Annotated in this window: 203 protein-coding genes and 8 pseudogenes (1 of these 211 cut by a window edge); 103 read left to right on the forward strand and 108 right to left on the reverse strand. The window is 57.9% G+C overall.

Annotated features, from left to right (window positions below):
* A pseudogene (locus GJR96_RS15420) lies at window positions 1-2,285 on the forward strand (nitric-oxide reductase large subunit).
* Between the two features lie 240 nt (window positions 2,286-2,525).
* Window positions 2,526-2,789 (forward strand): hypothetical protein, encoded by a 264-nt coding sequence (locus GJR96_RS15425; RefSeq protein ID WP_151164092.1) that lies wholly within the window; start codon window positions 2,526-2,528, stop codon window positions 2,787-2,789.
* Window positions 2,790-2,872: 83 nt separating this feature from the next.
* On the opposite strand, the gene GJR96_RS15430 is transcribed toward GJR96_RS15425, so the two are convergent.
* Together GJR96_RS15430 and GJR96_RS15435 are read right to left on the reverse strand one after the other, a co-directional pair.
* Window positions 2,873-3,421, reverse strand: a complete 549-nt coding sequence (locus tag GJR96_RS15430; protein WP_151164094.1) for a halocyanin domain-containing protein — start codon at window positions 3,419-3,421, stop codon at window positions 2,873-2,875.
* A gap of 63 nt (window positions 3,422-3,484) precedes the next feature.
* A complete protein-coding gene (locus GJR96_RS15435) occupies window positions 3,485-4,618 on the reverse strand; it encodes a TIGR04053 family radical SAM/SPASM domain-containing protein (protein WP_151164096.1) in 1,134 nt (377 codons plus the stop codon).
* 103 nt (window positions 4,619-4,721) lie between these two features.
* Here GJR96_RS15435 and GJR96_RS15440 point away from each other — a divergent pair, with 103 nt between their 5' ends.
* Window positions 4,722-5,018: a DUF2249 domain-containing protein gene (locus tag GJR96_RS15440; protein WP_225317781.1), complete on the forward strand. Its 297-nt coding sequence runs from the start codon at window positions 4,722-4,724 to the stop codon at window positions 5,016-5,018.
* Window positions 5,019-5,030: 12 nt separating this feature from the next.
* Here GJR96_RS15440 and GJR96_RS15445 read toward each other — a convergent pair whose 3' ends face one another.
* Window positions 5,031-5,630 (reverse strand): TetR/AcrR family transcriptional regulator, encoded by a 600-nt coding sequence (locus GJR96_RS15445; RefSeq protein ID WP_151164098.1) that lies wholly within the window; start codon window positions 5,628-5,630, stop codon window positions 5,031-5,033.
* 249 nt (window positions 5,631-5,879) lie between these two features.
* Here GJR96_RS15445 and GJR96_RS15450 point away from each other — a divergent pair, with 249 nt between their 5' ends.
* Complete coding sequence (locus tag GJR96_RS15450) at window positions 5,880-7,295, forward strand: alpha/beta hydrolase (protein ID WP_151164100.1); 1,416 nt, start codon at window positions 5,880-5,882, stop codon at window positions 7,293-7,295.
* 113 nt (window positions 7,296-7,408) lie between these two features.
* Window positions 7,409-7,561: an HVO_2142 family zinc finger protein gene (locus GJR96_RS15455; RefSeq protein WP_154326373.1), complete on the forward strand. Its 153-nt coding sequence runs from the start codon at window positions 7,409-7,411 to the stop codon at window positions 7,559-7,561.
* Window positions 7,562-7,618: 57 nt separating this feature from the next.
* Here GJR96_RS15455 and GJR96_RS15460 read toward each other — a convergent pair whose 3' ends face one another.
* A complete protein-coding gene (locus GJR96_RS15460; protein ID WP_151164101.1) occupies window positions 7,619-7,909 on the reverse strand; it encodes a CGCGG family putative rSAM-modified RiPP protein in 291 nt (96 codons plus the stop codon).
* 135 nt (window positions 7,910-8,044) lie between these two features.
* Between GJR96_RS15460 and nirK the strand changes: the two genes are divergently transcribed.
* The 4 genes from nirK to GJR96_RS15480 all read left to right on the forward strand — a co-directional run bounded on the left by nirK (window position 8,045) and on the right by GJR96_RS15480 (window position 11,023).
* A complete protein-coding gene (nirK, locus tag GJR96_RS15465; RefSeq protein WP_151164103.1) occupies window positions 8,045-9,118 on the forward strand; it encodes a copper-containing nitrite reductase in 1,074 nt (357 codons plus the stop codon).
* 136 nt (window positions 9,119-9,254) lie between these two features.
* Window positions 9,255-9,797: a hypothetical protein gene (locus tag GJR96_RS15470; protein ID WP_151164105.1), complete on the forward strand. Its 543-nt coding sequence runs from the start codon at window positions 9,255-9,257 to the stop codon at window positions 9,795-9,797.
* A gap of 58 nt (window positions 9,798-9,855) precedes the next feature.
* Window positions 9,856-10,548: a nucleotidyltransferase domain-containing protein gene (locus GJR96_RS15475; RefSeq protein WP_151164107.1), complete on the forward strand. Its 693-nt coding sequence runs from the start codon at window positions 9,856-9,858 to the stop codon at window positions 10,546-10,548.
* Entirely contained in the window at window positions 10,538-11,023 is a 486-nt protein-coding gene (locus GJR96_RS15480; protein WP_151164109.1) for a hypothetical protein, read from the forward strand. Before GJR96_RS15475 ends, GJR96_RS15480 begins: the two co-directional genes overlap by 11 nt.
* Before the next feature lie 51 nt (window positions 11,024-11,074).
* Here the strand turns inward: GJR96_RS15480 and GJR96_RS15485 are convergent, their stop codons facing one another.
* The 7 genes from GJR96_RS15485 to GJR96_RS15515 form a co-directional block, all read right to left on the reverse strand.
* Window positions 11,075-12,010: a DMT family transporter gene (locus GJR96_RS15485; protein ID WP_151164110.1), complete on the reverse strand. Its 936-nt coding sequence runs from the start codon at window positions 12,008-12,010 to the stop codon at window positions 11,075-11,077.
* Between the two features lie 99 nt (window positions 12,011-12,109).
* On the reverse strand, window positions 12,110-12,421 hold the full coding sequence (locus GJR96_RS15490) for a cupin domain-containing protein (RefSeq protein ID WP_151164112.1): 312 nt from the start codon (window positions 12,419-12,421) through the stop codon (window positions 12,110-12,112).
* Window positions 12,422-12,614: 193 nt separating this feature from the next.
* Window positions 12,615-14,126 (reverse strand): SLC13 family permease, encoded by a 1,512-nt coding sequence (locus GJR96_RS15495; RefSeq protein ID WP_323849395.1) that lies wholly within the window; start codon window positions 14,124-14,126, stop codon window positions 12,615-12,617.
* Between the two features lie 183 nt (window positions 14,127-14,309).
* The gene (locus tag GJR96_RS15500; protein WP_151164114.1) at window positions 14,310-15,284 is read right to left on the reverse strand and encodes an NAD(P)-dependent alcohol dehydrogenase; all 975 of its coding nucleotides are present in this window, start codon (window positions 15,282-15,284) and stop codon (window positions 14,310-14,312) included.
* 151 nt (window positions 15,285-15,435) lie between these two features.
* On the reverse strand, window positions 15,436-16,812 hold the full coding sequence (locus tag GJR96_RS15505) for a hypothetical protein (RefSeq protein ID WP_225317759.1): 1,377 nt from the start codon (window positions 16,810-16,812) through the stop codon (window positions 15,436-15,438).
* Window positions 16,813-16,875: 63 nt separating this feature from the next.
* Window positions 16,876-17,157, reverse strand: coding sequence for a hypothetical protein (locus tag GJR96_RS15510; RefSeq protein WP_151164116.1), 282 nt, complete (start codon window positions 17,155-17,157; stop codon window positions 16,876-16,878).
* A gap of 104 nt (window positions 17,158-17,261) precedes the next feature.
* A complete protein-coding gene (locus GJR96_RS15515) occupies window positions 17,262-17,495 on the reverse strand; it encodes a DUF2249 domain-containing protein (protein WP_151164117.1) in 234 nt (77 codons plus the stop codon).
* Between the two features lie 236 nt (window positions 17,496-17,731).
* Here GJR96_RS15515 and GJR96_RS15520 point away from each other — a divergent pair, with 236 nt between their 5' ends.
* The 8 genes from GJR96_RS15520 (at window position 17,732) to GJR96_RS15555 (ending at window position 27,896) form a co-directional block, all read left to right on the forward strand.
* Window positions 17,732-18,826 (forward strand): saccharopine dehydrogenase family protein, encoded by a 1,095-nt coding sequence (locus GJR96_RS15520; RefSeq protein WP_151164119.1) that lies wholly within the window; start codon window positions 17,732-17,734, stop codon window positions 18,824-18,826.
* 113 nt (window positions 18,827-18,939) lie between these two features.
* Entirely contained in the window at window positions 18,940-19,344 is a 405-nt protein-coding gene (locus GJR96_RS15525; protein ID WP_151164121.1) for a DUF2178 domain-containing protein, read from the forward strand.
* Window positions 19,341-19,541, forward strand: coding sequence for a helix-turn-helix transcriptional regulator (locus tag GJR96_RS15530; RefSeq protein WP_151164123.1), 201 nt, complete (start codon window positions 19,341-19,343; stop codon window positions 19,539-19,541). Before GJR96_RS15525 ends, GJR96_RS15530 begins: the two co-directional genes overlap by 4 nt.
* Window positions 19,542-19,810: 269 nt before the next feature.
* Entirely contained in the window at window positions 19,811-20,722 is a 912-nt protein-coding gene (locus GJR96_RS15535) for an ABC transporter ATP-binding protein (protein ID WP_151164125.1), read from the forward strand.
* The gene (locus GJR96_RS15540) at window positions 20,723-22,186 is read left to right on the forward strand and encodes a fluoroquinolone export ABC transporter permease subunit (RefSeq protein WP_151164127.1); all 1,464 of its coding nucleotides are present in this window, start codon (window positions 20,723-20,725) and stop codon (window positions 22,184-22,186) included.
* 86 nt (window positions 22,187-22,272) lie between these two features.
* Entirely contained in the window at window positions 22,273-22,875 is a 603-nt protein-coding gene (locus GJR96_RS15545; RefSeq protein WP_151164129.1) for a TetR/AcrR family transcriptional regulator, read from the forward strand.
* Window positions 22,876-23,048: 173 nt separating this feature from the next.
* The gene (locus GJR96_RS15550; RefSeq protein WP_151164131.1) at window positions 23,049-26,075 is read left to right on the forward strand and encodes a glycosyltransferase; all 3,027 of its coding nucleotides are present in this window, start codon (window positions 23,049-23,051) and stop codon (window positions 26,073-26,075) included.
* Window positions 26,076-26,381: 306 nt separating this feature from the next.
* Window positions 26,382-27,896, forward strand: coding sequence for a phosphoenolpyruvate carboxykinase (ATP) (locus GJR96_RS15555; protein WP_151164133.1), 1,515 nt, complete (start codon window positions 26,382-26,384; stop codon window positions 27,894-27,896).
* 179 nt (window positions 27,897-28,075) lie between these two features.
* Here the strand turns inward: GJR96_RS15555 and GJR96_RS15560 are convergent, their stop codons facing one another.
* Window positions 28,076-29,125 (reverse strand): pyridoxal-phosphate-dependent aminotransferase family protein, encoded by a 1,050-nt coding sequence (locus GJR96_RS15560; RefSeq protein ID WP_151164136.1) that lies wholly within the window; start codon window positions 29,123-29,125, stop codon window positions 28,076-28,078.
* A gap of 115 nt (window positions 29,126-29,240) precedes the next feature.
* Here GJR96_RS15560 and GJR96_RS15565 point away from each other — a divergent pair, with 115 nt between their 5' ends.
* Both GJR96_RS15565 and katG read left to right on the forward strand, forming a co-directional pair.
* The gene (locus GJR96_RS15565) at window positions 29,241-30,218 is read left to right on the forward strand and encodes an AIR synthase family protein (protein WP_151164138.1); all 978 of its coding nucleotides are present in this window, start codon (window positions 29,241-29,243) and stop codon (window positions 30,216-30,218) included.
* 255 nt (window positions 30,219-30,473) lie between these two features.
* Complete coding sequence (gene katG, locus GJR96_RS15570; RefSeq protein ID WP_305037525.1) at window positions 30,474-32,642, forward strand: catalase/peroxidase HPI; 2,169 nt, start codon at window positions 30,474-30,476, stop codon at window positions 32,640-32,642.
* A 156-nt stretch (window positions 32,643-32,798) separates the two neighbouring features.
* Here katG and GJR96_RS15575 read toward each other — a convergent pair whose 3' ends face one another.
* The 3 genes from GJR96_RS15575 to GJR96_RS15585 all read right to left on the reverse strand — a co-directional run bounded on the left by GJR96_RS15575 (window position 32,799) and on the right by GJR96_RS15585 (window position 36,504).
* The gene (locus GJR96_RS15575) at window positions 32,799-33,962 is read right to left on the reverse strand and encodes a pyridoxal phosphate-dependent aminotransferase (RefSeq protein ID WP_151164142.1); all 1,164 of its coding nucleotides are present in this window, start codon (window positions 33,960-33,962) and stop codon (window positions 32,799-32,801) included.
* A gap of 116 nt (window positions 33,963-34,078) precedes the next feature.
* A complete protein-coding gene (locus tag GJR96_RS15580; protein ID WP_151164144.1) occupies window positions 34,079-35,164 on the reverse strand; it encodes a TrmB family transcriptional regulator in 1,086 nt (361 codons plus the stop codon).
* A 275-nt stretch (window positions 35,165-35,439) separates the two neighbouring features.
* Complete coding sequence (locus GJR96_RS15585) at window positions 35,440-36,504, reverse strand: hemolysin family protein (protein WP_151164146.1); 1,065 nt, start codon at window positions 36,502-36,504, stop codon at window positions 35,440-35,442.
* 165 nt (window positions 36,505-36,669) lie between these two features.
* Between GJR96_RS15585 and GJR96_RS15590 the strand changes: the two genes are divergently transcribed.
* Together GJR96_RS15590 and GJR96_RS15595 are read left to right on the forward strand one after the other, a co-directional pair.
* A complete protein-coding gene (locus tag GJR96_RS15590) occupies window positions 36,670-37,134 on the forward strand; it encodes an Lrp/AsnC family transcriptional regulator (RefSeq protein ID WP_151164148.1) in 465 nt (154 codons plus the stop codon).
* A 273-nt stretch (window positions 37,135-37,407) separates the two neighbouring features.
* Entirely contained in the window at window positions 37,408-38,556 is a 1,149-nt protein-coding gene (locus tag GJR96_RS15595; RefSeq protein WP_151164150.1) for a DUF7118 family protein, read from the forward strand.
* A gap of 1,101 nt (window positions 38,557-39,657) precedes the next feature.
* On the opposite strand, the gene GJR96_RS15600 is transcribed toward GJR96_RS15595, so the two are convergent.
* Genes GJR96_RS15600 through GJR96_RS15610 form a run of 3 tightly spaced genes read right to left on the reverse strand, consistent with a single transcriptional unit; the run spans window position 39,658 to window position 44,925 of the window.
* Window positions 39,658-41,889 carry a glycoside hydrolase family 3 N-terminal domain-containing protein gene (locus tag GJR96_RS15600; RefSeq protein ID WP_225317760.1) on the reverse strand — a complete coding sequence of 744 codons (2,232 nt, stop codon included), beginning with the start codon at window positions 41,887-41,889 and terminating at the stop codon, window positions 39,658-39,660.
* A gap of 57 nt (window positions 41,890-41,946) precedes the next feature.
* Window positions 41,947-43,605: a CRTAC1 family protein gene (locus tag GJR96_RS15605; protein WP_151164152.1), complete on the reverse strand. Its 1,659-nt coding sequence runs from the start codon at window positions 43,603-43,605 to the stop codon at window positions 41,947-41,949.
* Window positions 43,606-44,925 (reverse strand): DUF7405 family protein, encoded by a 1,320-nt coding sequence (locus GJR96_RS15610; RefSeq protein WP_151164154.1) that lies wholly within the window; start codon window positions 44,923-44,925, stop codon window positions 43,606-43,608.
* Between the two features lie 380 nt (window positions 44,926-45,305).
* On the opposite strand from GJR96_RS15610, the gene GJR96_RS15615 reads away from it, so the two are divergent.
* The 6 genes from GJR96_RS15615 to GJR96_RS15635 all read left to right on the forward strand — a co-directional run bounded on the left by GJR96_RS15615 (window position 45,306) and on the right by GJR96_RS15635 (window position 51,521).
* Window positions 45,306-46,904, forward strand: a complete 1,599-nt coding sequence (locus GJR96_RS15615) for an ABC transporter substrate-binding protein (RefSeq protein ID WP_151164651.1) — start codon at window positions 45,306-45,308, stop codon at window positions 46,902-46,904.
* A 21-nt stretch (window positions 46,905-46,925) separates the two neighbouring features.
* Window positions 46,926-47,930 carry an ABC transporter permease gene (locus GJR96_RS15620; protein ID WP_151164156.1) on the forward strand — a complete coding sequence of 335 codons (1,005 nt, stop codon included), beginning with the start codon at window positions 46,926-46,928 and terminating at the stop codon, window positions 47,928-47,930.
* Window positions 47,917-48,963 carry an ABC transporter permease gene (locus GJR96_RS15625; RefSeq protein WP_394349501.1) on the forward strand — a complete coding sequence of 349 codons (1,047 nt, stop codon included), beginning with the start codon at window positions 47,917-47,919 and terminating at the stop codon, window positions 48,961-48,963. The genes GJR96_RS15620 and GJR96_RS15625 overlap by 14 nt, the downstream gene beginning before the upstream one ends.
* The gene (locus GJR96_RS18205) at window positions 48,964-50,052 is read left to right on the forward strand and encodes an ABC transporter ATP-binding protein (protein ID WP_394349502.1); all 1,089 of its coding nucleotides are present in this window, start codon (window positions 48,964-48,966) and stop codon (window positions 50,050-50,052) included.
* Window positions 50,049-51,146 carry an oligopeptide/dipeptide ABC transporter ATP-binding protein gene (locus GJR96_RS18210; RefSeq protein ID WP_151164158.1) on the forward strand — a complete coding sequence of 366 codons (1,098 nt, stop codon included), beginning with the start codon at window positions 50,049-50,051 and terminating at the stop codon, window positions 51,144-51,146. The genes GJR96_RS18205 and GJR96_RS18210 overlap by 4 nt, the downstream gene beginning before the upstream one ends.
* Before the next feature lie 141 nt (window positions 51,147-51,287).
* Entirely contained in the window at window positions 51,288-51,521 is a 234-nt protein-coding gene (locus tag GJR96_RS15635; RefSeq protein WP_151164160.1) for a hypothetical protein, read from the forward strand.
* Between the two features lie 556 nt (window positions 51,522-52,077).
* On the opposite strand, the gene GJR96_RS15640 is transcribed toward GJR96_RS15635, so the two are convergent.
* From GJR96_RS15640 to GJR96_RS15650, 3 genes are all read right to left on the reverse strand, one after another.
* On the reverse strand, window positions 52,078-54,261 hold the full coding sequence (locus tag GJR96_RS15640) for an amino acid permease (RefSeq protein ID WP_225317761.1): 2,184 nt from the start codon (window positions 54,259-54,261) through the stop codon (window positions 52,078-52,080).
* A gap of 31 nt (window positions 54,262-54,292) precedes the next feature.
* Window positions 54,293-55,000, reverse strand: a complete 708-nt coding sequence (locus tag GJR96_RS15645) for a universal stress protein (protein WP_151164163.1) — start codon at window positions 54,998-55,000, stop codon at window positions 54,293-54,295.
* Window positions 55,001-55,417: 417 nt separating this feature from the next.
* Window positions 55,418-56,317: a hypothetical protein gene (locus GJR96_RS15650; RefSeq protein ID WP_151164165.1), complete on the reverse strand. Its 900-nt coding sequence runs from the start codon at window positions 56,315-56,317 to the stop codon at window positions 55,418-55,420.
* Window positions 56,318-56,903: 586 nt separating this feature from the next.
* Between GJR96_RS15650 and GJR96_RS15655 the strand changes: the two genes are divergently transcribed.
* A complete protein-coding gene (locus tag GJR96_RS15655; RefSeq protein ID WP_151164167.1) occupies window positions 56,904-57,758 on the forward strand; it encodes a DUF7847 domain-containing protein in 855 nt (284 codons plus the stop codon).
* A gap of 1,071 nt (window positions 57,759-58,829) precedes the next feature.
* Here GJR96_RS15655 and GJR96_RS15660 read toward each other — a convergent pair.
* The 5 genes from GJR96_RS15660 to GJR96_RS15680 all read right to left on the reverse strand — a co-directional run bounded on the left by GJR96_RS15660 (window position 58,830) and on the right by GJR96_RS15680 (window position 65,078).
* Window positions 58,830-59,546, reverse strand: coding sequence for a hypothetical protein (locus GJR96_RS15660; RefSeq protein WP_151164171.1), 717 nt, complete (start codon window positions 59,544-59,546; stop codon window positions 58,830-58,832).
* A 97-nt stretch (window positions 59,547-59,643) separates the two neighbouring features.
* Window positions 59,644-60,507: a DUF5518 domain-containing protein gene (locus GJR96_RS15665; protein ID WP_151164173.1), complete on the reverse strand. Its 864-nt coding sequence runs from the start codon at window positions 60,505-60,507 to the stop codon at window positions 59,644-59,646.
* 994 nt (window positions 60,508-61,501) lie between these two features.
* Window positions 61,502-63,457, reverse strand: a complete 1,956-nt coding sequence (locus tag GJR96_RS15670; RefSeq protein WP_151164175.1) for an archaea-specific SMC-related protein — start codon at window positions 63,455-63,457, stop codon at window positions 61,502-61,504.
* Window positions 63,458-63,532: 75 nt separating this feature from the next.
* On the reverse strand, window positions 63,533-64,165 hold the full coding sequence (rdfA, locus tag GJR96_RS15675) for a rod-determining factor RdfA (protein ID WP_151164177.1): 633 nt from the start codon (window positions 64,163-64,165) through the stop codon (window positions 63,533-63,535).
* Between the two features lie 61 nt (window positions 64,166-64,226).
* Window positions 64,227-65,078, reverse strand: a complete 852-nt coding sequence (locus GJR96_RS15680; RefSeq protein WP_151164179.1) for an IclR family transcriptional regulator — start codon at window positions 65,076-65,078, stop codon at window positions 64,227-64,229.
* 339 nt (window positions 65,079-65,417) lie between these two features.
* On the opposite strand from GJR96_RS15680, the gene GJR96_RS15685 reads away from it, so the two are divergent.
* Window positions 65,418-65,789 (forward strand): cupin domain-containing protein, encoded by a 372-nt coding sequence (locus GJR96_RS15685; RefSeq protein ID WP_151164181.1) that lies wholly within the window; start codon window positions 65,418-65,420, stop codon window positions 65,787-65,789.
* Here the strand turns inward: GJR96_RS15685 and GJR96_RS15690 are convergent.
* A complete protein-coding gene (locus GJR96_RS15690) occupies window positions 65,780-66,370 on the reverse strand; it encodes a flavin reductase family protein (protein WP_151164183.1) in 591 nt (196 codons plus the stop codon). The two genes, GJR96_RS15685 and GJR96_RS15690, sit on opposite strands and share 10 nt — an antisense overlap.
* Before the next feature lie 92 nt (window positions 66,371-66,462).
* On the opposite strand from GJR96_RS15690, the gene GJR96_RS15695 reads away from it, so the two are divergent.
* Complete coding sequence (locus tag GJR96_RS15695; RefSeq protein WP_151164184.1) at window positions 66,463-66,861, forward strand: nuclear transport factor 2 family protein; 399 nt, start codon at window positions 66,463-66,465, stop codon at window positions 66,859-66,861.
* On the opposite strand, the gene GJR96_RS15700 is transcribed toward GJR96_RS15695, so the two are convergent.
* The 3 genes from GJR96_RS15700 to GJR96_RS15710 are packed head-to-tail and all read right to left on the reverse strand — an operon-like array spanning window position 66,829 to window position 69,469.
* The gene (locus GJR96_RS15700; RefSeq protein ID WP_151164187.1) at window positions 66,829-67,599 is read right to left on the reverse strand and encodes an MBL fold metallo-hydrolase; all 771 of its coding nucleotides are present in this window, start codon (window positions 67,597-67,599) and stop codon (window positions 66,829-66,831) included. The two genes, GJR96_RS15695 and GJR96_RS15700, sit on opposite strands and share 33 nt — an antisense overlap.
* Entirely contained in the window at window positions 67,599-68,471 is an 873-nt protein-coding gene (locus tag GJR96_RS15705) for an LLM class flavin-dependent oxidoreductase (RefSeq protein WP_151164189.1), read from the reverse strand. Before GJR96_RS15705 ends, GJR96_RS15700 begins: the two co-directional genes overlap by 1 nt.
* A complete protein-coding gene (locus GJR96_RS15710; RefSeq protein WP_151164191.1) occupies window positions 68,468-69,469 on the reverse strand; it encodes an aminopeptidase in 1,002 nt (333 codons plus the stop codon). Before GJR96_RS15710 ends, GJR96_RS15705 begins: the two co-directional genes overlap by 4 nt.
* A 47-nt stretch (window positions 69,470-69,516) precedes the next feature.
* On the opposite strand from GJR96_RS15710, the gene GJR96_RS15715 reads away from it, so the two are divergent.
* The 5 genes from GJR96_RS15715 to GJR96_RS15735 all read left to right on the forward strand — a co-directional run bounded on the left by GJR96_RS15715 (window position 69,517) and on the right by GJR96_RS15735 (window position 73,757).
* Complete coding sequence (locus GJR96_RS15715; RefSeq protein WP_151164193.1) at window positions 69,517-70,077, forward strand: FAS1-like dehydratase domain-containing protein; 561 nt, start codon at window positions 69,517-69,519, stop codon at window positions 70,075-70,077.
* Window positions 70,070-70,513 (forward strand): MaoC family dehydratase, encoded by a 444-nt coding sequence (locus GJR96_RS15720; protein ID WP_151164195.1) that lies wholly within the window; start codon window positions 70,070-70,072, stop codon window positions 70,511-70,513. Before GJR96_RS15715 ends, GJR96_RS15720 begins: the two co-directional genes overlap by 8 nt.
* The gene (locus GJR96_RS15725; RefSeq protein ID WP_151164197.1) at window positions 70,506-71,681 is read left to right on the forward strand and encodes a thiolase domain-containing protein; all 1,176 of its coding nucleotides are present in this window, start codon (window positions 70,506-70,508) and stop codon (window positions 71,679-71,681) included. Before GJR96_RS15720 ends, GJR96_RS15725 begins: the two co-directional genes overlap by 8 nt.
* A complete protein-coding gene (locus GJR96_RS15730; protein ID WP_151164199.1) occupies window positions 71,678-72,100 on the forward strand; it encodes a Zn-ribbon domain-containing OB-fold protein in 423 nt (140 codons plus the stop codon). The genes GJR96_RS15725 and GJR96_RS15730 overlap by 4 nt, the downstream gene beginning before the upstream one ends.
* Window positions 72,101-72,185: 85 nt before the next feature.
* On the forward strand, window positions 72,186-73,757 hold the full coding sequence (locus GJR96_RS15735; RefSeq protein ID WP_151164201.1) for an amidase: 1,572 nt from the start codon (window positions 72,186-72,188) through the stop codon (window positions 73,755-73,757).
* 63 nt (window positions 73,758-73,820) lie between these two features.
* On the opposite strand, the gene GJR96_RS18500 is transcribed toward GJR96_RS15735, so the two are convergent.
* The gene (locus GJR96_RS18500) at window positions 73,821-75,407 is read right to left on the reverse strand and encodes an ABC transporter substrate-binding protein (protein ID WP_151164203.1); all 1,587 of its coding nucleotides are present in this window, start codon (window positions 75,405-75,407) and stop codon (window positions 73,821-73,823) included.
* A 354-nt stretch (window positions 75,408-75,761) separates the two neighbouring features.
* On the opposite strand from GJR96_RS18500, the gene GJR96_RS15745 reads away from it, so the two are divergent.
* From GJR96_RS15745 to GJR96_RS15780, 8 genes are all read left to right on the forward strand, one after another.
* A complete protein-coding gene (locus GJR96_RS15745; RefSeq protein ID WP_225317762.1) occupies window positions 75,762-76,889 on the forward strand; it encodes an amidohydrolase family protein in 1,128 nt (375 codons plus the stop codon).
* On the forward strand, window positions 76,886-77,260 hold the full coding sequence (locus tag GJR96_RS15750) for a Rieske (2Fe-2S) protein (protein WP_151164205.1): 375 nt from the start codon (window positions 76,886-76,888) through the stop codon (window positions 77,258-77,260). The genes GJR96_RS15745 and GJR96_RS15750 overlap by 4 nt, the downstream gene beginning before the upstream one ends.
* 45 nt (window positions 77,261-77,305) lie before the next feature.
* Window positions 77,306-77,692 carry a nuclear transport factor 2 family protein gene (locus GJR96_RS15755; RefSeq protein WP_151164207.1) on the forward strand — a complete coding sequence of 129 codons (387 nt, stop codon included), beginning with the start codon at window positions 77,306-77,308 and terminating at the stop codon, window positions 77,690-77,692.
* 43 nt (window positions 77,693-77,735) lie between these two features.
* The gene (locus GJR96_RS15760) at window positions 77,736-78,905 is read left to right on the forward strand and encodes an acyl-CoA dehydrogenase family protein (protein ID WP_151164209.1); all 1,170 of its coding nucleotides are present in this window, start codon (window positions 77,736-77,738) and stop codon (window positions 78,903-78,905) included.
* 66 nt (window positions 78,906-78,971) lie between these two features.
* Window positions 78,972-79,904: an ABC transporter permease gene (locus GJR96_RS15765; RefSeq protein WP_151164211.1), complete on the forward strand. Its 933-nt coding sequence runs from the start codon at window positions 78,972-78,974 to the stop codon at window positions 79,902-79,904.
* Window positions 79,905-79,906: 2 nt separating this feature from the next.
* Window positions 79,907-80,956, forward strand: coding sequence for an ABC transporter ATP-binding protein (locus GJR96_RS15770; RefSeq protein WP_151164213.1), 1,050 nt, complete (start codon window positions 79,907-79,909; stop codon window positions 80,954-80,956).
* A 2-nt stretch (window positions 80,957-80,958) separates the two neighbouring features.
* A complete protein-coding gene (locus tag GJR96_RS15775; protein WP_151164215.1) occupies window positions 80,959-82,011 on the forward strand; it encodes an oligopeptide/dipeptide ABC transporter ATP-binding protein in 1,053 nt (350 codons plus the stop codon).
* Window positions 82,012-82,078: 67 nt separating this feature from the next.
* On the forward strand, window positions 82,079-83,065 hold the full coding sequence (locus tag GJR96_RS15780; RefSeq protein WP_151164217.1) for an ABC transporter permease: 987 nt from the start codon (window positions 82,079-82,081) through the stop codon (window positions 83,063-83,065).
* 11 nt (window positions 83,066-83,076) lie between these two features.
* Here GJR96_RS15780 and GJR96_RS15785 read toward each other — a convergent pair whose 3' ends face one another.
* The 3 genes from GJR96_RS15785 to GJR96_RS15795 are packed head-to-tail and all read right to left on the reverse strand — an operon-like array spanning window position 83,077 to window position 85,935.
* On the reverse strand, window positions 83,077-84,453 hold the full coding sequence (locus GJR96_RS15785) for an MmgE/PrpD family protein (protein ID WP_151164219.1): 1,377 nt from the start codon (window positions 84,451-84,453) through the stop codon (window positions 83,077-83,079).
* A 37-nt stretch (window positions 84,454-84,490) separates the two neighbouring features.
* Window positions 84,491-84,934 carry a universal stress protein gene (locus tag GJR96_RS15790; protein ID WP_151164221.1) on the reverse strand — a complete coding sequence of 148 codons (444 nt, stop codon included), beginning with the start codon at window positions 84,932-84,934 and terminating at the stop codon, window positions 84,491-84,493.
* On the reverse strand, window positions 84,931-85,935 hold the full coding sequence (locus GJR96_RS15795; RefSeq protein ID WP_151164223.1) for an aminopeptidase: 1,005 nt from the start codon (window positions 85,933-85,935) through the stop codon (window positions 84,931-84,933). Before GJR96_RS15795 ends, GJR96_RS15790 begins: the two co-directional genes overlap by 4 nt.
* Window positions 85,936-86,054: 119 nt before the next feature.
* Between GJR96_RS15795 and GJR96_RS15800 the strand changes: the two genes are divergently transcribed.
* Window positions 86,055-86,423, forward strand: a complete 369-nt coding sequence (locus tag GJR96_RS15800; RefSeq protein ID WP_151164225.1) for a nuclear transport factor 2 family protein — start codon at window positions 86,055-86,057, stop codon at window positions 86,421-86,423.
* Here the strand turns inward: GJR96_RS15800 and GJR96_RS15805 are convergent.
* Entirely contained in the window at window positions 86,413-87,591 is a 1,179-nt protein-coding gene (locus GJR96_RS15805) for an MFS transporter (protein WP_151164227.1), read from the reverse strand. The two genes, GJR96_RS15800 and GJR96_RS15805, sit on opposite strands and share 11 nt — an antisense overlap.
* Window positions 87,592-87,686: 95 nt before the next feature.
* Between GJR96_RS15805 and nthB the strand changes: the two genes are divergently transcribed.
* From nthB to GJR96_RS15830, 5 genes are read left to right on the forward strand one after another with little or no spacing between them, the layout of a single operon-like run.
* The gene (gene nthB, locus GJR96_RS15810; RefSeq protein WP_151164229.1) at window positions 87,687-88,361 is read left to right on the forward strand and encodes a nitrile hydratase subunit beta; all 675 of its coding nucleotides are present in this window, start codon (window positions 87,687-87,689) and stop codon (window positions 88,359-88,361) included.
* A 30-nt stretch (window positions 88,362-88,391) separates the two neighbouring features.
* The gene (gene nthA / locus GJR96_RS15815) at window positions 88,392-89,129 is read left to right on the forward strand and encodes a nitrile hydratase subunit alpha (protein WP_151164231.1); all 738 of its coding nucleotides are present in this window, start codon (window positions 88,392-88,394) and stop codon (window positions 89,127-89,129) included.
* Complete coding sequence (locus tag GJR96_RS15820) at window positions 89,126-89,503, forward strand: nitrile hydratase accessory protein (RefSeq protein ID WP_151164233.1); 378 nt, start codon at window positions 89,126-89,128, stop codon at window positions 89,501-89,503. The genes nthA and GJR96_RS15820 overlap by 4 nt, the downstream gene beginning before the upstream one ends.
* Before the next feature lie 25 nt (window positions 89,504-89,528).
* Entirely contained in the window at window positions 89,529-90,323 is a 795-nt protein-coding gene (locus GJR96_RS15825; RefSeq protein ID WP_151164236.1) for an SDR family oxidoreductase, read from the forward strand.
* Window positions 90,324-90,362: 39 nt separating this feature from the next.
* The gene (locus tag GJR96_RS15830; RefSeq protein WP_151164239.1) at window positions 90,363-91,034 is read left to right on the forward strand and encodes a thioredoxin family protein; all 672 of its coding nucleotides are present in this window, start codon (window positions 90,363-90,365) and stop codon (window positions 91,032-91,034) included.
* On the opposite strand, the gene GJR96_RS15835 is transcribed toward GJR96_RS15830, so the two are convergent.
* The 3 genes from GJR96_RS15835 to GJR96_RS15845 form a co-directional block, all read right to left on the reverse strand.
* Window positions 91,031-92,548, reverse strand: a complete 1,518-nt coding sequence (locus GJR96_RS15835; RefSeq protein ID WP_151164242.1) for an amidase — start codon at window positions 92,546-92,548, stop codon at window positions 91,031-91,033. The two genes, GJR96_RS15830 and GJR96_RS15835, sit on opposite strands and share 4 nt — an antisense overlap.
* 50 nt (window positions 92,549-92,598) lie before the next feature.
* Entirely contained in the window at window positions 92,599-94,149 is a 1,551-nt protein-coding gene (locus GJR96_RS15840; protein WP_151164245.1) for a class I adenylate-forming enzyme family protein, read from the reverse strand.
* An 80-nt stretch (window positions 94,150-94,229) separates the two neighbouring features.
* Entirely contained in the window at window positions 94,230-95,951 is a 1,722-nt protein-coding gene (locus GJR96_RS15845; protein WP_151164248.1) for a thiamine pyrophosphate-binding protein, read from the reverse strand.
* A gap of 219 nt (window positions 95,952-96,170) precedes the next feature.
* Between GJR96_RS15845 and GJR96_RS18505 the strand changes: the two genes are divergently transcribed.
* The 3 genes from GJR96_RS18505 (at window position 96,171) to GJR96_RS15860 (ending at window position 98,960) form a co-directional block, all read left to right on the forward strand.
* Window positions 96,171-97,346, forward strand: a complete 1,176-nt coding sequence (locus tag GJR96_RS18505; protein WP_225317763.1) for an MFS transporter — start codon at window positions 96,171-96,173, stop codon at window positions 97,344-97,346.
* Window positions 97,347-97,397: 51 nt separating this feature from the next.
* Complete coding sequence (locus GJR96_RS15855; protein WP_191965909.1) at window positions 97,398-98,045, forward strand: cysteine hydrolase family protein; 648 nt, start codon at window positions 97,398-97,400, stop codon at window positions 98,043-98,045.
* A 99-nt stretch (window positions 98,046-98,144) separates the two neighbouring features.
* Window positions 98,145-98,960 carry an enoyl-CoA hydratase-related protein gene (locus GJR96_RS15860; RefSeq protein ID WP_151164257.1) on the forward strand — a complete coding sequence of 272 codons (816 nt, stop codon included), beginning with the start codon at window positions 98,145-98,147 and terminating at the stop codon, window positions 98,958-98,960.
* A 956-nt stretch (window positions 98,961-99,916) separates the two neighbouring features.
* Here GJR96_RS15860 and GJR96_RS15865 read toward each other — a convergent pair.
* The 3 genes from GJR96_RS15865 to GJR96_RS15875 all read right to left on the reverse strand — a co-directional run bounded on the left by GJR96_RS15865 (window position 99,917) and on the right by GJR96_RS15875 (window position 105,953).
* Entirely contained in the window at window positions 99,917-100,390 is a 474-nt protein-coding gene (locus tag GJR96_RS15865; protein ID WP_151164260.1) for a hypothetical protein, read from the reverse strand.
* A 75-nt stretch (window positions 100,391-100,465) separates the two neighbouring features.
* Window positions 100,466-101,533 carry an outer membrane protein assembly factor BamB family protein gene (locus GJR96_RS15870; protein ID WP_151164263.1) on the reverse strand — a complete coding sequence of 356 codons (1,068 nt, stop codon included), beginning with the start codon at window positions 101,531-101,533 and terminating at the stop codon, window positions 100,466-100,468.
* Entirely contained in the window at window positions 101,526-105,953 is a 4,428-nt protein-coding gene (locus GJR96_RS15875) for a hypothetical protein (protein WP_151164266.1), read from the reverse strand. The genes GJR96_RS15870 and GJR96_RS15875 overlap by 8 nt, the downstream gene beginning before the upstream one ends.
* 1,245 nt (window positions 105,954-107,198) lie before the next feature.
* Between GJR96_RS15875 and GJR96_RS15880 the strand changes: the two genes are divergently transcribed.
* A complete protein-coding gene (locus GJR96_RS15880) occupies window positions 107,199-108,074 on the forward strand; it encodes a CPBP family intramembrane glutamic endopeptidase (RefSeq protein ID WP_151164269.1) in 876 nt (291 codons plus the stop codon).
* 130 nt (window positions 108,075-108,204) lie between these two features.
* On the opposite strand, the gene GJR96_RS15885 is transcribed toward GJR96_RS15880, so the two are convergent.
* A complete protein-coding gene (locus tag GJR96_RS15885; RefSeq protein ID WP_151164272.1) occupies window positions 108,205-109,041 on the reverse strand; it encodes a CPBP family intramembrane glutamic endopeptidase in 837 nt (278 codons plus the stop codon).
* A gap of 178 nt (window positions 109,042-109,219) precedes the next feature.
* Here GJR96_RS15885 and GJR96_RS15890 point away from each other — a divergent pair, with 178 nt between their 5' ends.
* A complete protein-coding gene (locus GJR96_RS15890) occupies window positions 109,220-109,630 on the forward strand; it encodes a DUF5518 domain-containing protein (RefSeq protein ID WP_151164275.1) in 411 nt (136 codons plus the stop codon).
* A gap of 176 nt (window positions 109,631-109,806) precedes the next feature.
* Here the strand turns inward: GJR96_RS15890 and GJR96_RS15895 are convergent, their stop codons facing one another.
* The 5 genes from GJR96_RS15895 to GJR96_RS15915 form a co-directional block, all read right to left on the reverse strand.
* A complete protein-coding gene (locus GJR96_RS15895; RefSeq protein ID WP_151164277.1) occupies window positions 109,807-110,592 on the reverse strand; it encodes an alpha/beta fold hydrolase in 786 nt (261 codons plus the stop codon).
* On the reverse strand, window positions 110,593-111,495 hold the full coding sequence (locus tag GJR96_RS15900) for a hypothetical protein (protein WP_151164280.1): 903 nt from the start codon (window positions 111,493-111,495) through the stop codon (window positions 110,593-110,595). It lies immediately after the preceding gene.
* 294 nt (window positions 111,496-111,789) lie between these two features.
* Window positions 111,790-112,593 carry a hypothetical protein gene (locus tag GJR96_RS15905; protein WP_151164283.1) on the reverse strand — a complete coding sequence of 268 codons (804 nt, stop codon included), beginning with the start codon at window positions 112,591-112,593 and terminating at the stop codon, window positions 111,790-111,792.
* Window positions 112,590-113,513 carry an ABC transporter ATP-binding protein gene (locus tag GJR96_RS15910; RefSeq protein ID WP_151164286.1) on the reverse strand — a complete coding sequence of 308 codons (924 nt, stop codon included), beginning with the start codon at window positions 113,511-113,513 and terminating at the stop codon, window positions 112,590-112,592. Before GJR96_RS15910 ends, GJR96_RS15905 begins: the two co-directional genes overlap by 4 nt.
* A gap of 123 nt (window positions 113,514-113,636) precedes the next feature.
* Window positions 113,637-114,512 carry a CPBP family intramembrane glutamic endopeptidase gene (locus GJR96_RS15915; protein WP_225317764.1) on the reverse strand — a complete coding sequence of 292 codons (876 nt, stop codon included), beginning with the start codon at window positions 114,510-114,512 and terminating at the stop codon, window positions 113,637-113,639.
* Between the two features lie 201 nt (window positions 114,513-114,713).
* On the opposite strand from GJR96_RS15915, the gene GJR96_RS15920 reads away from it, so the two are divergent.
* From GJR96_RS15920 to GJR96_RS15930, 3 genes and pseudogenes are all read left to right on the forward strand, one after another.
* A complete protein-coding gene (locus GJR96_RS15920) occupies window positions 114,714-115,547 on the forward strand; it encodes a winged helix-turn-helix domain-containing protein (RefSeq protein WP_151164289.1) in 834 nt (277 codons plus the stop codon).
* A 58-nt stretch (window positions 115,548-115,605) separates the two neighbouring features.
* Window positions 115,606-116,064, forward strand: a pseudogene (locus GJR96_RS15925) (site-specific integrase); the annotation flags it as partial.
* Window positions 116,065-116,247: 183 nt separating this feature from the next.
* Window positions 116,248-116,730: a DUF6326 family protein gene (locus GJR96_RS15930; protein ID WP_151164291.1), complete on the forward strand. Its 483-nt coding sequence runs from the start codon at window positions 116,248-116,250 to the stop codon at window positions 116,728-116,730.
* 225 nt (window positions 116,731-116,955) lie between these two features.
* Here the strand turns inward: GJR96_RS15930 and GJR96_RS15935 are convergent, their stop codons facing one another.
* The 3 genes and pseudogenes from GJR96_RS15935 to GJR96_RS15945 all read right to left on the reverse strand — a co-directional run.
* Complete coding sequence (locus tag GJR96_RS15935; protein WP_255471334.1) at window positions 116,956-117,192, reverse strand: DUF4242 domain-containing protein; 237 nt, start codon at window positions 117,190-117,192, stop codon at window positions 116,956-116,958.
* Between the two features lie 193 nt (window positions 117,193-117,385).
* Window positions 117,386-118,237 (reverse strand): annotated as a pseudogene (locus GJR96_RS15940) (IS5 family transposase).
* An 11-nt stretch (window positions 118,238-118,248) separates the two neighbouring features.
* Window positions 118,249-119,351: pseudogene (locus GJR96_RS15945) on the reverse strand (transposase); the annotation flags it as partial.
* A gap of 144 nt (window positions 119,352-119,495) precedes the next feature.
* Between GJR96_RS15945 and GJR96_RS18215 the strand changes: the two are divergent.
* Window positions 119,496-119,798 carry a HalOD1 output domain-containing protein gene (locus tag GJR96_RS18215; protein WP_151164295.1) on the forward strand — a complete coding sequence of 101 codons (303 nt, stop codon included), beginning with the start codon at window positions 119,496-119,498 and terminating at the stop codon, window positions 119,796-119,798.
* Window positions 119,799-119,831: 33 nt separating this feature from the next.
* Here the strand turns inward: GJR96_RS18215 and GJR96_RS15950 are convergent, their stop codons facing one another.
* Entirely contained in the window at window positions 119,832-120,632 is an 801-nt protein-coding gene (locus tag GJR96_RS15950) for a TrmB family transcriptional regulator (protein WP_151164298.1), read from the reverse strand.
* 389 nt (window positions 120,633-121,021) lie between these two features.
* Between GJR96_RS15950 and GJR96_RS15955 the strand changes: the two genes are divergently transcribed.
* Both GJR96_RS15955 and GJR96_RS18560 read left to right on the forward strand, forming a co-directional pair.
* Window positions 121,022-121,819: a TrmB family transcriptional regulator gene (locus tag GJR96_RS15955; protein WP_151164301.1), complete on the forward strand. Its 798-nt coding sequence runs from the start codon at window positions 121,022-121,024 to the stop codon at window positions 121,817-121,819.
* A 99-nt stretch (window positions 121,820-121,918) separates the two neighbouring features.
* On the forward strand, window positions 121,919-122,272 hold the full coding sequence (locus GJR96_RS18560) for a HalOD1 output domain-containing protein (RefSeq protein ID WP_191965910.1): 354 nt from the start codon (window positions 121,919-121,921) through the stop codon (window positions 122,270-122,272).
* 48 nt (window positions 122,273-122,320) lie between these two features.
* Here GJR96_RS18560 and GJR96_RS15960 read toward each other — a convergent pair whose 3' ends face one another.
* A complete protein-coding gene (locus tag GJR96_RS15960) occupies window positions 122,321-122,656 on the reverse strand; it encodes a DUF7344 domain-containing protein (RefSeq protein WP_151164304.1) in 336 nt (111 codons plus the stop codon).
* A 440-nt stretch (window positions 122,657-123,096) separates the two neighbouring features.
* Here GJR96_RS15960 and GJR96_RS15965 point away from each other — a divergent pair, with 440 nt between their 5' ends.
* Window positions 123,097-123,354 carry a DUF5789 family protein gene (locus tag GJR96_RS15965; protein WP_151164306.1) on the forward strand — a complete coding sequence of 86 codons (258 nt, stop codon included), beginning with the start codon at window positions 123,097-123,099 and terminating at the stop codon, window positions 123,352-123,354.
* Between the two features lie 137 nt (window positions 123,355-123,491).
* Here the strand turns inward: GJR96_RS15965 and GJR96_RS15970 are convergent.
* Window positions 123,492-123,737: pseudogene (locus GJR96_RS15970) on the reverse strand (cation diffusion facilitator family transporter); the annotation flags it as partial.
* A gap of 459 nt (window positions 123,738-124,196) precedes the next feature.
* Entirely contained in the window at window positions 124,197-125,168 is a 972-nt protein-coding gene (locus GJR96_RS15975; protein ID WP_394349504.1) for an AI-2E family transporter, read from the reverse strand.
* Window positions 125,169-125,349: 181 nt separating this feature from the next.
* Here GJR96_RS15975 and GJR96_RS15980 point away from each other — a divergent pair.
* A pseudogene (locus tag GJR96_RS15980) lies at window positions 125,350-125,622 on the forward strand (DUF7539 family protein); the annotation flags it as partial.
* Window positions 125,623-125,706: 84 nt separating this feature from the next.
* Here GJR96_RS15980 and GJR96_RS15985 read toward each other — a convergent pair.
* From GJR96_RS15985 to GJR96_RS16020, 7 genes are all read right to left on the reverse strand, one after another.
* On the reverse strand, window positions 125,707-125,982 hold the full coding sequence (locus tag GJR96_RS15985; RefSeq protein WP_151164310.1) for a hypothetical protein: 276 nt from the start codon (window positions 125,980-125,982) through the stop codon (window positions 125,707-125,709).
* A complete protein-coding gene (locus GJR96_RS15990) occupies window positions 125,979-127,073 on the reverse strand; it encodes an SPFH domain-containing protein (RefSeq protein ID WP_151164313.1) in 1,095 nt (364 codons plus the stop codon). The genes GJR96_RS15985 and GJR96_RS15990 overlap by 4 nt, the downstream gene beginning before the upstream one ends.
* A gap of 286 nt (window positions 127,074-127,359) precedes the next feature.
* Window positions 127,360-128,940, reverse strand: coding sequence for an acetolactate synthase large subunit (locus GJR96_RS15995; protein WP_151164316.1), 1,581 nt, complete (start codon window positions 128,938-128,940; stop codon window positions 127,360-127,362).
* Window positions 128,940-130,301 carry an NAD-dependent succinate-semialdehyde dehydrogenase gene (locus GJR96_RS16000; RefSeq protein ID WP_151164319.1) on the reverse strand — a complete coding sequence of 454 codons (1,362 nt, stop codon included), beginning with the start codon at window positions 130,299-130,301 and terminating at the stop codon, window positions 128,940-128,942. Before GJR96_RS16000 ends, GJR96_RS15995 begins: the two co-directional genes overlap by 1 nt.
* A gap of 173 nt (window positions 130,302-130,474) precedes the next feature.
* Complete coding sequence (locus GJR96_RS16005) at window positions 130,475-130,693, reverse strand: DUF1328 domain-containing protein (protein ID WP_151164322.1); 219 nt, start codon at window positions 130,691-130,693, stop codon at window positions 130,475-130,477.
* A gap of 354 nt (window positions 130,694-131,047) precedes the next feature.
* Window positions 131,048-131,713 carry a DUF7344 domain-containing protein gene (locus GJR96_RS16015; protein WP_151164326.1) on the reverse strand — a complete coding sequence of 222 codons (666 nt, stop codon included), beginning with the start codon at window positions 131,711-131,713 and terminating at the stop codon, window positions 131,048-131,050.
* Window positions 131,714-132,083: 370 nt separating this feature from the next.
* Window positions 132,084-133,292 (reverse strand): CBS domain-containing protein, encoded by a 1,209-nt coding sequence (locus GJR96_RS16020; protein WP_151164329.1) that lies wholly within the window; start codon window positions 133,290-133,292, stop codon window positions 132,084-132,086.
* 137 nt (window positions 133,293-133,429) lie between these two features.
* Between GJR96_RS16020 and GJR96_RS16025 the strand changes: the two genes are divergently transcribed.
* From GJR96_RS16025 to GJR96_RS16035, 3 genes and pseudogenes are all read left to right on the forward strand, one after another.
* Complete coding sequence (locus GJR96_RS16025; RefSeq protein ID WP_225317767.1) at window positions 133,430-135,403, forward strand: SLC13 family permease; 1,974 nt, start codon at window positions 133,430-133,432, stop codon at window positions 135,401-135,403.
* A gap of 148 nt (window positions 135,404-135,551) precedes the next feature.
* A pseudogene (locus GJR96_RS16030) lies at window positions 135,552-135,869 on the forward strand (IS5/IS1182 family transposase); the annotation flags it as partial.
* 1,856 nt (window positions 135,870-137,725) lie between these two features.
* Window positions 137,726-138,202: a hypothetical protein gene (locus GJR96_RS16035; protein WP_225317768.1), complete on the forward strand. Its 477-nt coding sequence runs from the start codon at window positions 137,726-137,728 to the stop codon at window positions 138,200-138,202.
* 427 nt (window positions 138,203-138,629) lie between these two features.
* Here GJR96_RS16035 and GJR96_RS16040 read toward each other — a convergent pair whose 3' ends face one another.
* The gene (locus GJR96_RS16040) at window positions 138,630-139,271 is read right to left on the reverse strand and encodes a hypothetical protein (RefSeq protein ID WP_151164332.1); all 642 of its coding nucleotides are present in this window, start codon (window positions 139,269-139,271) and stop codon (window positions 138,630-138,632) included.
* A gap of 649 nt (window positions 139,272-139,920) precedes the next feature.
* Here GJR96_RS16040 and GJR96_RS16045 point away from each other — a divergent pair.
* From GJR96_RS16045 to GJR96_RS16055, 3 genes are all read left to right on the forward strand, one after another.
* Window positions 139,921-141,111, forward strand: a complete 1,191-nt coding sequence (locus GJR96_RS16045) for an MBL fold metallo-hydrolase (RefSeq protein WP_151164334.1) — start codon at window positions 139,921-139,923, stop codon at window positions 141,109-141,111.
* Between the two features lie 145 nt (window positions 141,112-141,256).
* Window positions 141,257-141,880, forward strand: coding sequence for an HAD family hydrolase (locus tag GJR96_RS16050; protein ID WP_151164336.1), 624 nt, complete (start codon window positions 141,257-141,259; stop codon window positions 141,878-141,880).
* A 94-nt stretch (window positions 141,881-141,974) separates the two neighbouring features.
* Window positions 141,975-142,625: a ribonuclease HI family protein gene (locus GJR96_RS16055; protein ID WP_151164339.1), complete on the forward strand. Its 651-nt coding sequence runs from the start codon at window positions 141,975-141,977 to the stop codon at window positions 142,623-142,625.
* Window positions 142,626-142,693: 68 nt separating this feature from the next.
* Here GJR96_RS16055 and GJR96_RS16060 read toward each other — a convergent pair whose 3' ends face one another.
* From GJR96_RS16060 to GJR96_RS16100, 10 genes are all read right to left on the reverse strand, one after another.
* On the reverse strand, window positions 142,694-143,890 hold the full coding sequence (locus tag GJR96_RS16060) for an MFS transporter (RefSeq protein WP_151164342.1): 1,197 nt from the start codon (window positions 143,888-143,890) through the stop codon (window positions 142,694-142,696).
* 345 nt (window positions 143,891-144,235) lie between these two features.
* A complete protein-coding gene (locus tag GJR96_RS16065; protein WP_151164346.1) occupies window positions 144,236-145,324 on the reverse strand; it encodes a LeuA family protein in 1,089 nt (362 codons plus the stop codon).
* Complete coding sequence (locus GJR96_RS16070; protein WP_151164349.1) at window positions 145,325-146,563, reverse strand: CaiB/BaiF CoA transferase family protein; 1,239 nt, start codon at window positions 146,561-146,563, stop codon at window positions 145,325-145,327.
* Window positions 146,563-147,708 (reverse strand): ABC transporter ATP-binding protein, encoded by a 1,146-nt coding sequence (locus tag GJR96_RS16075; RefSeq protein WP_151164352.1) that lies wholly within the window; start codon window positions 147,706-147,708, stop codon window positions 146,563-146,565. The genes GJR96_RS16070 and GJR96_RS16075 overlap by 1 nt, the downstream gene beginning before the upstream one ends.
* A complete protein-coding gene (locus GJR96_RS16080) occupies window positions 147,708-148,580 on the reverse strand; it encodes a carbohydrate ABC transporter permease (protein ID WP_151164355.1) in 873 nt (290 codons plus the stop codon). The genes GJR96_RS16075 and GJR96_RS16080 overlap by 1 nt, the downstream gene beginning before the upstream one ends.
* A 1-nt stretch (window position 148,581) precedes the next feature.
* Window positions 148,582-149,511: a carbohydrate ABC transporter permease gene (locus GJR96_RS16085; protein WP_151164357.1), complete on the reverse strand. Its 930-nt coding sequence runs from the start codon at window positions 149,509-149,511 to the stop codon at window positions 148,582-148,584.
* Window positions 149,508-150,743 carry an ABC transporter substrate-binding protein gene (locus GJR96_RS16090; protein ID WP_151164360.1) on the reverse strand — a complete coding sequence of 412 codons (1,236 nt, stop codon included), beginning with the start codon at window positions 150,741-150,743 and terminating at the stop codon, window positions 149,508-149,510. The genes GJR96_RS16085 and GJR96_RS16090 overlap by 4 nt, the downstream gene beginning before the upstream one ends.
* Window positions 150,744-151,034: 291 nt before the next feature.
* Window positions 151,035-151,667, reverse strand: coding sequence for a helix-turn-helix domain-containing protein (locus tag GJR96_RS18325; protein WP_151164363.1), 633 nt, complete (start codon window positions 151,665-151,667; stop codon window positions 151,035-151,037).
* 240 nt (window positions 151,668-151,907) lie between these two features.
* Window positions 151,908-152,060 carry a DUF7837 family putative zinc-binding protein gene (locus tag GJR96_RS18615; RefSeq protein WP_449271783.1) on the reverse strand — a complete coding sequence of 51 codons (153 nt, stop codon included), beginning with the start codon at window positions 152,058-152,060 and terminating at the stop codon, window positions 151,908-151,910.
* Between the two features lie 158 nt (window positions 152,061-152,218).
* Window positions 152,219-153,439, reverse strand: a complete 1,221-nt coding sequence (locus GJR96_RS16100) for an MFS transporter (protein ID WP_151164366.1) — start codon at window positions 153,437-153,439, stop codon at window positions 152,219-152,221.
* Window positions 153,440-153,672: 233 nt separating this feature from the next.
* Between GJR96_RS16100 and GJR96_RS16105 the strand changes: the two genes are divergently transcribed.
* Window positions 153,673-154,683, forward strand: a complete 1,011-nt coding sequence (locus GJR96_RS16105; protein ID WP_151164369.1) for an NADP-dependent oxidoreductase — start codon at window positions 153,673-153,675, stop codon at window positions 154,681-154,683.
* 179 nt (window positions 154,684-154,862) lie between these two features.
* On the opposite strand, the gene GJR96_RS16110 is transcribed toward GJR96_RS16105, so the two are convergent.
* Both GJR96_RS16110 and GJR96_RS16115 read right to left on the reverse strand, forming a co-directional pair.
* On the reverse strand, window positions 154,863-157,040 hold the full coding sequence (locus GJR96_RS16110; protein WP_151164371.1) for an amino acid permease: 2,178 nt from the start codon (window positions 157,038-157,040) through the stop codon (window positions 154,863-154,865).
* 311 nt (window positions 157,041-157,351) lie between these two features.
* A complete protein-coding gene (locus GJR96_RS16115; RefSeq protein WP_151164373.1) occupies window positions 157,352-158,524 on the reverse strand; it encodes a cellulase family glycosylhydrolase in 1,173 nt (390 codons plus the stop codon).
* Window positions 158,525-158,824: 300 nt separating this feature from the next.
* On the opposite strand from GJR96_RS16115, the gene GJR96_RS16120 reads away from it, so the two are divergent.
* Together GJR96_RS16120 and GJR96_RS16125 are read left to right on the forward strand one after the other, a co-directional pair.
* On the forward strand, window positions 158,825-160,108 hold the full coding sequence (locus GJR96_RS16120) for a PQQ-binding-like beta-propeller repeat protein (RefSeq protein ID WP_151164375.1): 1,284 nt from the start codon (window positions 158,825-158,827) through the stop codon (window positions 160,106-160,108).
* Window positions 160,105-161,331 (forward strand): outer membrane protein assembly factor BamB family protein, encoded by a 1,227-nt coding sequence (locus GJR96_RS16125; protein ID WP_151164378.1) that lies wholly within the window; start codon window positions 160,105-160,107, stop codon window positions 161,329-161,331. The genes GJR96_RS16120 and GJR96_RS16125 overlap by 4 nt, the downstream gene beginning before the upstream one ends.
* Window positions 161,332-161,667: 336 nt before the next feature.
* On the opposite strand, the gene GJR96_RS16130 is transcribed toward GJR96_RS16125, so the two are convergent.
* Window positions 161,668-162,102, reverse strand: coding sequence for a cytidine deaminase (locus tag GJR96_RS16130; protein ID WP_151164381.1), 435 nt, complete (start codon window positions 162,100-162,102; stop codon window positions 161,668-161,670).
* A 306-nt stretch (window positions 162,103-162,408) separates the two neighbouring features.
* Here GJR96_RS16130 and GJR96_RS16135 point away from each other — a divergent pair, with 306 nt between their 5' ends.
* The 3 genes from GJR96_RS16135 to GJR96_RS16145 all read left to right on the forward strand — a co-directional run bounded on the left by GJR96_RS16135 (window position 162,409) and on the right by GJR96_RS16145 (window position 164,181).
* Window positions 162,409-162,993 (forward strand): YdeI/OmpD-associated family protein, encoded by a 585-nt coding sequence (locus tag GJR96_RS16135; RefSeq protein ID WP_191965912.1) that lies wholly within the window; start codon window positions 162,409-162,411, stop codon window positions 162,991-162,993.
* A 603-nt stretch (window positions 162,994-163,596) separates the two neighbouring features.
* A complete protein-coding gene (locus GJR96_RS16140) occupies window positions 163,597-163,908 on the forward strand; it encodes a type II toxin-antitoxin system HicB family antitoxin (protein ID WP_151164384.1) in 312 nt (103 codons plus the stop codon).
* A 3-nt stretch (window positions 163,909-163,911) separates the two neighbouring features.
* On the forward strand, window positions 163,912-164,181 hold the full coding sequence (locus GJR96_RS16145; protein WP_151164386.1) for a type II toxin-antitoxin system HicA family toxin: 270 nt from the start codon (window positions 163,912-163,914) through the stop codon (window positions 164,179-164,181).
* A gap of 77 nt (window positions 164,182-164,258) precedes the next feature.
* Here the strand turns inward: GJR96_RS16145 and GJR96_RS16150 are convergent, their stop codons facing one another.
* Window positions 164,259-164,813, reverse strand: a complete 555-nt coding sequence (locus GJR96_RS16150) for a hypothetical protein (RefSeq protein WP_151164389.1) — start codon at window positions 164,811-164,813, stop codon at window positions 164,259-164,261.
* A 225-nt stretch (window positions 164,814-165,038) separates the two neighbouring features.
* Here GJR96_RS16150 and GJR96_RS16155 point away from each other — a divergent pair, with 225 nt between their 5' ends.
* A complete protein-coding gene (locus GJR96_RS16155) occupies window positions 165,039-166,337 on the forward strand; it encodes a S8 family serine peptidase (RefSeq protein ID WP_225317769.1) in 1,299 nt (432 codons plus the stop codon).
* A gap of 37 nt (window positions 166,338-166,374) precedes the next feature.
* Entirely contained in the window at window positions 166,375-166,980 is a 606-nt protein-coding gene (locus GJR96_RS16160) for an ArsR/SmtB family transcription factor (RefSeq protein ID WP_151164395.1), read from the forward strand.
* 52 nt (window positions 166,981-167,032) lie between these two features.
* Here GJR96_RS16160 and GJR96_RS16165 read toward each other — a convergent pair whose 3' ends face one another.
* On the reverse strand, window positions 167,033-168,823 hold the full coding sequence (locus GJR96_RS16165) for a BGTF surface domain-containing protein (RefSeq protein WP_151164397.1): 1,791 nt from the start codon (window positions 168,821-168,823) through the stop codon (window positions 167,033-167,035).
* 395 nt (window positions 168,824-169,218) lie between these two features.
* Window positions 169,219-169,416, reverse strand: coding sequence for a XapX domain-containing protein (locus GJR96_RS16170; protein WP_151164400.1), 198 nt, complete (start codon window positions 169,414-169,416; stop codon window positions 169,219-169,221).
* 140 nt (window positions 169,417-169,556) lie between these two features.
* On the opposite strand from GJR96_RS16170, the gene GJR96_RS16175 reads away from it, so the two are divergent.
* Window positions 169,557-170,222: a peptidylprolyl isomerase gene (locus GJR96_RS16175; RefSeq protein ID WP_151164403.1), complete on the forward strand. Its 666-nt coding sequence runs from the start codon at window positions 169,557-169,559 to the stop codon at window positions 170,220-170,222.
* Window positions 170,223-170,422: 200 nt separating this feature from the next.
* Window positions 170,423-172,288 (forward strand): PAS domain S-box protein, encoded by a 1,866-nt coding sequence (locus GJR96_RS16180; RefSeq protein WP_151164406.1) that lies wholly within the window; start codon window positions 170,423-170,425, stop codon window positions 172,286-172,288.
* Between the two features lie 329 nt (window positions 172,289-172,617).
* Here the strand turns inward: GJR96_RS16180 and GJR96_RS16185 are convergent, their stop codons facing one another.
* Window positions 172,618-173,655 (reverse strand): right-handed parallel beta-helix repeat-containing protein, encoded by a 1,038-nt coding sequence (locus GJR96_RS16185; protein ID WP_151164410.1) that lies wholly within the window; start codon window positions 173,653-173,655, stop codon window positions 172,618-172,620.
* A 117-nt stretch (window positions 173,656-173,772) separates the two neighbouring features.
* Between GJR96_RS16185 and GJR96_RS16190 the strand changes: the two genes are divergently transcribed.
* Window positions 173,773-175,209, forward strand: a complete 1,437-nt coding sequence (locus GJR96_RS16190) for an amidase (RefSeq protein WP_191965914.1) — start codon at window positions 173,773-173,775, stop codon at window positions 175,207-175,209.
* Between the two features lie 48 nt (window positions 175,210-175,257).
* Window positions 175,258-175,581 (forward strand): ASCH domain-containing protein, encoded by a 324-nt coding sequence (locus GJR96_RS16195; RefSeq protein WP_151164415.1) that lies wholly within the window; start codon window positions 175,258-175,260, stop codon window positions 175,579-175,581.
* A gap of 119 nt (window positions 175,582-175,700) precedes the next feature.
* Here GJR96_RS16195 and GJR96_RS16200 read toward each other — a convergent pair whose 3' ends face one another.
* Together GJR96_RS16200 and GJR96_RS16205 are read right to left on the reverse strand one after the other, a co-directional pair.
* Window positions 175,701-177,944 carry an amino acid permease gene (locus GJR96_RS16200; protein ID WP_151164418.1) on the reverse strand — a complete coding sequence of 748 codons (2,244 nt, stop codon included), beginning with the start codon at window positions 177,942-177,944 and terminating at the stop codon, window positions 175,701-175,703.
* On the reverse strand, window positions 177,941-178,417 hold the full coding sequence (locus tag GJR96_RS16205) for a universal stress protein (RefSeq protein WP_151164421.1): 477 nt from the start codon (window positions 178,415-178,417) through the stop codon (window positions 177,941-177,943). Before GJR96_RS16205 ends, GJR96_RS16200 begins: the two co-directional genes overlap by 4 nt.
* 469 nt (window positions 178,418-178,886) lie before the next feature.
* Here GJR96_RS16205 and GJR96_RS16210 point away from each other — a divergent pair, with 469 nt between their 5' ends.
* The 5 genes from GJR96_RS16210 (at window position 178,887) to GJR96_RS16230 (ending at window position 183,091) form a co-directional block, all read left to right on the forward strand.
* Window positions 178,887-179,669 (forward strand): Lrp/AsnC family transcriptional regulator, encoded by a 783-nt coding sequence (locus GJR96_RS16210; RefSeq protein WP_151164424.1) that lies wholly within the window; start codon window positions 178,887-178,889, stop codon window positions 179,667-179,669.
* A 66-nt stretch (window positions 179,670-179,735) separates the two neighbouring features.
* The gene (locus GJR96_RS16215; RefSeq protein WP_151164427.1) at window positions 179,736-180,611 is read left to right on the forward strand and encodes an NAD-dependent epimerase/dehydratase family protein; all 876 of its coding nucleotides are present in this window, start codon (window positions 179,736-179,738) and stop codon (window positions 180,609-180,611) included.
* A gap of 111 nt (window positions 180,612-180,722) precedes the next feature.
* The gene (locus GJR96_RS16220) at window positions 180,723-181,133 is read left to right on the forward strand and encodes a CBS domain-containing protein (protein WP_151164429.1); all 411 of its coding nucleotides are present in this window, start codon (window positions 180,723-180,725) and stop codon (window positions 181,131-181,133) included.
* A 220-nt stretch (window positions 181,134-181,353) separates the two neighbouring features.
* Entirely contained in the window at window positions 181,354-181,569 is a 216-nt protein-coding gene (locus GJR96_RS16225; protein WP_151164432.1) for a HalOD1 output domain-containing protein, read from the forward strand.
* A 436-nt stretch (window positions 181,570-182,005) separates the two neighbouring features.
* On the forward strand, window positions 182,006-183,091 hold the full coding sequence (locus GJR96_RS16230; protein WP_151164435.1) for a sodium:phosphate symporter: 1,086 nt from the start codon (window positions 182,006-182,008) through the stop codon (window positions 183,089-183,091).
* Between the two features lie 116 nt (window positions 183,092-183,207).
* Here GJR96_RS16230 and GJR96_RS16235 read toward each other — a convergent pair whose 3' ends face one another.
* Together GJR96_RS16235 and GJR96_RS16240 are read right to left on the reverse strand one after the other, a co-directional pair.
* Entirely contained in the window at window positions 183,208-185,157 is a 1,950-nt protein-coding gene (locus tag GJR96_RS16235) for a copper-translocating P-type ATPase (protein ID WP_151164672.1), read from the reverse strand.
* A 305-nt stretch (window positions 185,158-185,462) separates the two neighbouring features.
* On the reverse strand, window positions 185,463-185,660 hold the full coding sequence (locus tag GJR96_RS16240; RefSeq protein ID WP_151164438.1) for a heavy-metal-associated domain-containing protein: 198 nt from the start codon (window positions 185,658-185,660) through the stop codon (window positions 185,463-185,465).
* Window positions 185,661-186,165: 505 nt separating this feature from the next.
* On the opposite strand from GJR96_RS16240, the gene GJR96_RS16245 reads away from it, so the two are divergent.
* Complete coding sequence (locus GJR96_RS16245; RefSeq protein ID WP_151164440.1) at window positions 186,166-186,486, forward strand: hypothetical protein; 321 nt, start codon at window positions 186,166-186,168, stop codon at window positions 186,484-186,486.
* Between the two features lie 133 nt (window positions 186,487-186,619).
* On the opposite strand, the gene GJR96_RS16250 is transcribed toward GJR96_RS16245, so the two are convergent.
* Window positions 186,620-187,030, reverse strand: a complete 411-nt coding sequence (locus tag GJR96_RS16250) for a GlcG/HbpS family heme-binding protein (protein ID WP_151164443.1) — start codon at window positions 187,028-187,030, stop codon at window positions 186,620-186,622.
* Window positions 187,031-187,432: 402 nt separating this feature from the next.
* Here GJR96_RS16250 and GJR96_RS16255 point away from each other — a divergent pair, with 402 nt between their 5' ends.
* Complete coding sequence (locus GJR96_RS16255) at window positions 187,433-188,671, forward strand: glycoside hydrolase (RefSeq protein ID WP_225317770.1); 1,239 nt, start codon at window positions 187,433-187,435, stop codon at window positions 188,669-188,671.
* Between the two features lie 15 nt (window positions 188,672-188,686).
* Here GJR96_RS16255 and GJR96_RS16260 read toward each other — a convergent pair whose 3' ends face one another.
* Both GJR96_RS16260 and GJR96_RS16265 read right to left on the reverse strand, forming a co-directional pair.
* On the reverse strand, window positions 188,687-189,340 hold the full coding sequence (locus GJR96_RS16260) for a right-handed parallel beta-helix repeat-containing protein (RefSeq protein WP_151164445.1): 654 nt from the start codon (window positions 189,338-189,340) through the stop codon (window positions 188,687-188,689).
* Window positions 189,341-189,590: 250 nt separating this feature from the next.
* On the reverse strand, window positions 189,591-190,157 hold the full coding sequence (locus GJR96_RS16265; RefSeq protein WP_151164448.1) for a TATA-box-binding protein: 567 nt from the start codon (window positions 190,155-190,157) through the stop codon (window positions 189,591-189,593).
* A 254-nt stretch (window positions 190,158-190,411) separates the two neighbouring features.
* Between GJR96_RS16265 and GJR96_RS16270 the strand changes: the two genes are divergently transcribed.
* Window positions 190,412-191,509: an outer membrane protein assembly factor BamB family protein gene (locus tag GJR96_RS16270; protein ID WP_225317771.1), complete on the forward strand. Its 1,098-nt coding sequence runs from the start codon at window positions 190,412-190,414 to the stop codon at window positions 191,507-191,509.
* On the forward strand, window positions 191,509-192,297 hold the full coding sequence (locus GJR96_RS16275; protein ID WP_154326376.1) for a hypothetical protein: 789 nt from the start codon (window positions 191,509-191,511) through the stop codon (window positions 192,295-192,297). The genes GJR96_RS16270 and GJR96_RS16275 overlap by 1 nt, the downstream gene beginning before the upstream one ends.
* 59 nt (window positions 192,298-192,356) lie before the next feature.
* On the opposite strand, the gene GJR96_RS16280 is transcribed toward GJR96_RS16275, so the two are convergent.
* Window positions 192,357-193,586 (reverse strand): MFS transporter, encoded by a 1,230-nt coding sequence (locus tag GJR96_RS16280; RefSeq protein WP_394349506.1) that lies wholly within the window; start codon window positions 193,584-193,586, stop codon window positions 192,357-192,359.
* Between the two features lie 159 nt (window positions 193,587-193,745).
* On the reverse strand, window positions 193,746-194,264 hold the full coding sequence (locus GJR96_RS16285) for a hypothetical protein (protein WP_151164456.1): 519 nt from the start codon (window positions 194,262-194,264) through the stop codon (window positions 193,746-193,748).
* A 539-nt stretch (window positions 194,265-194,803) separates the two neighbouring features.
* Here GJR96_RS16285 and GJR96_RS16290 point away from each other — a divergent pair.
* Together GJR96_RS16290 and GJR96_RS16295 are read left to right on the forward strand one after the other, a co-directional pair.
* Window positions 194,804-195,259 (forward strand): universal stress protein, encoded by a 456-nt coding sequence (locus tag GJR96_RS16290; protein WP_151164460.1) that lies wholly within the window; start codon window positions 194,804-194,806, stop codon window positions 195,257-195,259.
* A complete protein-coding gene (locus GJR96_RS16295) occupies window positions 195,260-197,521 on the forward strand; it encodes an amino acid permease (RefSeq protein ID WP_151164463.1) in 2,262 nt (753 codons plus the stop codon). It abuts the gene before it with no gap.
* Between the two features lie 35 nt (window positions 197,522-197,556).
* Here GJR96_RS16295 and GJR96_RS16300 read toward each other — a convergent pair whose 3' ends face one another.
* Window positions 197,557-199,332, reverse strand: a complete 1,776-nt coding sequence (locus GJR96_RS16300; RefSeq protein ID WP_151164466.1) for an acyl-CoA dehydrogenase family protein — start codon at window positions 199,330-199,332, stop codon at window positions 197,557-197,559.
* A gap of 224 nt (window positions 199,333-199,556) precedes the next feature.
* On the opposite strand from GJR96_RS16300, the gene GJR96_RS16305 reads away from it, so the two are divergent.
* From GJR96_RS16305 to GJR96_RS16330, 6 genes are all read left to right on the forward strand, one after another.
* Complete coding sequence (locus GJR96_RS16305) at window positions 199,557-201,620, forward strand: hydantoinase/oxoprolinase family protein (RefSeq protein ID WP_151164468.1); 2,064 nt, start codon at window positions 199,557-199,559, stop codon at window positions 201,618-201,620.
* Entirely contained in the window at window positions 201,617-203,473 is a 1,857-nt protein-coding gene (locus GJR96_RS16310; protein ID WP_151164470.1) for a hydantoinase B/oxoprolinase family protein, read from the forward strand. The genes GJR96_RS16305 and GJR96_RS16310 overlap by 4 nt, the downstream gene beginning before the upstream one ends.
* A 48-nt stretch (window positions 203,474-203,521) precedes the next feature.
* A complete protein-coding gene (locus tag GJR96_RS16315) occupies window positions 203,522-204,184 on the forward strand; it encodes an isochorismatase family protein (protein WP_151164473.1) in 663 nt (220 codons plus the stop codon).
* A gap of 83 nt (window positions 204,185-204,267) precedes the next feature.
* Window positions 204,268-205,485, forward strand: coding sequence for a CaiB/BaiF CoA transferase family protein (locus GJR96_RS16320; protein WP_151164477.1), 1,218 nt, complete (start codon window positions 204,268-204,270; stop codon window positions 205,483-205,485).
* Window positions 205,486-206,583: a LeuA family protein gene (locus GJR96_RS16325; RefSeq protein ID WP_151164480.1), complete on the forward strand. Its 1,098-nt coding sequence runs from the start codon at window positions 205,486-205,488 to the stop codon at window positions 206,581-206,583.
* 133 nt (window positions 206,584-206,716) lie between these two features.
* A complete protein-coding gene (locus GJR96_RS16330; protein WP_151164482.1) occupies window positions 206,717-207,361 on the forward strand; it encodes a helix-turn-helix domain-containing protein in 645 nt (214 codons plus the stop codon).
* A gap of 16 nt (window positions 207,362-207,377) precedes the next feature.
* Here GJR96_RS16330 and GJR96_RS16335 read toward each other — a convergent pair whose 3' ends face one another.
* The 11 genes from GJR96_RS16335 to GJR96_RS16385 form a co-directional block, all read right to left on the reverse strand.
* On the reverse strand, window positions 207,378-207,842 hold the full coding sequence (locus GJR96_RS16335; protein ID WP_151164485.1) for an Lrp/AsnC family transcriptional regulator: 465 nt from the start codon (window positions 207,840-207,842) through the stop codon (window positions 207,378-207,380).
* A gap of 106 nt (window positions 207,843-207,948) precedes the next feature.
* Window positions 207,949-208,365, reverse strand: a complete 417-nt coding sequence (locus GJR96_RS16340; RefSeq protein WP_151164488.1) for a hypothetical protein — start codon at window positions 208,363-208,365, stop codon at window positions 207,949-207,951.
* An 11-nt stretch (window positions 208,366-208,376) separates the two neighbouring features.
* The gene (locus GJR96_RS16345) at window positions 208,377-210,056 is read right to left on the reverse strand and encodes a proton-conducting transporter transmembrane domain-containing protein (protein WP_151164490.1); all 1,680 of its coding nucleotides are present in this window, start codon (window positions 210,054-210,056) and stop codon (window positions 208,377-208,379) included.
* On the reverse strand, window positions 210,053-211,672 hold the full coding sequence (locus GJR96_RS16350) for a proton-conducting transporter transmembrane domain-containing protein (protein ID WP_151164493.1): 1,620 nt from the start codon (window positions 211,670-211,672) through the stop codon (window positions 210,053-210,055). The genes GJR96_RS16345 and GJR96_RS16350 overlap by 4 nt, the downstream gene beginning before the upstream one ends.
* Window positions 211,663-212,325: a proton-conducting transporter transmembrane domain-containing protein gene (locus GJR96_RS18430; RefSeq protein ID WP_323849398.1), complete on the reverse strand. Its 663-nt coding sequence runs from the start codon at window positions 212,323-212,325 to the stop codon at window positions 211,663-211,665. Before GJR96_RS18430 ends, GJR96_RS16350 begins: the two co-directional genes overlap by 10 nt.
* Window positions 212,322-213,164, reverse strand: coding sequence for a complex I subunit 5 family protein (locus GJR96_RS18435; RefSeq protein ID WP_255471340.1), 843 nt, complete (start codon window positions 213,162-213,164; stop codon window positions 212,322-212,324). Before GJR96_RS18435 ends, GJR96_RS18430 begins: the two co-directional genes overlap by 4 nt.
* The gene (locus GJR96_RS16360; protein WP_151164495.1) at window positions 213,161-213,523 is read right to left on the reverse strand and encodes a cation:proton antiporter subunit C; all 363 of its coding nucleotides are present in this window, start codon (window positions 213,521-213,523) and stop codon (window positions 213,161-213,163) included. Before GJR96_RS16360 ends, GJR96_RS18435 begins: the two co-directional genes overlap by 4 nt.
* Window positions 213,516-213,947, reverse strand: coding sequence for an MnhB domain-containing protein (locus tag GJR96_RS16365; RefSeq protein ID WP_151164498.1), 432 nt, complete (start codon window positions 213,945-213,947; stop codon window positions 213,516-213,518). The genes GJR96_RS16360 and GJR96_RS16365 overlap by 8 nt, the downstream gene beginning before the upstream one ends.
* Window positions 213,944-215,020, reverse strand: a complete 1,077-nt coding sequence (mnhG, locus tag GJR96_RS18335) for a monovalent cation/H(+) antiporter subunit G (protein WP_225317772.1) — start codon at window positions 215,018-215,020, stop codon at window positions 213,944-213,946. Before mnhG ends, GJR96_RS16365 begins: the two co-directional genes overlap by 4 nt.
* On the reverse strand, window positions 215,017-215,298 hold the full coding sequence (locus GJR96_RS16380; RefSeq protein ID WP_151164501.1) for a monovalent cation/H+ antiporter complex subunit F: 282 nt from the start codon (window positions 215,296-215,298) through the stop codon (window positions 215,017-215,019). Before GJR96_RS16380 ends, mnhG begins: the two co-directional genes overlap by 4 nt.
* Entirely contained in the window at window positions 215,295-215,885 is a 591-nt protein-coding gene (locus GJR96_RS16385; RefSeq protein WP_225317773.1) for a Na+/H+ antiporter subunit E, read from the reverse strand. The genes GJR96_RS16380 and GJR96_RS16385 overlap by 4 nt, the downstream gene beginning before the upstream one ends.
* Window positions 215,886-216,097: 212 nt before the next feature.
* On the opposite strand from GJR96_RS16385, the gene GJR96_RS16390 reads away from it, so the two are divergent.
* The 4 genes from GJR96_RS16390 to GJR96_RS16405 all read left to right on the forward strand — a co-directional run bounded on the left by GJR96_RS16390 (window position 216,098) and on the right by GJR96_RS16405 (window position 219,427).
* Complete coding sequence (locus GJR96_RS16390; RefSeq protein ID WP_151164504.1) at window positions 216,098-216,421, forward strand: hypothetical protein; 324 nt, start codon at window positions 216,098-216,100, stop codon at window positions 216,419-216,421.
* The gene (locus GJR96_RS16395) at window positions 216,418-217,350 is read left to right on the forward strand and encodes a formate/nitrite transporter family protein (RefSeq protein ID WP_151164507.1); all 933 of its coding nucleotides are present in this window, start codon (window positions 216,418-216,420) and stop codon (window positions 217,348-217,350) included. The genes GJR96_RS16390 and GJR96_RS16395 overlap by 4 nt, the downstream gene beginning before the upstream one ends.
* Before the next feature lie 130 nt (window positions 217,351-217,480).
* Window positions 217,481-218,593: a pyridoxal-phosphate-dependent aminotransferase family protein gene (locus tag GJR96_RS16400; protein WP_151164510.1), complete on the forward strand. Its 1,113-nt coding sequence runs from the start codon at window positions 217,481-217,483 to the stop codon at window positions 218,591-218,593.
* An 84-nt stretch (window positions 218,594-218,677) separates the two neighbouring features.
* A complete protein-coding gene (locus GJR96_RS16405; protein WP_151164512.1) occupies window positions 218,678-219,427 on the forward strand; it encodes a hypothetical protein in 750 nt (249 codons plus the stop codon).
* A 196-nt stretch (window positions 219,428-219,623) separates the two neighbouring features.
* Here GJR96_RS16405 and GJR96_RS18440 read toward each other — a convergent pair.
* From GJR96_RS18440 to GJR96_RS16415, 3 genes and pseudogenes are all read right to left on the reverse strand, one after another.
* A pseudogene (locus GJR96_RS18440) lies at window positions 219,624-219,743 on the reverse strand (redoxin domain-containing protein); the annotation flags it as partial.
* A 60-nt stretch (window positions 219,744-219,803) separates the two neighbouring features.
* Window positions 219,804-220,421: a class I SAM-dependent methyltransferase gene (locus GJR96_RS16410; protein WP_151164515.1), complete on the reverse strand. Its 618-nt coding sequence runs from the start codon at window positions 220,419-220,421 to the stop codon at window positions 219,804-219,806.
* 71 nt (window positions 220,422-220,492) lie between these two features.
* On the reverse strand, window positions 220,493-221,218 hold the full coding sequence (locus tag GJR96_RS16415) for a hypothetical protein (protein ID WP_151164680.1): 726 nt from the start codon (window positions 221,216-221,218) through the stop codon (window positions 220,493-220,495).
* A gap of 290 nt (window positions 221,219-221,508) precedes the next feature.
* On the opposite strand from GJR96_RS16415, the gene GJR96_RS16420 reads away from it, so the two are divergent.
* Both GJR96_RS16420 and GJR96_RS16425 read left to right on the forward strand, forming a co-directional pair.
* Window positions 221,509-223,179 carry an acyl-CoA synthetase gene (locus tag GJR96_RS16420; protein ID WP_151164518.1) on the forward strand — a complete coding sequence of 557 codons (1,671 nt, stop codon included), beginning with the start codon at window positions 221,509-221,511 and terminating at the stop codon, window positions 223,177-223,179.
* A gap of 543 nt (window positions 223,180-223,722) precedes the next feature.
* Window positions 223,723-224,706, forward strand: a complete 984-nt coding sequence (locus tag GJR96_RS16425) for a transcription initiation factor IIB (protein ID WP_151164521.1) — start codon at window positions 223,723-223,725, stop codon at window positions 224,704-224,706.
* Here the strand turns inward: GJR96_RS16425 and GJR96_RS16430 are convergent.
* The 5 genes from GJR96_RS16430 to GJR96_RS16450 all read right to left on the reverse strand — a co-directional run.
* A complete protein-coding gene (locus tag GJR96_RS16430) occupies window positions 224,692-225,150 on the reverse strand; it encodes a hypothetical protein (protein ID WP_151164524.1) in 459 nt (152 codons plus the stop codon). The genes GJR96_RS16425 and GJR96_RS16430 overlap by 15 nt on opposite strands.
* A 102-nt stretch (window positions 225,151-225,252) precedes the next feature.
* Window positions 225,253-226,704 (reverse strand): CoA-acylating methylmalonate-semialdehyde dehydrogenase, encoded by a 1,452-nt coding sequence (locus GJR96_RS16435; protein ID WP_151164526.1) that lies wholly within the window; start codon window positions 226,702-226,704, stop codon window positions 225,253-225,255.
* Between the two features lie 181 nt (window positions 226,705-226,885).
* A complete protein-coding gene (gene gdhB / locus GJR96_RS16440; protein ID WP_151164528.1) occupies window positions 226,886-228,175 on the reverse strand; it encodes a glutamate dehydrogenase GdhB in 1,290 nt (429 codons plus the stop codon).
* Window positions 228,175-229,530, reverse strand: a complete 1,356-nt coding sequence (locus GJR96_RS16445; RefSeq protein WP_151164529.1) for an aminotransferase family protein — start codon at window positions 229,528-229,530, stop codon at window positions 228,175-228,177. Before GJR96_RS16445 ends, gdhB begins: the two co-directional genes overlap by 1 nt.
* Before the next feature lie 169 nt (window positions 229,531-229,699).
* Window positions 229,700-230,686: the 3' portion of an aldehyde dehydrogenase family protein gene (locus GJR96_RS16450; protein WP_151164531.1), read on the reverse strand. It continues 540 nt past the right edge of the window; only the last 987 of its 1,527 coding nucleotides appear in the window; its start codon lies off the right edge, out of view; it ends in the stop codon at window positions 229,700-229,702.

Genomic DNA, 230,686 nt, shown 5'->3' on the forward strand with positions numbered 1-230,686 from the left:
ATGGAACTCACGCGTAAGACCATCGCGAAGGCGATAGCCGTCGTGTTCATCTTCAACCTCGTCGTGATGGGTGCCGGTGCCTGGTTCGCGTATCAGGAAGCTCCACCCATCCCCGAAGAGGTCGTCGGCCCCGACGGTGACGTCGTCGTCAGTGGAGAAGAGATTCGAGACGGCAAGACGGTGTTCCAGCAGAACGGCCTGATGAACCACGGGTCCATACTCGGCAATGGTGCGTACTACGGCGTCGACTACACTGCCGACGCACTCGAGTTGAAAGTCCAGTACATGCGGGACTACTACGCCCAAGAGCGCTATGGTGAGGCGTACGACGCGCTCGCATCGGAAGAACAGGCTGCCGTCGCAGATGTCGTCGCAAACGACCTCGACGAGACGTACGACGGTGGCGCAATTCAGTACTCTGCGGCGGAGCAGTACGCCCACGAACGAGTTCGTGAGGAGTACGTCAAACGGTATCACGAGGGAGACCACGAACGGGGCGTTCCCTCGGGAATGATAGACTCTGCGGCCGATGCAGAACAGTTCGCCGACTTCGCCATGTGGACGGCGTGGTTCTCGCACACCGACCGGCCGGGGAGTACGCACTCGTACACGAACGACTGGCCGTACAACCCCGGGGCAGGGAACGATGCCACTGCCGCTTCGATGACGTGGAGTGTCATCGCAATGGTCCTCCTCGTCGCCGGCGCGGGTCTCGGTATCTGGCTGTACAAGTCCATCGAACTCCCCGAACCGTCGGCAGAGGGAATCTCGGTCCCTGAACCCGGCGACGTGAGTGTCTTCCCGAGTCAGCGAGCCGCACTTCGGTTCATTCCTGTCGCGGCGGGATTGTTCCTCGCACAGGTGTTACTCGGCGGGTTGCTCGCGCACTTCTACATCGAACGGGCCGGGTTCTTCGGCGTCGAAGAGATACTCGGCGTCCACATCCTCCAACTCCTCCCGTTCTCGCTGGCGAAGACGTGGCACATCGACCTCGGGATTCTGTGGATTGCGGCGACGTGGCTCGGTGCTGGATTGTTCCTCCCACCGTTGTTGACCGGGTACGAACCGCCGAAGCAATCGAGATACATCGACGTCCTGCTCGGGGCTATCGTCGTCGTCACCGTCGGTGGCCTCAGTGGGATTTGGCTCGGTGCGAACGGGTACATCGACGGACCACTATGGTGGATTCTCGGAAACGAAGGCCTCGAGTACCTCGAAGTCGGGAAGTTCTGGCAGTTCGGTATCCTCGCTGGATTCGGCATCTGGGCGGTACTCGCAATCCGCGGGTTGAAACCGCTCTTGGACAGGGAACCACTCTACGGACTGGCGCACATGATACTGTACGCCGGTGGGTCGATTGCGCTCTTGTTCACCGCGGGGTTCCTCTTCACTCCGGAGACGAACATCGCCGTCACGGAGTTCTGGCGGTGGTGGGTCGTCCACATGTGGGTCGAAGGTGCCTTCGAGTTCTTCATCGTCGCTATCGTCGGCCTGACGTTGGTGTCGATGAACCTGCTCTCGCGCCGCAGTGCCGAGAAGGCGGTCATGCTCCAAGCACTCCTCGTGATGGGGACGGGCATCATCGGCGTCTCGCACCACTACTGGTGGGTCGGAATGCCGACATGTGGGTCCCTATCGGGAGCGTCTTCTCGACGCTCGAACTCATCCCGTTGGTGTTCATCCTCTACGAGGCACTCGGTCAGTACCGAGCGATGAATGCCGACAGTGGATTCCCGTATCGCCTCACGTTCATGTTCATCATCGCCAGTGGCGTCTGGAACTTCGTCGGCGCGGGCGTCCTCGGATTCTTCATCAACCTTCCGCTCATCAACTACTACGAACACGGCACGTACCTCACCGTCGGCCACGCGCACGCCGCGATGTTCGGCGCGTTCGGCTTCCTCGCACTGGGCATGGTCACCTACATGCTCCAGCTTGCAATCGACCCCGCACGCTGGGACGGGTCGTGGCTTCGTGCCGCGTTCTGGTGTTGGAACGTGGGCCTCGTGTTGATGGTGTTCGTGTCTGTCCTTCCGGTTGGGTTCCTCCAGTTGGAGACGGCGTTCACCGCCGGATACGACGCTGCCCGGAGCGTGGCGTTCTACGACCAACCGTTGGTCCAGTCACTCTTCTGGGCGCGCCTCCCCGGAGACTCACTCATCATCCTCGGCACGGTCATCTACGCTGCGGACCTCGTCAGAAAACGGTTCGTCCTGCGCGAATCGGCTGACGACCCGAGTGTCGAAGATATGGCCGTCGCCGAAGGTGTGCTGAGCGACGACTAAGCGACCCTCGTCCGGTTTTCCGCTCGGTGGGTGCTCACCCACGACCTGACACAGTTGGGGTGCGCTGACTGCGCTACTATTTCTCATCTGGGCCCGTACCGGTCGTTTGTGCCCGAGTACGACCCTGTGGAATCGGACCTCATCAGACAGTTTACCGGACTCGTCGTCGAGAGTCTTTACGTCACGCAAGATTTCAGAACGGCCACTGTTGGGTGCCGATACTGTCGGGACACGAGACTCGTGTCGGGCGACTCAGTCAGCGTGGCGCTCTCCTGTTACGAAGATTTCAGTTGGGAAATCGAAGGCGTCTACTGTGCATCTCACGGAGTCGACGCCGTCGAGTCGGTGATGGACGTTCGTGCAGAACAACAGGCGGTCGTCAGTGCCGTTTTGGAGGCGTCGGGTTACTACCCGCCGAGAGGAACCTTTCAGCCTGACGCACTCACCCTCGGTGATGTCTCGCTTCTCGATTTCAGCCCGACCGAGGCAGGGTATCGAACGTAGCGACCGACTCACGACGCTCCAACTCCGGGAGACCAGTCCCTCGTGTGTACACCCGCCGCTCGACAAAAACGAGTGGCCAGAACCTACTCGACCACGACGACGCCTTTCATGCCCACCGTCTCGTGGGGCACACAGGAGTACGTGTACGTACCCGTCTCCTCGAACGTGTGTTCGAAGGTGTGGCTGCTACTCCCGGCGAGTTCGGACTCGAAGGACCCGTCCGTATCCACGACGTTGTGTGACCCTCCTTCTCCGGTCCACTCCCACGTGACCGTCGTCCCTGTGGAGATTCGAATCGCCGCGGGACCGAATCCGAACGCTCCGCCGTTCGCTTCGGTACCGACGTCGACAGTGACCGCGTCCGTTCCCGTTTTGTCTCTCACACCGTCGTAGTTCTCGACGTCTTCGAGCCATCCATCGAACGTCTGTCTCCCTGACGACTCGGCTGAGTCACTGTCTCCATTTGGGGACTCTGCCGTTTCTCCGTTGGTCGTCGTCGCAGTCGCCTCTGCCGTCTCGTCAGGCGAGGAGTCGGCGCTCGAACCAGTACACCCGGCGAGGGCGGTGGTAAGTACGCTGCTCGCCGCAAGTGCTGTAAACTGCCGTCGAGAGAGTTCGGTAGTTCGCGTCATCGTCTTCACGTCGTCACTCGTCCAGCCAATCGATTGTCCCGAACGTGTTCGGGTGAGTTCTCGTCAATCGCCACTCGCTTGGTCTGACGGCATCTTGCCGTCGTACCCCTCTGGAACGTACGCGCACAAGGGGTCGCTCGCAAGCGGGTCATCCGTGTGTGCATACGCGCGTGACCTGCTTCCGCCACAGACGTGCCGGTACTCGCAGACTCCACACTTCCCGCGAAGTGCATCGCGGTCACGAAGTGACTGGAATAACTCGCTTTCTCGGTACCGTTCGACGAGACCACCGTCCCGGACGGACCCTGCTGACTTCGGGAGGAACCCGGACGGATACAATTCGCCGGTGTGGCTCACGAACGCGAACCCGTCGCCAGCGGTGATTCCGAGACGGCGGCCGATACCGTCGCTCGATGGTGACCCACTCGCGTCTCGCCTGTGCTGAATCGCCACTCGTCGGTAGAACGGTGCTTCGGTCGTCTTCACGCCGAACGGTGCGTCTTTACTCACGTCGGAGAGCCACTCCATGACAGATTCGGCACGGTCGGGCGAAATTGATTCGAGGATACGGCCACGGCCGACGGGGACCAAGAAGAACACCGACCAGAGAACGGCGTCGAGTTCGTCGACGAGGTCGCGGAGTGCTGGCAGTTCGTCGACGGTTTGCGCGCACACTGTCGTGTTAATCTGGATAGGGAGGCCTGCATCACGCGCCGCACGGGCTGCTCGAACTGTCTCCTCGAAGCTCCCGTTTTCTCCTCGGAACGTGTCGTGCGTACTGGGCGTCGCGCCGTCGAGACTCACTGCGAGTCGCGTTACTCCAGCGTCGCTGAGGCGATGTACTGTCTCCGGCGTCAGCGACGACGTTCCACTCGGTGTCAGCGTCATTCGGAGTCCACGGGACGTGCCGTACTCGATTAGTTCGACGAGGTCAGGTCTCGCGAGTGGGTCTCCGCCCGAGAGAACGACGAGTTGACCCGGTCCGAACTCTCGCGTTTGGTCGAGGAGGCGCTTTCCCTCCGAGGTGGTCAGTTCGTCGGGGTGGCGCGCTGGCTGTGCGTCCGCGCGACAGTGGTCGCACGCGAGTTCACACGCTTGCGTTACTTCCCAGATGAGGACGAATGGACGTCGACTCGTGTCGATTGCCGCCGGGTCCGGTCCCGTCGATGGACGGGACTGCGGTGGGTGCGGTGCCATGGTCGTTTGGACGGTCTTTCTCGGACCGACGTGAACCACGTGGCGAACATGTTCGCGTGGATTGGACGTGAGCTGCGCGCTCCCTTCATCGAACATCTTCGGGATGAACTACCTACGACCTCGGTTCGACGTCACGAACATGGACGTCGAACCGTACTTGGTCGAAGCGGACGCACCGACTGCCAGAGCCATCGACTTCCTCGATGCGCGTGACCTTCCGCCACCGGAACCGCTCACGAAGACGCTCACACGTCTCGCCGAACTCGACGCCGAGACGGTGTTCGTCCAACTCAACGACCGGGAACCGAAATTTCTCTTCCCGAAGCTCGACGACCGAGGATTCGTCTATCGTTCGGTCGAGACGGACGAGGGGATGCTGACGGCGATTTGGGTACCGTGAGAGTGACGCTGTTCACTCGCACGTGACCATCTCGACCGCCCAGTCGAACAGTGTGCGCCGAACCGCGGCGTAGTACTCGTCTCCCACGTCGTCTCGGTGGAGTGGCAGATACGAGATATACAACAACGCCGACGCGAGTACGTTCGGGTCACCGGCGACGACATGTCCCTGTTCTTGCCACGCTTCGAGCGACGGGACGAGTAACTCTCGCTTGTCTGCTCGCGTCGTGGCCAACTCTTCTTCGGAGAGTCGCGACTGGAGGTGTTCACGTTCGTCACGTGTGATAGTTCGCGTGAAGATGGGGTTCTCGACCAGGGCGTCGGTCGAAATTTCGAGGAACCGCCGAATCGCTGTCTCAGGGTCGCTACGGTGTACGTCCAGTACCTCCCGGAGGTCGTCGTACACCTTCTGGGATTCGTTTCGAAGGACCGCAACGTAGAGCGCTTCTTTGGAGTCGAAGAACGAGTAGAACGTTCCTGCCGCGATACCCGCGGCATCCGTGAGGTCGGTAATCGTCGTTCCATCGAGGCCGTCAGCCACGAAGTGTGTGTATCCCGCGTCGAGTAACGCCGCTCGAACCTCACGCCGTCTTTCGTCTGTAAACTGTGGCATCGAACAGTGTCACCTCGCCCCCGCGTTCACTGCGTCTTCCTCGGACCGGCTTTCGTGGTCGTTCATCGTCTACTGTATCGTGTTTCCTCATATGAATACTATTCGAACTCAGTTCATTTTTTGGTGGCCAACTGTGCCCAAGAACCCCAGTAACCGGGTTATTTGTCGATTTTTGGCCTTCAGGTGGCACTTTCTCAAATGAATGAATACGCAGTAATATTCATATGGTGGGGGAACCGAGGTATAACCATGCCCGAACAACTCGAAACCCCACTCACACATCGAGTGATTGAGTCCCCGCTGGGCCGCTTGCTCCACTCACGCGTCTTCGAACGACTGAAAATCTCGTCTGTCGACCGCGAGTTCGGTGTGCTGCGAGCACGCGCCGCCGCCGACGTCGCAGGTGAAGATGTCGATGCCTTCCTCGACGAACTGGGTGTCACCGACCCGATAGACGATTCGCTCCGACGAAAGATAGAGACCACGTTACAGCACCACAGTACGGTCAAATCTGAATACGAGTCTGTCGCCGACAGGTGGGACGAGGTGTTCTGGGGAGATACGGAGTCGACACTCGACGAACGGACCCGACTCGAAAAGCGGCGCCGTGAATACGGGTCGCGATGGGTGTCTCCCCAAAAGGAGTTCAAGTTCATCACGAAAGCAGACATCGTCGATATCGTCGACTTCGATATCCCTTCCCCGCAATCGGCTATCGAACGGTGGCGCGGATACGATGGGTCCGACGTGTACGGTCCACCGGAGTCGATGCCAGACGTCGCAGTCTCTCGGACGATGCGGGGACCAGAGACGCGTGAGTATCTCGTTCGGTTCGAGTCGCCGTCGGCGTTCTTCGACGACACTGCCTACGCCCGCGTTTACGAACCGGCGGACTCCTCTCAGGACGACGAACTCCCGACGATTATCTTCGCAACGGGGTTGGCGATGGCGTGCGACCTCATGGAGTACTGGACCGAAGAGGAGTACGTCGGCCGTGATTTGGCACCACAAGGCTACCGGGTCGTCCTCCCGATTCCGCCGTGGCACGGTCGTCGAGAAATCCCCGGTTACTACACGGGCGAACCGTACCTTGCTCGGATGCCCAGTAGTGGGGTCGAACTCTACGAAGGGCAGGCGAAAGAGATTGCAGTCCTCGTCCAGTGGCTTCGCTCACAAGGTGCACCCACAGTTGGTGTCGGTGGGTTGAGCCTCGGTGGTATCGTCACGTCGTTCGTCGCTGCGTACGCAGATACGTGGCCGTCCGAGATGCAACCGGATTTCGCTATTCCCGTGGCGGCATCAGCGAAGATTGCAGACCTCCTGTTCGAGAGTTCGCTCACGAAATCCCTCGGGGTAACGGGGGCGCTCGAAGCGGCGGGATGGACGCGAGACGAGATGTCCCATCTCGACAGCGTCCTCACTGCCCCGACGACACCCGGTCTCGACCCCGACCGAATCTATCCGGTCGGTGGTCTCGTCGACGAGATGACGCAGTATCCGACGATGCGGCAGACGCTCGACGAGTGGGGTGTTCCCGCCGAGAACCGTCTCGAATGGGATTGTGGTCACTTCGGTGTCACACTCCGAGCGATGCGTACCGACACGTTCCAAGAGTTCCTCATCGACGCACTCGAAACCCATTCAGAGGACGGTCCAGTCCAGTAGTTCGACCACGTTCTCCACCTTCGAACTACCCGTCACCGTCACCGTCACCTATCACAATTCCCGAATTTGTCACAATCGATAATGTAATAATACATCACTCGTATGAACGTGGTATGAGCACAGACCACAAACAAAACGGTCACTCCGAGTGGTGCCCGGATTGTGGTACTGAGATGTTGTTTACTGGGACGATACCAACTGGCTACGCACAGTTCTTCTGTGAACAGTGTCGGTACCGCCGTGACCGATTCGTCGGTGACGACTGACTGTTCTCGTAGGCCGCGAACACACACGTCGGGAGGTCTGCGGTACTCCTTTCGGCATCAGACGTAGACGCGAGTGACGAACCCGCCGCACCCACACCGGTCGACGAACTCCCAGTCGAGGGAGTGAAACTCGTCTTCGAGGACTGGATAGAGATACGACGAGGGATGGCCGTGTGCCTCGTGTGTGACGAGGTTGACGTGTCTTCCCGGCGCAGTACGTTCGATGGCGGAGCGTGCATCTTGGACGACACGTTCTCTGCTCTCAGCGTGTTCTGGATGTTCGAGGTTCGCCGACCACGAGGTGTCGTGTCGTTCGGTGTCTGGTGTGGATGGTTCTTCTGTGGTCATGGTCGTTCGACTGTTTTGGCTTGTAGGATGGTGTGCTAGACTCCGAATATGTTCGTACAGGGTCTCTCAGTGATGAAATTGGCACTTCACTATACCCGTCAGTGGTGCCACGACTCAACTGGAGGGTGACGATAGATGCTATCGACGACTCGGCGACGGACGTTACAGGCACTTGGACTCGGTGGTGTGGCATCGCTTGCAGGGTGTGCCAATCAAGCACCGACTGCGGCGCAGTCGTTGGAGACGACGACCGAACCGGCCCAACAACAGAGTCCGAACGTAGTCGATATGGTCGCGGCTGACCCGACGGACATCCCCGACCCAATCGACCGCAACGAACCAGCAGAAGTGGACGTGACACTTCGCCCCGAGGAGGTGACCGCCGAGGTCGAAGACGGCGTGACGTTCACGTACATGACGTACAACGGGCAGGTACCCGGGCCGTTCATTCGCGTCAGACAGGGTGATACGGTCAATCTGACCTTCGAGAACCCAGAAGAGAACTCGATGCCGCACAACGTCGACTTCCACGCCGTCGCCGGTCCGGGTGGTGGCGCAGAAGCGACGATGACGAATCCCGGTGAGACGGCGAACCTCAGGTTCAAAGCGACGTACCCTGGCGCGTACATCTACCACTGTGCCGTTCCGAATCTCGACATGCACATCAGCGCGGGGATGTTCGGTCTCATCCTCGTCGAACCACCGGAGGGACTCCCGGACGTCGACCACGAAGTGTACATCGGACAGCACGAACTCTACACCGACAAGAAAGCGGGTACAGAGGGACACCACGGGTTCGACTTCGACGCCATGCGGAACGAAGAACCAACGTACGTCCTGATGAACGGTGAGAAGTTCGCGTGGACTGACGCTGGTCGTGGCCCTGCCGTGACTGCGAAGACGGGAGAGACAGTCCGCATCTTCTTCGTAGATGGCGGGCCGAACCTCTCCAGTAGTTTCCACCCAATCGGGAGCGTCTGGGAGACACTGTATCCCGATGGGTCGCTCACTACGGAACCACAGACCCACATCCAGACACGACTCGTTCCGCCGGGGAGTACCGCGATAGCGACGATGAGTTCACCAGTTCCCGGTGATTTCAAACTCGTCGACCACTCGCTGTCGCGAGTCGCCCGGAAAGGTTGCATGGCCGTCGTCCGCGCGGAAGGCTCAGAGGACCCGGAGATATTCGACTCAGACCCGAAGTGAGTGCCCGAAGCGACACTTCCTCGGGGTCTTTTTTGCCGTCGTGGTCGACCCAGTAGTCGTCTCCGCCGAGACCTCGTCGGCTCTCTCGAACATGTCCGGGGGAATCGACAGGGGCAGTCGTTCCGTACTCGACTGTATGGCTGGACGTTTCTCACCCTTCGGTGGCACCGACGAGAGCGACCTGTACGACGACTACGGGGAGTTCGTCCCAGAACACGTCCCGGAACCGGGTCCGTTCCTGGACGGACACCGCATCCTCACCGGCGACGAACACGTCACCTTCCACGAACGGACTCGGGACGTGTTCGAGGAACGGACCGTGTACGACACGACGTTCAACTACAACCTCGCCCGGTTGAACCTCGACACTCGTCACGAGGACGCCGGATTTCGGTATGCCGTCGAGACAGGTGACTCGTCGGTCCTTCGTGCCGAGTTCACTCCGACGACGCCGTTTTGCCCCCAATCGCACACACTCGCACTCGGTGCGTTCCGTGCGTGGAACGGGCTGTCAGACAGACACGATTTCGACCTCGTTCGTGTTCGCGTCTCGGCCATGCACCAGCAAAGCGACGCCATCAACGAACAACTCGCGGCGCTCGAAACGAGGTATCTCGACACAGGCACCGTCCCCGATGCGTCGACTGACCTCTCGACGGTCGATTCAGCGATGCGGTGATACCCGACAACGGAATTGATACGAACCCTTATCATATGTTGTTGCATATAATGAAACAGTGTCCGACGATACGAAACAACAACCGCGCGTCTGCCTTCGCGTCAACCCCGGGGACGACACGAAGATATTCAGGCTTCGTGCTGCAGACGACCTCCTCCGACTGCTCGTCGATGCACACGTATCGGAGTTCACGATGTCTGAACTGGCCGCCGAGACTAACCACAGTCGGTCGACCGTCTGGCGTGCAGTCGGACTCCTCGACGAACTCGGTGCCATCGAGGTCCGAGAGACGCCCCAACGGAAGTACGTCTCCATCGACTCGGCACACCTCCAGAAGGACGACCCGATACTTGCAATCGAACAGGTCGAGTATCACGACCCCATCCGGGAGTTCGTCCACCGAGTCGAAGACGCGGTGACAGAGACGAGCGGTATCGAAGAACTCCTCGGCGTCCTCGTGTTTGGGAGTGTCGCCCGTGGCGAAGCAGACCGGAAGAGCGACATCGACCTCTTCGTGCTCGTCGATGGCGACAGAACCGTCGCTCGACGCGTCGCCTCTGAAATTGGGGCCGAGCTCGGTGAAGTGCGATTCGACGGTGACCGGTACACGTTCGAATCGTTCGTCGAATCACCAGAGAGCGCGAAACGCGCAGGAGACAAGTTGCGAGAGATATTCGGCGAAGGGGTCACAGTCTACGGCAGTGAGGCGTTCCAACGAGCCCGAAAAGCGGTGATGGAACGTGAGCGGTAACCGAATCGAGTCACTCGTCGACGAGGTGCAAGCGGCGTTCGACCAGCGACCCGACGAGATAGAGTCCGGGCTGGACACCAACGAAGCGGACGTGCTGCAACTTCGGAAGTCGTGTCGGCTGTTGGCGGGTGCGGCATCGTTGCTCGACGAGGGGTTCTACACTATCGTCATCGAGACGTCGTTCGTCGCCATCGAGCGCGTCGTCGAGTTCAAACTACTCGAACGTGGTGTCGAACCGCGTGACCTCCCTGGAACTCATCCCGGCGTCTATACGGAAGCGGCGAGGCGTGGCATCCTCTCCGAGTACGTCGCGGACAACCTCCAAGACCTGTGGCGGAACCACCGCGCGAAGACGTACTATCAAGACGGTCTCGCGGCACGAGTCCGTGCAGAGAAACTGTTCGAGTTGGCCACCGAGACGCACGAGTACGTCGTGAACCAATCCGTGAAGAGACACGAGTGCCTCTGCGAGTGACCAGCAGACGTCGAGTGATTTCCGCGGACACGAGCTGAGTCACAGAGCGACTCAGAACCCGAGCGAACTGATGCCACGAACGAGTGCTGGGCCGCCGGTCACGAGGGCCGCACCGAGAACCACGAGGACGACACCGGCGACGACGCCCCGAGTGACGCGTTCGAGGTCACCGAGCCAAATCCACGAGAAGACGACGGTGAACAGTGGCGCCGTGGCGACGAGTGGGTCGACGACTGCGATTCGTCCCTCCGGTGCTGCGAGCGCAGTGAACATCGAGAGGAGCGCTACCGACGTGATGACTCCGCTCGCGGCGAACACGAAGTACGACCGGCGAGGGCGATTTAGAACCCGCTCTCGGCCGACGACGGCGACGTAGGCACCGAGTGTGAGGAGTGCGGCGAACTCGTTGATGGCGACTGCTTCGAGTGGCGTCGCTTCACCGGCGGCGAGGCCCCACCGCCGGGCGACGTTGCCGAGGGCGAAGAATGCAGCAGCGGCGAGTGGAACGAGCAAGTCTTTGTTCGACCACCCTTCGAGGTCACCTCCTTTTGCGACAGAGAGGACGCCGAGGCCGACGACGAGGACGACGATGCCGACAGCAGTTGGGGCCGAGAGTGGCTCTCCGAGGAACCCTACTGCGAGCGCCGTCGCGAACAGTGGTCTCGCACTGACTACGGCGCTGGAGATACTCGCACCGACGCGTGCGTTCCCCGCGAAGATTGCGAGCCGACCTAATGCAGTTCCGATAGCACCAGCGGCGACGAAGATACCGATGGTTTCGAGCGAGAGGCCACTGAATGGATTGTCTTGGAACACGGCGAGTGCACCGAGGTAAATCGTCGAGTCGACGACGACGACGACGAGCGACGCTTGGAGCGGATTCCCTCCTCCCGAGAGTGCTCGCTTCTCGATGACTGGCGTGAACCCCCACATGACTGCCGGCGCGAACGCGAGAAGCAGGACAGAAAGTGGGGCCGAGAGGTCCATATTCTGTCTCGGTGGCACGTCTGTAAATATTCCGTGGAACCGGAGTCGTGTTCGACGACCCGTGGCCATGAACTGGGGACGGTCGTTCCGCAGTATGGACTACTGTTCGTGTTCGTTTGCGGGTGCGAACACGAGGACCGCCGTGCTTGGTTCGACTGCGTGCGGTGATATCTCCCGTTCGCCGCTGAACCGTGCGAGTTCGTTCGGGCGGATGTCGTATACCTCGTCGTCGAGTGTGAGTTCGAGGTGGCCCGACACGAGGTGGAGGACGATGTCCGTCCCCGGATGCGTGTGTGCTGGAACCGCTTGCCCAGCATCGAGTTTCAGTCTGACCGTCCGTGGTCGGTTGTCGTCGAATACCTCTGCGTGGGTCGTCTCGGGAAGTGAGTCGAGAGCGATGAGTTCGGGCATCTGTACTCTGTGAACGATTCTGCCGAGACGCGGTGAGTGTTGACCCGAACACGTTCGGGAGTAGCCGCCGGTCTTCCGGGTTTTCTCGGAGTCCCCAGACGGTGATGGTTTGCCAAGGGCACGATGAGTGTGGAGCGAACGGCCTCACGAACTCTCACCGACTGTGGGTTTCCGCGCGCATCTCGTCTCTCCCTCACCCGAGGACGAGTGGCCAGAGAAAGCGAATGAGGAGGTATGCGACGCCCGTCGTCAAGAGAATGACGACGCCGTCGAGCAACGCACCCGCCCGGAGCATATGGTCGCGCTCTATGTACCCCGTTCCGAAGACAATCGCGTTTGGTGGCGTCGCAACCGGCAGCGCGAACCCGTAACTGGCAGCGATGGCACCGGTCACCGCTAGCAACACCGACGCGAGTTCCGCCGACGTACCGAGTGCTTCGGCATACATCGGACCGATGTTGATCAGTAGTGGAGCGAGAATGGCTGCCATCGCGGTATTCGACGCCAACTCACCGACGACGACGACCATCGTAATCATCACGAGAAGCACGACGACGACCGACGTCCCTTCCAGTGACCCGAGGGTCACCTCGGCGAGCCACGTGGTCGCATTCGTGTCGGCCAACGCGTTTGCTAACGAGATTCCACCACCCAGAAGCAACAGCGTTCCCCAGTCGATATCGAGCAAGTCGTCCCACGTTGTCGCTCCGCTCACGACCAGTGTCGGTATCGCGAGTACCCCCACGAGGACGTAAAACAGGATTCCCTCGTGGCCGGCAGTCCCGAAGACGTTGGTGCCTGTCCCACCGAAGAGCGTGACATACCACGGGCGTGGAAGAACGTCAGCGAACAGAAATTCGAACCCACCGAGAAGCCACAGGAACGCGGTGCCAGCGAATATCAGGACAGTTCGGCGGGCTTGGGGTGAGAGAGACCCCATCGACCGAAGCTCGCTTCGGGCGCGCTTGCGTGCGTGACTCACGTCGAACTCCTCTGGTGGGTACACGACGTACGTCAGAAGAACCCACGCGACAGGGAGTGTGACAACCACCATCGGGAGCCCGATTGCGAGCCACTCGACGAAGGTGATGTCGTAGCCGATGAGTTCGGACACTTGGCCGACGACGATTGCGTTCGGTGGTGTTCCGATAAGCGTTCCCACGCCACCCAAACTCGCCGCGTATGCGATGCCGAGCAACATCCCTATCTGGAGGTTCGAGGCCGTCGGCGAGGCGCTCTCTTCGTCCAACTTCGTCAACTCGGTAACGCTCTCGACGATGCCGAGTACGATTGGCACCATCATCGCGACTGTCGCCGTGTTCGAGATGAGCATCGAAAGAAGCGCCGTCGCGACCATAACGCCCAAGACGAGACCTCGTGCCGTTGTTCCAAACCGGATGAGTATCGAAAACGCGATTCGTCGGTCGATACCGTGCGCCTGAAACGCCTCTGCGAGCATGAAACCCGCGAGGAGCAGGAAGATAACTGGGTCAGCGAAGCCCGCGACTGCGTCACCAAAGTCTGGATAGACACCGAATACCGTCAACAGAATCGGAATAATCAGGGCAGTGAGTGGGAGTGGAACCACCCCGGTAATCCAGAGCAGTGCCGCGAACACCATCGTCGCGACCGCGTACTGTCCGGCAACGGTCAGCGAATCGGACGTTGGGACAGTCGCGACGGCCACCATGGCCACTGTGGCCACAACAATCGTCGCGAACCCGGCGAGTTGTTTCGATGACAACGGTGTGTACCTGTCTGCTTCTCGGACAGTATTCAATGTTAGTAGTAATCGGTCCTGCGGAAACCCGCAGGCGCTGAGCGGGTGCCCGGGCCGTGCCGAAGAGAGAACAGTGAGCGTTCCACGGGTCACCCGACCCGTGGTCGTTTATGCTTCCACAGTGACGACGACGCTTCCCGCCTTGTGACCAGTGTCGACGTATCGGTGTGCGTCGGCGATGTCGTCGAGTGGATATTCTCGGTCGATAACTGGGCGGAGACTTCCTTCTTCGGCGAGGTTCCGCAGAGTGCGGAGGTTTGCCCGCTTCGTTCTCGTCGACGCTAGCCCAGTGGCCGCGAAGAGTGCCCGTTTGTCACCGACGAGTCGGGTCCACACCATCTGAAGGAGGATTCCTACAGAGGGGACAGTCGTCAGATATCGCCCGCCGGCGTCGAGCGAGTCTTTGCAAGCCGAATAGGACCGCTTCCCGACGGCATCGAAGATGACGTCGTACGTTTCACCAGTGGTCGTGAAGTCGGTGCGTGTGTAGTCGAGTACCGTGTCGGCACCGAGCGACTGTACCAACTCGACGTTATTGGTGCTACAGACGCCGGTGACCGTCGCGCCGAACTCTCGCGCGAGTTGCACGGCCGCCGTTCCAACTGACCCGGAGGCACCGTTGACGAGGATGGAGTCACCTGGCTGAACGTGTGCGTGGGCGTTCAGAAACTCTATCGCCGTCAGCCCACCGTCACAGATTGCCGCGGCTTCGCTGTAGTCGAGGTTCGACGGCATAGTCGCGATGGCCCCGTCTTCGGGGAGGCATAGATACTCGGCGTGTGCACCGCTTCCCGGGGCCGCGGTTCCGAACACGGCGTCGCCCGGGGCGAATCGCACGACGTTCCGGCCGATTGCCTCGATTTCGCCGGCGAACACGTCGCCCGGGACCGCGTTGGGCCTTCTGAGACCGCTGAAGAACCGAATGATGAACGGAGTCCCTTCACGGGCGGCCGAATCCGGTGGTCCGACTATCGTCGCCCGAACCCGAATGAGAACTTCGTCGTCGTCGGGGGTTGGCTTCGCCACCTCGTCGATGTGAAGGACGTCTGGTGAGCCATACGTCGTGGCCACGACGGCTTGCATACGTGTCTGCCCCTGGGCTGGCTGTTCTTCGACACTCGTTGTCATCGCAGAACAGCATAGGCGTGGAGGGAGCGTAAATTGAGACTACTTCTTCGCCTCTTCGAATCTCGCATGCGATGCTCGTCACGGCCGAGCGTTTCCACAGAGTCGTTCACCGAAGGCGTTCGACCGAACGACTCCCTGTGGACTCTGCCCCGTCGTTCTCGTCTCTTCGCTGGGCGGTGAACAGCACTCCAACCAACGAATGCGGACTGTGGACGTGGACGACTCGGAGGATGTTGACGACGAAGAACACGACACCGGTCAGTAGGAGAACTCTCCCGAGGAATCCACCGAGCGACGGAAGAGAGAACATCTTCGTGGCGACGAGAGTGAACGTGCCGGTGACGACGAGGCCGAAGTCGAAGGTGGCGATTCGGTCACTGTAGAGGTCGTCTATCATCGGGACTGGTTCGTACCCGAGCAGGTCGCTGTAGCGGTGGACCCAGACGACGAACGGAACGACGTGATAGAGTGTCCCGAAGACCACGAACCCGACGACACCGAGGACGAGAAGATAAAACGACGACGGCGCACCGAACCGAGTCGCGTACGCGAGTGGGTCGCCCAGCCACGCGAAGAACGTGAGGCCACTCCAGAGAGCCAGTGCAGGGACGACGACTGCGTACCGTGTGAGCATCGGGTTCCACTCGACAGACGTCTCAGTGAGACGGCGAGCGAGGACGATACTGAATCCAAAGAGCGTCACTGTGACCAGCACACCACCGACCCGTGCGACGAGTAGTGCATCGAACAGTCGACCAACTGCGAGAAGAACGACACCCACTGGGTACCCGACTTCTTCTGCACGTCGAAGCCAGATGTCGACGCCGTGGAGTTTCGTTTGCGTGAACATCGTTCCGAGTTGGTAGAGGGCCCCGAGTATCGTGGTCATCACGGCCCCGAAGAGTGCGAGGGTCACGTGAGTAGTGATAACTGCGCTCCGGGTCAGTGAGAGCGACGCGAAGACGGGATGGACACCGTCGACGGCGAGAAGCACCCCCACGGACGAGACGAGTACGAAGAACCCCAGCGCGAGGAGGAAGTGTCGTTCGGTGACGTCGTACTCAGACGTCGCCCCGAGGGTTCGTCCGACGTTGTACACGAAGAGCCAGAACCCGAGTAGCATCGCCCCACCGAACACCGGGAGCCATCCGAGTCTACTCGTGAGGAGACTGCCAGCAAATCCGAGTAATCCGCCGGCGACCAACCACAACTGCACAGTCGAGAGCCGTCGTGAGTGGAGTTCGACGCCCGACCAGACAGGCACGAATTGCGTCATCGCACCCATGATGGTGAGGCACACCCAACCGACGAGCACGAGGTGTACGTGTGCGAGATACCCTGTTCCCAGGACGACGCCGACAGCGACGCCCAGTTCGATTCCTATCCCGACGAGTAACAGGCCAAGGGCGACGACGAAGTGTCGAAGTGGCACGGTCATCGGAGGCTGTCGAGCAGTGTCGATGGTCCCTGGAACGACGCTCATAGCCGACCCTAGCGCACAGAGACTCGTACCGCTACCTCCGAACATCTTCGCCGGTCTCCAAACCTACCGTCCCTCGGAGTCGACTTCCAGACCGTACAGTCGGGTCACTGTTCGTACTGTTTCGTCGTCTCTTTCAGGGTCGTCGAGGGCCGCAATCGAAGGCGTGAGGATTTCCTCTACGATGGTTGCAGCCATCTGTTCGAGGGTCGATTGTTGTGCAGGGCTTACTGTCCCACCGGCTTCGAGTCGGGAGAGCGCGTGTTCGAGTTCACGCTCTTTGACTTCCTGTCCGTAGACTCGAAGTGCTCGTCTGAGTTGCTCTGGGTCGCGTTCGGGTTCTCTCATCTGTACTCCAACCACGCTTCGAGTGTCCTCAGACGGACGTCACTCTCTGAATCGGTACTGGAGACTGACTCGGTGAGAGGCGAGTCAGTGTGGTTCGGAATCGACTATCGCTTCGGGAACGTCGCGACGAATTCTGTCGGACTGCGTCGCTCGACGGCGTAGTTCTCGGCGTCGAACGCCGCAACCTCGGCTTGCATCTCGTAGAACAACGGTTTCGGGTCGTGGTCGTTGAGAATCGTCAGCGTCTCGCCACTCTCCAGTTCTTCGAACGCGGCGTGAATCTTCGGATGGCGTTCTGCCGGTGGAATCTCGCGAACGTCGAGTTTCGTGTCTGCCATACACGTCTCGGTTTCGAGTGTCCTACTGTGGGTGTTATCCCGAATATGTTCAGACTTCAGCCGTTTGTATCGCTCTATCGCATCGGTCTCTGAAGCGAATCGCTCGATGAGTCTGGCCGCGAGAGTGGGTCATCAAAAACAAAAGAATAATATATTTTTGAATTCATAGTCGGGTATGATGCGGAGATGCTGGGTGAAGCAGTGTCACCCGTGACACTCGAGGAGGTGGTTCCGCGATGACCACGTCTGTCCTCGTCGTTGGCGGGTACGGCATCGTCGGGCGGCACGTATGTCGACTCCTCGCGGAAAACCACGATACCCGTATCGTCGTCGCAGGTCGTACGCGGGAGAAGGCGTCTGCATTCGCTTCGACGCTGGACCGGGCTGTCTCCAGTGTGGTTGATTTACGCGACTCGAAGACGTTCTCTGAGGCGCTCGATGACGTCGACTGTGCCGTCGTCTGTGTCTCCCCTCCAGACGAATCGTTCGCACAGCGGTGTCTGGAGAGCGGGGTCGATTACGTCGATATCTCCCCGTCTGACTCCCACCTTCGGTCGATAGAGACGCTCGACGACACGGCAACGGCGAACGAGACAACTGCTGTCTTGAGTGTGGGTCTCGCTCCTGGCGTGACGAATCTCCTCGCTGAGAGTGCAATGGCGGAACTGGACACTGTCGATTCGATAGCACTCACTCTCGTGCTCGGTATCGGCGAACACGTCGGCCGAGACACGTTCGACTGGGTCGCCGATAGACTTCGAGACGAGTTCACGGTCCAAATCGGTGGGCACGAGCGACCAGTTCGGCCATTTTCCGACCCACGGATGGTCTCGATACCGGGCATCGGCCGCAGGCGAGTCTATCGTTACGACGTCGCCGACCAGCACGTCCTAGCTCGGACGACGGACGCCCCAACCGTCGGCACGTGGTTGTGTTACGACTCCACGTTGGCGACTAGATTGTCCGCATTCGCGGTAAGAACCGGTCTCGTAGAGACTGCAATCGACGCGGTAGGCCGAGAGGCAGTCGTCGATACTCTCGATGCAGGGACCAGCGCAGTCCCGTTTGGCTCCGACGAGTTCGTCGTCATCTCGAGTGTGAGTGGTCGCGTGAACGACGGTCCTGCGACAGTTCGCCGCTGGTTGCGTGGGCGAGACCAAGGTCGGGCGACGGCTATCGTCGCCGCTGCTATCACGAGTCTCGTTCTCGAATTGAACGTTCCACCCGGTGTGTATCACTCTCACGAGGCATTCGAGGGAGAACAATTCGAGCGCATTCTCAGAGAACACGGCTACGCCGTGGGCAGAGAGACGGTTTCATCGTCGACATAACCCACCGCCGACTCGAAGTCCGTCGGCGAGGGACGGTGGACCCATAGATTTATTGGATGTAAAGGAAACTTTACTGTAAAGGTCGCTTTACACCACGGCCTCGTACCACTCCCATGTCGAACCCACAAACACTCTCCAGCGAAGAATCGACTCGACGACTCTATCTCGGCCTATGGCTCTTTTCCGGTGTCTCACTCGCCGGATGTATCGTTCTGGGGTATCCGCTCGTTGGCACCGCCACGTTCGTTGGGTGTATCACGGCTGCCATCGTAGTCTTCAGTCGGTGCGATGGGCCCATCTTCGACGAGCGGGACCAGCGCCGGCAGGGTGAAGCGAGTCGCAGGACGCTTCGTGTCTTGGGAATCTCCTCGGCAGTCGTCTTCCCGGTGACGACTGCACTCTGGGCCCTCGGTGTAGTCGAGTGGCCTCTCTGGTTGACCCCCATCGCGTTCTTCGTCGCGGGCCTCGCGTTCGTGCACGTGGGTAGCACGATGTACGAAACGACGCAGGTTGCATGAACAACGCTCTCCGAACTCACCGCGAACAGCGGAACTTGACACAGGGGGAACTGGCGTCACTTGTCGACGTCACGCGGCAGACCATCAACTCCATCGAACGAGGCCGATATAACCCCAGTCTCGAACTTGCGTTGAAACTCGCACGCGAGTTCGAGTGCTCCGTCGGGGACCTTTTTTGGCTCGAGTCGGGCGAGTAAAGACGCACTCTTCATCCGCTCACGCCAGTGACACCGTTCGTGATACCGGGCCGACCGGGTTGTTTCTTCCACCGCCTGGACCACTCGGTGACAGACTGCTCATTCAGGTCGACGAAGTACAGTAGAGCACGACCCGTCTAGACACCGCGTGTTTCCGGCGTATCGCACGCCTGGAAGGCGGATATTCAGTCAGGGAGTGTTGGCTGCCACGTGGTTCAAAAATACACAAGCAGAATATTTTTGTATTCACGATTGGATACTGAAATACGATGATGGATGCGACGACAGACGTCCGCCCCGATGACGAGTCCCTCCACGACGAGTCTGCGGTCGTCGTCGAAGACCTCCGGTTCACGTATCCGGGGAACGACGAACCCACGTTGCGAGGACTAAACTTCAGTATCGGGTCCGGTGAGGTGTTCGGTTTCCTCGGACCGAGTGGTGCTGGGAAGAGCACCGCGCAGAAGGTCCTCGTCGGTCTCTTGGAGAAGTACGAGGGCCACGCCACTGTCCTTGGGCGAGAGGTGAGCGAGTGGGGCAGTGAGTATTACCAGCGAATCGGCGTCTCGTCGGAGTCACCGAATCAGTATCTCAAACTGACCGGGCGAGAGAACCTCGAACTCTTCGCGTCACTGTACGACGGCGAGACGCGGGACCTCGGCGAGTTACTCGCGATGGTCGGCTTGGAAGACGCTGCCGACCAACGAGTCGACGCGTACTCGAAGGGGATGCGGATGCGACTCAACTTCGTTCGGTCGCTGATTCACGACCCGGACCTCGTCTTTCTCGACGAACCCACGTCGGGACTTGACCCGACGAACGCACGGAACGTGAAGGACATCGTCCGGGGGTTGCAGAACGACGGTGTGTCGGTGTTTCTGACGACGCACGACATGACCGTCGCCGACGAACTGTGTGACCGGGTCGCGTTCATCGTCGACGGGACGATTCCCGTCCTCGATGCGCCAACCAGTCTGAAGAAAGAACACGGTGCCCCGTTGGTCAGTGTCGAGTACCGACAGAACGGTGCGCTCGAAACTGCGCAGTTCGACCTCGAATCACTCGGGGCCAACGCCCAATTCGAGCGACTGCTAGACGAGGTGCGCGTCGAACGCATCCACTCCAGCGAGGCGACACTGGAAGACGTCTTCATCGAGGTAACGGGTCGGGAGTTGGTCTAGATGTCCGTCCGGTCTATGGTGCCGTGGGACGCCCGACTGCAGTTTCGCTACGGGTTCTACGCAGTGTATGCAATCGTCACGGTCCTGTTTGGACTCGGACTCGCCCAGATACCCGAATCTGTTCGGACTGCTACACTCGTGATGGTCCTGTTCGCCGACCCCGGGTTCCTCGGATTCTACTTCGTCGGCGCACTCGTCCTCTTCGAGAAGAACGAGGGAGTCCTCCACGCACTCGTCACCTCACCACTCTCGGCGCGTGACTACCTCGTCTCGAAAGCGGTTTCACTGGCGTTCATCGCGGTTCTCGGTGCGACGACCATCGCAGTGTTCGTTCACGGTCTGGACTTCTCTCCCGTCTGGTTCCTGCTCGGTCTCAGTCTCACCGCCGTCTTATTTGCCCTCGTCGGGTTCGTGGCCGTCGCCAAATTCGACTCCTTGAACGCCTACTTCCTCACGGCGATTCTCTACACGATTCCGCTCTCGCTCCCGCTTCTCGACCACTTCGGTATCGTCGAACACCCCGCCTTCTACGTGTTCCCGACACAAGCATCGCTCGTGCTCATTAGCGCGGCATTCGAGGCAACCGCGACTTGGAAACTCGCGTATGGCGTCGGGTACCTCCTCGTGAGTGTCGCCGTTGCGTACGTCGCCGCTCGCCGCGCGTTCCTCACGCATATCGTCCGTGGGACACGACGCCCGACCACGAAGACGAGGCAGAAATCCGGGATTCTCTCGGGCCGCGACTTCGGTCCCATCGCGTCGCTCGCAGTGGCTGACCTCCGCAAGTGGGTCCGCGACCCGTTACTCATCTACATCGGTGTCTCCCCGTTCTTGATAGGGTTACTCGTACGAGTCGGCATCGACCCACTGGACGCTGCCGTCGGATTCGTCGATTTCGCGGCCTACTCGGACGAACTGCTCGCCGCCCTCATGTTCACCCCTGCCGGTACCCTGGGGTTCGCTGCTGGGTTCTTCATGCTCGAAGACCGTGAGCAGGGCATTTTACAGGCGCTCCGCGCGACGCCACTGACTGGGCGTGGCTATCTCCTCTACCGAGGTGTCGTCTTCCTCGGACTCGCGTTCCTCTCGACGCTCGTGATGGTGCCACTCGTCGACATCGGGACGCTCCCACTCGTCTCCTTCCTCGCTATCTCGTTCGTCGCATCTCTCCACACTGCTGTCGCCGGTCTACTGATGGCGAGTCTCGCGGCGAACACCGTCGAGGGCGTCGCTGTGAGCAAACTCCTCGGCTTCCTCATCATCGGCCCAGTCGCCGCAATCGCACTCGTCGGAGAACCGTTCCAGTTCGTTGCGGGCGTGCTCCCGCCATTTTGGGCGGCGAAAGCGGCTATCGCAGTCCTCGATGGAACTGGTGGCGAGTGGTTCTACCTCGCTGTTGGACTGGCGTATCAGGCAGTCGTCGTGGGTGCGTTACTCAGGGTGTTCCTTCGGCGGGCGGACTAACTGCGCTCTGGTTGCGCACGTCGTGGTCGCGGTCTGACGAACCGTGAACTCACGATTTATATATTCGTGATTCGTAGCAATCGTCGATGCGAGGATTCTCGGACGAGGAACGGGAGCGAATCCGGACTGACCTCGAAGAAGCAGGGCGAAAACTGTTCGCACAGTTCGGTCTCCAGAAGACGACCATCGCCGACCTCACCGACGAAGTCAACATCGGGACCAGCACGTTCTACCGATTTTTCGACTCCAAAGAGGACCTGTACCTCGCCGTCTTGGAGTCCGAGAGTGAGGAAGTTGCACAGCGTCTCGCACAGCAAGAAGCTCTGTCGAGTGACGACCCTCATGAGGTCGTCTCTGCACTTCTCCACTTCATTTTCGACGAAATCGAGACGAACCCACTCATCCGTCAACTCATCGTCTCAGACGAACTCGACCGATTGCGTGCCTACCAGTCGGAAGAAGCGCGCGAAGAAGAACGGCAATCGGACATCGACTCGATTCGGGCGTTCACAGACCGTCTCGTTGAGGCAGGCCGAATCTACAGCGACGACCCAGAACTGGTGGCCAGTTCGGTCGCGGCCATTCCATACTTCACACTCCACGAGGACGATATCGGCACTGAACGCTATCCCGAGGTTCGTGATTTCGTCATCGAGACGTTCGCACGTGGCCTCGTCGCAGACGACTGAGTCTCCACCCCACGTCGTTGTCTCGACGTGTATGATGGAGAATCGTGTTGGTCAGTCGTTTTGTCTCGCGAACTAAAATATGACGGTCCAACACCACATTTCGTTGTAGGTGACAATATTCGAAGAAATACAGTTATATTAAAAGAAACTGAGTTCCCTGTGAAGGTCGTGGGATGATGGATATCGGGGCTAACTTCTACCAAGTTGTCAAGGGAGTAATCGTCTTCGGGACCATCTTCTTTGGAATTATCTGGACGCTAACCAACTTCTACAACTATTTCCCACTCGTTCAACGCTTCGCTGACCGGGTGTTCGAACGGGCCAGTCGCCGAGTCTTCGGGCAGAGTGCTGACTCGGAAGCACAGCGAATAGACTCCAGAGACGGGGTGGGTCGACACGAGGACACGTCCGAGCTCCCCTCCATGGCGATTCTCGTTCCTGCGTACGAAGAAGCCGAAGTCGTTGGGAACTCGATTCGGTCTATCTTCGAAGCGGTGTATCCCAGTGAATTACTTTCCGTGATGGTCCTCGTCGAACCGGACGACGTCGCGACTCGTGACGTGCTCGACAGACTCTCGAGAACCTATCCCTTCGAGACAGTCGTCGTTCCAACCGATTACCCGGGTGAGCCGAACAAGCCCCGAGCGTTGAACTACGGCTTCGAATTCGTCGAAAGCGATGTCGTCGGCGTCGTCGACGCCGAGGTGATAATTGGCGCGAGCCTCCTCGAAGAGGCTGGACACACACTTGTCTCCGATGCCGATTTCGCCTTGAGCCACCTCGATATGGTCAACGAAGACGATGGGTGGTTGAATCTGCTCTTTCGTGCAGAGTACAGTTACTGGTACAACCTCGTCATCCCCTCGTTCGAACACGTCGGCTATCCCATCCCTCTGGGTGGGACGTCGTGTTTCTTCGGCCGGGGGGTCTTAGAAGACGTCTCCGACGCACGTTTCGACGCTGACGACTCGCCGTGGTCGACGACAGACCGCCAATGGCTCTCTGACCACGGCCTCGCGGGGTACATCCCGTGGGACCCGACGAACGTCACAGAAGACTTCGAACTCGGATTGAACCTGTGGACCAAGGACTACGAGTTTGCGTTTCTCGACGCCGTGACGAACGAGGAGTCACCAATCGAACTCAAGAGCTGGATAGAACAGCGAACTCGATGGAAGAAGGGGAAGATATACACGTTCGTCCAGTACCTCGACAGACCACCGGAGACGCTTCGCCAGCGATTCCACATCTACTGGCAGTCGTTACTGCCCCACCTCGGGCCGATAAACATCGCTGGGTTGCTGTTCGTCTTTTGGCTCACGACGATGACTGGGGCCGTCCCCTCGGTGCTCGTCAAGGGAATCTTGTCCCTCGGACTCTCCTTCCTCGTGTTGGTCGCCGCTCTCTACGCCCGTGGGTACTGGATTGTCTCGGACAAACCGCTCCCACAGCGACTCCAACGAACGTGTGTCGTCGCACTCTCGCTCTTTTTTTACTGGATATTCCAGTGGCTCGCGGACGTGCGTGCGATTTTACAGACGTATCAGGGCCAGTTCCACTGGACGAAGACCGCTCATCTCGGACGTAACCTGTCTGAAGTTGATTCGGGCCGTGGCATCCGCGTCTCCGACATCTCAGTGTCGCTTCTCGGAGGCGATGCGAACGATTCGTTGGATATCCCAACTTCGTCTACCAGTGTCGACCGGACGATACCGCGACGAAAACGTCTTGGCGCACTCGCCGTCGTTCTCGTCGTCGCGATGGTCCTCCGAATCGGTGCGCTCACACGCTGGAGCCTCTGGCTCGACGAAATTTACACGGTTACGTTCCGGGCGGCGGTGCCAATCGGCGAGTTGTTGGTGATTCCGTGGGACCCACACCCTCCACTGTACTTTATCCTCTTGCACCTGTGGATGTCGGTGGCCGGACAGACACAGTTCGGTGCAGGACTGTTTTCGGTGGTCTTCTCGGTTGCGACTGTCGGCATGGTCTACCTGCTCGCTAGGAGATTGTACGACGATGCGACGGGTCTCGTCGCGGCCAGTCTCGTCACGATATCGACGATGCACATCCACTTCGGGAGGACGATACGCATGTACAGTCTCCTCACGTTTCTCATCCTCGCGTCTTGGTATACCTACCTCCACCTCCCCGAACGGAACCGTTGGTCCGCGCTGACGTATCTCGTCGTCACTATCGCGATGCTGTACACACACGTGTACGCGGTGTTCGTCCTCTTGGCCCAGCACGGGTACACGGTGTTGACCGAGAGTAGTCGAGGGTTCAAACGACGGTGGATTGCCCTTCAAGTCGCCGTTTCGCTCCTGTACCTCCCGTGGGTGTACGTCCTCAGCCAGCAGGTTCTCGGGCAGGTCACCGATGCAAATCGTGCCGGGACTGCCATCAGTTGGATACCAGCGCCGTCGACTGAACTCCTCCGGGACACGTTTCTCATGTTCGCCGGCTTTCCGTCGTACTATCCGATTTTCAACGACTCGTGGGTTGCCTGGGGGGCCGCGCTCGTCGTCTTGTTGACCATCAACGTCACGATTATGTTTGCAATCGTCAGCTACGAACCCGCAGACGACGGGAGCATCGAATACCATCTCGTGGACCTCGGACGGGGGAGTCTCCTTGCGGTGTTCTTCATCGTCCCTATCGCTGTTCCGTTCGTTCTGTCGTACGTCCTCTTCCCAATCTACTTCCCGCGCTACGCACTTGCGGCGAGTCTTCCGCTCCTCGTCCTCGTCGCGAGAGGATTGGTCAACCTGGAGTACCAACCGGTGTGGCGGGCGGTCTTTTCGGTTGTCCTCGTCGCCGGCGCTATCACCACTGGAGTCGGGTACTACGCTGGAGACACCGTCGAAGACTGGGATGGGTCTGTCAGTGACGTCTCTGCGAACATCTCGCCCGACGACTTGCTCGTGATTCAACCGTTCTGGGTCGAAAACGACGTCTCCTACTACTACGGTGGTCCCGCAGTCGAGCGGATGATGCTTCCTGCGAGTCCCGACGTAACTGCCTCCGAGAGGTCTCTGTTGGCGACGAAGGTGAGCGAGCACGAGACGGTGTGGGTGGTCCGCTACCAGACTGACGACTCTGATGGCGTCCTCGGCACACTGAATCAGACGCACGACCTTCGATACGCCCGCGAGGACGAACTCATCAGCGTGTACCGGTTCGAACGGGCGACTCAGTAGTCCGTTTCGTGGCTACGACAGTCCATCTGCTTCGATGGCTCTCTCCCCACGAAGACCTCACTTTCCGATTGGAGCGTGTTCTCACTAGCCACTGTTTCAGCCCCGAAACCCCCCGGTAAATGCGTGTTGTCGGTTTTTACTATCAATCTCCAAAATAATTAACCGAGCGACGACTCGCCGATGACCGCGTTTCCTTGGCCAAGCCTCGACGACTATTTCGTATTTACCCGATTTCAAATAATTATTTTCACGACCGATTACGGATTGAATAACCTTATCAAACCAAATCGTAGATGATGATATAGAATGGAAGAAGCAACCCACTGGCCAACACTGGCTGATTTCCCCGACCCCACCACGGCGGAGCACGTAACGTACAATCCTCCAGTTGCAGAACTCCGTGAATATTCCGAACACCTCGAGACGACCACTGAGTTCGGTGCTCCGTCGTACGTGAGCGACTATCGCTCCCGAAGCGCGGCACAAACCGCGAACTCCATCGACGACTCGTTCGACGACGAGGACATCGCTGTGTTCGAACGTGCCATCGAGTGGACGAACGATTCCTCGAACGACGTGCTGTGTGTCGACCGGGTCGTCGGTCGGAACGAGGACGTTTCGGCCGTCTGCCGACTGTTTCTTCCCAAGGAGTACGGCCGCATCGCACTCGCGTGGGCGAAACTTCTCGAACCAGCCAACGGCGCAGAGCCTGATTTCGTGACCGTCCAACTCCCGGACGCAACCGACGAACCGTGCATCCGCGTCCTCCCCGAGGTAGGACTCACGACGGTCCTCGGAAGCGACTACACCGGTGAGGCGAAGAAGTCGTTCCTTCGACTGTTCATGCACCGGGCGAAACAGGCAGGCGGTCTCGGCCTCCACGCCGGCAGTAAACGAGTGTGCCTCGAAGACGGTGACGACCGGCGCGAAGTCGGCCAACTCTACCTCGGGCTTTCCGGGACGGGGAAGTCGACGCTGACCAGCCACGGACTTTGGCTCGACGACCCCGAGGGTGCAGAGATGCTCCAAGACGACGTGTGTGCGTTGCTCCCGTCGGGTACTGTCGCCGGGAGTGAAGGTGGTGGCCTCTACATCAAAACACTCGGCCTCGACGAGACCGAACAACCCGAACTTTACGGGGCCGCAACGGACGCGAGCGCCGTCCTCGAGAACGTCGCTGTCGACGACGATGGGAGTGTCGAATTCGACGAACCACGGTACGGACGCAATGCGCGAGCCGTGATTCAGCGAGACTGCCTCCAAAGTTCGGCAACGGATATCGACCTCGACAGCGTCGACCAGGTGTTCTTCATCACGCGAAACCCACTGATGCCGCCGATTGCCAAACTCGACGAGACGCAGGCCGCTGTCGCGTTCATGCTGGGCGAGTCCGTCGAGACGAGCGCTGGCGACCCATCACGAATCGGCGAACCGATTCGTGTCGTCGGAACGAACCCATTCATCGTCGGTTCGGAGGGTGAAGAGGGGAACCGATTCCGTGACCTCATCGACAACCTCGACGTCGATTGCTTCGTCATCAATACTGGTGCTGTCGGCACCGACGACCCAGTCGACGTCGGCGTCGAAGAGACGGTCGCCATCCTCGAAGGCGTCGCCCGTGAGAGCATCGAATGGGCCTACGACGAGACGCTTGGCCTGACCGTTCCGACGAACGTCCCCGGCATCGACGTCGCTCAGTACGTCGTCGCAGACCACGTCGAAGACTTCGCCGACGCACACGGGAAACTCCGCGACGAGCGTCGGTCGTACCTTGCGCAGTTCGACGAACTCGACGACGATATCGTCGACGCGGCGTACTGAACCCACGCAGCGGTATTCTTCCATAATCCCTTTTGAACGCCGCACAGTGGGCGACACATCGACAGTGAGAGTAGTGGTCGACGACGTCACCCCACAAGAGAACTGAGAGGACGGTGAGACGATGGTGTTAGGACGAGGTAAAATCCACTACTTGGTGGGGTTCCCGGTTCGACCGGTGATTATTCGATCACTGTTTCTAACGCATCCATAACACGGTCGACTTTGTCGACTTCGGCGTTGTAGCCCATGTGACCGACGCGGAGGATATCGTCTTCGAGGTCGGCGAGTCCTGTCGAGAGGACGATGTCGTGTCGTTCGTTGAGTTCGCGTTGCAGTGCTTTCGCCTCGCCGGGCACGTGGAGGGCCGTGACCGTCGGTGCACTCCGCTCTGGGTCGGGGTAGAGGTCGAGTTCGAGTGCCGCGCCTCGCTCCCGGCAGTGTGCGGCGGCAGTCTCGTGGCGTTCGTAGACTGACTCGATTCCTTCTTCGAGCAGCATCTCCAACGATTCGTCTAAAGCGGCGACGTTGGCCACGAGGTGCGTATACGGGAACCTGTCGCTGGTGTCACGCCACGGGAGCAGGTTCGTATAGAGGGACGTTGGGTCGCGTTCTTCTGCGACTTCCCACGCTCGGTCGCTGACGGCGACAGTCGTCAGTCCCGGTGGCGAACTGAACGCCTTTTGGGACGCACCGAGGTTGATATCGATGTACTCGCTTGGGACGGGCGTCCCACCGAGCGAGGAGACGGCGTCGACGATGGTCAATACGTCGTGGTCGTGGAGTAGTTCGAGGACTGGTTCGATGTCGTTGAGGGTTCCCGTCGGCGTCTCACAGTGGACCATCGTCGCGACTTTGAAATCTCCCTCGTCGAGTGCCTCCTCGACACCGGCGTAATCGAGTGGGTCGGTGTAGTCGGCACCGACGAGCGTCGGATTGCCGCCGTAGTTCTCCACGAAGTCGGCGAACCCATCTCCGTAGAGCCCGTTCGAGACGCAGAGAACGTCGTCACCGGGGGCGACCGTCGAGGCGATGGCCGCTTCGAGGCCGAGAATCCCCTCACCTCCCATGACAAGTACGTCGTCGTCGGTGTCGTAGATGGTCTGCAATTTTGCACAGACCTCGTCGTACGTGTCGAAGAACGACTGCTCGACGTCGGGATTCGGCATCGGGTCACTCATCCGGTCACGAACCCGTGGCGGGACCGCCGTCGGGCCGGGTGTCATCAGCATAGTCGGCCGTTTCGCGGGAGGTGGTATAAGCCGTGATGATGTCTGTCGGCCGTGGCGTGCAATCGCGTCACCGCCGAACGGGAAGACACAAAAGCCGACCTGCAACACTATCACCATGAGCAAACTCTCGCCCGCGGACCTCGACCGCTACATCTTCTCGCGGACGGGTGCGGCCAACGACGACCTGCTCGTCGGCGCTGGCTACGGCGAAGATGCCGCTGCCGTCGCAACCGACGAGGGGACGATGGTCGTCACTACCGACCCAATCTCGCTCGCCGCGAAGCGTATCGGAACGCTCGGTGTCGCGATTGCGAGCAACGATGTCGCTGCCTGTGGTGGCATCCCGACGTGGCTCGTAAGCACAATCCTCCTTCCCGAACCCGACGTCGACGTACTCGACGACATCACCGCTCAACTCGACGCCGAAGCCACCCGGTTAGGAATCACTATCGTTGGTGGGCACACCGAAACCGTCGCTGGTCTCTCACGCCCACTTCTCTCGCTGACGTGTCTGGGGCCAACTGACCGCTACGTGCCCACGTCGGGTGCGTCGCCCGGTGACGCGGTGATACTCACGAAAGGGGCGGGTATCGAAGGGACCGCCGTCCTCGCGACTGACTTCCGCGACGACCTCGAATCGGCTGGCGTCGGCGTCGATACCGTCGACCGGGCAGCAGGGTTCTTCGGCGACATCAGCGTCCTCCCCGAATCCGCCGTCCTCGCTCCCGTCGCGACAGCGATGCACGACCCGACTGAGGGTGGGGTCCTCAACGGCCTGGTCGAACTCGCCTGCGCTTCGGACGTCCGTATCGACGTAGAGAGAGACGCTGTCCCCGTTCGCCCCGAGACACGGACGGTGTGTGCGGCGATGGGTGTCGACCCACTTCGCATCCTTGGGTCGGGTGCACTCCTTGCGACAGTTCCTGCCGACGAGACTGACTCAGTGCTCGCAGCACTCGCCGACGAAGGTATCGAAGCGACGGTGGTCGCAACGGTCGAACAACCGACTGACGAGGACGAGTGTGGTGTCGTCTTGGACGGCGAGCACTACACTGGCGGTGTTCAGGACGACATGTACGACCTTTGGGACTGAGTGTACGCTGCAACAGCCCGGGCCGTATCTGTGGCAGACACGGACGGATTCCGTGCTCTCTCGATGCAAATGTTCTGGATAGTATGATTGAAACGCACCACTTCCGTTACAATCGCAAGCAGGTGGCAGATTCCGAAACCGTATTGAATCCAGCGTTCGCGCATATCGCTGAGATTAGTTCACAAATTCGATTGCTCACTTTGGCTCCACCGGAGTCTTCATTTCGAAAATACAATTTCATTTCCGAATTAGACAATCTTTACATGCAGTAGTAACAACCACCCGACGATGCAACCCGACCAAGACTGGTGGCCAAATCAGTTGAGACTGGACATCCTCGACCAGAACGCTCACGAAGTCGACCCGATGGGCGAAGCGTTCGACTACGCCGAAGCGTTCGAGTCACTCGACTTCGACGCCGTGAAGGAGGATATCGAAGCTGTGATGACCACCTCGCAGGAGTGGTGGCCTGCTGACTACGGTCACTACGGTCCCCTCTTCATTCGGATGGCGTGGCACAGCGCCGGCACGTATCGCACCACTGATGGTCGCGGTGGCGCGGCCGGTGGCATGCAGCGCTTCGCACCTCTCAACAGTTGGCCCGACAACGCGAACCTCGACAAGGCACGCCGACTGCTCTGGCCCGTCAAGCAGAAATACGGTCGTAAACTCTCGTGGGGCGACCTGCTGGTTCTGGCAGGGAACGTCGCTCTGGAGTCCATGGGCTTCGAGACGTTCGGATTCGCGGGAGGGCGTGAAGATGCCTTCGAGCCCGACAAGTCTGTCTACTGGGGCCCCGAGAACGAGATGGAGGCATCCGACCGGTTCACCGACGACGGACAACTCGAAGAGCCACTCGGAGCCACCGTGATGGGTCTCATCTACGTGAACCCAGAAGGTCCGGATGGACAACCCGACCCAGAAGCGTCGGCGAAGAACATCCGAGAGTCGTTCGGTCGCATGGCGATGAACGACGAGGAGACGGCGGCGCTCATCGCCGGCGGGCACACGTTCGGGAAAGTCCACGGTGCCGACTCTGGTGACAACCTCGGGCCAGAGCCCGAAGCGGCCCCAATCGAAGAACAGGGCCTCGGGTGGAAGAGCGAGTTCGGCTCCGGCAAAGGCGCCGACACGATTACCAGTGGTATCGAGGGCCCGTGGACGTCCGCACCGATTCAGTGGGACATGGGCTACATCGACAACCTGCTCGACTACGAGTGGGAGCCAGAGAAAGGCCCCGGCGGCGCGTGGCAGTGGACCACGAAGAACGACGAGTTAGACGCCGCTGCACCGGGCGTCGAGGACTCGTCGGAGAAGGAAGACGTGATGATGCTGACGACGGACATCGCGCTCAAGCGGGACCCAGACTACCGCGAGATTATCGAGCGCTTCAACGAGAACCCTCACGAGTTCCAAGAGACCTTCGCGAAGGCGTGGTACAAACTCATCCACCGCGACATGGGCCCACCGTCTCGGTTCCTCGGTCCGGAAGTTCCGGACGAAGAGATGCTGTGGCAGGACCCCATCCCAGACGCTGACTACGACCTCATCGGCGAGGAGGAGATTGCCGACCTCAAAGCAGAGATTCTCGACTCCGAACTCTCCATCTCCCAACTCGTCAAGACTGCGTGGGCGTCGGCGTCGACGTACCGCGACAGCGACAAGCGCGGTGGTGCAAACGGAGGCCGCATCCGCCTCGAACCACAGCGGAACTGGGACGTTAACGAACCGGACCAACTGGAGGCAGTGCTCGGGGTCCTCGAAACTATTCAGGAGGACTTCAACAGTTCCCGGTCCGACGAGACGAGAGTCTCGCTCGCCGACCTCATCGTGCTCGGTGGGTGTGCCGCCGTCGAACAGGCGGCCGCAGATGCCGGGTACGACGTGGAGGTTCCGTTCGAACCTGGCCGCACCGACGCTTCCCAAGAACAGACCGACGTCGAATCCTTCGAGGTGCTCGAACCGAGCGCCGACGGGTTCCGAAACTACGTCGAAGACGGAAACGACCGACCGGCCGAAGAGTCCCTCGTCGACAAGGCGGACCTCCTCGACCTGACGGCACCCGAGATGACGGTACTGGTCGGCGGCATGCGCGCACTGAACGCCAACTACCAGCAGTCTGACCTCGGCGTCTTCACCGACGAACCGGAGACGCTGACCAACGACTTCTTCGCGAACCTGCTCTCTATGGACACGGAGTGGGAACCGTCCTCGGACGCCGAGGGCGTGTTCGAAGGCCGTGACCGAGAGTCGGGCGAACTCAAGTGGAAGGGGACGCGCGTGGACCTCATCTTCGGGTCGCACTCCCGCCTTCGTGCCATTGCGGAAGCCTACGGGTCTAACGATGCTGAAGAGAAGTTCGTTCACGACTTCGTCGATGCGTGGGATAAGGTCATGAGCCTCGACCGCTTCGACCTCGAGTAAATCGAGAACCACTGGAACGGTGACAGTGTCTGACCACCCATTGGGGTGGTGACACGCTCCCCTGACCGGTCTCACGACCGAATCGTGAAGCAGTGCGGAACGTAGTGGGTTGTGACCGTTTCTGTTAGACCACTCCCACCCGACCTGCAGTCGACGTTACCAGAACCGATTCTCGTCGAGGCGAGCGAGCGCTTCTTCGATTGTCGCTTCGTTGCGAGAGAAGGTGAAGCGAACCCAATCTGCAGACCCCTCCGTGTAGAAACTGCTTCCGGGGACTGCCGCGACACCCGCCTCGCGGATGAGGCGAAGTGTGAACGCTGTGTCGTCTTCGTCGCCCGGATACCGGGTGAGCATGTAGTAGGCACCGTCGGGCTTGACGGGGTCTAAACCGACCGCTCGGAGCCCGTCGTAGAGCGTGTTGCGGCGTCGCTCGTACGACGCAGAGAGGTTCTCGTAGTAATCATCTGGGAGGGAAAGCGCCTCGACGCCCGCTTTCTGGAACGGGGTCGGTGCACAGATGCTCGTGTAGTCGTGGACCTTTCTGAGTTCGGCGGAGAGTGGTTCGGGTGCGAGTGCGAACCCGACACGCCACCCCGTCACAGAGTAGGTCTTCGACATGCCCGTGCAGACGACGGTCCGTCCGGCGAGGCCGTCGATTTCGACGGGACTGCGGTACTCGTCGGTGTAGACGATGTGCTCGTAGATTTCGTCGGTGACGACGATGAGGTCTTCTGCGGCAGCGACGTCGGCGATGAGTTCGAGTTCACGAGGGGCGAAGACCTTCCCCGTCGGGTTGTGTGGGTGGTTGAGGATGAGGATAGACGCGTCTTTGGCGGCCTCTCTGAGCGTGTCTGGGTCGACTTCGAGGCCGTCAGTGATGTCGAGTGGAATCGGTCGCCCCCCTGCGAATTGGACCGCGGGGATGTAACTCTCGTAGGTCGGTTCGAAGTAGATGACGCCGTCGCCGGGGTCACAGAGTGCGAGGAGACTGGAGACGACTGCTTCGCTCGTTCCGGTCGTGACCGTGACTTCCGTCTCTGGGTCGTACGAGACGCCTTTCCACTCCTCGTACCGTTCTGCAATCGTCTCGCGGAGTTCCGGAAGCCCCCACGTAATCGTGTACTGACTCGAAGTATCGATTGCCGCCTTGGCGGCCTCTTTGACGCTCGGTGGCGTCTCGTCTTCGTCGGGAATCCCCTGTGAGAGGTTGATGGCGTCGTGTCTGTGTGCCTCACGTGTCATCTCCCGAATGACCGATTCGCGCATCCCCTCGACGCGGTCGCTCCCAATCTGCCGAGAAAACGAAGATGGATTTGGCATAGTTGGTATGTGCCTGTGTGGCATATGAATCCTGACGGTTCCGTGATTCGAAGACTCCGTCTCTCAGCCGTCGTGCGTCACCCAATGGGGCGAGAACTGAACAGTCAGTCGCGTCTCTAGTGGGTGAACGGTGTCTCTCCGATGTCGATACTCTCCAACGAAATCGTCCGCATCTCCACGTCTTCGAAGACAGCACCCCACCCTCCAACGACGACCGTCTCATCGCCCGTACCGAGTGTGAGGTTCTTGTGCGACCCCAGGTCTGAGAGTGCTAATCGTGACGGATTTCGCTCGTCACCGTGGAACGAGATGTCGGCGACGGTTCCTTCGACAGTGGTCTCACTTCCTTCTGCGAGGTCGATTCCTTCGGCGGTAATTCCGAGTTCGAACCCTCTTTCCCAAAGGGGTAAGAGATCCCGAATGAACTCTTCGATGGTGACGTAGGTGAACTGTTCGTCGTCGTCGAGGTAGACCGTCGGGTAGAGATTCCACAGGCAGGTGAGGAAGTACCAGTGAAAGACGAACGGCAGGATACGGTCGTAGACGAGGACGCCGTAGTCTTCGTCGGAGCGCGTGTTCGGTGCGAAACACGTCCGGTCTCGGTCGATGACGACGAGAAACGGTCCCGGGATGGTACACACACGAAGTTCTGAGAGAAGTCCATTCGGGTCGAACTCTGCAGGTGGTTCTTCACCCTGGTCGATGTAGACGGATGCACGAACGACGACACCTCGGTTGCGGGCCTCTCGAAGCGCGGGGGAGAGCGACTGGAGTTGTTCGAACGACCCAGCGACTTCCACGACGGTTCCTGCGTCGTCGATGAGGTCCTGTGCGTTCTCGACTGCTGTCTCGACACGCTTGGTGACACCGACTCGCGCGTCCATCCGTTCAGGAGTTCGGTATCGCTCGCGGACCGCTTCGGCAGCATCGTGGAGGAGTTCTCCCCTCGTCTCTAGGTCGGCCATCGCTGCCTCCGGGTCACACGGTCGAACGTAGAGTTTCTCTCGTTCGATGGTCTCGACGTACCCCTTCGATTCGAGACTTCGAAGAACGTCGTACACTTGCGAGACGGGTACGGCGCTCTCTCTGCCCACTTCGATAGCAGGCGAGACACCCATCTCAAGGAGTGTGAGGTAGGCGTCGGCTTGGTACGACGTGAGGTCCGCGTACTCGAGTGCCTGCGAAAGCGTCTCGCGGTCCATATCTACACCCACTCTATCGCTTACCATGAACACTTCGTCGGTTCCCTGTCCTGATTCGGGGAACTGTTCGTGTTCGCCTAGGCCAGTGGATTCTGACCGCCTGGCCTCTTTTCGGTGGGTGGCCGCTGTGGCTCACCCTCTGTTTTTCGTGGAACATCGTACGTGTACCGAGGTGCGTCGCCCCGGCCCACAGCACCATCAGAACAGAACCAAATGGAGACTTCGTCTTCTCGCTCTCGATGCCGCGAGTCACCTACCGGTTGGCCTGTCGATGTTCAAACTGACACTCGTTGGTCGAGTGGGTCTTCGAGTTCTCCCATCACTGCTTCGAGAGCGTCTGTCGCCGTGAGCAGTCCAACGACTTCACCATCTTGTAAGACCAGTGCGAGTTCCTGGTCTTCTGCTTGGAACTGGTCGAACGCGTCACTCACGTTCGTCTCTGCGGCCACCGTCGTCGGTGGTGCCGCAATCTCGGAGAACGAGAGGGAACCATCCTTCAGTTCTTCGAAGTGTTCGATTATCGATGGCGCGTACACGACTCCCTGGAAGTCGGTCAACTCCTCACCGACGAGTGGGAAGCGAGTATGCGGTGTCTTTCGAATCCGCTCGAAATTCTCTCCGGTGGAGGCTGTCGTCGAGAGTGCGATGATTTCGCTTGCCGGGACCATGATCTCACTGGTGGAGAGTTCCCCGACGTCCAGTGCGTTGAGCACTTCGTCGCGACGTTCTTCGGGGAGGTCCCCTTCTTCGAGCAGTGAGTGAAGCCGATTTCGAAGTTGGGCACGCGACTCGAGCACGTCTTCTTCGGTTTCGAGCCACGCCCCGGTCATCTCGATTCCGAACAGTTTGAGTGTCCCTTTTGCGATCCAGTCGCCGAACGTGATGAGCGGCGATATCAGCCAGTTGAACCAGTACAGGGGTGTCGCTCCGTACCGACACACCAGTCGTGAACGTTCGACACCGAGATAGGTCGGCGTCTGTTCACCGTGTGTGAGGTGAAGGAGGTTGATGATACCAAATGCGATGAGAGCGCCCACGCCGATCGAAGCAAGCGGCGTACTGGCGAAGTAGGGTTCGAACAGGGCTGCGAGTGCCGGTTCGGCCACGATACCGACGGCGATACTGGAGGCCGTAATACCCACTTGACAGGTCGTGAGATAGATTTCGAGGTTGTTCGTCATCTCCCACGCTCGTTCGAGAGCGGGATTTCCATCGATGAACTCTCCTTTACTAAACTGCCGAGCCCGGGTCAACGCGAACTCGATGGCGACGAAAAACCCGTTCGCGAGGATGAGTAGGATACCTGCAACGAGGCGTACGCCTATCTCTGTTGGGTTCATTGGAGCTCGTACCCGTATCGTTTCTGCTCTATCCTTTAGAAAGCGTTGATTGTCTTGTCTTATTTATATCTGATTGCCGATTCGCAAATATTCGAGCCAAATATGATGGTACCTGACAAGATTGTGGGCAAGGTTAACCCTTTTGCGCACCTGCTCTCGAAGTGAATCACGATGAGTGGACTCGACGATTTGGACCGAGAGATATTGTACATGCTCCAAGGCGAAGCGAGGCATACCTCTTCGACGGATATCGCGGATTCTCTCGACGTGTCAGCGAGTACGGTTCGGAACCGCATCCAACGACTCGAAGGAGACGGCGTTCTCCGGGGATACCACGCCGACGTGGACTACGAGTCGGCGGGATACCAACTGTTCACGCTTATCGTCTGCACGGCGCCAATTCCAGAACGTGAGGAACTAGCCGTTGCCGCCGCGGAAGTATCGGGTGTTGTCGAGGTACAAGAAGTGATGACGGGTGAATCGAACGTGTTGGTTCGTGCTATCGGCGAGGATGGTGACGACCTCAGCAGAATCGGTGAGGAACTGGACGAACTCGGACTTCAGGTACTGGACGAAGATTTGATTCGGAACACTCACCGCACACCATATGCCGGATTCGAGCAACAGTGAGGTAGGTGGCGATACAGTGTCAGAATCGACCACACGCTCGTGTGTGATGCTCGCAAAAAGCCGTCGCATGGTCCAAGCGAGGACCGTTCCCAAACCGGTGGGTGGTGTCTCACTGATAGAGTACGAAAAGACAGACGTTGAGTTCGATACTTTCGGCAACTCGAGGCCATCCTCTGAGTAGAACTCTCGAGCCGCATTTTTGTGCTTCAAGTCCTCATACTACGGCAATGATACTCGTCTCAACCGATTCATTCACTTGTGTAGGTGGGTACGATGACTGAGACGCCCGACGAGGTGAAGGAGTTGCGAGATGCGGCACGAGAGCTCGATGAAACACGCACTGCGGTGGAAGAACGTGGCGAATCTGAACTCCAAACCGCCGCCGAAGCGCTCGACAACGTCGAGCGGATTCTCGACCAGTACGAGTCTCGTGCGACGGACCGAGATGACCTCAAAGGGTACGTCCAATTCAGGGAGGCACTCTCTGATACGCTCGACGAAATTCCTCCCGACGTCTCCCACAGCGAATCGTTCATCGATGCCAACGATATCCTCACTACCGGCATCACGTCCACACTGTCGACGAGTGATTTCGGACGGGCTCGCGAGGCACTCGAACCGGTACGCAAAGATGCCCAACTCCTCCAGTCTTGGAAGACTGCACGTGAGGAGTACAAAACGGCACGCTACGCTGTCGAGCAGCGACACCGCGAAGTCGGCGAACGAATCGACGAACTCGAAGAACTACTCGCACTTGGCGAGGCAGACCTGGACCGCTCGACCGATGAGCTCTCAGAACCTATCGAGGCCTACAACGAGGCTGTAACGATGGCGTTCGACCAGTTCGTGGGTGAGACGCCTGCTCGTGAGGTGTTGGACCTGTTAGCAACCGCAGAGTCCTACCCGCTCGTCGAGTTGCCAACACCGCCTCAACGATTACGGACCTACCTCGATACAGCGGATATCGGGTCTGAACCGGTCTCCAGACTCACCGAGTTGGCGAAATTCTCACGGTCGAAACTCGACCACTACGTCGCCGACCCCGAGACGTTTTCGGCGGCGGTAGGGACGACCCAGACGTTTCTCTCGCAGCTATCAGATGCGGCAGATTCGCTCACCATTTCGTGGCCGCCCGCGCCAGCCCAGGAACTCAGGTGGCGAACGAGAGAACTAGTTGCAGTCGTCGGTCGCTTCGCAGACGAAGCGACGGTGGCACGTGCCCGTTCTGTGTACAGGCTCGCTTCGAATAGCGAGGGGGAGTTCGCTCGCCTCAGAGCGACTGCCGTCGCTCGTGAACAACTCACTGACGAGCAACGAGCGAAACTCGAACGGGGTGCAGTCGAAGCCGAGCTCGAAACGTTGCGAGCAGAGTCTCGACAACTCGAAGCCTGTCTGGAGCAGCACGGCCCACGTAGAGTATAGATTATAAGATGTCTGTGTAAATGATATGTATGACGATTGGCTACTAAATCTAATACTTGCTATGTGGAAATACCTGCTCAATTCTGCATGTATGTGGAGAATATTTTGTATATGGCTGTGAGTGATGAGACATATCTAATATTTATGTAGATAATCAAAATCTAGTATGGGTTCAGAATCCTCTGAAAAAAGTTTTTATAACTGGTACTAACTGAAACCTATTTGAATTTAAATGTATTAACTCGAAGCCGTGAGAGACACCCTTCCACTGAATCACGACTCGATCAGGGCTGGAATGAGTGACGATAGTACGACTGTAATGGATAGCGATTCTATTCTACGTCTCGAATCGCTTCCCAGTTTTGTCTCGAGGGAACGGTGCGAACGAAGGTACCGATGTGTATTACTACTGTACGTCTGTAATGGGGATGTCGGCCATCATCCTGAATTCTGTCGACATTGTGGGACTTAGGTCGACGACACGTCTTCGTCTGCCCTCCAGATAGCGAATGAACTCGGCCTACAGGAACAAATACGCCGTCAGAAGCCCCCTCGCAGGTGATTACAATGTCGGAGTACTTATTTTTTATCTCCCTATACAGAAAATTGGTCTATGTAGTATATCTGGAAGATACATCACCACTTTTACCAGTTAACGGGGTAAACGCGCTGAAAAAGACGAATTAAGGAAATAAGGCCACTTGCTAACGTGACTCGAATTTGACTGTTTGCCTAATACTATATGAAATTAGATATGATGTGAATTTTATCTATGTTGTGTGTGAACTGGTGTCTATGTGTGTTCCCATCGAATACTGAATTGCGGCCTGAGGGACGCTCCAACGGGTGTTCAAGAAAAACGGAGTCACCTGAACGAACTGTACGCGAGGGTGATGCACGCTGACGATGGACGACCTAGAACACGTCGTCTGCCAACGAGTTCGACGGCCCCTGCGGTGCGGTCTTCGTACATTTTCTTATTCCACTGTACGGTGGGAGACAACGTACTGGTGCCTCTCTCTCTCGCCGAGGGGCCGTCGGTGAGAATGTAGCCGCCAAAAAACTGCTCGAAACAGTTTCCTCTGCCCGCGGTGAGACCGGTCAGTTGGATTCCGGTTCGACGGTAACCGTGACGCTTTGGTCACCGACACGGAGGGTGTATTCACCCGGGATAGCCAGCACCCTCCCAGTTTCGTCGAGACGCCCAATCGATGCCGCATCGATGGGGACCGACACCGTCTCTGTGTCGCCAGGGTCGAGTGAGACACGCTCGAATCCGCAGAGTTCCCGGACCGGTGTTATGCGCGTTCCAGCCTGGTCGGTGACGTACACCTGTACGACGGTCGACCCGTGTCGGTCTCCGACGTTCTCCACAGGAACTTCGACTGTCGTGGTGCCGTGGGGTGAAATCCGCTCGTCCGTCACGGTCATCGAACCGAACTCGAAATCAGTGTAACTCAGCCCGTGACCAAATTCGAAGAGTGGGTCGTACGAAGGGAGGTGTTCGTCCGGACCGATTGGTGTCGGGTGAGGGAAGTGGTTGAACCGGGTTGGAAGGTGACCCGCGGAGAGAGGGAACGAAATCGGTAATCGTCCGCCGGGGTCGCACGCGCCGAAGAGTGTCTCCGCGACGGCCTGACCACCCATCGTCCCTGGGTAGTACGCAAGTAACAGCGACGGGAGATTCTCTGCCATCCACTCCACGGCCAGGGGTCGGCCAGTGACGAGGACACCAACGACAGGAGTCTCCGTCTCGTGCAACGCTTTCACGAGGTCACGCTGTGCATCGGGGAGTTCGAGCGTGGTTCGGTTCGGGAACTCGTCGGGGGCGGTGCCGCTCAGTTCCGTCGGCCCGAATTCGTGGATGTACCAGTTTTCTCCGACTGCGACCACCGCGACGTCCGCATCTTTCGCTGCCTCTACTGCGGCGTCGATGTCGACTGGGTCGTTTATCATCGTTCCCTGTTCGTAGGTTACTGTCCCGTCACACACGGATTCGATTCCATCTTTGATTGAGATGATGTCGGTACCCGCTTCGTCGGGGACACTCCACCCACCGAGTTGGTGAATGGGGTTGTCTGCGTTCGGCCCTGCGACGAGGATGTCGGCCTCCGGGTCCAGTGGGAGCGTGTCGTCGTTCTGAAGGAGTGTCATCGACTTCCGTGCTGTCTCTAACGCCTCGTCACGATGAGCATCGGCACCGACAACGTCTCGCGCTTCGTTCGCATCGACGAACGCATCTTCGAAGAGTCCGAGTCGGAATTTGAGGTCGAGCACGCGACTGACACTCTCGTCGAGAACGTCTTCTGCAATCTCACCCGCTTCGACGAGCGACACGAGGTGGTCCGCGTGAGCGATAGCGTCGACCGATGCGACGTCGAGTCCTGCGTCACGTGTCATTCGAACTGAGTCACGGTGGTCGCTCGCGACTAAGTGGTCCTCGTGAAGCATCCGAACCCCGTTCCAATCGGAGACGACGGTTCCATCGAATCCGAGTTTCCCTCGGAGAAGGTCTGTGAGGTATTCGCGCGACCCGTGTGCGGGTCGCCCGTCGATTGCGTTGTAGCAGGGCATGACAGACGCGACACCTTCGTCGATAGCGTCGAGGAACGATGGTAAGAAGATGTTTCGAAGGAGGTACGAGGAGACTTCGACAGGGGCGGTGTCTTCTCCGCGCGCGGGTTCACCATAGGCCGGGAAGTGCTTCGCCGTTGCCGCCACGGAGGTAGGGTCGTCGAGGCCGTCGCCTTGGTATCCGCGTACCATCGCACCTGCCAGCCGTCCGCACAAAAATGGGCTCTCGCCGAACGTCTCGAACGTGCGACCCCATCGTGGCTCTCGGGCAACGTCACAGGTGGGTGAATAGTTCTGCTGTGCCCCCGACTTTCTGACTTCGGTTGCAGTAACCGCTGCTGCTTTTTCGATGCCGTCTTCGTCCCACGTCGCTGCCATCCCGAGTCCGTTCGGGAATGCCGTCCCTTCGGCGACGTATGCATGCCCGTGGACTGCATCCACGTTGAACAACAGCGGAATTCCGAGTCGCGTCTTCGACAACGCGACTTCTTGAAGGCGATTGACCGTCTCGACCACGTCGTCTATCCGAGAGTCGACCGCTCCGGCCCACCCGAACGACGCAACAGCACCGACCCCATATTCCACGACTTCGTCTTCGACGTCTTCGACCGATTTGTACTCACTAAGCTGTCCCGCCCACGTGCCGACGAGTTGCCCGACTTTCTCTTCGACCGTCATTCGGTCGACGAGGTCCTCGACGCGCTTCTCCGTCGGGAGCGTCTCGTCTCTGTAGGGGGGCTGATTGCTTTCTGACTGCATACAGCGAAGAGAAATCCACTGCTACTTATATATTTGCCAACGCCTGGATACTGTCTCTCAGACAGTCGCGTTTTGCGACGAGGTGACGACGAGGCCCGACTTCTGGATGCGAAGTCGCTGGGTACTCTCGACGTCTTCGAAGGTTCGAGTCGTCCCGTCGGGCCACTCGACATCGAGCGTGACCGTCTCGTGTTCTCCAACCCCGACGTGCTCGGTACGGCTATCTTGCGAGAGATAGTCGACGTTCGCCGTTTGCTGGACTACGTGCTCGCGTTCTTCTGTACGGACGGTCACGACCGCACCGAGCGCCGTTGCGCCGTTCTCGTCGGTGACTCGGAACTGTATCGCCCCGGCGTCTGTCGTTGCCTGATTGTCGTAGACCACGAACCGGTCGTCGTACGTCGCGACGACGACTTCTTGCTGACCGTCGTGGTCGAAGTCGAGCGTCGCCATACCGCGACCATCGGTCTCTGCCATCCCGTGTGTGCTCGCGTTCACGTGTGCGAACCCATCGTCGTGCCGCTGAAAGACCATCGGATACGTGTAGACGGGGTTGGTTCGGTTGACTCTGACCACGATTTGCGTCGTGTGTACGATGTCCCGGTCGCCGTCGTTGTCGAAGTCTGTCGCGCTCGCTGCCCAGCCCCATCCACCGTGTCGGACGCCGAGTTCGTCTGCATCGTCGACGAACGTACCCTCGCCCTGATTGACCAGCAGTGTGTTGCCTTTGGTTCGTCCGGAGTGGACGACGAAGTCGAGGAGGCGCTTGAGCCGTTCGTACCGTTCTTTGGACATGTTCCCCTCGAGGTTGGGGAACCAGATGTTCGAGACGAAGACGTCGGGTCGTCCGTCCTCGGTGATGTCTGCCACTTCGGAAGACATCCCGTTCCGTGCCGTCGACCCGCCGAGGGTGTGGCGCTCGAACTGCCCGTCACCGGTGTTGACGTAGAGTGTGTCGTTGTTGTAGTCGTTCGCGACGTGAATGTCTGGGTAGCCATCACCAGTCACGTCGGCGAAACTGGCGGCGAGGCTCCAATGACGGCCGGTGATTCCCGCGGATTCGACTCGTTGGAACGTTCCGTCGACGTTCTCGTACAGATAGTTCTCGTTCCCGTTGTCGTCGCCGATGCCTTCGTCGAGACTGAAGTACCCTGCCGGTTTCCGGTCGTGCCACGACCCAGACTGGTAGACGAACAGGTCGGTGTCGCCGTCTTGGTCGTAATCTGCTGCAGTCGCGCCGAGGGGATACGTGAGGTTGCCGAGGCCGTATTCGGTTTTGACGAACGTTCCAGCGTCGTTTCGGAACGATATCACGGTCCCCTTGGTGGTGAACAAGAGCAAATCCGTCCATCCGTCGCGTTCGACGTCGACGAACACGGCGCTCTTGATGTGGTGGTCGACCGACGTCAGGGCGCCAGTCCGCGAGAAGTGGCCTCCGTCGTTCACGAACAGTGCTGGAGTTTCGCCACCGGTAGTCAGGAGGTCCGGCCACGAATCTCTGTTCACGTCCGCCACGTAGACGCCGGAGTTTCCGCTTCCGACGCCGCTCCCATCTGCTTCGTAGTCGAGGCCCGATTGCTCGGTGACGTCCGAGAACGCGAGTCGGGCAGGTTCGGGGGTGTCGGCGTCTTGGTCGAGGAACGTCGGTCCAAGTGAGAGTCCCGCGAGGACCACTGCGAGGGCCAGTGCAAACGTGAGAACACGGCGTGCGACCATCTAGACCACCGGAAGCGCCCGCAGTTCCCGCGGCGGTGCCAGGTAACTTCCTCGACGGAGCGTCTCGAGGTAGTCGACGATGCCGTGGTTTTCTGCTGGGACGTCGAAGTCGTACTCCTCGGGATTCATCGCCCGTCGCGTCTCGACGAAGTCGTCCATGGTTCGTTGGACGGAGTTAAACTCGAATCCTGCTCTGTCGTGTTGGTTCGTTGCGACACCCTCCGCTCTGCGGAGGATGCGGGGTTCGAACTGGTCGTCTCTGGCCCGAGCGACCTTTTGGGTGTGCCCGACGCGCCCACGGGAGTTGGCGTCTTCTTCGATGCGACCGACATCCTCCTCCGTGATGCCGCTGTCGCTGCCGAGTTTATCGCCCGTCGGTCCCACGTCGTCGGTCGTATGAGCGGGGCAGAACATCTCTGCGACACGCTCGTCTGATTGCTGGTCGTACCATCGGTCGAGGTCGATGAGGAGTGTCGAGGACGCAATCGTCGTCCCACCGGCGAACGGTCCCGACGAGAGTGTGACTGCATCCTCTGCGGGGAGGTTGCCGCGGAACCCGGACTTGAATCCCATCGAGAGTGGGGCGTCCTCTGGAATGCGCTCTTCGTCTAGCTTGTCGGCGGGAAGGCCCTTTCCAACGTACCCCGTGTGTCGGCCTTCTTTCGAGAACACTCCCTCGAACGTTGCGTCGACAGAGACTCCGTTCACCTCGTCGAGTTCACCGAAGAGCGCTTCTTCGGCGGCGAGGACGATGGACCCGATGTCGCTCGTCATGAGCAGTACAGCATCGTACGGGTCTGCTTTTGCAGGGTCTTCTCCGACAGCGTCGAGGACGTCTTCGGGTGTCGAAAGTTGGTCTGGGGTCTGCCCAACCGCATCGAAGTACCGTGGGGCGTATCCGAGCATGAAGAGGAGGCCACGGTTGAACGCCGCCCCCGCGTTGCCACCGGTCCCCCACTGAAAGGCTTCTTCGAGCGTTCGGAGGGCGGATTCTACCTGTTCTCGTTCTTCATCCGTGGGGGGAACCGACCCTTCGTACCCGAGTCCAATCGTGACGAGTTGTTGGGGCGGAACCGTGTTCCCGTGTGCGTCACGAACGAGGTACTCACCCCAGCGATGTTGCCCTGAGGGGATTGCGTCGGGGTCCCCCCGAGGAAATTCGGCCGTCGATGTCGATTCGGATTCGACGGACGTTGCCGGGTCGCCGCTCGTCGATTGCTCTCGCTCCATACACGCTGTGAGGGCACTCGTCCCGCCAATCGCCACGGCTGCTGTGACGAAATCGCGGCGGGAGAGCCCCCGTGCTCTGTTTGGGGCCACTGACCGTGGTAACGAGTGACACTACATAATTCTTGCGAGGCTCGGACGGGTCTCCCCCGCTCTGTCGACGAATCAGCGAGAGGTGTTACTGAAACTAAATGTGACTTCTAACCAAATGTTTATTAACAATGGGTAAGGTTTGCTAGCAGTACGCCATGTCAGACAGCACTGACCGCTTTAGCGACTTGATTAGCCGACGGAATTTCGTCGAACTAACCGGAGCAACTGGAATCGCAGCCCTCGCGGGTTGTAGTGGTGCTTCCAACGAAGGGGGAACGACCGACGACGATGGGTCGGGCGGGGACACGACCGAGTCCAACGGGGGCGGCTCAGGCGGTGACGACTCCGAATCGAGTGGGACGACTGTCCTCGACAAGAAGATGGTCGGTGCCACGAACAACGGCGTCCCGACGAACCTGCACCTGAACCCGGAAGCGACACAGAACTACGACCCACGAGCAGGGAACTTCGTCTTCGAACGCTTCGCAGCCTACAACTTTGCGACCGGTGAGTTCGAGATGGCCGCCCTCGAAGCGTGGTCTATCGAGGGACAGACGGTGACGCTCACGCTCCGCGACGACCTGACGTGGGACACTGGCGAGGACGTGACCGCACGTGACGTCCTGACCCAGTTCCGCCTGATGAAGAAGATGAAAGCGTCGCTCTGGGACTTCACCGAGAGCGTCGAACAGGGCGAAGACGACAAGACTGTCGTTCTCAACCTGAAGCGACCATCCAACCCGGAAGTCATCAAACACACTCTCGCCAACGGTTCACTCCGACTGTTCGCCTACCACCCGACCTTCGAACAGTTCCTCGACAAGGGAGCCGAAGAACTCCAGCAGTTCAAATACGAAGGAGACGTGGTGGCGAGTGGCCCCTTCTCGGTCGAGTCGAAGTCGAAGCAGTCGTGGGAACTCACGAGGAACCCCGAGTACTACGGCGCTGATAACATCAACTTCGCGGGTATCTCGCTTCTCTCGCGGGGAGACAATACGGCACTCCAACAGGGCCTGATGGGCCGCGAACTCGACTTCGTCACGAGCCTCTTCGCGCCGCCGAAGATTGTCGCCAACTTCCCCGACTCCGTCGAAGAAGTCGCTATATCCGCGAAGTGGGGGTACGGCGTCCTGTTCAACCACGACGACCCCGACTTCGGGAAGCGAAACGTCCGACAGGCCGTCGCCCACGTCATTAACCGCCAGCAGGTCGCCGAGAACGCAGGGCCGCGAACGAAAGCTCCCGCTCCGAAGGTCACTGGCGTCGCTCCGAACGACCAGGAAACGTGGCTCGGTGACGCGTACGACTCCTTCGAGAGTTACGGCATGGCAGAGTCCCAGACGGACAAAGCCGCTGCGCTCCTTCGTGAGGCTGGCTACTCGAAAGAAGGCGGTACGTGGAAACACAGCAGTGGCCGAACGCTCGGTGGAACGTACTACACACCCGCTGGCTGGACGGACTGGACCACGGCGACGAACACTGTCGTCGACCAGCTGAACTCGTTCGGCTTCGACTTCGAAATCAGCCAGAAACCGACGGGCGATTACTTCGGCGGCTACGTCGAATCCAACTTCAAGATAGGTGCGTTCTACTGGATGCCCGGAGGGGCGCGGTCGGCGTTCCCGTACTTCCCGCTCCGTTGGCAGCTCAACATCCCGGACATCGACGGCGGGCACAACTTCCCGGAGGGTGAACAGACGGTCCCCGGAATGGACGGCGGCGAGATGTCTATCGACCCACTGTCGGAGATTCAGGAAGTTTCGACCACGCAGGACCGAGCTACGACGGAGGAAATCATCAAGCGTGTCGCGTGGCACCACAATCAGAACCTTCCAGTGTTGGGACTGGTTTCGAAACTCGACCAGTCGTGGCTCACTGACGACGAGTGGGACATCCCGGAGGAAGGAAGCGACGAACGAGCAGTCAAGTGGCCAAGCGAGTGGCTCCCACGCCAGGGCCAGCTCATGGCCGAGAAATGACCGGATGGGAGTCACGTCACGATGAGTAACTACTACGTCCGTCGGACGGGCAGGGTGTTCGCTACTATCTTCGCGGTGGCGACGCTCACGTTCGGACTGATTCGCCTCCTTCCAGGCGGACCCTTCACGCAATTGCGCGCGCAACTGCTCCGACAGGGTGTTCCGGCATCGGAAGTCGACGCTCGGATTGCGAATCTCCAGAACATCAACCCCAACGAACCGCTCTGGCAGCAATATCTGGATTACATGGGTTCGGTGGCTCAGGGGAATTTCGGTGAGTCCATCTCGCTGGGCGAACCGGTGGCACGAGTCATCGCCGAAGCGGTGCCGTGGACGGTGTTCGTCGTCCTCGTGTCGACGATTCTCATGTTCGCCGTCGGTATCTTCCTCGGGTCGTTACAGGCCTACTGGGAAGGCTCTCGGTTCGACAAGGCGTTCAGTGGTCTCTCGATTGCCCTGATGTCGGTCCCCTTCTACGTCGTCGCCGTCATCTCACTGTACATCTTCTCGTACCAGTGGGGATGGTTGCCGACGGCGGGAACAGTCGGGGCCAGCGTCGAGAAGGAACTGAGCGTCCCGTTCTTGCTCAGTGCACTCGAACACAGCATCTTGCCCATCTTCTCGTACACGCTTGGCGGGATTGGTGGGCAGGCGTTAGCCATGCGTGGGAACAGTATCCAGGTACTCGGTAACGACTACGTCCGTGTCGCAAGACTCCGAGGACTCGCCGACCGCCGAATCGCAACCCGGTACGTCGCGAGGAACGCCATCCTTCCGATGTACACAGGATTCTTACTGCTCCTCGGATTCCGCCTGTCGGGGACCGTCATTCTGGAGCAGATATTCTCGTACACCGGACTCGGATACTACATGTTCGCCGCACTGAAGGCGAACGACTACCCGCTCATGATGGCGACGTTCCTCGTCATCACCGTCGCACTCATCGTCGGTGTCTACATCGCCGACCTGACTTACAGCAAGATAGACCCACGAATCAGTGCCGGAGGTTCTGATGAAGCGTACTGAGGGACACGAGTCCAGCACGCTGGCTACGGACGGTGCTGGCGTCGACTGGCGCGGTTCGGCTTCGTCGTCGGTGACGGTGACTCGTGAGGAGCGACTTCGGGAGTTCTACGAAGAAAACGTCTTGAAACCGATGATAGTCGCGTGGTCGGACAGCAGAACCCGACTCGGACTGCTCATCATCGGCTTCTACCTACTGTTGTCTCTCGTGGCCATCTTCGGTCTCTGGCGAGAACCCTCGACGAGTCAGGCTCCCCGGTACCTGATGCTGTTCGAGAACATGAAGTACCCACTCGGGACGACCGCATCGGGGACAGACCTCGCCGCACTCATCATCCACTCGACCCCTGACATCCTGTTGATGGTCACCTCGGGTGGACTCTGGGCGACCGGTATCGCTGTCCTCGTCGGAACCGTCGCTGGCTACAAGGGCGGTTCTGTCGGACGCGTGTTGATGTCGATATCGGACTTCGTCATGGCCATCCCCGGTCTGCCACTGGTGATGATTCTCGCGATTACGTTCAACCCCAAGAACCCTATCCTGCTCGGCATCATCATCAACATCAATTACTGGGCTGGCCTCGGCCGGTCCATCCATTCACAGGTACTGACGATTCGAGAGAATAACTACGTCGAAGCCTCACGGACGATGGGCGTGAGCACGCCGCGAATCATCCTGAAGGACGTGATTCCGAACATCATGCCGTACGTGACGGTCAACTTCGTGTTCGCCGCACGGTACGTCGTGTTCGCATCTATCGGCCTGTTCTTCCTCGGTGTGCTGCCGTACTCCGACCAGAACTGGGGTGTCACCCTGAACTTCGCGTACAGTGGTGGTGCCCTGTTCTCTTGGAGTGCTGCACACTGGCTTCTCGTCCCGATGGCCGCGATTATCGGTCTCTCGATTGGGCTCATCCTCCTCGGACAGGGTATGGACCGGGTGTTCAACCCGCGCGTTCGCACTCGTCTGACGGGAGAGTCTGAATCGACGGCTTCGGGCGACGAGAAAGACACCGGCATGACGGAGGTACTGTAGATGACAGCCAAACAGCACGGCACTGCCAACACCACGACATCCATGACGACAGACGACCCAATCATCGAAATCACCAACGCGGCCGTCACGTACGACGGCGGCGAGACGTTCGTGTTGGACCACGTGAGCACGTCTATCGAACGTGGGGAGATTCTCGGTATCGTGGGAGAGAGTGGGAGCGGCAAGTCGATGTTCGCCGACTCGATGCTCGACGCTATCCCCGACCCCGGACGACTGTCCGGTGAGATACTCTACCATCGCGACGATGGGACCACAGTCGACGTACTAGAACTCTCCGACGACGAACTCCGGGAGTTTCGGTGGGAAGAGGTTGCGATGGTCTTCCAGGGCGCGATGAGTTCGTTCAACCCGACGATGAAGATTGGTGGGCACTTCAAAGAGACGCTGAAGGCCCACGACGCTGACGTTACGTCGGGGATGGAGTTCGCCCGGGAACTCCTCTCTGACCTGTACCTCGACCCAGAGCGTGTGTTGGACTCGTACCCACACGAACTCTCCGGGGGGATGCAACAGCGAGCACTCATCGCGCTGTCGCTCATCCTCGAACCCGAGGTACTGGTGATGGACGAACCGACTGCCGCCCTCGACCTCCTGATGCAGCGTTCCATTCTGACGCTCCTCGAGGACTTACAGGAGAAGTACGATCTGACGATGGTGTTCATCACCCACGACCTGCCACTGGTCGCCGAACTCGCCGACCGGATGGCCGTCATGTACGCCTTCCAACTCATCGAGGTCGGCAATCGTGAGCAACTCATCGGGAATAGTGGTCACCCCTATACGCGCGCGTTACTCAACGCGACGCCCGACATCGAAGCACCACTCGACGAGATGCGACCAATCGAAGGACAGAGTCCAGCACCGATCAACGTTCCACAGGGGTGCTCGTTCGCACCACGTTGTCCACTTGCCACTGAAGAGTGCCGGGTCGAAGACCCAGCGTTCACGCAACTCGACTCCGGCCACGCCGTGGCCTGTCACCACCCCGAAGACGCACGAGACGAGATTACGCTGCACTTCGAGCGTTCCGAGGAGTCCGCAACGGTCTCAGGAGGTGATGATTCGTGAGCCGTGTCGACGAATCGTCGACTGGTTCCGACCAGCACGACGAACCACTCATCTCACTCGAGAACGTCGAAGTCCACTTCGAAAAAGAGCAGGGATTGTTCGAACTCTTCGAGGACCCGGACGTGGTCAAAGCAGTCGATGGCGTCTCACTCGACATCGAGGAGAACGATGTCCTCGCACTCGTTGGAGAGAGTGGGTGTGGGAAGACCACACTCGGGAAGACGACCATCGGACTCCAGCGGCCGACGGGTGGGACGGTGACGTACAAAGGCCAGGACATCTGGGCCGCCAAAGACGGCAACGGAGAGATGTCGTTCGACGAGATTCGGTCGTCACTCCAGATTATCCACCAAGACCCCGGAAGCTCGCTCAATCCAAACCGCCGGATTCTGAACATCCTCGCAGAACCGATCAAGCTCACTCACCCAGAGGTCGGTGCCAGCGAGCGGCGCGAGCGGATTCACGCGCTTCTCGAACGAGTCGGGATGAACCCTGCAGCGGACTTCGCCGACCGATACCCACACCAACTCAGTGGAGGAGAGAAACAGCGCGTGGCGCTTTCTCGTGCCCTCTTGATGAATCCCGACGTCATCCTCGCAGACGAGGCGATAAGCGCACTCGACGTCTCGTTACGGGTCGAAATGATGGACCTGATGCTCGATTTGCAGGCGGATTTCGACACCTCGTTCGTCTTCGTCTCTCACGACCTCTCGAACGCACGGTACTTCGCAGAACACGGAGATGGTCGCATCGGTGTGATGTATCTCGGGAATCTGGTCGAAGTCGGTCCAGCAGACCAACTCATCGACGACCCCAGTCACCCCTACACCAACGTCCTCCGCTGGGCGACACCTAACCTGTCCCGTCATTCGGGTGAGGCTGGTGAGCCACCGATGCGGAAGATAGACATCCCAGACCCAGTGAACCCACCGAGTGGATGTCGTTTCCACACTCGCTGTCCCGAAGCACGTGAAGCGTGCCGTGAGGTGACTCCACAACTACGGCAGTCCGGCGAGAGTGCCGGGCATCGCGTCGCCTGCTTCAGGGACGACCCGGACCATGCCTACTGGGATAGTGACCCTCTGACGGATTAAGATCGCTGACGTGAACCGTCGGTTGCGGTTTCCACTCTCTCCTCTGGTCACCGGTGCGAAACTAGACTTCCATCTCTGCCGGAATCTGACCGAAACCGGTCGAATCGGGACCTTGATAATCAGTGCTGGATACGACACTGTATGGCACGCTTAGAGACCATTGCCGACGTTATCTGCGAACAGCGTGACCGGTTCCCGCTGTTCGTCGCCATCGGTATCGTGATGGGACTCCTCCTCGGGTTCTCGCTGTTGTACCTCGAACCGGGAACTGCCGCGTACGCGATTGCACTCGTCGACGTTGGCCTCGTGGCGGTCACAGTGGTCGGATTTGGCGGTGGCTTTTGGCTCTGTACGAAGCGGTCGATGGAGGAGTGAGACGACCCTCAACGACTGGCGACGACGGTGAGCACTCGGAGACTTGTCGAGTTGTAGCGTCCTCCACGGAACCATCGCATTGCCACAGTTTCGTTCGTACTTCATATTCGGGTATCGCCGGGAACATTGTTGATGCATTCCTTGTAGTGGGAAAATAACGCAAGATAAAATGGCTATCAGTGAAAACTTATCAATATAATAATATAATTTTGACGCTCAACTGTAGACTCGGAATTAGTCATTGGACCGTGGCGCTTGCGGAAGTTGAGTTATCTGCACGAGACAAACTGTGGTCTGAACGGTACTTCAATTTCAATTATCGAAGACAGTACCTCCTCGCTCGTGTCTCTCGCGATATTCCGGGAGATAATCCGTTGCAGATTCAGTCCGACACTGCCCCCTTTAACTCCATCTTATTAAATAACTCTGTGTTACCTCTTATTGCATAAAATAACCAATACTAACGGTGGTCGATGTCGACCTCAGTCCGTCCGACTGCAACCTGTGTCGACGTTGTATCGACCGGTGAGAGCGGGGAGAGGAGCGTCGTGGGGGATCACGAGCCGCGTATCAGGGCAACGTTACTCGGGACGTCATGCACGACACGTTCGGTGACTGTTCCGAAGGGTATTCGGGACCCCTCGGTCCGCCCCGAGAGACCGACGCAGACAGTGTCGTACTGACTGGTCGCTTCGACGATCGCCCGACCGATATCGTCGTTGACGACGACCTGGACCTCGTACTCGCCGGGGTCGAGTCCCGCCGCCTCGGCGGCGTCGACGACGACCGATCGCCCCCGTTCCTCGGCGTCCGAGCCGCTCTTCCCTCGGGGCGGCTGAACGTTCAGCAGGGTCGGGACGGTCCCGTCGACGGTTGCGAATTCGACTGCCTGATGTGCAATGACGGGCGCATTGTGGCCAGGAGCGATGAGTGCAACCGGCGTCCCAATGGTCTCGTTTTTGAGGTTGACGAGTGAGACATCACAGCTAGCGTTCCGAACCACCGGGTCGACCGTCGCACCGAAGACATGGCCGTCCCGTCCGAGCGTCCCGTCCCAGCCGAGGATGGCCTCGTCGGCTACCTCCTCCTCGAGCACGTCGAGTATCGCCTCTCCGACGTCGGGAGCGACAACCGTTCTGGTTCGGAGAGTGACGTTCATCTCGGCTGCGATGTCGTGGGCGCTCTTCAGAAGTTCGCGCTGATGCTCGAAGCGGTCGGCCTCGACGTTCTGAAACGGTGAAGGATGTGCGACCGGTGTAACATTGACCGCGACAAGTTCGGGTGTCCCCCGGTCCTCGTTGGCGTGCGCGCTGGCCGCCGCCAGACGGAGGAGGCCTCGCTGTGTCGCCGGGTTCGCCACCGGAACGACCACGCGAAACGGCTCGGCTGGTTTCCCCCGAATCGCTTCGCTGAGGAGTCCTTCGCTCACAACACGCCCCCGTGTGTAGGTCGCATACCAGACGACCCCGAAGGCGACGATTCCCGACCCGATGACGACGACGACAGTCGCCATCTGCGAGACGACGACGAGCGACAGCACCACCCCTAGTATCGGGACGGCCGGGTAGAGAGGCCGTGGAAGCGTGAACGAGGGGTCGTAGCCGTCCGGATCGGCCCGTCGGAAGACGACGAGTGAGATGTGGACGAGCGAGTAGGCGACGAGGAAACTGAAGCTCGCTGCCTCTGCAAGCAGCGCGATGATAGTCTCCACTTCGAGGCCGACGAGAATCAACAGCGCCGTCACGCCGCCAGTGGCCGCGATGGCTCGATGAGGCGTGTAGAACTGAGGGTGGCTCACGTTGAACCAGTCGGTCACGACTCCGTCTCTGCCCATCGCGTAGATGACCCGCGAGGCTGCAAGTATCGAGGAGTTCGAACTCGATATCGCCGCGATGATGGCGGCGAAGACGATTGCGACTACCCCCGCCGGACCCAGGTAGGTGACGGCCACGTCCGAAACCGGGATGGGTGAGTCACCGAGCGACTCGAAGGGGATTACTCCAGTGCTGACGAGCATGACGAGGACGTAAAGGATGGTCACCAGCACCACCGAGAGAATCATCGACAGCGGGATGATTCGACCGGGATTCTTAATTTCACCCGCGACGGTGGCGATGATCTCGAAGCCGAGAAAAGAGATGAAGACGATGCCAGTCGTGGCGACGACACCACCGGGTCCGAAGGGGGCGAACGGTTCGAGGTTCCCAGGGTCGATGAAGAACACGCCGACTGCGACGAACACGAGGATGATGGCAGTCTCGACCCCAATGGTGACGTTCTGGAAGGCGCTAGACTCCTCGGTGCCGTAATAATTGACCCCAAGGAGGAGGACAAGACCGACGAGCCCGAGGCCGACGATGAAGACCCGTCCGTCGAGGAACGGAATCGGTTCGACGAGATACTGCCCGAAGCCAATCATGTAGAACGCGCTCGCGAACATCAGCCCTGTCCACATACCCCAGCCGACGATGGCCCCGAAGAGTCCGCCGAGTGCGCGATTGACGTAGTGATAGCTCCCGCCAGCGATGGGCATCCCGGTCGCCAGCTCGGAAAGCGAGAGTGCCGCGAGTAGCGCGACGAAGCCAGCGATAGCGTAAGATATCGAACTTGCGGGGCCAGCGGTTTCAGCGGCGATGCCTGGGAGGATGAATATTCCCGCACCGATCATCGTTCCCCCACCGAGCGTCATCGCTTCGACGAATCCGAGCGTACGTTCGAGTTCGTTCCCCTCGACGCTCATCTCTCCCACCCCCATCCCGTGGCGTCTACGTTCACTCGACATCCCTCACGATGAGCGCTGGGACGTCGAGCGCGTCGACGATTGCCGAGAGAACGTTCCCGATGATGCGCTCGCGGAGCGAGGGGTCGGTCTCGCCGAGGACGACGAGGTCGTACTCTGCTCCGAGTTCGACAATGTCGGTCTGTGGGTCACCACCCTTCGAGAGCTGCCAGTCGACCCTGTCGCGTCCGACTCCGTACTCGACGAGGCGGTCGACGGCACCCATGAGGAGTAATTCTCCCTGAGTTGGATCGGTGTCTTCTGGGACCGAGTGGAACAGGGTGGCGGTCTCGTTGCCCGCGAGCAACAGGTCGGCGACGACAGCAAGGATTCGGTTGAGGTTCACGTCCCCGCGAAGAGGAACGAGGACACGCTCGACGACCGTCGAACGACCAGCCGTCAGCACTGCGTCGCAGTCGTACTCGTCCGCGATGCGGTCGATGGTGGCCTCACGGTCGTGCGTGAAGACGAGCACCTCGGCGGGATCACCGTGCTCGTCGGCGACTGCGTCTAGCCGGTCGGTGGCCTTGGAACCGTACTGGTCCCTGAGCAGTGCCGGTTCGGCCTGGTCCGGTACCGGAAAGTACCCGAGTAAAACCACCTCGACGGCGCCGAGATGGTCGAGGACGTCGAGGGGTGGCGGCTCTGTCCCCGAGACATCGACCGGGACGAGAATCCTCAGCTCGTCGATACGCGTCATGATGTCTCGACAATTCTCTCCCGGGCCGTTTCAATCCTTCGCGGGGGTGGAGGCGTCTCCGTACACCGGAGGGACCCACGTTCCAGTGAGCAGCGGTCCGAATTGTCGAACGGTAAATCTAGGGCTTCGTCGAGGGGTTGTCCCCCGTTCTTCCTGCTCTCGTCCCTGAAACGAACCCAGCCGGTTTGTTGCACTCACCCACTGTATGTTGTACGCACCCCCAGCGAGCAACAGTTCGCCGAGCCAAGTGATACGCCTGCTCAACGAACCGGAGCAACCGCGACTTCGGAGGGGCTTCCATCCGGCCAAACTACTGGGCGAACCTGTGACTCTTCGAGAATCTCAACAGAGCCATCTTTCCCTGATAAACATGAATAGGTGGTGGTGACGGGCGTCTCGGGGTCACCTAACGAGAGGCTACGGTCCTCGTCGGTCGAGGTTGTCTTCGAGTGCCGCGACAACTGCCTCGTCGTCGTTGAAGAGGTCGTATCGCCGACATCGAACGTCGACGTAGGGCAACGCTCGGTGGAGGACGATTGCGTTGTCGGTCACGCTGAAGCCATCGAACCTGGACCACGGGATGAGCCGACGTTGGACGAACCATCGACTCTCTCTGCGCTGTTCTAGCCCCGCCGACGTCGCGCGATACGTGCGCTTGGAAGCCAATGATCTGAGCCCGATGACGAGTACCATTCCGAAAGGCAGGACTGGAGTTACCGCCCTCCACCCCAGTTGCCAGAAAGCCAAGCCAGCAAGTAGGCCAACGACGGCAAGCACGCCTGCCATCAACTTGATTCGAGTTCGGTGTGGCCACGCTGCCGACCATTCGATGGCGACGTGGGCATCGTCGACCGTCGCGGTAGCCAGTCGGGAACGGGCCATGAGAACGAGGTGGCTGCCCAGTGACGTGGCAACTATCCCGAGGAAGAAGCCGATGAAGCTAACGAGAGTGGTAGTGCTGGCCGCTTGGAGGTCCGTGACGGCAAACGAGACGAACAGAAAAGAGTCAAAGAGGTATACTCCCATCGGGATGATGCCGACAACGGGGACGAGAACTGCAACCCAGGTCGAGTCGAACCATCCAACGAGATCTCCCTGTCGGATAACTCGCCGCGCGACTACGGCGGTGAGGGCTGCCCCCACGACCCCAAGCGAACCGACAGCGACTGGCCAACTCGTCAGGTCCATCGTTTGTACTACATTGAGTACCAGCGCTGGTGAGAGTAGCGAGGCGACGTAGAGTCCGGCCACGAGACTGAACCGCCTGTCCAGTCGCTCTGGCGTCTGGAACGGTCCACGGCTGGAGCGAACCTGCATGCGCTGAGTTCTTTTTCGACTGTCAATATAGGCTTCGATGGCTCTTGAAACGTTGAGCCACGGGGGTGTCTACCAGACTTTCAGTTCGTAGACAAGCACGTATCCAACGATGATGGAGAAGGCGATACTCGACAGGATAACCCACTGACCACTCCGGTACGAAACGGAATTTGCGACAATCCCGACCGGCACGATAACAATCGAAAGTGCAATGAAAGAGATGAAACCCCACTTCAACTCATTCAGATACACGAATGGTTCACCTGAGTACGGACTTTGAGCGAGAGACAAAGTAGTCTTTGCTGCAGATGCGTGCTGGATTCAGTACAACTTCAGCGAGCTAGCAACGTCTGGGGATTTCAACGATATCGAAGAGACAAATTGGGAATATAGCCGGTTGAACAACGACGTGATGTTGGTAATCACATGTTGCCACCTCTAATACACGTGACGGCGAAGATTACAGTTGTATCGGTGTAAATGATGCCAGACAAACCAAAAGAGCAGCTCTCGATGTGACCAATTCTGGATACGGCCGAATATTGCCAACCAGTATTTCTTTACCGATTGGATGTGCATCACGAATATGGCAGCCCTCCAATCATTCGGGACAGCTATTGGTGCAGTCAAACGGAACCCGATTCTGTTTGTCATCGCCGCAGCGTTCAGCCTCCTTCAACTTCCTGGGCTTGTAGCCCAATCTGTGAGTCCATTCCTCGGAAGCATAGTGTCGCTCGGTTTTAGTGGAATTATGATATTCATCATGCCTTTCTTCTTCGGTGGAGTCATCGGCATGGCCAACGAGGCAATTGGTGGCCATACCTCGTTCGAGACGCTCATTCGCGAAGGGAAATCCCACTACGTGTCCTTACTCGTCATCTACCTCGGTCTGTTCGCACTGAACCTCGTATTCGGGCTCCTCGGCGTCTTCACGGCGGCATTCGGTGGTGCATATATTCTGAGTAGTGGTGCACAACCGAGTCTCGTCACGATTGCAGTCATCGGCGTAATCGTCTTGGCCATTGTGGTAGTCTACTTAGCGGCCGTGTTTTTCACACAGTTCTTTGGCCACGCCATCGTTATCGACGACTTGGGTGCTGTCGATGGGCTCAAGCGAAGTGTGTCGTGTGTTTGGAACAACCTCCTGTCCGTCTTCGGCTACACGATTCTCGTCACTATTGGTGGTGGTGTTTTTGGTATCATCGGAGGTCTGTTTTCTCTCCTCACTTCGCCAACGTTCCAGAATCAAGGTGCCAGCATGACCAGCGCAGGTGCGGGTTCAGCTGCGACGCCCTTCCCTGTGAATATCCCATCGATTGGTATCGTTGGAGTTGTTGGACTCGCCGTTGTTTTGCTGGTCTTCAGCGGATTCTTTGGTGGGTTCTTCGCGGCGTATTCGACAGCATTCTATCGTTCGATACGGCCGGCACGGATGAACTGACTCACCTCGACATGAGGTGTTGTGGACCTTGTCACGAGACTCAGACAGAGGTGATTTGAACAGAGCACGCTGAGTTGAGGACCAATTGCCCCAATCCACTCTCTCGTACGTTCAAGGTTTCCAGTTAGAATCGGCTACCTCTGGATTGGGTACCTTCTCACCTACGCAATCCACGACGCTCGAAACCTTGTGGTTCGACGTTCGGCTGTCATCGCCGGAATTGTCGTTGTCATCCCAGTTCTCAACGCCGCCGTGAATCTCTTGTGAGAGTTTCACTGGTTTGCAGTCTACTCTCAATATGTGCTCAATGATGTTTCTGTAGGTGTCGAAAATCGAAACGTGCAATCAACGCAGAGTACACGCTGTAGTCCGCTTATCCATGGTCTGATGAGCAACAACCCGTCATGAGATATTTATCTGGAGACTGTGTGTACCAAACATGAACCCACGGTGGATTGCAGTCGCTAGCCTCTCACAAGCTCTTCTACTTGTGACATTTATCTTCGATTACTTGGAAGGGGACTCTACATTATTGATCACGGCTATCGGTAGCACCACTAGTATTGCTGGTGCTGCGTCATTCGCAATCGCGTATCGACGACAGAAGTCGGGAGACTCACCGTGGACGACTTCCCATTAACCAATCCTATCGAATGTACTCCAAAATCTCATGGCTTGTTGAAGTAATCCCTTCACATCGAATTCAGCCAGCCCACTCAGTCCTTTAGATTCAAGTAACGCAGCTGAGAACTATTCTGTGTGAGTATACGCTTTCAGTTCGCTGGGGTTGTAATTTCGATACTCGGAGTTGCATATCTCACCAAGCCAAGGCAGATATACCACTTTGGTCTTGATTTCTTACGCGACCCCCAATCGGAGCCGTCTGAGCCCTCTGATATAATCATCTGGCTATACCGATTCATTGGGTTTTGTCTCGTCATCGTCGGCGTGTCATACATCTCTTGAGCGGATACTGAACAATTCCCTGCATAGCTGGTCTCACTGATGAGGGCGGCACAGAACGAATCTGTTCCAACCGAGACTAGGTACTGGTGGGCAATTAGAGAGTGTTCAGAACCCTTGTCTCACTAAGAAGAATGAGGTCACAGTGAGAACGAGCAGAACGGCCCATGAGTACTGGATGGGCCAGACGAACATCGCACAGAGTGGAATCACCCCGATGAAGAGTGCAGTAACGACGAACCGACCCCACACCCAGTGAGTAGAATTCGTTTCTGATTCACCGTGGACCGAAACGTTGTGACGCTGGAGGAACTCTCGAAATTGCGATTCTTTGTCTTGAGGGATGAGAAACGAACTCGGCTTGACGCTGAACGTTTTCTTGTAGTGTAACCGGACCATGGGCTGGCGAGCAAGTGAGAGAAACTGAGCGGCCTCCACGTCCTCAAGCGGAACAGTTGCTTCCTGGTCACTGCGGAAGAGTGTCGGGTCACCCATGTGGAACGTGGTCTCGATGCTTCCGTCATCTTGCTCAAATTCGATTGTGGTGTTGATGTACCGCTCAGACATCTGGACGAGGAACATCATCATCCCAGCACAGAAGAGGTTGTACGACTCGATGAGGCCGTCATCGAAGAATACGACTCCAGCGAAAAGAACCGCAGGGACGACGGCAAACATAGACCACCACAACAAACGACCGAAATCAGCGACGTTGAACCAGAGTCGATGAGGGAACCTTTCAAGCCCACTCTGATTCGTCGTCCACGTCGTCACTGTCGTCGTCTGATTAGTGACGTCTTGTTCATCACTTTGGAGGGCAGACATCTCTGAGATACTCTCTCAACTCTACTGAAATATTCTCGGATATCCCGAAATGCGTAGTTTTCCACTCAGTCAAACTTCTCGATAGTGACTGTGCACCTCAGACAGCCCCAACAGACCGTTTCCGGTCAAGGAGATAGAACGTAGCGGCGAGCCAGCACACACCGAGGAAACTGAGGGTCTCGACGGGTGCGTCCCATGCGTTAAGCACCGCTGCATAATACCCGAGCATAAACGCGGCGACGGGAGCGCCGACGTACGCGACAACGTTCGGAACCCACGGTGAATTATTCTCATAGAGTTGTTTTGCATCCTTGTACACTGCAACGAGTAGAAGTATTGCTGCGATGTACGTGACCAACAGCAATAAGACACCGAATAGTATCCCAACGCCACTTTGCGGCCTAAGTCCAAAGAAATAGCCAGCCGTCACAGGCACGACAAAGACGTACAGGACTACGTATTTCGGCCATTTCGAGCCGCTCGTTCCTCGCCAGTCTTCGTTCGTCGTGTCCTTGACTTCGGTCCGCCACGACCGCACAGCAGCAAGTCGGTCACCGATGAAGGCAGCCACACGGACAAACAGTACAACGATGGCAACTCCGAGAACGATCGCGATGGGTGTTCCAACCACGGTGAAGAGCGCTGTTCTGAGGGAAGACACAGTCAGGGTTGAGAACATCGTGGCGAGATACACGACGACGACCCCAATGGAAGCAGCCAGCCCGGTTCGTGTACTCGCCCGACGTCGACTCGTTGGTCGACCGTAGTAGAGGTACCCGACGAGAAAGCCAGCGACGATGAACACACCACCAGAGACGGTTCCACCAGCAACTAACGACTCGTCGGTTACTGTTCGCCACGATAACGGCACGGTGAGGAGTGCCGACACGAGCCCAATCGCCGTGGCGAGCCGAAGCTCCGGCTCAGTCAACTCTCGGTAGATGCGTGTGTGGAGGGGCATTTTTCGAATATACTACTCATTGCGATCATAATGAGTGTTGTCAACTATTGTTGATATATCCCGGCTCTCGATTCACGCGGCCTGTTGCGCAATAGTGTTGTCGTTCAGCCCAAGATGGCAACGGTTGTGACCCGTAGAACCCGAACGTGTGATGGGGTGGGCGACAAGTATCGATACAACTCACACCCCTGTGGAGAGTGCGTTGTCTGTTCGCCTCCCATCCGACAAGAACGCCCCTGTTGGTTCTCTCGAACCACGAGGAACATCCGTTTCGCAGTGAACAGTACGCTGACAGTCACGACGAAGTCGAGGATGGATAGATAGATGGGTTGATCGACATTCTTGAGGAGAGTTGGATACATGATGGACTTCCCGAAATAACCGGATCGTTCCATACGGCGTCCAGTCGATTGGCCACGAAGGCACCGACTTCTAGTAAGGTCTCCTCCAAGCCAATCTCGTCGACGGGGCTGAGACCGCCCTCGCCGACGAACTCCGATAGGTTTTGTTCTGTTCAATCTCGAATGAAACAGCCAGTGGGGTTGGACGTGAGACCAAGGACTGGGTCTCAGAGATAGGGCGATTCTATCACGCTTATTTCACAACGCATAATTATATGACTAAAGACCATTTATAAAAATTATCACACAAATTACTTGAACGAGATTCTTACAATCAGGTCGGTCATGTCGTATTCGACTGCGATGGACAACCGGTTATTCGGGTGGTGTATACTTTTGTACGAATAGTACCCTCCTATGGCCGTTGATAATAACTCAAAGGTCACTATTCTTTGACAAACAGATTTAATCAGTAGATGTTGTGGGGATTTTTGATATTAGGTCAGTGATTTTGGATTAATTTCTTTGATTTGGATAAATAAATCAGCATTTACACTTTATTATGGTCGTAGAGCGGAACCCGAACTCTTTGTAAATTTACTACTCTATAATTCTGTCATATGAGCGTCCAAAATACGAGTGGTAACGTGAATCTATGCTGGCGAGTACCGCGGATACGAACTGTCGACTGTTTGCGCGTCCTCTTCGAGCAGTGCGACCACGAGATAGTCGGCGTAGTCCGCAAAGTAGTCCACAAGCCGGGAAATACGGTCAGCGTCTATCGCTTCGAGTGAGTCGAGCACCATGAACGGAACCGTCTCGTAGACGTCGTGGATAAGGTACCCAGCGAGCGCAAACACGAGACCCGTCACCTCACGTTCTGACTCCGAAAGGTGGGAAACAGCGTCTTCGTAGCTCACTCCCTCTTCGTTTTTCCGAATGACGTGTAGTTCGAAGAGCGACTTGGTGACTTTCTTGCGACCCTCACGAACGCGTTGCTCTGTGCGCTCGATCCAGATCCGTTCGAGGTTATCGTATTCGAGGGCGTCGAGGACTTCTCCCATGCGGGTGTTGAACTCTTCGACGGCCTGGGATTCGAGTCGCTCGATTCGCGTTCGGAGTTCTTTGAGTTCCTCGTCGATTTCCTCACGGGTAGCTTCTAACGCATCGCGCTCATCAAGCTTTGCTTCGATAGACGCAATCTCGTCTTCGACGTCTTCGAGGTCGGAACGAAGTCGCTCGAGGTCGTACTCGATTTGGTTGGCTTCGCGGTGGAGGTCGAGCAATTCGCCGTGTTCTTCGCTCTCCAACTCGTCGACAGTCTGTTCGAGCGAGTCGATTTCACTTTCGAGGTCGCTCCGGCGTGCTCTCAGTTCCTCGATGCGTTCTTTACGGGTCTCTCGTTCACTTTCGATATCGGAGAGTCGGCGCTCGATACGATCGCGTTCACGCTGTTGCTGTGCGTACGTCGATTTCTCGTCTTGAAGCGCCGAAAGCTCCTCCTTGAACGACCGGCTCTCGTCGAGTTTCTCCTCTCGGAGGCTTCGAAGTCGGTCAATCGTCGATTCGATGTCGTCTTGGTCGACTTCTGACCCGCAGGTCCAACAGACGACCTGCTCGTCGGCAAGGAGTTGGTCGGTGACGCTTCCTCCACTCTCGCTCGGTTCTGACCCACGGAGTGCCTCGACAACGTCAGAAGACGTCCCTGAGAGCATCTCTTCATTGAATTGAATGACACTCTGCAGTTCGTTGATGGTCGACTGAACCTCTTGTTGCCGCGTGCGGAGTCGGTTAATCTCAGATTCGATTTCACTCACCTGTCCACCAGCGACGTCCGGAAGCTCTTCAGCGTCCCCCTGCAACTCCTCCTCTTCGGACTTCAGTGCGGCGAGACTCTGCTTTTCAGTCTGGAGACGACGGTCAACGTCGTCAGTCTCACGACGCTTGTCACGAAGGTCACCGAGTTTCGACTCGAGTTCGCTTTCGGCTTCTTGCTGCTCACTGATTGTTGCATCGTACTCCTCTACCTCACGTTCTTTCTCGGCGAGTTCTGTCTCTTTGTCTCTGATTTGGTCTTGGAGCTTCGTCCGACGCCGTTCGAGAGTCGGAAGTTTCTCCGAGAGGTTGCTAAGGGTAGAAAGTTCGTTTGATATCTCTCTCTTCCGCTGTTGGAGCGAGTTGATTTCTTCGTTGATCGACTCGACGTCGACAGGTCGCATAATGAGGTCTCGGAGATCATCCTCGTTTGCGACGGCTCGGCGAGCATCATTCGATTCGAGCAAGAACGCAAAGAGATCAGCGAGTTCTGTGTCGTTGAGAACCGGTTCTCCATCAGTAACTACCGAGTTCCCCTGGCGTTCGAACGTTCGCGTATACGATTCGTCACCGAAAGTGAGTTCGACATATCCCTCCTCTGCGTCGCCTTTCAACGCGACGTCGTCGCTTCCGTGAGCAGCCATGATCGATCGAAGCAGCGAGGTTCTGTTCGTTGCATTGCGCCCGGCGAGGAGCGTTACACCCGGCTCAAACGATGTCGAGAGTTCGTCGATGCCACCGATATTCTCGACTGAAAGGTGGACTTTCGATTCCGTCGTCTGTTCTGCGTTCATGTAGTGTTGCTCCCGTCACATGCGTATAAAACCAATTGATGAGTGAGTGACTATATTACAAGTCTAGTATTGTAATTATTGACGGCCGGATTCGGAATTGGTACCACACTCACAACCCCCTCTCGTGAGTAGTTGGATGACCTCGTATTGGGTACCGCAATCTCGGCAGTATACTTGGGTGTCGATGAGCACGTCGAAGTCGCCGAGTCGAAGTTGGTTCGTGTCTCGGAGCGATTCGAGACTTCGTTCGGTAACAGCAAGTAATCTCCCCCGAAGCTTCTGGACCGAATCGACGACGCTCTGTATGCGATTTTTCGATTCAGAGTCTTTCGAGACACCACGGATTTCAGTGAGATATGTGTACACTGCTTGGTGCGATACAAAGTCTGAGGAGAGTTGGTCGACATCGACTCCCCTGGACTCGAGTGAATTTTTCGCTTGGACACGCATCCCCTCAGTAGTGTCGTCGTCCGAGAGAAGTGAATACAGGTTCTCTGCTTCCCCTTTGAGGACTTCACTATCGGTCTCACGTAGTGCCGATTGGATCATTTTTTCGTTCAGCAACGTTGCGAGGTCTCTGAGACTATCGCTGTCTTCCGGTGCGGTCCACCGTTCGGCTAATGTTTCGCCAAACCCTGTTAACCCATACGAGTCGATCACCCGCTCGACCTTGCTTTTTCGTCGACCTTCGTCCGAGTTAGCTCCCATTAGTCTATCTAAATTCACCGACCTGAAATATGTTCGTGCTCGTGTGCTTATCGTCCAGAGTTCACCCTCGGTGTTCTGGCAACTCGTCTTCTTCTGAAGTGGTGGTCGGCACGTCGAGCTCTGTGGTCGTGATAGAGGGCACATTAGAGAATTGTATCTTGAGTTGGAGCTCTTTTACTGTCCCGATGAGACGGTCCGGTATGTCGTGTTCGAGGTTCTCTTGGGTAAACCGACTTTGCGGGCCGGACACGGTGAGTGCACCGAGAACCTCATCACGCTTTCCGAAGACCGGTGCTGCAACAGCGTGCAGTCCGCTGATACTTTCTCCACGATTGAACGCAACTCCTTGCTCTTTGATCTCTTCTAGTTGTTCGTACAACGTCTCTCGGTCTGTAATCGAGTCCTCTGTCTGTTGGGGCAAACCCCACCTGTCGATGATCTCGTCGACTCGTTCACGGGGGTAGTGAGCGAGTATTGCTTTCCCGCCAGCGATTAAGTGCATGTGTCGGCGACTCCCGACGACGGTGTGCGTCTCCACTGCGTGTGACCCCGCCCCACGGAAGAGGTAGACGGCCAGACCGTGTTCTTCGACCATGAACACGGAACGGCAATCTATCTCTTCAGCAATCTCTTTGACGAACGGTTTGACGATTGTGTACTCTGGCCTTTGATTACGTGCGTACCCACCGACTGTGAGAAACCGTAGACCGATTTTATACGTATCTCCCTCTTTGGCCACGAAGTCGTGCTCTTCGAGTGATGTGAGATGTCTGTGAACTGTACTTGGTGCCATCTCTAGGTGGTCTGCAACTTCCGTTACTCGGCCGCCGTTTAGTGTCATCAACGCTTCTATCACTCGGACGACGGTATCCGTCGTCTTCACACCGTTTCTCTCGCCCCGGTCTTTCACCATGTGTATCGTTACCCACCAACACTATATAAAATTCTGTATTACGGATTATTGCGTGGTTGTCAGTTGGGCTCTACCTTCGTCCGATCAGCATTACAACTATAGTATTGTAATAATAGGCGGTCGACTCTCCCTCGGGCTCAGACTGAAGTCTATCGGCGTTCGGTGTGACATCACATACCGCTCTTCGGTGGATTCACCACTCATCTTTGTCGATGTTGCACTCTTCATTCCGTAATATCGAATCACTCAGCTAATACTGTCTCCATTCGTATTAATTTAAACTATTGAATCAAGAATAATATTTTTCAACATATAAAGTTCCGCTCTGCGGAATCAACTATGTATAAGTCGTCTCGAGATAAAGGGAGTTCTGTGCCAACAATTGACAGAGAGCTGTTTGACCCATTCGGCGAGGATAGTGGATTGAATTGGGAAGAAGAGCGTCCTGGGGTATACGAACGAGTTGTATACGAGGACGAGGACGGTCAATGCACCCGATTCGTCCGAATGGAACCCGGTGCAGAGATTCCCGACCGCATCACCCACGATTTTTACGAGGAGGTGTTCATCATCGAGGGCGGGTTAATCGATACACACCTCGACGAGGTGTTCACACGTGGGATGTACTGCTGTCGAACTCCAGGTATGGAGCACGGCCCATACGTCGCACCGATTGGGTGCCTCACCATCGGTCACCGCTACTACGATTGATCTTTGGCGACCCGTACCGGCGACATCTTCGTATAGTATGTCCCGGTCAGTCGACCGACAGCATCGATTTTTCGCACATCGACCTTTCCATCTGTGACCACTGAATCGTCTACGTGTACGTATGTGACCTGACCAAACACCACGACGTGGTCACCGACTGGAACCGTCTCGTAGAGACGACATTCGACGTTCATCTTCGCTTCACCGACGCGAGGCGCATCGACAGTCGTGCTCGGGGTCGGCTCTAGCCCAACGTGCGTGAACTCGTCTTCGTCTGGTGGAAGTTCGTCGCTCGTCTTGTCCATCGCTTCGAGAAGGTCTTCTGTCACGAGATTGTAGACGAACTCTCCCGTCTCTAAGACGTTCGTTACCGTGTCCTTGTGTGACCCGTCAGTGGATTGCTTTCCCGAAAACATCAACACGGGTGGGTTGTTCGAGTTGACTCCGTTAAAGAAACTATACGGTGCTAGATTTGGAACTCCCTCGTCACTACACGTGCTAATCCAGCCAATTGGCCGCGGAATTATCGCACTCGTCAGCGTCCGATATAACGCGTCGGTCTCCGTAGGCTCAATCTCCATACCCCCCCGTCACACCCGAACACTATAGCGATATTGTTGAATTCTCCCTCACCGACAGATAGCGTTAATAGTGTATCGTGCCATCACGGTGCATGGAGTCGGAAGAACCACTCCCAGTAACTGCCATGAAACGCTACTGGTACCATCTCGAACGCGACGAATTTCGGGAGGCTGCCGACCAATTCACTGAGGACACGATGTACCTCCACCCACCGATGCACAAGGGCATTTCAGAGGTCTATGGGAGAGAAGAACTCTACGACTATTTCGTCAACGCGAGAGGGCCTCGAGAGTCTTCACACGAGGTGACACACTACGTCTCAGACGGTACTTCAGCCGTCATCCAAGGACGGGTGTTCGGTCCTGACGTTGACGTTCCCCACGTATTCATGGTCTATACCGAGGTCCGAGATGGAAAAATCGCGTACTACAGTGCAGTCAACCGAGACGAAACGGAGTCAGAACGCGTCGTCGAGGACTCCCTCGGGTAGCCCTTCTCGTGAGGGTCGATGGAGCGATGGCTCGTCGGACGCGTAGTTCGGTTCGAATGAGACGTATCGTTCCAGTTTTTGACTTGCATTCTCGAACACGTTGGAACCGTGGTGGACGAGTGCAATTTCGAAATCGTAGTCCAGAAGTCTGACGAGATTTTCTTCCGCATCGACGACGTCTGCTGGTGAGACGTACATGTTCGTCGATTGAGGTGGGTGGACGAGATACCCTGCTGGAAGACCGCGCCGGTCAGAGCCAGAGACAACGTCCCCACACGCTGCGATACCAGCTTTTTCGTCCACGAGCGCCGAACTCCCCGGCGAATGTCCGCCAACGTGGACTGCTACGAAGCGGCCGATTCTATCTTCGTGTCCGTACAGATTGTCTGCTGGCGTCGTCACGTTGAGGCGGTCTGCGTCGACGAGGGGTTCCTGTTCCGGTACCCACGTTTCGACGTCGAACCGGTCGACGACCGTGTCGAATGCCCCCGCGTGGTCGAGATGACGGTGAGTGATGATAAGCCGTTGTGGGTCGACACCCGTCGACTCTATTCCGTCGATAAGGTGTCGTGCACGGGTTGGCACACACGTATCGACAAGCGTCGGGACGTCGTCTGGAAGGTCGAACAGGTACGACCGGCGTCGGTCGCCTCTGATGAACGGTGGGCCTTCGTCGCGGTCTTGCCACGTTATCTCGTATACGCCGGGGACGACCTCTGTGTAGTATGGTGCGACCATCAGCACTGCTCCTTGGCTTCGATCAATTGGGTCAACGTTTCGGTTGCGTACGCACGATCCATCGGACGGACGACGACCTCGTCGACCCCAGAATCTACGAGGTCACCGAGATACTCTGCGAGGTGAGTTGCGTCTCCGGCGAGATAGTTTGCATCGGAACTCCATCCACGGTACCCGTCTTTGATGAGGTCCTGTGCATGCTCCTTGGCATCCGCGTCGTTCGGGAGTCCGACGGCATCCAGCCTGACGATGACTGCACCACCCCCTGCCTCCTCGAACCACTGAATCTTCTCTTCGAGCGTATCGTGGTCTGCAGAAGAACTCACCCATGCGTCGCCAAGCCTACCGGCTCGGCGCACTGCCGGTTCTGCGCTCCCCCCGATACAAATTCGTGCATCTGCTTTCGGATTCACCGAGACGTCTTCGACTTGATAGTACTTCCCTTCGAACGTCACTTCGTCTTCAGACCATAGACGACGGATGAGTGCTAGCTGTTCTTCGAATCGCGGTGCACGCTGACGCTTCGGAACCCCGAACGCCCTAAATGCATCGTCGTTGTACCCCAGTGCGCACCAGAAGTCAAATTGTTCGACCATCGCGCTGAGTGTTCCCGCCTGTTCGGCAACGAGGACTGGGTCGTACATCGGTAAGAGAAACATCGTTGCGACGTGGTCGAACAAGGCGGCGAGACGACCGGACGTCGGCACATTTTGAAGGTACTGTCCCAAATCGACGACGTGGTGGTCCCCTTTTTCTATGTAGTCGTACCCAAGTTCGTGTGCTGTCTCGGCGAGTTCGAGGAGTTTCGCCGTGGCATCTCTCGCTGGGAGTTCCCGAGGATAGAAACCAGACGGAGAGTATCCAATCTTCATGCTTCGACCTCGTCGTCGACGAACGAACCGCTGTCGATGAGTTGTGTTCCGTCGAGGGTGACCGACGCGTCGTTCATGACGAAATCGATGTGTACCGGTGAATCGACGTCTTGTCCATAGATGAGGCCATTTCCGATTCCGATGTGGGTTCGCCCTCGCCCTTTCTTCCAGATAGACGTCGACCGTCGGTTTGCGTACGGGTTGATTCCGAACGCAACTTCCGCGAGGTTTCGAGCATTTTCGTTTTCGTCGAGTGTCGTTTCGAGAGCCGTGACGATTTGTGGGTCGCCGTCGAGGGCTCTGACTTCACCGGATTCGATGACAATCTCGACTTCGCCGTTAGGCCACCCGTATCCGAGAATCGGTCCGTCAATTACGACAGTTCCCTCTGCTGTCCCGACGACGGGCCCTTGATACACCTCTCCCCACCCAATAACAGTGATATCGCCTGGGGTATGTGCCACCGCTGTGCTCATCGAGGGCATTCCGTCGATGTTCGCCACGAGGTCTGTTCCACGCTCGCTCGTCACACGAATCTCGGAGGCCGCAGCAACTTGGTCTCTGACCCTCGCACCGAACCGTGTGAGCGCGCCAAAATCGACGTCTAAGACAGTGGGACTCGTGAGGTCAGAGAACGACCGCTTCGTCATCCCAAGCGCACGTAACTCCTCATCTGCCCGAAGGCCGAGTGGAACGTCGTGGTGCGTGAACGACGCTGATGTCGTCTGAGTCAGTCCGACTAAAACCGACGCTTCGTGCATCGCCTGAATCACCCCTGGAGGAATCGTTTCGCTATCTCCCGCCGTGTCGTTCATGGTGCAGACGACCACTGAATTGGCAAGTTCGGTGCTAAGTCCAGCGAGAGCGTCGATAATCTCTTGACAGTCCTCCGTTGCCGATTCGTCGGCAACGATGAGGACGTCATCTTCGGCACCGATAGCTAGAAGCTCGACTGCTGCGCGATAGGCGACTCTCGTCGCTTTTCGTGTGCGACCCATACACCGGTAGACGCAACTCTTCTACAAGTGGTTTGCTACCGTTGACCATGACAACCACCGACAAGTATTTGCGGATACCACGATTCGAGTACGACAGCATGCCGAGTTATCGCTCTTTGGAGAGTCTTCGAGACGCTATTGGAACCACGGTTCGAACGGTGGAAGGCCTCTCGATAGATGCGGGGAAAGTAGCGGAGTACGCCGCGGCGACGAGAGACGAAACACCCCTCTTCGTCGACGAGGACGCCGCGACGACGATGGGTTTCGATGGAATTCCGGCATCACTCATCCACACGATGACTGCGCTCTACGACCACTACCACGTCAATGGGGGTCCACTCCACGCCATCGACCTCGGTATGGACCGTCGATATTGGGTTCTCGGTGAGCAAGAGTACGAATACCATCGTCATCCGATAGTCGGCGACGTTCTCACTGGGGAGACGACGCTCGCAGATGTGTACTCCAAACGAGACGGCGAAATGACGTTTGCGGTCCTCGAGACAAACTACGTCGACGAGACGGGTGCGCTTCTCGTGACAGAACGAAGAACGATGATAGAGACACGCCGCGCAGCAGACGAGAATCGAGGTAAGACCGATGAGTGAGACGTGGCCAATCTCGGGTGACGAGGGAATCGATGTTGGTGATTCAGGGCCAACCATCGTCGTCGAAAATCTGAGACACGAAGATTTCGTTCGCTTCGCCGGGGCGACTGGTGATTTCAACCCGATGCACTACGACGATACGTATGCACGGGACGCAGGGTTCCGGTCTGCGTTCGGCCCCGGAATGCTCACCGCTTCGTACGGTGCACGCATGGTCTCGAAGTGGTTCGGCCTCGGGTCCATCGACCGAATCAAATTCCGCTTCACGGATAAAGTGTGTCCGGGAGACACGCTCACAGTCGAGGGCACTGTAGACGAGGTCGATGATACACCTGACGGGATGACTGTCCGCGTTTCGTTCGACGTACGAAACCGGCGTGACGTCGTGGTACTCGAGGGCGAATGCGACGCGATAGTCGGAGGGTCACATGAGTAACTCCGTCTACATCGCCGGGGCGTTCGAACATCCAACCCGCGAGGCACCGGACAAGTCGGCGATGCAACTACACGCAGAAGTTGCCCGTGGTGCACTTGCCGATGCAGGGCTTCCAAAGTCACGAGTAAACGGGTTTGCGACGGCCGGAATCCCCGAGTACAAACATACGTTCAAAGGGCCGATGATGATGGCTGATTACCTCGGCCTACGTGGTGTGTCGTGGGCAGAAAACACCGACGACGGGGGTGGTGCACAGTTGACGCACATGGCCCACGCCGTGAGTGCAATTCGAGACGGTAAATGCGACGTCGTCTTGATAACTCTCGGTGGGAGGCCACGCTCACGCGCCCAGAACACGGGAACTGGGGGGACTGCTGGGACGACGATGCAGGATAATTTCGAACACATCCATGGCAACACTGTCATCACCCGGTATGCGATGGTTGCGAAACGGCACATGCACGAGTACGGGACGACACCACTCCAGTTTGGAGCGATCCGTGAGGCGGTCTCGTATCACGCCCAGTTCAACGACGACGCACTCTACCCGGACCCCGTGACGGCACAAGACGTCGTGAACTCTCGGACGATTAGCGACCCCATTCACCTGCTCGACTGTTGTGTCATCTCAGACGGCGGCGCTGCTGTGGTGTTGGTCTCATCGGACGTCGCAGACGAATTGGCCCGCGAGTGTGTCGAGATAATCGGGTGTGGTGAGTCGATAACGCATCACGACGCCGGTCGAATGAATATCCTCGAAACCGGTGCCCGTGAGTCAGGAGATAGTGCATTCGACGAGGCTGGAATCAGCCGTAGTGACGTCGACTACGCTTCGTTGTACGACTCGTTCACTGTCACGGTTCTCTTGGAGTTAGAGGACCTCGGCTTTTGTGAGAAAGGCGCTGGTGGCGAATTCGCTGAATCCGGTGCGTTGAAAGCACCCGATGGTGAGTTACCCGTCAACACCGATGGTGGCGGGCTCTGTTCGAACCAACCAGCAAATAAGGGTGGATTGACCAAAGTCGTCGAGGCAGTTCGGCAACTTCGTGGCGAAACAGCACCCGAAGTCCAGATTCCCAACGCGCGATACGCCATCGCACATGGGATGGGTGGCGACTTCGTCACTCGTGAGAAGCACACGACGCTTCTGCTGGAGGCCCCCAGATGACTGTTCCCGAACAGTGGGAGCCGCGAGAGACGCCGGAGGTCGACCCGGAGACGGCCCCGTTTTGGCGAGCAGCGGCCGACGGAACGCTTCTCTTGTACGAGTGTGACGACTGTGGGTTAGTGTTCTACTACCCGAGGGCGTTCTGTCCGGACGATTTCTCGCCGAACGTCTCGCCGAAACCGGCGACTGGAACCGGTCGAGTGTACACGTACGCGACAACCGATGTCGTCAGTGAGTGGCCGAGCGACGACCTCCCGATGGTCTCTGCTATCGTCGAACTCGACGAGGGCCCGCGGATGCTAACGACGCTGGTCGACTGTGACGCAGATTCCATCGCTATCGACGACCGGGTGGAAGTTGTCTTCGTTCCCACTGACGACGAGGACGTTGCAATCCCGGTGTTCAGACCGACTGATTGAACTCGTCACAGTCTCTTTTCATCGTTCTATCTGCCAGCCACGAGTGGGGCGAATCTATTTGCGGCCGAGAGGCGTGGATAGAGCTATGCCTCAAGATGAGCCGTACCTCGGTCATTTTCTGGAGAGCGAACACGCGCGAACGATTGGAAGCCAACTCAGGCGTGTCTCACGTGACGACGTTCGAACGCTCGGGGACGCCTACGACGTGTCCGTCGACGACGACGAACTCGACGAGATTCGTGACGCGATAAATGCGATGGTCGACGGTCTCGGTGTTATCACCGGTCTCCCACTGACGTCTGTGGACGACCTTGGAGAGCGGTCGTGGTCTGAACCGGCGGACAACCCGTTCAATGCAATCGCGACGAGGTGCGACGTCCCTCCGGCAGATACCTCGGGTGAACTGTCGGGTCTCTCGATTGGCGTGAAAGACAACGTCCCCGTCGCGGGTGTCCCTATGCACAGTGGTTCCGACGTGTTGTTCGGCTACATACCACCGCGAGACGCCCCAGTGGTGTCCCGTCTCAGAGAGTCAGGGGCTCGAATCGTCGCCAAGACAACGATGGACGAATTCGCTGGCGGCGGGGGAGGGACGAGAAACCCACAGGGTGCAGTCCAGAACCCGCACGACCCGTCACGAGCGGCTGGTGGGTCGTCCAGTGGGAGCGCTGTCGCAGTCGCGGCGTCTCTCGTCGATGCCGCGCTTGGGACAGATACGGGTGGGTCGGTTCGAATCCCCGCATCGTTCTGTGGCGTCGTCGGATTCCTTCCGTCGTACGGCGTCGTACCTCGGACCGGCGTGGTGGAACAAACGTACACACAGGACGTCGTCGGTCCGATAGCTAATTCAACCCACGATGCAGCACGGATATATGACGCGATAGCTGGCCCACACGACGGCGATTCGTCGTCACTCGCAGCAGCAGGGGAAGACGGATACGGAGCAGGCGGTGGTCGAAAGGCAGTCGAAAACGCACCTGACCTCTCAGAGCTCAGGTTTGGTCGGGTGAGTGGTGGCTTCGGCGATGGCGTCGACGGTGCCGTTGCAAGCCAAGTCTCGGCGTCTCTCGACCGATTGGAAGACGCCGGTGCGACTATCGAAGAGGTATCGGTCCCGTGGGTATTCGAGTACGATTACGAAGTCAAGAGCATCATCTCGTATGCAGAACTAGCGACCCACTGGCGAAATGGGGGTGCAGCGTTCGGACGCGACGGACACGTCGACGAGAGATACCAGGCGTCGTTTTCCCGCAACCGCCGGGCCGCGAGTGGGTCACTCGGTCGATTCTTCAAGACGAAATTACTCGCTGGTGCCTTCCTCACAGACGCCTACGACGGTCGACTCTACACGAGAGCGCGTATCGCACGCGAACGAATTGCGGAATCGGTTCGTGCGGCGGCGTCGTCAGTCGATGCACTTGTCATGCCGACGATGCCGGGTGTTGCTCCCAAACTCGAGGATGCGACTGACCCCGGATACGATTACGCTCGTAACACTCGTCCCGCGACGCTCGCTCGGACTCCTGCGATAACCATCCCCACGGAACCAGTCGATGGGCTTCCCGTCGGTGTCCAATTTATTGGTGAACGGTTCGACGATGCCGCCCTTCTCGGTATCGCTGCGGCAGCGGAGTCAGTCGTCACTCCGCGAGAATAGTCCTCGTTCGTCTCTTCAACCTCAAATAAGAAGAAAAGTTACGAGACAAAAAACGGAAATAGATTATCCGGAGACGTACTCGCCGTCTGCCGAGATGCACGCGAAGTCGTCGGCGCTTGGAACCTCACCAGCGGGGTACGTTGGCGTCGTGTCGGTCCCTGCGGGGTATCTGAGATTGCCGCTGTCGTCCCATCCCCACCCCGCATCCATGAGTGCCTGACGTGCTGCTTCGGCATCGCCGGAGACCGAATCAGTGAATTTGTGGAGACTGTCTTCCGGTGGGAACGATGGGTGTTGCGGAGTGAAGAAGAGACTGTGGAGTAGTTCCGTCTCGTACCCAGCGAACACGACCTGGTTGATCTCTTGACGGTTGATGCACTTTCCGATTGCGTCACCGAACTCCGAGTATCGCCCGGGCGCTTGTGGGTACGACGCGTAGAGTTGCCACGCACCGACACCTGCGAAGCGGGTCTGGCCGAACTGGGCATCATCGAGTTGGTTTTCGAGGTTGATGAGGTCGCTCCCCGAGAGTTCGTCAGCGACCTGGATTTCACCCTGTCTGAAGGCGCGGAGCTTGGTAGACTTGTCGTTAAACAGTTGGAAGACGATGGTGCTCTGCGGACTGTAGGTCGGGTGACCGTCGTACGGCTCCAGAACCATCGTTTGGTCTTTGTTGAACGACGAGAGTTGGTACGGCCCGGACCCGACGTAGGGGTCCGGCTCGAACGTCGCCGGGTCGTCCATCCCTTCCCACGTCGGCGGGTGGAGGATACCCCACAGCGGGAGGTGCGTGGTGAGGAACCCGGGGTTCGGCTCGTCGAATTCGAAGACGACTGTCTTGTCGTCGACCACCTCGATGTTGCTGTAGTTCTGTTTCGCCGCGAGCGCGACGTCGTTCTCTTCCAGCAGTTCGAACGTGAACTTCACGGCTTCGGCGTCTACCGGATCCCCGTTGTGGAACGTCGCGTCGCCGAGTTCGAAGACGTACCGCCGGCTGTCGTCTTGGACCTCGTAGTTCGTGGCGAGTTGGGTGTTGAACTCAAGATTCTCGTCGTAGTAGACGAGCTGTGAGTTCAGCATCTGGGCGTATGGTGTGTGGTCGCGGATTCCCGTTAGCAGCAGGTGATTCAACGATTCCACGAAGTCGACCTGCATAGCGAACACCCAGCGGTCACCGTTTGTCGGAGTTGTCTCAGCCAGCGCAGCGACGTTCCAGAGGTCGAGCCCCATCTCGCCCAGTTTGTCGTCGGGGACGTTCAGCAGGTCGTTGCGGTACGCGACGAACGCCGACCGAGGAATCATCGGAATCGTGACGACGTCGTTGCTGAACTTCACCATCGCGTCCTCGTACAGTTGTGCCCGCTCTTCTGGGTCTCCGGTCTCGACGCCCGTCATCACGAGGTCTGAGTACTCACAGTCCGTGTAACTCGCGTAGTTCTTTTGGCCGTTGTTGCCCGCGTAGTCGATAACCATCGAGCGCAGGTACTCGGTGGGGTCGAGTCGCGGTGGTGCCGAGGAGTTCCCCCACGTGGAGTAGTGGTAGGTCCGCTTGTCGTTGTAGACGTCGTCGAGGAACGCCGAAATCCCGACGGGTTTCGCTTCGACTGTGATATCGAGTGCGTCCTCGATGTTGTTCTTCACGATTGGCACGAGGTCGTCCCACGGTCCGTAACCGGTGATAAATTCGATGACGAGGGTCGGAACACGCTCGCCGAGTTCGTTTCCACCGTCACCTCCCCCTCCTCCGCCACCGTTTGAGCCGCCATTGTTCCCGCCACTGTCCCCGCCTGTGTCTCCGCCGCCATTTGTTTGACCTCCACAGCCGGCGAGTCCACCGATTACACCGGTAGCACCCACTGCTTGTAGTAGTCGTCTTCGTGATACTGACGGAGTGTCTTCTCCCTTCATCACACCCCTAGCACGTTTTCTCAAGACGATATAATTTGTGGTAGGTAATGTCACGCATATGTACCTAACTGACACATATTTAGTGCGGGACGACAGATGGTAGCCATGCCGTCGAAGGCGTCCGCTGAGAATTCGATAGTATCGATAGAGGACCTCGACCACGTTGTCGACTGTGACTTCCACCTAACTGAACGCCCCTCAGACTTCCTTCCGTACGTCGATTCCCCGTGGGACGAGATACTCGCCCGACCGCTCGAAGACATCCACAAGGGACGGTTTCTCTCCCCGCTGTACCCGAAGTCTGGCATCCTCAACGTCGGGCGGACGACCGGACGCATCCCTCCGACGAAAGTCACGACGCCAGAAGACGTTCGGGAGGGGATGGAAGAACTGGGGGTGACGGAACCAATTTTGAACGCCGGCACCAATCTCTCACTCGGCGTCGTTCACCACGACGAACTCGCAGTCGCACTCGCGAACGCGTACAACCGCTGGGTGACCGAGACGTTCTTCGACGAGGGATTTCGGGGTGCTGCTGTTATTGCACCGCACCGTCCGAACGACGCCGCTGAAGAGATAGACCGTGTCTCCAAAGAGAAAGGGGTTATCGGGATTCTTTTGCCGAGTGGCGGCGTCACACCACCATTGGGCCACGAAATGTACCGTCCTATCTTCGAGGCATGTGAGAGCGCAGGCCTCCCATTACTTCTCCATGGAACGGCCAATGGCGCCTGGCAAAGCCAACCACTCCAACACCGGTGGTTGAACCGGCACATGTCGATTCACGCCGTGTCCCATCCGTTCGACCACATGACGCACTTAACGAGCATGCTCACTGCAGGGGTTCCCGCGCTGTACCCGGACCTCGACTTTGTCGTTCAGGAAGCAGGTATCGGTTGGGTACCGTACTTGATGCGCCGACTCGACCACGAACTGCCAGCGAACGTCGAAGATGCGCCGCTCCTCGAAATGGCACCGAGTAAGTACATCCGACGTCAGTTTTACTTCACCACCCAACCGGTAGAGGGCACTCACGACCACGAGTACGTTCGAGCGATGATTCGGTTGATGAGTGGTGGGACGAACCTGATGTTCTCATCGGATTACCCACACTACGATTTCGACAACACCGACCACCTACTCAACGTCCTTCGCCCGGCGTTTTCTGACGAGGAGATCGCGAACATCTACGGGGAGACTGCACGAAAGGTGTACGACCTATGAGTGACGATTCGAGGCTCCACTTCGTCGACTCGGCAGCCGACTTTGGAGAAGGCGAGCGACGAATCGTGAGCCTTCCACATGGGGATGTCGCGGTTATTCACACAGACAAGGGGTACCGAGCGCTGTCAAATCGGTGTCCACATCAAGATGGCCCTGTCGGAGAGGGGTTAGTGAGTAAGTCGCTTCGTCTGTGCCCCGGAGGAACAGGTGTCTCAGACCTCGGTGTCGACCCGGACCGACCTGTTGTTTCGTGCCCGTGGCACGGATGGCAATTCTTTCTCGAAGATGGTCGCCACGTCAGCGACCCACAGTACCGAATCCCGACGTTCGACGTGGTCGTGCGTGACGGCGACGTGTTCGTCGTCGGTTGACCAGGGGGATAACACTAAATACTTTGCTAACTCCTCACATGGTGTATGGCATCAGCAAGTGTCGACCCCGTCGAGGTCGTCCAACGGTATTGGACTCACCTCGAGGCCGGAGAGTTCGAAGAGGCCGCTGCACAGTTCACAGACGACGTGACGTATATCCATATGCCAATCTTCGAGACGCGAACGATTGTCAATGGAAGAGACGAACTGTTGCACTATTTCCGGGATATCCGTGGGAAGCGTGATTTAGACCACATCCTCGAGAAATCAGTCGCAAACGAGGGGGAGTGCTTCGTGTATGGGACCGGAAAGGGTGATGCTATCGACACTGAGCACGTGTTCGGCGCCTACGCGGAACTCGACGACGGTAAGATTTCGCACTACTCGATCACCAACCGGGAGAAAGGAGAGGGAGACCGACGGTACGGATAATCTCAGCGGCATCTTTATTTTTTAGCGTGTGGGTGGTAGTAACATGGAGTTCTCCCTGTCGGAAGAGCAACGGCTCATCAGAAAAGAGATTCGGCGACTCTGCGCCGACTTTGGTGACGAGTATTGGCGTGAGAAAGATGCGGCCAAAGAGTACCCCGAGGAGTTTCACCAGACGTTTGCAGACCAAGATTGGTACGGTCTCACGATTCCCGAGGAGTACGGTGGGCACGGGTACGGGATTCAAGAAGGAATCATCGTCCAACAGGAGATTGCCCGGTCAGGTGCGGCGCACGCCGGCGTTGGTCTCACGGGAACACAGATATTCAACTCTGCGCCGCTCATCGAGTATGGAACTACTGCCCAAAAGGAGGCGTACCTCCCCGGGATATCGACAGGCGAGAGCAGACTCTCCGTCGCTGTCACTGAACCGAACGCCGGATTAGATACGTCTCGGCTCGAAACGTTTGCCCGTCGAGACGGTGACGAGTACGTCGTCAATGGTCAGAAAGTATGGATTGGTGGTGCACAGCGAGCAGACTTGATGCTCCTCCTCGCACGAACGGAACCGCGTGACCCTGAACATCGATTCCGCGGACTCACGCTCTTCTTGGCCGAGTTCGACAAAGATCTCGATACGGTCGACGTCGTCGAGATGGACAAAGCCGGAAGAGTTGCGCTCGACTCGAACGAAGTCTGGTTCGAAGATTTCCGTATCCCAGTGGAAAACCGTATCGGTGAGGAAGGAAAGGGGTTCAAGTATCTGCTGACGTTTGCGAACTCCGAGCGAATTCTCGTCGCGGCGACTGCGATTGGAATCGGTCTTGCAGCACTCGATAAAGCCAGTTCGTATGCATCAGAACGTGTCGTCTTCGACAACCCGATTGGGTCGTATCAGGGTATCCAGCATCCACTGGCAGACTCGTGGAGTAAACTCTCGCTCGCAGAAGCGATGACACAAAAGGCCGCCTGGCTCTACGACAACGGCGAGGAGTGCGGTCCGGAATCGAACGCAGTAAAGATGCGTGCGAGTGAAGCATCTGTCGAGGCGTGCGAACGAGCGGTCCGGACGCTTGGTGGTATGGGTTATTCTGAAGAGTACGACGTCGCACGGTATTGGCGTGAATCCATCATCACCGTCATCGCCCCCGTGTCGAACGAACTCATCAAGAACTACATCGCACAGAAGGTCCTCGGACTGCCGAGGTCGTACTGAGCGATGTGTGTTGGCATGTGACACGTTAGCGAAAGCATTTTACTGTACTGCCGCAACTGACAACCTATGTCATCGGCACTCCGAGACAATCTCCCAAAGTTGTGGAAACGGATTCCAAACTTTGGAAAAAACCGAGTAGTTCGGACGGTCCTCTCTGACCGCGAACTCATGGTGTATGGTGGATTCTTGTTGCTCATCGTCTTTCTGGGGATCTTCGGTGAAGCGATCGCCCCCTACGACTACGAAGCGACACAGTACGCTGCTGATGGAACTCTCCTCCGGGCTGCACCACCTTCGATTGCGCATCCACTTGGAACAACCGACACTGGCCAAGACGTCCTCTCGCGCATCATCATCGGTGCGCGCCCGACAGTCGTCACAGGAATCGTCGGGGGCACACTCATCATCACCTTGGGAACCCTTATCGGAGTGTCAGCAGGGTTCTTTGGAGGATGGGTCGGTAACATCCTCATGCGTCTTACTGACTTTGTCTACGGGGTGCCACTCATCCCCTTCGCAATCGTACTGCTGGCGATGCTCGGATTCGGTCTCTACACGTCGATTCTCGCGATCGGGTTTATCCTCTGGCGTGGGTCTGCTCGCGTGCTTCGATCCCAAGTTCTCCAAATCAAGCAGCGGCCATTCATCACTGCAGCGAGGGCGACAGGTATGAGTTCGACGATGATTATCCGTCGACACATCCTCCCCAACATCGCTCCGATGATACTCCTCTTCTTCTCGCTTGGAATCGGGTACTCGATAGTGACGCAGGCTGGACTCGCGTTCATCGGCGTCTCGAACCCGTTCCTTCCATCGTGGGGAGTAATGATTCGCAACGCCTACACGTCGGGATACGCCGACGTGGCGTGGTGGTGGTCTGTGCCACCAGGTGTACTTATCTCACTGACCGTCCTATCGGCGTTCATGTTCGGACGGAAGTACGAGGAGATATCTGGTGGCTCTGACCCCGGAGAGGACGTATTCGTCCAGGGTGGGTAACGATGGGTGCACCACTCTTGGAAGTCGAAGACCTCACCATCCAGTATAAGACGTCGTCCGGTCCGGTTACGGCAGTCTCTGGTGTGACCTTCACCGTCGAGGAAGCCGAGTATTTCGGGCTCGTCGGCGAATCAGGATGCGGGAAGAGCACCATCGCCAAATCCCTCATCGGCGGGCTCGACGAGAATGGCTCTATCGTCGGAGGGACGATCAAATACCGAGGTGAAGAGATTCAAGACTTCTCGGACGCTCAGCTCAGCGAGCGGATTCGGTGGAAAGAAATCTCACTCATCCCCCAGAGTTCGATGAACAACCTCGACCCCTTACAGCGCGTGAGTGAGCAAGCGGTCGAAATTGCGCGAACACACAGCGACATGTCGAAAGCGGAGGCTCTCGAGCGGTTCGGTGAGCTGTTCGAGACAGTCGGATTACAACCGTCCCGGATTCACGACTACCCACACCAGTTTTCGGGTGGGATGCAACAGCGTGCGGTCATCGCGCTTGCGTTGTTCATGGAGCCATCTCTCATCATCGCAGACGAACCGACGACAGCGCTCGACGTCATCATGCAAGACCAGATATTCAAGTACCTCGATGCGATGAAAGACGAGTTCGAGACGAGCATGCTTCTCATCACGCACGACATCAGTCTCGTCTTCGAGTCGTGCCAGAGCATGGCGGTCATGCACGGTGGTCAACTCGCCGAGACTGGCACAGTCGTCGACCTCTACGACACACCGCGCCACCCCTACTCGATTCTGCTCCAAGAGGCGTTCCCAGACATCGAAGACCCGAACCGTGAACTCGGGACTATCGATGGAACACCGCCGAGAATCATTGGGGATGTGAACGTCTGTACCTTCGTAGACCGTTGTCCGTGGGCAATCGAGGACTGTCACACTGCAGCACCTCCACTCGAGCAAGTCGAAGGGGACAGCAGACACGGAGTCTCGTGCTTCAGGATGGACGAAGTACACGAAGAATATGCTACCGAAAAACGGCCGGACATCGGAACGACAGTCGAAGAAACGAAAGCCGATGGAGACGCGTGAAGATGACAGATGAACCTATCCTCGAGGTGAGAGACCTCAGAAAGTACTTCGCACAGAACCGTTCGCTCGGAGACATGGCACTCGGGCGAAAAAAAGACAAAATCCAAGCGGTCGACGACGTCTCGTTCGACTTACGTCGCAACGAAGTCAAAGGGATCATCGGCGAATCCGGATGTGGAAAGACGACGCTTTTGATGACACTCCTCGGCCTCCACGAAAAGTCCGGTGGTGAGATTCTGTTCAACGGTCGAGATTACAGCGAGTTCGACAAGGAAGACTGGAAGCGGTTCCGTCGGAGTGTCCAGGTAATCTTCCAGGACCCGTTCGACTCGCTCGACCCGAAAATGACTGTCAAGCAGACGCTCGAAATCCCGCTGGAAGTCCACGGAATCGGCGACCGAGAAGAACGAATCCGGGACACGCTCGATATGGTCGAACTGAGACCAGCAGACAGGTACATCGACCGCTATCCGAACCAGCTCAGTGGGGGGGAGAAACAGCGTGTGTCTATCGCTCGGGCGCTCATCCTCGAACCGGATATCATCCTCGCAGACGAACCAGTCTCGATGCTGGACGTATCGACACAGGCAGTCATCCTGAAACTCCTCTCTAAGCTCACGGAAGAACAAGACGTGTCGATGATATACATCTCGCACGACCTCTCGACGGTCAGTTACGTTTGTGACGAAATCAACGTCATGTACCTCGGTCGTATCGTCGAGACGGCGCCGACGATGGACCTGCTTCGGTCACCGAAGCACCCCTACGCCGAAGCACTGATCAACGCGATTCCAGTCCCGAACCCACACAAAAAGCGTGAGCGAACGGATTTAGAGGGGTCGACGCCCGACCCGATCGGACTCGGTGAAGGGTGTCGGTTCCGTGACCGGTGTCCAGAACGGATGCCAATCTGCGATACGACCCCCAAGTATCTCGAAGTAGAGAGTGGTAGACGTGTCGCATGTCACCTCCATTACGACCACGAGTCGCTGCCGCGAGACACGAATGGAGATGCTGTCGTATCGAAATCGACCCAGGCCTCACCGCAAACATGAACGAAAACGCACTACACAACACCACCGGAACCGCTCGGAATAGCGCTGAGAACACAGGAGCACGCCGATGAGTAAATCGAAGTTCATCGTCGTTCGGTCACTGCAGGTCGTCGTGATGATGTGGCTCATCCTCTCGTTCCTGTTTTTCTTCTTCCGGCTCATGCCGGGGAGCTTCGAGGACATCATGATGTTCCAAGGCGTCAGGCCGGAACAGATCGAAGTCTTCCGGCAGAAATGGGGGCTGAACGACCCCTTGTACGTCCAGTACTACCGCTACATCGTCAACTTCGCCACGGGCGACGTTGGGATGTCACTCCGGGTCCGTCAGCCAGTCTGGGAGGTCGTCAAGATGCGTATCTTCAATTCGTTCATCCTCATCGCCCCCGGTATCACGCTCGGATACATCATTGGTTCCATCGTGGGAACGCTCATCGGCACGAACCGTGGAAGCCGGTTCGAGCGCTTCGGCGTCATGGCGACGATCTTCATCGGGACGCTCCCCGTGTTCTTCCTCGGAATTCTGATGATCATCGTCTTCTCGGGATGGTTAGGTTGGTTCCCGTCGTCGGGGATGCTGTCGCAACTCAACGCCGGCCAATTCGACGGCCAAGAGTGGTGGCGTCCGTACACCTCACGGGACTTCATGATGCACTACATCCTGCCGTTCTCGGTCATCGCGATTCGGTACACGAACCTGCCGTCTCTCATCATGCGGACGAGCGTCGTCGAAGTCTCCGGTCAGGACTTCATCTACTACCACCGCGTGACAGGGCTCTCGAAGCTCGCACAACTTCGCCACATCGCAAAGCACGCGAGCCTGCCGGTCATCACAGTCTACCCGATTTCGATGACGCGCGCGCTCGGCGGCTTGGTACTTCTCGAAGTCGTCTTCAACTGGCCGGGAATCGGCTTCACTCTCGTCCAGTCGGTGTTGATGCGGGACTTCCCGGTCGTTCAGTTCGTCTTCTTCATCGTCGCAGCGTTCGTTCTCCTTGGGAACTTCGGCATCGACATCATCTACGGTATCATCGATCCCCGAGTCAGCGTCGACTAACCGGGGACTCGTTATGGTGTTTGTGTTGATAGGAGTGGGTCGACAACGTCGCTCACGTCCGCCGCATCTTCGATGGTCAAAACCGAGTCGAACGCCGACGGTGCTCGGTCTCCGAGTGTCTCTGCGGTACACTCGATGAACTTTTGTCGCAGTTCAGAGACCGATATCGGGTCTACAGGTGACCCGGGTCGTGCAGACTGAGACGCTGTCACTGACTCTCCACTGGATAGTTCGACGTGAACAGTCACTCCTGAGTCGTGATATGGTCGGGTCTCGTCGACTTCGAACCGGACCTTGTGACAAAGGTCCAGTACCAGTTCGTCATCGAGTGCGTCTCGCGTATACCCGGACAGCCCTCCAGACTCTCCGGCGAGCGCTCTCGCAACGGGATACCGAGTGGAGAACTTGGCCTCCTCAGGGGTCGATGGCACGTCGTACCGGAGGATGTCTTCGAGACGTTTCGGGCCAGAGAGCGTCGCGCGAGCGACGTCAGAAGCGACGAGTCCGTCTTCGACGAGCGCCTCCGCCGCTGCGACGCTCGTGTGGGCTGCCCCACAACACGCATACTTCTTGAAAATCACTCCATCGTCCACCAGTGCGAACGGCGAGCCGAGTTCGGGAAGCGAATCGATGTCTGGCGTGGTCGTCCCTGCGTAGAGGTCGAAGAATCCGTATTCGCCCGAGAGTGCATCAGATGCTGCTGTGACACCGGCCGCAGCAGAGAGGGCCGCCGAGAGTCCACCTCTCGCAGCAGTCCCTGCGTGTATCGGTTTCGTCCCGGACCCGAAGTTACGACGGACCCCTGCCGCCGCTGATGCGGCAGCACAGAGTGCGTGCTGTGTCTGTTCTGTGCCGAGTCTGAGGGCGCTCGCACCCGCTGCCGCCGCTCCGAAAACACCCAACGTCGACGTTGCATGCCATCCAGCATCGTAATGGGAGGGACGAATTGCTGCGCCAACGAAATTCATCGTCTCGAACCCCGCCACGTACGCACAGAGCGCTTCTTTCCCTGATACAGACCGGCCGAGTGCCTTCTCAGAAGAACACAGCGCGAGGAGTGCTGGGACGAGTACTGCACTCGTGTGTCCCGGAACGGCGACAGTGTAATCGTCGAAGTCGAGACTATGTGCCGCTGTCGCGTTGGCAAATGCGGCGTCTGTCGGCGAGGCGTACGCGTCGGTCCCCGCTAGTGGAGATGGACCACCACCACTTCGCTTTCGGACAGACCGAATCGTGAGCGGGCCGGCCCCTTCTTTCGTCCCTGCGAGCAGTACACCTAGTGTGTCGACGAAACACCGTGCAGCAGTCTGCATCGCGGTATCTGGAACAGCGGTGGGTTCGAGTTCAGAGACGAAGTGAGCGAGCCGCTCGGCTGGTGTCTCAGGCATACTCGGTAGACGTCAGAGGGAGTAAAAAGTCAGTATGTCAGTCGCGAAGAACGGTCACGACTGGACGGGTCGAGTTGAGGAGTACCGACTGGGTTGTGCTTCCGAAAAATGCCTTCCCTGTTGGTGAGCGTCTTCTGGCTCCGATGACGACGTAACGGGCGTCGACCGAATCGGCAGCACGGATGATTCTGTCTGCTGGGTCTCCGACGCGGCCCATTCCCGAGACACCGTCGAACGGCTCGTCGAGGGACTCTTTAGCAACTTGCTCGGCAAAGTCCGCTATCGAGTCCTCTTCTTGGATCACAGAGTAATCTTTGAACTCGTCGATAGTCTGGAGTTCTGCTTGGTGTTTTTCGAACTCCGATTCTGGTGCCACGTGAAGGACGACGAGTTCGTCGCCGTACGCAGACGCGAGGTCGTACCCCTGTCGGACGACTTCACTCGGGATGTTTTTTCCTGTCGTCGCTGCCAGAACCGTCATCGTTCTTCGACCTCCGAAGCACGTTCGAATACTAATTCGGTGTCGAGAGCGCCATCGCGCACGATGGTGACCCCGTCGACCTCGACTGTGGGATGGGCGAGGACGCCGTCGAGGTGGATAGAACTTCGAACAGTTCCTCCAATTCCCCGGTTATCTCCAACAGCGAAGTGGACGGACCCTTGGACCTTCTTGTCCTCAGCGAGGTTTCCGATGAACCTCGCATCCGGGTTCGTCCCGATGGCGAACTCGGCGATATTGCCCGCGTTCTCGTCTGCATTTTCGAGGATGTGCCTGAGTTCGTCGGCCTCGGCCCCCCCCGAGACGTCGGTGACGACTCCGTCAGTGACTGTGAGGGTAATCGGTGTCTCGAGTTGTCCGATGTTGTCCATCGACGCGTCGATGACGATTGTCCCGTTTGTCGTCCCCTCGGCAGGTGATGTCGGCGCTTCACCTGTTGGAATCGCCGCTGCTGCTCGCCCATCGTCGTAGAAACGGCCATCGAGTACATAGGACCCTCGACCGGTGAGGTCCATCGTGACGTCGGTCCCCGCTTTTGATGTCACACGCGCCGTGTTCGCCTCGCGGAGGACCGTGCTGACTGCGGTGGTGACCCGGGTCAACTCCTCGTAATCGGTGTTGATGCCTCCTTCGAGCATCATCTCGGTCGTCACACCACGGAGAATGTAGGTCCGGGTGCCGACTGTTGCGGACGCTTGTCGAGCATCTGAGTGGGTCAGTGCTTTGGTCGTCACCGCGAAGACGATGTCGGCCGCTTTCATCGCCTCTGCGATGGTTGCCGGTGGTTCGTTGCCGTGTGCTTCTGCACGAGGCATCACGGAAAGCACTGTCTGTCCACCTGCTGCCCGAGCAGCGACTGCAAGCGGCGTCGCGACGTCCATCATCTCTGCATCAGTCACGACCAACACTTCTTCGTCAGGCTCTACTTCGGCCATATCTTCGACGATTGTCCGCGAGATGGCACTCAGTTCGAATGCTAACATACGATAGTGACCGATTGCTGGGGGTTATATTAACTCTGCCTCCGGAACGCGGTTTGTAGGCCCCATGTATCAACTGTCAGACGATATGCTTAAGCCGAAATACGGGGTGTGTTAACACGATGTCATCGAGCAATCGAGACCCAGTAGAGATACTGCGAACGTACTGGCGCCACCTCGAGAACGACGAATTCGAAGAAGCAGCAAATCAGTTCTCAGAAGACGTCGTGTATCTCCATCCACCAGTAATCGAAGGCGTAACCGAAGCGATTGGTCGCGACGACCTCTTGGTGTTCTTTAGGGACACACGTGGACCACGAGACATATTCCACACAGTCGAACGGAAGGTTGTCGACGGTAACAAAGCCGGCGTGCTCGGTGTCTCTTCGGGAGACGACATCGATGGCGTCCACGCGTACGTCTGCTACCTCGAAGTCGAAGATGACAAAATCAAGTACTACTCGACCTGCAACCGGCAGGTCATCGTCTGACACCACGCCGTCGGAGGACCATAAACGTAGAGACGAGAAGGCTCCCCACCAAACAGAGGAGTAGTCCAGTGAAGGCTACGGTATAGTCGAACCGTTCTGCCACGATTCCGACGTAGGCCGGACCAAGACTCCCGACTCCGATGTACAGCATCCTCACCGCACCGTAGTCCCCCGCCCGCGTCTCTTCTGGGAGGACTGATAGTATCTGCGCACCGATGACTGGCCAGAACGACGCGAGCCCTGCGGCGAAGAGCGCGACTCCACCGAGCGTGGTCCACGGATGATTTGTGACGATGACGACGACGAGGCCGAGAGTGCAGACGAAGGCGGCACCTGCCGCGACAGTCCAATAGGTCAATCTGTCTCCGAGTCCACCAGCGACGGGATTGATGAGCATCCCCACTGCGAACAGCGTCGCAAATGCGTTCGTCGCACTGCTCGGTGAGAACCCCTTTTCGACGATGAGGTACGTTGGGAGGAACCCAGTCGTTGCCTGCCAGGTGAACGCGAAGAGCATCGAGGCGAGGAGGACCCATCTGATTTGTGTAATCGAAACGAGTCGACGCGCTGTGGTCCGAAGTTCAGGCGCGAGTAAACCGTATTGATAGGGGTCACCATGCCAACGATGAAGAAACGTGGCGACGACCAAGAGGGCTATTCCTGGGCCAACGAATGCAGAGCGCCACCCCCAATTCGCGACTGCGTACACACCTAACCCTGCAGCGACGACGCCTCCGAGGTTGAGAAACCCAGTATTGAGTCCGATTGCTCGCCCTCGGTGATTCTTGTAGAGGTCAGATATCTGTACGACTGCGGTGGGGAGATACAGTCCCGTCGCAGACCCCACGAGTGCGGTTCCGAGAACGAAGAACGCATAGGAAGGCGAGAGAGCCAACAAAACCGCCCCTCCGACAAGAAAGAGTGGACTTGCGACCAGCACTGTTTTTCGCGAAAACGTGTCGGCGAAGCGCCCGCCCGGAAACTGCAGCAGCGCACCCAACCCCCACATCACGGACAATGCGAGGCCGGCCTGTGCCGGCGAAATAGACAAGTCTTCGATAATGCTGGGGAGCATCGGCGCGAGGACGAGTCGGATGACCATACTCGCCATCGACCCGAAGACGATGACACCGAGAAGTCGGCGTCGATTGCTCTGAGAGGGGGTCACGGCATTCACACGAGAACCTCACCACGGCAGTACTTGATTGTGTGTATTGGTACGACAACCCGTACAGATATGCTGACAGCGTCCGCTAGTCGAGTATGGACGGCATTCACGACATGGGTGGGATGCACGGTTTCGGGGCTGTCCCAACGTCGGACGACGTGCAATTCCACGCGCAATGGGAGCGGGAAACCTACGCGATGATGAAACTACTCGGTATGCAAGGGCAATTCAATACCCATCAGATGCGTGCGACTGTTGAACGGATGGCCCCCAAAGTCTACCTCGAATCGACGTACTTCGAACGATGGCTCACTGGAATCGAGGACCGACTCCTCGAAGACGGTGTTCTCTCACAGGAAGAGCTTCGAGAGGCACACTCGACTGTGTCAGATGGCACGAAGACCCAGCGCAGTGACGACGACCTCGTCAGCCTCGTCCGAGAACGATTCTCCGCGGACGCGTTCTCGAACCAAACTGAAATCGACCCGCGCTTCGAGGAGGGTGACTCAGTCGTCGCGAAAAATTCCCACCCCTTCGGTCACACCCGTCTTCCCGGCTACGTTCGCCGCGCTCGGGGGTCCATCCGGAAGTATCTCGGCACCTTCCACCTGCCGGACGCTGCAGCAAGGGGTGACACGTCCGTCACAGAACCGATGTACTCGGTAGGGTTCGATGCGGCGGAGTTGTGGGGCGACGATGCCGAGGGGAACGGAACTATCTACATAGACCTGTTCGAGAGCTACCTCGAATCTCCTGAGAGCAACGATTAACCCCTGTGTCTCCGTATCTCTGTGCGTTCCATGACGAACGAAGGACCCAACGGCGAGAGTGACGTACCTCTTGGAGAGGAGTCAGGTGAGGAATCCCATTCACACTCCCCCGACCAGCGTGACGAACCTCACGACTCCCACGACCATTCTCACGACCACCACCACACACATCACCACTCGGCCGAAGGTGACCCGAACGACCCCAAAGAGCGAGCACGGGCGCTCCAGTCGTTACTCGTCGAGAAAGGCCTCGTCTCGACCGCAGCAGTCGACGAGGTCATCGCGAAGTACGAACACGACATCGGGCCGATGAACGGCGCACGGGTCGTCGCGAAGGCGTGGGTGGACCCGGAGTTCAAAGAGAGATTGCTGGCCGACGCGACCACCGCCATCGCGGACGAGTTCGACTTCGAATTAGGCGACCACCACACCGAAGTCGTCGAGAACACGAGTGAGGTCCACAACGTCATCGTCTGTACCCTCTGCTCGTGTTATCCGTGGTTCCTCCTCGGACTCCCCCCGTCGTGGTACAAGTCACCCGAGTATCGGTCTCGACTCGTCCGCGAACCACGTGCAGTCCTCTCTGAGTTCGGGCTAGACCTCTCCAAGTCGGTCGAAGTCGCCGTCTGGGACTCGACGTCTGACTTTCGGTACATGGTCTTGCCGGAACGCCCGGTGGGTACCGAGGACCTGAACGAGACGGAACTCGCCGAACTCGTCACTCGAGATTCGATGGTCGGTGTCGAAACCTTGGAGGCGCAGTCGTGAGTGAGACCTCGAAGCGAATCGAAGACCTCGTTTCGTCCGGAGCGATTCCCCGTCGGGGGGACGAACCGGTATTCGAAGAACCGTGGCAGGCACGAGCCTTTGGGCTCGTCCTTTCACTGTGTGACGACGGTGTCATCTCGTGGGACGCGTTCCAGCGTCAGTTGGTCGAGGAGATCGGTACCGCACCCAGTGATTCGAACGGCGAAGGTCCGAACCACGTCTACTACGAACATTGGCTGCGAGCGTTCGAGAAGTTGCTCGTCGATACCGATGTGTTGTCGGGTGTCGAACTCCGCGGACGTGCTGGTGAGTTTGCATCCGGTGACCGAGACGCATCAGAGTTCACACTCGACGAAGCGGGGAACGAACAGTGATATACTCGGTCTGTGTAGTGGTGACATGGACCTCGGAATTGCAGGTAACACAGCGGTAATTGCCGCTTCGTCCAGCGGACTTGGGAAGGCAACGGCTATTGTACTCGCACGTGAGGGAGCGAACGTCGTCGTCAACGGGCGAGACGAAGACCGACTCGACGATGCCGTGGAAGAAATCGAAGCAGTGGCACGAGGGTCGGTACTCGGTGTGGTGGGTGACCTGACCGAACGAACGGATATCCGAAACCTCGTCGACCGCACCGTCGAAGAGTTTGGCAGCATCGATCACCTCGTGACAAATACCGGTGGTCCCCGAGCGTGCCAGTTCTTCGACCTCACCGACGACGAATGGTACGATGGGTACGACCTGTTGACGATGAGTATGGTCTGGTTGGTCGAAGATTCGGTCGAGCACTTACGCGCTGATGGTGGCGGAACGATTGTCGCGATTACGTCGCGCTCTGCCAAAGAAGCGGCGACCAACAATGTCCTCTCGAGTGCAGTTCGGATGAGTGTTATCGGCCTCGCGAAGGTCCTCTCTCGCGAACTGGCACCCGCTGTTCGGGTCAACTCTGTCCTCCCCGGTGCACACGAGACGCCCCGCAACCGCGACCACATGAAACCGTATCTCGAAGCGGGTGTGTACGACTCGTTCGAGGAGGGGAAACAGGCATACATCGATTCGACGATTCCGATGGGGCGATACGGGCGGCCAGAAGAGGTTGGTGAGTTGGTCGCATTCTTGAGTTCGAAGCGAGCCGAATTCATCACTGGGACAGCAATTCAAATCGACGGCGGAGTGACCCACGCTACGTTTTAGGCGACAACCTGATAGGAGTCCCCTCCGTGTCGTACCTTGATGGACGTGACAGAGGTACTTATCAGACGAAACGTCATCGTCGACGGTGACGGCGCGGAGTTCGGTCTAAGCGATGAGTTCTCGGCTGCTGTCGACGCCGAAACGGAGCACTTGGCTTCTAACACTGAGACTGAGCGGGCCGACCTCGTCCGCGCTCGATGTGGTGTCGAGGAGTCGAGTATCGTTCTCGACCGCTGTGGCGACGACACGGAGCGGCTCGGACGATACCTCGCACTCTACGAACAGACTGCGGACATTCCGCTCGAAGACCGGCTAGGGCTGTTCGTGGGACTCGAGGCGGTCGCACGAGACCCGGCACCCGACTCGGGCGCACCCGAGTTGTTCCTCCCCGTTCACGCCGACCAACTCGCGTTCTACCTCTCGTCTGTTCGAAAAGCGGTCGTCTACGTCTGGCGTGACGACTGCCCGCCCTGCGAGACGGTTCGTTCGGACCTCGACACGCTCGTCACGGACCCGATCGCGTCGGTTGGGTTATTCGCTGTCTATGGGCCGGGCGACCCCGAAACACTGGCTGACCAGTACGACGTCCGCGGTGGGCCGACGCTCTTGTTCGTCGTCGATGGGAAGGTGGACATTCGGCTCCAAGGTGCGCAATACACGGATATCGTCGAAAAAGAACTCTCACATCTCGCAGACACCGAACTCGCTTAACTCCCGTTTGCGACGAGCGGCTCGACAGTCGCAGCGACTCCGAGGAGGTGTGCATCCTCGAACCGACGCCCGAATAGTTGGACACCAGTCGGCACACCTTCGATCGTTCCTGCGGGGAGCGACAACGCAGGTTGGCCCGAGACGTTCGCTGGAATCGTATTTCGTGCGAACGAGGTCACCGGTGACTCGACCGCCTCTCGCGTCGGTGCACGTCCGGGAGACGTCGGGAGAATGAGCGCATCGTACTCGTCTAACGGTGCTTCCATCGACGCTGTAATCGTCTTCGCGGCAGCGAGTGCTCGGACGTAGTGCCGCCCCCCGTGCGCGTCGAGGAGACGTGCTCCAGCGAGGAGGCGTGCACGGAGATGTGCGTTCACTTCGGCACTCATCGCCTCTCGTCTGCTCGTGAACGAGACGACGTAGTCGTGGTCGACATCTCCTCCACGTCGAAGCGGCGCGCCTCCCGCACGCCAGTGCGCAGCGAGTTCGACGAGGCTGTGGGCGAACTTCACGGGTTGGGCCTGTTCGAATCGGTCGATAGACACCGGTTCGACGGCGACTCCAGCATCTTCGAGTGCATCTGTCACGACGTCGAATCGGTCCTTGATCGGCGATTCGACAGACTGCGTCGCCGTCCCGTCTCCGACCCCTTCGACGACGAGTCCGAGTGAGACCTCTTCTGGACTTGGAGGTGATTCGACTGCAGTTGTACTTCCCCCGACTGCGTACTCGTCTCGTCCAGCGGCTTCCATGCTCGCGGGGTCGCGTGCTGACGGACCGGATATTGTATCCAGCAATTGTGCTGCTGTCGTCACTGTCTTCGTCATCGGACCGACGGTGTCGAGCGTGTACGTGTTCTCGACGACACCGTGGAGCGGCACGACACCGTAGGTTGGCTTTACCCCGACGACGCCACAGTACGATGCAGGTAATCGAATAGACCCCCCAGTGTCGGTTCCGAGTGCAGCATCGACGAGACCCGTCGCGACGGCGACAGCGCTCCCTCCCGACGACCCACCGGCAGACCGAGACGTATCGTACGGGTTCGTAATTTGCCCGAAGAACGAGACCCCACGACCGCTTCCGGCGAATTCGTCGAGGTTCGTCTTCGCCGTTATCGTCGCGCCGGCACGTCGCAACCGGTCGACGACTTCCGCGTCGAATCCGGGGATGTACCCCTGCATCGTCGCTGAACCGGACGTGAGCGGAACGCCGGCAACCGCGACGATATCTTTCACACCGACGGACATGCCACTGAGCACCCCGGAGTTCTCAGTAGTTGGCGGGACACGACACGTCGTCACCAGCGCATTGTGAGGGTCGTCCGTAGGTTCGTCCCACGAGCGGTCACCACTGTCCGCTTGCTTCGAAGGGACGGGAACCTCGTACACCTCCCTCAGCCCCCCAAGCTTTTCGTTCGTCATCGAGAGAATCTCATCGACTTCCGGGCCATCTACGTGAATGTGGTATCGGTCGGCAAGCTCGCGGAGCTCACTCTCGTCGAGTGTTCGCATGCGACAAGGTCAACTGCGGAGAGAATAGCTGTTTCGGCGGGGGACCGCCGTTAGGCTGTCTGGTAGGTTGCCCTCAACTTTTTGCCCGTCTCGTTGTGGTCCAACTCCTCGACGAGTTCGTACTCACGGGGGCGCTTGTACCGAGCGAGTGACGGGTGGTCGCGGCAGTAGGCTTCGAGTTCGTCTTCGATGGCTTCGGTTTCGACGCCGTTTCGGGGTGCGATTACTGCTTTGACGACCTGTCCCCACTCGTCGTCAGGTCGGCCAACGACAATCGCTTCAGAGACTTTCTCGTGGGACTCGAGGACTTCTTCGACTTCGACAGCCGAGACGAGTTCTCCACCACTGAGGATCATGTCGTCAGTCCTGCCTTTGATGATGAGGTACCTGTCTTCGTCGATGACGCCGATGTCGTGAGTGTAGTACCATCCATCGCGCACCCGTTCGTTGGTTGCCTCGGCGTTGCCAAAGTAACCGTGGTACAGTTGCGGACTCCGAATGATGACTTCTCCTTCTTCGCCAACTGGGACTTCTTCGCTTGGGGGGACGTCTCGCCCCGGTTCGTACGCGATTACGCGGACCTCGTTTCCGAGTGCGGCCTTCCCGACAGTCCCTGCTTTTCCAGGGAGGTCCTCGGGACGAAGAACGACGTTCGTCCCACCTTCGGACGACCCGTAGGCGTTGTACAGATTGGGAGTCACGTTCTCGATGACGTCTTTCGCGAGGGACTCGGTGAGGACGGCACCCGTCGCACGCCAACACTCGATTGTCGAGAAATCTCGGTCGGCACAGCCCGGGTCGTCCAGCACTCGCTTAAGCGTGGTCGGGACGCTCCGGACGTCGGTCACTCCGAACTCTTCGATGAGGTCAGGGATTCCCTCGGACGTGGGTTTTCGAACCAGAAGTAACTCTGCGCCGACGCTGACGACCGCTCTGAGAGTGCTGTCCATCCCTCCTCCGTGGAAGAATGGCAACAGTAAGAGGCAGACCGACTGGGGACTAAGTGAGTTGGCGATGATGCTCGTCACTGTTCGTTCTCGGCCACTTCGGACGGAGTGAGCGACTGCTTTTGGATTCCCAGTTGTCCCGCTGGTAAAGAACATGTAGGAGATATCTTCATCGTCGCGGAAGAACTCTGGTGGCGTCGTGCTGGGTGCAGAATCGAGCAGTTCGTCGAACCGAACGGCATCGTCGTCATCGCCGCCAACGGTCACGAGACGCATTCCACCACGTAACTCGTCGATAGCCGGCCGGAGGGCCTCTCTCGTGGCTGTGTCGTATACCACGGCCGACGGATTTACCGTCGAAATGGCGTGAGTAAAATCCTCGGTTGCGAATCGGTAGTTCAGCGCGACCGGAACGAAGCCACCTTTGTGACACCCGTACATCGCGATAGGGAATTCGAACGTGTTGTAGAGCGCGAGCGCAACTCGGTCGCCTTGGCGGATGCCTAACGACGAGAGCGCATTTGCAAACTGGTTCGCTCGCTCGTCGAGGGCTTCGTACGAGAGGGTCTCACCGGTATCGACTGCTCGGAGTGCGATCGAATCGGGCCGCCATTTTGCACTCTGCTCGAGGTAGCTCCGCTGAAGTGGTAGCATACATCATATCGAGGTATAGCAAACAGCATAATACTTGCGTCAGGACAGCGGAAAGTCCACCCCGACGGTTCACTGTCGATTCATAGCTCCGCAACGTTGACGTCGACGACGGTCGGCCCGTCGGTTTGGACTGCTTCTGCAAGTGTATCGCGGAGACTGTCTCTATCGTCGATACGGAATCCCGCAACCCCAAAGCTCTCCGCGTTCGAGACGTAGTCTACCGACGGTGTCAGGCCTGCCCATTCGAAGTCGAAATCAGCCTCGTCGCCACCGAGCATGTTCATCGAGTTCTTCTTCAAGATTCGATAGCTTCCGTTGTTGAAAACCACGATGGTCACGTTGAGGTCGTACCGTGCGGCTGAGAAGAGTGCGTGTGGATAGTAGAGGAACGACCCGTCACCGATTAGTCCAACGACAGGTCGGTGGTCATCGTCAGCAGCCGCGACTGCGAGTGCAGCGCCGAGTGCCGCGGGGAGACCATACCCTAAGCCCCCGCCCTTATTCGACACTCGTTGGTTTGGTTGGAGTGGCCACCGCGAGAGAAGTGGACCTTTTGCTGTCACACTCTCGTCGACGAGATACGCGTCGGGGGCAAGTTCACGGAGTACTTCGACGACTGCCCCTACACGGACGTTGGTGTGTGCACTGGTATCTAACGTCACCTGTGTGTCCGGTATCTCTTCCGGCGGACTGACGTCTCGTTTCATCGCTGTTGCGTCTGCCTTGGCACGCGCCGTCCGCGCTTCGTGGACTGACTCTTCGAGTTCCGACTCGACGCGTTCGGAGAGTTCACTGAGGACGAGTTTCGGGTCACCGAGTATCGAGGCGTCGGCAGGTTCGTTCTTCCCGAGTTGCCACGCATCTTCGCTCACGTGGACGAATTTGGTCTCTGGGGATACGAGCGGGGCCTCGTGCCGGACTGCAGTCGTATTCGTCGAGCAGCCGACGAGCACGACCGTGTCGGTGTCGAGAGCCGCTGCAACCTCCGCTTCGTTAGTGGAGAGGTACCCTGCCCATGCCGGATGGTCGGCCGGAAAGTTGACTTCACACGACAGAATCTCTCCGTGGACGCGTGCTCCCGACGCCTCGGCGAATGCAATCGCTTCTTCGCTGGCGGCGGCCTGACTGACACCGTCTCCAAAGACCACAACCGGGTCCGTCGCTTCGACGAGAATCTGTGTTGCCCGGTCGACGTCAGCAGGCGAGCCTGTTCCCGGGGTTGGAACCGACCCAAGCCGTTCGACAGTCGCGTCTGTCGATGCGAGCATCACGTCGAGGGGAAGAGAGAGGAAGACCGGTCCTGTAGGTGGGGTGAGTGCGACACGGAATGCACGTCTGAGCATCGTCGGCATCGAGTCCACGTGTCGCACCTCTGCGGACCACTTGACGACCGACTCTGCGAGTGGTGGCAGTTCTCCGTGAAGGATTGGCTCTTCGTGACGGAAATCGGTACTGTGTGCCCCTGCAGTCACCACGAGTGGGACGTTGCCCGCCTTTGCGGCGTACACGTTTCCCAGTCCGTGCAGCAGGCCCGGTGCCAAGTGGAGGTTCACTACCCCAATCGGTAGCTCTCCCCCGTCCTCTCGGAACGAATGGTACCGAGATTTCGCGTATCCTGCGGCCATTCCGACTGCGACGTCTTCGTGAAGTGCCAACACGTACTCCACGTTGCTATTGGTCACAGAGTTCATCAGTGGGAGTTCTGTCGTTCCCGGGTTCCCGAAGAGAGCCGACACCCCGTAGGAGTCTAGTATCTCCACGAATAGGTCTGCACCACTTCGACGGTGAGTAGCACTGCTCATTGTCTATGTGATACTCTGTCAGGGTAGTATTTAACATGAGTCGGTGGGTCGCGAGGGTATCGGTCCTCACACTTGGATGACAAAAGCGAGATTACACCGTAGGTTGTAGCCATCCCTGTGACTTCCCGTGACAGTCCTCCACCACCAGAACATAACCCTGATAGAGCATCACCACCGAATAACGGTCCACGCTACGTCGTCGGAAGTATCGCTCTCGGTGTGTTCTTTGGTGGGCTCGGTGGTGGAGTCGCGTTCCCGACGCTCCCGAAACTGGGCCTGATTCTCGGAATCTCACCGTTCGTCGTGAGCGTTATCCTCTCGACGAACCGGTTTACGCGTCTCGTGATGAACGCTCCTGCCGGACAACTCCTCGATAGAATCGGAGCGAGACGCCCGATGGTTGCTGGATTTTTTATTCAAGGGTTGGCCCCGTTTGGGTACATTCTCGGACTACACACCGACTCGCTCCCACTGGTGGTGTCGCCAACTACCGTGTTCATCGTCTCGAGGATGCTGTGGGGAATTGGATCGGCGTTCGTTCTAGTCGGGGCGTTTTCGATGGTGACGCACATTACGACGACGGCTAACCGTGGTCGGTGGACTGGCGTGATGCGGGGCGCACAGACCTTGGGATTCCCTGCGGGTCTCGCTACTGGTGGTGTGTTGACGGACCTTTATGGGTACGATGCTGCGTTTTTTCTCGCTGGTTGTGCGGGAATGCTCTCTGGTATCGTTGCGCTGTTCGCAGTTCCGAACGTCGACGCGTCGGTCAAATCTCGTGGGGGTGTTCGGACTGCGATTCGACTCGCAACGGGCGATAGGCGAATCTTGACCGTCGGGAGTGTGAACTTCGTCGTCAGGTTTCTCTACGCTGGGGTTCTCCTCTCGACTATCGTTCTCGCCACGGCTGAACGGGGGTTAACGTTCGGTGCACTCAGTGAGGCTGGTGTCAGCGGTGTCGTGATGGCTATCAGTGTCTTGTTCGCCAGTACGTCTACCCTTCTCGCGGGAGAATACTCCGACGGTGTGTCCAATCGGGCATTGGTCACTCTCCCGTCTCTCGTTCTCTTTGGTGTGGGATTTGTCATCCTTGCCCTATTCCCCACTGTCTCCGGCACTGTTGTCGGTGTTGCACTCATCGGATTCGGAGTCGGTGGAACGAACCCGCCGTTACTCGCATATCTTGGTGATATCAGTCCGGAAGGCGACATCGGGAAGATGACGGGTATGTACAACGTCTTCGGTGATTTGGGGTCGACGTTAGGGCCTCTCGTTGCACTTCCACTCGCGGCTGTAATCGGGTACGATATCACCTATCTCGGGTGTGTGCTGCTCGTGGCTGTCATCGGTATCCTAGTCGGGTATGGTCTCCTCTCTGGGCCATCTACCATGTGAGTTGTGGTAACAGAGAACATAATAGGACTGCGCGTAGGTGTGTAGATGGGTATGTCTACAATATCAAAGTACGACCTCGACAAATTCGACCCCGAGACGACGGGACTCGTCGTCGTCGACCTGCAAAATGCGTTCGTCGCTCCTGATGGCTCGATGGCTCGACGGGGATTCGACGTGACTCGAACAGCCGAAATCGTCCCGAGGTGTGTCGAACTTGCCGATTTCGTGCGGGAGCGCGGATGTCCCGTGTTCTTCACACGGCTACTTCGACGCCCAGATGGGAGAGACGCCCCGCGAAACATCTTTCGCATCTACCCCTCGTCGTACGACGACTACGGTGATACACTGTGTTTAGACGGGTCGTCTGGCGCGGAGTACGCTGACGAAGTTACGATTCACCCCGCGGATTACGAGGTCACGAAACGCAACCAAGACGCATTTCACGGTACGTCACTCGATTATTACCTTCGTGGAGAGGGCATCGAAACTGTGCTCGTGTGTGGGGTGACGACGAACGTCTGTGTCGAATCGACTATTCGAGGTGCCCACGAACGAGGATTCGACGTCGTAATGGTCGAAGATTGCTGTGGTACTGACGACGAGACTGCACACGAATCTACCGTCCGAAACGTCGAGTACATCTTCGGTGCGACGGCGACGGCAGCAGAGATTCGGGCGTTACTACCGGAGTCATCGTGAACCCATCCAGCAACCAACTGAGTAAATATTCGACAGATAGACTCTGAAACAGCCAATTCCGAACATACTGTTAAGTAATGGCACACGAATATTCGAACGATGGCCAGGTACAACACCATCGAGCTAGCGGTAGATGACCGTGACGTTGCGACGTTGACATTCGACCGACCCGAGAAGCGGAACGCGATGAGCCCCGAGTTGCTCGAAGAAGTCGGTGATGCACTCGAAACCATTCGTGGCGACGTTCGAGCGCTCGTCATCGAAGGGAACGGCCCTTCGTTTAACGCAGGGATGGATTTCGAGAAGTACTTCACTGAACTTCGAAAGAAAGACCCACTACTCGTAAAAGAGGCCAACTTCATCCATGGCCGTGCTCTCAACCGAATCAAGGACTTCCCCGCACCCACGATTGCGAAAGTTCATGGTTGGGCACTTGGTGGCGGCTACATGGTGATGGCGGTCTGTGATATCGCGTTCGCCGCGACAGATGCCAAATTCGGGTTCTCAGAGATAAACTTCGGCATCGCTGCTGGAGGTGGAACTATGTGGGCAGCCGCTCACACGCTCTCCAGACGTGATGCAATGTACTACACGATGACAGGGGAGCCGTTCGATGGGGTCGAAGCCGAGCGGATGGGTGCTGTGAACAAATCTGTGCCCCCCGAGGAGTTGGACGACGAAGTCGACCGATTCGTCGAGAAATTACTCGAGAAAAATGCGCTCGCGTTAGAGTATTCAAAGGATTACTACGACCACGCCCGCCGGATGACGTACCGAGAGTCTCACGACTACGAGTTAGCAAAGGGCGAGGAGATGAAGTACTTCCAACGACAGGAGTTCTTCACCGAAGGAGTCGGTCAGTTCATGGAAGACAAGTACAAGCCGGGCACCGGAGAAGCCTACGAAAAAGAGTAAGCTGACGCAGCGCAGCAGAACAGTGGTCTGTTCAAACCGAGGTGTGATAGACCGGGGTCGGACAATTTTGTGTGGACGATGGTAACATTTTCACGCCCCGACACACGAACGTAATTCTGTTTTTCGAACTCGTTGATGTGTGTCGATGCCACGGCGAACGAACAGGCAGAAATGGAGAGACGGGATAAGGCTCTCCAAACGCGTACGGCGATTTGCTGACAACAGTTGGATGTTGTTCGGGCAGATTCCATAGGTATCGCTGAATGCGAGAGGCCTTGGTTGATGCTTAACAGGCCTTCTGCGATTGTACAGGCTAACGCATTTACACGTACACGGTCGTACCTTTGCAGGCGCTTTTCTAGTCACGCCTCACAGCTAGTGCGAGGCATGCTACCATGCAACCCCCACCATAATAAGACTATCTGCCGAAATCAGTACAATCCGACTTAGAAATTGAACTGGGATGGGCGAAGTAACTCGTTCCCACTACTGGGCCAACACGTCACCGCCGTCGAGGACGTATCGGCCTTCTTGAGAGCATCGCGACGGTCCGGCCCGGGCGGCGTGAACACAGCCACGGGAACGCGATCGACGCGCTGGCCGCGACTGACACATGAATTCGACGTGTCCCGTACGTCGTCGCGCTCGGTTTCGTCGACGGCGAATGACCACAACCGTCAGAAGGGATGTTCCCGAAGCCGTTTCGTGATGCCGCCGTTGAGGGTGAGACTCTGTTGGCGCGCTCGCTAGGGATACAAGAGTCGTGGACGGCCGAACGAGAGCGTGACCACTTCGCCGATGCAGTGAGTACTGCGACAGAGCATTTCGTCTGCTCGTTGTTCCAACCCGACACCTCTTCAAATTTGATCTCTCCGGAAACGGTGGGGTCTCAAGTCAGAATAGCAGCGGTTATTGAGAAATGTGATGGTAGTCTATTTTCGGACAGAGGCCCCAACCTAACTCTCAGAACTCAGCGTTTCGATTTCCAGTAAGTCAACGCGATATGCTACGACTTGGAGATAATCACCAATCGTGACATCACCGTCATCTAGCTGACGACCAAGCTCTGGTATCGTGGTGACAAGAACCTCACCAGCCCCAACATCGAGAGCTAACAATGGACGGTCTGGTTCCGGATGCCAGATGTCCCGAACAGCAGTATCTATGACACGGCCGGTGAGAATTATGTCATCCTGGGATTCAATGTCGATTCCCAAGGGGGGTTCTGCTTTCTGCTCAATCTTCGATGGTTGAGCGAGCAATGTTAGTTCACACTCTCTGCCAACGTGAACGTCAGAAGCAACGAGAACCGTGTTATCGAAGACCTTCAGTTCAGTGTTGTTGCTACTCTGTACGACTACCCATTGATCGTATACGACGCCTTGGTATCCAGCGCCCGGTACAATGTCAATTACGTGTCCTCGTAGCATATCAGATACCCATATTTTGGAAAACCTGTGGTAGCTTGCGACATACACAATGACCGAAAAAAACGTGTCTGTATCTTATTTGTCTTCTAAAGCGTATATCCGCCCTTCATTATTCCCAATATATAGGGTCCCATTAGCGATTGCTGGTGATGATCGAACTGCATAACTTGTTTCGAACTGCCAAAGTTCGTTCCCATTGTCTGCATCAAGAGCATATACGTGCTGGTCATCGCTCCCAATATAGAGTATTCTATCAGCTATAGCTGGAGAGGATTTTACTTTATCTTTGGTCTTGAATCGCCAAATCTCTTGACCAGTCTCAACATCTAACGCATAGACGTAGTGGTTAGCACACCCGAAATAGACGACCCCGTTTGATACCGCCAGTGACGAGCAAGGATAATGGCCGACTGAGAATGTCCACTGCTTTTGTCCGGAGACTGGATCAATTGCAACTACCTGGCCTAATCTGGATGCTACGAAGACAAATTCAGGAGTGACTGCGATTGTTGATGTTATTGGTTGGTCAATATTACAATTCCAAAGTAGGTCTCCGTTAGTTGAATTAAGCGCGTATACGGACCCATCTACATTACCAATGTATACTACATTTTTTCTAACTGCTGGCGAGGATTCAATTTCAGCTTTTGTTTCGTACTTCCATCGGATACTCCCAGTCTTTTCATCAATAGCGAGGAGCGACCCTTCCCACGACCCCACGTAGACTGTTCCGTCGTAGATTGTAGGTGAGGAATCCATTGGTGAATCCACATCAACACTCCATTTCAGAGACCCTGATGCCAGAGAAACCGCATATAGGGAGGGGTACAAGCTACTCGCAAAGAGTGTTCCCTTACCAACTGCTGGAGATGTTCGAACTTCGTCACGGCAGTTGAAACTCCATCGTTTTGACCCATCCACTGACGAAAGAGCAAACAAATTAGCTTCTGGTCCACTGTTTTGATTTCCGAAATAGACCATATCATTATCTACAACTGGTGATGAAGGAATTGCAGAGCCACTATCGAAACTCCACCGCTCGCGAACAGATTCCTTTGGACCAACTGAACTCAAGCTGTTTCCAGTATGAGCCGCGTTGCATTGGAACATCCTCCAATTTCCATCTCTGAGTATCTTATTCATCTAAGGGGACCTCGTACATATGGTTGCTATTAACCCACTCTTGGACATATTCTATTGGGTTTTCATGTCGTTCATATGCAGTTCCTATTTCGAGGTGGTCACCTCTATCATAAGCGCGAACTATTTTCACAACGCCATTTTCGATGATTATCCACATGTATAATCCTCGATCGTTTTTATAGACTTTATCTGCCTTTTCAATGACACGGCGAATTTCTTCTTTAGATAGATGTCCATCACGTCCCTCAATATGGTCTTCCCACTTCCTTTTTGGAAGCTTGACTTCTTTGTCCACCCCTTTTGGATTCTCGATATCAAGCTCCGCGAGATTTAGGAGAGGAAGTTCCCTCGTCAACTTGACCTGTTCTTTCTGGAAGGTCGTTGATTGATAATCCAGGTAGGCAACTCCCCCAACAACGAGAATTCCCACACCAGCAGTCATTGCTGTCGAACCCCCGATGAGGGCAACACCTCCGCCAGCAGCTACCTCCGACCCAGCTGCCCCGGATACTACAACCACACTTGCAACAGTAAAGCCTCCATCTTGAACGGGGGTCACATGGAAAGCCACCTTATTTCCGTGTACGTCTGTGGCATTCACATAGTACTCTTCGGGATGTTCGTCAAGTCCGTGTTGACGAATGGGAATATGATACTTCGAAGTTCCATCAATAGATGTGGTAACTTCACTTGGGTATGATTTATCCCAATATGGCTCACGGCAACACCACGGATTGTAACGACCATTCACATCCACCGATTTAATCGGTGAATCGTCTGAGACGAACACATCAATCTTCTCTTTTAGATTGTTTGACTCAATCTCAATCGTTGGCTGGTTGTCTTCAATAGTGGGCCGCGGATCAATGATATCGATATATCCGTCGCCGTCTGTATCTGGTTCTAGGGGATTGGAATCCAATATATCTCTCTCAACTGGATCATCAATACCATCCCCGTCTGTATCTGCCCGTGTTGGGTCGCTCAATAGGTAGTGGTAGCCACCAGACGAATATCTTGGCTCGAACTTTCCAACTTCCCTACCATCAGACCAACCATCTCCATCGGTATCTTCATCGAATGGGTCGGTCGTAACCGTCTCACCCTTGTAGTTCCGAATCCCGCTCCGCTCCATTTCATTGGGCAGGCCGTCACCATCTGAATCTCTGGTCTGCCAGACATCAATGGAATCGATTTCGATGTTAGACCCTTCAGTCGTCTTGATTCTGAGAGTGATTTCTTCGCCAGCAAACTGGGTAAGACTCGACTTCAGTTTCGTCCACGAACGCGTCTCTCCATTCTCGAGCGTGAGCGGGCAGATCGTATCACTCTCTCCGACGATGCAGACAGTCGCTTCACCGTCACTAGATGCCTCAGCCCGGGTGTTGAGAACGATGCCGGCCCGAATGGTGTCGTCGTGGAGCGTGATTCCCCGGGTGAATTTTGATGGTGGAATTGGTTCGGGTGTATTCCAACCATCGTTATCTCCGTCACCGTTATCGTCATTACCGTCACTTCCACCATCATCCTCCGGTGGGTCAGATGTATCTTCGTCGTCATCGCCATTTGGGACACAGGTTTCGTACGTTTGATCCCAAACTTCGTCTGCTGCACAGTCGTCTGGTTCCTCCACTGGTTCGTCAATACAGCCAGGCTCGTCAGAGATATCACACCGAGGTGGCCCACTGAGGATACCAATCGATAGCTCACTAGTTTTTAGTGACTGGCTCGATATGCCGCTACCACTACCAATCTCGACGTGTCCATCACTCACCCGACATTCGCCCTCACAGTCCCAGTCACCGATATCCTTGAACTCGTCGCTGAATGTCGTCGAGCGTGCGTCGTCCCTGGTCGGCAGTTTCTTCGCAAATGATTTCTGCCACTTGGCCGAGTCCATGACAAGATAGACCGAGAAGTGCGGAGTTTCGGCAGTTACCGTGTCATTCTTTGCATTCACCGTCGAATCGAGCTTGACGAATCGTTGATTTTCAGTCTCGAATCGGTAAACAGCAAGGTCCCTCTCGGACTTTGTCTTCTTTTCGTCGTACGAAAGCGTGAGCTTCGCAGACTCGAATCCAGAGTTAGCGTGAATATCGACTACCTCAGAGACTGTTGAATCTTCGGCTGCAGTCCCTTCAAACGGTTCTTTCGACGCTTTTGAGACGGTTACGCCCCCAGCAATATCTCCATTGCCCGTGATGTCGATTTCAATTCCAACCGACTCGTTGGCAGTGGAAGTGGTGAACGTCTCTTCACCGTCAAGAACTCCATCACCATCTGTGTCCGCGAGAAGTGGGTCAGTTCCTAACTCCAATTCCTCAGCGTCGCCGAGTCCATCTTTATCAGTGTCTTGGTCGAGAGGATTCGTTCCGTACTTATCAACCTCCGCTCCATCGAGAAGGCCATCATGGTCCGTGTCGGATAGAACTGCGTTCGTGGATGCATTTTGCTCATGAAGATTTGAGAGGCCGTCACCGTCTGGATCTTCTCTTCCGTCTGGCACTCCGTTGTTGTCGCTATCGACTGAGAGCGGATCAAGTGACGGATATTGCAATTCAAACCCATCGTTCAATTGATCACCGTCTGAATCTGCGTCGAATGGGTCGAGGCCTCTCACGTATTCTTGGAAGGTCAGGACGGAATCTTGGTCAAAGTCTTCAGCACCGTCGACTATCCCATTCCCACTCTCGTTCTTAGTGGTCTGTGTCGAATTACTGTCCGGGTTAAGCGGGAGGGTCCCTGTTACGGACTGTTCGTATGTGTCTGGGAGGCCATCGCCATCGAGTTTGAGTTGGTCACGGCCTGTTGCTGGTGGAGGTGTTTCATCAGTATCCGTGCCCAGTGCTATGTTTGGATCTGTTGCCTGGACAGTAATTTCGTTAACTCGGTGTCTAAGAGTGACCGTCGTATTGAACGTCTCAATGCTTGCTGGAGTGGTACTCGTTGTGACCCGAACGGTCCTGGCCGTTCCATTTGACTCCACCGTGAGCGTTGGCGTCTCGTACGTGCGGACGTCGAAGACCGTTCCATTGAGATGATAGGTAATCGCACCGTCGTGTCGGAAGTCTTCCCGTGTGTCGATTGTAACGACTGGGGTAACTGCCCAGTCCATGATATCGAGAGCACGCTGTGCGCGGTCCCAGGCCTGTCGATACTTTGGAATCGTCCCCATTGCGTTCTTCGACCGGTGGCGATCACCGCGTTCGAGTGCTGCCTCTGCAGCAGCAATTTCAGCGGAGACATTCGCCTCATCGTACGAGGTGTTACGCTCCTCGAGGATTCGACGAGTACGCTTCGCATCTTCGATTGCCTGCCGAGCAAGGCGGGAATCAGACGCAACGAGATGGGCAGTTACATTTGGCGCACGCTTGTGCATCGACGCCACAACGCGCTTGTCTTCTTTGAAGACGGAGACATTATTCACCCGGTCCGCATCGAGAATGTAGGAAAATGTCCCATCAACTGTCTGGTAGTGCAACTGTGCTTTCCGACTGTTTTCGGTCTCTGCTTGGGCCTCAAGGAGGTCGAGTGCGGCATGCCGGTGTGCCAAAGCACTCGCATTTGGTCCCAGTTCAACAGTGACTAATGTCTCATTCTGGATGGTTGAGTTTTCGAGGGTGGAATTTTCCAGACCATTGCCCAAGTCCTGTGGTGTACCACCTAGCTTCTCAATCCACTCAGAAACAGTTCGCTTTCCGTAACTCGAAGCTTCACTCTTCGAGTTCTGGTTATGTCCTTCTGCCCCTTTTTTCTTCCCTGGGTTCGAAGGCCGCTTGTCGTTTGAATTTCCTCTACTCTCTGTTGCTTCCCTCCTGTTCGATTGTCGTTGTTCGCTTCGGTCCCGATTTTCCTTTCTTTGCGTATTCTTTTCGGGAACGTTGTTGCTCTTGTTTGAATTGCCAGATTTCTTCTCTTCGGCTCTATTCCCATTCACCATCCCGTTCGGAGACTTCTCGCCTTTCTTCGAATTCGAATTCTGACTCTGTCCCTGATTCGGGTCCGGCTTGTGCTTTTCTCCAGTCTTGTTACTGTTCTTGGACCTTTTGGATGCTTTCTCGTCTTTTTTAGAACTCGAATTTGTTCTCTCGGTCCCATCGGGTGCTTGTGTTGTGGTTGTTTTTCCTTGAGCCCCGTTATCTGGTTGGTTTCCGCCCTTTTGTGTCTTGTTTTGCCCCTTCTTTTGGCTCTTTCCTTGCCCTTGTCTTGTTGCTTTCCCCGTAGCATTTTCATCGTTGTTCGCTCTTTGCTCTCCATTCAAAATCGAAAGGTCGGGCTTGGGAATGTCTATTTGCTCTAGAAAGGATTCCTGAGAGGAGTCCGTGTACGGTGCTGGCCTTGCTGCGACAGTAGTGATCGGCGAAGTAAGAAGAAGAAATACGAAAATGAGCGCAAAAATCTTCTGCTGGGAAATGTTCATAAAATCGAATTATGATAATGTCATGTATAATTTTCTATCATTTTCTGGATTGCCAAATAGCCCTGAATTCGCAATACTCCTCTGAGTTATCTCCTGTTGGTGACCAAAAAGAATCACTGAGCTGCCTCCATAGAGATCAACTTTGATATTTGGTTCTCTCAGAATTGCCATTCGTTGGCTGAAGTAATTCAACATGGACCAGTTCGCTCTTACAGACCTCGGTGTGAATACGGTTGGTTAAGTCTGGAATAGGAGCAGTCTATCGATTTTTTGATACTTTATCTCTCAAAAAATAAATTTCCGGATTCCCTCACTGTGATGGGCTCGGAAATCACGAGGTGAGAGCTTAATCAGACTAAATATGCGCGAAAATAAGGCACACAGCACTTCCATCCGAGGTTGTGTGACTTCACAGTTTCGGAGTTTGGGTTCTGTTGCGTGTCTTATTTTCACATGGCTTGTGTTTGATTAGGCCCTCGTCTCGTGATTTCCGAGTTCGTCACGGTGAGATAGTGTGGAAAGGTTTTCTGAGTGATATGAAATCAAAACCGATAGACTGCGCCTATTTCTCCGTTGTTGTGCTTGAATAGAAGGCACGCAACACTTCCATCCTCCGAGGTTGTGTGACTTCAGTCCCCTCCATTTTGTATAGCGATATATTATTTATCTTCTAATCGTGAGTTCACGACCCAGTTTTACTAATTGCAGTTGTGTATGGTCCACTCCCGCATAAGCCAAAGTATTAACTAGGTGTGATAAAGTCACTGAGTAATGAAAATTCACGATTCAGAATCACCCAAACATGCAGCGATAGGGTTAGTCACCGGAGGTAAGGCGTGAATCAGCACTTTGAATCCAAGGATTAGAGGCCGAAGAGGAGGCTTCAGAGAACGAGACGAGAGAGCGCCGCTACAACTGGCCCCGCATGGTTCTCGACGAACTCGTCGATGTCTACTGGTAAGATATCGCACCGAAGCGATATCGCGACGGGTTCGACGAGGACAGCGGTGTCCCGACCTGCGAACCGTACCGAGCATGGATACTGGTGTGAGAGGGTACATGCTCCACACGAGCATCAGGTTCTCGCACCTGAATTGAGATTTACGTCTTTAAAACGCCTTGTTGGGTGCAGAACTATAGGTACCATTGCCAGTCTATTGGATGCGTAATAGTTCCAGAGATGCTGTTTCTCATTGACCGAGACCCAGTGAAGTGTGATATGGTATTAGAAAACACACATAGTACATGAATTCTGGAACTGGTTTCGGAACCGATGGTGTCGTCACTACGGAGATAGACAGCGAATCACCAGAATCGAGACACTGGTACACCTTCGGCATCTTCGTCGCAAGCACGCTCACGTATTCGTGGGGGTTGTGGGCCCTCCTCGTGTTCGGAATCGTTCCTGCGTCGGCAACCACACCCCTCATCCTACTCGGTGGATTTGGTCCGTTCGTCGGTGCGCTGGTCACGCTCCGGCTTACGGGATTGAGTGTCCGCACGTGGCTTCGGTCGAACCTCCGCTATCGTCTCTCGCTTCGATGGTACGCGCTCGCTGTCGTCTTGCCGCCGATCCTCATCGTCGCCTCCAGTATCATCTACGTGACCGTCTTCGATGCGTCGTACGCGTTCGACGAACTCGCTGCGCTCTGGATGTTCCCTCTCGGCCTTGCGTTGACGTTTGCCGTCGGTGGCGGGAACGAAGAACTCGGGTGGCGTGGGTTTGCTCAGCCGGCACTCCAAGAAGGACTTTCTGCGTTCACGGCAAGTGTCCTAATCGGGTTCGTCTGGTTCGTCTGGCACATTCCACTGTTCTTCGTTCCAGGGAGCTCGCAGGCCGGCGTCCCGATGGTCCCCTACGCGGTTGGCGTCCTCGCCACAGCCGTCGTGCTCACATGGCTCTACAACGCTACTGGGAGCCTCCTCATCCCGTGGCTATATCACGCCAGTATCAACCCCGCCGGCGGGTATTTCTTAGCGGGTGTGGACAGCCTAAAGACCACTCCTGGATACGGCACGTACGCGCTGGTCGTCGCAATCGTTGCCGTCGCCTTGCTTGTCCGCTACGGTCCGACAGACCTCGCGGCTCGTGCTCGAGTTCGACTTTCGGACTTGACGTGAGTCTCCCACATCGAGTACGCACAGATTGCAGTGGTGGGCGACGAAACCGCTCGTGGTCGACACGCGATACCCCGTGAGCGACGTCGCGTCCATCGTCGTTACTGGTGGGCGGTTCGTACTGCCTATCATTTCAATCACTAGAGTGAGAAGAAACCGCCATGTACTCACCAGACGGGGCGAGGTGTCGCGGCCCGTAGTGTATCACCAAAGCGAGCGCGACCACCGTTAGCGCCGTGGCAAGTAGGCCCAACCCCAGCGGAGAAATTGCACCGGCGACGCCGCCAATCGGGTAGTAGTTCAGGATGGCGTTTCCACCGGCATGGAGGACGATGGCGGGAACGACACTCCCTCCTGTAGCGTTGGTCAGCCACGTCAGCACGACGGACAATGCAATAAGTTGGGCGACGTACAACCACGGCGACATCCCATTCTGCACTGTCCCCGAGAGGAAGAACAGTGGCAGGTGCCAGCCAGCCCAGACGAGGCCGACAAGGAGAGCGGCAACGAGTGCAGTGTATTTGTCCTGCAGATGAGGGAGGAGATATCCACGCCACCCCGGTTCTTCTAACCCACCACCGAATAGAGCGATAAACCCCAAGAAGAGCGGGTACTCGACCGCCGCAGGGAGTGCATTGAGAGACGATTCGCCACCAAAGACAAGCGCGTGAACGACTCCAGCAGCGAGGACGACGACGGCCGGCAGGACGAACGCGACGACGTAGTACCGACCGGCAACCCGAGTGCTGAAGATGTTCGCAAGCCACGACTGCACGCTTCGTCCTGCAGCGTACGTCAGGAGGATGCCCACGAAGAACGGGCCGAGACCGCCGAGAACGAACAGAACCGATCCAGTGACCGCGTCGGAGTTGGGGATCACAGCCCGAAGCCCCCAGCACGCCCACGAGAACGCGTACGTCGCGAGCGTGTAGACGAGCAATGTGCGTTCTGGCCGCTCGTCAAACGTCATACGCAGTAGTACAGATTCGGGCCCCTCAATCGTTCCGGTGATACAATCTCTCTACTCGTTGCCTCGAAACCCGCAGCGTGATGAACGACCCCTCCGAAACCGACAGCAGACGTGAGTAGGTCTCAGTTCGTGAGAAGTATCTCTCGCGTATTTCCTCTTGGTCGGCAAATTCACTCATATGAGCGACACAAATACCCTCCGCAACGCAGTCATCGGTGCAGTCGTCACAATCGTTCTCGCGTTCACTGCAATCTCGCCTGTGGTCGGTGGGGCGGTGGCTGGTTACCTCCAACAGGAACGTCCCAATCGTGGTGCGAGAGTCGGTGCTATCTCCGGCGTCATCGCGAGCATTCCGTTCCTCCTCGTACTCGCTCTCGGCGTCGTCGTGTTCTTCGGGACGTCCACGACGGGTGGATTCGGTGCCCCGGGGGGCGTCGAACTAGCCATCATCTTGCTGCTCATCGTTCCTCTCGGGGTACTTTGGAATGCCGGCCTGAGCGCCGCGGGTGGTTACGTCGGTGCATATCTCCGTATGAAATCTGGCCCCGCGGAGTCAACCACACCCGAATTCGGGCAGGATGCGAGGTAGCACAATCACTCGTCGCGGGAGATAGAACAGCGACCCAATCGGTGGTCAACACTGGCTGCCGTTCGCCCTTTTCGCACCGCCGTCGTTTCCCCTCAATGACTAAATAGAAAAATTTGGGAAGGTAACGTTCGCCCGGTAGCGGTTGCACTCAGAATGTCGACAGGATAATTTCAGTTTCAGAGTCGGTCAGGAATCGACTCTGCCTCGTCTCGACACAGTGACATGGCGAACTCACGGACGATACCCGTGTACGCCTCGGGCCGTTCGAGATTCACGGTGTGGCCCGCATCGCGAATGACGACAGGGGTAGCGTTCGACAGTTCGGAACACCGTTCGACTGCTGCCGGTCGATTAATCTTGTCGTCTTCGCAATTGATGAACAGAACCGGTCCAGCGAATCTCGACAGGAGTGCAGGGAAATCGACTCCGACGAGCGCCAGGCCGGACTGCCCCCACGCATCCAGCGACAGTCCCGCCTCGAGTATTTCTTCGATTGCCGCATCGGAGAGCGGGAGCGAACGCAACCGCTCGCCCATCGTTCGTTCGAACCGGGGTTCGACGCCGGGAACCCTAGCGCCGAGTCGAAACAGGTAGCTACTGACGGTCGTCCGGGCACCCAACTGACCGCGATAGTCGGCACTGCTCCCAGAGAGGACCACCCCCGACACACGGTCGGGGTTGCGGGCCGCCACGCTGGTCACTACGTAGCCACCGAGCGACTGACCGACCAAGACGACGCAGTCAGATTCCACATCGGCTAGGAGTGCTGCCACGGTCTCCACGGCGTCATCGAATCGGAACGGTTCGTCGGCGCGGTCACCGTGTCCGGGGAGGTCCGGCGCGAGGGTCCGAAAGGAGTCTGCGAGCGAATCCATCTGTGGGACCCAGAGCTTTCGTGAGATACCGGCCCCGTGGACGAAGATGAGAGCGGGCGCGTCGATTGGACCACGGATATCGACCATTTACGGCCTCGAGAGTTGCGTGAGCACACCGAGCAAGTGCTCTCGGAGTGGCGTCGGGTTCAGTGTCGCCGTGATGTGTCCACGGTCGACGACCAAGAGATTGGACTCGTCGTAAGCGCGTCGCTGGCGTTCGTACTCGATATACTGGTCGTGCCTCGCCAGCAGCGGATAGACCGTCCCTGTACCGTTGTCACGAAGGTCCTCCCCGAAATCCAACGTCTGCTCGACTGCAGTCGGGTTCTCCCGCCCTGCCCGCCCGAGCAGGCGACGGTAGGTCGACCGGGTGAACAGCTTACCGAGTTCGGCGCCAGCGAGCATCGGGATGTACACGTCCGCAGTCCCTTCGTAGGCACGATGCAGGTTCGTTACCCACCCACCGAGACTCACGCCCGCGACGGCCACTGGAACGCTGTCCTCCTGTTGGTCGACGATTCCATCGATGGCTGCCACAGACGTTGCGAGCATTGCGACGAAGTTGGACAGGTCACCCATCTTTCGTGCATAATCCCGGGTCGTCCCGTCGTGAAACGGGGCTCTGAGTCCGATGACGTTCATTTCGAGGTGGTCCGCATGGTCGACAAGAAGGTCCCGAAACGTGTTCGGTGAAAAGCGACTCGACGAAAACGGTCGCTCGTCGTTCCCGTGGTGGTAGACGATTGTTGGATAGTCTGGCCCGCACCACTGTACAACCTTGATGCCGACACCCAGAGTTCCGACAGGGGTCTCTGCAGAGATTTCGTGGATTCCCTCACCGGCCAGTGTCGGAACCGAGACACTGACTGAAGGGAGCATCTCCTCGACACGAGGGGCGTCAACGCTCCGGGCGAAAAAGCGGTTCCCTCCGACAAAGAGCGAGCCCAAACGAACGGTCGCTCGGTCGATGAGCGCGTGGTGGGATACCATGTCCCTTCAGTCGTCCGAAGAGGGTTAGTTCCCCCTGTTTCGGTGTCCCCACCGACTGTATGTCAGCCGATTTTTGCGCCGACAGCTGTGAACTGAACACAAACCGTGGATTCGTTTTCTGTCCAGTCATCGGTGGGCCACTCGTTGAATCTGCCGAACTGCACGATGCCAGTGACGCTCGCGTTCGTCGGGTCGTCGTAGGCGGGATACACTGCTGAAAGTCGTACAGAAGGCAACATCTTCCGTGCTGACGAGGCGACGTCGGCATCCTCGAACAACCTGGTCCAGAGCGGTTCATAGGAGCGTCTTCACGTCTAGCCACCGACTGACGGTGACCCATCCAACGCCGACGGCACCCAGTGAGACGATGGTGCCACCAACCGAGAGAAGAATCGGGTCTATGGATGGGACGGCCGTGGGCAGGACAACGAGTGAGACGGCTGGGAGGATTCCGACCATGATGAGAATGTTTCCGGGTTCTGTCCCGTTGACAGGCGTCTCGGGGAACCGGAGATAGACCACGACGGCGACGAACGTCGCCCACAGTGTCAATGGAACTGGGGTCAGTAGCCCAGTCACCATGAGTCGGAGCGCACCTGCGGTCAACGAGACCTCGGCCCACGCAAGGACGAATGCGGACCCAGCTATCGCAATCGACATCAACACCGCGGTCATCAGGAGTGCGAGGGCGAACGAACCGACGACGAGGGCGACGAACACTTCGCGCTCTCGGTAGGGGCCGCTCAAGAGCAATTCCAACTCGCCGGCGGCCAGTCGCTGGCCGACACCGGTCTGTGTGACGAGGACCGAGAGGACTGCACTGATCATTGCGATGAAGAACGGCCCCTGGATGACCAACATCGCGAGTAGGAGTGCTGTGTCGTCCTCGGTGCCGGTGAAGAACTGGCCTGCTTGCGTGGCGAGTGCCTCTCGTGTCGTGCCCGTGAGCACGTCGGGAGAAACCGCAGTCACGCCGAGCAAGCCCAAAAAGAGCAGGCCAGCACCGACCGGAAACGCGAACAACCGCCAGCTTCGGCCACGGAGTTCGCTCCAGATGATCGCCTTCGCGAGTGTCTGCCAACCCGGCGTCGAACTCATCGGGATGACACCTCCTCCTCGCCAGTCAGACGACCGTATAGTTCCTCAAGCGAGGTCTCTTCTTCTTGGACGCGCTCGATGGTGAAGCCGCGCTCTATCAGGACCGTGATTAGGTCGTTAACTGACTGGTCTTCAGGGAGCGTGACGACCCAGCCGTCCCGTGATTCACGAGCTTCGATGCCGAGTGCCGCGAACGTACCGTTGTCTGCGTCGGACTCAAGGTATACCTCGCGGGCACCCTCACCTCTGAGTCGCCCGATAAGCTCGTCTTTCGGGCCCTGTGCGGCGACCGTACCGTCTTTGATGACCGTGAGCTCGTCCGCAAGCTGTTCGGCTTCGTAGAGGTTGTGAGTCGAATAACACAGGGTTCGACCCTCCGCTGCGAGGGCGTCAAGCTGGTCACGAAGGGACCGAGCCGCACCGGGGTCGAGTCCCGTTGTCGGTTCGTCGAGAAACAACACGGCGGGGTCGCCGAGCAACACCCGGGCAATCGTCACGCGCTGACGCTGTCCACGGCTCAGGTCCGTCGCTGGACGGTCCAAGAGGTCGTCGACAGCCATGGTCTTGGCCGTCTGTTCGATGCGCGCGTCGCGGGTTCGAGTGTCGAGACCGAGCACGCGTCCCCAGTAATCGAGGTTCTCGCTCACCGTCAGCTGGCCGTTCAGGGGCGTCCCGTGGGGGAGATAGCCGACGCGGGTTTTCACCGACTGGTCCGCGAATGGGTCTATCCCAGCAACCGTTACGCCGCCGGCGTCGGGCGGGAGGATTCCAGCTCCGATGCGAAACAGCGTCGTTTTACCTGCACCGTTCGGCCCCAAGACGACATTGAATCCGGGGTCGAACGCGACAGAGATGTCGTCGAGGGCGGTCACGTCTCCGTAGGTGGGCCGAACGCTGTCGAACACTACAGTAGAAGACATGACAAGATTGTAATTTGACCGATGAGTAGTCGTTTCTGAAAACCGCAGGCTCCGATTGTAGCCACGATTAGAGACCCTCAGCTTGTCGCTTCCGGTCGTACTCCCTCCTGGTTGTGTCCACGGTCATCGGTTACCTCCTCTGATATAGGCCGACCCCGGTATCTCCACACGGGCGAGTGACTCTCGGCCGAAGTACGCGATGATACCGAGAGCGACGAGTAAGGTGACAGCCACCTGTGTAATCGTGACCGTCGCAATAGCGGTTTCCTGAATGACATCATCAATGACGATTTGGTCTGGTGCCAGTGGGAGGAGTATGTCTGCGGTGTTCACCATCGCGTGGAGGACCATCGCGATTAGCACACTTCCCGTGCTGTTGTAGGCCCACCCGAGAATGACCGACAACAAGATGATACTGATGAACCAGCCGATTTGATTAACGACTGTGAACCCGGAGTGAGGGGCTATCGGGATGAGGAAATACGGGAGGTGCCAGAGCGCCCAGACGACGCCGATGATGAGGCTCGCCGTGAGTGCATCGTACCGGTCGTTCAGATAGGGTTGTGCGAATCCACGCCAGCCCGGCTCTTCGTTCAATCCACCGCTAACCGTGAGGCCGAACAAAAACACGACGGCAACTAGTGCGGGAGATTGGAGGGGCCGACCGATATCGACCGGACCGCCGATGGCCCACAGAATCACCGTCGTTACTCCCACAATACCGACAGGTATTCCGAAGGCTGCGAGCCACCAGATTCCACCGACTCGCCACCGAACGATCTGACTGGCCCAGGCTCTGACATCGTCACCGCGTAGCCACGTTACTGCGGCAGCGCTCACTGGCGGTCCGAAACTACCGATGTAGATGAGAATCCATGGAGTCCAGCTTTCTTCCATGAACGCTGCTGGGGCCGAGATAACCCACGTGAAGGCAAATGCGCCCACGAAGAATGCAGCAACTGGGTGGTCGTCGATAAAGGGGACTCGAGTGCTCGTCATCGTAGAGACTATTTCTCACCACCACGATAAAAGTGTTGGATATTTTATATAATATCATATAAATAACGCCTCTGTGTTTTAGTTAATGTGTTGATAGGTATTGCACGAGATGATTGGGAAATATTGATTAGTCAGTTTTCTCTGCCCTATGAGTGACACGTAAGGCGGCATCTGTTTCAGGCGTCGTCCCCACCAGTACCCATGACTCGTGATGATGCGGAATCTGCCTTCGCTCTATTGGCGAGTGATATCCGGCTTCGAATATTGGAAACGCTGGTCGACGTGCCCCAACAAGAACCGCTCTCGTTCACCGAACTGTACGACGCGGTTGACGCCGCGAACACGTCACAGTTCTCCTACCACCTGAAGGAACTCACCGAACAGTACGTCCAGCACCAGGAAACGGGATACGTCGTCACCGACGCAGGACGACGAATCGTTCAGTCGATCAAAGCCGACGAATACACGCTACAGCCGAAATTCGATCCGGTGGCGATCGAGACGCACTGTCCGTACTGTGGTGCCACGGCAGCAGAAGCGACTTACGATGGCCGACTCGCTACGATAGATTGTCTCTCGTGTGCGAACACCGTACTGCGATACGAATTGCGGCCGGGTCACGTAGCAAAACGGAGTTCCTTACGAGCACTGGAAGCAGCGGATCGGCAGATGCGTGGGGAATTATGTTCCGCTGTCGACGGTGTCTGTCAACGTTGTGGAGGGTCGATGAAGTTGGAGTTCATCACAGGGAAAGAGGTCGACCCAGCAACGGTACTCGTCGTCTGTGAGTGCCAACACTGTATGACGACGCTTTCAGTTCCCATAGAGGTTGCACTCTTACACCATCCTGAAGTGATTGCAAAGTTCTGGGATGACAACCTGAACGTAACTACGACGCCCACGTGGGAACTGCTTTCAGAAATTTCTGATTGGGATGTCGAGTTAGACGCATCGGACGGGATTATGGTAGAGTTTTCGGGGAACAAACACCTCCGATTCGAGCTCGAACGCGAAGAGGAAACTCAGCTCTGGTGAAGTTTGACGGCACACGTGGTGTGTAGACGGTAACATTACTGCAGTTGTCAATGAGTACGACGCCGTCGGCCTCGAAAACGAGGAACCAGAGGAGTGGGAGTGGAACGTCGACCAAGAGTATATTGTCAATCCCCCAGAATTGTATCTTAACTCGATACAAACTCGCGATGGACGGGCAGAGAATACCGTCGAGTCCCATCGGACGAGGTTAGCGAAGTGGGTGCGGACATACCTGGAGTTGCACGGGACAGATGCGTTGCTCGAGCCACTGTCGGAGTTAGACCGGCAGCCGAGAGAGATAGAGCGCTGTCTCGCCGTTCTCGACGTCTTCGATGAGGAGCTCTCGACGGACCGGTCGAAGCTCGATTATCTACACGTCGGAAGAGCGTGGTACGCCTTCGTGATACGCCGGAAGTACGCGAAGTACAATCCACTCGCCGAGGCTGGGGAGGAGTTCGGCTGGGAAGCCAGTGAACCAAACCCACAGGCATTGTCGGCGTCACAGGTTCGCCGAATCGGCCTTGTTGAAACCCTCAATCAGTGATAGGTTTCAGGCCGCGTGCTGCATACAACGCGCGTATTCAGCACGCTTCCCGTCTATGTAGTTGGGTGTCACTCAGTTGCCCGTGACACCATCGCAGCGTGAAAATGGTACCACTTCACATGGCTGGAGGTTCATGTGTGTATGGAGAGAAAGCACATGAGCGAAGCACGTACCGAAGTAAACGAGACAAATGGGTTGGAAGACGTCGAGATGAATGTAAAACTGAAGCTTGCGGGGTTGTGGACATCATTTATGTTTTTATATGTATATGTAGATATTTTTGGATTTTACAAGCCAGGGACTATTGAGGATATACTAATAGGAGAAGTATTCACGTTCCAAATCACGCCAACATTTGTGTTGGTTGCACTAGTATTTGTGACAATTCCGGGTTTGATGATTTTCCTGTCTCTGGCATTGCCGGCAAGAGTGAATCGATGGACGAATATTGTCGTGGCAATACTCTATGTACCTTTTACTTTATACAATTTAGTGGGCGAATCTTGGTCATATATGTATTTTGGGGCAGGCATAGAAACTGTTCTTCTTGCAATAGTTATCTGGTATGCCTGGAAATGGCCTCGGACTACAGGGAGTAGTTCAGATTCTGAGACTGGCTCAACCACTGCACTCACATAGATCGAAGGTGTGACACCGTCTAGTGGTTCGTCAAGCGTGGAGTTGCGGGCTCGCGCCCCGCTAACTCACCAGTCCCTATTGAATAGTTCTCGTGGCGCGTGCAAGATACAGCCTCTGTATCGGTCACGCTGCTACTGACAGCCAATGGGTAGTTCGTCGAATCTCTGCTGAATACAGGGCGCAAGTCTTGCAGGTCGAAAAAGCAGGTATCTCGGCGGTCTGAATTTATTCGCCCTGTTTGACTTCATAGATCTCGTCAGCGGTGAGGCCGTGGGCTTCTTCGTGGACCTTCTCACCCGCTTCCTTGCTCGGACCCTCAAAGAGACAGAAGACAGCGCCCTCGTCTTCGTCTACCCAGTAATTCAGGTATTTCACACCGTGCTTCTCCTGGGTTTCAAGATCCTTTTTGTGAGCCTCTACGACGTCCTCAACGCTCGCGTCCACATTCCGGTGGACGTCCATATACAATGACATGGTTCAGATATTGTTACGCCTCCACAAGGCATTAATAGAGGACATTTTCACGCCAACTTGATTATTGAGTAACAGGGTGGAAACACCGTCGAGAGGTGCGTTCTTCACATGGCACGTGGAGAAGTTTGGGAACGATGTGATGAATGGATCCTCGATATTCAGCAGTCCATTCCTCTCAGCATTAGGGACAATCGCTCCCTTCACGCGAAATAGCGAGGTCTCGTTCCACGTTGTGAACGACGCACTTGATGACGAGTTCGCGGAACTGCTTCCACCAGCGGCGTGACCGCACGAAGGCACCGAATTTCTGTTTGATTGCCGCGTTGACCGTCTCGTTCATGTTACGCTGATGGTAGAGATCGCCGTCCAGCCGTGCATTCCATGCTTTGTGGAGTGAGGTGAACTCACGATGCTTGATGAGCGGTCGAATATCGTTGTCACGGGCGAGCCGCCGGAGTTTTTGATCGTCGTAGCCCTTGTCACCGGTCAAGACTTCGATGGACTGTGCGTTCCGTTTCACTACCTGTGGCGCAATTTGCGTATCGTGCTTCCGCGTTGTCGTCACGTGAATATCGAGAACCGCATTGGTCGCCGTATCGACCAACAGCGTCGTCTTCAACTGTTGGATGGTGAGGTTCGTTCGCTTCGTGTAGTGAGTTGATGCATGAGCCCGCTCGAATCCGGACGCATCGATGCCGATGACACCGTTCAGCGGCAAGTTCGAAAGTGAAACGTTCAGCAGAATCCGCCAGACGGCCATTTCCAAGCGGTCGAACGGCTTTCAGAGTGTCGAGGGTGCTGGAATCGAATCGAGATCGAGGGCGTCACGAATGCGAGGCATCTCGATGAGTTCATCAACGAGGTCGCGGTACGTGGTCGTCTTTTTCACCTTGAGACAGAGAAGCACGACGTGCTGGCGGAGCGTGAACCGCTTCCGTGAATATCGAGTCGAAAACCGTGCAACAGCACGGCGAGCCAGCACCAGAGCCCGTTCAACGAAACGGAGAATGCGTGACTTCGGCAGGGAATCCATCCTATCTCAGACTACTCGTCCATCATGTTTGCCAGCAAGGGTTTCAACAAGGCCAACTCAACACATTCGCCAGTCGTTATGATCGGTGCGTAGTCCATCTCATCAGTACCAGCTTTCAACAGAAGTCAGTGAGCCGCCAGATATTGTATAAGAGGACAGCAATCACGAAGTAGAACAACCGAACTCGATAATCCTTCGACGAGGTCTTCGCGAGGAAATCATGCTTGATGCTCTTGTATTCGTTTTCAATCTGCCAGCGACTGCTGTAGCGCCGACAGAACGATTCGGCTTCCTCTGGTGTAACACGAGCATTCGTCGCAAAGACAGTTGTCCCATCTGTTTTCGTCGAGGGAACGTACAGAAACTGCATCGCGTGCGAGCCCTGCTCGACGTGGACAGACGGTGACTCGACGGCGGCCTCTTGGCCGTCCTGCTCCATCTGCTCAATCGCTTTGCGCTCTGAGCTCGTGGTCCGTTTAGGAATCAGGTAGTTCACGCCAAGGTTCGAGAGCGTCTGAAACACCCGCATCGAGTCGAACTCTCGGTCGCACAGCACCATCTCGATAGGGACGTGTTCCTTCGCTTGATGAACTAATCGCCGGACAACACGGTGAATCCGATTCGGTGGGTTGTTGTCCCACGCTGAACTTTCACGAACTGGTTCGACAGCCAAAACGAGAGGAATACTCTGGCCGACAATCGAGAGGGTAGCAAACTTAAACGCACGCCCGTCGCCGTCTTTTGTCCCGCTGACCATCGACATTCCTTCGACATTACCGAAGTAGGGAACAGTCGTAATGTCGAGCGCGACGGTCACTGGCCGCCGAAATGAGACTTCAGACTCGATTACTGAGAGGAGTCGGTCGGTAGCAGTCTGGAAGCCATCAAAGAATGATTCGCCATCGAACTGTTTGACTGCCCGGAGGTGCGTATCACCGTGCGGGCCGTATTCTTTGCCACGTCAGTACTGAAAGCGTGATGCGCCTTGGGCAGTCCCGCAGCCAACCATGCCCATGAACGTCTGTAACTCGAAGAATCGAGAATCATCATACGACGAGTTGTCTGCTCTGCCAGACTCAAATGGGCTGAAGCAATATTCTCGTGCTAATCGAGTTTCTGTCCCGAGTGCGGCTCAGAGCTCAAGTCAACCAGAAATGTAGATTGCATACGTCCAGTTCTCCACCACTCTCTGAATTCTGTTTTGATAAAACGGGTGAAAAACTTCAGAGGTTTTGGTGGTCCGGTACCACCTAGTATTGTGGAGTATGAAATCGGTGCCGACGAATTGGTCAGCACGGCCGTTGTACGCGCGGTGAGCGCAGTCGACGGTCGTGAACCCAGTTCGCTCCGACCGCTGGGGAACGTCATTGATCCAACCGCGTTAGATACGTTGTTCGACCCGCAGTACGACGGAACACCTCGGACAGGTGGGCGCCTCTCGTTCGTCTACAACGGTTGTCACATCACGGTTGACAATGGTGAGTATCTCACTCTTCAGTTGCTCGAAGACCGTTTCCGCCACGAACGAGATCCAGAACCCACCGACAGTTGCTTCCGCTGAAGGATTGGTCAGTAGCCGCTCGTCGCTAGACCACTACTTTGGGTCACGAGCGGTCAACAACCCTTGAGACATGAGCCGTCGGGAGATTACGACGAGACCATTCCCGAACCCTCCGCCGAAGATTGCTTGTTCCTCTTTGCTGCCGGGCATGATAGAACTCACGAGGATCGTCGAGCGGTCAGTCAGGAGGAGTCGGCCGATTGCCGTCTCGTCTTCGGAAGTGTTCTCGCCGTGGAGCCACTCGAGACCAGAGATGAACGTCGTGGCGTCCGGCACCGCCGTTTGGATCTGGTCTTGAAGCGACTCCGTCAGCGCGCCGATGAGAAGATCGACCCCGTCATCGACATCGTTGAGTCTGGCAACGAGATCCTCGGTCAGCAGTGACTCATCGCCCAGTACCAGCACAATCTCCTCGGACGCTTTCTCGATGAGCTGGTCCGTCCGATTTTCAATCGCGGTGCGCCCGGACATCGCCCACACCTGCTGGACGGGTCTCTCGTCGTCTCCGTCGATGATTTCGACCGTGTCCAGCGCATTGTGGAGTCGATCGACTCGGTCTTCGTACTGGTCGCGTAAGGTCTCGGTCGCCTCGTCGAGCGGAACCGCCCGGAACTGCTGGGGGCTCGAGTGCTGGATTTCGACCAGGCCTTGCGCTTCCAGCACTCGAATCGCATCGTACACCCGCGTTCGGGGAACCTCCGTCATCTCACTCAATTGCTTTGCTGTTCCCGTGTGGAGACGGGACAGGCCGACGAAACATCGCGCCTCGTATTCTTTCAAGCCAAGTTGCTGGAGGACTTCGATTGCGTCCTCCAAACTGTCAGTAGTAGTCATGTGTCCCAACCTCACGGGGTGTTCCCCAGTGATTCTCTAATTAGTTTGCTCCCGACACGGATAGGTATTGTCACTCAGTTTATGACGGTGAATGTGGATGAGTCGTGAGATGGGAAGTATAACCGTCTGAACCCACCCCAGAGACGGGTTGGATAAAATTATTGTGAGTATTATAGTGACAACTGGGGAATCTGGACATCACACCATAGAAGTACAGATAATCGAGATATAAGATTGTCACCCGTTTAATCACAAAAGGTATATGGCGTGTGAAGCCCGACCACTTCATCGGCACGCGGGCCAATTCTGTGTCCCACCCACCGCACTGCTTCGTTCCGCTCGGACGCTCTCCGTGGCTGGGCTCACAATGACCCACATCCGCCTGACCGATGAGTAACAATCCAGACGAGGACCCACAGTCCGTCGCAATCGAGCAACTCGAACGGTTCGGGTTGAGTGCTTACGCCGCGCGGACATTTGTCGCGCTTGCGAGCCTCGGCACGGGGACAGCCAGAGATGTCAGCCAAGTGTCTGAGGTACCACGCACTCGAGTATACGACGCGATCGACGAGTTACACGATTGGGGACTCGTCGATATCCTCCAATCGTCGCCCAAGCAGTTCTGGGCAATCTCCGCCGAAACTGCGAGTCGGACGTTCGTCCACGAGCTAGAACACCGCACGGAACTCCTCCAGACGGCGCTCAGTGAACTCGAACCCATCGAACGACGGGCCGAACAACGCGGCGTCTGGACGGTAGACGGGCAGACGGCGGTCACGGAGCGAGCTCTGGAGTACATCGCGAGCGCGGAAGAGGAAATCGTCTACATGACCGTCGAGGACCTCCTCACGGACGAGTTAATCGACGGGTTGGGCGAGGCCGCAGAGCGGGGTGTTTCGATTCATCTCGCCGGGGTGTCGACGGAGGTCCAAGAACACATTCAAGAGGAAATCCCCGGCGCGACGATGTTCGAATCGCTGTGGGTCTGGTCGGACACGTCGGCGGGACGACTCATGATGGTCGACGGGCGAAAAACTCTCGTGAGCGCGCTCGTCAACGGTGAGGACGCGAGTCCGTCTGACCCGCGGTCGGAGACCGCCATGTGGGGCGAGGGTGACACGAACAGTCTGGTCGTGGTTCTGAAGGCTATCTTCACCTGGCGACTCGACACGGAGAATCCAAATTGACTGCATTCACTAGAACAACTCGACCACCGACAGCATGAACCTGTACTACCGTAATCTGCATGGCCAGACGCCTGCACCGACGTACTGGCGGTATCACTCATGACTGGCTTCGATAGGAGAGACGACTACAGCCCGGGTACCGATGCGGACGGTGTCATTCGAGCCGAGTACGACTGGTCGTCACTGCCCCCGAGCACAGCGGTTATCGAGACTGTCGCAATCGCGGCAAATCGTGAGCCCACGGCACTCGAACCGCTATACAATACGGTCGACCCAGACGCCCTCGATGCGCTCTTTGATTCCAGTGGGTGTCACTCGACTGACGGAGTCACTACCGTCTCGTTCGAGTTCGCTGGCCATGGTGTACTGTTCAGGGCAATGGGGTTGTCGTCGTTCACCCGGCCGACTAGCGACACGAATCGAAGTGACACCAGGGCGAATCTGGCATCATAGAACTACCACTCCGGAAGACTCGTCGTCTCCCGATGAGCGACATTGGCGTCAGGGATTCGGCAGCGACACTGCCGCAGAGAGCGAGTCGAGCACTGTCTCGACCTGTTCGTTGGGGTGGTACCGGACGGCTCCGCTTCTGTGTTCGAACTCGACGACGCCGTACTCTGCTAACTTCGGCAGGTGGACGTGGTGTAGTTGAATGAAGAGATTTTTCCGGTCCTGCAGTGGGTCGTTCTTGGAGTCAGAACCACTACTGTGGAACTGGTCGACGATCTCGTCAACCGTCGTGGTCTCGTCAGCCTCGTGGCGCAAGTGGTGGATGATTCGTCGTCGGTGCTGGTCGGCGACAAGGTGGAGACACGCGTCGAGACTGTCGTTCGCCATACTACGTCCCTCTCTCCAGAGGTGCATCAATTGCAGCGAATTTCACACGTGAGAAGATTTTGATTATGTGAGTGACACTCGAAGCCTGCTCATCTCTGCGTCGATAGTCACTTTTTATCATACGAGTGAATGTAGACGAACCGCCTCCCCTGATGGCCGATGTCAGCCAAGTACTCAAGAACTCGTCTCTGCATAAAATTGTCCCGGCCCCACTCGTCCGTTTGTGGGAAACTACGTGTGGCCTTCCACGCTTCCTGTGTGCATGGCCTGTGGAATTTCCGTGGAGCACCGTTCAATTTTGAACATAACCGGAAGCTCGATAGAATCGGTCGATAACGGAGATTTCACCGATCAATAGCACTGCCGAGAATCTCAATCACCGGAGAATGTTCGTCACACCAGTTACGGCACTTATGTCCTTTCCGGACGTAGCTGCGAGTATGGCTCGCGAAATTAAGTTCAGTGACATTTCGACTGTGCTCGATGAAATCGAGTATCCCATCGGACGGTCTACAGCAGCGGAAGAACTCTCCGATGTCAGGTTGATATTGGCCGACGGTGATACAAACCTGGGCAAATTGGTTTCTGAGACGTCACTTGAGTCGTTCGAATCGGCTGCTGATATTGAGTCCGCACTCCACAACGTACTTCCACGGAAAGCGGTCGGGGAACCGTATCAGTCTGAGGGAGACGCGTAACCCATCGGACACTTGCTGTCTTCGATGGAACGGAGATGGTGAGATTCCGACGGAGATGTACGAGGCGTTCACGGTGGAGTACGAACGTGAGAAAGAGCGGCTTCGAACAGTCATTCCAAGACTTCTCGCTGCGACCCCACGAGAAACGCGTAGAAGAACTGGGACTTCCCGTGCCCAAAGGGGTGGGACCTTGTCGCATACTCTTTACTCGCTCTGATCCCGACCAAAAGCAGCACCTGATTGCCCGTATCGGAGATGGAGTGGTAGGTTTCGGCAAGCATCGCTGGACTCCCAGTCAACAAAAACCCGCCAAATTTCAGTATCGTAATACCGGCGTTCGCGATTAATGCGGCGATAACGACGCCGGTGCTTCCAGCAGCCATCTTGTGAAAGATAACGCCAACGGTTCAAGTCGTCGCATTTCACCGTGGATTGGGTTGTAATTATTTGAGAGACGAATCGGCAAATTGTCCGGTGATGTTGGGCGACCGGAAATCGGATGTGAGTCGTTTCCCCCCACCGCAGGACACGTTCGACCCGTTCGAGACGGGGAGGCCCCCGTTTTCTCTCAGTGAAGACAACAGACTGCAGTACCTACTAGTCACAACCTCGGAGGATGGACGTGTTGCGTGCCTTTTCAACGATGATTTCGATCTCGAATCTAACTTGGTGGCGAGTCATCTGCATTCTGATTTGATTTCTCCGGAAACAGTGGGGTCTCAGGTTCGAACCGCAGCGGGTATTCTGATTCTGTCACAGTGTGGCAAACGACCAACGTCGGTGGGTGAGAAGATACCACAACCACGGTTACGCAAGGATCTATGCCGGAAACGGTTCCTCTCTCAGCCGACGGTGGAGTCCGCTCGTTCCTGAACAAACAGGTCAAGGACGACCTTCGACCCGCCGAGTATGACGGGGCCGACGAACAAGCCGATTGCCCCAAACAGAACGATTCCCCCGAAGATACCCACGACGATGGTCGCGACGTTGATCGCTCCGCTCCGGTTGATAATCGCCGGGCGAAGATAGAGGTCCGAGGAGCTGACCACTGACCCGTAGGCAATAAACAGTATCGCTGTAGTGGGGCGACCGATTGCGAACAGGTAACCCGAAACCGGAAGCCAAACACCGAATGCCCCAACGAGCGGGAGCAACGTCAGAACAAATGTCGCCACAGTCAAGAACACAACCCCTGGCATGCCAACGAGCGCTAACCCGATTCCGAGTAGTACCGCTTGGACTCCCGCGACAGCGACGTTCCCGATAACGGACGCCCACATGAGGACGTCAAGTTCTCTGATAAGTTCCCGCTCCACACGATCAGAAAGCGGGACAATCGACTTTAGCCATGTGACGAACTGTTCACCGTCTCGCAATAACGCAAAGAGTACGAAGAGTGTCACGGTGAGGCCGATCAGCACACCAGGGAGACCGCCGACGACGGTCACCGCGCCGGTTGCAAGACGCTGCAACCCGCTCGCGATTGGCTCTTGATACGTCGCATACAACAGATCGAAATCGATCACATAGCCAATGGCTTCGAGTTGATCCTGAACGATGTCAGGACTGAGCCCCCCTTCTTGGAGGGCGGTTAGCAACCCCAGTCCCTGCTGAATTGCGACTGTAAGAAGATACGCGATCGGGATGAAGAGGACAACTACCGAAAGCGAGATGAGGATGAGGGCGGCTGTAGCTGAGCTCGTGTGACGCTCGAGCGTCCGTTGTGCGGGTGCGAGGACGTATGCGAGGACGATTGCGAGCAGAATATACTGAAGCTGTGTGAACACGAAAAGTAAACCGAGAACGCCGCTCACTACCGCCAAAATCGACAGTACAACATGGTCCGAAAACCAATGTTGATGGTCTCCCTGTTCAGTCATATTCAGTATAGAGATTCCCCTCATCCTTGACTTGTGTGTACAGAATTGGGCTACCTGTCAGTGGCCGTCACTTGATCCGAGTACTGCCAGGGTCGAAACCGGTGCAATCACGTCAGATAGCGAACTGGAGCGGCAGGGCGGCGATGGTGTCTGGGGGACCGATCAGTATGGAACCCACACAGTGGGGATCTCAAGCTCAGATGCCTCACTCGGCGTCGTCTGTGTGTACCACCCACAGATTACCAAAGATTCCGTCCTCCGTGGCGGAGACGGTCTCGACGACGAGACCGAAGAGCGACTCAATGCAGCGCTCTGGCGATATAGCGAACGGGTTTCGACGCTCATTGAAGCAGAACTCGACGAGTTCGTCCGTCAGACCCAGGGGTAAGCCCCGATCAGATCCACGTTCGGGTGATCGTACGCATCTATTGTATCCGGCGAGGGGACCCCGTCGTCGACGGTGCGTCGGATATCACACGCTGGCGCTGGAGTCGTTCATGAACGCGAACGCGATTTGCTTCGCCGTTTCCAGGTCTGCGGCGGTTCCAAGGTCACCGTCCCTCCCCGAGTGATGCACGTTGTATTCCCAAACGTTCCTGCCGTCGATGACCTCGTTGATGTATACCGCGCTTCTGGTGTGTTCCTGGCGATAGAGCACTGTGGTATAATTGCGGCCCATGAATTCGTTGTGTGTCGTCTGCTCGGTCTCTAGCACCCAGTCTGCCGGAAGGTTCTCTTCAGAAGTCATGCTCCGTCACCGGCGTGGTCGGCGCCCTCGGAGTTTGGGATCCCATCTTTGACCGCCTTGGCTTGCTGTTCCAGCTCTTCGACGTCCATCTCGGCGGCCTTGTCGATCTCGCCGAGGATCTCCTTGATGTCGTCGAGTCCGATGAGTTCGCGGGTCTCGGCGTCGAATCCCAGGCTATCTAGCCGGTGCCCATTGGTCGCCACGTCGCCCCCCGTGAGGTGTTTGCCGTAGCGACCAACCAGCGAGGTGAGTTCCTGGGGGAGGACGAACGTCGTCGACTCTCCCCGACCGATTGCTTCGAGCGTGTCCATTCCTTTGTCGATGATCGCGCGCTCGCCCATCGATTCGGCGGACTTCGCCCGCAGCACCGTCGAGATCGCATCGCCCTGTGCCTCGAGGATCTGGCTCTGTTTTTCACCTTGCGCTCGAATGATGTTCGACTGCTTGTCTCCTTCGGCTTTCTCGACCGCACTCCGGCGTTCGCCCTGTGCTTCGAGGATCGTGGCCCGGCGTCTCCGCTCTGCGCCGGTTTGCTGTTCCATCGCTTGTTGAACCTCCTGACTGGGGTTGACCTCCCGGACCTCGACCGACTCGACGCGGATCCCCCATTCGTCGGTGGGTTCGTCTAGTTCCTTGCGGATGCGAGCGTTGATCTCCTGGCGCTTGTTCAGCGTGTCGTCCAGTTCCATGTCGCCGATGACTGCCCGGAGCGTGGTCTGGGCGAGGTTCGAAACCGCCGTCTTGTAGTCTTCGACCTCCAGGAACGCCTTCTTCGCGTCCATCACACGGAGATAGACGACGGCATCCGCTGTCACGGGAGAGTTATCCCGCGTAATCGCCTCCTGTCGGGGCACATCCATTGTCTGGGTACGCATATCGAACGTGTACGTGCGCGAGACGAACGGGGGAACGAAGTTGATGCCCGGCTCGAGCAAGCCGCGATACTCGCCGAACACGGTGAGCGCCTGTTTATCGTACGCGTCGACGAACCGCACCATCTGCCAGATAGTGACGATTGCCAGCACCAGTACCAGCAGGCCGACTATCGCGAATCCGAGAGTGGAGACCTGCAGCGGGACCGGGTCGTACATGTGTTCTACATTCGCTCCGTGTCTGTATCAAGGGGCGATATTTTCACACGCATCCGCGTTACCATTATGTGGGTGACACGACCGACAGCACCCGTACTGGTCCACTCGAAGCACGAACGGACGATGGGTACTCGACCTGTAATCTGCAAGTAGAATGAACTACCTGTAACAGCGAGAGGGTCCCGCCCTTCCCGTGAGGCGCGAGCGTTCCGACACTCTGTTCTCGGAACCGAGGGCCGAACAAGGCGGGCGTGAGTCGCGTAAACTCCGGTGAGAAACCGCTGTGTCACTGCCCAAGCGTGATCTCGACCAGGGACATCTCGTTCGCAGGAACAACACTTTCGAGAACGGTCTCGACCTCAGACCACGTCTCTGGCCGGTAGCTATCGATTCCGAAGCTCTCGGCGAATCGTTCGAAGTCGGGGTTCGTCAGTTCGGTTCCGAAGTGTTCACCGGTGTGTGCGACCTGGTTCTCCGAGATGAGACCGTAGTCGTCGTCGTTGAACACGACGATCGTATACCCGAGGTCGAGGCGGGTTGCCGTCTCTATCTCGGCTGCATTCATCAGAAACCCACCGTCGCCGGTCGCGACGACGACGTTCGCATCGGTCGCGAGATCGGCAGCGATTCCGCCGGGAACGGCAATTCCCATGCTTGCCAACCCGTTTGAGATGATGCACGTGTTGGGTTCGTAGGTGGGGAAACTCTGTGCGATTGCCATCTTGTGACTCCCGACGTCGGAGAGCAGAATGTCATCGTCAGCCATCACTTCCCGGAGGAACGGCAGCGTCCGTTTCACCGAGAATGGGTCGTCTGACTCGGGTTTTCGTTGCACGTCCGCGACGATTCGCTCGCGCAGGTCCTGACACCACTTCGGTCCAGACGCGGAATCGAGATGCATCCGTAGCTCTCGGAGGACCGTCGAGATGTCCGCGACAATTTCCACGTCAGGATTGTAGTGTCGGTATACTTCTGCAGGCTCGTGATCGACGTGGATGATGGCCTTATCGAGGTCGGCGTTCCACGAGCGAGGGTCGTGCTCAGCGATGTCGTAGCCGACTGCGAGTACACAATCGGCACGTGAGATTGCCGTGGACGCCTCGGACTGCGGTCCAGAACCGAGTGTCATCAGTGAATTATCGAGACGATCCGAGACCGCTCCCTTTCCCATGTACGTCGCGACGACGGGCATCCCAGCGTGGTCGACAAGTTCGCGCAACCGGTTCGATGTTGACGTTCGGACGGCACCGTTACCGGCTAACACCAGCGGGGTGTCTGCGTCCTCGAGGAGTTCGACGGCGTGGTCGAGTGACCGTTCGTCGGGGGCAGCCCGTCGCACACGTGGCCGAGTTGGGAGCGGCTCTGCGTCGAGTTCTTGTGCTGCAACGTCCTCGGGGAACTCGAGGTGGGTCGCACCGGGTTTCTCGTACTCGGCGAGCTTGAACGCCTTGCGTACCGACTCCGGGATGATCTCGGCATCGGTGATCTGTGTGTTCCACTTCACGACCGGCTCGAACATGTGGACGATGTCGAGGGCCTGGTGGCTCTCCTGATGGAGGCGCTCGAGCCCCCCTTGTCCCGTAATCGCGACAAGTGGGGACTTGTCCAGATGGGCGTCTGCGACGCCCGTGAGAAGATTCGTGGCACCCGGCCCCAACGTAGAGAGGCAGACACCAGCTTCGCCTGTCAACCGACCGTGGACGTCGGCCATGAACGCCGCACCCTGTTCGTGTCGAACTGGGATGAACTGGATGTCCGAATCTCGAAGTGAGAACAGCAGGGCTTCGAGTTCTTCTCCCGGGAGCCCGAACACGTACTCGACACCCTCTGTTTCGAGGCATCTGACGAGGAGGTCGGATGCCTTCATTATTCCACCCAGACGGTCTTGCGATTGACGAACTCCATGATGCCGGCATTCGAGAGTTCTCGGCCGTAGCCAGATTCCTTGACCCCACCGAACGGGACCCGTGGATCGGACTTCACCAGCTGATTCACGTACACGTTACCGGCGTCGATCTGTCGAGCGAGTCGCTCGCCGCGCTCACGGTCTTCGGTCCAGATGCTCGCACCCAGACCGAACTCGGTATCGTTGGCTTTCTCGATCGCCGTGGTCTCGTCTGGAACCTCGTAGACAGCGGCGACGGGTCCGAACGTCTCCTCGCTGTCGGCCGGACAGCCCTCAGGGACATCAGCGAGGATTGTAGGGGGGTAGTACGCACCCTGCCGGTCGAGGGGTTCACCACCTGTGACGACTCGTGCGCCCGCCTCGACACTCGCTTCTACCTGTTCGTGGAGGGACTCCAGAAGGTCTTGACGGGCCTGTGGACCGACGTCGGTCTCCTCGTCCACTGGGTCGCCAACCGTGAGTGACGAGACCACCTCGGTGAACCGGTCGAGGAACGCCTGATACACGTCCGTGTGAACGATGAATCGTTTGGCTGCGATACAGGACTGCCCACCGTTCTGGTTTCGCGCCCACGCGCCGGTCTCCGCGGCGGCCGAAATATCAGCGTCGTCGAGAACGATGAACGGGTCGCTTCCACCGAGTTCCAGCACTGTCTTCTTGAGGTGCTCGCCCGCTGTCGACGCGACGGCCCTCCCAGCCGGTCCACTTCCGGTCAGTGTCGCGGCCCGGACGCGTTCGTCCGCGAGAATTTCGTCGACGAATTCCGACGGGACCAACAGTGATTGGAAGACTCCCTCGGGGTAACCAGCCTCGCGAAACACCTCCTCGATTGCCATCGAACAGCCGGGGACGTTGGAGGCGTGTTTCAGCAGCCCGACGTTTCCCGCCGTCAGCGAGGGGGCGGCGAATCTGAACACCTGCCAGAACGGGAAGTTCCACGGCATAACTGCGAGGACCGGTCCCAGTGGTTCGTAGACAGTCTCGACCGCCGCTCCCGGTGGACTGGGGTGTCCCTCGGGTTCCAGGTACGCACTCGCATGTTCCGCGTAGTGATCACAGCCCCACGCACACTTTTCGACCTCTGCGATAGCTTGCGAGAGCGGTTTTCCCATCTCGCGAGTCATCGTTTCGGCGTACTTGCGTTTGTTCTCACGCAGGACCTCACCGGCAGCTGCAAGCAGTTCTTCGCGCTCCCGAACTGGCCGGAGGCGCCAGTCTTCGAACGCAGCATTCGCCCGGTCGAGCGCTGCTTCGATCTCCGACTGGGTGTGTTCCGTGTACGATTCGACTCGCTCGCCAGTCGACGGGTCGACTACGTCCATGCCCATACGAATTCGGTGTGCAAGACGTTAACTCACAGGGGTGCCGTCGGCGGCGCGGCGGAGATTGCACGCTGGCGACGGACTCGGTCGTGAACGCGACCGCCATCTGTTTCGCCGTTTCCAAGTCGCCGGGTCGAGGGTTGCGTGTACCACCGAGAGCAGTCGGGGTGAGGCTACAGAACGAACGTGACGATAGCGAGGACGACGAAGATGATGACGAGCCACTTTGCGATATCCATACTGAGTCCAGCGACACCCCGGGCACCGAGCACCGCTGCGACGATCGCGAGAATCAAAAAGAGGACTGCAAGCTCGAGGAAATTACCCCCGAACTGTAACGGCACCGCCTGGACCGAGACAGCGCTATCCAGAACTCCGCGTGATGCTATCATAGCACACCTACGTCTTCTGACCATTTCAACCCGCAACGTATTCACCCTCATCTTGTTTTTGAGTAATCGAGTAACTCCATAGGGTGGGCGTGATTCACTCGGTTAATCAGCACACGACATCATTCGGTAGACCCTTACGCCCATGGACCCGGGCTCTATTTCGTCGTCGAAGGTGCTTCCATGGCCGAATTCGCGGCCCCGATGGAGTCGGACCGCTGGCCAGTCGAGGACTGTGGGGCTGGACGGACGCTTCAGAACGAAACGTCGGCTTCGTCTCTGGGCCCCACCGCTGCTGCGGAGGGGTTCGTGCCACGATCGTCGTAGTATTTGCGGCCAATATACTCGTCGCTTACGTTACCAATGATGGTCGTGAACAACTCGTCGGCCGAGAATCGTCGCGCGGGCGCCGACCACCGCGACGACGAGCATGGCCCCGATGACGAGTGCCGTGACACTCTCCACGGGGAGACCGCCGACCAGGGCGAACAGCCGCAGACCGACGGCGCCCACCACGGCGGCGATGGCGGCCGAGACGGCCGTCCCGCGCACCAGCTCCGCGTCGGTCGCCGAGTCGTCGCCGTGGACCTGCCCGTGGTGGAGGTACTTGACGAGCTGTTCGGCCTCGTCGCGGAGGACGACCGTTCCGCGGTTCTTGTCGAAGTCGACGACGTTGGCCTGGTCCATCCGGGGGAGGTGACACTGGTAGAGCCCGATGTAGACCCGCTTGCGCTGGTCCGAGGAGAGCTGGTCCACGTCGATGCCGTTCTCCAAGGCGGCGATGTGCTCGGCGAGGTCGCTCAGCGTGGACCGCCCACCGTGAACGAGCAGGTACTCCAGCGTGTCGCGCCGACGCCTGTTCATCAGTATCTCGAACGTCGTGTCGAGCGAGAAGTCTCCGACGGTGGCACGCCCGTCGGGTTCCGTATCGGACTGCGCCCTGTCCGGGGACGGCCGTCGCCGGGCTTCGATCGCAAATCTGAGTTCGTCATCGGGGGATCCAAGTACGTTACGTAGCTTCATCAGATACCCGACAACCGTTCCCCAAATGTCTAAAGTGACAACAATTTACTGACCGAGACATTTTTGATTAACTGAGTGACTTGGCTTCCTCCACCGTTGGCGTTGACACGTTCGTCCCTGGACTGGTCAAGCACGGTGGATCAATATTGGCTCTACCGAAATCCGTCTCAACTGACATTCGAAGAAAAGACTCTTCGACCACCCACATTGCTAGTAGCTGCGCTCGAATCGCATCTCAACCTAGTCATTTCGATCCCAGATCACCGTCGAAAGCATCTGAAACGTAACTCCGGAGATCCACGAAGGTATGGGTAAGAGACAGCGCTAAACCACGGGGGTTTCTCCTCAAACTTCGTAAACCCTGATAGGGTTACCCTCCGAGCCACCAGCCATAGAGCTGTGTCTGCTCGTCAGTGTCGGGATGCTTCTTCGAGTCGCCGTAGGTCTTCCCCTTGAGCAGCTGGCGTTCAACTGCGTTCGCGGCAAGACGGAGTGCGTGCGTCGCTCCGTATCCTTCGCCATCGGCCGTGAAGTAGCCGCGGTCGGTCACCAGTCGAATCCGTGCCAACACGAGTGGTACGCCCCGACTCTGTTCTTTGTGCTCCTGTAATTCGATACTGGCCTTGATGACGCTCATCTCGCCGTACTTCGAGGTGACACTCTCGATTAACGCGGAGACGTCGTCGTAGTCCATCCCCTCAAGCAGGTCGAGTCCGAACACCTGGACGGCGTTCCGGTCGTCGCGCTCCCAGGTGAGCGCCTCGATGACGTCCGTCTTCGTGATGATACCGATCGGTTCGTCGGTGTCGTCGGCCGTGACGACGAGAGAAGAGACCTCCCGCTCGAACATCGTCTCGACGACTTCGTCAAGCGTCGCGCTCCGCTCGACCGTCGCGACTGCGTCGGACATCAGGTTCCGCACTGGCAGGTCGAGCATCCGGTCGGCATCACCCTCGCGTGCGCCGAATCCACCACGGTTCTGCCCGCCACCGGCACGGCCACCGAAACCGCTCGACGAACCGCCCTGGCTCTTGCTGCCACCTCGTGTCGTGAACTCGACGACATCGTACAGGCTCAGCAGACCCACGAGGTCGTCCCCGTCGACGACCGGGAGATGGGCGATTCCGGCTTCTCGGAGCAGATTGAGCGCTTTCCCGATCGTGGTTTCAGGGGTCGCACTGACCAATTCCGCCGTGTACGCGTCGTCAACGGTCGCTGCGTCGAGAAACGGACGGACAGCCTCGAGCACGGCATCGCCAGTCACCACACCGACGACACGGTCATCGCGGAGTACGGGGAGCGTTTTGGCATCGCTTCCGATCATGAGTCGGGCGACCTCGCGGACGTCCTCAGTGCGGTCGACCGTCGGGACGTGCTGGACCTGTGAGCCGACCTTCGCAGACGGCTGGTTGGACGAGGACGCCAGCTGTCGGCGACTCACGATGCCGCGATACTCGTCGCCGTCCGTTACGATGACCGCATCGAGTTCCTGATTCTCGAACGCTCCGGCGACCTTCGAGAGCGGTGTACCGATATCGAACTCCGTGAATTTCGGGGAGAGTATCTCAGAGATATCCATTGTGACTCTCTAGTCAGAGGGTCGCTGGACGGTTATGCTTGTTCCACTCCCCATTCATTCCACCTGCATTCGGCGACGGAGCGGTGAGAGCCGTACTACTATGTAGACTCCACTGGTACCCATACATAGTTGATTCTGTGACGAACGGACCGCACACTCTCGCACTGGCGACGCCAACACTCCTCCAGCAGACCCCGGTAGCGTTGCCAGTCTCGATTGACGTGGTCGTCGTGCTCGCCGTCGTCACCGTCGCGCTCGTCCTGTTCGTCCTCCAGCCAGTCTCAATAGATACGACTGCCATCGCGCTGATGGTCGCGCTCATCCTCCTTGGTCCGTGGACAGGCGTCTCCCCAGAGGAGGGCGTCTCGGGTTTCTCGAACCCCGCGACGCTCACTGTGCTGGCGATGTTCATCCTCAGCGAGGGGGTGAGACAGACCGGTGTCATCCAGATCCTCACACAGAAGATAGAGTCGTTCGCGGGCGACAGTGAATTCCGACAGCTCCTCGCGACGGTCGGACTGGCCGGCCCGTCAGCAGGCTTCGTCAACAACACGCCCATCGTCGCAGTATTCATCCCCGTCGTCACGAACCTCGCCAAGAAGACCGGAACCTCACCGTCGAAGCTGCTGATTCCCCTCTCCTATGCCTCGATGCTCGGCGGGACTCTTACCGTCATCGGGACGTCGACGAACCTGCTCGCGAGCGCCATCTGGGCGCAGATTGGGCCGACCGGTGAGCCGTTCTCGCTGTTCGAGTTCACACAACTGGGGGCCGTCGTACTGGCCGTCGGTACCGTCTATCTGCTGACCGTCGGGCGGTATCTCACACCTGCCCGAATCACCGCCGAAGGGTCCCCCACAGACCAGTTCGGGATGGCTGACTACCTGACCGACGTCGTCGTCCACGAGGACTCCGACCTCGTCGGGTCGCAGGTGCGAGAGCTGCGGCGCGGCGACCTCGACCTAGACGTGTTCGAGATCGTGCGCAACGGCCGCAGCATCGTCCGAGGCCTCCCGAGCGAGCGGATCCACGCTGGCGACGTCCTTTCCGTAAGAGCGAGCCAGGAGACGCTCGAACAGGTCATCGGGGACGACCACCTCGACTTCCTGCCGGAACTCCTCGACGCCGCAGAGGATGGGCACGAACCGCTCCCCGAAGGATTCGTGCCCGAACACCACGCGTGGAGCCGACCGTCGGCGACACCCGACCCGAACACGAACGACGACGAGAGCACGGAGAGACCGGAGGAAGCCGAAGATGAAGTTTCGCTCACGGAGATTGTGTTGCTCCCCGGGGCGTGGTTGAACAGACGGAACGGCGTTGCTGGATTCGAGCGCGACTACGACGCGACCGTGCTTGCCGTCCGCCGGGGGAACGAAGTGATTCGCCAGCGCCTCCGGAACGTGCGTCTGCAGGGCGGTGACGTATTGCTCATCCAGACGACCGAGGACGTTCTGGACCGACTCCAAGCAGACAACAAGATTGTCGTCTTCAGTGACAGACGCTGGGAGGAGTTCGACCGGACACAGATCCCCATCGCACTGGGCATCGTCGCCGGCGTCGTCGGACTGGCCGCCCTCGAGGTCCTCCCCATCATGGTCAGCGCCCTCGCCGGTGTCGTGGCGATGCTCTTCTCCGGTATTCTCCGCCCCGCGGACGCCTACGAGGCCGTCGACTGGGATGTCATCTTCCTGATCGCGGGCGTCATCCCCTTGGGCATCGCATTTGAGGCGTCCGGGACCGCGGATCTGATCGCGACGGGTATCGTAGCCGGGAGTACTGTCCTCACACCGATTGCGATGCTCGCGACGTTTTACCTCGGCACCGCGATCATCACGGAGATGGTGAGCAACAACGCGAGCGTCGTGTTGATGCTTCCGATCGCTGTCGAGGTGGCAGGTCAACTCGACGTCAACGCCTTCGCGTTCGCCCTCGCGGTGACGTTCGCCGCCAGCACGCCGCTACTCAGCCCGGTCGGCTACCAAACGAACCTCATGGTCTATGGACCTGGCGGCTACAAGTTCACCGACTTCGCGCGCGTCGGCGCGCCGCTCCAGCTCATCCTGACTGTCGTCACGACGGTCGGCATCGTGTTCTTCTGGGGAGTGTGACGCGACAAAATCACGACTGCAGTGTGTGCAAGGCGGCGAAACAGCAACCTCCCCCCACGAGACCCCCCACTTAGAACGGCAACAACGGGGAGAAGTGACTCTGTTGAAATCCTCAGAGAGTTACAGGCTCGGCCGTTAGTGTAGCGGAATGCAGGCCCTCCCAAAGTCCCGGTTGCTCCAGTTCGTTGAGCAAGCAATTCAGTTGGCTTGTCGAGCCGTTGCACGACACTCTTCGAAGTTCTCGAAGCGGCGGTACATACTCTGTCAGCACATCGTCTTGCTCTGTCTCAAAGGACGGAAGAATACGACGTACCGGATGCTTCTTGACGATCTCATCGAAATGCCTCGTATTCGAAGAGTAATCGGTCTTGAGGAGCTCCCGTACCCCTCAACGCTGTGTAAAGCGTTCGACCGACTCGATATGGCCGTGTGGCATGTCCTTCTCAACCTCTCGGTCACACACTTGTATAATGACTCACACTGGCCAACAGACAAGGATTCAGTAAGAGTAGCGCACGGACATTAACGAACAGGGGTGGATGGGAAAGGTCGTTATCTAAATTATTGCGACAGTGGTCGCGTTGGCGACATTCCGGGAATCACAGGAGACATAAAACACCATCACATCTCAGAATACCCGCTGGTATCCGGTCCTGGAACCCCACAGTTTCCGGAGTAATCCCCCCACTCGAGACATGGATTAGATGAGGTCCAAATGCAACACCTCGTCTTTCTACACCTACTAGCACTTTTCCACCTAAGCAAGGATGTCAGGAAAAACACACTTACGCCAGAGGATTCAGACACTTGTCACATCGTTTCGACGTGGTTCGTGTGAACCCTTAGAGCAAACCGACATATCTAATCGATGTGTTCGCTGCTGACTGACCTTGAGAGCACCATCGGACTGAGGACGCACAGAGCACGCACCACACAGATGAAGACTAACAGTGAGGTGTAACTCCTTTTTTATTATCACGAGTCGATTCAACCGGTACACCCGTGACCAATATCGGTGCGATTCTACACCCCTGAATCTACGGGTGTACTCATTCTCAGCCTCTACACCCCTACTCCACAAGGGTGTACACCCACGTCGATCTCCCGCAAGGGTGTACGCAGAGAGTGACCAATCATGGGTGGAGCCGAATCACTGTAGACTCTACTTGTTCGACAGCTCCCGATTTCCAATTCGCTCGTGTGTGTCCACAGGAGACCTGCTACTCCATGAACCGACACCCTAGGTGATACCCGACGGTGAGAAAACTCACTCTTGAAAAACTCACTAACCCCACCGTCAATACGCTGATTCGTCAGTACACCCTCTCGTTGGTGGGGTGTACCGACCGAATTCGATTTGTTTCAACGCCGATATTGGGTGGGTCGACGACTAATCAAATTGGACTTTTCGACGACCACTCATCTTGTGTATTGGCGCTCGTATGCTGAGTCTGGGGCTTCTCGACGTAAAACACGGGTTCAGTAAACTCGAACTGAGACTGTACTTTTCGTCGTTGATTTCGAGTTGACTAGTTGGATTGACTATTAGGCGGTGTACTTCCGGGAGATTTCGAGGGTGAAGTTTGGGACTGGGATTGGAAGTGCAATGAAGATGTCTCGGGGGCTGGCGTTGAATTCAGCTTGCGACGAGACGAGCGATATCCCTTCACGTGTATGTGCCAGTTCACGCCGGCTTTGGAAAGGCTCTAGGCGAAACTCAACTGATTCAGTCGAGAGTACCTGGCCAGGCCGAATATCACACTCGTTGTGATGTCTCTGATTCGACTCGCTACCACCAACTCGTTTCCATCCTCCCTAACACTCTATTCCACACAGGTGTTTCTCCAGTGCTGCTGCTAGTGAGACCGTGTTCAACCGCGTTGGGTGTCGACGACTACAGCGTTGAGTCCAAGCCCTCGCTGTCTATCACAGTAACAACGGCGATAGTAGCGACGAAGTGGCGGCGCGTGGTGGAGGGAACCATTGTCGAATGGTAGGAAGAGCGACGTATAGACATTCGGGACTGACAGACTCACCCTTAGTCTGTTTCACGCGACTTCCGACAGTGTCCGGTGTTTCTGTGGGTGTGCTGAACACAGAGCACAAGTCGGTTACCTAGTTTTACTGAGAAGCGGGCCCATCAAGACTAACTATCGAGCAACTGAAACGCGTATACTGTCTGATTCTTGTATGCAATGGCTGGATTCACTCGTTCGTCCTTTCGAACGGTATGCGGATGCACTCTCTGCTAAAAGTCACGGTATCGTCGCCTTTGTGTCGTTTTGCATCTTTGTCGGGGTGATTGTGCTGGGGTTCGTTCCGATGACTCGCCGAATCGAGACGTCTGGTTATTCCACTGCAGATTTGCAAGCCGCGACGACCCGAGAGGAAGTGGACACGATACTGCAGGCCTTCGAGCCAGTCATGGGATCGGTGATGCTTCTCTCCATCCTCGATTACATCTTCATCGTCGCAGGGTTCCTCTTGTTTTTCTCACTCCATTCGGTCTCCTTGAAGGCACTGGCAGGCCACGACAGGCTATCTCTGATACCGAAGGTAGGGATGGCCCTGACAGTCGTCTCTCGACTTCTCGATTCTCTGGAGAACCTCTGGGTCATCCTCATCTACACGAATCCCGACGATTACGCAACCATCCTGATCAGTCTGATGAATAACTCTGAATCGCTGAAGTGGATGGTCGTCAGTGTCGAATATCCGATGCTCGGGATTTCCCTCGCGGTTGCACTGCTGACACGGTTTACCTCACTGTCCAACGGTCGCGCAAAGAGCCCAGAGTAGGCAGGACTAGAATTGTCGATCGGTGGGGGGGGTTCTGTGGTCGTGCTGAATACAGAGTGCAAGTCGACCAACTACCGGCTAGCGCTGGGTTGGTTGAACAAGGCCGCGATTGTGAGCCCACCATAGGTCCCGAGCGTGTAAATCATGACTTCGGTGACAAAGTCAGCAGCCGTTTGGATGTCTTTGAGATGCATAAAGAGCACATCAGTAGCAACGGCGAAGACGACGATAACTAGAGAGAAAGCCAATCGACGAATACTGAAAAGAGGGCTTGATTGGACAAAATCAAACATTTTAGTATTTTGTACATAATGCGGAGTGATTAAGAAACTTGCTTGTGGCTCAGGCCAACTGCTGAATCCACCCTCTGTATGTATCACGCACTTTCTGTCAAGGTCTGAGGGTTTCAACAGAGCCAACTTGGTAGTTATCTCAGCAGACTTCGAATGCGACCGAATAACCCCGTCTCGTCTTTCTCTTCGGGCACATCGTCGGGAGAGTCGTATACGGCTACCTCCTCAGTGTCCGCCTCGACGACAGTAACACGGTCCAGTCCACCGTCGTCACTCTCTTCTGAACCGGCCTCCGTTGTCTCATATTCAATACCGGGGTCGCTGCGGATGAATTTGAGACCGTCGTCGGTTGGTTCCACACCGGTCACATCTTGGAGGTCACTGACAAACGCTTCAACGTTCGTCACATAGTCGAATGCGGCTGGGTGGGGAGTTATTTGGCTCGTTGGAGACTGTGCGGCGTAGGCTCGAAACCGAAACTGGTGAGCCATCGCGAGCGCGTACATCACGTCGTTGCCACCATAGCCTTCGGCACCCTCGAAGGTGACCGCCGTGATCTCATCGTCCTCACCCACATCTGTATCGACGATGAGTGTGATGTCCGTCGCGGTCTCCGTTTTGCTGTCGAACTCGGCGATTGCAGCCCGACTCCACAGGTGCGTCGTCTCAGAGATAAGACTCTCTGCTTCTCCCATCACCGTCACGTACAGATATCGGTCGATCCACGCGTAGTCCGCACCGACTGTTTGTTCACCGTTGGCGTACTCGGCGAACACTGAATCGTCGTCTACCGGAAATTCGACCGGGTGATTCGTTTTGAACCACTCCATGAGTTCCTCGCGACCCTCGGAATCTTCACACTCGAAATTGTAGACTGTCCAGTTTGGCATGCGACACGTTCGTAAAAAGGACATGAATACATTTCCATTGACAATTATTAGTTGAATTCAGCTTGTAGCCAGCAAGCACTTTCGACGCTATCACCGACTGCAGGTTGGTAGTCGCCTGCAACGTGGTCGGCGACGGAGAGGTTCACGTCGAAAACCGCCTTGTCTTCTGCTCTAAATGGTGGAACACGTAAGATATCGCCCTGTATCGCGGTTCGTATCGACTCGTTGCAACGTCCGTCGTGGCCATTGTCGGTGCGGTGTCCCTCGTCGGCAGTGTTGCATCCCCAGTCGTCGCAGTTCTCCCCGCATTTCTGTTCATCGAGACCATACTGTCGTGGCGTGAACGGACAACCGCCTAGACGACGGCGTCGTCAAGTCTCCGTCTTCACCGAGACGAAGTCACATTGAGTCACATCAACTCGAGGTGCTACGGATTAACCGTCAGTGAATACTCACAGTAGCCGCTTACTAGACCACCTGAAAGTCCCTTTCACGGACTGGCGGCTATTTCCAGCTACGGGCCCTTCTAGAGGTGATGGACATCGACACTCTGCCCAGCGCTGACGAAGTGGCCACGATACGCCCCGAGGCGCTCCAGGAACGGATTGCCCGTGGTAATCGGGTGCCAATCCTCGACGTGCGTACTGAGGGCGAATACGACAAGTGGGTCATCGAGAGTGGGAACGTCGACATCGTCAACGTGCCGTACTACGAGTTCTTGATGGGTGTCGACGACGAGTTGCTCGACCGGGTTCCTTCTGGTGACGAGGAACTGGTCGTCGTCTGCGTGAAGGGGGGTGCAAGCGCGTACGTGGTGAGTCTCCTCGAAGACGAAGGAATCGAGGCAGTGAATCTCGACGGAGGAATGAACAGCTGGGCGCGGCTCTACGATGCTGTTCCAATCTCTCGCTACGAGGGGATGGGGACACTCATCCAGTACCAACGCCCGTCCAGTGGTTGTCTGGCCTATATGCTCATCAGCGATGGTGAGGCAGCAGTCGTCGACCCGCTCCGAGCGTTCACACACCGGTATCTCGACGATGCCCAACAGTTGGGCGTCGAGTTGGTGTACGCCATCGACACCCACATCCACGCCGACCACGTCAGTGGCGTGCGCTCGATTGCCACCTGCGGTGCCGAGGCTGTCATCCCCGAACCAGCAGTGGCCCGCGGTGTCGACTACGAGATTGAATACACGACGGTTGCAGACGGAGACGTACTGACGGTCGGCGACCTCTCCATTGCAGCGATACACACACCCGGACACACGTCTGGAATGACGTCGTTCCTCGTCGACGAGAGCGTCCTCTTGACGGGAGACTGCCTGTTTCTCGAAAGCGTTGGAAGCCCTGACCCAGAGGGGGGAGACAGTGGGACTGCCGACGCGGTGCGCACGCTGTACGAGACACTCCAGCGACGGATTCTGGACCTCTCCGACGACGTGCTCGTCGCACCGGGGCACTTCACTGACGCCGTGGACCATTCACCCGACGGCACCTACACCGCATCACTCGGTGAACTCCGCGACCGGATGCCGGCCCTCGAGATGAACCGCGAGGCGTTCGTCGAGTTCCTGCTCGCAGACACACCCCCTCGACCAAGCAACTTCGAGGAAATCATCACACTCAACCTCGGCCGAGCGTCGGCCGACGACGACCAGGCGTTCGAACTGGAACTCGGTCCGAACAACTGCGCGGCCAGCCAACAGGCGCTAACGAGCGACTGAACGCCTGACTTCGTCGGAAACGTCGCCCCGGCTGTGGATTTCTCCGCTTTCGAACCCTACTGCTACCGGTCGAATCTGTGGCACCACGAAGAATGTCGATGTACACGACAGATTGAATACTGTATAGTAAGTTCAAAAACTCCCAATGCACCTTATCCTCGATTACGGTGGCGTCATCGTCGAGCACGGCGACGAACGCGAACAAGCGCACATACTCGGCGTCGACCCCGAAACAGAACCATATCCTGGATGGCTCGCCTACTTCGCATTTCGTGATGGGTTCATCCAGCGCACGACGGAATACGTCGACCTCCTCTCGAAGCTCACGGGGGCATCCCACGATGCGTGCCGCGAGTACCTCGAAAAGACGTGGCTCGACCCCAAGTTCCCCGAGGAACACGTCGACATCCTCCGGGAGCTCGCAGCCGAGCACACACTCGTCCTCTTTGGAAACATGGTGCGCCCGTGGATCGAAACCGTTCTCTCGGAGCATGGCGTCGCTGAGTGCTTCGATAAACTCGTCGTCTCCTCGGACCTCCAACGGGCGAAGCCCCATCCAAAAGGGTACTTCGAGTGCCTCCCAGAGGAGGACGAACCAGTCGCTTTCGTCAGCGACGAGTACAACGAGGACCTGCTGATGGGCGAGGCACTCGGGATGACGTCAGTGTGGATCGAAAACGACGACGAGACGCCATATCGAGAACCCAACGTTCGGATTTCGACGTTTAGTGAGCTTCCGGAGGTCCTCAGCGAAGACCAACTTATGTGATTGATAGCGACCCGAAACTGAGCAGGAGTCGACGTGTGGCGATTTCGATTCAGGCGTGTGAGTCTTAACCACGAAGCGCGAGGGGAACAGTAACGTGACTACCGAACCGCTCCCTGCCGAACATCTCTCACCTCTCGCTACGCTCGTCGACGAGGTACTCGCAGGTGTCGGCTACGAGATGACAGCGGCCACCAAGCTCATCGACGACGCTGTTCCCGGTTACGGTGGCCTCTTCGACCCTGCGACGACCTCGGCAGAATTGCGTCGAGCACTCGAAGACCGTCTCGCAACGGACATTCCTCGACCACCCGTCTCTCATCCGACTGACGACTCGTTCGTCCTCTACGTCGACGGGAGTTCACGCGGCAATCCCGGCCCGGCAGGTGCGGGTGCAGTCATCATGGACGTCGAAGAGAACGAACTCGCACGTCTCGGTCGTCCCGTCGGTTCTCGGTCGGGAAACAACACCGCCGAATACGTCGCTCTCCAACTCGGTCTCTCGGAACTGCTGGCCCGCTACGACCCGCACAGCTTGGAAGTCCGTATCGACTCGATGACGGTCATCCGCGACGTCTGGCAGGGTAATGACCCGACAGAACCGGGCGTCGAGGTGTATAGCGAGGCTATCGCTTCGGCACTGGCTACCGTCCCAGACCATCGGTACACCCATCTGGCGGACAGCGACCCGAATCCCGCCGATGCGCTGGCGACGGTCGGTGCCGACATCGCAGCACTTGGACCCTGAGAACGGTTCGTCAAGACAGAAGCGGCACCGCTGCGGTGTCTGAACGGATAAGAGGCGTCTCTGTCGGGCTACTGGTTCACTCCAGTTCCAATCCGAATCCATGCAATCACCGATACTCCGACCAATGCTACGAGTGGAACCACGAGCAATTGCATCGCCAATTCGATACCTGCGTCAGAGATAACGAAGCCCAATATGGCCGGCACGCCCGCAATCCCGAGCGTCGACACCACTAAACTGAGACTGTTGATGGGTGCGCTGTGTTGTGGTGCGGCCTCGGTCGAGTACGCCAACAAGGTTGGAAACTGCCCCGAGAGCGAAAACCCGATGCCGAACAGGCCGACGAGTATGCCGACACCAGTTGCGACGAAGAACGTGTACACAGTCGACAGTAGACAGAGCAACGCAAGTCCGGAGATGAGTGTGACCGTGTCTAGTCGCTCAGACAAGACACCAGCCACGAAGCGGCCAGGGATGTACGCCACTAACAGGACGCTCAGTGAGGCCGTGACGAAGGAGGCAGGCACACGACCCTCAGCGAACGTCGTCAGCCACGTGAAGAGTGCCCCTTCTACACCGGTCGTCATGAGGATTCCCGCAATCATCACGAGAACTTCTGGTCGCCGACCCACGCGCTTGATTTCGTCGAGCGTGAGTGGGTCGTCACCGTCTCCTTCGATAGTCGGCGTGGGGAGCCACACGACTAGCAACACGACTGGGAGAAACGCCGCACCGAGTGTGTAGTAGGCGAAACGCCAGTCGCCAAGCCACAGTGCAGCGGTGACGATGAGTGGGCCAATCGTCGCACCCACGGCCCACATGGCGTCGTAGTAACTGAACCACTTTCCACGGTCTTCGGAGTGGAGGTGGCTCAATAGTGGGCGGTCGGTCCCGCGTCCCACACCACCGAACGTTCCCCGAAGGAACAGTGCAGCGAGGAAGAAGGCGAACGACGGGGTAAACCCGATGATGAAGACGCTCACGCCAGTTCCGGCGATGCCGAGTAAGATGAGACGGCGTGTGTCGACCCGACCGGCGACGACACCGGTGAGTGCCACAAAGACGAGAAAGCCAATCGTTCCTGCGGGTGCGACAAGACCGAGGAGCCAATCAGGTGTGCCGAACGAATCTCGGAGAACGGGGACGACAGACCCTCGCATCTGGAGACTAGCTCCTTCGAGGGCAACGTACGCAAAAATCACGATGGTCCACCAGCGCCGGGTGTCGAGTGTGGAGGTGGCGCTCGTGTCGCGGGCGTGTTCCATTACAGGAGTCCACTATCGTCCAACTCAAAGAGGTTCTCGAATTGACAACGTCGGGGTGGATTATCGCCTCCTGCGTGCTCACTTGGAATTCGTCGGGGTGAACACAGTAGTCGACTTCTGTACCGAGTGTGCCCGTGATGGACTCACGAACCAACTAGGCTTCTGCCCGTATCAGACGGTGCTGAAGCGTCGAATTAGGGGTGTGTAGTTTTGGGGTGGGCCCTTCCTTCCAGCGGTCAAACAAGCCGTCTAGGCCTGCAGACGCGAGAGCTTCGTGGTTTTATCGAACCGGTCCAAAGTTCGGTGTCTCGCCTGAGGGCACGGTGCGTCACCGCTTTGTGCCGCTCAGAGATTCCGTGCGACAACTATCGCTTCGTCGGTTAGAACTGGTTCGTCAAGCGCGTGTAGTGCTGCAAGGAGGTCCTCGACGCGTTCATCAGTTGGATTCGTGTCGATACGTTCCAACAACCGTCGTGCCGCTCCTGCACCAGTTTGCCGTCCGAAGTATAAGTTCCGTGAACCCCCGAACGTCGATGGGTCGAACGGTTCGAACGTTGCCGGGTCGTCGAGCATCGCCGCCGTGTGAAGCCCAGATTCGTGCGAAAACACGTCTGCTCCGAGAATAGACTTCTCATCTGGCACTGACTCACCGAGTGCTGCAAGAACGCTCTTCGCACTCGGGATGAGTTCTGACTCGTTGATTTCAGGAAGCGATATCCGACCGCTGGTTGCTGCTGCTACGACAAACTCCTCAATTGGTACGTTACCTGCTCGCTCACCAATCCCAGCCACCGAGACGTCTACTTTCTGCACGCCGTACGCAACGGCAGCGAGAGCGTTCCCAGCGGCGACACCAAGGTCGTCGTGGAAGTGGACGCCGAGGCGTTCGGGGGGCGTCGAGAGTTCCTCAAGGAACGACGTGACCTCGAACGGCGTCTTCACACCGACCGTATCTGCTATTGTGAGATACTCCGCGTCTATCGAATCGAAGATCACGTCGAGGAATGTTGGGTCGGTTCTGAACCCGTCCATCGCGGTAAAGTGGACTTCGAGGCCGGTCTCGTGAGCTGCGTCAACAGTTTCACCAACCAGCGACTGAACCTCGTCTTCGTCCTTTCCGAGGAGTTCTGTTCGCTGTCGCTCACTCGTCGGTGCGAAGACGTCGACGACGTCGACACCAGCGTCTACTGCGGCTTCGATATCTCGAGGGACTGCACGAGCGATACCCGTGAGCTTCGTGTCGACGTCGACCCGTTCACAAACCTCGCCAGTCTGTGGCCCTGCAACGGGGAATCCAATCTGGACGTATTCGACGCCAAGTGCATCGAGTGCGCGGACGGCACCGACCTTCTGCTCGGTCGTGTACGAACACCCAGGCCGCTGTTCTCCTTCTCGGCAAGTCACATCGAGCAAGACAGGTGCGGAATCTTCCATTCAGACACCTCCCTCACGGCGAAGGGCATCGATATCAGACTCGTCGTAGCCAATCGAGGAAAGAATGGCTTCAGTGTGTTGCCCAAGCTTCGGTGGGTCGTTCGATTCGAGGCGGTCGAAACTACTCGAAACGACAGGGAACCGTGGAACGTTGACTGACTGGTCTGTCCCCTCTGCTGTATTGACTTCAGTGAAGAAGTCCGTCGCTTCGAGGTGAGGGTCTTCTGCCACTTCGTCCATCGAGTTAACTTTCGCAACTGGGACACCCGCCTCACGGAGTGCTTCCACGAGGCCCGACGCAGTGTACGAGCGACACTCTGTTTTCAGTATGTCCATGAGTTCGTCGAGGTTCTCACGACGGTCGACGAGCGTGGCAAACCGGTCGTCGGTGTGCAGGTCGAGACCCAACGCAGCACAGAGTGCTTCCCACTGTCTCTCGCCGGATGGACCGATAAAGACCCACTCGTCGTCGCCGGTCTTGAACACGTCGTACGGTGCCCAGTTCGGGTGCGACGCCCCCATCGGCCCGGGGACATCGTCGTAGGCTTCAGTGTATGCAAGCCAGTAGCCCATCATCGAAACAGTCGATTCGAACAATGGTGCAGTGACTTTCGAGCCGATACCAGTCTGATTGCGGCGATACAGCGCTCCGAGAACTCCGATAGCTCCGTAGAACGATGCAGCCATGTCTGCGATGCTCGTCCCAGAGCGAACAGGAGGCATATCTTCGTGTCCAGTGACGCTCATCATCCCCGAAAGTGCCTCGGCGATGGGGTCGAGAGCAGGGTACGACTCGTACGGGCCTGGATTGAACCCCTTGATCGAGCAGTAGACGAGTCCGGGATACGTCTGCTTCAGGCTCTCGTAGCCAATTCCGAGACGCTCTGCGGTTCCTGGTGCATAGTTCTCGACGAGGACGTCCGTGTCTTCGAGGAGGTCAAAGAACGCCTCGAGCGCCGCGTCTGATTTGAGGTTGAGCGTGATGCTCCGCTTGTCTCGGTTGACGTAATTGAACGAACTGTTTCCGACGGGTGACGACCCGCGGATGAGGTCACCCCCATTGGGGTGTTCGACTTTGATGACGTCTGCACCGAGGTCGGCCAGAATCATCGAGCAGAAGGGCCCAGCAATGATGTGTCCGAGTTCGAGTACTCGAACACCGTCTAGCGGGAGGTTTTGTGTAGCTGTGTCCGCTGTTTCGGACGTGGACTGGGTGGCTTCCTCGTCGACACCGCTCATTAAGCGATGCCCCCAGTCGAACCGGTGGCCGACGTCTCCTCAGCGCGTTCTGCGCCAAAGAGAATCGTGTCACCATCGTCACCGAAGACGAATGCATCTGCGATGTCGAACGACACGTCCAGTTTGTCACCGGCAGAGACGTCGTCGACTGCGTCGCTGACAACGTCGAAGTTAGTTCCATCAGCGAGGCGGCCGTGAACGACGGATTCGGTGCCGAGCGTCTCGATGACTTCGACGTCGACTGTGAGTGTGCACGAGCCCGTCGAACCGACTTCGAGATACTGAGGTCGAATCCCTAACCGGACAGTATCGGAGGCAGGTGTTCCAACTTCAGCTGGGAGCGGGACCGTCAGTCCGGGACCCACGAGAGAGGTCACGCCGTTTTGCTCGTCCACAGTACATTCGACGACGTTCGTCGATGGCATGCCGATGAACTGGGCGACGTACTCTGAGTTGGGGTAGTCGAACAACCGCTTCGGTGGGTCGACCTGGGCGAGTTCACCTTCTCGGAGAAGGACGACTTGGTCGCTCATCGTCATCGCCTCAGTTTGGTCGTGGGTGACGTAGACGACCGTCGTGTCGAGTTCTTGGTGCAATCGCTGAATTTCGACGCGAAGGTCAGACTTGAGCTTCGCGTCGAGGTCAGACATTGGCTCGTCTAAGAGGAGCACGTCCGGGTCTTGGACAAACGCCCCACCGAGCGCGACACGTTGTTGCTGACCGCCAGAGAGTTCTGAAGGCATCTTCTCCAGTTGCTGTTCGATTTGGAGGACTTCGGCCGCCTCGTCGATGCGTGCGTCTCGTTCTGACTTCGGAACGCCGTGTATCTTCAGGCCGTAGCCGATGTTCTCCCGGACGGACATGTGTGGATAGAGTGCGATAGACTGGAACACCATCGACACATTTCGTTCTTGTGGTGGGAGGTCCGTCACGTCCTCGTCGCCGAATGAGACAGTCCCGGATGTGGGAGTCTCTAACCCTGCTAACATGCGCAGTGTCGTCGTCTTCCCACACCCCGATGGCCCAACGAAGGTTGTAAATGACCCTTCTGGGATGTCGAGTGAGAGGTCGTCGACGGCGACGTGAGTATTTCCGAGGGTGCGAAACTCCTTTCTGACGGTGTCTAAGTGGATGCTAGTTGCCATTATTCGAGGCCTCCAACGCTGAAGCCCTGGAGGAGATATCGTTGCAGGAACAGTGCGATGAGGAACGGTGGAAGGGCGATGAGAAGCGAGACGGCCATGGTCTCACCCCAACCGATGCTGACGCGGTCTAAGAACAGCGACGCGCCGACAGTAATCGTGTACATCTCGTCTCGACTCATCACGACTCGAGCCATGGTGAAGTCGTTCCATGCGACAGCAAATGCGAAGATTGCAGAGGAGATGTAGCCTGGTCGAGCGACGGGTAAGACGACGTCTTTGACCGTACGCCATCTGCTCGCGCCCCGAACCCAGGCGGACTCTTCGAGTGCGATTGGGACCGTCTGGAAGTACTGCCACATCAACCAGATGCAGAACGGGGCGGAGATAGCAGTCAACGCAAGTGTAAGTGCGAAATGACTGTTGAGCAATCCGAGCGTCGAGAACACGACGTACAGTGGGATTGCTAGCACGATCGGGCTGAACATGTACGAGAACAGCACCGCTCGCGCTGCTAGTGATTTTCCGGTGAAGTCGAATCGTGTCAATCCGTAGCCTGCAGCGACAGCGATAGCCGTCGACAGGATCGTGGACCCGAGGGTCACGATGAGACTGTTGACGAAGTATCGGACCGTGTCAGTCGACCCGAGTAGGACGACGAAGTTGCGGAGCGACGGTTCAGTCGGAAGAAGGTTCACTCGTCCACCAGCGAAGGTGGTTGCAGGCGACTGAATCGCGATGACCACCATCACGTACACCGGAATGATGGTGAACACCGAGATGAGGAGTGCCGTTAGGTAGACGGCAATCCGCTGGAGTCGCTTCTGGGTGTCGTGCGAGACGAGTCCGTTCGTTCGTGATTTCGACGTTGCCATGTTATGCAACCTCCTGTTCTGGGGCGAATGCGCGGAAGTAGACCACCGCGACGAGGGCTAAGAGGAAGAACATGATTCCAGCTAGTGCCGTCGCCATGCCGAAGTTGACTTCGCTGAACGCAATTTGGTAGACACGGATCGGGAGTGTTGTCGTCTGCTGAAGTGGCCCTCCCCGAGTCGAGAGGTAGATGATATCGAACTTGTTGAACATCCAGATTCCCCGAACGAGCAGGATGATCAAGATGGCTCCACGAAGGTGTGGGAACGTGATGTCTCGAAACGCCTGCCACGTCGTGGCTCCTTCGACCCGCGCTCGTTCGTAGAGGTCAGGGTCGATGGCTTGCAACCGTGCGAGTAGGATGAAGAACGCGAAGCTTGCGAACTTCCAGACACTCGTGATGACGACCGCAGGCATCGCAAACTCGAGCGTCGAGAAGAACGCGATAGGCGAGTCGATGAAACCTGCATCGACGAGGAACTGATTCAGAATCCCGATGTTTGGGTCCAAGATGAACTTCCACATGAAGATAACCACGAGTGTGGGAAGCAGGTAGGGGAAGATCATCAAGGTCCGCAGCGCGTCGCCACCACGGATTTTTTGATTGATTACGAGTGCAAGACCGAGCCCGATGACGAGGCTAAGGCCAGTCGTCGCAACAGCATAGACGATGCTGTTCCAGAGGAAGCCCCAGAACTCTGCACTCCCGAGGAGCGCGGTGTAGTTCCCGAGACCGACGAATTCGGGATTCCGAACCGGGGCCGAAAACAGGCTCATTCCTAGTGCGTAGATAATTGGGATTACCCACACAACGAGGAAGAACACGAACATCGGGACGAAACACGCCGCGAGGAGAAGCGTCGTGCTATCGAACTCGCGCTCACTGAGGGCGCTCTGAGCAGCCGAGACTCGGGATTTGAGTTCCGTACTCATTGAAGCCCGCGAAGTTTCTCAGCTAACCAATCGACTGTCTCTTCGGGTGTGAGTCCACCAACTAGAAGTTGGTCTGCAGCCTGTCCGAAGAGCTGTTCACTGTACGCGTCAGCGGCAACAATATTCGGTGCTCCACCGTCACCGGTCGCAAGAACGGTGGTGAAGGCATCCCAGTTGTTGCGAACGAGGTCCATCACTTCGGGGAACTGCTGGATGACCTCGTTTTCGGTTACTTCGGGCGCATCGAGTTGCTCCTTGGTGGGTGGGAATTGGAACAGAGGTGCCGACAGGACGAAGTCGTAGAACCGCGACGACTGCGTGAAGAAGTCGACAAACGCTTGGGCACCTTCGGTATTTTGTCCATCGTTTCTGACGAGGTGCCCTTCCATGTACGCCCACCACTTGTCTTGGCCGGCACCATCCGGGACCGGGAAGCCCATGGGACTGAGGTTTTCGACGAGGTCGGGGCGGTTGCCCTGAATAGTCAACACAGGAAGCCCACCGACGCTGGCGATGGCTGCGGCGTTTTCTTGCTGGAGTGCACCGATGGCGTCACCCCATCCCCACCCAGACCCGTTTGGGGAGTGCTCAGCCATCGATTGTATCCATTCGAACGTCTCGACGGCGGCCGCTCGATTATCATCGTTGTCGAGTTGCACCTCGATTCCATCAGAAGGTCCTCCGTAGATACTGACGTCGTTCTGCCAGAGGTACTGGGTCATCTGGGTATCCGCGTTGTTCGTCTGTCCGGACTGGATGACGTAGCCCTCCATGGATTCATTTGCAGACACCTCGCCTGCTGCCTCGACCCATTCACTCCACGACGACGGCCGTTCAGTGTAGATGTCGTTTCGGTACCAAGCCATCAACGGCTCGACCATCGCGGCCGCGAAATACGACTCTCCGCCGACATTGACTGGGTCAGGCAGGTCGTTGTCTTGAACGGCACTCGTGACAGGTGCGAGGACACCATCACGCTGGAGTCGGTAGGCGTCTGTCGAGGTGTCGAAGAGTAAGTCCGGGGGGTTCCCTGCCGCGACCATCTTTTGCATTTCAGCGTCGGACGAAGTCCCCTTGGCCGTGTATATCATCTCGACGGTGTGGTCGGTCTCCTCTTCGAACTCGGCGATAATCTCGTCCATCACTTCTTTCGAATCACCTCGGTCCGAGAGGTATCGGATTGGTTCGTTCGACCCGCCGGACCCACCCCCGAGACAACCTGCTGTTGCCACCGCTGTTGCACTGCCAACTGCTGTCAGAAAACTTCGACGTGATGGTTTTCGTAGTGTGTTGGTACGGTCAGTGTGAGATTGGTGCTCATCTTTCATGGGAATTACAAACATACCAACACCACTGGAGGCCACGGGAGTAGTGCCTATCCCTGTTGGCTCTTTATATATTCACTGTGTGAAGAACCATCGTATTTAGGTGAGTCAAATAATTAGAGCGGGCCTCTATACGGAAGCGGGTCAGGGGGCGGGGACGGATACGGTCTCGACAGCATCATCGCTTTGCCACGACATTCATTCGGGTGGAGTCGGCGTCGACGCATCTGCAAGCGAATCACTGAGAAGCTTCTTTTCTGCTCTTCTGAGATGTTCTAATACAGTTGGACGCGTCAACTCGAATTCGCTGGCAATGGCTTCGACAGTGGTCTTTCTCGGCCAATCGTAATACCCATGTTCAACCGCGTAAGCGATGACTTCGGCCTGTCGCTTCGAAAGCCGAGTCGACGGGCCCTCGAAAGGCTTCAGTTTACGAAGGTCGACAGTCCCGAGTGAACGCAACCCCGAGATGATTGACTTGAGGTCAGCTCGCCGAAAGACGACGATATCGAAGACACGTGACCTCCCGTGAAATTGACTCATTCGCTGGAGCATACCGTGATTCTGGCGGATTATCGGAAGTGCCCCGGATGAACGTTTGGTGATGAGTAATTGGTCTTCACCGACACATTCGACCTCCCGAACGACGTCGCTCGCTCTCAACGTATCGGCCATCTCGTCTCGCTGCACACCAGCGTCGATCACGAAGCGGATGTCTGTCTCACCGAGTACCTCGCAATTAGTCACGACGAACGGACTATCGGCGAGTTCACTTACGTCCGAGAGCACGTAATCTTCGTCTAGTTCCAATAGAATTGTGGCCCTGAGCATGGTTTAACTGAGTCGTGTGCGAGTTCACCAGCGTTAGATTCCGAGCGGGCGTCTGCATTCGACCAAGCGTACTGCACCTGTTGGGTAGCAGTCTGTTATAGGTGTATCTCCTCGCACGAGAGGCAGCGATGTTCTAAAGGAGTAGTCTCTGACGACAACGAACCCAGTTTTCCCGTCGTCAGACTACGAATGTGAGCGAGCGTACGGTGAGGACAAACAGTCAACCAGTGACCTAAACCGTCACTCTGGCCGGACAACTTCGTCGCATGAATAACACTCAGCGAACACGCCAGTCGACCCATCAGCATCCTCGAACTCGATGATCGACTGGGATGCATCGATCTCTTCGCCACAATCGGGACACCGACCAAGCGTCGACGAATTACGTGTCATGGGGTGGAGGGTGTGCGGCAAACAGGTCTCCACGTGTACTCACGAGATGGTAATTGAAAATCGTTTGCTCGTCAGCAAGGGCGTCACCCGCAACAAGTCGATGAACGGAGTACCTCACTGGACGAGACACTTTCAGTTCCCAGCGAGCAGATTGACCACTATACTCCTTGCAGGTCACCACCGGGTTCGGGCGCACGTAATGCCAAGAGAACACCCATGAGAGCGACGCCTCCGGCGACGAAGAATGCGAGGCTATACCCTGCCCAGTCGATAATAGCGCCGGCCACGATGGGTGCGGCAAACGCACCAAGCAGGCCAATGCTCGTTAGGAGGGAGACAGCCGTGGTCCGAACTGTGGGTGCAACGAGTTCGACGATGTACGAAAAGATGAGTCCAGTGATGAGCTGGATGGCGAAGCCGACGACGACCACTGCTCCGATGACAAGCCCGAGTTGCGAGATAAACACGAACGCGACGATGGCTGGGGTAGCGACGACGAATGACGAGAGGATAACTGGACGTCGCTTCCCTCCGAACACTCGGTCAGAGATGACCCCACTACTGGACCGTGCGACAGCACCGATTGCTGGGAAGAGCGCAGTCAGCAAGCCACTCGTCGCGAGTGAAACGTCGAATGCATCGACGAGGTAGCTCGGGAGCCACGTGTTGACGAACAGATACAACGAGTAAGCCAGAAAACAGAGTACACAAACAATCCAGACCGCTCGACTGGTAAACAACTCGCGCAGTGCTGCCCTGTCGGGTGCAGCAGCATCGACACCGGGAACGTGCCTCCGGGTCGCGAGCAAGAAGATAGTGACGCCGACGACGCAGAGAGCGGCATACAGGGGGAAGACTGCGGGCCATCCGGCTACGTCTTCGATGAGAGGACTGCCGAACTGACCGAGTGCGAAACCGACTGGAGCACTCGCTGTGAACACACCAACTGCAGTCGCCCGATGCCGAGACTCGACAGCGCTACCGACGGCGTTCGCACCTGCATTCCAGAAGATGACGTATGCGAGGCCGCCAAGGACACGCGAGACGAGCAGCGAAAGGTACGCGCCAGCAGTGGCCGCGTACCAGCCCCAAGCACCTGCAACGGAGAGTGCGACGGCGCCGAAGAAGACCACACGTCGAACCGAAAACCGGTCGAGTACGATACCGATAGGGATGCTGGTGACGACTGCAGTCGCGTACATGATGCTAACGAGCAAGCCGGCGGTACTGCCATCGATTCCGAGCGACGCTTGAATCACAGGGAAGACGCTTGCCGGTGCGATTTCGTACGCCGCGGCTGCTGTCGAGAGGACGAAAAACCCAGTGAGCAGACCCACTGCTTCGTATCGAGATGTGTCGTCGGTTGAACGGTCGCTCACGGTATCTATCACCGTTTTCTTGAAGAATACTAAACCACTTGCTGTTTGATGATCGGATTTCCTGCTGGCTGTTAGGGACCACCAATTACTCACCTTTCTGCGGTGGCCACGAATTCGCACGACCGAACACACACGGCAAGTATCAATTGTCGTCTAGAGTTCACCAATCTCAATTTGCCAGAAACAGCACCCGCCTCCAGAAGTCCTTTCGGTGAAACGCCCCGAGCCAGAATATGCGCAATTCCAACCGCGAGTGGTACTTTGCTGAACGACCAGAAGGCGAGCCAGACACAGAGAGTTTTGAGCTTCAAGAGGGTGACGTCCCAGATCCGAAGCACGGCCAACTCTTAGTCCGTGTCAAGTACCTCTCTGTGGACCCATACATGCGGGGGCGGATGCGCGACGCAGAATCGTACGCCGAACCGTGGGACGTTGGTGACGTTCTTCGCGGTGGGATTGTTGGTGAGGTCATCGAGAGTGAGAGTGACCAATACGAATCAGGTGACCTCGTCACTGGGAACGGAACGTGGGCAGACTATAGCATCCTAGACGCAGATGATGTTGCACCTGTTGACTCAGAGATAGCAGACCTCCCGGCGTATCTCGGAACCCTCGGAATGCCAGGTCGAACAGCCTACTTCGGACTGCTCGAAGTTGGCGAGCCAAAGCCTGGTGAGACGGTCGTCGTCTCTGGCGCGGCAGGCGCTGTTGGTTCAGTCGTCGGCCAAGTCGCGAAACTGAACGGGTGTCGTGTCGTCGGCTTCGCTGGCTCTGACGAAAAGACGGACTGGCTCACCGAAGACCTCGGGTTCGACGCTGCAATCAACTACAAGGCGACCGATGACTACCGAGCAGCCCTCGACGACGCCGCACCAGAAGGTGTAGACGTTTACTTCGACAACGTCGGTGGACCGATTACTGACGCCGTATTCACAAAGCTCAATCTCGATGCACGTGTCGCGGTCTGCGGTCAAATCGCACACTACAATGACGAAGAAGTCCCAGTGGGACCACGAAAGCTCCCGATGCTTATTGCACCACGTGCCAAAGTACAGGGCCTCCTGATTGGCGATTATGCAACACGGTTCGGTGAAGCGTCCGAACAACTCGGGAAGTGGGTTTCCACTGGAGAGTTGAAGCACCGCGAAACCGTGGTCGAAGGGTTAGAGAACGCACCAGACGCGTTCCTTGGGCTCTTCTCTGGAGACAACATCGGGAAACAGGTCGTGAAAATTTCCGAGTGAGAGTCTCGACATCCAGTTCGAGATACTCCAATACGAGACAGTGTAATTTGACGTTGTCCAATTTTTATCTGTCAATGCTCTCCGAGCGATCTATTCTGAGCAGAAAACTATCAGTCAAAGAAGTGGGAAGAGAACGCGACGACGTGCGGCAGTTCACCGTCAACGTCCTCGATACGGCTTCAGAACGCGAGACGTTCGAGGAGTCGCTCGCCCACAGAAGGTCGACGAGAGGCATGCGAGTACACCGTCAACGTCGTGCAGCTGTGACTCGGTGTCGACGACACCGTCCGGAGGAGGGCAGCTCTGATTCGGCGGTCGGGACTCGGTTGCACAACGACGTCGGGATGGATACGACGGCCACCATCGGTAAAGAGGGTCTCCGTCCGAACTGGGACCGATAACACGGCAGCGAGGTCAGTACGGTACTCGGTTATCGCCTCCCACTGGTCGGTCTCGTCGGGTTCGTCCGGCGTGTTCTGAATCGAAATCGTCCCCCGGTTTTCCGCCGCGATACGCTCGGCAATACTGACTGCGAGTGGGGAATACGGGCTGGTTGCGCCAGCGAGTGCCACTCGCTTCGGTTCGTCGTAGCCGAGGTTGTCGACGAGGACGACATCACAGGGGGCGTGCCGGACGACCCAATCGATGGGGTCGCCGAACAACCGCGACTGGAGGCGAAGCGGTTCGTGCTCGGCGACGATGGTGTCGACGCCGCGGTGCTCCGCGAAGTTGACGATAGCATGTTTCGTATCGTGGCTGACGATTTCGTCTGCCTCGATAGCGACCGCGGCGTCCGCCGCGAAGTCCGACATTCGAGCCTCGAAAGAGAGGTCAGAGGGAGACTGTACCGTGAGGTGTTCTGTTAGTGGCACTTGGTCTGGGACTTCGTCGAAACGAACGGCGACGACTCGTCCGTCGTCACGAGCGACGAGGTCAGCGGCGAAGTCCACGAGCGCTCGTTCACGTTCGGGACCGACGTCTTTCGTGAATGCGACGAGCACTTCTTTCGTGTGTTCGTCAGTCGCCGACACGACGTTGGTCACGGCGTTCTTGTTCACTTGACGGCGAATCGCGTTCGTCGCGACGCCCGAACGGTTCACGCGTGACCGAGCGTAGGCGAAGTACCACGCGACGCTTCCGACCACGATTACGAAGGCACCGACGAGCGCGACGGGACCCATCTGGGTCAACAACAACACACCAGTCACGACACCGAACACCTGCACCCACGGGTAGAGCGGAGAAGTGAACTCCGGGTCGTACTCTGTGCTCCCCTCACGGAACGCTACGACAGCGACGTTGATGAGTGAAAACACGAGAATCTGGAAGGCACTCGCCAACTTCGCAATCTCCAAGATTGGGACGAACGCGATGAGCACGAGCAAAACGACGCCCGTCAGTGTGATTGCGGGGATGGGCGTCCCAAAGCGGTCGCTCACAGACGAGAGCGACGGCGGCGCGAGCAAATCACGACTCATCGCGAGTGGGTATCGAGACGAAGACAGGATGCCGGCGTTCGCTGTGGAGATAAGCGCGAGCACTGCAGCGAGGATGACTGCGACGACGCCGGCTTGTCCGAGGGTGGATTCTGCGGCGACGGCGACTGGCGTCAGTGAACCTGCAACCGACCCCGGCACTGTCACGCCGACGAGCACTGCCACGATTGCGATGTACAGGAGCGTGGTGAACACGAGTGAACCGAGGATTCCGAGCGGGATGTTCCGACCGGGTGACTCGACTTCTTCGGCGACGCTCGCCACTTTCGTGACACCAGCATAGGAGACGAACACGAGACCAGTGGCAGCGAGCAGGCCAGAGAGACCGGCGTCGAAGAAATTCGCGTAATTCGCTGCCTGCACGCTTGGTGCGCTCCAGGCTGCGAACCACCCGAGTGCAGCCAACATCACGACGACGATGGCAATTTGGAGTCGCCCCGTCTGCTTCGCCCCGATGATGTTGACCAGAATCAGGAATACCGCGAGTCCCACCGCGACTGGCTTCAGCGGAAGGTCGAACAACAACAACAGGTACGGAACGCCTCCGACGAGTGCGAGCGCACCTTTGAACGACAGTGAAAACCACGTCCCTACACCCGCGATGGTCCCGAGTAAGGGTCCCATCCCGCGTTCGATGTAGATGTACGTGCCGCCGGCTTCCGGCATGGCAGTCGCCATCTCCGATTTCGAGAGTGCTGCAGGGACGACCAGTAATCCCGCGAGTGCGTACGCGACGATGACTGCGGGGCCTGCAATTTCGAGGGCGAGGGCGGGCAGAATGAAGATGCCGCTACCGATCATCGCACCAGTAGAAATCGCGAGCACTGACGGCAGACCAAGGTCTCGCTCTAACTCTTTCATGTCTCTTCTCGCGCCGTGTTGCGGGTTATCGGTGGGCCGTCTGGTACGTCATCGCATCGTCGTGTCATGATATACGTCATAATCAGATTGGGTGCCCCAGCGAGTATTCTGTCGAGAGCGGGGACGGTGGTTCACAAAAGGACCAATCTGATATAAAATTGTGTAAATAATTACCAGTCCGTTCAGTTCGTACTAACTATTTCACGAATAATCAACGTGATTGGGTTCGAGAGACAGTGGGCGTTCAGTTGTGCAAGAGGGACCACTCCAGTACCGAGGTAGAAGGATAGTCTACTGCCGAGTCCACGACATCAGTCGTCGGATACTGACGGGTTCGGATACGGGAACGAGTGTGTGTCCCAACTGGTTGGATAGTACCGAGGGCCGTTAGAGAGTGCCGCATAATCATCAACGTCGAATGGCGTTCCGTCCGGGTGAAACACACCGTTTACACGTCCTTTGCTCCGGGGGTCTCGAAGGTATGCTGGCTTGAGCATCAACCCCCAGAAGAAATCGCCGTCGAGACTCCGATTGTCGTGTGCGTTTTCGATGGTCGCAGCGAGCGACGTGTAGTTTGGTAAAAAGCGGTTCGGTGGACCCGTCAGGGTTCGCTGCCACTCGGTGCACCAGAGCGGTTTACCCGTCTCCTGTCGGTGTGCACGAGCCTCTTGGAGGTACGCATCGGCCGCTTTCGAGTCCCGAGGTAAGTTCATGTGGAACTGATGGACGTCGAGTTCGTCGTTCGTATCGTACACGTGGTTGAACTGAAAGTCCTTACAGCCCATCGTGAGGGTGGCAGAGGAAGCGTGTTTTCGCACTTCGTGAAGCACGTCGTGAACGAAGTCTTGGCGGGGTTGGACATCCCCTGGTTCGTTCATTATCTCGGTCGCGAGCAGTCGGGAATCGGTCGCATATTTCTGTGCCCACCACCGTGCGAAGTGGAGTGGTGACCGAGTGTACCCCGACCAGCGTCTCGGTTGCAAAATAATCTGTCTGGATGGTGAATGAACGCCGAATGCCTCGGTGGGGTCAGTCGCCGTGCGGTTGTACTCTGTGGGTTCTCCTTTCGGGGGCGCTTCGAAGAGGACCACAATCGGGCGAATCCCTCGCGCAGCACACTCCGACAGGAAATGTTCCATACGAGAGAAAAAGGAAGGCCCATCCTCCACCCACTGCTCGTAGGAGGCGAACACTCTGAGAGCGTTGAGGCCGAGTGATTTGGCCATGTCGAGTTCACGCTCGACGACACTGTTGTCGTAGAATGCCCACGTCTGATAGGCGTTCCAAGCCGTCGATGGAAAGTAATTGGCCCCACGAATGTCGGTGAGACCAGTTGAAACCGACGTGTCCCTCTCCGTCTGACTCGTGAACGTCGAGCCAACACCTCCGAGAACGGCTACGCCCGAAGCCTTCAGGAAGGTGCGGCGTCCAACCCATGTCGAAGAATATTCCGAGGAACCAGAGTGTTTATTATCTTTGACCATCAGAAGTAAAGTTGGTTCAATATATTTTAAATTTATTAGTATCTTACTTGTTAGAAACGTGCTCGTTAGTAATCACCTCCGAACCAGCAGTGAGCGGATATCAGAGTGGCAAGCAAGTCGAAGCGATGGAGGCGAGGGGTTCTTCCGGTCGCTCAGCAACCCAGAGAGTCGCGCACTCTGAACCGTGGGGGATGATGGTTCGAACGCGAGGCATCCCGGCCGTCTTCCAGTCGTGCACTCGGTAGCATATCGAATCGACCAGAAAGCGCATATGTCGCCACTCCAGAATATGAAAATAAAATGAACCGTCGTGCCCTCCTGACCACGGTTGCCACTGGGGGAGCCGTGGCACTCGCTGGTTGCAGTGCGCTAGGTGAATCCTGTGGGCCACCCACGAGTACGTTCGACAGACCACGCGACCGCTGGCCGGCGAGTGGGTACGACCCGACGAACACCTCCTATGCCCCTGCTGGGCCGTCGAGCGGGGAGACGCAGTGGAGGACCGACCGCGAGGCTGGCGAAGGTCCGCGGTTGAATGGCTGGTTCAGTTCGCCCATCGTCGGTGACGGTGCGGTGTACGTCGCGATACGACAGTTCGACGGGCACGACCACGACTACCCTGGCTACCTCGTCGCGCTCGACGACGAGACAGGTGAGTTGCGGTGGCGTGTCGAACTCCCATCGTTGGCAAGCGGCGACCCGACACTCGCGGGTGACAGCATACTCGTCGGAGACCTGGGGGGGACGCTCCACGCTCTCTCGACGGCCGGCGAACGACGCTGGACACAGGAACTCAACGCAGCGGTCCGAACACCGACTGTCGTCGGTGAGCACGTCTACGTCCTTGACGCGTCGGCGACGGTGTACGGTTTCACCCTCGATGGAGAGAAGTGCTGGGAGTACAGCCAATCCAACGTCTGGGACGGCCTCCTCGGTGGCAATTCGTTCGCCGCCAACAGTGCTCCAGCAGTCGACGACTCACGTGTCTACGTGGCGGTCCAAGCGAACCCCGACGGGGACGAAACCGCCCACGTCGTCGCATTCGACCACGAGGGAGACGAGGAGTGGCGTTACAGATTCCCAACTGGATATCGACCACCGAACACACCCACTGTCGTCGACGGGACCGTTCTCGTGACCGGGGGTGACCAGATAGTCGCCCTCGACGCGGTGACGGGCGAGCAGGAGTGGCGATTCGTCGTCGGCCACCGGCACACCGGTGCACCAGCGACCGATGGAGAGCGCGTCTACGTCGGCGCGAAGAACCTCTATGCGCTTGACATCGGTGACGGGAGCGAGCAGTGGCGCGTCGTCAACTACGGCGTCAACGATTCCATCGGGTGGGCGAAGAGCATCCCGTTCATGGGGCGCCCCGCGGTAACCGACGACGCCATCTACCTCCGGGCAGGCGCGTTCGACCCCTCCGACGGCAGCAGACTGTGGGGTGACCTCGCTGAAGAGACGGTACTCGAGTCAGACTACACGCCGAGGTACTACTCTTGGCACTCGATGGCACCGCTTTCGGTGACTGCAGACGCGCTGTATCTCTCCCATCAGAGCCAGGGGGTGACGAAGATAGCATGAACCGGCGTCGCTTCCTCCAGACAGTAGGTGCTGCCGGTTCGGTTGGCTCGACAGTCGGCCTCACGGGCTGTAGCCAACGCTCCGGCGACGGTTCGGACGGGGAAGGCACGGGTCGGTCGGAAGCGTGCGAGTCGTACGACCCGACGGTCACCGGGTCGCCTCACTGGCGGACAGTCAGAGGCGACCCCGCTGGGACGGGTGTCGTTCCGGCGAGTGGGGCACCTGAGCCGCCTCTGTCGCTCGACTGGACGTTCACGCTCGGTGGGATGGTCGGGGCGGGACAGCCCGTCGCCACCACTGACCGAGTCTACGCACACGAGTACGACTCGATGCTGTACGCGGTCGACGCGGCATCCGGTGCGGAAGTATGGCAAAGAAGCGTCGACGGGCTACGTGGGGCTCCGGCCGTCGACGACAAAGTGGTCGTCGCTCTCGCAGACTCGACAGTCCTTGGACTCGACCCAGAGACGGGTGAGACGCTGTGGACCGCTCCCGAGACCAAGACCGACCTGTTTCAGGGGAGTCCAGTCGTCGTCGACGAGACGGTCTACATCCCGACCGAACTGTCGCTCCTCGCACTCGACCTCACCGACGGGACGGTCAGGTGGCAGCACACGACGGGTGAAGAGACGATTGCGACACCCGCTATCGCTGGCGAGACGGTCTACTACGGCGATTACGATACCTACGTCTACGCCGTCGATGCGGCGACCGGTGAGGAGCGCTGGCGCGCCAAGACGGACGCGCACATCGAGTGTAACGTCTCTGTCGCGGACGGCCTCGTCTTCGCTGGCAGTCGTGATGAGACCGTTCGTGCACTCGATGCGACGTCTGGCGAGTGTCTCTGGACGCGTGAGTTTGGGGCAGACCCGGATGTCATCGCGACCGATGGTTCCCACGTGTACGTCGATATTGGCCGCCAACTCTACGCGCTCGAGACCACGAGCGGTGCATCGTGCTGGTCGACGGCTTACGGAGAAACCAGGGGCATCGGCATCGCCGTCGGTGGCGGTCACGTCTATACGCCACTCACCGACCCGGAGTCAGAGTACGGTACCCGCCCGGGCGTGCTCGACGCGGTGACCGGCGAGACGGTCGCTCAGACACAGATGGAGTTGGAGTCTGACTACGCGAGATTCTACAAAGGGTCTGCCGTCGCTGACGGTGCGATGTACGCTTCCGGGGTCGCTGAGGGTGGTATCACGCTTGCTCGGTTCAGCTGAGTCATAGCAATTTCGACCTCCGGTGCCGGAGTAACCATCCATCTGTAGAGGAATACCACACCACTGCGTGCCGAATCAGGTTGCTCCCTCTACCCGTACTATCTATCTGCCACGATATGCATCAGAAAATGACATGGTTTCGGCAGGGCACCGTCGTACAATCGTATGAGCCGGGCAGAGCTTGCGTTCACTTGGTGCTCTCGACTGGTTCTGTTGAAATTCCACGTCGTTGATAGCTTTTCGTGGCCGTGCTGAACGTAGGGCGCGAATCTCTCAACGAGCAAGCCGACATGTCGCCTCGCGCGCTGGAAAGTTTGTTACTGGCCAAGCGTGAGACTACCAGGTTCGTGTCGGGAGGAGGTCGATTGCTGGGACGACGCGAAGTGTCCCGTCGACGGGCACGATGACACGGAGGCCGTCGTCGAAGTCAGCCAACATCTCCCGACACGAGCCACACGGCGGGACGACCCGTTGCTCGTCGGTGTCGTGATGCGGGAGCGGGTAGGCGACAGCGACGCAAGTCTCTATTTCGTCGTGACAACGGCCGTCGGCGGCTGCCGACCCGAGCGCGACAGGTTCGCCGCACATCGAAGCCCGGCCGATGCTCGCCGGAATGCTGACACCGTCGTAGATATCACCATCTGTGGTTCTGACGCCAGCAGCAACGATGTGTGCTCCCTCGAAGAAATCTGGGTCGAACGCCTCGTTGTTGACTCCTTTCACGTGCTCGACGAGTTCTTCATCCTCGGGAGTGAGTGGGGACCCTTCCATAGGCGAGAGAGTTCGATTCGTAATAAAGTAGTTTCGAACCTGTACAGTAATTGACTGCTATAACTTGAAACACTCAGCCTCTGAATGTGTCACGCCGCTCCTGACAGCATCCGGTGAGGTTTCAGCGGGCGTGCTGAATACAGGTCGCGAATGCAGCACGAGAGGTCGCTATTCCAAGACGTGTTCAGAGCGGTCGGGAGAAGCGAAGGCATTACCGAAGACGTGGTCCCATCTCCAATCCTCTGTGAATACCCACGCGCCCACATTCGGAATAGGGTTATCGACACGCGATGTCTTTCTTGAATCATGATTCCGATATTCTTCGAATCTCGCAACGAGTTCCGTACCTGGTTGGAAGAGCACCACGACACGGCCGAGGAACTGTGGGTCGGTTACTACAAGGTCGACGCCGAGCGATCCGGTATCGGCTACGGCGAGTCAGTCGAGGAAGCGCTCTGCTTCGGGTGGGTCGACGGCCTGATCAAGGGCATCGACGACGAGACGTACACGCGTCGCTTCACGCCCAGGAGACCCGACAGCAAATGGTCCAAGGCGAACAAGGAGCGGGTCGAAGCGATGGTCGAGGTGGGGGAGATGACCCGGGCTGGGATGGAGCTCGTCGAAGCGGCGAAGGAGTCGGGAGAGTGGGCGGATGCCTATCGACTCGCCGACGACCACGAAATCCCGGCCGAACTTGAGGCGGCGCTACGTGAGAACGAGACTGCCTGGGAGAACTTCCAGAACTTCTCGAACACTGACCAGCACGCGTTCATCACGGCCGTCGAGGAGGCAAAGACGGACGAAACAAAGCAAAAGCGCATCGAACGAACGGTTGGCCTTGCGGAGCAAGACCTTCGAGCATACGACCAGAACAACAAGCGGCGGCTGTAATGTGGCCTTGGTAGGGGCAACCGTCCCGGAAGGGATCTCCGTTTCTCGTGTGTCACCCCGTCGCTATTGCGGACGGAGGTACGGCTTTGGTCACCCTCTGAGTGTTGCACGCCGCTACTGACAAAACTTGAGTAGATTTCAGTAGTCCTGCTGAACTCAGGGCGCGAAAGCAGCAATTATGTCGATGTTTTCACTCGGTCGCTTTCATCGTGACTCTATCAAGATTGGCAGTTCGATAGAGCCGAATTATCCATGCCCATGCGAGAAGGGACAGGACTGAAAGAACCGCAATCTGACCGAGAGATTCTGTTACTGTCCCCGTAAGCACCTGGAAGAGAAGAATGAGGGGGTACAGTAACAGAAATATCGAAACGAGGAATGCAATCCCTTTGAGATAGGTGAACAGAGATTGTTCCATAATGGGGCTATTTCACACGCCGTTAAACCTCTTGTGCGGTGAACGACGCACTCTCTGTGTGTTGCACACAAGTTCTCAGCGTTCAGAGAGCTTCCTGTGGACGTGCTGCATAGAGAGCGCGAGTCGGTCATCACGCTCACCCGTTCCCGAACAAATCACGTTTTCATTTTCGCCGTGAGAGTGGTATGCCGAATGCTTATCCAGTTCATCCGGCAACGAGGGGTAAGACGGCCAGTTCGACTCGTAACGGCGATACCAACGAAGGCGAGATTCGTCTCTGGCAAGAAAATGGCTGGTGGATTGCGAGGGACGTCGATACGGGCGTGACCACGCAGGGGGAGTCCAGAGAAGAAGCGCTGGACAACCTCGACGATGCTGTCGCAGTCCACACCGGCGAACGTGGCCGCGAACCGACGGACGAAGAACTTCGTGCGCTGGGAATCAACCCCGCGAACAACACCACAGGCGACCAAGAAACCCCGGACGTGCTCGACTAATCGATGGAGCGGCGAACGTTCTCCGGGATAGAGGTCGTGAAAGTGCTGGTCAACGTCGGCGGAATCGAGTGGCGACGAACGACCGGTGACCACGCTCAACTGTACTACGAACACCCGACGAACGAAGCAGACCGCCGACAGGTGACTGTCCCACTTCATAGCGAGCTCCGTACCGGGACGCTCCGGAGCATCGCTGAGAGTGACGGAGCACACGATTTCGATGCTTTCTGTGAATGGATAGACGAAAACGCCGAGTTTTCAACGAAGAGATGAACTGAATCGTAATTGTCTGGAGTTTGTCGAGGTGGGCCATAGAGAGCGAGAACGTCGACAATCACAACGTGACGTAGTCAGGCCGAACCGCCATCGGAGACACCACGGTCGGTGTCGATTGCATCGTACCCGAAGGCAGCGTCGATGATTGCAAGCGTCTGTCCGGCACCGACCAACACGAGGCCGACAACCAGACCAACGGGCAGAGTACCCAAGAGACCGAGAGCATACGTCGCCGCACCGACCACACACGCAGTCGCACCACCGAAGTACACCCAAGCACGTTCAGAAACACGCCGTCCGGTATCGACGAACCCGATGGCGGGCAGGAGCATCCACCCGAACAAAGCGACGCCTTGGAAGAACGGTCCCGAAGACCCGATACGAAAGCCGACTGCACCGGTGACCGTTGCAACGAACCCTGTTGCGATTACCAACCACCACGTGTAGAGGACGCCCTCCCGCATGTCTTGGCGTCCGGTCACAGCAAACACTGCCAGCAGAGCCGCCATCACGACGTGAGCGATGAACAGCGTGGACGAACTAACGACGCCAAGATGTGCGGCCGTCACGAACCCCCACGCCAGCGGTATCAAGAAGACCGGACCGTATTCACGGGCCTGCCGGAACATACGTTATTGGATTCGTGGCTATCGTAATGAGGCTTGGTACCCGAAAAAGCGGACGAGAAATCTGCAACAAATGTGCTGACCGCATACACGTCCAAACCGAGGCTTAGACGTTCGTGCGGACATCGACACCAGCAGAGTTTTGACGACTCGATGATATGAATCGACCGAATCGGGATGTTCTCGGACCCGAAATCGAGACCTGCTCTCCTCGTCGGCTGTCTCACCGTGCTCTCACTTACGGTCGCAATTAGCGTCCTCGCCATCACGACAGCACCCACCCAGCAGTCGCCACCCGCGACGACGGCGTCGACTGACCCCGCAATCGCGAGCCTCCACGAACGCGGCTACAACGGGTCGAACGTGACCGTCGGCGTGGTCGACGTAACCGGATTCGATACCGACCACCCGGCGCTCAACGGTCAGGTCGCCGCGACACGCACGTTCGGCAGCAATAACGGCGACGTCACCCATGGTACCGCTTCTGCAGCAGTCGTCGCTCACGTCGCCCCAGATGCTGACCTCTACCTAGCGTCGTTCGACGATGTCGCAGGCTATCGCGCAGCAATCGCGTGGCTCGTAGAAGAGGACGTAGACGTCATCGTCGCACCAGTCTCCTTTTTCGGGCGTGCCGGTGACGGCAGCTCACCCGCGTCTCGTGCAGCGATGAGCGCGGTCAGGAAGGACACCGTCTTCGTCGCACCTGCCGGCAACGTCGCCCGCGGCCACTGGTCCGGGCGATACGACCGAACGAGGAACGAACTCCTCCATTTCGAGGGTGGGACGCGTAACTTCTTGCAGGGAGACACGCGGTCGGTTCGAGTGTGGCTCTCGTGGGACAAGAGCAGAGACGGTGACAACGACGCTACCCGGGGTGCTACTCGTATCACGGATGACACCGAATCCGGGGGGAGGTACGTCCTCGAACTATACCGGACCGACGGCCGACAGACCGAACTCGTCGCCCGTTCGTCGCCGGTCGAGGGCGTCTCTCGGACCCAGCGACTCGTCACTCGCGTCGACCCCGGTCAACACTTTCTCGTAGTTCGTGGGCCGTCAGAGGCGACTGGTGACCGACTGACGATTGTCTCGCCGACCACTCACCTCCAGTATGGTGATAGTAAGGGAAGCGTCGTCGCCCCTGCGACTGCCCGGGGTGTCATCTCTGTCGGCGCGTACGACCGCAACGCACGGCGAATCGAACCGTTTAGTGCTCGTGGACCAACGGAAGACGGGAGACTCGGAATCGATATCGTCGCCCCCGACCGCATGTCGGCCATCCGCACGGGTGAGTCGTTCGTCGGAACTTCGGCCGCCGCGCCCTACGCTGCTGGAGTCGCCGCGCTCGTCCTCGATGCACACCCGGAGCTCTCACCACGCGCGGTCGAAGCACTCTTGGAGACCACGGCAACCGACGTCGGCCCAGACGGTGTCGACCACGCTGGCGGTCACGGCCTCATCGCACCGGTCCGCGCGGTATCGACAGCGACGAACGAAAGTTCAAACACACGCTTGAGCTACAGGTAGGGATTAGTAACAGGGCTCCACATATCACCCAGCAACAATGTCTGGACTCATCGACCAACTGCAACCCCAGACCCCGACTGCCGACGAGCGCCCGCGGGTAATCGAGGTCCACTCCGAGGAGACGGGCGAAGTCATCGACGCGCTCTCATCGGAGACTCGGCGAAAAATCCTCGAGGCACTGTTCGAGGAACCGACGACACCCTCCGTGTTGTCGACGCACCTCGACACGTCGGTCCAAAACGTCCACTATCACCTCTCGGCGCTCCAGGAAGCGGAACTCGTCGAGTCTATCGACGTCCGGTACTCTGAGAAGGGAAACGAAATGTCGGTGTACGCGCCGGCGAACGACCCAATCGTCCTCGTCGGTGACGGAGAACGCCGAACTCGGGTACGACAGTCGATTACGGACCTCGTCGCCGGTATCGGGGTGCTCGCACTCGCCGCGCTCTTCGTCCAGTGGGGAGCGGAGCGTCTGTTGCGGACACCGGTCGGAGGCGGCGCAATCGAGCCAGCTTCATGGAATCCCAGTGCGGGTCCGGGAGAAGCAGTCGGCTGGTTCGTCTTCGATGTGGTCGAACCGGGTGTCCTCTTTTTCTTTGGGTGCCTCCTCGCGGTGGCGCTGGCCGCGCGGGCGTTCGACTGACGGGGGTTCGACCCGGAGACGATGAGTGAAACGGCTGTTGGGGCGTGGGTCCTCAGGAGCGTCTGAGGATGATTGCGACGCCGAGAACTGCGAGGACGCCACCGATGGCGAGACCACCGATGCTAAAGAGGCGAGCGTCTATTCGTCCATCGACTGGTGACACACTGGAATCAGGATCGAGTGCTGGCGTCGACTCGGCAGTCGTCCGGTCGGAGTCAGTCCCCACGTCGTTCGACGCCTTACCGATTACCAGTTCACCAGTGTCGATGGGATTTTTGGTCGTGTCAGTGCCTGCGTAGAGTGTGAGGGGGTAAGACCCCGCATCGATGAGTCGGGGCAGGTCGGTCTCCTCGATAGCGCGCTCGCCCGAGTCACCGCGTGAGACGACACGGAGGGTCGGTGCCTCGTCGCCCGCTGCTGCGCTGTCGAACACGACGAGGATACGTCCATCACCGTTACCGTCACGGACGGTCATTCCGGTCCGGTAGTTGACCGAGTCACCACCGACGACGAGCGTCGCCTCTGTCCGTTCGTCGAGCCGAATTGGGATGCGTGCTTCGGCAGTCTGACTGGTTTCTGTGACCGCAACGACGCCGAATCCGTCCACGGGGAACACCGTCGTCTCAGGAACGGTGCAGTCGGACTCACAGTCGACGACACGGCCAGGGACCTCTTCGACGGTCCCGTTAGGCCCTGCGATCCGAAGCACGAACGTCGTCCCGCTCGGAACCCCATCGAAATCGAATCGTGTGCTGAAGGTCCCGAACTCGCCGACTTCGGTGTCGGCGCTCTTGATGAAGTTGCGGCCCTCTATCGAGCGAATACGGATGGTTAGCTCAGTTCCCGGTTCGAGGGACGTTTCGCCGTGGACGACCCTGCCAGTCGCCGATTCGAGCGAGAAGTTATCCTCAGTGGGGAGGACGGTAATCGCGTCGCTGTCGTCACCGTCTGCTGGGAGCGGATAATCGTCCGTCTCAGTGTCGTCCTCGCTATCGGTGTCGCCGTCAGTACCGTCCTCGGGAGGGACCCAACTGCCGTTGACCCGACCGGGGACTGACTCACGTGTCTCGCCGGGGCCGACGACGACCAGTTCGAAGGTCGACCCAGGGTCGGCGACTGAAAAGTCTAACGTCGCGTTGAACTCACCGGACTCGTTCACCGACACTTGCCTCGCTTGCAGGTACTTTCGGCCGGTGACGGCTTTGACACGGAACGAGAGGTTGGTCCCCGCCTCGAAGGTCGTTTCACCGCGAATCGTCTGCTCCGCTTCCGGGTCGACGACGATGCGGTCCTCAGAGGGAACAACGGTAATCGAGTCGCTGTCGGCGGCGTCACCCGGAAGTGACGGGGCCTCGGCCGTCGTCGTCTGCTCGTCGACACGCTGTGACTCGACGACGAGGGTGCCGATATCTGTCGGTTCGTCCGACGGCCCAACGGCAAGGTCGTACGCCCCGGGGTCGATAGAATCCGACAGGTTCGACGTGACCTGCTCGGCCGAGCGCAGTTCGTCACCCTCCGGAACCGAGAGATATGATGAGGCGTCACCGGTCCCCGCCTCGGAGGTGTTCATCAGGAGCGAAACCCGCCCATCGCCGTTCGTATCGACCACCGACGCGCGGGCAACGAAACCCGATTCGTTCGACCCTACGGTAACCACGGCAGTTGCGCTGTCGTCACCGGGGGTGAGGACAGTCACGTTGACCGTCTCGCCAGATTGGACGGTCGTGATGTTTTTGGCGAACGTCGGTTCATCATCGGCCGCAGCGACTGGCGCGACAATCGACGACACGACGAGGGTGACCGCCAACACCGCCGCGCCGACCACGAATATGCGGCGGGTCATCGTCTGTTCACCGGCGCAGTGGCCTCGGATGTCTCTCGGGGAGAGACCCGTTTAGTGACGGTGCCGATTCGTGTGGAGGGCAGTGGCGTATCTGCGAGGTGCAGCACGCCGAAGGGAGGTTGGGAACTCATGCAGTTGGCAGAACGTCCGCTACCGTGTTATTATTCCCGTACTATCAAGTCGCGATTTGAACTATGTCGCATTCACTCCGGTTGAGGGATCCTAGGCGTCATCTGTACCGTGTCTGGAACTCCCCCGTCTCTCTTCGAAGGGGTATCCGAGACAGTTCTAGAGACGATGTCGGCAGACGGCCTGTGCTCGTAGGCAGTTGTCCCTCGGTGAACCACCGGTGGTATCACTCACGTCGACTCGCCGTCCGAAGTCGCATCAGTCACTCAGAATAGTGACGTGAGTACCGCTGAAATATCGATACGGAACCCCAACACCTCGATTCCCTTGTAACCCAAGTATATCCCGATAATCCCCAGAATTCCAGCGAGATTGGGTGGTGCCGGAATTGGTATTTTTATGACACTGAACAGGGCTCCAGCAAATACACCCGCCAGCAGGGCCAGAACGAGTTGTGAGGCCATATAAATCATACCTGATTTCACAGCCATTAAATGCTACAGTATTGGCCGGTACGCATCCGAGAAGACATCACTCGTGACGTGTTCCTCAATCGCCACCACGTACCGCTACGTTCATGATTTCCTGTCATCAAGCAGCGGCAATGGAACTACGACGACGCTCTCTTCTCGGGCTAGCCACCGCTGGCATCGGCGGAACCCTCGCTGGATGCATATCGAGTAACGAGGCAACGCAGAGTGGGGAACCCACCGAAAGCGAAACGTCCGAGTCCACCGAGTCAACGCGGGGAAACGGGCAGACCACGGCGACGTTGCAAACGACCAAAGGTGACATCGTAGTCGAACTCTACAGTGACCGCGCACCCCGAACGGTCGAGAACTTCGTCGGTCTCGCTACCGGTTCGAAACCGTGGGTCGACCCTCGAACCGGTGAGTCCGTCGACGGCGAACCGCTCTACGAAGACGTCCTGTTCCACCGAGTCATCGACGACTTCATGATTCAGACTGGAGACCCGACCGGCACCGGCCGCGGCGGCCCAGGCTACCAATTCGACGACGAATTCCACGAAGAGCTCCGACACGACGGCCCCGGCGTGGTTTCGATGGCCAACGCCGGTCCCGACACGAACGGGTCGCAGTTCTTTATCACGCTCGACGCACAGCCACATCTCGACGGCCGACACGCCGTCTTCGGACAAGTCATCGAGGGGATGGCTGTCGTCGAAGCGATTGGAGCGGTCGAAACCGACGACGCTGACCGGCCGGTCAACGACGTGATTTTGGAGTCAGTGACAATCGAGACCGCATGAAGTACCGCTCCTTTCAGTGGTTGTTCGAAGAGGTCGATCGACGCCAGGGGAAGCTCGAATTCTCCTCAGTGACATCATTGCTGCTCGAAGCTGGGACGTTAACAGCCTATGTACAACGAGCACTCACTGCTCGATGAACTCTACCATGTCGGCGATATCAGAATGCTTAATCGACAGGTCTTGCTTAGTAGCAATACCGAATGTGCCAGGGCTTTCCGATTGACGAGCAATCGGTCGCATCCATTATAGATGCTTCCCCGGATTCAATGCTCCTTGTCAATTCTGAAGGAGAGATTTGCTATGCTAACGCCCGTGTGGAAGAACTATTCGGGTACGCCCCCGATGAACTGATCGGCGAGGAAATCGAGAAATTAGTTCCCGAGGGTGTCAGTGAGACCCACATCACAGAGCGCGAGGCGTATTTTCAAAATCCCCAAGCACGGCCTATGGGTGCAGAAATTGAGCTCTTTGGTCGTCATAAGGATGGCACCTTACTTCCAGTCGATATCTCGCTAGGACCACTCGAGAGTCGTGGTGAGAAGTACGTGATGGCGGCCGTACGGGATATAGACGACCAGAAAGCACTGAGAGCGAAATACAAAACAGTTCTCGAGGCCGTCCCGGACGCCGTCGTCGTCGCTGCTGTCTCATCTGGTGAGATTGTCGACGCTAACGAACAGGTGTATGAACTGCTAGGCTACAAGCCTAGGGAACTCATCGGAGAACCGCAGAACATCCTCCACCCCTCGGATGAAATCACTCGATATCGAGAACTTTTCACGAACCACGTTGATTCAGACCGGGCAATCATCGACCAGCTTCCCGACGGTTCAGATGTCTACGTCGAAACTAAGAATCGAGTTAAAATCCCTGTCGAAATCAACGCCCAGGTCTTCAAATTGGGTGACCAGCAGCTGGTTGCAGGTGTGTTCCGTGATGTTACAACCCGCAAGGAACGCCAGCAAGCTCTGGAAGGCCTTTTAGCAGCTACCCGAGATTTATTCGCGGCAGAGGGTGCCGAAGAAGTAGCCACACTTACCTCTGAGACGGCGACTCAGGTGTGCGATTTACCGATAAATGGCGTTCATCTGCACGATCCGACGACTAGCGCCCTCGTCCCTGTTGCGTGGTCGAACGAGGTAGAGACAATATTCGATGGTACCCCGCCCTCAATTTCGAAGGGAGAAGGGTTGGCTTGGGAGGCTTTCGAGACTGGCACACCAGAAATCCATTCGAACATTCCAGAAGAGGATGGTGTGATGAATGAGGACACACCGTTTCTCAGTGAATTGTATCTCCCACTGGGCGAGCACGGCGTACTGTTGTTAAGTTCCCCTGTCGCTGACGGTTTCGATGAGACCGACGTGGCTCTTGCACAGGTATTAGCTGCAAACGCACAAGTCGCACTTGCTCGGGTTGAGCGAGAACAACAACTTGAGAGCCAAAACGAACGCCTTGAGAATTTCGCCAGCATTCTCAGTCACGACCTGCGCAACCCACTCAACGTCGTGAGCGGTCGACTTGGTCTCGAACGAGAGCAAAACGACAGCGAGCATCTCCTCAAAGCGGAGCAGGCACTCGAACGTATGGAGACCCTCATTGACGACATGTGGACGCAGACGCGTCACGGGCAGCCTCTGGCAGAGACAGAAGTAGTTACACTCTCATCAGTCACAAACAGATGCTGGGAAGTCATAGATACGTCTGAGGCAACACTGACAATTGAAAGTGACCTGTCGTTCCACGCAGACTCCAGCCGGCTCCAGCAACTGCTTGAAAACCTGATTAGAAACGCAATCGAACACGGTGGGCGTGATGTCGAAATCCGCGTGGGGGGCCTTGACGACAGAGCCGGGTTTTTTGTCGCTGATGACGGGCCGGGAGTCCCAGCAGGAACCCGAGAACAGGTGTTCACCCCTGGGTACACAACAGGTGAAGTAGGAACTGGGCTCGGATTGGCCATTGTGAGAGAGATTGCTGATGCTCACCATTGGGAAATCAATGTGACCGACAGCGACGATGGTGGGGCACAGTTCGTAATCACTGATGTGCAGGTGACCCAGTGAGCGAGGCGCACCCTGTGATTTTTCAGAGATCCGTCTCTACAGGTTGTTCTAACCGGTGAACTCACCGTCAAGTAGACGATGGTAACACGGTCGACTGTACAGCCTGTATCCTCAAGTGGAACGACCATGACTGGTCGGAGTCAGCACGCTCAGTTCCCAACGAGGAGTACACGAACCCCCGAGTTTCCATCGTGAGTCGATGACCAGTACCCCCCAGTGTGAGGAAACCGCCCCGTTCACCGCGTGGAAGATGTCATAGATAGAAATTCGATTTGACAAACGTAGATGGATATCTGTACTGCCTGTTCGAGACGATGTGTTTCTGGAAGTCACTCTGAAACCGTATTGTTCTCGACCGAATTCCCAGTCGACCTGGTGAGTGTGACACCACGAGTGTTGTCCGAACCGACGTTTCCGGTTACGACGTTATCGTCACTCGATATCAGGAGGATAGCGTTGTCGCTACTGGACCGGACCGAATTGTTCACGATGCGGTTCCTATCGCTGGACCGAAGTCGAATGCCGACTGTGTTCGACACGACTTCGTTGTCTGATACTCCATTTTTGGCGGAGCGGTCGGCGAGGAATATCCCGTAGAAACGGTTCGAGACTGTGTTACGACTGAGTTGGTTGTCACGGGCAGCAGACAGCCATATACCGGCAATCCGGTTTCCTCTTACTGTATTCTCGGCCAAGGTGTTGTCGTGAGCGTCAATGAGGACGATACCGAACTCGTTGTTCGACGCCGTGTTGCCGACGAGTGTGTTGTTTCGCACGCCGCCTTCGACGAGGTGAATGCCGAACAGGGCGTTGTCGGTTGCGGTGTTGTTCACGATTGTGTTGTTCGCGCTAGACTCGAACAGCGAGATACCCCGAAGCCGGTTTTCGTGGGCGACGTTGTTCGCAACCCGGGTATCGTAGGCGTCGAGCAACGAAAGACCGACGCGGTTATTCTCGGTCGTCGTACTTACGACGGCCCCGTCGACGACGCCGATGTAGCGGATGCCGTCGTCCCAGTCAGTGACCGTCACGTTGCGCACACTGACGTTCTCGACTGGTCGGTCATCGGTCGAACGGACGACCACACCGGCAGTTCCGAACTCGCCGACACCGTCGACACGATGACCCCGACCATCGAGGTGGACGCCGCGCGTCTGGATTCGGATGCAGGTATCTGCCTCGCTCTCAGTGATGTCGGCAGTGAGTGCATATCGCCCCGGTTCTGTTATCGTGGTACACGAATCAATCGCCCGGGGGTGCTGAGCGTCAGTCACGATTCCGTCTGAGACCAGCCAAAGACCACTAACTGCGACGCTGAAGAGAGCGATGAGGACGAACGCTTTCCAGTACCCGGCGGGGTCCAGCATCACTCAAAATTGGACGACGTCACCCATAGAACTACGCCGCGTGTTGCCACCATTCAGCGTAGTTCGTCAAATGAAGTCAACTAATCTTCATATATATGAGGCACGATGGTACACGTCATGGTGGAGGGAACTGAGTCGACGGTGCGTGCAGTCGCACGAAGATACGGAATCGAACTCGACGATGCTGGAGTCGCGGCGTTTCAAAACGCAGTGACTGAACAAGCAGCACAGTACGAAATCTTCCCACCGACGACGCCGTCGGGGGACTCTCCGACGAGCATCGCGGCAGGAGACGACCCGTACAATGCGTTCCGCTACCAGTTCGAGTTCGGTGGGGGAAGCGGCCACCTCGTTGGACTCGACGTCGCGGTCAAGGAGAACATCGTCGTCGCGGGTGTCCCGACGACGTGTGGGTCACCCGGGTTCGAGTACGAACCACCCTACAACGCCACAGTCGTCGAGCGACTGAGAAATGCTGGGGCATCGCTGGTTGGAACGACCAATATGGACGAGTTCGCCTTCTTCACGACCGGTGAAACCTGTGCTCACGGCCGAATCGAGAACCCTGTGGCAGAGGGGTGTGTACCGGGTGGTTCATCGAGTGGTAGCGGTGCGGCCGTCGCCGCAGGCATCGTCGACGCCGCACTCGGGACCGACACTGGTGGCTCAGTCCGGATTCCCGCGTCGTTCTGTGGGGTCGTCGGTGTCAAGCCGACACATCAAACCGTCTCTCGGTTCGGCGTCGTCGACCTCTCGCAGTCACTCGACCACGTCGGGCCACTCGCATCGGACGTCGAAACGGCGGCCCGTGTGTTGGAGGTTATCGCTGGTCCGGACGCAAACGACCCCTCGACGCGCGGGTCTCCACAACCGAGACAGTACGTCGGTTCTCTCGGCGATGGGGTCGAAGATTTCCACGTGGGTGTCGTCTCCGAGGCGATGAATACCTCGGAGCCGGGAGTCGTCGAAGCTATCGAAACTACCCTCGACAAACTTCGGGACGCCGGTGCCACCGTCGAAGAGACATCGTTGCCGGGCTACGAGATGGCGTCGGCCGTCGTCGGCTCAATCGCTGGGCTCGAATTTGCATCCTTCGTCGGGAAGAACGGCGCTTCGTACGCGACTGGGACTGGAACGACAGAACCGCTTCGAGCAGCATTGGCGGCGGCGAACGAAGACGGAGCCTTCGGTGAAAACGTCGTGCAGATGCTCGTCACGAACGGCGTCCTCGCGGACGGCGATGGCACTGAATACGTCGCTGCGAAAGGTCTCCAGCGAATGTTCACCCAGACAGTTTGCGACGCTCTCGAGACGTACGACGTACTCGTGACCCCGACGACGCCGGTGACCGCTCCGGAGTTCGGAACTATCGAAGGCATCGAGGGACTCCTGCGAACCGTCGAGAACACGGCACCGTTCAATTGCAGTGGACACCCAGCCATCTCTGTCCCGACCGAAGGAGTCGACGGCAAGCCAGTTGGTATCCAATTCGTCGCGAACTGGAACGACGAAGAGACGGCATTCCGTGTCGCACAGACGATAGAACAGACGTAGGGTACCGACGCGGTGAGGTTTTTCATCGGCGCGTCCGTACTGCAAGGCATGTCCGAAATCGACGTCGACGACCTCCTTCCGAACGACCGTGTCAAGGAATCAGTGGCAGCAGGAGACGTGACGCAACTTACTCGCGGCGCGACGACACGGTACGCAGACGAAGGTGATTCGTTCGAAATCGGGAGCGATACGTTCGAGATAGTCAGTGTCGTAGAACGCACGCTCGGTGACTTCACCGACGAAGACGCCAAAAGAGAGGGGTCGCCGACACTCGACGCGTACAAACAGCGGATGGAACGCGTCCACCCCGGCCCGTTCGAGTGGGACGACAGCGACGAAGTCGTGACCTACAAGTTCGAACGACAGAGCTGAATTCGACTGTTACTGGTGTCTGCGCCCCGATATTACGACGACAAAGTCGAGACGATACGTCCGAAAGAGGTTCCAGAGTGGAACAGGCTGTCGTCGAATGACAGCGGGCTAATCGGCGGTTACCCGAATAGCCGTTCTCTGAGTGACCGTTCGTGTGGTCGCTCGGCGAGCAACACGGTTGTTTCGAGGTCGTTGAGGACCGAAAGCTCGAGTGCTCCACCGACGAGTCGAGACAACAGTCCTCGTTCCGTCGCACCGATGATGACGAGGGTCCGACCGGCACTCGCCTGTTCGATAGCGGTCTCGACGTCTCCAGTCTCGACCAGCAGTTCGGCGTCCTGTAACCCGTGTTCTGAAGCCCACGTCTCGACGAATTCACGTCCCTCGCCGATGTCGTCACTCACGTGCAACACCGAGACGTTCGCTCCAACGGCGTCTTGCAGTGCGAGTGCGACTGTCGCCGACAGGTCCGACGAGTGACCACCAGCAGTCGGGATGAGAATCTCCGTCGCGTCGAACTGTTGGCCGTCTAGGACGAGCACGTCACACGGGAGGTCGTGGGTGAGTTCGTCGAGTGGGCCTTCGACACGGCCACCGGCGAGTTTCGCGCCACCGTGGCCCAGAATGAGCGTGTCGATGTCGTGTTCACGTGCGATGTCGAACACTTCTGCGAGACCCTGGTGCGAGAGAACCGTTCGCGTCTCTACTCTGACGCCAAGTTCCTCGGCGTCTTCGCGTGCGTCGGCGAGGAGTTGCCTCGATGTCGTCGAGATACGGTCGCGTTGTTCTGCGGCGGCCTGGAGTGACGTCTGGTCCGGGACTTGAATCACGTGCGTGGCGAGGAGACTCCCCTTTTCGTGTGCCGCGAGAGTTGCAGCGAGTTTCACCAGCGCGTGCTCTGTGAGGGGGTTCGAGACTGCGACCATCGTCTTGGGTGTGTCGTCGACACGGGTGGCCCCGTCGGGGGCGATGTTCGCCGCAGCGTCGACGAGAGCGGGGGGAAGTTCGGTACCACGGTCGAGGATGTACTCTCCGAGTACCCCCTGTCGAGACGCGTTCTTGCGTGCGTAGGCGAAGTACCACACCACCGCGATGACGACGAACACTCCCGACAAGAGGAGTTCCTGCGTGCCGACGAACGCAAGCAGTCCGAGTGAGAGGACGATGCCAAGGACCGGTGTAATCGGGTAGAGTGGAACCGTGAACGCTGGGTCGTACTCCGGGTCAGTCTCCCTGAAGACGATGAGTGCGGCGTTCATCAGTGCGTAGACCACGAGGTGGAGGACGCTCGCCGCCTTCGCGAGCACTTCGATGTCTCGCCCGAGGGCCGCGATGAAGACGATGATGATAGCCCCTGTGACGAGAATCGACCGATACGGTGTCGCGTAAGACGGGTGAATTTCGTTGAGCCAGTTCGTGACGATTCGGTCGCGGCCCATCGCGAAGTTGATTCGAGCAGACGCCAGAATCGACGCGTTAGCACTCGAAGCCGTCGCCAGCAATGCACCGAGCGTCACGATAGTGACGGCGAAGACGGCGAGTCCGCCGGGGAACGCGAGTTCCGTCGCCTGTGTCAGGGGGGCACTCTGGCTCAGTTCTGGCCACGGGACGACACCGAGCATAATGGTGACGAGAATCGAGTAGAGAATCGTCACGATGACGACACTCCCGATGATGGCGAGTGGAAGGTTTCGTCCGGGGTTTTTGAGTTCCTCGGCGACCGTTGCAATTTTCGCGTATCCGAGGAAGGAGACGAAGACCAGCGCAGTTCCCGGAAGTATCGCACCGTATCCGAGTGGGGCGAGTCCACCGTCCCCGAGAAGCGTCTCGAAGTCGAACGAGAGCCATCCCTGCACCGCGAAGAGTGTGAGAATCGCGAGGAGAATCGTCACGATGACAGTCTGGACACTACCGGTCTCTTTCGCACCGATGTAATTGACTCCGACGAAGATAGCACCGGCGAGAAGCGCGCCGACTTGTACGTCAGAGAGCATCCAGAGGTTTGGCATCGGGACGAGCGTCGCGAGATACTGCCCGAAGCCGATGCTGTAGAACGCCGAGGCGAACGCGAGGCCGACCCAGTCACCGAGGCCTGCGATGGAGCCAAACAGTGGTCCGAGTGCGCGGTTGACGTAGTAATAACCGCCACCTGCTTTCGGCATCGCCGTCCCGAGTTCGGAGACTGAGAGCGCATTCACCAGCGCAACGAGTCCTCCGACGATGAACGAGACGACGACGACCGGTCCAGCGGTCTGCGCCGCGACACCCGGTAAGACGAAGATGCCTGCGCCCACCATCGTCCCGATGCCGATGGTGAGTGCTGAAAGCAATCCGAGGTCTTTGGCGAGTTCTTCTTCCGTCATCCGCGAACCTCCGTGTCCGTGTCACTCGATGGGTTGCCTGATATCGCCTCGATATTGGGTCGCTTCCCGAGTGAAACGACTGGCAGTTCCCCATTGGTCGCGAGGCGGGCACCCGTGTCACCCGACAGTAATCGTACGAGTCGGTTCCCGCCACGAGGACGGTATGCGATAGCCGTCGCTTCGACGTCTTCAGCAGTCTCGAGAATCGTCTCGGCGACGTTCGTTCCGAAACTCATCCGCATATCGATGTCGACGCTGCCGCCGAGTTGGACGTCGAAGACCGAGAGGTAGTGTGCTGCGTCCGCCCGGCGTTTTTCCATGGGGGCTTTGTCGACGACGCCACCACCTTTCTCGATGACGTGAATCGCCGTGACCCGTCTGACTCCATCGAGATACAGGTTCAACGCGTCTGCAGTCTCGACAGCGTCTGTCTCGTCAGCAATCGGAACGACCACGTGGTCGAGAAGGCCCATCGCGTCACCCACCCCCGCTGAACTTGGGTTCGAGTAGGAACCAGATCTGTTCTCGGCCGACTGGTGTCGACCACAGTCCGTGCTGGTGGGCGTGGGGCTTTCGATTCCCACCGAAGTTTGCGAGGCGTTCGTCTGGTTGAGTCATATCAATCTCTCTGTCCATGGCCCCCCTTCTGTTTCGAGTAGCAATAAGTTCTCCCTTTGTATTTTCGATTTCGTAAATTTTAGGCCTTGTATTTTTGATTCCGAAATACACTGGTGAACTTGACAGTGTCACGTCGAGAGGACAGTACCCTCCTCGCCAACGAACGTCGTCGGTAAGTCCATCTGAGGTCATTTGCGAGACGCGTGCGAAACCACGATTCACCCGGACACTTGGAATTCAAAAACTGGCCGCCATCTGAGCAAACGTTATCCACCTGTGTCGGGTAGACTACTTCTGAAACCGAGATTGGAGCCCGTAACGACAATGTCACACCGAAATACCGACCATCGTCTCGACGAAATCGACCGACGAATCCTACACGCGCTCATGGACGACGCTCGAAACACCACCAGCAGCACACTCGCAGAACAAGCCGGCGTCTCGGGCGCGACCATCCGAAACCGAATTCACAGGCTCGAGGATGCCGGAATCATCCGTAGCTACACCACACAGGTCGATTTCGAGCGTGCCGGCAGGAAACTCTCCAATCTCTACCTCTGTGACGTCCCCGTCACCGAACGGGAAGCACTCGCCCACGAAGCACGGGCGATTCCAGGCGTCATCAACGTGCGTACACTGATGACTGGTCGTCGCAACCTGCACGTCCTCGCAGTCGGTGAGACGACGAGTGACCTTCGCCGGGTCGCACGACAACTCACCGACATCGGAATCCACATCGAAGACGAAGACCTCCTCGAAGAGGAACTCTTCGCCCCCTACGGTCCCTTCAATCCGGACGACCGGAACAACCCCTCTCCTGAACCAAACGACTTCATCAGTCTCACTGGGGACGCGAGCGTCGTGGAAGTCACGGTCGAATCGGGCGCACCCATCGCTGGGCAATCTGTCGAAGTTGCTGCCCGTAACGGCACCCTCGACGGAGATACCCTCCTCATCGCCATCGAACGCGACGACCGTGTTCTCACACCTCACGGGGACACCGTCATCCAGCCAGACGATATCGTAACTGTCCTGTCGAGAGACGGTGCAGATGCGGACGCCCTCACGGCGTTTCGGAGTCCGTCTAGCACCCCCAGTACGCAGTGATTGCACCGCCCCCTCGGCGAGGGGAGGACTCGCTGCTGTTTTGATTCACGTCGAGAATCGTCTCCCATGGACGTAGCAATCACGGGTGGGCGCGGTCAGACAGGACGGTGGGTCGTCGACCACCTCGCTGAAGACCACACCGTCACGTGCCTCGACCAGGACCATCCGGGAGACGATGGCCATCCAGACGTCGCGTATCGGGCGTTGGACCTCACGGACCAAGGAAGCGTGTTCGACACACTCACCAGACTCGAACCCGATGCAGTCGTCCATTGGGCCGCAATTCCGGCCGCTGGAATCAGGCCCGGTGTCGACACGTATCGCAACAACACACTCGCAGCACACAGTGTCTTGACGGCCGCTGGCCGTATCGGGGCTCGCGTCGTGCAAGCCTCCTCAGACGGCGCCTATGGTTTCTTCTTCGCCGACGAGACTCCGGTTCCCGACGAACTCCCGATTTCCGAAGCGCACGCGCGTCGTCCCGAAGACGACTACGGCCTCTCAAAAGTGGTGGCCGAAGAAATCGGGAAGACCATCGCCAGACGAGACGACGTACCGGTGATGTCACTTCGACCATCTTGGATACAAGTTCCGGGCGAGTATCCGTGCCGTGACGAAGAGTACACCTCGAACCTCGAAGCAGGTGCTGGGAACTTCTGGTCGTACGTCGACGTCCGTGACGTTGCTGACATGGTCGAAGCCGCGCTTACGGCCGACGTGTCAGGGCACGAAACGTTCAACTGCGTCGCTACAGACAACGCACTCGGCCGTCCCCTCCGCGAATTGATGACCGACTACTACGGAACCGTTCCAGCCACCTGTTCTGTCGAGGGTGACGCGTCTGCGTACGACATCACGAAAGCTAACAACCTCCTCGACTGGGAACCAACCCGTTCGTGGCGAGACGCAGCGACGGAGACGATTCCAACGCCTCGAGTCTGACGAAATGGAACTCTGTCACGAGTAGGTAAATTTCAAGAATTACTGAATTTCATTGAGACGATACATTGAACCGCCGACAATTATTAACGATTATCCCACAAGGATAGAGATATGCAACAGGAGAGAACTGCAGTCACACGACTCATGACGTCAGGCGTTCTCACTGTCACGGCCGAGACGGCAGTCGAAGATGCTGCGAAGTTGTTTCTGTCTGAGGACGTTGGGTCGGTTGTCGTCGTCGACGAGGACGACAAACCGATTGGGATGTTCACGAATACTGACCTCGCAGCGTTCGTCGCAGAGGGAGGTTCAGGAGGGGAGACAGCAGTTTCAGAGTACATGACTGAACGGGTTGTGGCCATCGGCTCTCAGGACAGTGTCCGCGACGCTGCTGCCAAGATGATTATCCACGGCATCCACCATCTCCCCGTGACTGACGACCACGGAAGCGTCGTCGGGATGCTCTCGACGATGGACCTCACGTCGCACTTCTCGTACTCAGGGGGTTCTGACATGATATGACGCACGTTCGGAAAGTAGGTACCTGAGAGACTCTGCTCCATCGGACTAACACGACTCAGTTTCATGGAAAAACGTCACCCAGGGATATCCCCACAATCATCACGAATACTCGGTACCGTGAAAGCCTGTGTCTCCTAATGAGGCAATGATAAATTCCCTTATCATGGCGGAGAAACCGTGTGATTGAAATAGAATATTTTGGATTTACGAGTAGAATCGAATGTCAGGGGAAACTGTGACCGAGGCGGTCCTCGCTGCCGTCGCCGAGCGTGAAGGTGTCGACGTCAAAGACCTACACCAATCCCTCTACGACTCCATTAGCCCAGAGGCACTCGATAAACTCTTTCGGGCAGGTCCCGTCGAAGTCACCTTCGAGTACATGGACTACGTCGTGACTGTGGATAACGACCTCGAAGTCGAATTAGAATCAAAGTAACGACCGATGTGCGGTCTGAATTCTGCGGCCACACCACAGGGCAGACAGTACTAAGTATTCCTCGTTCTCGAGTTCTCCACTCGCTGGTTTGGAAGCCAAACTCCCGGTCCGTGTGTTGTTCTGAGTGTCACGATTCCGCGAGATTCGGGAAATGTATTAGATACCTGACCAAATTAGATATGTCGTTGTCGTACACAGACAACGCGCTCAAGTAATATCCAGTCGCGATTGGAGAAAATGTCCATATATTGAATATCGCTATAACAAATATGAACCTAGTTTCCTCACAGCCTCGGACGATAGACATGTCCCATGGTTCTGTCCAGATACAATCCTAAGACTGGCTATCCCACGAAACTGTGTACCTACTGGGAATTTCCCTACCCACGGCGTAACCTTTGTACGCCTGCCACGAGGCTGTAAAGTCAGAATACTTGTGGATTCGAAGTTCGACAAGGTAGTAGCACAAGGGCGTACGTCCGGCCCGTTAGTCGGTGCTGCGACCGTCTCTCTGTTCCTGTTCCTATTCGCAATCCAGTTGCTGGGTGCAGCCACAGCGGCCGCGGCCGCTCCACTCGAACAGTTCTTCAGGCAATACGTCGCCGGGAGTGCGCAAGCCCTGGGGGCAAGCTGGCTCGCCACGTACGTACTCACCAACGGGTCAGTGGTAGCGGCCCTGTCCGTCTCGCTGTTCAAAACCGAGGTCCTCACGGCCTCACAGTTGTTCTTGATGCTGGCTGGCTCACGACTCGGTGGGGCCGCAATCGTCCTCCTGATAGGGACGCTAGATTACTTCCAGAAACAGCGCTATTCGTTCAGCGACTCAACACGGTTGGGGATACTAACCTTCCTCTTGTCACATTCGATCTATCTCCCAGCCACCGCCCTCGGGTATCTCCTGTTGCCACGACTCCAGACGAGATTCGAGAGTGTCGGTAACCGAATCGAACTCTCGTTTCAACCGTTGGCGGCCTTCGACCCAGCGACGGGAGCAGTTGTCGATACCGTCGGTGTGGGCCTGTCACTCGTTGTAGCCGTTCTCGTGCTGTTTGGCAGTCTCATGCTCTTCGATCGGGTTCTCAAACGTATCGACACGGAATGGCTCCGAAAGCGGTTCTTTCGTCGATTTCAGCACAAGTGGACTTCGTTTGGACTCGGCATCCTCATCACCGGTGTGACGACCAGCGTTGCGTTCTCACTTGGGGTGGTCGTCCCCCTCTACAATCGTGATTACATCAAACGACAAGAGATCGTTCCCTACGTTCTGGGTGCGAATATCGGCACCTTCTTCGACACGATTGTCATCGCCGTGCTTCTGGAATCCCCTCAAGGCGTGGCTATCGTGCTCTCACTCGTGGCCGTCGGAACGGTCATAACGGTCGGTACACTGGTTCTGTTCTCGACGTACTTCCAAACTGTCGAAACCATTCAAACTCGAATCATCACTGATCGTCGCTATCTGACCGGGTTTCTCATCTCGCTGGTCGTCTTTCCGATACTTCTGGTCCTGCTTCCGATCTAGTTCTGCGGCCGAGGCAGTCTGTTCTACTTCGCGTTCGCGTGCCTGCTGTACTCGATCTGGTGCGGTCGATCTGCTGGTACAGACCGAGCTACTTCGCAGGGCGACCATCCGAGAGTTCACGCCGAGAGGTCGACCCCTCGAAGCCGCCGGGCGTTTACCGCGACGATGATGGTCGACAGTGACATGAAGACCGCACCGATAGCCGGTGACAGGAGGATACCGACAGGTGCCAACACGCCGGCAGCAAGCGGCAAGGCGACGACGTTGTATCCCGTAGCCCAGACGAGATTCTCTTGCATCTTGCGGTAACTCGCCTTCGAGAGACGGACGAGACGAACCACATCCAGCGGATTGTTGTCGACGAGGATGATATCGCCCGATTCGATGGCGACGTCCGTCCCCGACCCGATTGCGATACCGACGTCGGCGCGTGTCAATGCGGGTGCGTCGTTGACGCCGTCACCAACCATCGCGACGAGTTTGCCCTCGGATTGGAGTCGTGTGACCTTCGAGTCTTTCTCTTCTGGCAAGACCTCTGCGAAGTACTGGTCGATACCGAGTTCTTCGGCGACGGCCTTCGCGACGTCTTCGGAGTCACCCGTCAGCATCGCGACTTCGATACCCATCTCGTGCAGTGCGTCGATGGCCCGGCGACTCTCCTCTCGGATGACATCTGCAAGCGCGAATGCCGCAACGATGTTGGATTCGTCCTGAACGAGGTAGACGACAGTTTGCGCATTCGACCCTGCTTCGTCAGCGAAGGCGACAAGTTCCTCGGGACGTTCGATACCCAGTTGCTCGAGGAGGTTGGGGCCACCGAGGTGGACTGTTTCACCATCGACGGTGGCCTTCACACCGAGACCTCTGAGGTTCTCGAAGTTCGAGACGGCCACCCGCGAGACACCGCGCTCTTCCGCAGCGTTCCTGATGGCGCGAGCAATCATGTGCTCTGAGTCACCTTCGACACCAGCGGCGATTTCGAAGGCCCGTTGCTCGGTCCAACCATCTGCGACGTGGACGCCCACGACGCCCTGTTCACCCTTCGTCAATGTCCCCGTCTTGTCGAACATCACTGTATCGAGGTTTCGAGCCTCTTCCATGGCGATGCGGTCGCGTATCAACATCCCGTTCTGTGCCGCAGTCGACGTGTTGATGGCGACGACGAGTGGGACGGCGAGTCCGAGTGCGTGCGGACACGCGATGACGAGAACTGTGACGACCCGCTCGAGGACGCCGATGTCGAACCCGACTGCGAGAACCCACGCGATGCCCGTGATTGCCGCAACGGAGAGCGCGATGTAGAAGAGCCATCCTGCCGCCTTGTCCGCGAGTAACTGCGTCCGCGATTTCGACTGTTGTGCTTCTTCGACGAGGCGCATGATACCCGCCAGTGTCGTCTCGTCGCCGGTCTTCGTCACGCGAACGCGGAGACTACCGTCTTGGTTGACAGTCCCAGCGATAACCTCTGCCCCGGGGTCTTTGCCGACTGACCGAGACTCACCAGTAATCATCGACTCGTCGACTGACGAATCGCCCTCGACGACTTCCCCATCGGCAGGAACCGATGCACCCGGTCGAACGAGGACTACGTCACCTTCGACAAGGGTGGAGATTGGTACCTCTTCAGTATCCCCACTATCGGTGACTCGTTCTGCGGTGTCTGGCATGAGTTTCGCTAGTTCGTCGAGTGCACCGGATGCCTGTCGAACAGACCGCATCTCCATCCAGTGGCCCAGCAGCATGACGTCGATAAGCGTAACGAGTTCCCAGAAGAACGGGGTCGTTCCCTCGATGAAGAGACTCGCGATGGAGTAGACGAATGCGACGGTGATTGCCAACGAGATGAGCATCATCATCCCCGGTTCGCGGTTTTTCACCTCGTTCCGAGCCATCGAGAGGAACGGAACGCCACCGTACGCGAAGATAATCACCGAGAAGACGGGGGTAATCCAAGCACTCCCGGGGAACACGGGCGCAGTGTAGCCGAAGACGTCCTGAATGAACTCACTGAAGTAGATGACGGGAACCGAGAGGACGAGCGATACCCAGAATCGCCGCCGAAACATCTGTTCGTGGCCGGTGTGGTCAGTGTGCGCCCTGTGGCCGCCACCGTGACCCTCGGCCGTTTCGTGGATGGTGGCTTCGTGTTCCTCGTGTGAGGCGTGGACAGACTCGTCGGTCGCTTCGTGGACGTGGTCGCCGTTTCTGTGCGATTTGGAACGGTGGTGTCCGTTTGACTGATTTTGGCTATCGTCGTTCATACGTTGTCTATTGTTGTCGGCTCACAAGGATTGGCCGAATCCTGCCTCCGTGGGGGATACGATAGCGGGAAATGGCTGGCGTGTTCGCCGGATTCTCCAATTCGGGTGCCTTAGGGGTGTGCAGTGTACCCAGCGTCTTCGACTGCCGCGATGAGAGCAGTGACCTCGTCGTCGCCGTCGATACTCGCTCGTTCGGCCGTCCGGTCGGCAGACGCATCAGTGACACCACTCACACTTCGGAGAGCGTTCTCGACGGTCTGTTCACAATGCTCGCAACTCATTCCATCGACCGTGATGGTCGTCGTCATACAGTCGTACCTACGTCGGCAGTTCTTATGCTGATTTTCACTTAGATTCGTCGGGCCGTGGGTGTCGAAACCTTAGAATACAAAGTCAATTCTCCTCCGTCGTCGTTTGCGCTTGGGCCCGTCGATTCTGCCTTGCACGTCCTAGACGAGACCAACTCGAAATATCTCAACTAGTGCTTTCGAACGCTAAGCGGCCGGATTGCGAGTACCGTCACTTCACGTGTCGAGACGTCACCCCTGACATCGGTACGCGGGGGTACAGAACATCGCACGGGTTACTCCGGATTGGACATCTCCTCTATCCACCACAACGAGTCACTGCTCTTGCTTCCGCATCTTGGCGAGGGATGAGACACCGCAACCAAAAGAATTGCGCACGAAACCTCCCGATTACAAAGCCACAACCGCATTAGGAGAGGAACCGTAGATACACCTCACAGAGACAATGGACAGATCAGATTACGCGATACTCTCGGTCATCGCAGTAATCACAGTTGCCATTGGTGTGGTCACGACGACAAAGCCGTTCGGGACGTTCTTCGTCGAGAGCGCACAACAAGCAGCGTCGACGACCATCGCGATAGCGTGGATAACGTGGTGGTCACTCGTCGTCGGGTTCGTGGTTCACTTCCTGTTCTTGGACCTCGGATTCATCCCCTCACGGGCGTCCGCTCAAGTCGCCGAAGTGTCCATCGAACTCAACTACAAACTCGTGTTGAACGTCTTCGCGACTATCTTCTTCGTGTTCCTCTACTGGTCACACAGACAGGACTCGGTCGCAGGCGAGAGACGAGGAGGAGAAGAACACGCAGACATGACGGACTGAGTCCCGAGCGAGCGAGAGGTGCGCGTTTCGTTTCCAGATTCTCTTCGCGCCGGATGCTATCGTCTTTTCAGACGACGCCTTGTGCTGTCGAAAGATGTGTAGACGAGTCCCTCGTGAGACAGTCGTCGACTGCCTACAACGATTCAAACATCTCGACTGCTGCTGATGCGACGGTGACGTCTTCTTCGACGCTTCCACCAGAGACACCGACTGCACCGACCACACGTCCGTTTTCTTCCAGCGGGATGCCGCCACCAAACGTGACGATACGCCCATCGTTCGTATCGCCGATACCATACAACGATTCGCCAGGTTGTGAAAGTTCCCAGACCGTATCTGTGTCGAGTTTGAGCGACACGGCGCTGTAGGCCTTGTTTTGTGCGATGTCGACACTGGCAAGGAGTGCGTCGTCCATTCGGTGGAATGCGACGAGATTCGCCCCCTCGTCCATCACTGTGATACACATCGGGACGTCAATTTCTTCGGCCTTCTGTTCAGCAGTGGCAATCAGTTCTTTTGCGACGTCAAGTGTTACGGCTGTCATTGGTTCAACCCATTTGTTAACATAGGTACATAATTATTTAAAATTTCAATTGGGGGAGTCTGCCCAGTTGCGTGCCAAGCTTCGTCTACGAGATGCCGGTGACCGCTGAGCCGGAAGGTGGTACGATAGGGGCTTTGGTTTGACCCTGAGTCCACGTTTCAAAGGATGTCGCCCAAGATGGCTTCTTCCGATTGAGGAAGACACGTGGCAACCACACAGTGAGTTCTCTCTGCAACACGAGCGAGCGTGCCGAGGTTATCGCAATCGTGACAGTGGTGATTTCGGAAATAATTCTTTAGGTGAAGGCCGTCGTTTGACTATGCCACTAGTGACCAGCCTTCACGAACTCGGTGGGCGGTACTGGTGTACAGTCGCTCTCCAACAGGACCGTTCGACGAACCGATGAACCGACGTACTCGACGTGTGTTCCTGCAGTGGTGTGCCGCGAGCGGTATCGCCGTAACTACTGGTTGTGCGGCCATCAATCTCCAGCCACCTACTGAAGACGACGAGAGTACCGAGACGACCGGCCCACCGACAACGACCAAGGGTGGTACCCCGACGCCAACCACGACACCCGAAACTGACGTGAATTCATCCCTCGACCTCGACAGCGACGCCCCAGTCAGCGTCCGTGGGGCCATCTACATCCCTGCACGAGCGTTTAATTTCTACCAGATGTGGCGCGACTACGACCCTGCTGTCACCGAGCGTGACCTCGGGTACGCCACACGACTTAACCTGAATGCGATTCGGACGTGGGGAAGCTACGAGTTCTGGCGAGAGGACCCCGCAGCGTTCGAGACGGCGTTCGAAGACTTCCTCCAGACGAGCGACGACTACGGAATCAAGCCCCTCGTCGGTCTGTTCGAGGGAATCGGAGACGAACCCACGAGAGAGAACCTCACCGACGACGACCTGATGACGGCGACCGGTGTCGCGTCGCCATCGAAGGAGATTCTACAGTCGAAAGACCGCTGGGAAGAGACACGAGAGTTCGTTCGCTGGTTCATGAATCGGTATGCAGACGACGAGAGACTCCTCGCCATAGAGCTCATCAACGAACCGGGGTGGAACAAACGTCGTATCGAGTTCTCGAAGTCGATGTACGAGACGATGCGTGAGATGCGCGGAAGCGTTCCGCTCACAGTTGGTTCGACGAGTATGTCGAAGAATTCCACCTACGCGAAGTGGGGGCTCGATCTGTTCCAGTTCCACTACAACTTCCCACCGAGTCAACCGACGTTCCGCAACGCGGTCCAGCGAGTCCAGTCGCTCGACGACGTCCTCTCGCAACCTGTGATGTTGACCGAGTGGCAACGAGTCCGGTCGGTACCGGGGTTCCACAATACCCAGCCGAGGAACCAGCGGACGCCGAACTATGCCTCCATGGCTCCGATACTCACCGAACTGGGGATGAGCAACTTCTTTTGGTCGCTGATGCTGCAACCGGCGTACTTCTGGTCGCAGCGACAGATGGGCGTGTTGAATGGAGTGTTCCACGAAGACGGAGCAGTGTGGAGTCTGGACGACGCGCGGAGTCTCAAAGCGATGTCGGGAGACGACGAGTTCGATGGCGAAGAGCGCAACGAGTGGCCGAGATGGGCCAAACCAATCAAAACAGAAGTGTACGGTGAGTGACCGACGTGGGACGGTTTACCCGAGTACCAGTCGAGTCCGGTTTGCCGCCGAGTCGGGGCTCTGACCCCGTGAACTGGCTGCATCTGAGACGACATCGCCGGCATAGTTTTCTTCGAACACTGTCCCTGTGAGTATCATCTCGTCGCCTCCTCGGTCGTCGTACACTCCGACCAAGTTGTCCCGCACCAACGACCTGGTCAAGTTGACTCGCGTCGACTGTACGACCTCCATACCGAAGGCGTTGTGGGCAAGGGTGACGTTCCGAACCGTCACGCTGTCGGCGTTTCGGACCGACACACCCTGGTTCCAGTCGGCTACGGTCACGTTCTGGATGGTGACGTTCTCGATAGTGTCGTTCGACATCCCGACGATGGCGATACCCGTCGTGTCACTCACGCCGGTTCCGTCGACCTTGTGGCCCCGTCCCTCCAACACGACGTCGTCACTCTCGACCACGACACACGATTGGGAGATGAAGGTGAAGTCGTCGTTGCCACCACCCACAATGCCACGCTCGAGGGCGTATCGCCCCGGTTCTGTAATCGTCGTGCAGTCGTCGACTTGGGTCACGTCTTCCACGTCGGTTCCCACCACCGTGGTCGTGGCAGTCGCTGAAGAGAAGGCGAAGAGGGCGACGAACACGAGAAGGGTGACACGGGTTCGGGTCAAAGCAAGTAGAACGTACGGGTAGAAGTCCTAAAGTTGTATTTCTCAAGAAGAGACTGGTTGGCTGACGAATCGAGTTCGGTGCGACCCGAGTATCCAAAGTCGTAGGTTGCAGTCCTCTGTGACCCGACGTCCGTTTTCTGGTATTCTAATCAGCGCTTACAGAGAAGACGCGACGAACCTCGACCCGGGGTGAGCGTTCGGTCTCATCTACATTCGCAGACATTACCTTTCGAAGGCAGTTGACCAGCGCTCAGCCGAGGAGGCCAAGCGAATCGATTTCATCGCTCACGACCTGAATCGCCTCGCGCGCGTATTCGACTTTCTTCGCGCCAGTGATGACAATCTTTCCGGACCCGAACAGGAGAACGACCACATTTGGCTCGTCGATTCGGTACACGAGACCGGGGAACTGTTCGGGTTCGTATTCGACGTTTTCGAGACCGAGGCCGATAGCGAGCGCGTTCAAATTGAGAGTGACTCCGAGGTCAGCACTCGAGACGATGTTCTGAACCGTCGCCTCTTCTCGGCCGTCGATAGGAATTCCGAGGCTCTCGAGTTCTGCGAACACCTGTTCTAACGCACGGTTGACTCCGTCGACGCTACTTGCACCCGTACAGACGATTTTGCCAGACCGGAAGATCAGATTTGCCGCGCGGGGTTCTTGTGTCCGATAGACGAGTCCAGGGAAGTTGTCGGGGTTGAACTCTGCCCCGTCGACGTCCATCGAGAGTGACTCCAAGTCCAGTTCTTGGCCCACTGCACTCGACGCGACGACGTTTTGAATCTCGAGCGAGGCGAGGCGTGCTTCGTTAGACATCTCTTTTGTATTTTATATACTGTTACTTAAGCGATTGTGTGGACGTGAACTTCCCGGGGACACACAGAGAAGTCACACACGGCCTGTTGGGTAATCGGTACATCCAACATTCAGGTCAGCCAACACGTATCTGAATGCCCTCCTCCAGACGACGATTTCTCGAAACGCTTGGACTCTCGATTACAGGAGTACCCTGCAGTGCGAGCGTCGCCGACGATGTCGAATCCCCTCAAGGTTCTCCAGACGAGTGGCCGATGAGTCGATACGACCCAGAAGGAACTGGTCACCATCCGACAGCGTCTGGCCCCAAAGACGACGTCGAGATACTGTGGAAACACGACGCCACCGACTGGTTTCTTGGGACGTCGTCACTCGTTCGACGTGGTGATACCCTTTACGCGGTCGGAAACGGACTCCTCGCACTCGACAGTGACTCCGGCGAACGAAAGTTTGGACACACCGGACCGTATCAATCGACGCCTGCATTCGCACCGGCATCGGTCTACGAAAGTGACACGCTCGCAGTGACCGCATCATCGGGCGTCTTCGGACTGAACGCGGATGGTGGGTTCACCATTCCGCTACTCGATCGGAACGTCGGGACAGAACGGTGGACTGGACCACAAACTGCTGGCGGTGGGTTCTTTGGCCCTGCGAAGGCAGACACACCGGTCACTGCCACCGGACGGATTTACACGGCACTTCCCGGGACAAATTCTATCGCTGCACTCGACCCGAACGACGGTCAGGTTCTCTGGCGGAGAACACATCATAAAGACGACGCAGTCAGTGCTGACATCAACAGACCTGCTGTGAGAGACGGCCTCGTTTTTACCACGAACTGGCCCGGGCAAGCAGCAGCCTATCAGGCCGAGACAGGCGATCGAGTCTGGATGGTCGAACTCGACGACCAGTTGCTCCTCCCACCGGTCGCGACTGAACAGGGAGTCGTCGTCCCGTCACGAGAATTCGTGTATTTACTCGACCAAACAGACGGGTCTGTGGTGTGGCAGTATTCGACGGATGGGAATGCAACCGAAAGCACACCGGCAGTTGCGAACGGAACCATCTTCGTCGCCAACGAGCGAGACTCGTTGCACGCAATCGACATCGAGACGGGCCAACAGCGCTGGACTGTTCCGTTCGAGGGTCCATCAGCACCCATCGTCGCGGACGGAACCGTGTACGCAGTCGAAGCAGGGTATTCGTTGGTTGCAATCGACGCTGCGTCAGGGGACATGTTGTTCGAATATCGACCGTCAGAAGTACCGCTCTCGACGCCAATCGTCGGCGACGGGGTTCTCTACGCAGCAAATCGCAGACGAGTCGTCGCACTCAGGGAGGCAAACTGATGGCTGGAGAACGTGCGCAACCGAAAGAGGATTCCGAGCCACCACGAGCAAGCACGAGACCGATGTCCTTCGGAACGATACTCGAACGCGCGCGCAAGCGAATCCGCAGCGACCCGGTCCTCGTCCTGCCATTCGTGATTGCAGGGTTCGTCGTCGGCCTCGCAGATGGTATCAGAACGTGGGACTCCATCCCAGTAAGCCGGCCTGAATGGGTCGGGAAAACGTTCAGTGTTCAATACTCGTTCTTCCCGAGTGGACCCGCGCGAACGGTCAGAGAATTGAGTGCGTTCGTCGACCTGGAAATCCCGTACGTTCTCGGGGCGATTACGCTCGAGTTTCTCGTATTCATAGCAGTCGGACTCGCCGGATGGGTGACGATTTCCCGGTCGATAGAAGCTGAGCAGCGTCTCGGGTCGCTCAGCAGGTATCTGGCCGTTTTCTTTGTGCTCGGGTCGGTTCCCGTATTACTCGGGCCGACGTCCGTGACACTCAGTAGTCTCCCACTTGCACTTCTGGGACTCGTCGTCGTCTCGTTCGTCTCCGTGCGGGGGTTCTTATTCCCCGGATTCCTCGTTCGAGGCGATGGCGTATTCGGCGCGGTCAAACATAGTTTCCAAGCCTCTACGGGAGCATTTTGGCCACTTCTCTCACTCGTCGTTCTCTTCGGACTCGGGTACTGGGTGCTCGCTCAGGTCCCACTCGTCGGTGGGTTCCTGAGTACCACCCTCGTTGCACCGATACACTCGGTTTCACTCGCCGTGGTACTCGAACGTCGAAGCAGTCGGTGACGCGTATCGAAACTGTGCCGAAGAGAGTCCCAATCTCACAACCAATCCGTGACGACGTTCTACTGCGTGGCTGAGATTGGAACCTCCCAGAGGAGGACGAGTCCCGAACCTGCCACGAGAACCACCCCTGCTACCGCCAACGCGAACAGCGGTGATACGAGGTCAGAGATGACCCCACTCCCGAGTTGGAACGGAATCACGGTGAGACCACTGACCATCGCGAGCGCACTCAACACCGTTGCTCGGCCAACTGTCTCGATGCGGTCGTTGACGTACTGCCCAGCGAACGTCCGCGTGACGTCGGCAAGTCCTCGCGCGACCAGAAACGTCGGGAGAGCCAGTATCGGAAGAAAGTACATCCCTATCAACGCGCCACCGACAGCAAACGGCAGGACGAGGAACCACGTTCGGATACCGACGTACTCCCTGATTGCGCCCGTATAGTAACTGAGGACTGCACCGAACAGACTGTACCCGGCGTAAAACCAGCCGAGGAGTGACTCGACCAGACCGGGCGAGACGCCGATATCGACTATGACCGTCTCGAAGATTGGCTGCAAGAACACGAACACGAGATAGGTGACAGCAGCATACAGAACGTAATAGTAGAGGATGAGGGCACGAACATTCCGTCGAGACAACACGTCGGCGACGATGCCGAGTATCTGGTCGAATCGCAACACATCAGTATTCGTCTTCTGGTAGGCCTCTGGTTCGTCCATCCTGCGAAGAACTACCACGCCGAGAGCGGTGACAGTCGCGGCGACGAACCATGGTAACGAGAGGTCGATGCTTCCGAGATACCCACCGAGGATAGCAGCACCCGCACCGACTGCCAGCGAGACTGACTCACCTCGGCCACGGACGTGGGCGAACTCGCTTTCCGAGAGAGTGTCCGTGAGGGTGTCGTACAACCACGCATCTTCACTCCCGGAACGGAAATTGTATCCCATCGACCAGACGGTGTACAGGACAGCAAACGTGTAGAACGAACTGGAGAGGCCAATTCCGACGAGCGCCCCGGTGATGAGTCCAGTCCCGATGAGGAGGCTATTCCGTCTGCCGACACGGTCACCAACGTACCCGGTTGGTATCTCACCCAACACCGTCGTGAGGTTGTAAATCGCCTCGAGGATGGCGATTTGCGTGAAGGTGAGACCCTGTCCGAGAAAAAAGAGGTACATAATCGGCCGGTAGAACTCGACTGCCTTGGTGGATTTGTAGAGGTAATACGTGAGAACGTTTTCAGGGACCGCCAGAAACCGCGTGCGAAAAGAAGAACCGCCCATTGGTCAACGAATATCACGAACCGATAAATTATTTATTGTTCTTACATTTTCAAGTGCCATACTATAAAACAGGAACCCGTCGCTGTCACCGACCTGCGCTCCCGAGATTCGTCCCTTTTCTTCGGAACGGTCGGCACGAGACGTGTTCGATACCCGACCTCAGGCAATCAGCCAATCGAAGCGAGATGCACACAGAGACGACCCACCCGAACCACGCTCTTCGAGCGTGAGCGTGTGCTCTTGGTCGCGACGTGTACACGCCTCGATTTCCGTCTGTTCGTGAGTCTCGTTGGCGCCGATGTCTTCGACTACGTACACAGTGACGTTGCCCGGTGTCCACGCTTCGACGGTCATCGTCTCCTCGTCACCGGGTTCGACGGTGACGTGTTGAGTCGGGATTCCGTCGTCGACGAGTGTAACGTTCTGGAAGTCCTGCGGCCAGACCATCTGAGAGAGTGTCACCAGTCGCCGGTCACCATCACTCGTCGTGACAGCGAAATTCATCAGCATCGCCTTTTGCAGGCTATCTATCGTGTATGCCGTCACTCGATACCTCGTCTCGTCTTCGTTTGTCACCGTCATGGTCGGTGGAGAGTGTATCGTTTCACCAGCCACGACGGAGAGGCCACTCAGGAGGACGAGGAGAGCGAGGGCAGCACCAATTCGACGGGAGACCATGCGTGTATACCCTCAGCCACCCTTGAAAAAGTATCACGTGTTTGTCTCGTGCTACCCTCGGACGTCTGTCGTACCACACCACTCGTTCACGACTGGTGTCTTGTGGGTCCCCCACCCGTCATATTTCGCCTCGGGTCTATCTGTACGATTCCGGAGTCAATTTTTACGGCGAAAATAATTCACCACCCGAGAAACTGTTAAGTGAATTTCCCGTCAACTTATTTTTGGAACGAAAATCAGACCGTTGGCTGACATGCCATGGCCGGGACCAGTCCATCACCTCGATGACACCAGATAATGTGTCTATCGTGTGAACGGAAAATAGGGCGATAGGCGAGTCCCGTGGTCGTCAGACGATGGTTTTCGACCTGTACCCCTCGACATAATGTATTCTTTCATCCCGAACCTTCGCCGATGGCTAACTTCCGAGGAGGTTCACGTCGAATGCCGCGACTGTGGAACCACACTCGAACCGGTAGACGAACCGTGTCCAGAGTGTGGTTCTCTCGAACGGTGCCGCTTCGAATTCGCGTAACACCATGACACAATCCTTCACAAAATCGATCGTCGTTCCGGTTGCAGACGAAGACGATGCTCGAGAGACAGCAACTGCGCTCGAACGCTACACTGTCGAGGACGTTACCGTCCTCCACATTATAGAGAAGGGGGAAGGAGTCCCGGACAAGACACCCGTTGCTCAATCCGAAGAGACCGCAGCACGGTCTTTCGCCGCGTTTCACGAGAAGTTTCCCAACGCGAACACAGAGACCGTCTATCGGAGGGACGTGGTTTCGGGCATCATCGAGGTTGCTAGCGAGATAGATGCGAGTGCAATCGTGTTTCGACCCCGTGGAGGGGCACGCATCCTCCAGTTCCTCGCTGGCGACCGTTCGTTGCGGCTTATCACCGAATCCAAGCGGCCGGTGATTGCCCTGCCAGAGACTGACGGCGATGAAACCGGGGGAGGAGGAACGGACGATGCCGAGGTGATGTGAATGTCGTCTGGTGACGAAGAACTCGCGAAAGACCTTGGGTTGCTGTCAGCGCTGACTATCGGCGTTGGAACGATGATTGGAGCGGGGATTTTCGTCCTGCCCGGACAGGCGGCAGCAGCAGCAGGCCCCGCCGTTGCACTGTCGTTCGTCGTCGGCGGTATCATCTCGCTGTTCACTGCGCTTTCGGCGTCTGAACTCGGGACGGCGATGCCAAAGGCCGGTGGGAGTTACTACTACGTGAACCACGCGTTGGGACCGTTGTTCGGTTCCGTCGCTGGGTGGGGAAACTGGATGGGGCTCGCGTTCGCCAGTGCATTCTACACGCTCGGGTTCGGCGAATACCTCGCATCGTTTCTCCCCTTGCCCGCCCTTTCTTTGGGCCCACTCGGACTCACCCCGTTCCAGATAGGGGCGTTGCTGGCTGGTTCTGCGTTCATCGCAATCAACTACATCGGGGCGAAAGAAACCGGTCGAATCCAAATCGTCATCGTCACCCTACTGGTTGGGATCCTGACCGTCTTCTCCCTTCTGGGGTTCTTGCAAGCGGACATCTCGACACTTCGACCGTTCTTCCCCGAAGAGACAGGTGGGACCGCTGCGGTACTCCCTGCGACTGGACTCGTCTTCGTATCGTTCCTCGGGTTCGCGAAGATTACCACCGTCGCTGAAGAACTGAAAAACCCCGGCCGGAACCTCCCCTTGGCCGTCGTCGGGAGCGTCCTCATCGTCACTGTCATGTACGCGGTCATTATGGTCGTCCTGATGGGCGTCATCAACTGGCCCCAACTCGCACCAGAGTTCACAGACACCCCCGTCTTAGACGTCGCAGAGATTGCCTTTGGCACAATTGGTCTCGCCGGCGTCGGTGTCGCGCTTTTAACGTTCGCCGGCTTACTCGCGACAGCTTCGAGCGCGAACGCGAGCATCCTCGCATCGTCACGTATCAACTTCGCGATGGGTCGTGACAAACTCGTCTCGGATAAACTCAACGCGATTCACCCGAACTTCGCAACCCCGTACCGGAGCATCGCCGTCACTGGTGGACTCATCCTCTTGTTCATCGTCGTCGGCGACGTCAAGACGCTCGCAAAAGCCGGGAGTGTGCTTCACCTCATCGTCTACGGGATGCTCAACATCGCACTCATCGTGATGCGACAAGCCGACGTCGACGAGTATCAACCAGATTTCGAAGTCCCACTCTATCCAGTCGTTCCGATTCTCGGAGCCGTGTCTTCGTTCGGGTTGATTGCGTTCATGGAACCGGTCGAAATCGCCCTCTCTGTCGTCTTCGTCGCGGGTGGTCTCGTGTGGTATCTGGCGTACGCCCGTGGGAAGACCACGAAACGGGGCATCTTGAGTCAGTACATCATCTCGCGGTCCGACGAGATGCCGTCAGCAGCGGTTTCGGCGGCGTCGACGGTCCAGCCAGATGGTGGTCAGTACAAGGTGATGGTTCCACTCGCCAATCCACAACACGAACACGACCTGATTACCCTCGCGAGCGCCATCGCGAAACAACATGACGGATACGTCGAGGCAGTTCACATCGTGACAGTTCCCGACCAGACGGCGCTTCGATACGGCGCGGAACACCTCGACGAACTTGATGCTGAATCGATGACACTCCTCGAACAGGCGCGCGACGACGCAGAGACCCTCGGCGTCGACATCGAAACACACACAGTCGTCTCCCACCAGTCGTTCGAGGAGATATTCGACGTGGCGAAAGACCACGAAGCAGACCTGGTCGTCATGGGGTGGGGCCCCGACTCACACGGTGCCCCGGGCCGAGCAGAGAGCGCACGAGACGAATTAACCGAGGACGTTCCATGTGATTTCATCGTCCTCAGGGACCGTGGGTTCGACCCGAGTGATATCCTCGTCCCGACTGCCGGTGGTCCAGACTCGGACCTCTCTGCAGAGGTTGCGAAGCTCCTCCAATCCACGTACGGTTCGAATGTGACACTGCTACACGTCGCGGAGACTGTCGAGGAGGGAGACTCGTTCCTCCGAGAGTGGGCCGAGACACACGGCTTGGAAGATGCGACCCTTCAGGTCGAGACAGGAGACGTCGAGACGGCCATCGAACGAGCAGCAGCCGATAAGTCGATGGTTATCATCGGAGCGACAGAGCGTGGGTTGCTCTCCCGGTTGCTTCGAGGGACCATCGCAGAGAGCGTGGTCGACGACATCGACAGTTCGGTCTTACTCGCTGAACGTGCGAGGACCCGAAGTTTCATGGATAAACTGTTCAGTCGCTGAACGCAGGCCCAAACTGGCCCTGCCGCGTGTCTCTACTACCCGTCCCGGTTCGCGAGTGACCCTGGGTCGACGGATTCGTAGTCGACGATGGCGTCGAAGTACGCCAGCGCAAGCGCGTCGCCGTCGATTATACCTCGTCCGTCTGGTTCTCGGAGCGTCGTTTGGACGAAGTGCGTAGCCACGAGCACTGCTCTCGCGTCACCAGATTCGTCGAGGTCGCGTTGTGCGTTCGACACCAAGAGACTCGCAGTGAGCACGTCGAAGACGTACTCAGCGAGTCGCTTCGCCTCGTGTTGAGCGTAGTCGTCGTCTGCGTCTGCGAGTGTCTCGATTGCGGTTTGAAGCGTGGTGAACTCCTCGGCGACGACAGAAGCGAGTTCGTCGAGGGCAGGGTGGTCGACAGAAGAGAGGAGTGCGTCGACGTGGGACACGAGAGCCTCGTGGGCCGCTTCTTTCTCGAACGTCCGAAGCAGGTCGAGCGAGAGGATGTTCGAGGTCCCTTCCCATATCGGAAGCACCTGCGCGTCGCGGTACAGTCTGTGGGTGACGAAGTCGCTGACGTAGCCGTTTCCACCCTGAATCTCCATCGCGTAGGAGGCAGTATCGACCGCCATCCGTGCGGTTCGGTACTTCGCAATCGGTGTCAACACGCGCATCAACCGATATGCGTCGCGGTTTTCGTGGTCACGCTCGTACCGGTCGAACCATTTTCCGGCCTCCATCGCAAACACGAGTGCCGCCTCGAAGTCGACTGCCATGTCGACGAGGTCACGCTTCACGAGCGGATACTCTCGAATTGCGTTGCCGAAGGCCTCGCGGTTCGTTGCTTTACGTTTGCTCTCGACGAGTGAGCGACCCATAATCCCGACAGCACCGACGGCGTTCGTGATACGCTCCCAGTTGAGCATCGTCGCCATGTACCTGAACCCTCGTTCGGGTTCGCCGACGAGATACGCCTCGGCGCCTCGGAACTCGACTTCACCGGTCGGCACGCTAATCGTCCCGAGTTTGTCTTTCAACCGGCGATACAGTTGGTCGTTGAGTATTCCATCTTCTGTCTCGTGTGGGACGAGAAACAACGAGAGTCCGTTCGTCCCCTCCGGGGCGTCAGGTCGGCGTGCGAGCGCGAGTGTGCCATCTGCATCGATATTGCTACAGAACCACTTCTCCCCCGTCAGTTCGTACCGTCTGGACGGGTCGTCAGCGCTATCGAGTGACTCTGCGACGGTTTCTATCGCCCCCACGTCGCTTCCCCCCTGTTCTTCAGTGAGAAACATCGCGCCCTCGATGAGTGATTCGTACGAACGCGTCGTGAGTGCGGAATAGTAGTCGTCGAGATGGCCTTCAGTATCGTGATTCCGCAAGACGAGTGCTGCCCCAGCAGTCATGGAAACCGGACAGACGAGGCCGGTGTCGACGTACGAGAGCAACAGTTGCATCGTCAACGTGTGAATGAGTCCGACTGGTTCGTCACGGTCCGACGGGGGAGTAAACGCGTCAGCGACGATACCAGACTCGTAGACCAGACGTTCGTTCTCTCTCTGTGCAGGGTGATACTCGACTTCGTTTTGCACCTCACCGTATGCATCGTAGGTGTGCAATTTCGGTCCGTGGTCGTCCACGACGTCAGAATTCTCACTGACGACCGTTCCGACGAGTTCACCGAACTGGTCGAGTTGGCTCTTCGCCCACTCGAATTCACCGTTCGGATACACTCGGCGGGCCGTCGCTCGAAGCGGAGGCGTACAGCGCCAGTAGTTGGTGTCTTGCCCATTTTCGTGTTCTCCACTCGGAGACCCGTCGTTCGACATATGTCACCGAACAGCATCGATTCGTGTAAAGTCAGTGGTTGTTTCGGTGGGAATCGATTAGCGACATCCTCACCCGTTCAAGCCAGATATGGGCTGTTTCCATGATATTCTGGATTTATTGATGGTCAAAAGCAAATGAACGAACGTTATGATTTATTTAAAGAGCCCACAGCTGTGGGGAGAACTCTTAGCAATATCGCAAGTATCTTGTTGGTTGTTAACGCATGACTCAAAACTTAGGTGTCGACGTTGGCGGCACGTTCACGGACGTCATCGTATTCGACGATGAGACACACGAATTAACCATCGACAAGGTGCTTTCGACACCAGCCAATCCGTCTGAGGGTGTCCTCACGGGGATAACCGAGGCGACACAAAAGGCCGGAACGTCTGTCGCGGAACTCTCCTTGCTGTTTCACGGAACGACGGTCGTAACGAACATGCTCTTAGAGGAGACCGGTTCGCGTGTCGGCCTCATCACGACCACCGGTCACGAGGACATCCTCCACTTGGCACGAGCGTGGACACCCGGTCCACTCTATGGTTGGATGGGGATGGAAAAACCGGACCCACTCGCGGACTTGACCGACACACGAGGTGTTTCAGGGCGAATTTCCTCACCCGATGGAACCGAAATCGAACCGCTCGACGAAACAGAGATTCGACAAAAGGTGCAAGAACTGTACGAAACTGGAATCGAGTCGTTGACCATCGCACTTCTCAACTCGTATCTGAATCCCGCACACGAACAGCGAATTCGTGACATCGTCACCGAGGAGTATCCAGACCTTCCGGTCTCGATTTCCTCGGAAATCGTCCCCGAGTACGGAGAGTACGAACGAACGCTAACGACGGTCATCAACGACTACGCACGTCCAACAGTCATCTCGTATCTTGACGGGTTGGACGCGTCGCTGCAAGATGCCGGGTCTTCGGCGACGATGAACGTCGTCCGTTCGGACGGCGGCCTGATGAGTTCAGCGGCCGCGAAACAGCGTCCAGTCGACCTCGCGCTGTCTGGTCCGTCGGGGGGAGTCGTTGGAGCGGCGACGATTGCGAGCAAAAAGGGCGTTCCGGACGTACTCACGCTCGACATGGGTGGGACGTCGACAGACGTCTCGCTCGTCGAAGACGGGACACCCGAGTCGACACGTGAGACGAAAGTCGGCTATCGCGAGTTCAAGTCTCGCGGCGTCGACGTCAACACAGTCGGTGCTGGCGGTGGGTCGATCGCCCGTGTCCAACTCTCTGGGGCGCTTCAAGTTGGGCCAGAAAGTTCCGGGGCAGACCCCGGCCCAGCGTGTTACGGCCGCGGCGGAACCGAACCAACGGTGACCGACGCGAACGTCGTCCTCGGTCGAATCCCACCGTCTGTCCAACTCGGTGGACGAATGGAACTCGACCGAGAGGCGGCCCGTGAAGCCATCTCGACTATCGCGGAAGAACGGGGCACGTCTATCGAAGAAGCCGCACAGGCAATCGTCGACATCGTCAACGAGAACATGCACGGCGCACTGCGCGTCGTGTCTGTCGAACGTGGGTACGACCCGCGTGAGTTCGGACTCGTCGCCTTCGGCGGGGCCGGACCAATGCACGCGAACGCGCTCGCCGACGTCATGGACACCTACCCGCTTGTTATCCCTCCGGGACCTGGTGTGATGAGTGCCTTCGGGTTCCTGACGAGCGATATCCAAAACGAATTCTCCGAGACGTACCTCCAGACCGACCGAGATGTGAGTGGCGAGGACGTCGCCGAGACACTCGAAGCCATCCGTTCAGAGGCTTCGGAGTGGCTCGAGTCAGAAGGCGTCCACAGCGACGACCACTCGTTCGAGTACTTCGCAGACTGTCGGTACTACCGACAGGACATCCAGATGTCGATTCCGATCGATGTCGACAATCTCCAACACGAGAAGGGGCTCGCAGAGATAAAAGACGACTTCGAGTCACGCCACGAACATCGATTCGGCTTTTCACTGGATGCACCGCTCGAAATCGCGAACCTTCGCGTCGTTGGCCGTGGAGAAATCGAGGGCGTACAGTTGGTCACCAGAGAACTCGGCGACGAAGACGCGAGTCACGCCCAAACAGGCACCCACGAGGTGTTTTTCGACGACGAGTATCACGAGACACCAATCTACGACCGAACTGACCTCCGACCGGGCAACCAGCTGGACGGTCCGGCGATTATCGTCGAGGACGACTCGACCATCGTCGTCCAACCGAACCACGAAGCACGAATCGACGAATACGAGAACATCGAGATAACCCGAGGTGAAACCCAATGAGCACAAGCGAAACACCAGAGTTCGTCGGTGAGCACGACGTCGACGCGACGACGCTCGACATCATAGAAAGTACGTTATCGAACGCCCGCTACGAGATGGACCGTGTCCTCGAGACGACGGCGATTAGCCCCGTCATTCGAGAGCAATCAGACCAATTCCCACTCATCGCCGACGCGAAAGGACGGATGGTCATGGGACAGTTCGGGAGTGCAATCGATACGATAATCGAGAACTCATCGTTCGACTGGGATGACCTCGAAGAGGGAGACGTCATCGCGACGAACGACCCCTACATGTGTGCCGGTGCACTGTCCCACACACCGGACATGCTGCTACTTCGCCCCATCTTCTACGACGGCCACCTGGTCGGCTTTTCGAGCCAGTGGGGCAACCTGATGGACGTCGGCGGAAAGACACCGGGGAGTATGCCGGTGACGGCGCGGACGATTTTCGAAGAGGGTGTCAGACTTCCACCCGTCAAGCTCTACAAGAAGGGTACACTCGATGCGGAACTCCTCGAAACCTTCGCGCACAACACCCGACTTCCGGAACACGCCGAAGCAGACATCAAGGCACTCGCCGCCGGAACGAAAGCGGCTGAGACTCGTGTGCAGGAACTCTGTGACCGCTTCGGACGAGAGACGTACGTCGAAGCGACTGACGCCATCTTGGACCGCACGCGGGACGGGATGATAAACCTGATTCGGGAGTTCATCCCAGAGGGTGAGCGGTACACCTTCGAAGACTACGTCGACGACGATGGGCTCGGTAATGGGCCGATAAAACTCCACCTCGAAATCTACCGCGAGGGGGATACAGTCTACCTCGATTGGGAGGGAACCGACGACCAAGTACCGGGGACGGTCAACTTCCTCCTCAACGAGAAGATGTTCAAGATGTTCGTCGGTGTGTTCCTCATCATGGCGTTTGACCCGCTGTTGACGTTCAACGACGGGTACTACGACCTCTTCGAGGTGAACCTCCCCAAAGGAAGCGTCATCCAACCTGAGTTCCCCGCGGCACTCGGGAATCGCCTCCCACTCATGGCCCGGCAGTTCGACGTCCTGCAGGCGACGTTCTCGAAACTCATCGATGGGTTCAGCGTCGCTGGGAGTTACGGCACGTCCCCCAACTTGGTGTACGCCGGAGTGGACTCGGACGGAAACCCCTTCCAGATGCTCGAAATTCTGTACGGGGGAATCCCCGCGAGGCCGGGTGGCGACGGACTCGACGGTCATTCGTGGTGGCCGCTCTTTCGGACCGTCCCAGCAGAGTATCAGGAAGCCTACTACCCACTGACTATCAGCGAGTACAGTACGCGGCAAGACACTGGTGGACCCGGTGAGTTCCGTGGCGGCCACGGGATTAGCAAAGTCTACACGTTCGAAGAAGACGGTTCGATTACCTTCCAAGACGACCGAGCGCACACCTACCCGTGGGGTGTCGATGGGGGAAAACACGGGAAGACGAGCGAGAAGATTCTCATCCGAACGGACGGGTCCGAAGAGCACATCCCATCGAAAGCAGAGAACGTCACCGTCAGCGCAGGCGACAAACTCGTCTTCAGGACCGCCGCCGGTGGAGGACTCGGAGACCCATTGGACCGTGACCCTGCTGTCGTAGAGACCGAAGTCAGGCGAGGACTCGTCTCCGAATCGGCCGCCCGCGATGAGTATGGGGTTGTTCTCGGTGACGACGGCAGCGTCGATGCCTCGGCTACCGAATCCAAACGAGAGGAGATTCGGACACGACGAGACGACCTGCAGGAATTCGATTATGGGCCACTACCCGACTACGACGAACTGGCCCAACAAATCGCCGCCGAGCGCAGAGAGTTCGACGACCGTGATTGAACGGCGTCGACAACACACCCAACCCACGACATCCCCTCGAAGACCCCCATGACAGACTGGATCGACGAAACCGAAGCGACGTACACCGAACGGGAGTTCGGAAAAGACGTTGGATTCGGGAATCGGCCCGCGTTGGTCGTCATCGATTTAATCAACGCGTTCACCGACCCCGAGTCGAACCTCGGCATGGATGCAACGCCCGTGTTGGAAGCGACAACACGACTGCTGGAGGCATTCCGTCGGTACGACCTTCCGCGATATTTCACCACTGTTGCGTTCGAGGAGTCGTACGGGGACGCGGGATTGTTCATCGAGAAAGTGCCCGCACTCAAGGAACTGCGTCTCGGTACAGACCGCGTTTCCGTCGACGACCAACTCGCGCCACGCAACGACGAGCGCGTCGTTCTCAAAAAATACGCGAGCGCGTTCTTCGGAACAGACCTCCAGACCGAACTGACTACGAACAGCGTCGATACACTCGTCCTCGCGGGCGTGACGACCAGCGGATGCGTTCGTGCAACTGCGGTCGATAGCTTACAACACGGATACCGAACGATAGTACCAGCAGACGCTGTCGGTGACCGAGCCGACGGCCCGCACGAAGCGAACCTGTTCGATATCGACGCGAAGTACGGCGACGTCGTGACTACCGATGCGGTCGTCGCTCATCTGGACGAATCCTTCGGCAACTCGGCTAGCGGTACTCCCTAAATTATGCGTACAACACGCCACTCACTACACAGTAGAATCGTTCACTCGTCGTCTCCTGAGACTCACGGGGGATTGGATACCCGATGACTGCCCGGAGTCGACACGGACCACTCGACGGACTTCGGGTCATCGACATGTCAGGGATGATAAGCGGAGCGTTCGCAACGACGATGCTCGGAGATTTCGGTGCCGACGTCGTCATGGTCGAACACCCCAAAGTCGGCGACCCAATCCGAGAGTGGCCACAGAAGACCCCCGATGGAACGTCGCTTTCGTGGAAGTCGTTGGGACGCAACAAACGCTGTGTCACGCTCGACCTCGGGAGTGACCGCGGGCGAGAGATTGCGCTCACGCTCATCGCAGAGGCAGACCTCGTCTTCGAAAATTTCCGTCCAGGGACGATGGAACGCTGGGGCCTCGGTCCCGACGACATTCACGAAGTCAACGAGCGAGCGATTATGGTTCGCCTTTCTGGCTACGGCCAAACTGGACCCAAATCGCACAAACCGGGGTTCGGAACGATTGCTGAAGGTATCTCGGGGTGGGCACACGCGAACGGGTTCCCGGACCGAGAACCGCTCTTGCCACCCATCAGTCTCGCGGACCTCACCGCGGCCCAGTTCGCGCTTCAATCCTCACTGATGGCGCTGTTCGAACGCGATATCGGCCGGGGAGGAAGTGGGAAGGGGCAAGTCATCGATGTCTCACTCACGGAACCACTGTGGAGATTGTTCTTCGGTGAGGTCGAAGCGTACGACAGACAAGAACACATCCGCGAACGGACGGGAAATCGCCATCCAAACACTGCTCCTCGGAACATCTACGAGACGGCAGATGGGTACATGACGATGTCAGCGTCGAATCAGAAGATATTCGAGCGGGTCGCACACGCCATCGATAAGCCGGAACTCATCGACGACGACCGGTTCGAGACGAACGCCACGCGTGTCGAACACGCCGACGTACTGGATGCGGAGATAGAGACCTGGACTAAACAGCGTTCGACCGCAGAAGCCATCGAGATTCTCGAAGAAAACGACGCTATCGTCGGCCCAGTATACGATATGGCCGATATCTTCGCCGACGAGCAGTTCCGATCTCGGGAAGCGATCATCGAAGTCGAAGACACCGACATCGGGGCAACGAAGACGTTCGCGCCGGTTCCACGGTTCTCACGAACGCCGGGAGAAGTCGAATTCCTCGGTCCCAAGCATGGTGAGCACAATACGGAAGTCTACATGGGTGAACTCGGGTTTTCTGAAGAGGAACTGGAGACACTCGAAGCGGATGGTGTCATCTGAATGGAGCTCAGCGACGTCACCCTTCGTGAGGGCGACCAAATGCCCGGTCGTGAGTTCACCACGGAACAGAAGATTCAGGCCGTTCGCGAACTGGACGACCTCGGTGTTCCGTATATTCAGCCAGTCTTCCCTGTGACCGGGGAGAAAGACCGAACCGTCTTAGCTGAACTCGCTGGAACGACCGACGCGGAGATTATCGCGCTCGCTCGGGCGTTATCGAGTGACATCGAACTCGCTCTCGATGGCGGCGCGGACATCGTCGAGGTATTCCTCTCAGTGTCTGACCGACATCTCGAACACCTACTCGGGAAGTCTCGAAGAGAGATGGAGACGATGCTCGTCGATGCCGTCGACTACGTCACCGACCACGGGGGCATCCCGCACGTCACACTCGCGGACGCCTTTCGAACGGACGTCAACGACCTCGTCCGTATCTTCGAGTTACTCACCGACCCACCGGTCGTCACCCTCGCCGATTCAGTCGGTGTACGAACGCCCAGCAGCACGCGACACTTCCTCAAAGAACTCGAATCGAACGGTGTCAACCTCGGGCGCGTCGGGGTACACTTCCACGACGATTTGGGGTGTGCGACAGCGAACGCACTGACTGCCTACGAGATGGGGGTCGCGAAGGCTGATGCGAGTATCGCTGGACTCGGCGAGCGAGCGGGTAACAGCGTCCTCGAAGAAGTAATCGCGGCCTGTGCTGTCGACTTCGACGATTCCCTCGGCATCCACGAAGAAGCGCTCGTACCGACGTGTCGGCGCGTGCTCGAGACCGTCGACGAGTCGTACGACGAGCGAAAGGCCGTCCTCGGGTCGAAAACTGCCGAGCACGAATCAGGCATCCACACCGCGGCGATGTTATCAGACCCGGCAACGCTCGAACCGTTTGACCCAACACGGTTCGGTGGGGAACGACAACTGTGGTTCGGCGCTCCGACAGGAACGGGTGCTGCGAGGTGGCTCCTCGAACGGGCGGGCGTTGCGGCGGACAAAAACACAGTGGCAGCGTATCTCGATGCACTGGCCGAGCGAGGTCCGCTCAACCTCGACGATGCACTCCAACTAGCCACACACCAGTTTGGAGAGAGTTAGTCAGACCGTCTCTGTCCAACAGGGATGACGCTCACCGGACATCATCTACTCTGTTTTTCGAACCACTCAGGGAGTGGAAGCCAACGGTGCAGATTCATTATCGTTGGTGTGCATTGGTGGCATACGACATGACATGTTCGAAGCAGAGATTCACCTCCAACAACACAAACGGTGCATCCTAACCGACGTCGCGTCTGAATTTGACGCCTCGTTCGAGATCGCCATTGAGGAACTCCACAACCACCAAGTGACGTTCGTTATCGAGTTCGAAGAGACCACGGAGGCCATCTTCGAGTTCATGCGAGACTCTTCACAGGTTAGTCACATCGAGCGAATGTCCTCGAACAAATATCTCGTCACGAAACAATCGTGTGGTGCGTACGATGCCATCGACCGAAATCACGGAATCATCAGACGCCGGAGTCGGATATCACCCGAACGCCGTGTCTACAGCGTACTGTTGTTCCGACGCGAGGACCTTCGGGCGATGATAGAGGAGTTCAAACGTATCGGTAACCCAACACTCGGGTCGATTAAACAGTTCGAGGCACCGTCGTCACAACTTACCACTCGGCAGCGAGAAGTCATCCAACTCGCGTTGAACCACGGCTACTTCGATTGGCCTCGAAAACACACTGCAGAGGAGGTGGCGCAGGAATTGAATATCGACCATTCGACGTTCCTCGAACATATCCGAAAAGCACAACGGAAACTGCTCTCGAAAGCACTCTCAGACGAACGAGAGTCGACCAGCCTTCCGCAGTTCACTGAATCGTGAAATCCCATTCGTCCCCTCACTCGGGGTCGAACTCCGAGAACGGGCGTCTCACATCTCGCTGGATGAGGTCCTCGTCAGAGACTCGAAGTCCGAGGTCACTTAGTTCGCGGGCGATTCGTGCGAGGTCGGTCGAATCGGTTCCGATGGCTGTCACCAAGACGTTGTTCTCCCCAGTGGCGAGTTCGCGTACACCAACGACACCTGCCACGTCGAGCGCATCGGTACAGAGGCCCCTTCGAACAGGAATCTCCGCGGTACACTCCATCTGCATGAAGAGTTGATAGCCGGCTTTCTTGTAGTCGACCGTCGCGTGGTATCCGGTGATGATTCCCTCAGATTCGAGTCGCTGGATGCGTTTTCGGACCGTGCTCGGTGATGCGTCCACTTGCTCGGCGATATCTCGTGACGAGACGTGTCTCGCGTCTCGCTGGAGTTCGTGGAGAATCCGTCTGTCGAGTTCGTCGAGTCCCTTGAGAGTCATGGTCGCACCTCGGGACGGCACACGGAATTCGTTGTGGTTCGTATCGAAGCGTGCGTCTGTTTGCGACCCACCTCACCACGAACTTCGAACGGCGTCTTCGGCGCGTTCAATTCGCGGCCTCCCCCGGGAACAACGCCGCGAAACAGTCGTCGATAAAGTCGGGAATCGCGATGTTGTTTCCGGCTTTGATTTTGATGATGACGCCGGTACTATCTGTGAGGTACAGGTGGACCGCTGTCGCCCTGTCGTGCTGGAGGACGAGTGAGTTGACGTCCCCGAGGTGTGCGTAGACTTCTTCGACGTACGGGCGTCTGAAGAGGGCAATCGACCGGTGGACGACCACGTCGAAGTCGTGGGTCGACAGTTCGGTTTTCAGGTCCGGACGGATGTAGTGGACCGTGTAATTGTACGTCGATGCGTCGAACGACGCGACCCATCGAAGGTCGTCGTCGAACCGGTCGCGGAGCATCGCGACGAGGGTGTCGTATTTCGGTGCGGCACTGGTGTCGATTGATTTGGACATGGTTCTGTGTGTTACGAGGCGAGGAGAACGACACTCAGTGCGACTCCCACCGTTGCGAAGAGGAAGACGAGTGCCGACTGGATAGTGTCGTTCAGTCGCGGGTCGGCCCCGACGAGCGAGGCGAACCGTTCGATGAGCGATGCAGAAGCGTGGTTCGCTGCGTTGCCGATGGCAATCGCACCGACAGAGAGTGCTGTCGTCCCCCGAACAGCGAGTGGATAGAGGACTCGGTCGACGTCGGCGAGGTGTATCTGAGCGAGTCGCGTTCGGAACGCGACGAACCCGAGCGTACCAACGATGAGGACGGCACCGGCTTTGACGAGTTCACTCGTCGCGTACGCGTCGAATCCACCAGAATCGCCGGGCATGGGGCCGAGGAGTGTCTCTGGGAAGACGCCGAAGACGACCGACGGGATGGCGATAGCAATCAGCACAACTCGGAGAGTGAGGCTGGTGGGCCGCACGTCGATGTCGTCCGGGGCGGCACGGACGAACGCGTAGTAGCCGAACTTGGCGAACGAGAGCACAGTTCCGACACTGCCGACGACGAGCATCCACCACAGTGCCGTCTCACCCGTGCTCTCGACGGCCTTCGTGATGAGGCCTTTACTGACGAACCCAGCGAAGCCCGGTGCTCCCGTGATGGCGAGTGCGGCGACGAGGAACGTCACGAACGTCACGGGCATCACGCGGGCGAGTCCTCCGAGGTATTTGAGTGACTTCTTTCCAGTCCGGTAGACGATGACACCGGCGACCATGAACAACAAGCCCTTGTAGAGGACGTGTGCCACGAGGTGCGCAAACGCACCGGACAGGCCGGCAGCAGTGCCGATTCCGAGCGCGACGACCATGTACCCCACCTGCGAGATGATGTGGTACGACAGGAGGCGTCGCATATCGGTCTGGAAGATGGCCTGAGTGACCCCGTAGACGATCATGATGCCACCAACCCACGCGACGAGGATGGCTCCGTCAGGCGCGACTCGGGCGAGTACCACGACGGCGACTTTCGTCGTGAAGGCCGCGAGGACGACGCTCGCTGCGACGTGCGGCCGGGGGTAGGTCTCTGGTAGCCAGAAGTGGAGGCCGATGAAGCCGAGGTTGACGCCGACACCGACGAGTGCCAGCGTTCTCGGCAGTCCTCCCGTGAGGCCACCGTCATAGACGAACGACCCGGTCGTCGCGAAGTGGAACGCGATGCCGGCGACGAGGAACGCACCACCGATGAGGTGGTAAATCGCGTACCTGAACGCGGGTCGAACGGCGTCACCACCGTGGTGCCAGACGAGGACCGTCGCGGTCACGGCGAGGAGTTCCCAACTGATGAGGAGGGTCAGCCAGTCTCCTGCGGTCACTGCGGCGACGCCGGCACCCATGTACGCCAGCGAGTAGAGTTGTTGGCGCGAGTCGGCGTCGGTGGCGTAGCCGTAGACCAGGTTGATAGCGGCGACGAAGCCGAAGAGCATCGCCACCGGGCGGGAGAACCCGTCGACAGTGAGAAGCACCTGTTCGAATCCGAGCGGTGAGACCACGAGGTACGACCCAGCGTCGATGGCCCACATCCACGGAATGGTGAGAGCCACGAGGAGGGCCCCGACGACCGTCCCGATGAGTCGTGGTGCGACGAGTACGACGAGTATCGCGAGGAGGAACGCAATCCACGGCGGGGCGAGCGTCACGAACTCGGTCATCCGAACACCTCCGCGACCACTGTCTCGGCGAGGTCCCAGAACGGAAGGTACCCCGGGACGACGCCGAGGACGACGGCGACTCCGACGGTGACGAGAATCGGGACCAGCATGAGTGGCGTCGTCTCGGTCGACACCGTTCGGCGTTCCCACCCGACGTGTCCGAGTCGGTTGGTCACGTCACCACCATCGGTCGCGTGGGGGCTCTTCGATGCGGTGCCGCTTCCGACAGCGTGCGAACTGTCGGCGGCGTGCGCTGGCGCGAAGGCGTGCTGACTCGCGGGGGTCGAACCGTCACGCTGGCCGAAGAACGCGGCGTAGACGATAGGCCAGAAGTAGAGGAGTTTCAGTAATCCGGCCACGAGGTAGGCAGCGACGAACACCGGAGCAGGGCCCTCTGCGACGCCGACGACGAGCGTGAACTTGCTAACGAACCCCGCGACGAACGGGAATCCAACGAGCCCTGCGGCCGCAATCGCGAACACAGTCATCGTGACCGGAAGCCGACGCCCGACGCCGGCGAGGTCCGAGACGTACTTTTCGCCCGTCTCGACGGCGACGATACCCGCGACGAAGAACAGGGTAATCTTCATGAACGCGTGGGCGACGATGTGGAGGAGTGCACCGAACACCGCGAGTGGCGTCGCAATCGCGAGTCCTAACACGATGTACGAGAGTTGCGAGATGGTCGAGTACGCGAGGCCACGCTTGAGGTTGTCCTGCCGAATACCGACGAGTCCCGCGACGACCATCGTCACCGCCGCAACCACGGCAAGCGGGAGGCCCATGCCGAGGTCCCACGTCGTCTCCGGCCCGAAGACGTAGAGGACGGTCCGAGAGAGCGCGAAGACACCACTCTTGACGACTGCGACAGCGTGGAGGAGTCCCGAGACGGGCGTCGGTGCGACCATCGCCGTCGGGAGCCACTCGTAGAGTGGGACGAGTGCCGCTTTGACCCCGAACCCGACGGCGAGGAGGATAAACGCGACCTGAGCCAGCGTCGAGTCCGTCGCGGCGAGTTCGGAGATTCCACCCGGAACGAACGTGAGCGTCCCAGCGAGAACCGCGACGAGGAGGATTCCCGCGAACGCGACGACGCCGCCACCGAGTGTGTACACGATGTACGTGCGCCCGGCCGCGCGTGCCGTTTTCGTTCCGGCGTGGACGACGAGTGGGTACGTTGCCAGCGTCAGGAGTTCGTAGAAGACGAACAGCGTCAGCAGATTCGCCGCGAGTGCGACACCCATGGTCGCGGCGATGCTCCCGGCGAACGCTGCGAAGAACCGGGTCTGGTCGTGTTCTTCGAGGCTACGGACGTAGCCGACGCTGTAGACGCTCGTCACGGTCCACAACGTCGATGCGAGCAGTGCGAACAGCAGTCCAGCCGCGTCTCCCCGCAGTGCGAGTTCGATACCGGCGATAGACCCAAGTGAGGACACGTGGGTAACTGGCCACCAAATCATCGCAGCGACGACGGCGAGCGTCCCGAGTGCGCTCAGGAACGTCCACCCCTCACGAAGCGCCGGGTTCGACCGCGACGCGTAGATGAGTGGAATCGCAACTGCGGGGATGGCGACCGCAGCGAGTGGCAGGAGGGAAATGACGTCGGTCACAGCCATCCCTCCACGACCGGTTCGAACCATGCTGCGAGGTCGGACGACCAGAGGCCGAGTGCGACGACGACGATGCCGACGACGGCGATGATGACCGAGGCACGAGTCAGGGTCTCTGTGGGCAGTCGTCCACCGTCAGCACTCACGTGTGGTCGGCCTGGGGACTCGCCTCCGGTTCGGCCGAGGGCACCCGCACTCGGCACGTCGAAGACCATCGTCTCGACGAGACGGCCGACGTAGAGAATCGACAACAGCGTACTCCCGACGACGAGTGCTGCGACGGTCCACGATTCGGCCGCGACGGCACCGAGTGCGACGTACCACTTCCCGGCGAAGCCAGCGGTCGGTGGAAGTCCGACGAGCGACGCGAACACGACGGCGACGGCGACAGTGAACAGGGGTGCGTCGCGGACGAAGCCAGCGTAGTCAGCGACCGTCTCCAGTTCGAGGTCTCTCGCGAGCAGTCCAAACGCGGCGAACAAGCCGCCTTTGGCGACGGCATGGCTGATGAGCAAGACGAGCGAACCGGTCACCGCTGCGGGCGTGGCGAGACCGATGCCGACGACGATGAGACCGAACTGCAAGACCGACGAGTACGCGAATAACCGACGGACGTCCGTCTGGCGGAGCGTCAGGACACCCCCAGCAACCACACTCACCGCCCCGCGACGATGAGGCCGACTCGTGCGGCAGGTACCTCGGTCAGGAATTCGAGCGTGTACACACCGAACGTCAACCGCACGAGACCGTACCCCGCGATAGTCGAGACGAGTGTGGCCAGTAGCGCACTCACGTCGGCTGGGGAGGTTGCGTACGCGACAGGCTTCCACGTGTGGAGTGGGAACAACGCGATTTTCACACCGAGTCCCACTGCGATGAGGACGAACGACGCGACGACCAGCGTCGAGTCGTAGCCGACAGTTCGGAGTGCCGCGTTGAGACCGGCCATCGAAAGCGTTCCGGTCCCGACGTAGAGGTAGCCGACGCCGAGTAGATAGAGCGTTGCACCTACAGTCCCGACGAGGAGGTACCGGAACGCGGCGAGGGCGGCCGGAGCACCCCGGCCAGTCGCCACGAGAGCGTACGCGGCGAGTCCAGAAATTTCGAGGAAGACGTACAGGTTGAACACGTCTGCGGTGACGGTCACGCCGGAGAGGCCTGCGACGAGCAGGAGCCACAGACTGTCACCGAATCCAGAGGCTTCGGCTCGGACCGTCGTGAAGAACGCGACTGCGCTACCAGCGACGAGGAGCAAGAACGCACTCGTCACGGCGTCTGCAGCGAGGCCGATACCCACCTCGCTTGGGAGTCCGCCGACGACGTAGGAGAGACGGCCCTCTCGAGCGACGGATACCGTCACTGCGGCGGCGAGACCGAACTGTCCGAGGAGCACGGCACCGGTCAGGAGGCGTGCTGCCCGAGTGCGCTTCCCGACGAGGAGTGGAAGCACAGCCCCGAGGAGCGGAACCGCGACGACGAGTGCGAGCAAGACACTCACGAGCGTTCCACCTCCTTGAGTACGCTCTCGTCGAGGGTACCGTACTCGTTGTACACCCGAACGAGGAGTGCCAACGCGACTGCCGTGACACTCACACCGACGACGATGGCCGTCAGGATGAGGACGTGCGGCAGGGGGTTGACTAGTGGGCCGGGTCCCGAGAGCAGTGGTGCGCTCCCATCACTGCGGTACGCGCTCGTAATGAAGAACAGGAACACGCCCGTCTGGAAGAGGTTCAGTCCGACGACTTTCTTCAGGAGGTTGTCGGAGTCGACGAGGACGAACACGCCGATACCGACCAGGAGGACGTAGGCGACGTAGGCGACCCGAGAACTAAATACTACGACGAGGTCACTCACCGTCGACACCCCCAGTCAGGCGAACGAACAGGCTGATGACGACGCCAGCGACTGTCGCGCCGATGCCGAGTTCGATGAACTCGGTCGCGTAGACCGAGGGCTTCGGGATGGGGAGCACATCGAACTGGAGGAACGAACCGCCTGCGAGGATGCCACTGAAGGCGACCAACCCAAACGCGGCTGGGCCCGCGACGACGAGAGCGAGAAGCCAGCGTGGTGAGAGCCACGCGGTTGTCTCCTCGACGCCGAATCCGAAGGCGAGGATGATGACCGCAGTCGCCGCGATGACCCCACCCTGGAACCCGCCGCCGACAGACGACGTCCCGTGGAACAGGGTAAAGAGGGCGAACGTGAGGACGAACATCGCGATGAATCGGACGGTCACCGTCACGACTGGGCTGTTTGCCGTCGTTCGGTCCGTCATTTCGTCCCCCCGTATCGTAGAACCGCCACGGCGGCGACGACTGCGGTGAACACCACGGCGATTTCACCGAACGTGTCGAACCCGCGGTAGACGACGAGGATTGCAGTGACGACGTTGTCGATACCGCGTTCCGCCGAGTCAGCGACGTAGTACTCCGTCACCGGCCCGAATCCGGGTGAGTCTGTCGCGCCGACGACGGGCAGGGCGGGCACTGTGAGGAGTAGTCCCCCGGTCACGACGACTGCGACGACGACTGAGAGACCGCGGACGTTTCGCACCCCAGACAGCACCGTCGTTCCAAAACTCAGGCGGCGCGGAACGCTCGAATCGCGGGCGTTGCCTCCAGTCTCTGCAGTATCGACCTCGCCGGTGTAATCTTCATCACCCGCACCACCCGACTCATTCGGGTTATCTGCATTATTTGAATTATCCAAACTATTAGAATTCCGTGAAGCGTCGAGGTAGGTACCGAACCCGACGGTTCGAGCGACGACGACGAGGAACAGTGCAGTCGTCACACCGGCACCGACGGCCGCTTCGGTGAGTGCGACGTCGGGGGCACGGAAGACGAGCCACACGAGCGAGAGACCGAGACTGTAGGCTCCGAACGCGGCGAGCGTCGTGAGGATACCTCGTGCGAGCGCGGCGACGAGTGCAGCGACGACGACCAGCGTGAGGAGTATTGCGACGACCCACTCGGTGACCATCTTACTTCTCACCTCCCGTCGAGGAGTAGGCCGGTGGAGACGGACTCGGCTGATCGCCTGCGTCACGGTCACGAGTCCACGGGGGACGCCAGAGCGCACCGCAGCGCGGACGATGGCGTGGGCGGCAGTCGGCCCCGTCACGAGGACGAACACTGCCAGAACGCCGACTTTGAGGGTTGCCTGTCCATCGTCGACTGCGAGTGCCGCAGCGCCGAGTCCCAGGAGTGCACCGAGCGTCTCGGCTTTCGATGCCGCGTGTGCTCGAGCGAACACGTCCGGGAGTCGGACGAAGCCGACGAGCGTGATGAAAGCAAACACGACGCTCCCTGCGACGAGTGCGAGGACGAACGCGTCGAAGGGCGTCATCGCGTCTCACCGCCGTCGAGAGAGAGTCGCGCGAGGCCGAGCGAGAGGAGGAAGTTCAGCAGGCCGTAGACGAGCGCGATGTCGAGGAAGCCGACCTCTCCGAGCGCGACACCGAGGAGTGCGATGATGACGACGACGCTCGTCCCGATGACGTTTACGGCGACGACGCGGTCGGCAGTCGTCGGGCCGACGACGACGCGCCAGAGGAGGGCGATGACGACGAACCCAAGCGCTGCTGCACCGACGAGCAGTCCGTTCGAGAGGAGTGCAGACGTCATCGCGTTCGCTCCTCTCCTCGTGAGGCAGAGTCGTCGAAGACTGCTTCCGCCGACTCTACAGGGCTGTGGCCGACGACGAACCCGACGGCGCGTGCGAGGCCGCCTGCGAGGAGTTCCTCACGGGTCGCGTCGGTAAGTGTGTGGACGACGATGTCGTCACCGTCAACGTCTATCGTGAGCGTCCCCGGTGTCAAGGTGATGCTGTTCGCGAGGAGGGCCGTCGCGAGTCGGCCATCCGGCGCTGGGATACGCACGACGGAAGGGTCGATTGGGAGCCGCGGGTCCAACAGAACGACCGCGAGTGAGAGGTTCGCTCGGACGACTGCGAACAGCAAATACGGGAGGAATACCATCGCACGTGCGAGCGTGCCAACCGTCCGGACAGTCGGCGGGTGTTCGAAGACGACACGTCCGAGAACGAGAGCGACGACGACGGCGCTGACGGCACCCGTCACGATGTCGAACCAGTCCGTGGGGTCGCCGAGGAAGATGTAGAATGTGAAAGCGACGAGTGAAGTCGCAATTCGAGAGCCGATAGCTCCGTGTCCGAGGCCACTCGCGGCTCCGGGCTGGAAGAGCGAGCTCACGACCGGGCCACTCTCCGACAGACTTCGACCGGACTCCGAACTGAGACCATTATAATCACATACTGGTACTATCTCAACAGTATATTACCATATCGGTAAAAAATAGCACTAGTTTATGTTCATGCGGGAACAGAGTACGGCTATGGACACGAACGACAACCTGCCTATCGGAGTCACAGACAGTGGACTACCCGGCCGGACGGGGTGAACTGATGCTCCGAAAACAATTCGAAGACGAACGCGTGTGGGCAGTCGCGTTCGGTCTCGTCCTCGTGACGATGCCAGCAGTGACTCTCATACTCGCATTCGCAGTCTTGAGTGCGACCCAGAGCGCCATCGTCGAACAGTTGACGCTCGTCGAACTCGCCGAGTTGTACCTCGTCGAACTGCTCGCGTTTGCCATGTTCAGCTACCTCCTCTACCGACTCGCTCGCTTCTCGCGGGCGCGACACGATGCACTGACCGAGGACTCGACACCGACCGACGCGGAGAGTACTCGCGGTCGAGAATCGGCAGAGCAGGAGGGGAGTTCGTGAGTACCTCCAAACAGCAGTCACTGAACGGAACAGATGCCGTTCCGTCTCCTGACCGTGCACGGAGCGGTGCGCCGTCTGCCGGTGAAGCGGTCGGTGACCGGTTTTCGACCGACGAAATCTTCCAGCGTGTCGTCGCAACCGCCGACGAGGAAGTCGAATCAGACTCACTGAAACTCTACTTGAGCGGGTTCGCCGCCGGACTCGCGATTACGATCACGTTCTTCCTCTACGCGACGGGGAAAGCGGCCTTCCCAGCCGACGCGTCTGGGCTTCTCGCGCCACTTCTCTACCCGCTCGGGTTCGTCTACATCATCATGGGACGGTACCAACTCTACACGGAGAACACGCTCACACCGGTGACACTCGTGTTGACCCGTGTCGCGAGCGTTCCGTCGCTCCTCCGTGTCTGGGTGAGTGTGCTCGCCGGGAATCTCACGGGCGCAGTCGTCGGCACGTTCGTCCTCGCCAACACGGGTGTCTTCTCGGTGGCAGCAGCAGACGCAGCGGTTGGTATCGGATTCCAGGGAATCGAGACGCCGTGGTGGGACCTCGTGTTCAAGGCGATGTTCGCTGGGTGGCTCGTCGCTGGCCTCGTCTGGCTCGAACACGCGGTGAGAGATTCTATCTCGCGCGTGGTGCTCGTCTTCCTCGTCATCTACGCGATTCCAGCGTCCGGCCTCTACCACATCGTCGTGAGTTCTGCCGACGTGTTCTATCTCGTGTTCACAGGCCACGTCGCACTCACGACAGGGTTGTGGGAATTCGCCATCCCGGTGCTGCTCGGGAACACCATCGGCGGCGTGTTCCTCGTGACCCTCATCAACTACGGCCAGACCGAAAACCGGTTCCCAGAGGGAGAAGGACCACGCGAACGACTCTCCCTCAGAGACTGGTTGTTCAGCCTGCGTATCAGCAGACCAGCCGAGTGAGGTGGCCAGACCCGAGGGTCACTGAAATCACCTTACGAAACGGAGACGTGTCACCCGACGGACCGTGTTTGTTCTAATCAAAAGTACCATCATACCTCGCTACACAGTACCGCGTACGTAGGTGGTTTCCGTGACCGAGAAACGCGAATACAAAGACGACTATCCCGAGAAAAAACTGTACATCCCCGGCCCGACGGAAGTGCGCGACGACGTCGTCCAGGAGATGTGCCAACCGATGTTCGGCCACCGGATGGACCGGATGACCGACCTCTATACGACTATCGTCGAGGACACGAAGGAGTTCCTCGGAACCGACAACAACCTGATGGTTCTCACTGCCTCCGGAACGGAGTTCTGGGAGGCGTCGACGCTCAACCTCGTCGACGAGAACATCCTCTGTACGACCTGTGGAAGTTTCAGTGAACGCCACGCCAACGTCGCCGAGCGACTGGGCAAGAACGTGGACAGACTCGAATACGAGTGGGGACAGGCAGTCAAGCCCGAGGACGTCCGCGAGTACCTCGAACAGAGTGACAAACACTACGACGTGGTGTCCTGTGTGATGAACGAAAGTTCGACGGGTGTGCGCAACCCAATCGAAGAGATTGGCGACGTTATCGCCGAGTACCCGGGCACGTACTTCGTCGTCGACGCTGTCTCCGCACTGGGTGGCGACTACGTCGACATCGACGAACACAACATCGACGTCATCTTCGCGTCGTCCCAGAAGGCGTTCGCGATGCCGCCGGGAGTTGCGGTCTGTGTCGTCAGCGACGACGCGTACGACCGTGAAGTCTCGAAAGACTCTGCCTCGTGGTACGGTGGGTTCCAGCGCGCGTTCGACTACTACGACCGGAAGGGTCAGACGCACTCCACGCCGGCAATCCCCATCATGCTCGCCTACCGCAAGCAGATGAAGTACATGCTCGAAGAGGGACACAAAGAACGAAGTGACCGTCACCGCGAGATGGCCGAGTACACCCAAGAGTGGGCGTACGAACACTTCGACATGTTCCCCGAGGAAGGCTACGAATCGAAAACTGTCGCCTGCATCGAGAACACGCAGGGCATCGACATCGCAGCGACCATCGAGGGCGTCTCCGAGAAGTACGATTTCGCCTTCTCGAACGGGTACGGGTCGGCACTCGGCGAGAAGACGTTCCGTATCGGTCACATGGGCGAACACGATGTCGAGTCTATCAAAGAACTGACCGACGCCATCGAAGACGTCGCTGGCCTCTAACGACCGACGAGACCCCGTTTTCGGCCCCATCTGCAAAGATAGAGTCAAAGACTATCTCCGAGGCCGACGACTCTCCTAGCATAAATGTTGTTCGCGACACAGGTTCCGGTGGTGCCGTTCGAGTCACTCCCGATTGTGGCCACCCTGTCTGCACTCGCGCTGGCGGCGGTCCACCTCCTCATCGGTCAGGGAGTCGACACTGAGACGGGGCCGGGGCGGTCGGCGCTGTCGGCCGCAGGGGGAGCTGCCGTCGCGTACGTGTTCGTCCTGCTTTTGCCCGAAGTAGCGCACTTCGCAGCCGGAGACCCGCGAGTGTCCGCGGGCTCTCTCACCGAGGAGGCAATCTACGGTGTTGCGCTCGCCGGATTCGTCGTGTTCTACGGGCTGGAAGTCCTCGTCGCTCGAGGCACGGACGAGCAGTACGAGTCGCCTCCAGCCGTGTTCTGGGGATACATCTCCGTGTTCGCCCTCTACAGCGGCCTCATCGGCTACCTCCTGTTTCACCAAGAGCTCCCGGGCGCCATCAACCTCCTGCTGTACGCGGTCGCGATGGGACTGCACTTCAGCATCACCGACCACGGGATTCGCCGACACCTCGGGAGACAGTACGACCGCGTGGGGCGGTGGGTGCTCGCGGGTGCGACTCTTGCCGGTGCCGCGGTTGGGTTGGCCACACTGGGTCGGCCGCTCGTCATCACCGGACTGTTCGCGTTCGTCTCCGGCGGTCTCATCCTCAACGTCATCAAGGAGGAGCTTCCGCACCCCCGACGGGGCCGGTTCCTCTCATTTCTCGGTGGCGCAGTCGCGTACACTCTCGTCGTCGCACTCATCTGAGTCCAATCCGAATCAGTTGTGGCCGAACTCACGGTGAGATACATCGGGTATCCACCACGGTTTGTCGCCGAAACCTCCGGCCTCTACTGAAAGTCGTTCGCCGGTGAGTACAGACACGGTATCGTGCACGTGACTTCTATCAGTGGTCGGTGAGGTTTCTGTGGGCGTGCTGAATAGAGGCGGCGTACCCGCCAGACTACTCATTCAGCGTCATACCTCTCAGTTCCTTTTTCAGATGCGTCAGCGCGAGGGCAGGCACGTTCTTCACGAAGTCGCGTACTGCCCTTGGCCCCGCGTCCCGCAGTACCGTTGCGACATCCTCGATTGAATACGTGATTTCTCGCAGGAGGTCGTGATTTCGACAGAGTCGAAGGATTCAGAGGACTCGGAAGACTCGAACAGTATCGCGCTTCCCGGGTTCTTCGAGCAATTGAGCGAGGCCGATGTCTGAGAACACCTGTTTCCAATTTCGGTGAAACAACGGAAAGTCGTCGTTGACGTAACTCACTTCTGCACCGTCGCGACCACGTTGCGGACTGTTTCCTTCGTTCTCAGCCGTGATGACCAAGTCAGCAGAGGCGCGGGCTAACTCCTCGAACACCCACTCGTCGTCGGGGTGGACGTGCTGGAGGGTTTCGACGGAGTAGATGACGTCGAACTGGTCGTCACGGAATTCGGGGACGAACTCCTCGATTGCGCCCGTATGGAACGTCCCAGTCTGGGCTAACTCTGGGAAGTATTCGGCCATCGCCTCGAACGAGTCGTCGTTGAGGTCGATGCCGGTGAGGTTCTTGTAACCGTGGTCGAGGAGGTGTGAGAGGTGGCGACCCGAACTGCACCCGATTTCGAGAATCTTGGCGTCGGTGCTCACGTAGTGGTCGAAGACAGTCGCAAGCGTCTCACTCACCTCGTTCGGTCCGATTTCGGCGTAGTACGCCGGTGAGTAATCACCCGACCGCTCGGCCCAGCCACGATGGTTCTCCTCGGGGTCCATACTCGCCGGGATGTGGTCGAAGAGTAAAGGCCCCCCGGAGTCCGAGCGACGGAGACAGGACAGACGAGCGACTACTCGTCCCAACTTTCCGTACCGAGTTTCTCCGAAACGATGGAACCAATCGCTGACCGAACGGCGTCTAAATCGGCATTACCCGCGTCGAGTCGGGCGTACTCCTCGCGGACAATCATCTCGAATACTCGTGTCTGGACTTCCGTGGTCGTCACCGCTTTGTCCAACGACTCGATTCGTTCGACTGCCCGGTTGATACGCGGTTCAGTCACAAGTTCAGCGACACCCTCGCTGGAGGTGTCACGAATCGGGTCGGCAGTTTCTGCCTCCTCGACACCGACATTTCGCAGTATAGCACTCCCGCCACGTCGGTTCTCGACGAGGACGCCCGCCGCGGGTCCGTCGTACCACGCAGACGGCGGGATATCGTACCGGTCGGGATGGAAGTCTCGAACGTTCACCTCTTTCTGGAATGTGTTGACCGGGTCGATTCCGAGGCGTTCGAACACCTGTTCGGCTTTTTCGATTGGAAGCAATCGCTCGGAACCCTCGTTCCAGATGCCGTGGCCGAGGAACGCCGGCGTTCTTCCCCACTCGTACTCCACGCCGAGGTTGCACGGTGCAACGCCGAAGAACACGAACGCAGACGGGTCGTCGACGGCATCGTAGAAGGCGTCTCGGTCGAAGTGTTCGCGTACCTGTCTGACCGCGTACCGATAGGGCGGTGGCACGTCGTCGAAGACACGGTCACAGTCACCGAACACGAGCAGGCCGGACGATGACATCTGAAACCGCATTCTGTGTCCACAGACGTACTCTCGAAGCCAGAGGTGGCCACTCGACAGAACCGCTTCGTGAGCGTTGGCGAGTTCGGGGGTCTCGGGATACGGTTTCATGACCGGGTAGGCGTAGTTTCACCGCCTGGTCAAAGACTGTTGGTGTGGTGGAACCGACCCGTGGGATTCGAGACAGGCGAAGTACGAAAACCGGCACACTGGACGGGGACCACAACGGCCACACGGTTTGTCCTGAACAAAAATTATAATTAATTGACTCGATTTGTTTTGTATGTGCAATGACACCACACAATTTGGAAGATTACGAGACGCTGCGGTCGGCGTTCTCGTGGGACAACATCTACGAAGCGGCCGGGTGGGACGCCCCCGAAGAGATGAACATCGCCCACGAAGTGGTCGATCGACACGCCGACCACCGTGAGCGAGTGGCGTTGTACCATGTCGGGACCGACGGTGACCTCTCGAAACTGACGTTCTGGGAGTTGGCTGACCGGTCGAGTCAGTTCGCAAACGTCCTCGATGAACTTGGCGTCGAACGCGGCGACCGGGTGTTCTCGTACATGCCTCGGATTCCAGAACACTACGTCGCTCTGGTCGGGACACTCAAACACGGTGCTGTGTGGGGCAGCATCAACGAACGGTTCGGCCCCGACGGTATCTCGTATCGCCTCGACGACTGTGATGCCTCGGTGGTCATCACGACGACGGACAATAGAGAGACAATCGAAAAAGCACTGGACGATGCACCGAGCGTCGAACACGTCATCACGGTCGACAGAGGAGACGGTGCACCGACCGACGACGTCATCTTCAACACCGCACTCGACCACGCGAGCACGACCTACGAGACGGCACGCACGAGCGGTGAAGACGACGCACTGCTCTACTACACGTCGGGGACGACAGGACTCGCAAAAGGCGTCCTCCACAAACAGCGATGGTTGGCGGGCGTCGCAGCAACCCAGCGATACGCCGTGGACCTCCAACCGGGGGACATCTACTGGAGTACCGGTGACCTCGGGTGGTTGACTGGCGCAATCAATACGCTCGGTGCGTGGTTCTGGGGTTCCTCGCTGTTTACGTACGAAGGCGAGTTCGACCCGGAGACGTGGGCGAATCTCCTCGACGAGTACCCGATTACCGTACTGTTCTCAGTCCCGACAGCGTATCGCATGCTTCGTGAACACGAGTCCGTCCTCGACGAGACGTCACCCGATTTGCGACACGCGCTTTCTATCGGCGAGCCCCTCAGTGCCGGCGTCGTCGAGTGGGCCGAAGAGACACTCGGCGTCACAATCCTGGATACGTACGGCCAAACCGAGACGGGGAACATGATAATCAACAACTATCCGACTATGCCGGTTCGTCCTGGGTCGATGGGCAAACCACTTCCCGGTATCGACGCCGAAATCGTCGACCCAGAGACTGGCGAGGTTCTGCCGCCGGGTGAAACCGGGGAAATCGCGGAGCGAGGCGACTATCCCTGTTTCTTCGCAGAATACTGGAACAAACCCGAGCAAACACGCGCGTCGTTCATCGACGGTCCCGACGGGACGTGGTACCTCTCGGGTGACCTCGCACACAAAGACGAAGATGGATACTTCTGGTTCGAAGGCCGCGCAGACGACGTCATCCTCTCGTCTGGATACCGTATCGGTCCGTTCGAAGTCGAAAGCTCGCTTGGTGAACACCCCGCCGTCGCCGAGGCAGCAGTCGTCCCCAAGCCACACCCTGAACGTGGGAACATCGTCAAGGCGTTCATCGTCCCGAGTGCGGATGCAACCCCATCCGACGAACTCGCCGAGGAAATTAAAAATCACGTCAAGTCGGAACTCTCGGCGCACGAGTATCCACGTGAAATCGAATTCCGAGACGAACTCCCGAAGACGGTGACCGGAAAGATTCGTCGAACGGAGCTTCGAGACGAAGCAAAGCAGGAGGCGTCGTAGAGCAAGGTCGGCTTTCGCAACTTCCTCGCCGGTTACTCAGCCTCTGTTTTTCGAGCGTGTCTCGAGTACGGGATTCCCCATAGACGACGTGCCGGCCTAGTTCGGAGGCGTCAACGAAGGCCGAGACGACAACGGACGCGATACAGCCCGCCACCAACTAGAATGCGGAGTTCGACTTCAATCTCGTATGCTGTCTCGATTGGCGACGAGAGACGCCTGCGTACGTCGACTGCAGACTGGAAAGAGTCTTTGCGTGCTTCGAACAACGCTTCGTATTGGGCTGTGAGTCTTCCGAATGGAGTCACGCAGACCGTGTCGAAATGTCTGCTGTCCAGTGATACCAACGTTCGGCCGGTACGCTTGCAGCATACATCAAGCGGGCAATCACTCAACGAGGGTATCGTCCGGCCCGACGACAGTATATAATTGTGTGCGATAGTTGATATATGATTAACAAAGATTTATATATGATTATCACTTACAAAAGGTAAGCGATGTTCGCCCGTATCTCATCACGCTGCGGGCGGACGCCTTATTCGACCCATGAGTTCAGTAGAAATTACCACAGGAAGAGAACCCATCACATCGTCTGCCGACGAGAAAGGAGTCAACCGAAAAGAGCGAACTGAGTGCCCCGAGTGTGAAGGCCGCCTCGCCACAGACACAGAGCACGCGGAGACGACGTGTACCGAGTGCGGCCTCATCGTCGACGAAGACCACATCGACAGAGGGCCGGAGTGGCGGGCGTACACCGCAACCGAAAACGGTGACAGAAGCCGTGTCGGAGCGCCCACGACCAAACTCCTACACGACAAGGGGCTTTCGAGCCACATCGGGTGGGAGAACCGCGATAGCTACGGGAAGTCCCTGAGCACCCGCCAGCGTCGACAGGTCCAGCGTCTCCGAACCTGGGACGAACGGTTCCGGACCCGCGACCACAAAGAGCGAAACCTCAAACAGGCGCTCGGTGAAATCGACCGGATGGGGAGCACACTGGGCCTCTCAGACGACGTTCGTGAGACTGCGAGTGTCATCTACCGCCGTGCTCTCGAAGAAGGACTCCTGCCGGGTCGAACTATCGAAGGAATCGCGACGGCCTCGCTCTACGCCGCGGCCCGCCAGATGAAGACGCCGCGGAGTATCGTCGAAGTCGCTGCAGTGAGCCGTGTCGACGAAGTCGAGTTCAAGCGGGCCTACCGGTACATCGTCCGCGAACTGGGCTTGGCCGTCGAACCGGCAAGCCCACTGCAGTACGTGGGGCGACTGGCGTCGAGCCTCGATATCGACGTGGAGACAGAACGACTGGCCCGCGAACTGCTCACGACGGCCGAGGGGACGGGAACGTTCAACGGAAAGAGCCCGATTGGCCTCGCTGCCGCCGCAATCTATGCGGCTGGTCGACTCTCTGACAAGAACCTAACGCAGGACGAGATTGCCGACGTTGCAGAGATGAGTACGGTAACCATCCGCAACCGCTACCAGGAACTCCTGGACGTCTACGAAGCGACCCACTCAGTCGCGGTCTGACATCGTCGGTTCTTCACTGGACTTCTCTTCGGACCACACCATCTCTGAGTGGTTCTTGTCGTTCCAGTCGACGTATCCGTCTTCGAGCATCTCGACGACGGTCTGGCCGAGGTCTAACAGCTCTGTCCGAATTTTCGACGCAGTGTCTCCGTTGGGGACGACAGGGACCTGGAACCGGAGCGACTCTGCCACGGGGTCCCAGTAGAAGTCCATCTGCTCGATGAGGCCTTCCTCTCGAACGAGTTCGTACTCAGATTCGGACAAGTCCGTGTATTCTGCCCACTCGTTGAACGCTTCACTCCACGCACCGTCTCGGAATAACCCCTCTAATTCTCCCCGTCGCAGGTCGCTTTCACCCTCGATTACTTCACTCGCATCTAGTTCACCTGGCGTTCCTCGGTTCGTCAAGTCAGGCGAACCGGGTGTCTCGACATCCAGCACCATACGATAGCTGTTGGTGGGCAAAGACGTTAAATGACGTTGTCAGTTCGCGAGTTGTCGTGCATCAAACCGCATCGAGACGGGGAAGACGACGCGTCGAACGTGTTAGGCGTCGGGCCAGCGTTCGATGTAAATCGCCTTGTCCGTGTAGAAGTTGATCATATCCTCTCCCTGTGCGTGCAAGTCGCCGAAGAACGAATCCTTCCACCCACCGAAGTGGAAGAATGCCATCGGCGCGGCGGTTCCCGCGTTGACCGCCAAGTTGCCCGCATCGACTTCGTGGCGGAACCGTTTGGCGTCGCTGCCACGGTCAGTGAAGAGACTAGCGGCGTTGCCGAAGTCGCTCCGATTGACAATGTCGAGAGCGTGGTCGAAGTCACTCGCTTCGACGAGTGCGAGAACCGGTCCGAAGATTTCTTCGCGTGCGATTGTCGCATCGGGGTCCACGTCGCCGAAGATGGTCGGGCCGAGGAAACTTCCCTCGGCTGGTACCTCGACTTCACGTCCGTCGAGCAAGAGTTTTGCACCGTCTTCGATACCGGTCTCGATGTAGTCGAGGACGTTCTCACGGTGCTGACCGGAGATGAGTGGACCCATGTCCACGTCGTCACTCAGGCCGTCCGCGACGGTCATGTCCGCGGCCTCGTGGACGAGTCGCTCAGCGAACTCCTCGTAAATCGCCTCGTCGACCACGGCGACCGGGTTCGCGAGACAACGCTGGCCGGTGTTCGCGAACGCGGACCCGAGGGTCTGTTCGGCAGCGAAGTCGAGGTCCGCGGACTCGGCGACGACGATGTGGTTCTTCGCGCCACCTTGCGCTTGAACACGTTTTCCGTGCGTCGCGGCGGACTCGTAGACGTGCCTCGCGACGGGCGTACTCCCGACGAACGAGACGCCTTCGACCCCCGGGTGCTCGATGAGTGCGTTGACCGCATCGGCGTCGCCGTTGACGAGTTGAACGACACCGTCCGGGAATCCCGCCTCATCGACGAGTTCGACGATGCGCTGTGCCGTGACCGGAGTCTTCTCACTTGGTTTGAGAATGAAGGCGTTCCCCGTGGCAACCGCGTACGGGAGGAACCACAGCGGAATCATTCCGGGGAAGTTGAACGGCGTGATAGCCGCGAAGACACCGAGTGGTTTTCGAACGGCAGTCTCGTCTATCTCGGGTGCGGCGTTCGGGAGGTGGCCGGCCTGCATCATCGATGGGATGCCACAGGCGACTTCCACGTTTTCGATGCCGCGGCGGAGTTCGCCCTTCGCCTCTTTGAACGTCTTGCCGTGTTCGCGGACGAGAGTCTCGGCCAGCTCGTCCTGCTGGGCTTCGAGGAGATTCTTGAGTTCGAACATCGGTTGAATACGAGCTTCGACGGGCGTGTTCGCCCACTCCCCGAAGGCCGCCTGTCCGGCCTGAACAGCCTCGTCGACGTCGTCTGCTGTCGAGTAGTCGAGTGTTGCGACGGTGTCACCGGTTGCTGGGTTCGTCACTTGGCCGCCTGCCGGCCCCGTAGCGGGCGTCCAGTGGCCGTCGATGTAATTCTGGAGTTCGCGGGTCATCTATACCGCCACCCGGGTTCGTGTGAGCGCATACCACAATTCTGGAGTTCACTCATAAATAGGTCCGTGCCACTCCGACTCTCTGCCCGCGCCGGTGGCGACGATATTCGTCAGTAAACGAGGTCAGTTCGACACGCGAACGACCAGCGGGGGTGGTTAGAGATACAACTGGTTGTGTGCCTCAGGGCCAGAGGCCGCGGGACTCCTTCGCTTCGGCGATGCGAGTGATGCCGACGACGTACGCGGCGTCTCGCCACGTCACGTCGAGGTCGGCCTTCGTCTCACTCACGTTGTCCCACGCTTCGAGCATCGCGGTTTCGAGTTCGTCGTAGACGCGTTCGAGAGACCACGCACGACGGTTGATGTCCTGTAACCACTCGAAGTACGAAACGGTGACACCGCCGGCGTTCGCGAGAATGTCCGGGATGACTTCGACACCGCGTTCTTCGAGCATCTCGTCTGCGGCGAACGTCGTCGGCCCGTTCGCCCCTTCGACGACGAGGTCAGCCCGAATGTCTGCGGCGTTGTCTGCCGTGATGACGTCGCCGATGGCGGCCGGGATGAGCACGTCCACGTCGAGTTCGAGGAGTTCTTCGTTCGAGAGCGTCTCCGGCGCGTCGTACTTCAACACGGCTTCTGGCTCTTCTTCGTGTGTCGGCACGTCGTGGGTATCGAGGCCGTCTGCGTCGTAGATGGCACCGTTCACGTCTGAGACGGCGACGACAGTCGCACCGTAGTCGTCGAGCAATCGGGCGGCGTTCGCACCGACGGACCCGAATCCCTGGACGGCGACAGTCGTGTCCTCGATGTCCATGTCGTAGTGGTCGATGGCCTCACGCGCGATGATAGCGACGGACCGGCCCGGAGATTCCTCGCGGCCGTAACTGCCACCGATGACGGGTGGCTTGCCGGTTACGACGCCGGGCGTCGTCTCACCTTCTTGCATCGAGTACGCATCCATGAACCACGCCATGGTCTGGGCGTCGGTACCCATGTCAGGCGCAGGGATGTCTTTCTTCGGACCAACGAAGTCACGGAGTTCTTCGGCGAAGCGCCGCGTGAGTCGTTCTTTCTCACCGGTCGAGAGGTCCTTAGGGTCGACGACGATACCCCCTTTCCCGCCACCGAACGGGAGGTCCATCACGGCACACTTCCACGTCATCCACATCGAGAGACCGACGCACTCGTCTTCGGTCACGTCGGGGTGGTAGCGGAGACCACCTTTGTAGGGTCCACGGACGTCGTCGTGTTGAGACCGATACCCGGTGTACACTTCGACGGTGCCGTCGTCGCGTTTGAGTGGGACTGCGACGCGTTGAACCTTCGTTGGATGCTTCAACCGTTCGATGATACCGTCGTCGACGTCGACGAGCGATTCGGCGCGTTCCAGTTGGCGGCGGGCGTTGTCGAGTGCGGTGACGTGTTCCGCCTCGGTGTCGGAATCGTCCTGTCCGTCAGTGGTCGTCGCCATTAGGCCGTCACCCCCGGATGAACGCGACTGTACACGTCCTCTATCGCACCCTCGACTGCCTCGGCAATCCGCGAGACGGACGACTCACTCAGCGTCAACGGTGGCGAGAGCATCAGGTGGTCACCCGCGACGCCGTCGACGGACCCTTTGCCGGGGTACGTGTAGACACCTCGGTCGAGGGCGGCGTCGTAGACCTGTTTGTAGACCTTCTGAGAGGGGTCGAACGGTTCTTTCGTGTCTTTGTCCGCCACGAATTCGAGGCCGACCATCGGTCCAATCGCGCGGAAATCACCGACCATCGGATGGTCCGCAAGCGGGGCGAGTTCGGACGCGAGTTGCTGGCCACGTTGCTGGCCTCGTTCGAGGACACCGTCGGTGTACTGTTCGACGACGAAGTTCGCGACGGCCGCAGAGAGTGGGTTCCCGGCGAAAGTGTGCCCATGCGCGAACGAAACGTCCTCGCGCGCGAACTCGTCTGCGACTTTGTCGTTGACGAGGACGGCACTCATCGGCGTGTATCCGCTCGTGAGGCCCTTCCCGAGCGACATCATGTCCGGGGTGACGCCGTAGTGTTCCATCGCAAACAGCGGACCCGTTCGGCCGAACCCGGTCATCACTTCGTCTGCGATGAAGAGCACGTCGTACTCGTCACAGATGTCCCGAATCTCTTTGTAGTAAACTGGGTGGGGGGCCGCCGCAGGGATACTCGCACCACCGACAGGTTCGGCGACGAACGCTGCCACCGTGTCGGGGCCACGCTGACGAATCGTGGTCTCCAGTTCACGTGCCGCGGCACGGGCCTGTTCTTCGGGCGTGCCGTCGAACGACCAGCGGTAGGGATACGCCGGGGAGATGTGTTCCCAGTCCGTGAGGAACGGTTCGAAGCCCCGACGACGAAGCGTGTTACCCGTCGCAGAGAGGGCACCGAACGTCGCGCCGTGGTACGACTGCCAACGGGAGACGACGACGGATTTTTCTGGTTTTCCACGCGCACGGAAATACTCACGAGCGAGTTTGAACGCCGCTTCGTTGGCTTCACTCCCGGAGTTCGTGAAGAACACCTTCGAGAGGTCCCCCGGCGCACGTGTCGCGAGCGTGCGTGCGAGGTCCTCTGGTGCGTCGTGAGAGAAGTGAGAGAGACTGAGATACGAAACCTCTGCCGATTGAGATTCGAATATCTCCTCGATGCCCGGAACCGAGTGACCGAGGTTCGTCACCGCCGCGCCCGCCGCTGCGTCGATGAGTTTCTCACCGTCTTCGGTCACGAGGAACTCGTCGTGGGCGTGGTCGACTCTCGGAAGGTCTGGCTCGATACCACCTCCCCACTTGTAGAAGATGTGGTTGTGTTGTGCCATCTATCACGATTGACTGCATGCTATAATAAAATAAGTCTTACTGAGCACACTAGATTTCGTAGAGATTCTAAATCAGCAGAAGCATTTTCGAATGAGACCAGTCCTGCCGCTCTCCGTCGGGAACGGCGGAAAAGAGATGCGGGGCCGAATGCCAGACTGCGTGCGCGTCTCAGAGCGTCGGGTCCTGCTCGATAGGCACGTGGACCGTCTTCTCCTGAGTGTAACTCTTGAGCGTGTCACGCGCGCACTCGCGGCCCATACCCGAACGCTTGAATCCGCCGAACGGACTCCCAGTGACGGTTCGGCCGTAGTACTTGTTCACCCAGATGCTTCCGGCGTCGATGTCGGAAGCGGCGCGGTGGGCGAGCGAACCGTTCTCCGTCGCGACACCTGCTGCGAGTCCGAACTCCACGTCGTTGGCGAGTTCGATGGCCTCCTCGTATGTCTCGAAGGTGATGACCGTCTCGACGGGGCCGAAGATTTCCTCTTGGGCGATACGCATGTCGTTGTCTGCGTCGACGAAGACTGCGGGTTCGACGTACCAGCCATCTTCGAGTGAGTCGTCGTCGATTGTGTTGCCGCCCGTCGCGAGCGTGGCACCCTCTTCGACGCCGAGTTCGAGGTACGAGTTCACTTTCTCGTACTGTGCTTCCGAGACGAGCGGGCCGAACGTCGTCTCCTCGGAGAGTGGGTCACCGATGGTGTGGGACTCCACCTCTTCGACGAGGTGTTCGACGAACTCGTCGCGCACGTCTTCGTGGACGATAGCACGCGAGCACGCGTCACACGACTGCCCTGTGTTGTAGGTGATACTCCCGGCGACAGTCTCCGCGGCCTGTTCGACGTCGGCATCCGGGAAGACAACGAACGGTGATTTCCCACCGAGTTCGAGCGTTACCGGCGTGATGTTCTCCGCCGCCGCCGACATCACTGCCTCACCGGTCACGTCCTCGCCGGTGAACGAAACCTTCCGCACGTCGGCGTGTCCAGTCACGGACGCCCCCGCTTCGTCGCCGAACCCGGGGACGACGTTGAAGACTCCGTCGGGGAGGATTCCCTCGGAGAGTTCAGCGATTCGAAGCGCGGTGAGAGGACTCTGTTCGGCCGGTTTGAGGACGACGGAGTTACCCGCTGCGAGTGCGGGTCCAATCTTCCA

Origin of the sequence: Haloferax litoreum (assembly GCF_009674605.1) — an archaeon.
Taxonomy (GTDB): Archaea; Halobacteriota; Halobacteria; order Halobacteriales; family Haloferacaceae; genus Haloferax; species Haloferax litoreum.

Excerpts from the sequence above, each read along its gene's own strand:
- GJR96_RS15430 (WP_151164094.1), bottom strand. The coding sequence starts at position 3,421 with ATGACGCGAACTACCGAACTCTCTCGACGGCAGTTTACAGCACTTGCG.
- GJR96_RS15435 (WP_151164096.1), bottom strand. The coding sequence starts at position 4,618 with ATGGCACCGCACCCACCGCAGTCCCGTCCATCGACGGGACCGGACCCG.
- GJR96_RS15440 (WP_225317781.1), top strand. The coding sequence starts at position 4,722 with ATGAACTACCTACGACCTCGGTTCGACGTCACGAACATGGACGTCGAA.
- GJR96_RS15445 (WP_151164098.1), bottom strand. The coding sequence starts at position 5,630 with ATGCCACAGTTTACAGACGAAAGACGGCGTGAGGTTCGAGCGGCGTTA.
- GJR96_RS15450 (WP_151164100.1), top strand. The coding sequence starts at position 5,880 with ATGCCCGAACAACTCGAAACCCCACTCACACATCGAGTGATTGAGTCC.
- GJR96_RS15455 (WP_154326373.1), top strand. The coding sequence starts at position 7,409 with ATGAGCACAGACCACAAACAAAACGGTCACTCCGAGTGGTGCCCGGAT.
- GJR96_RS15460 (WP_151164101.1), bottom strand. The coding sequence starts at position 7,909 with ATGACCACAGAAGAACCATCCACACCAGACACCGAACGACACGACACC.
- nirK (WP_151164103.1), top strand. The coding sequence starts at position 8,045 with ATGCTATCGACGACTCGGCGACGGACGTTACAGGCACTTGGACTCGGT.
- GJR96_RS15470 (WP_151164105.1), top strand. The coding sequence starts at position 9,255 with ATGGCTGGACGTTTCTCACCCTTCGGTGGCACCGACGAGAGCGACCTG.
- GJR96_RS15485 (WP_151164110.1), bottom strand. The coding sequence starts at position 12,010 with ATGGACCTCTCGGCCCCACTTTCTGTCCTGCTTCTCGCGTTCGCGCCG.
- GJR96_RS15490 (WP_151164112.1), bottom strand. The coding sequence starts at position 12,421 with ATGCCCGAACTCATCGCTCTCGACTCACTTCCCGAGACGACCCACGCA.
- GJR96_RS15500 (WP_151164114.1), bottom strand. The coding sequence starts at position 15,284 with ATGCAAGCCGTCGTGGCCACGACGTATGGCTCACCAGACGTCCTTCAC.
- GJR96_RS15505 (WP_225317759.1), bottom strand. The coding sequence starts at position 16,812 with ATGAGCGTCGTTCCAGGGACCATCGACACTGCTCGACAGCCTCCGATG.
- GJR96_RS15510 (WP_151164116.1), bottom strand. The coding sequence starts at position 17,157 with ATGAGAGAACCCGAACGCGACCCAGAGCAACTCAGACGAGCACTTCGA.
- GJR96_RS15515 (WP_151164117.1), bottom strand. The coding sequence starts at position 17,495 with ATGGCAGACACGAAACTCGACGTTCGCGAGATTCCACCGGCAGAACGC.
- GJR96_RS15520 (WP_151164119.1), top strand. The coding sequence starts at position 17,732 with ATGACCACGTCTGTCCTCGTCGTTGGCGGGTACGGCATCGTCGGGCGG.
- GJR96_RS15525 (WP_151164121.1), top strand. The coding sequence starts at position 18,940 with ATGTCGAACCCACAAACACTCTCCAGCGAAGAATCGACTCGACGACTC.
- GJR96_RS15530 (WP_151164123.1), top strand. The coding sequence starts at position 19,341 with ATGAACAACGCTCTCCGAACTCACCGCGAACAGCGGAACTTGACACAG.
- GJR96_RS15535 (WP_151164125.1), top strand. The coding sequence starts at position 19,811 with ATGATGGATGCGACGACAGACGTCCGCCCCGATGACGAGTCCCTCCAC.
- GJR96_RS15540 (WP_151164127.1), top strand. The coding sequence starts at position 20,723 with ATGTCCGTCCGGTCTATGGTGCCGTGGGACGCCCGACTGCAGTTTCGC.
- GJR96_RS15545 (WP_151164129.1), top strand. The coding sequence starts at position 22,273 with ATGCGAGGATTCTCGGACGAGGAACGGGAGCGAATCCGGACTGACCTC.
- GJR96_RS15550 (WP_151164131.1), top strand. The coding sequence starts at position 23,049 with ATGATGGATATCGGGGCTAACTTCTACCAAGTTGTCAAGGGAGTAATC.
- GJR96_RS15555 (WP_151164133.1), top strand. The coding sequence starts at position 26,382 with ATGGAAGAAGCAACCCACTGGCCAACACTGGCTGATTTCCCCGACCCC.
- GJR96_RS15560 (WP_151164136.1), bottom strand. The coding sequence starts at position 29,125 with ATGCTGATGACACCCGGCCCGACGGCGGTCCCGCCACGGGTTCGTGAC.
- GJR96_RS15565 (WP_151164138.1), top strand. The coding sequence starts at position 29,241 with ATGAGCAAACTCTCGCCCGCGGACCTCGACCGCTACATCTTCTCGCGG.
- GJR96_RS15575 (WP_151164142.1), bottom strand. The coding sequence starts at position 33,962 with ATGCCAAATCCATCTTCGTTTTCTCGGCAGATTGGGAGCGACCGCGTC.
- GJR96_RS15580 (WP_151164144.1), bottom strand. The coding sequence starts at position 35,164 with ATGGACCGCGAGACGCTTTCGCAGGCACTCGAGTACGCGGACCTCACG.
- GJR96_RS15585 (WP_151164146.1), bottom strand. The coding sequence starts at position 36,504 with ATGAACCCAACAGAGATAGGCGTACGCCTCGTTGCAGGTATCCTACTC.
- GJR96_RS15595 (WP_151164150.1), top strand. The coding sequence starts at position 37,408 with ATGACTGAGACGCCCGACGAGGTGAAGGAGTTGCGAGATGCGGCACGA.
- GJR96_RS15600 (WP_225317760.1), bottom strand. The coding sequence starts at position 41,889 with ATGCAGTCAGAAAGCAATCAGCCCCCCTACAGAGACGAGACGCTCCCG.
- GJR96_RS15605 (WP_151164152.1), bottom strand. The coding sequence starts at position 43,605 with ATGGTCGCACGCCGTGTTCTCACGTTTGCACTGGCCCTCGCAGTGGTC.
- GJR96_RS15615 (WP_151164651.1), top strand. The coding sequence starts at position 45,306 with ATGGTCGGTGCCACGAACAACGGCGTCCCGACGAACCTGCACCTGAAC.
- GJR96_RS15620 (WP_151164156.1), top strand. The coding sequence starts at position 46,926 with ATGAGTAACTACTACGTCCGTCGGACGGGCAGGGTGTTCGCTACTATC.
- GJR96_RS15625 (WP_394349501.1), top strand. The coding sequence starts at position 47,917 with ATGAAGCGTACTGAGGGACACGAGTCCAGCACGCTGGCTACGGACGGT.
- GJR96_RS18205 (WP_394349502.1), top strand. The coding sequence starts at position 48,964 with ATGACAGCCAAACAGCACGGCACTGCCAACACCACGACATCCATGACG.
- GJR96_RS15635 (WP_151164160.1), top strand. The coding sequence starts at position 51,288 with ATGGCACGCTTAGAGACCATTGCCGACGTTATCTGCGAACAGCGTGAC.
- GJR96_RS15640 (WP_225317761.1), bottom strand. The coding sequence starts at position 54,261 with ATGAGCGTCGAGGGGAACGAACTCGAACGTACGCTCGGATTCGTCGAA.
- GJR96_RS15645 (WP_151164163.1), bottom strand. The coding sequence starts at position 55,000 with ATGACGCGTATCGACGAGCTGAGGATTCTCGTCCCGGTCGATGTCTCG.
- GJR96_RS15650 (WP_151164165.1), bottom strand. The coding sequence starts at position 56,317 with ATGCAGGTTCGCTCCAGCCGTGGACCGTTCCAGACGCCAGAGCGACTG.
- GJR96_RS15655 (WP_151164167.1), top strand. The coding sequence starts at position 56,904 with ATGGCAGCCCTCCAATCATTCGGGACAGCTATTGGTGCAGTCAAACGG.
- GJR96_RS15660 (WP_151164171.1), bottom strand. The coding sequence starts at position 59,546 with ATGTCTGCCCTCCAAAGTGATGAACAAGACGTCACTAATCAGACGACG.
- GJR96_RS15665 (WP_151164173.1), bottom strand. The coding sequence starts at position 60,507 with ATGCCCCTCCACACACGCATCTACCGAGAGTTGACTGAGCCGGAGCTT.
- GJR96_RS15670 (WP_151164175.1), bottom strand. The coding sequence starts at position 63,457 with ATGAACGCAGAACAGACGACGGAATCGAAAGTCCACCTTTCAGTCGAG.
- rdfA (WP_151164177.1), bottom strand. The coding sequence starts at position 64,165 with ATGGGAGCTAACTCGGACGAAGGTCGACGAAAAAGCAAGGTCGAGCGG.
- GJR96_RS15680 (WP_151164179.1), bottom strand. The coding sequence starts at position 65,078 with ATGGTGAAAGACCGGGGCGAGAGAAACGGTGTGAAGACGACGGATACC.
- GJR96_RS15685 (WP_151164181.1), top strand. The coding sequence starts at position 65,418 with ATGTATAAGTCGTCTCGAGATAAAGGGAGTTCTGTGCCAACAATTGAC.
- GJR96_RS15690 (WP_151164183.1), bottom strand. The coding sequence starts at position 66,370 with ATGGAGATTGAGCCTACGGAGACCGACGCGTTATATCGGACGCTGACG.
- GJR96_RS15695 (WP_151164184.1), top strand. The coding sequence starts at position 66,463 with ATGGAGTCGGAAGAACCACTCCCAGTAACTGCCATGAAACGCTACTGG.
- GJR96_RS15700 (WP_151164187.1), bottom strand. The coding sequence starts at position 67,599 with ATGGTCGCACCATACTACACAGAGGTCGTCCCCGGCGTATACGAGATA.
- GJR96_RS15705 (WP_151164189.1), bottom strand. The coding sequence starts at position 68,471 with ATGAAGATTGGATACTCTCCGTCTGGTTTCTATCCTCGGGAACTCCCA.
- GJR96_RS15710 (WP_151164191.1), bottom strand. The coding sequence starts at position 69,469 with ATGGGTCGCACACGAAAAGCGACGAGAGTCGCCTATCGCGCAGCAGTC.
- GJR96_RS15715 (WP_151164193.1), top strand. The coding sequence starts at position 69,517 with ATGACAACCACCGACAAGTATTTGCGGATACCACGATTCGAGTACGAC.
- GJR96_RS15720 (WP_151164195.1), top strand. The coding sequence starts at position 70,070 with ATGAGTGAGACGTGGCCAATCTCGGGTGACGAGGGAATCGATGTTGGT.
- GJR96_RS15725 (WP_151164197.1), top strand. The coding sequence starts at position 70,506 with ATGAGTAACTCCGTCTACATCGCCGGGGCGTTCGAACATCCAACCCGC.
- GJR96_RS15730 (WP_151164199.1), top strand. The coding sequence starts at position 71,678 with ATGACTGTTCCCGAACAGTGGGAGCCGCGAGAGACGCCGGAGGTCGAC.
- GJR96_RS15735 (WP_151164201.1), top strand. The coding sequence starts at position 72,186 with ATGCCTCAAGATGAGCCGTACCTCGGTCATTTTCTGGAGAGCGAACAC.
- GJR96_RS15745 (WP_225317762.1), top strand. The coding sequence starts at position 75,762 with ATGGTAGCCATGCCGTCGAAGGCGTCCGCTGAGAATTCGATAGTATCG.
- GJR96_RS15750 (WP_151164205.1), top strand. The coding sequence starts at position 76,886 with ATGAGTGACGATTCGAGGCTCCACTTCGTCGACTCGGCAGCCGACTTT.
- GJR96_RS15755 (WP_151164207.1), top strand. The coding sequence starts at position 77,306 with ATGGCATCAGCAAGTGTCGACCCCGTCGAGGTCGTCCAACGGTATTGG.
- GJR96_RS15760 (WP_151164209.1), top strand. The coding sequence starts at position 77,736 with ATGGAGTTCTCCCTGTCGGAAGAGCAACGGCTCATCAGAAAAGAGATT.
- GJR96_RS15765 (WP_151164211.1), top strand. The coding sequence starts at position 78,972 with ATGTCATCGGCACTCCGAGACAATCTCCCAAAGTTGTGGAAACGGATT.
- GJR96_RS15770 (WP_151164213.1), top strand. The coding sequence starts at position 79,907 with ATGGGTGCACCACTCTTGGAAGTCGAAGACCTCACCATCCAGTATAAG.
- GJR96_RS15775 (WP_151164215.1), top strand. The coding sequence starts at position 80,959 with ATGACAGATGAACCTATCCTCGAGGTGAGAGACCTCAGAAAGTACTTC.
- GJR96_RS15780 (WP_151164217.1), top strand. The coding sequence starts at position 82,079 with ATGAGTAAATCGAAGTTCATCGTCGTTCGGTCACTGCAGGTCGTCGTG.
- GJR96_RS15785 (WP_151164219.1), bottom strand. The coding sequence starts at position 84,453 with ATGCCTGAGACACCAGCCGAGCGGCTCGCTCACTTCGTCTCTGAACTC.
- GJR96_RS15790 (WP_151164221.1), bottom strand. The coding sequence starts at position 84,934 with ATGACGGTTCTGGCAGCGACGACAGGAAAAAACATCCCGAGTGAAGTC.
- GJR96_RS15795 (WP_151164223.1), bottom strand. The coding sequence starts at position 85,935 with ATGTTAGCATTCGAACTGAGTGCCATCTCGCGGACAATCGTCGAAGAT.
- GJR96_RS15800 (WP_151164225.1), top strand. The coding sequence starts at position 86,055 with ATGTCATCGAGCAATCGAGACCCAGTAGAGATACTGCGAACGTACTGG.
- nthB (WP_151164229.1), top strand. The coding sequence starts at position 87,687 with ATGGACGGCATTCACGACATGGGTGGGATGCACGGTTTCGGGGCTGTC.
- nthA (WP_151164231.1), top strand. The coding sequence starts at position 88,392 with ATGACGAACGAAGGACCCAACGGCGAGAGTGACGTACCTCTTGGAGAG.
- GJR96_RS15825 (WP_151164236.1), top strand. The coding sequence starts at position 89,529 with ATGGACCTCGGAATTGCAGGTAACACAGCGGTAATTGCCGCTTCGTCC.
- GJR96_RS15830 (WP_151164239.1), top strand. The coding sequence starts at position 90,363 with ATGGACGTGACAGAGGTACTTATCAGACGAAACGTCATCGTCGACGGT.
- GJR96_RS15835 (WP_151164242.1), bottom strand. The coding sequence starts at position 92,548 with ATGCGAACACTCGACGAGAGTGAGCTCCGCGAGCTTGCCGACCGATAC.
- GJR96_RS15840 (WP_151164245.1), bottom strand. The coding sequence starts at position 94,149 with ATGCTACCACTTCAGCGGAGCTACCTCGAGCAGAGTGCAAAATGGCGG.
- GJR96_RS15845 (WP_151164248.1), bottom strand. The coding sequence starts at position 95,951 with ATGAGCAGTGCTACTCACCGTCGAAGTGGTGCAGACCTATTCGTGGAG.
- GJR96_RS15855 (WP_191965909.1), top strand. The coding sequence starts at position 97,398 with ATGTCTACAATATCAAAGTACGACCTCGACAAATTCGACCCCGAGACG.
- GJR96_RS15860 (WP_151164257.1), top strand. The coding sequence starts at position 98,145 with ATGGCCAGGTACAACACCATCGAGCTAGCGGTAGATGACCGTGACGTT.
- GJR96_RS15865 (WP_151164260.1), bottom strand. The coding sequence starts at position 100,390 with ATGCTACGAGGACACGTAATTGACATTGTACCGGGCGCTGGATACCAA.
- GJR96_RS15870 (WP_151164263.1), bottom strand. The coding sequence starts at position 101,533 with ATGAATAAGATACTCAGAGATGGAAATTGGAGGATGTTCCAATGCAAC.
- GJR96_RS15875 (WP_151164266.1), bottom strand. The coding sequence starts at position 105,953 with ATGAACATTTCCCAGCAGAAGATTTTTGCGCTCATTTTCGTATTTCTT.
- GJR96_RS15880 (WP_151164269.1), top strand. The coding sequence starts at position 107,199 with ATGAATTCTGGAACTGGTTTCGGAACCGATGGTGTCGTCACTACGGAG.
- GJR96_RS15885 (WP_151164272.1), bottom strand. The coding sequence starts at position 109,041 with ATGACGTTTGACGAGCGGCCAGAACGCACATTGCTCGTCTACACGCTC.
- GJR96_RS15890 (WP_151164275.1), top strand. The coding sequence starts at position 109,220 with ATGAGCGACACAAATACCCTCCGCAACGCAGTCATCGGTGCAGTCGTC.
- GJR96_RS15895 (WP_151164277.1), bottom strand. The coding sequence starts at position 110,592 with ATGGTCGATATCCGTGGTCCAATCGACGCGCCCGCTCTCATCTTCGTC.
- GJR96_RS15900 (WP_151164280.1), bottom strand. The coding sequence starts at position 111,495 with ATGGTATCCCACCACGCGCTCATCGACCGAGCGACCGTTCGTTTGGGC.
- GJR96_RS15905 (WP_151164283.1), bottom strand. The coding sequence starts at position 112,593 with ATGAGTTCGACGCCGGGTTGGCAGACACTCGCGAAGGCGATCATCTGG.
- GJR96_RS15910 (WP_151164286.1), bottom strand. The coding sequence starts at position 113,513 with ATGTCTTCTACTGTAGTGTTCGACAGCGTTCGGCCCACCTACGGAGAC.
- GJR96_RS15915 (WP_225317764.1), bottom strand. The coding sequence starts at position 114,512 with ATGACGAGCACTCGAGTCCCCTTTATCGACGACCACCCAGTTGCTGCA.
- GJR96_RS15920 (WP_151164289.1), top strand. The coding sequence starts at position 114,714 with ATGACTCGTGATGATGCGGAATCTGCCTTCGCTCTATTGGCGAGTGAT.
- GJR96_RS15930 (WP_151164291.1), top strand. The coding sequence starts at position 116,248 with ATGAGCGAAGCACGTACCGAAGTAAACGAGACAAATGGGTTGGAAGAC.
- GJR96_RS15935 (WP_255471334.1), bottom strand. The coding sequence starts at position 117,192 with ATGGACGTCCACCGGAATGTGGACGCGAGCGTTGAGGACGTCGTAGAG.
- GJR96_RS15950 (WP_151164298.1), bottom strand. The coding sequence starts at position 120,632 with ATGACTACTACTGACAGTTTGGAGGACGCAATCGAAGTCCTCCAGCAA.
- GJR96_RS15955 (WP_151164301.1), top strand. The coding sequence starts at position 121,022 with ATGAGTAACAATCCAGACGAGGACCCACAGTCCGTCGCAATCGAGCAA.
- GJR96_RS18560 (WP_191965910.1), top strand. The coding sequence starts at position 121,919 with ATGACTGGCTTCGATAGGAGAGACGACTACAGCCCGGGTACCGATGCG.
- GJR96_RS15960 (WP_151164304.1), bottom strand. The coding sequence starts at position 122,656 with ATGGCGAACGACAGTCTCGACGCGTGTCTCCACCTTGTCGCCGACCAG.
- GJR96_RS15965 (WP_151164306.1), top strand. The coding sequence starts at position 123,097 with ATGGCTCGCGAAATTAAGTTCAGTGACATTTCGACTGTGCTCGATGAA.
- GJR96_RS15985 (WP_151164310.1), bottom strand. The coding sequence starts at position 125,982 with ATGACTTCTGAAGAGAACCTTCCGGCAGACTGGGTGCTAGAGACCGAG.
- GJR96_RS15990 (WP_151164313.1), bottom strand. The coding sequence starts at position 127,073 with ATGTACGACCCGGTCCCGCTGCAGGTCTCCACTCTCGGATTCGCGATA.
- GJR96_RS15995 (WP_151164316.1), bottom strand. The coding sequence starts at position 128,940 with ATGAAGGCATCCGACCTCCTCGTCAGATGCCTCGAAACAGAGGGTGTC.
- GJR96_RS16000 (WP_151164319.1), bottom strand. The coding sequence starts at position 130,301 with ATGGACGTAGTCGACCCGTCGACTGGCGAGCGAGTCGAATCGTACACG.
- GJR96_RS16005 (WP_151164322.1), bottom strand. The coding sequence starts at position 130,693 with ATGATAGCATCACGCGGAGTTCTGGATAGCGCTGTCTCGGTCCAGGCG.
- GJR96_RS16015 (WP_151164326.1), bottom strand. The coding sequence starts at position 131,713 with ATGAAGCTACGTAACGTACTTGGATCCCCCGATGACGAACTCAGATTT.
- GJR96_RS16020 (WP_151164329.1), bottom strand. The coding sequence starts at position 133,292 with ATGGATATCTCTGAGATACTCTCCCCGAAATTCACGGAGTTCGATATC.
- GJR96_RS16035 (WP_225317768.1), top strand. The coding sequence starts at position 137,726 with ATGACTCGCCGAATCGAGACGTCTGGTTATTCCACTGCAGATTTGCAA.
- GJR96_RS16045 (WP_151164334.1), top strand. The coding sequence starts at position 139,921 with ATGGACATCGACACTCTGCCCAGCGCTGACGAAGTGGCCACGATACGC.
- GJR96_RS16050 (WP_151164336.1), top strand. The coding sequence starts at position 141,257 with ATGCACCTTATCCTCGATTACGGTGGCGTCATCGTCGAGCACGGCGAC.
- GJR96_RS16060 (WP_151164342.1), bottom strand. The coding sequence starts at position 143,890 with ATGGAACACGCCCGCGACACGAGCGCCACCTCCACACTCGACACCCGG.
- GJR96_RS16065 (WP_151164346.1), bottom strand. The coding sequence starts at position 145,324 with ATGGAAGATTCCGCACCTGTCTTGCTCGATGTGACTTGCCGAGAAGGA.
- GJR96_RS16070 (WP_151164349.1), bottom strand. The coding sequence starts at position 146,563 with ATGAGCGGTGTCGACGAGGAAGCCACCCAGTCCACGTCCGAAACAGCG.
- GJR96_RS16075 (WP_151164352.1), bottom strand. The coding sequence starts at position 147,708 with ATGGCAACTAGCATCCACTTAGACACCGTCAGAAAGGAGTTTCGCACC.
- GJR96_RS16080 (WP_151164355.1), bottom strand. The coding sequence starts at position 148,580 with ATGGCAACGTCGAAATCACGAACGAACGGACTCGTCTCGCACGACACC.
- GJR96_RS16085 (WP_151164357.1), bottom strand. The coding sequence starts at position 149,511 with ATGAGTACGGAACTCAAATCCCGAGTCTCGGCTGCTCAGAGCGCCCTC.
- GJR96_RS18325 (WP_151164363.1), bottom strand. The coding sequence starts at position 151,667 with ATGCTCAGGGCCACAATTCTATTGGAACTAGACGAAGATTACGTGCTC.
- GJR96_RS18615 (WP_449271783.1), bottom strand. The coding sequence starts at position 152,060 with ATGACACGTAATTCGTCGACGCTTGGTCGGTGTCCCGATTGTGGCGAA.
- GJR96_RS16105 (WP_151164369.1), top strand. The coding sequence starts at position 153,673 with ATGCGCAATTCCAACCGCGAGTGGTACTTTGCTGAACGACCAGAAGGC.
- GJR96_RS16110 (WP_151164371.1), bottom strand. The coding sequence starts at position 157,040 with ATGAAAGAGTTAGAGCGAGACCTTGGTCTGCCGTCAGTGCTCGCGATT.
- GJR96_RS16115 (WP_151164373.1), bottom strand. The coding sequence starts at position 158,524 with ATGGTCAAAGATAATAAACACTCTGGTTCCTCGGAATATTCTTCGACA.
- GJR96_RS16120 (WP_151164375.1), top strand. The coding sequence starts at position 158,825 with ATGAACCGTCGTGCCCTCCTGACCACGGTTGCCACTGGGGGAGCCGTG.
- GJR96_RS16125 (WP_151164378.1), top strand. The coding sequence starts at position 160,105 with ATGAACCGGCGTCGCTTCCTCCAGACAGTAGGTGCTGCCGGTTCGGTT.
- GJR96_RS16130 (WP_151164381.1), bottom strand. The coding sequence starts at position 162,102 with ATGGAAGGGTCCCCACTCACTCCCGAGGATGAAGAACTCGTCGAGCAC.
- GJR96_RS16135 (WP_191965912.1), top strand. The coding sequence starts at position 162,409 with ATGATTCCGATATTCTTCGAATCTCGCAACGAGTTCCGTACCTGGTTG.
- GJR96_RS16140 (WP_151164384.1), top strand. The coding sequence starts at position 163,597 with ATGCCGAATGCTTATCCAGTTCATCCGGCAACGAGGGGTAAGACGGCC.
- GJR96_RS16145 (WP_151164386.1), top strand. The coding sequence starts at position 163,912 with ATGGAGCGGCGAACGTTCTCCGGGATAGAGGTCGTGAAAGTGCTGGTC.
- GJR96_RS16150 (WP_151164389.1), bottom strand. The coding sequence starts at position 164,813 with ATGTTCCGGCAGGCCCGTGAATACGGTCCGGTCTTCTTGATACCGCTG.
- GJR96_RS16160 (WP_151164395.1), top strand. The coding sequence starts at position 166,375 with ATGTCTGGACTCATCGACCAACTGCAACCCCAGACCCCGACTGCCGAC.
- GJR96_RS16165 (WP_151164397.1), bottom strand. The coding sequence starts at position 168,823 with ATGACCCGCCGCATATTCGTGGTCGGCGCGGCGGTGTTGGCGGTCACC.
- GJR96_RS16170 (WP_151164400.1), bottom strand. The coding sequence starts at position 169,416 with ATGGCCTCACAACTCGTTCTGGCCCTGCTGGCGGGTGTATTTGCTGGA.
- GJR96_RS16175 (WP_151164403.1), top strand. The coding sequence starts at position 169,557 with ATGGAACTACGACGACGCTCTCTTCTCGGGCTAGCCACCGCTGGCATC.
- GJR96_RS16180 (WP_151164406.1), top strand. The coding sequence starts at position 170,423 with ATGTGCCAGGGCTTTCCGATTGACGAGCAATCGGTCGCATCCATTATA.
- GJR96_RS16185 (WP_151164410.1), bottom strand. The coding sequence starts at position 173,655 with ATGCTGGACCCCGCCGGGTACTGGAAAGCGTTCGTCCTCATCGCTCTC.
- GJR96_RS16190 (WP_191965914.1), top strand. The coding sequence starts at position 173,773 with ATGGTGGAGGGAACTGAGTCGACGGTGCGTGCAGTCGCACGAAGATAC.
- GJR96_RS16195 (WP_151164415.1), top strand. The coding sequence starts at position 175,258 with ATGTCCGAAATCGACGTCGACGACCTCCTTCCGAACGACCGTGTCAAG.
- GJR96_RS16200 (WP_151164418.1), bottom strand. The coding sequence starts at position 177,944 with ATGACGGAAGAAGAACTCGCCAAAGACCTCGGATTGCTTTCAGCACTC.
- GJR96_RS16205 (WP_151164421.1), bottom strand. The coding sequence starts at position 178,417 with ATGGGCCTTCTCGACCACGTGGTCGTTCCGATTGCTGACGAGACAGAC.
- GJR96_RS16210 (WP_151164424.1), top strand. The coding sequence starts at position 178,887 with ATGTCACACCGAAATACCGACCATCGTCTCGACGAAATCGACCGACGA.
- GJR96_RS16215 (WP_151164427.1), top strand. The coding sequence starts at position 179,736 with ATGGACGTAGCAATCACGGGTGGGCGCGGTCAGACAGGACGGTGGGTC.
- GJR96_RS16220 (WP_151164429.1), top strand. The coding sequence starts at position 180,723 with ATGCAACAGGAGAGAACTGCAGTCACACGACTCATGACGTCAGGCGTT.
- GJR96_RS16225 (WP_151164432.1), top strand. The coding sequence starts at position 181,354 with ATGTCAGGGGAAACTGTGACCGAGGCGGTCCTCGCTGCCGTCGCCGAG.
- GJR96_RS16235 (WP_151164672.1), bottom strand. The coding sequence starts at position 185,157 with ATGTTTCGGCGGCGATTCTGGGTATCGCTCGTCCTCTCGGTTCCCGTC.
- GJR96_RS16240 (WP_151164438.1), bottom strand. The coding sequence starts at position 185,660 with ATGACGACGACCATCACGGTCGATGGAATGAGTTGCGAGCATTGTGAA.
- GJR96_RS16250 (WP_151164443.1), bottom strand. The coding sequence starts at position 187,030 with ATGACAGCCGTAACACTTGACGTCGCAAAAGAACTGATTGCCACTGCT.
- GJR96_RS16255 (WP_225317770.1), top strand. The coding sequence starts at position 187,433 with ATGAACCGACGTACTCGACGTGTGTTCCTGCAGTGGTGTGCCGCGAGC.
- GJR96_RS16265 (WP_151164448.1), bottom strand. The coding sequence starts at position 190,157 with ATGTCTAACGAAGCACGCCTCGCCTCGCTCGAGATTCAAAACGTCGTC.
- GJR96_RS16270 (WP_225317771.1), top strand. The coding sequence starts at position 190,412 with ATGAGTCGATACGACCCAGAAGGAACTGGTCACCATCCGACAGCGTCT.
- GJR96_RS16275 (WP_154326376.1), top strand. The coding sequence starts at position 191,509 with ATGGCTGGAGAACGTGCGCAACCGAAAGAGGATTCCGAGCCACCACGA.
- GJR96_RS16280 (WP_394349506.1), bottom strand. The coding sequence starts at position 193,586 with ATGGGCGGTTCTTCTTTTCGCACGCGGTTTCTGGCGGTCCCTGAAAAC.
- GJR96_RS16285 (WP_151164456.1), bottom strand. The coding sequence starts at position 194,264 with ATGGTCTCCCGTCGAATTGGTGCTGCCCTCGCTCTCCTCGTCCTCCTG.
- GJR96_RS16290 (WP_151164460.1), top strand. The coding sequence starts at position 194,804 with ATGACACAATCCTTCACAAAATCGATCGTCGTTCCGGTTGCAGACGAA.
- GJR96_RS16295 (WP_151164463.1), top strand. The coding sequence starts at position 195,260 with ATGTCGTCTGGTGACGAAGAACTCGCGAAAGACCTTGGGTTGCTGTCA.
- GJR96_RS16300 (WP_151164466.1), bottom strand. The coding sequence starts at position 199,332 with ATGTCGAACGACGGGTCTCCGAGTGGAGAACACGAAAATGGGCAAGAC.
- GJR96_RS16305 (WP_151164468.1), top strand. The coding sequence starts at position 199,557 with ATGACTCAAAACTTAGGTGTCGACGTTGGCGGCACGTTCACGGACGTC.
- GJR96_RS16310 (WP_151164470.1), top strand. The coding sequence starts at position 201,617 with ATGAGCACAAGCGAAACACCAGAGTTCGTCGGTGAGCACGACGTCGAC.
- GJR96_RS16315 (WP_151164473.1), top strand. The coding sequence starts at position 203,522 with ATGACAGACTGGATCGACGAAACCGAAGCGACGTACACCGAACGGGAG.
- GJR96_RS16320 (WP_151164477.1), top strand. The coding sequence starts at position 204,268 with ATGACTGCCCGGAGTCGACACGGACCACTCGACGGACTTCGGGTCATC.
- GJR96_RS16325 (WP_151164480.1), top strand. The coding sequence starts at position 205,486 with ATGGAGCTCAGCGACGTCACCCTTCGTGAGGGCGACCAAATGCCCGGT.
- GJR96_RS16330 (WP_151164482.1), top strand. The coding sequence starts at position 206,717 with ATGTTCGAAGCAGAGATTCACCTCCAACAACACAAACGGTGCATCCTA.
- GJR96_RS16335 (WP_151164485.1), bottom strand. The coding sequence starts at position 207,842 with ATGACTCTCAAGGGACTCGACGAACTCGACAGACGGATTCTCCACGAA.
- GJR96_RS16340 (WP_151164488.1), bottom strand. The coding sequence starts at position 208,365 with ATGTCCAAATCAATCGACACCAGTGCCGCACCGAAATACGACACCCTC.
- GJR96_RS16345 (WP_151164490.1), bottom strand. The coding sequence starts at position 210,056 with ATGACCGAGTTCGTGACGCTCGCCCCGCCGTGGATTGCGTTCCTCCTC.
- GJR96_RS16350 (WP_151164493.1), bottom strand. The coding sequence starts at position 211,672 with ATGGCTGTGACCGACGTCATTTCCCTCCTGCCACTCGCTGCGGTCGCC.
- GJR96_RS16365 (WP_151164498.1), bottom strand. The coding sequence starts at position 213,947 with ATGACGGACCGAACGACGGCAAACAGCCCAGTCGTGACGGTGACCGTC.
- mnhG (WP_225317772.1), bottom strand. The coding sequence starts at position 215,020 with ATGACGCCCTTCGACGCGTTCGTCCTCGCACTCGTCGCAGGGAGCGTC.
- GJR96_RS16380 (WP_151164501.1), bottom strand. The coding sequence starts at position 215,298 with ATGACGTCTGCACTCCTCTCGAACGGACTGCTCGTCGGTGCAGCAGCG.
- GJR96_RS16390 (WP_151164504.1), top strand. The coding sequence starts at position 216,098 with ATGCTCCGAAAACAATTCGAAGACGAACGCGTGTGGGCAGTCGCGTTC.
- GJR96_RS16405 (WP_151164512.1), top strand. The coding sequence starts at position 218,678 with ATGTTGTTCGCGACACAGGTTCCGGTGGTGCCGTTCGAGTCACTCCCG.
- GJR96_RS16410 (WP_151164515.1), bottom strand. The coding sequence starts at position 220,421 with ATGGACCCCGAGGAGAACCATCGTGGCTGGGCCGAGCGGTCGGGTGAT.
- GJR96_RS16415 (WP_151164680.1), bottom strand. The coding sequence starts at position 221,218 with ATGTCATCGTCCGGCCTGCTCGTGTTCGGTGACTGTGACCGTGTCTTC.
- GJR96_RS16420 (WP_151164518.1), top strand. The coding sequence starts at position 221,509 with ATGACACCACACAATTTGGAAGATTACGAGACGCTGCGGTCGGCGTTC.
- GJR96_RS16425 (WP_151164521.1), top strand. The coding sequence starts at position 223,723 with ATGAGTTCAGTAGAAATTACCACAGGAAGAGAACCCATCACATCGTCT.
- GJR96_RS16430 (WP_151164524.1), bottom strand. The coding sequence starts at position 225,150 with ATGGTGCTGGATGTCGAGACACCCGGTTCGCCTGACTTGACGAACCGA.
- GJR96_RS16435 (WP_151164526.1), bottom strand. The coding sequence starts at position 226,704 with ATGACCCGCGAACTCCAGAATTACATCGACGGCCACTGGACGCCCGCT.
- gdhB (WP_151164528.1), bottom strand. The coding sequence starts at position 228,175 with ATGGCGACGACCACTGACGGACAGGACGATTCCGACACCGAGGCGGAA.
- GJR96_RS16445 (WP_151164529.1), bottom strand. The coding sequence starts at position 229,530 with ATGGCACAACACAACCACATCTTCTACAAGTGGGGAGGTGGTATCGAG.